This window comes from Microbacterium sp. Beta, assembly GCF_005502545.1.
In the GTDB taxonomy this organism is placed as follows: domain Bacteria; phylum Actinomycetota; class Actinomycetes; order Actinomycetales; family Microbacteriaceae; genus Microbacterium; species Microbacterium oxydans.
This window is the reverse complement of record NZ_SCOG01000003.1, coordinates 53,883-282,967: the sequence shown is the minus strand read 5'-3', so window position 1 is coordinate 282,967 and position 229,085 is coordinate 53,883. Positions and strand designations below refer to the sequence as shown.

209 protein-coding genes, 6 tRNA genes, 1 other RNA gene and 1 pseudogene (1 of these 217 only partly in view) are annotated in these 229,085 nt (G+C 67.5%); 97 read left to right on the top strand and 120 right to left on the bottom strand.

What is annotated here, in order from left to right; translation table 11 throughout:
• Together FFS56_RS05540 and FFS56_RS05535 are read left to right on the top strand one after the other, a co-directional pair.
• A partial coding sequence (locus tag FFS56_RS05540) for a DUF349 domain-containing protein (protein ID WP_249352954.1) occupies positions 1–1,315 on the top strand: 1,315 nt, incomplete at its 5' end.
• A 64-nt stretch (positions 1,316–1,379) separates the two neighbouring features.
• Positions 1,380–1,931 carry a type IV toxin-antitoxin system AbiEi family antitoxin gene (locus FFS56_RS05535; RefSeq protein WP_052748647.1) on the top strand — a complete coding sequence of 184 codons (552 nt, stop codon included), beginning with the start codon at positions 1,380–1,382 and terminating at the stop codon, positions 1,929–1,931.
• Here the strand turns inward: FFS56_RS05535 and FFS56_RS05530 are convergent.
• The 8 genes from FFS56_RS05530 to FFS56_RS05495 form a co-directional block, all read right to left on the bottom strand.
• A complete protein-coding gene (locus FFS56_RS05530) occupies positions 1,918–4,170 on the bottom strand; it encodes a bifunctional (p)ppGpp synthetase/guanosine-3',5'-bis(diphosphate) 3'-pyrophosphohydrolase (protein WP_046747156.1) in 2,253 nt (750 codons plus the stop codon). The two genes, FFS56_RS05535 and FFS56_RS05530, sit on opposite strands and share 14 nt — an antisense overlap.
• A gap of 65 nt (positions 4,171–4,235) precedes the next feature.
• On the bottom strand, positions 4,236–5,225 hold the full coding sequence (secF, locus tag FFS56_RS05525) for a protein translocase subunit SecF (protein ID WP_046747157.1): 990 nt from the start codon (positions 5,223–5,225) through the stop codon (positions 4,236–4,238).
• Positions 5,225–6,973: a protein translocase subunit SecD gene (gene secD / locus FFS56_RS05520; RefSeq protein WP_127012173.1), complete on the bottom strand. Its 1,749-nt coding sequence runs from the start codon at positions 6,971–6,973 to the stop codon at positions 5,225–5,227. Before secD ends, secF begins: the two co-directional genes overlap by 1 nt.
• 55 nt (positions 6,974–7,028) lie before the next feature.
• Positions 7,029–7,442, bottom strand: coding sequence for a preprotein translocase subunit YajC (locus FFS56_RS05515; protein WP_046747159.1), 414 nt, complete (start codon positions 7,440–7,442; stop codon positions 7,029–7,031).
• A 78-nt stretch (positions 7,443–7,520) separates the two neighbouring features.
• Entirely contained in the window at positions 7,521–8,546 is a 1,026-nt protein-coding gene (gene ruvB, locus FFS56_RS05510) for a Holliday junction branch migration DNA helicase RuvB (RefSeq protein ID WP_046747160.1), read from the bottom strand.
• Positions 8,539–9,159 (bottom strand): Holliday junction branch migration protein RuvA, encoded by a 621-nt coding sequence (gene ruvA / locus FFS56_RS05505; RefSeq protein ID WP_046747161.1) that lies wholly within the window; start codon positions 9,157–9,159, stop codon positions 8,539–8,541. The genes ruvB and ruvA overlap by 8 nt, the downstream gene beginning before the upstream one ends.
• Before the next feature lie 9 nt (positions 9,160–9,168).
• Entirely contained in the window at positions 9,169–9,753 is a 585-nt protein-coding gene (ruvC, locus tag FFS56_RS05500) for a crossover junction endodeoxyribonuclease RuvC (RefSeq protein WP_046747162.1), read from the bottom strand.
• 45 nt (positions 9,754–9,798) lie between these two features.
• Positions 9,799–10,560 (bottom strand): YebC/PmpR family DNA-binding transcriptional regulator, encoded by a 762-nt coding sequence (locus FFS56_RS05495; protein WP_046747163.1) that lies wholly within the window; start codon positions 10,558–10,560, stop codon positions 9,799–9,801.
• A gap of 86 nt (positions 10,561–10,646) precedes the next feature.
• On the opposite strand from FFS56_RS05495, the gene FFS56_RS05490 reads away from it, so the two are divergent.
• On the top strand, positions 10,647–11,369 hold the full coding sequence (locus tag FFS56_RS05490; protein WP_082108569.1) for a PHB depolymerase family esterase: 723 nt from the start codon (positions 10,647–10,649) through the stop codon (positions 11,367–11,369).
• A gap of 44 nt (positions 11,370–11,413) precedes the next feature.
• Positions 11,414–12,289 (top strand): aminoglycoside phosphotransferase family protein, encoded by an 876-nt coding sequence (locus tag FFS56_RS05485; protein ID WP_233437416.1) that lies wholly within the window; start codon positions 11,414–11,416, stop codon positions 12,287–12,289.
• Between the two features lie 9 nt (positions 12,290–12,298).
• On the opposite strand, the gene pdxT is transcribed toward FFS56_RS05485, so the two are convergent.
• Entirely contained in the window at positions 12,299–12,910 is a 612-nt protein-coding gene (gene pdxT / locus FFS56_RS05480; protein ID WP_233437415.1) for a pyridoxal 5'-phosphate synthase glutaminase subunit PdxT, read from the bottom strand.
• The gene (pdxS, locus tag FFS56_RS05475; protein WP_046747166.1) at positions 12,900–13,793 is read right to left on the bottom strand and encodes a pyridoxal 5'-phosphate synthase lyase subunit PdxS; all 894 of its coding nucleotides are present in this window, start codon (positions 13,791–13,793) and stop codon (positions 12,900–12,902) included. The genes pdxT and pdxS overlap by 11 nt, the downstream gene beginning before the upstream one ends.
• A gap of 89 nt (positions 13,794–13,882) precedes the next feature.
• On the opposite strand from pdxS, the gene FFS56_RS05470 reads away from it, so the two are divergent.
• The gene (locus FFS56_RS05470) at positions 13,883–15,190 is read left to right on the top strand and encodes an aminotransferase class I/II-fold pyridoxal phosphate-dependent enzyme (protein ID WP_046747167.1); all 1,308 of its coding nucleotides are present in this window, start codon (positions 13,883–13,885) and stop codon (positions 15,188–15,190) included.
• A gap of 46 nt (positions 15,191–15,236) precedes the next feature.
• On the top strand, positions 15,237–16,088 hold the full coding sequence (pdxY, locus tag FFS56_RS05465; RefSeq protein ID WP_058633080.1) for a pyridoxal kinase PdxY: 852 nt from the start codon (positions 15,237–15,239) through the stop codon (positions 16,086–16,088).
• A gap of 12 nt (positions 16,089–16,100) precedes the next feature.
• Here pdxY and FFS56_RS05460 read toward each other — a convergent pair whose 3' ends face one another.
• The 5 genes from FFS56_RS05460 to FFS56_RS05440 all read right to left on the bottom strand — a co-directional run bounded on the left by FFS56_RS05460 (position 16,101) and on the right by FFS56_RS05440 (position 21,115).
• Positions 16,101–16,631 (bottom strand): hypothetical protein, encoded by a 531-nt coding sequence (locus FFS56_RS05460; protein WP_127012170.1) that lies wholly within the window; start codon positions 16,629–16,631, stop codon positions 16,101–16,103.
• A gap of 20 nt (positions 16,632–16,651) precedes the next feature.
• Entirely contained in the window at positions 16,652–17,206 is a 555-nt protein-coding gene (locus tag FFS56_RS05455; protein WP_046747170.1) for an HIT domain-containing protein, read from the bottom strand.
• The gene (gene thrS / locus FFS56_RS05450; protein ID WP_046747171.1) at positions 17,203–19,209 is read right to left on the bottom strand and encodes a threonine--tRNA ligase; all 2,007 of its coding nucleotides are present in this window, start codon (positions 19,207–19,209) and stop codon (positions 17,203–17,205) included. Before thrS ends, FFS56_RS05455 begins: the two co-directional genes overlap by 4 nt.
• An 86-nt stretch (positions 19,210–19,295) precedes the next feature.
• Positions 19,296–19,961 carry a response regulator transcription factor gene (locus tag FFS56_RS05445; protein WP_046747172.1) on the bottom strand — a complete coding sequence of 222 codons (666 nt, stop codon included), beginning with the start codon at positions 19,959–19,961 and terminating at the stop codon, positions 19,296–19,298.
• Positions 19,958–21,115 carry a histidine kinase gene (locus FFS56_RS05440; RefSeq protein ID WP_137771837.1) on the bottom strand — a complete coding sequence of 386 codons (1,158 nt, stop codon included), beginning with the start codon at positions 21,113–21,115 and terminating at the stop codon, positions 19,958–19,960. Before FFS56_RS05440 ends, FFS56_RS05445 begins: the two co-directional genes overlap by 4 nt.
• Before the next feature lie 165 nt (positions 21,116–21,280).
• On the opposite strand from FFS56_RS05440, the gene FFS56_RS05435 reads away from it, so the two are divergent.
• From FFS56_RS05435 to FFS56_RS05405, 7 genes are all read left to right on the top strand, one after another.
• Entirely contained in the window at positions 21,281–22,231 is a 951-nt protein-coding gene (locus FFS56_RS05435) for an alpha/beta hydrolase (RefSeq protein WP_127012168.1), read from the top strand.
• Positions 22,232–22,289: 58 nt separating this feature from the next.
• Positions 22,290–22,709, top strand: a complete 420-nt coding sequence (locus FFS56_RS05430; RefSeq protein WP_127012167.1) for a hypothetical protein — start codon at positions 22,290–22,292, stop codon at positions 22,707–22,709.
• 32 nt (positions 22,710–22,741) lie between these two features.
• Positions 22,742–24,094 carry a deoxyribodipyrimidine photo-lyase gene (locus tag FFS56_RS05425; RefSeq protein ID WP_127012166.1) on the top strand — a complete coding sequence of 451 codons (1,353 nt, stop codon included), beginning with the start codon at positions 22,742–22,744 and terminating at the stop codon, positions 24,092–24,094.
• A gap of 67 nt (positions 24,095–24,161) precedes the next feature.
• Positions 24,162–24,767 (top strand): hypothetical protein, encoded by a 606-nt coding sequence (locus tag FFS56_RS05420; RefSeq protein ID WP_127012165.1) that lies wholly within the window; start codon positions 24,162–24,164, stop codon positions 24,765–24,767.
• Between the two features lie 116 nt (positions 24,768–24,883).
• Entirely contained in the window at positions 24,884–25,501 is a 618-nt protein-coding gene (locus FFS56_RS05415) for a copper resistance CopC family protein (protein WP_127012164.1), read from the top strand.
• An 11-nt stretch (positions 25,502–25,512) separates the two neighbouring features.
• Positions 25,513–26,046: a copper chaperone PCu(A)C gene (locus FFS56_RS05410; protein WP_046747239.1), complete on the top strand. Its 534-nt coding sequence runs from the start codon at positions 25,513–25,515 to the stop codon at positions 26,044–26,046.
• Positions 26,046–27,272, top strand: coding sequence for a Dyp-type peroxidase (locus tag FFS56_RS05405; protein ID WP_046747178.1), 1,227 nt, complete (start codon positions 26,046–26,048; stop codon positions 27,270–27,272). The genes FFS56_RS05410 and FFS56_RS05405 overlap by 1 nt, the downstream gene beginning before the upstream one ends.
• A 154-nt stretch (positions 27,273–27,426) precedes the next feature.
• On the opposite strand, the gene FFS56_RS05400 is transcribed toward FFS56_RS05405, so the two are convergent.
• The 3 genes from FFS56_RS05400 to FFS56_RS05390 form a co-directional block, all read right to left on the bottom strand.
• Positions 27,427–27,498 (bottom strand) — tRNA-Val (locus tag FFS56_RS05400).
• A 27-nt stretch (positions 27,499–27,525) separates the two neighbouring features.
• Positions 27,526–27,596 (bottom strand) — tRNA-Cys (locus FFS56_RS05395).
• Between the two features lie 54 nt (positions 27,597–27,650).
• Positions 27,651–27,723: transfer RNA gene (locus FFS56_RS05390), tRNA-Gly, on the bottom strand.
• A 151-nt stretch (positions 27,724–27,874) separates the two neighbouring features.
• Here FFS56_RS05390 and FFS56_RS05385 point away from each other — a divergent pair.
• From FFS56_RS05385 to FFS56_RS20760, 4 genes and pseudogenes are all read left to right on the top strand, one after another.
• A tRNA-Val gene (locus FFS56_RS05385) sits at positions 27,875–27,950 on the top strand.
• Between the two features lie 462 nt (positions 27,951–28,412).
• Positions 28,413–30,059 carry a sodium:solute symporter family protein gene (locus FFS56_RS05380; RefSeq protein WP_137771842.1) on the top strand — a complete coding sequence of 549 codons (1,647 nt, stop codon included), beginning with the start codon at positions 28,413–28,415 and terminating at the stop codon, positions 30,057–30,059.
• On the top strand, positions 30,059–30,190 hold the full coding sequence (locus FFS56_RS20660) for a putative transporter small subunit (protein ID WP_046747191.1): 132 nt from the start codon (positions 30,059–30,061) through the stop codon (positions 30,188–30,190). The genes FFS56_RS05380 and FFS56_RS20660 overlap by 1 nt, the downstream gene beginning before the upstream one ends.
• 102 nt (positions 30,191–30,292) lie before the next feature.
• A pseudogene (locus FFS56_RS20760) lies at positions 30,293–30,450 on the top strand (aldo/keto reductase); the annotation flags it as partial.
• Here the strand turns inward: FFS56_RS20760 and FFS56_RS20465 are convergent.
• Entirely contained in the window at positions 30,416–30,778 is a 363-nt protein-coding gene (locus tag FFS56_RS20465) for a hypothetical protein (RefSeq protein WP_164734053.1), read from the bottom strand. The pseudogene FFS56_RS20760 and the gene FFS56_RS20465 sit on opposite strands and share 35 nt — an antisense overlap.
• Positions 30,779–30,870: 92 nt before the next feature.
• On the opposite strand from FFS56_RS20465, the gene FFS56_RS05370 reads away from it, so the two are divergent.
• Positions 30,871–31,314: a GIY-YIG nuclease family protein gene (locus FFS56_RS05370; protein WP_127012163.1), complete on the top strand. Its 444-nt coding sequence runs from the start codon at positions 30,871–30,873 to the stop codon at positions 31,312–31,314.
• A 74-nt stretch (positions 31,315–31,388) separates the two neighbouring features.
• Here FFS56_RS05370 and FFS56_RS05365 read toward each other — a convergent pair whose 3' ends face one another.
• Positions 31,389–31,775, bottom strand: coding sequence for an SPW repeat protein (locus FFS56_RS05365; RefSeq protein WP_046747193.1), 387 nt, complete (start codon positions 31,773–31,775; stop codon positions 31,389–31,391).
• Positions 31,776–32,055: 280 nt separating this feature from the next.
• Between FFS56_RS05365 and FFS56_RS05360 the strand changes: the two genes are divergently transcribed.
• Positions 32,056–33,213 carry a DUF1611 domain-containing protein gene (locus FFS56_RS05360; protein WP_171010947.1) on the top strand — a complete coding sequence of 386 codons (1,158 nt, stop codon included), beginning with the start codon at positions 32,056–32,058 and terminating at the stop codon, positions 33,211–33,213.
• On the opposite strand, the gene FFS56_RS05355 is transcribed toward FFS56_RS05360, so the two are convergent.
• The 3 genes from FFS56_RS05355 to zapE all read right to left on the bottom strand — a co-directional run bounded on the left by FFS56_RS05355 (position 33,179) and on the right by zapE (position 36,194).
• Positions 33,179–33,763 carry a type II toxin-antitoxin system PemK/MazF family toxin gene (locus FFS56_RS05355; protein WP_046747194.1) on the bottom strand — a complete coding sequence of 195 codons (585 nt, stop codon included), beginning with the start codon at positions 33,761–33,763 and terminating at the stop codon, positions 33,179–33,181. The genes FFS56_RS05360 and FFS56_RS05355 overlap by 35 nt on opposite strands.
• A gap of 20 nt (positions 33,764–33,783) precedes the next feature.
• Complete coding sequence (locus FFS56_RS05350) at positions 33,784–35,022, bottom strand: ammonium transporter (protein ID WP_046747195.1); 1,239 nt, start codon at positions 35,020–35,022, stop codon at positions 33,784–33,786.
• Positions 35,023–35,156: 134 nt separating this feature from the next.
• Positions 35,157–36,194: a cell division protein ZapE gene (zapE, locus tag FFS56_RS05345; RefSeq protein WP_046747196.1), complete on the bottom strand. Its 1,038-nt coding sequence runs from the start codon at positions 36,192–36,194 to the stop codon at positions 35,157–35,159.
• Between the two features lie 145 nt (positions 36,195–36,339).
• Between zapE and FFS56_RS05340 the strand changes: the two genes are divergently transcribed.
• The gene (locus FFS56_RS05340; protein ID WP_046747197.1) at positions 36,340–37,233 is read left to right on the top strand and encodes a sulfurtransferase; all 894 of its coding nucleotides are present in this window, start codon (positions 36,340–36,342) and stop codon (positions 37,231–37,233) included.
• A 19-nt stretch (positions 37,234–37,252) separates the two neighbouring features.
• Entirely contained in the window at positions 37,253–37,684 is a 432-nt protein-coding gene (locus tag FFS56_RS05335) for a SufE family protein (protein ID WP_127012162.1), read from the top strand.
• On the opposite strand, the gene FFS56_RS05330 is transcribed toward FFS56_RS05335, so the two are convergent.
• Complete coding sequence (locus FFS56_RS05330; RefSeq protein ID WP_127012161.1) at positions 37,668–38,822, bottom strand: alpha/beta fold hydrolase; 1,155 nt, start codon at positions 38,820–38,822, stop codon at positions 37,668–37,670. The genes FFS56_RS05335 and FFS56_RS05330 overlap by 17 nt on opposite strands.
• Positions 38,823–38,847: 25 nt before the next feature.
• On the opposite strand from FFS56_RS05330, the gene FFS56_RS05325 reads away from it, so the two are divergent.
• The 5 genes from FFS56_RS05325 (at position 38,848) to FFS56_RS05305 (ending at position 44,694) form a co-directional block, all read left to right on the top strand.
• Entirely contained in the window at positions 38,848–39,429 is a 582-nt protein-coding gene (locus FFS56_RS05325) for a DUF3000 domain-containing protein (RefSeq protein ID WP_046747200.1), read from the top strand.
• Positions 39,422–40,615 (top strand): HRDC domain-containing protein, encoded by a 1,194-nt coding sequence (locus tag FFS56_RS05320; protein WP_061018750.1) that lies wholly within the window; start codon positions 39,422–39,424, stop codon positions 40,613–40,615. The genes FFS56_RS05325 and FFS56_RS05320 overlap by 8 nt, the downstream gene beginning before the upstream one ends.
• A gap of 72 nt (positions 40,616–40,687) precedes the next feature.
• Positions 40,688–41,893, top strand: a complete 1,206-nt coding sequence (locus FFS56_RS05315) for a thiolase family protein (RefSeq protein ID WP_046747202.1) — start codon at positions 40,688–40,690, stop codon at positions 41,891–41,893.
• Between the two features lie 8 nt (positions 41,894–41,901).
• Positions 41,902–44,046 carry a 3-hydroxyacyl-CoA dehydrogenase NAD-binding domain-containing protein gene (locus FFS56_RS05310; RefSeq protein WP_058631785.1) on the top strand — a complete coding sequence of 715 codons (2,145 nt, stop codon included), beginning with the start codon at positions 41,902–41,904 and terminating at the stop codon, positions 44,044–44,046.
• 96 nt (positions 44,047–44,142) lie between these two features.
• Entirely contained in the window at positions 44,143–44,694 is a 552-nt protein-coding gene (locus tag FFS56_RS05305) for a hypothetical protein (protein WP_127012160.1), read from the top strand.
• Here the strand turns inward: FFS56_RS05305 and FFS56_RS05300 are convergent.
• From FFS56_RS05300 to FFS56_RS05290, 3 genes are read right to left on the bottom strand one after another with little or no spacing between them, the layout of a single operon-like run.
• Entirely contained in the window at positions 44,679–46,310 is a 1,632-nt protein-coding gene (locus FFS56_RS05300) for a GMC family oxidoreductase (protein ID WP_046747204.1), read from the bottom strand. The genes FFS56_RS05305 and FFS56_RS05300 overlap by 16 nt on opposite strands.
• Positions 46,303–47,208: a YegS/Rv2252/BmrU family lipid kinase gene (locus FFS56_RS05295; RefSeq protein WP_127012159.1), complete on the bottom strand. Its 906-nt coding sequence runs from the start codon at positions 47,206–47,208 to the stop codon at positions 46,303–46,305. Before FFS56_RS05295 ends, FFS56_RS05300 begins: the two co-directional genes overlap by 8 nt.
• Position 47,209: 1 nt before the next feature.
• On the bottom strand, positions 47,210–48,832 hold the full coding sequence (locus tag FFS56_RS05290) for an FAD-binding oxidoreductase (protein WP_231589654.1): 1,623 nt from the start codon (positions 48,830–48,832) through the stop codon (positions 47,210–47,212).
• Positions 48,833–48,852: 20 nt separating this feature from the next.
• On the opposite strand from FFS56_RS05290, the gene FFS56_RS05285 reads away from it, so the two are divergent.
• The 3 genes from FFS56_RS05285 (at position 48,853) to FFS56_RS05275 (ending at position 51,719) form a co-directional block, all read left to right on the top strand.
• Complete coding sequence (locus FFS56_RS05285) at positions 48,853–49,431, top strand: TetR/AcrR family transcriptional regulator (protein WP_052748652.1); 579 nt, start codon at positions 48,853–48,855, stop codon at positions 49,429–49,431.
• Entirely contained in the window at positions 49,428–50,882 is a 1,455-nt protein-coding gene (locus FFS56_RS05280; protein ID WP_046747207.1) for a glycerol-3-phosphate dehydrogenase/oxidase, read from the top strand. Before FFS56_RS05285 ends, FFS56_RS05280 begins: the two co-directional genes overlap by 4 nt.
• A 141-nt stretch (positions 50,883–51,023) precedes the next feature.
• Positions 51,024–51,719, top strand: a complete 696-nt coding sequence (locus tag FFS56_RS05275) for an SPFH domain-containing protein (RefSeq protein ID WP_046747208.1) — start codon at positions 51,024–51,026, stop codon at positions 51,717–51,719.
• A 64-nt stretch (positions 51,720–51,783) separates the two neighbouring features.
• Here FFS56_RS05275 and dxs read toward each other — a convergent pair whose 3' ends face one another.
• From dxs to dut, 5 genes are all read right to left on the bottom strand, one after another.
• Entirely contained in the window at positions 51,784–53,724 is a 1,941-nt protein-coding gene (dxs, locus tag FFS56_RS05270; RefSeq protein WP_137771838.1) for a 1-deoxy-D-xylulose-5-phosphate synthase, read from the bottom strand.
• A 171-nt stretch (positions 53,725–53,895) separates the two neighbouring features.
• On the bottom strand, positions 53,896–56,733 hold the full coding sequence (locus FFS56_RS05265; RefSeq protein WP_046747210.1) for an aconitate hydratase: 2,838 nt from the start codon (positions 56,731–56,733) through the stop codon (positions 53,896–53,898).
• A 153-nt stretch (positions 56,734–56,886) separates the two neighbouring features.
• A complete protein-coding gene (locus FFS56_RS05260; RefSeq protein ID WP_046747211.1) occupies positions 56,887–57,621 on the bottom strand; it encodes a DUF3159 domain-containing protein in 735 nt (244 codons plus the stop codon).
• A complete protein-coding gene (locus FFS56_RS05255) occupies positions 57,618–58,205 on the bottom strand; it encodes a DUF3710 domain-containing protein (protein ID WP_045264797.1) in 588 nt (195 codons plus the stop codon). Before FFS56_RS05255 ends, FFS56_RS05260 begins: the two co-directional genes overlap by 4 nt.
• Positions 58,198–58,671, bottom strand: a complete 474-nt coding sequence (dut, locus tag FFS56_RS05250; RefSeq protein WP_046747212.1) for a dUTP diphosphatase — start codon at positions 58,669–58,671, stop codon at positions 58,198–58,200. Before dut ends, FFS56_RS05255 begins: the two co-directional genes overlap by 8 nt.
• 12 nt (positions 58,672–58,683) lie before the next feature.
• Between dut and FFS56_RS05245 the strand changes: the two genes are divergently transcribed.
• On the top strand, positions 58,684–59,148 hold the full coding sequence (locus FFS56_RS05245; protein WP_046747213.1) for a DUF3093 domain-containing protein: 465 nt from the start codon (positions 58,684–58,686) through the stop codon (positions 59,146–59,148).
• 73 nt (positions 59,149–59,221) lie between these two features.
• Here the strand turns inward: FFS56_RS05245 and FFS56_RS05240 are convergent, their stop codons facing one another.
• Entirely contained in the window at positions 59,222–59,515 is a 294-nt protein-coding gene (locus FFS56_RS05240; protein ID WP_046747247.1) for a DUF4193 domain-containing protein, read from the bottom strand.
• Between the two features lie 198 nt (positions 59,516–59,713).
• On the opposite strand from FFS56_RS05240, the gene sepH reads away from it, so the two are divergent.
• Positions 59,714–60,760, top strand: a complete 1,047-nt coding sequence (gene sepH / locus FFS56_RS05235) for a septation protein SepH (protein ID WP_046747214.1) — start codon at positions 59,714–59,716, stop codon at positions 60,758–60,760.
• Between the two features lie 47 nt (positions 60,761–60,807).
• Here the strand turns inward: sepH and FFS56_RS05230 are convergent, their stop codons facing one another.
• On the bottom strand, positions 60,808–61,929 hold the full coding sequence (locus FFS56_RS05230) for a nucleotide pyrophosphatase/phosphodiesterase family protein (protein WP_046747215.1): 1,122 nt from the start codon (positions 61,927–61,929) through the stop codon (positions 60,808–60,810).
• 44 nt (positions 61,930–61,973) lie between these two features.
• Here FFS56_RS05230 and FFS56_RS05225 point away from each other — a divergent pair, with 44 nt between their 5' ends.
• Positions 61,974–64,415, top strand: coding sequence for a DNA topoisomerase IV subunit A (locus tag FFS56_RS05225; protein WP_127012158.1), 2,442 nt, complete (start codon positions 61,974–61,976; stop codon positions 64,413–64,415).
• Positions 64,416–64,498: 83 nt separating this feature from the next.
• On the opposite strand, the gene FFS56_RS05220 is transcribed toward FFS56_RS05225, so the two are convergent.
• A complete protein-coding gene (locus tag FFS56_RS05220) occupies positions 64,499–66,628 on the bottom strand; it encodes a DNA topoisomerase IV subunit B (RefSeq protein ID WP_058631787.1) in 2,130 nt (709 codons plus the stop codon).
• Positions 66,629–66,806: 178 nt separating this feature from the next.
• Here FFS56_RS05220 and FFS56_RS05215 point away from each other — a divergent pair, with 178 nt between their 5' ends.
• A complete protein-coding gene (locus FFS56_RS05215) occupies positions 66,807–67,025 on the top strand; it encodes a hypothetical protein (protein WP_045264803.1) in 219 nt (72 codons plus the stop codon).
• Between the two features lie 74 nt (positions 67,026–67,099).
• Here the strand turns inward: FFS56_RS05215 and FFS56_RS05210 are convergent, their stop codons facing one another.
• A complete protein-coding gene (locus FFS56_RS05210; protein WP_267901570.1) occupies positions 67,100–68,125 on the bottom strand; it encodes an alanine racemase in 1,026 nt (341 codons plus the stop codon).
• 11 nt (positions 68,126–68,136) lie between these two features.
• Entirely contained in the window at positions 68,137–68,841 is a 705-nt protein-coding gene (locus FFS56_RS05205; RefSeq protein ID WP_231728735.1) for an alanine racemase C-terminal domain-containing protein, read from the bottom strand.
• 80 nt (positions 68,842–68,921) lie between these two features.
• Between FFS56_RS05205 and FFS56_RS05200 the strand changes: the two genes are divergently transcribed.
• Complete coding sequence (locus tag FFS56_RS05200; protein WP_046747220.1) at positions 68,922–69,938, top strand: sugar-transfer associated ATP-grasp domain-containing protein; 1,017 nt, start codon at positions 68,922–68,924, stop codon at positions 69,936–69,938.
• Positions 69,939–69,995: 57 nt separating this feature from the next.
• Here the strand turns inward: FFS56_RS05200 and FFS56_RS05195 are convergent, their stop codons facing one another.
• From FFS56_RS05195 to FFS56_RS05185, 3 genes are all read right to left on the bottom strand, one after another.
• On the bottom strand, positions 69,996–70,691 hold the full coding sequence (locus tag FFS56_RS05195; RefSeq protein ID WP_058631768.1) for a coenzyme F420-0:L-glutamate ligase: 696 nt from the start codon (positions 70,689–70,691) through the stop codon (positions 69,996–69,998).
• Positions 70,688–71,926, bottom strand: a complete 1,239-nt coding sequence (locus FFS56_RS05190) for an RNA polymerase sigma factor (RefSeq protein WP_046747222.1) — start codon at positions 71,924–71,926, stop codon at positions 70,688–70,690. Before FFS56_RS05190 ends, FFS56_RS05195 begins: the two co-directional genes overlap by 4 nt.
• Positions 71,927–72,105: 179 nt before the next feature.
• Positions 72,106–73,047 carry a PAC2 family protein gene (locus tag FFS56_RS05185; protein ID WP_137772324.1) on the bottom strand — a complete coding sequence of 314 codons (942 nt, stop codon included), beginning with the start codon at positions 73,045–73,047 and terminating at the stop codon, positions 72,106–72,108.
• A gap of 113 nt (positions 73,048–73,160) precedes the next feature.
• Here FFS56_RS05185 and FFS56_RS05180 point away from each other — a divergent pair, with 113 nt between their 5' ends.
• The 3 genes from FFS56_RS05180 to sucB all read left to right on the top strand — a co-directional run bounded on the left by FFS56_RS05180 (position 73,161) and on the right by sucB (position 77,847).
• Positions 73,161–74,633, top strand: a complete 1,473-nt coding sequence (locus FFS56_RS05180; protein ID WP_127012157.1) for a leucyl aminopeptidase — start codon at positions 73,161–73,163, stop codon at positions 74,631–74,633.
• A gap of 3 nt (positions 74,634–74,636) precedes the next feature.
• Entirely contained in the window at positions 74,637–76,010 is a 1,374-nt protein-coding gene (gene lpdA, locus FFS56_RS05175) for a dihydrolipoyl dehydrogenase (RefSeq protein ID WP_127012156.1), read from the top strand.
• Positions 76,011–76,077: 67 nt separating this feature from the next.
• Complete coding sequence (gene sucB / locus FFS56_RS05170; RefSeq protein ID WP_127012155.1) at positions 76,078–77,847, top strand: 2-oxoglutarate dehydrogenase, E2 component, dihydrolipoamide succinyltransferase; 1,770 nt, start codon at positions 76,078–76,080, stop codon at positions 77,845–77,847.
• Between the two features lie 10 nt (positions 77,848–77,857).
• Here sucB and FFS56_RS05165 read toward each other — a convergent pair whose 3' ends face one another.
• Positions 77,858–79,318 carry a hypothetical protein gene (locus FFS56_RS05165; protein WP_127012154.1) on the bottom strand — a complete coding sequence of 487 codons (1,461 nt, stop codon included), beginning with the start codon at positions 79,316–79,318 and terminating at the stop codon, positions 77,858–77,860.
• 162 nt (positions 79,319–79,480) lie between these two features.
• Between FFS56_RS05165 and FFS56_RS05160 the strand changes: the two genes are divergently transcribed.
• Positions 79,481–80,191 carry a DUF4191 domain-containing protein gene (locus FFS56_RS05160; protein ID WP_046749091.1) on the top strand — a complete coding sequence of 237 codons (711 nt, stop codon included), beginning with the start codon at positions 79,481–79,483 and terminating at the stop codon, positions 80,189–80,191.
• Between the two features lie 64 nt (positions 80,192–80,255).
• Here the strand turns inward: FFS56_RS05160 and FFS56_RS05155 are convergent, their stop codons facing one another.
• The gene (locus FFS56_RS05155; RefSeq protein ID WP_045264814.1) at positions 80,256–81,443 is read right to left on the bottom strand and encodes a RimK family alpha-L-glutamate ligase; all 1,188 of its coding nucleotides are present in this window, start codon (positions 81,441–81,443) and stop codon (positions 80,256–80,258) included.
• A gap of 20 nt (positions 81,444–81,463) precedes the next feature.
• Between FFS56_RS05155 and FFS56_RS05150 the strand changes: the two genes are divergently transcribed.
• A complete protein-coding gene (locus FFS56_RS05150) occupies positions 81,464–81,955 on the top strand; it encodes an ATP-dependent zinc protease (RefSeq protein WP_171010949.1) in 492 nt (163 codons plus the stop codon).
• An 18-nt stretch (positions 81,956–81,973) separates the two neighbouring features.
• Here the strand turns inward: FFS56_RS05150 and FFS56_RS05145 are convergent, their stop codons facing one another.
• Complete coding sequence (locus tag FFS56_RS05145) at positions 81,974–82,402, bottom strand: RDD family protein (RefSeq protein WP_046749103.1); 429 nt, start codon at positions 82,400–82,402, stop codon at positions 81,974–81,976.
• Between the two features lie 147 nt (positions 82,403–82,549).
• On the opposite strand from FFS56_RS05145, the gene glnA (FFS56_RS05140) reads away from it, so the two are divergent.
• Positions 82,550–83,974, top strand: a complete 1,425-nt coding sequence (gene glnA, locus FFS56_RS05140; protein ID WP_046749104.1) for a type I glutamate--ammonia ligase — start codon at positions 82,550–82,552, stop codon at positions 83,972–83,974.
• A 73-nt stretch (positions 83,975–84,047) separates the two neighbouring features.
• Here the strand turns inward: glnA (FFS56_RS05140) and FFS56_RS05135 are convergent, their stop codons facing one another.
• Positions 84,048–85,379, bottom strand: coding sequence for a DUF1254 domain-containing protein (locus FFS56_RS05135; RefSeq protein WP_058631774.1), 1,332 nt, complete (start codon positions 85,377–85,379; stop codon positions 84,048–84,050).
• A 129-nt stretch (positions 85,380–85,508) separates the two neighbouring features.
• Here FFS56_RS05135 and FFS56_RS05130 point away from each other — a divergent pair, with 129 nt between their 5' ends.
• Entirely contained in the window at positions 85,509–86,633 is a 1,125-nt protein-coding gene (locus tag FFS56_RS05130; RefSeq protein WP_230977899.1) for an AI-2E family transporter, read from the top strand.
• Between the two features lie 24 nt (positions 86,634–86,657).
• On the opposite strand, the gene FFS56_RS05125 is transcribed toward FFS56_RS05130, so the two are convergent.
• Genes FFS56_RS05125 through FFS56_RS05110 form a run of 4 tightly spaced genes read right to left on the bottom strand, consistent with a single transcriptional unit; the run spans position 86,658 to position 92,192 of the window.
• Positions 86,658–87,578, bottom strand: coding sequence for a diacylglycerol kinase family protein (locus tag FFS56_RS05125; protein WP_046749107.1), 921 nt, complete (start codon positions 87,576–87,578; stop codon positions 86,658–86,660).
• Between the two features lie 50 nt (positions 87,579–87,628).
• Entirely contained in the window at positions 87,629–90,604 is a 2,976-nt protein-coding gene (locus FFS56_RS05120; RefSeq protein ID WP_137771839.1) for a bifunctional [glutamine synthetase] adenylyltransferase/[glutamine synthetase]-adenylyl-L-tyrosine phosphorylase, read from the bottom strand.
• 8 nt (positions 90,605–90,612) lie between these two features.
• Entirely contained in the window at positions 90,613–91,950 is a 1,338-nt protein-coding gene (glnA, locus tag FFS56_RS05115; protein WP_046749109.1) for a type I glutamate--ammonia ligase, read from the bottom strand.
• A gap of 2 nt (positions 91,951–91,952) precedes the next feature.
• Positions 91,953–92,192: a hypothetical protein gene (locus tag FFS56_RS05110; RefSeq protein WP_046749110.1), complete on the bottom strand. Its 240-nt coding sequence runs from the start codon at positions 92,190–92,192 to the stop codon at positions 91,953–91,955.
• A 68-nt stretch (positions 92,193–92,260) separates the two neighbouring features.
• Here FFS56_RS05110 and ppgK point away from each other — a divergent pair, with 68 nt between their 5' ends.
• Positions 92,261–93,007, top strand: coding sequence for a polyphosphate--glucose phosphotransferase (gene ppgK, locus FFS56_RS05105; RefSeq protein ID WP_046749111.1), 747 nt, complete (start codon positions 92,261–92,263; stop codon positions 93,005–93,007).
• 80 nt (positions 93,008–93,087) lie between these two features.
• Here the strand turns inward: ppgK and rnpB are convergent.
• The 4 genes from rnpB to FFS56_RS05085 form a co-directional block, all read right to left on the bottom strand.
• An RNA gene (gene rnpB / locus FFS56_RS05100) (RNase P RNA component class A) lies at positions 93,088–93,444 on the bottom strand.
• A gap of 43 nt (positions 93,445–93,487) precedes the next feature.
• Complete coding sequence (locus tag FFS56_RS05095) at positions 93,488–95,188, bottom strand: bifunctional 3'-5' exonuclease/DNA polymerase (protein WP_046749112.1); 1,701 nt, start codon at positions 95,186–95,188, stop codon at positions 93,488–93,490.
• A 22-nt stretch (positions 95,189–95,210) separates the two neighbouring features.
• A complete protein-coding gene (locus tag FFS56_RS05090; protein WP_046749113.1) occupies positions 95,211–95,945 on the bottom strand; it encodes a C4-type zinc ribbon domain-containing protein in 735 nt (244 codons plus the stop codon).
• A gap of 36 nt (positions 95,946–95,981) precedes the next feature.
• The gene (locus tag FFS56_RS05085; protein ID WP_082108714.1) at positions 95,982–96,404 is read right to left on the bottom strand and encodes a YchJ family metal-binding protein; all 423 of its coding nucleotides are present in this window, start codon (positions 96,402–96,404) and stop codon (positions 95,982–95,984) included.
• Between the two features lie 41 nt (positions 96,405–96,445).
• Here FFS56_RS05085 and FFS56_RS05080 point away from each other — a divergent pair, with 41 nt between their 5' ends.
• Positions 96,446–97,294, top strand: a complete 849-nt coding sequence (locus FFS56_RS05080; RefSeq protein ID WP_233437412.1) for an aldo/keto reductase — start codon at positions 96,446–96,448, stop codon at positions 97,292–97,294.
• 10 nt (positions 97,295–97,304) lie between these two features.
• On the opposite strand, the gene FFS56_RS05075 is transcribed toward FFS56_RS05080, so the two are convergent.
• Positions 97,305–98,141 (bottom strand): helix-turn-helix transcriptional regulator, encoded by an 837-nt coding sequence (locus FFS56_RS05075; protein ID WP_046749115.1) that lies wholly within the window; start codon positions 98,139–98,141, stop codon positions 97,305–97,307.
• A 100-nt stretch (positions 98,142–98,241) separates the two neighbouring features.
• On the opposite strand from FFS56_RS05075, the gene FFS56_RS05070 reads away from it, so the two are divergent.
• Complete coding sequence (locus FFS56_RS05070; protein WP_046749116.1) at positions 98,242–99,006, top strand: SDR family NAD(P)-dependent oxidoreductase; 765 nt, start codon at positions 98,242–98,244, stop codon at positions 99,004–99,006.
• Between the two features lie 37 nt (positions 99,007–99,043).
• Here FFS56_RS05070 and FFS56_RS05065 read toward each other — a convergent pair whose 3' ends face one another.
• From FFS56_RS05065 to FFS56_RS05055, 3 genes are all read right to left on the bottom strand, one after another.
• On the bottom strand, positions 99,044–99,997 hold the full coding sequence (locus tag FFS56_RS05065) for an L-lactate dehydrogenase (RefSeq protein ID WP_046749117.1): 954 nt from the start codon (positions 99,995–99,997) through the stop codon (positions 99,044–99,046).
• 67 nt (positions 99,998–100,064) lie between these two features.
• Complete coding sequence (locus FFS56_RS05060) at positions 100,065–100,952, bottom strand: TIGR01777 family oxidoreductase (RefSeq protein WP_046749118.1); 888 nt, start codon at positions 100,950–100,952, stop codon at positions 100,065–100,067.
• A gap of 121 nt (positions 100,953–101,073) precedes the next feature.
• Positions 101,074–101,631: a dihydrofolate reductase family protein gene (locus FFS56_RS05055; protein WP_127012150.1), complete on the bottom strand. Its 558-nt coding sequence runs from the start codon at positions 101,629–101,631 to the stop codon at positions 101,074–101,076.
• Between the two features lie 95 nt (positions 101,632–101,726).
• Between FFS56_RS05055 and FFS56_RS05050 the strand changes: the two genes are divergently transcribed.
• The gene (locus tag FFS56_RS05050; RefSeq protein ID WP_127012149.1) at positions 101,727–102,170 is read left to right on the top strand and encodes a hypothetical protein; all 444 of its coding nucleotides are present in this window, start codon (positions 101,727–101,729) and stop codon (positions 102,168–102,170) included.
• A gap of 129 nt (positions 102,171–102,299) precedes the next feature.
• Here the strand turns inward: FFS56_RS05050 and FFS56_RS05045 are convergent, their stop codons facing one another.
• Both FFS56_RS05045 and FFS56_RS05040 read right to left on the bottom strand, forming a co-directional pair.
• Entirely contained in the window at positions 102,300–103,406 is a 1,107-nt protein-coding gene (locus FFS56_RS05045) for a site-specific integrase (protein WP_164734093.1), read from the bottom strand.
• A complete protein-coding gene (locus FFS56_RS05040) occupies positions 103,403–103,561 on the bottom strand; it encodes a helix-turn-helix domain-containing protein (protein WP_127012147.1) in 159 nt (52 codons plus the stop codon). The genes FFS56_RS05045 and FFS56_RS05040 overlap by 4 nt, the downstream gene beginning before the upstream one ends.
• Positions 103,562–104,763: 1,202 nt before the next feature.
• Between FFS56_RS05040 and FFS56_RS05035 the strand changes: the two genes are divergently transcribed.
• Positions 104,764–106,620, top strand: coding sequence for an AAA family ATPase (locus tag FFS56_RS05035; protein WP_171010950.1), 1,857 nt, complete (start codon positions 104,764–104,766; stop codon positions 106,618–106,620).
• 434 nt (positions 106,621–107,054) lie between these two features.
• Here FFS56_RS05035 and FFS56_RS05030 read toward each other — a convergent pair whose 3' ends face one another.
• On the bottom strand, positions 107,055–108,221 hold the full coding sequence (locus FFS56_RS05030) for a hypothetical protein (protein ID WP_127012145.1): 1,167 nt from the start codon (positions 108,219–108,221) through the stop codon (positions 107,055–107,057).
• Between the two features lie 67 nt (positions 108,222–108,288).
• Positions 108,289–108,849: a recombinase family protein gene (locus FFS56_RS05025; RefSeq protein WP_127012144.1), complete on the bottom strand. Its 561-nt coding sequence runs from the start codon at positions 108,847–108,849 to the stop codon at positions 108,289–108,291.
• A gap of 222 nt (positions 108,850–109,071) precedes the next feature.
• Between FFS56_RS05025 and FFS56_RS05020 the strand changes: the two genes are divergently transcribed.
• The gene (locus FFS56_RS05020) at positions 109,072–109,293 is read left to right on the top strand and encodes a hypothetical protein (RefSeq protein ID WP_127012143.1); all 222 of its coding nucleotides are present in this window, start codon (positions 109,072–109,074) and stop codon (positions 109,291–109,293) included.
• A gap of 38 nt (positions 109,294–109,331) precedes the next feature.
• Here the strand turns inward: FFS56_RS05020 and FFS56_RS05015 are convergent, their stop codons facing one another.
• From FFS56_RS05015 to FFS56_RS05000, 4 genes are all read right to left on the bottom strand, one after another.
• Positions 109,332–110,462 (bottom strand): FAD-dependent oxidoreductase, encoded by a 1,131-nt coding sequence (locus tag FFS56_RS05015; protein ID WP_171010951.1) that lies wholly within the window; start codon positions 110,460–110,462, stop codon positions 109,332–109,334.
• A 141-nt stretch (positions 110,463–110,603) separates the two neighbouring features.
• On the bottom strand, positions 110,604–110,906 hold the full coding sequence (locus FFS56_RS05010; RefSeq protein ID WP_127012142.1) for an antibiotic biosynthesis monooxygenase: 303 nt from the start codon (positions 110,904–110,906) through the stop codon (positions 110,604–110,606).
• Complete coding sequence (locus FFS56_RS05005; protein ID WP_137771841.1) at positions 110,903–111,472, bottom strand: type 1 glutamine amidotransferase domain-containing protein; 570 nt, start codon at positions 111,470–111,472, stop codon at positions 110,903–110,905. Before FFS56_RS05005 ends, FFS56_RS05010 begins: the two co-directional genes overlap by 4 nt.
• Position 111,473: 1 nt before the next feature.
• Positions 111,474–112,862 (bottom strand): glutathione-independent formaldehyde dehydrogenase, encoded by a 1,389-nt coding sequence (locus tag FFS56_RS05000; protein ID WP_233437410.1) that lies wholly within the window; start codon positions 112,860–112,862, stop codon positions 111,474–111,476.
• Between the two features lie 14 nt (positions 112,863–112,876).
• On the opposite strand from FFS56_RS05000, the gene FFS56_RS04995 reads away from it, so the two are divergent.
• The gene (locus tag FFS56_RS04995) at positions 112,877–113,788 is read left to right on the top strand and encodes a hypothetical protein (RefSeq protein WP_127012140.1); all 912 of its coding nucleotides are present in this window, start codon (positions 112,877–112,879) and stop codon (positions 113,786–113,788) included.
• A gap of 227 nt (positions 113,789–114,015) precedes the next feature.
• Here the strand turns inward: FFS56_RS04995 and FFS56_RS04990 are convergent.
• A tRNA-Val gene (locus tag FFS56_RS04990) sits at positions 114,016–114,088 on the bottom strand.
• Between the two features lie 153 nt (positions 114,089–114,241).
• On the opposite strand from FFS56_RS04990, the gene aceE reads away from it, so the two are divergent.
• The 6 genes from aceE (at position 114,242) to FFS56_RS04960 (ending at position 121,859) form a co-directional block, all read left to right on the top strand.
• On the top strand, positions 114,242–116,968 hold the full coding sequence (gene aceE, locus FFS56_RS04985) for a pyruvate dehydrogenase (acetyl-transferring), homodimeric type (protein WP_046749121.1): 2,727 nt from the start codon (positions 114,242–114,244) through the stop codon (positions 116,966–116,968).
• 31 nt (positions 116,969–116,999) lie between these two features.
• Positions 117,000–118,196, top strand: a complete 1,197-nt coding sequence (locus FFS56_RS04980) for a PucR family transcriptional regulator (RefSeq protein ID WP_045264837.1) — start codon at positions 117,000–117,002, stop codon at positions 118,194–118,196.
• A gap of 91 nt (positions 118,197–118,287) precedes the next feature.
• Entirely contained in the window at positions 118,288–119,208 is a 921-nt protein-coding gene (locus FFS56_RS04975) for an ACP S-malonyltransferase (protein WP_058631872.1), read from the top strand.
• On the top strand, positions 119,205–120,206 hold the full coding sequence (locus FFS56_RS04970; protein ID WP_046749122.1) for a beta-ketoacyl-ACP synthase III: 1,002 nt from the start codon (positions 119,205–119,207) through the stop codon (positions 120,204–120,206). Before FFS56_RS04975 ends, FFS56_RS04970 begins: the two co-directional genes overlap by 4 nt.
• Before the next feature lie 68 nt (positions 120,207–120,274).
• Complete coding sequence (locus tag FFS56_RS04965) at positions 120,275–120,523, top strand: acyl carrier protein (RefSeq protein WP_017202249.1); 249 nt, start codon at positions 120,275–120,277, stop codon at positions 120,521–120,523.
• Positions 120,524–120,620: 97 nt separating this feature from the next.
• Entirely contained in the window at positions 120,621–121,859 is a 1,239-nt protein-coding gene (locus tag FFS56_RS04960) for a beta-ketoacyl-[acyl-carrier-protein] synthase family protein (protein ID WP_046749123.1), read from the top strand.
• 141 nt (positions 121,860–122,000) lie between these two features.
• Here FFS56_RS04960 and FFS56_RS04955 read toward each other — a convergent pair whose 3' ends face one another.
• Positions 122,001–122,666, bottom strand: a complete 666-nt coding sequence (locus FFS56_RS04955) for a membrane protein (RefSeq protein WP_046749124.1) — start codon at positions 122,664–122,666, stop codon at positions 122,001–122,003.
• Positions 122,667–122,761: 95 nt separating this feature from the next.
• Between FFS56_RS04955 and FFS56_RS04950 the strand changes: the two genes are divergently transcribed.
• On the top strand, positions 122,762–124,165 hold the full coding sequence (locus FFS56_RS04950; protein WP_046749125.1) for a PLP-dependent aminotransferase family protein: 1,404 nt from the start codon (positions 122,762–122,764) through the stop codon (positions 124,163–124,165).
• A gap of 138 nt (positions 124,166–124,303) precedes the next feature.
• On the opposite strand, the gene FFS56_RS04945 is transcribed toward FFS56_RS04950, so the two are convergent.
• On the bottom strand, positions 124,304–124,807 hold the full coding sequence (locus FFS56_RS04945) for a DUF3145 domain-containing protein (protein WP_046749126.1): 504 nt from the start codon (positions 124,805–124,807) through the stop codon (positions 124,304–124,306).
• A gap of 192 nt (positions 124,808–124,999) precedes the next feature.
• Positions 125,000–125,773 (bottom strand): hypothetical protein, encoded by a 774-nt coding sequence (locus FFS56_RS04940; RefSeq protein WP_021200730.1) that lies wholly within the window; start codon positions 125,771–125,773, stop codon positions 125,000–125,002.
• 176 nt (positions 125,774–125,949) lie between these two features.
• On the opposite strand from FFS56_RS04940, the gene FFS56_RS04935 reads away from it, so the two are divergent.
• From FFS56_RS04935 to FFS56_RS04925, 3 genes are read left to right on the top strand one after another with little or no spacing between them, the layout of a single operon-like run.
• Positions 125,950–127,953 (top strand): DUF262 domain-containing protein, encoded by a 2,004-nt coding sequence (locus FFS56_RS04935; RefSeq protein WP_127012139.1) that lies wholly within the window; start codon positions 125,950–125,952, stop codon positions 127,951–127,953.
• A 2-nt stretch (positions 127,954–127,955) separates the two neighbouring features.
• Positions 127,956–129,203: an alpha/beta fold hydrolase gene (locus FFS56_RS04930; protein ID WP_046749129.1), complete on the top strand. Its 1,248-nt coding sequence runs from the start codon at positions 127,956–127,958 to the stop codon at positions 129,201–129,203.
• A gap of 55 nt (positions 129,204–129,258) precedes the next feature.
• On the top strand, positions 129,259–129,543 hold the full coding sequence (locus tag FFS56_RS04925) for a hypothetical protein (protein WP_233437409.1): 285 nt from the start codon (positions 129,259–129,261) through the stop codon (positions 129,541–129,543).
• Positions 129,544–129,611: 68 nt separating this feature from the next.
• On the opposite strand, the gene FFS56_RS04920 is transcribed toward FFS56_RS04925, so the two are convergent.
• The 3 genes from FFS56_RS04920 to glgA all read right to left on the bottom strand — a co-directional run bounded on the left by FFS56_RS04920 (position 129,612) and on the right by glgA (position 131,949).
• Complete coding sequence (locus FFS56_RS04920) at positions 129,612–129,869, bottom strand: type B 50S ribosomal protein L31 (protein ID WP_021200734.1); 258 nt, start codon at positions 129,867–129,869, stop codon at positions 129,612–129,614.
• Positions 129,870–129,960: 91 nt separating this feature from the next.
• On the bottom strand, positions 129,961–130,746 hold the full coding sequence (locus FFS56_RS04915; RefSeq protein WP_127012137.1) for an ABC transporter ATP-binding protein: 786 nt from the start codon (positions 130,744–130,746) through the stop codon (positions 129,961–129,963).
• A gap of 18 nt (positions 130,747–130,764) precedes the next feature.
• The gene (glgA, locus tag FFS56_RS04910) at positions 130,765–131,949 is read right to left on the bottom strand and encodes a glycogen synthase (protein WP_127012136.1); all 1,185 of its coding nucleotides are present in this window, start codon (positions 131,947–131,949) and stop codon (positions 130,765–130,767) included.
• A gap of 46 nt (positions 131,950–131,995) precedes the next feature.
• On the opposite strand from glgA, the gene FFS56_RS04905 reads away from it, so the two are divergent.
• The 3 genes from FFS56_RS04905 to FFS56_RS04895 are packed head-to-tail and all read left to right on the top strand — an operon-like array spanning position 131,996 to position 134,663.
• Positions 131,996–133,237: a glucose-1-phosphate adenylyltransferase gene (locus FFS56_RS04905; RefSeq protein WP_046749132.1), complete on the top strand. Its 1,242-nt coding sequence runs from the start codon at positions 131,996–131,998 to the stop codon at positions 133,235–133,237.
• Between the two features lie 48 nt (positions 133,238–133,285).
• Entirely contained in the window at positions 133,286–133,921 is a 636-nt protein-coding gene (serB, locus tag FFS56_RS04900) for a phosphoserine phosphatase SerB (RefSeq protein WP_046749133.1), read from the top strand.
• Between the two features lie 46 nt (positions 133,922–133,967).
• Positions 133,968–134,663 carry an alpha/beta fold hydrolase gene (locus FFS56_RS04895; RefSeq protein ID WP_127012135.1) on the top strand — a complete coding sequence of 232 codons (696 nt, stop codon included), beginning with the start codon at positions 133,968–133,970 and terminating at the stop codon, positions 134,661–134,663.
• A gap of 15 nt (positions 134,664–134,678) precedes the next feature.
• Here the strand turns inward: FFS56_RS04895 and FFS56_RS04890 are convergent, their stop codons facing one another.
• Complete coding sequence (locus tag FFS56_RS04890; protein ID WP_046749399.1) at positions 134,679–135,389, bottom strand: beta-ketoacyl-ACP reductase; 711 nt, start codon at positions 135,387–135,389, stop codon at positions 134,679–134,681.
• A 155-nt stretch (positions 135,390–135,544) separates the two neighbouring features.
• Between FFS56_RS04890 and FFS56_RS04885 the strand changes: the two genes are divergently transcribed.
• From FFS56_RS04885 to FFS56_RS04870, 4 genes are read left to right on the top strand one after another with little or no spacing between them, the layout of a single operon-like run.
• Positions 135,545–136,120, top strand: coding sequence for a DUF4190 domain-containing protein (locus FFS56_RS04885; protein WP_233437408.1), 576 nt, complete (start codon positions 135,545–135,547; stop codon positions 136,118–136,120).
• Positions 136,121–136,175: 55 nt separating this feature from the next.
• Entirely contained in the window at positions 136,176–136,523 is a 348-nt protein-coding gene (locus FFS56_RS04880; RefSeq protein ID WP_058633205.1) for a DUF3099 domain-containing protein, read from the top strand.
• The gene (locus tag FFS56_RS04875) at positions 136,520–136,714 is read left to right on the top strand and encodes a hypothetical protein (RefSeq protein WP_046749137.1); all 195 of its coding nucleotides are present in this window, start codon (positions 136,520–136,522) and stop codon (positions 136,712–136,714) included. Before FFS56_RS04880 ends, FFS56_RS04875 begins: the two co-directional genes overlap by 4 nt.
• Positions 136,711–137,523 (top strand): SURF1 family protein, encoded by an 813-nt coding sequence (locus tag FFS56_RS04870; protein WP_046749138.1) that lies wholly within the window; start codon positions 136,711–136,713, stop codon positions 137,521–137,523. Before FFS56_RS04875 ends, FFS56_RS04870 begins: the two co-directional genes overlap by 4 nt.
• Before the next feature lie 16 nt (positions 137,524–137,539).
• On the opposite strand, the gene FFS56_RS04865 is transcribed toward FFS56_RS04870, so the two are convergent.
• The 3 genes from FFS56_RS04865 to abc-f form a co-directional block, all read right to left on the bottom strand.
• Complete coding sequence (locus tag FFS56_RS04865) at positions 137,540–137,977, bottom strand: cupin domain-containing protein (protein WP_127012134.1); 438 nt, start codon at positions 137,975–137,977, stop codon at positions 137,540–137,542.
• Positions 137,974–138,591, bottom strand: coding sequence for a pyridoxamine 5'-phosphate oxidase family protein (locus FFS56_RS04860; RefSeq protein ID WP_127012133.1), 618 nt, complete (start codon positions 138,589–138,591; stop codon positions 137,974–137,976). Before FFS56_RS04860 ends, FFS56_RS04865 begins: the two co-directional genes overlap by 4 nt.
• Positions 138,592–138,680: 89 nt before the next feature.
• A complete protein-coding gene (gene abc-f / locus FFS56_RS04855; protein WP_017202270.1) occupies positions 138,681–140,279 on the bottom strand; it encodes a ribosomal protection-like ABC-F family protein in 1,599 nt (532 codons plus the stop codon).
• Positions 140,280–140,442: 163 nt separating this feature from the next.
• Between abc-f and FFS56_RS04850 the strand changes: the two genes are divergently transcribed.
• From FFS56_RS04850 to FFS56_RS04835, 4 genes are all read left to right on the top strand, one after another.
• Entirely contained in the window at positions 140,443–141,060 is a 618-nt protein-coding gene (locus FFS56_RS04850) for a VTT domain-containing protein (RefSeq protein ID WP_046749400.1), read from the top strand.
• A 5-nt stretch (positions 141,061–141,065) separates the two neighbouring features.
• The gene (locus FFS56_RS04845; RefSeq protein ID WP_127012132.1) at positions 141,066–142,403 is read left to right on the top strand and encodes a sensor histidine kinase; all 1,338 of its coding nucleotides are present in this window, start codon (positions 141,066–141,068) and stop codon (positions 142,401–142,403) included.
• A complete protein-coding gene (locus FFS56_RS04840) occupies positions 142,400–143,071 on the top strand; it encodes a response regulator transcription factor (protein WP_046749141.1) in 672 nt (223 codons plus the stop codon). The genes FFS56_RS04845 and FFS56_RS04840 overlap by 4 nt, the downstream gene beginning before the upstream one ends.
• Positions 143,072–143,184: 113 nt before the next feature.
• Positions 143,185–144,501 (top strand): acyltransferase, encoded by a 1,317-nt coding sequence (locus tag FFS56_RS04835; protein ID WP_127012131.1) that lies wholly within the window; start codon positions 143,185–143,187, stop codon positions 144,499–144,501.
• Position 144,502: 1 nt separating this feature from the next.
• Here the strand turns inward: FFS56_RS04835 and FFS56_RS04830 are convergent, their stop codons facing one another.
• Together FFS56_RS04830 and FFS56_RS04825 are read right to left on the bottom strand one after the other, a co-directional pair.
• Positions 144,503–145,096 (bottom strand): energy-coupling factor transporter transmembrane component T, encoded by a 594-nt coding sequence (locus FFS56_RS04830; RefSeq protein WP_127012130.1) that lies wholly within the window; start codon positions 145,094–145,096, stop codon positions 144,503–144,505.
• Positions 145,093–145,791, bottom strand: coding sequence for an ABC transporter ATP-binding protein (locus tag FFS56_RS04825; protein ID WP_233437407.1), 699 nt, complete (start codon positions 145,789–145,791; stop codon positions 145,093–145,095). Before FFS56_RS04825 ends, FFS56_RS04830 begins: the two co-directional genes overlap by 4 nt.
• 64 nt (positions 145,792–145,855) lie before the next feature.
• Between FFS56_RS04825 and FFS56_RS04820 the strand changes: the two genes are divergently transcribed.
• Complete coding sequence (locus FFS56_RS04820; protein ID WP_046749404.1) at positions 145,856–146,440, top strand: TetR family transcriptional regulator; 585 nt, start codon at positions 145,856–145,858, stop codon at positions 146,438–146,440.
• On the opposite strand, the gene FFS56_RS04815 is transcribed toward FFS56_RS04820, so the two are convergent.
• The 7 genes from FFS56_RS04815 to sufB form a co-directional block, all read right to left on the bottom strand.
• On the bottom strand, positions 146,403–147,773 hold the full coding sequence (locus tag FFS56_RS04815) for an MFS transporter (protein WP_127012129.1): 1,371 nt from the start codon (positions 147,771–147,773) through the stop codon (positions 146,403–146,405). The genes FFS56_RS04820 and FFS56_RS04815 overlap by 38 nt on opposite strands.
• A complete protein-coding gene (locus FFS56_RS04810; RefSeq protein WP_046749144.1) occupies positions 147,770–148,924 on the bottom strand; it encodes an aminotransferase class I/II-fold pyridoxal phosphate-dependent enzyme in 1,155 nt (384 codons plus the stop codon). The genes FFS56_RS04815 and FFS56_RS04810 overlap by 4 nt, the downstream gene beginning before the upstream one ends.
• Before the next feature lie 92 nt (positions 148,925–149,016).
• The gene (locus FFS56_RS04805) at positions 149,017–149,346 is read right to left on the bottom strand and encodes a metal-sulfur cluster assembly factor (protein ID WP_021200756.1); all 330 of its coding nucleotides are present in this window, start codon (positions 149,344–149,346) and stop codon (positions 149,017–149,019) included.
• Between the two features lie 9 nt (positions 149,347–149,355).
• Entirely contained in the window at positions 149,356–150,126 is a 771-nt protein-coding gene (gene sufC, locus FFS56_RS04800) for a Fe-S cluster assembly ATPase SufC (protein ID WP_046749145.1), read from the bottom strand.
• 3 nt (positions 150,127–150,129) lie between these two features.
• Complete coding sequence (locus tag FFS56_RS04795; protein WP_046749146.1) at positions 150,130–150,456, bottom strand: non-heme iron oxygenase ferredoxin subunit; 327 nt, start codon at positions 150,454–150,456, stop codon at positions 150,130–150,132.
• Positions 150,453–151,658 (bottom strand): Fe-S cluster assembly protein SufD, encoded by a 1,206-nt coding sequence (gene sufD / locus FFS56_RS04790; RefSeq protein ID WP_127012128.1) that lies wholly within the window; start codon positions 151,656–151,658, stop codon positions 150,453–150,455. The genes FFS56_RS04795 and sufD overlap by 4 nt, the downstream gene beginning before the upstream one ends.
• Positions 151,659–153,077 carry a Fe-S cluster assembly protein SufB gene (gene sufB / locus FFS56_RS04785; protein ID WP_021200759.1) on the bottom strand — a complete coding sequence of 473 codons (1,419 nt, stop codon included), beginning with the start codon at positions 153,075–153,077 and terminating at the stop codon, positions 151,659–151,661. It lies immediately after the preceding gene.
• Positions 153,078–153,310: 233 nt separating this feature from the next.
• Here sufB and FFS56_RS04780 point away from each other — a divergent pair, with 233 nt between their 5' ends.
• Both FFS56_RS04780 and FFS56_RS04775 read left to right on the top strand, forming a co-directional pair.
• Positions 153,311–154,417, top strand: a complete 1,107-nt coding sequence (locus FFS56_RS04780) for a COX15/CtaA family protein (protein ID WP_052748805.1) — start codon at positions 153,311–153,313, stop codon at positions 154,415–154,417.
• 67 nt (positions 154,418–154,484) lie between these two features.
• Positions 154,485–154,949 carry a hypothetical protein gene (locus FFS56_RS04775; protein ID WP_046749148.1) on the top strand — a complete coding sequence of 155 codons (465 nt, stop codon included), beginning with the start codon at positions 154,485–154,487 and terminating at the stop codon, positions 154,947–154,949.
• Positions 154,950–155,053: 104 nt separating this feature from the next.
• Here FFS56_RS04775 and FFS56_RS04770 read toward each other — a convergent pair whose 3' ends face one another.
• The gene (locus FFS56_RS04770) at positions 155,054–155,959 is read right to left on the bottom strand and encodes a heme o synthase (protein ID WP_046749149.1); all 906 of its coding nucleotides are present in this window, start codon (positions 155,957–155,959) and stop codon (positions 155,054–155,056) included.
• 218 nt (positions 155,960–156,177) lie between these two features.
• Here FFS56_RS04770 and tkt point away from each other — a divergent pair, with 218 nt between their 5' ends.
• Genes tkt through pgl form a run of 6 tightly spaced genes read left to right on the top strand, consistent with a single transcriptional unit; the run spans position 156,178 to position 164,291 of the window.
• The gene (gene tkt / locus FFS56_RS04765) at positions 156,178–158,289 is read left to right on the top strand and encodes a transketolase (protein ID WP_046749406.1); all 2,112 of its coding nucleotides are present in this window, start codon (positions 156,178–156,180) and stop codon (positions 158,287–158,289) included.
• On the top strand, positions 158,286–159,398 hold the full coding sequence (gene tal, locus FFS56_RS04760) for a transaldolase (RefSeq protein WP_127012126.1): 1,113 nt from the start codon (positions 158,286–158,288) through the stop codon (positions 159,396–159,398). Before tkt ends, tal begins: the two co-directional genes overlap by 4 nt.
• Positions 159,395–161,002, top strand: coding sequence for a glucose-6-phosphate isomerase (locus tag FFS56_RS04755; protein WP_046749151.1), 1,608 nt, complete (start codon positions 159,395–159,397; stop codon positions 161,000–161,002). The genes tal and FFS56_RS04755 overlap by 4 nt, the downstream gene beginning before the upstream one ends.
• Before the next feature lie 21 nt (positions 161,003–161,023).
• Positions 161,024–162,574, top strand: a complete 1,551-nt coding sequence (zwf, locus tag FFS56_RS04750) for a glucose-6-phosphate dehydrogenase (protein WP_046749152.1) — start codon at positions 161,024–161,026, stop codon at positions 162,572–162,574.
• Entirely contained in the window at positions 162,571–163,506 is a 936-nt protein-coding gene (locus tag FFS56_RS04745) for a glucose-6-phosphate dehydrogenase assembly protein OpcA (RefSeq protein WP_046749153.1), read from the top strand. Before zwf ends, FFS56_RS04745 begins: the two co-directional genes overlap by 4 nt.
• Positions 163,507–163,511: 5 nt before the next feature.
• Complete coding sequence (pgl, locus tag FFS56_RS04740; protein WP_046749407.1) at positions 163,512–164,291, top strand: 6-phosphogluconolactonase; 780 nt, start codon at positions 163,512–163,514, stop codon at positions 164,289–164,291.
• A gap of 33 nt (positions 164,292–164,324) precedes the next feature.
• On the opposite strand, the gene FFS56_RS04735 is transcribed toward pgl, so the two are convergent.
• On the bottom strand, positions 164,325–165,416 hold the full coding sequence (locus FFS56_RS04735; RefSeq protein ID WP_137772106.1) for a DMT family transporter: 1,092 nt from the start codon (positions 165,414–165,416) through the stop codon (positions 164,325–164,327).
• 61 nt (positions 165,417–165,477) lie between these two features.
• Between FFS56_RS04735 and def the strand changes: the two genes are divergently transcribed.
• Positions 165,478–166,044: a peptide deformylase gene (gene def, locus FFS56_RS04730; protein WP_127012125.1), complete on the top strand. Its 567-nt coding sequence runs from the start codon at positions 165,478–165,480 to the stop codon at positions 166,042–166,044.
• Positions 166,045–166,164: 120 nt separating this feature from the next.
• Positions 166,165–166,680 carry a hypothetical protein gene (locus FFS56_RS04725; RefSeq protein WP_046749156.1) on the top strand — a complete coding sequence of 172 codons (516 nt, stop codon included), beginning with the start codon at positions 166,165–166,167 and terminating at the stop codon, positions 166,678–166,680.
• Positions 166,681–166,741: 61 nt separating this feature from the next.
• Here the strand turns inward: FFS56_RS04725 and FFS56_RS04720 are convergent, their stop codons facing one another.
• A complete protein-coding gene (locus FFS56_RS04720) occupies positions 166,742–168,160 on the bottom strand; it encodes a PucR family transcriptional regulator (RefSeq protein WP_127012124.1) in 1,419 nt (472 codons plus the stop codon).
• A gap of 113 nt (positions 168,161–168,273) precedes the next feature.
• On the opposite strand from FFS56_RS04720, the gene FFS56_RS04715 reads away from it, so the two are divergent.
• Together FFS56_RS04715 and FFS56_RS04710 are read left to right on the top strand one after the other, a co-directional pair.
• Entirely contained in the window at positions 168,274–169,371 is a 1,098-nt protein-coding gene (locus FFS56_RS04715; RefSeq protein WP_046749158.1) for a Zn-dependent alcohol dehydrogenase, read from the top strand.
• A 63-nt stretch (positions 169,372–169,434) separates the two neighbouring features.
• Complete coding sequence (locus FFS56_RS04710; RefSeq protein WP_127012123.1) at positions 169,435–170,871, top strand: APC family permease; 1,437 nt, start codon at positions 169,435–169,437, stop codon at positions 170,869–170,871.
• Positions 170,872–170,999: 128 nt separating this feature from the next.
• Here the strand turns inward: FFS56_RS04710 and FFS56_RS04705 are convergent.
• The 5 genes from FFS56_RS04705 to dusB all read right to left on the bottom strand — a co-directional run bounded on the left by FFS56_RS04705 (position 171,000) and on the right by dusB (position 176,371).
• Positions 171,000–171,075: transfer RNA gene (locus tag FFS56_RS04705), tRNA-Asn, on the bottom strand.
• Between the two features lie 97 nt (positions 171,076–171,172).
• Positions 171,173–171,946, bottom strand: a complete 774-nt coding sequence (locus FFS56_RS04700; protein ID WP_046749179.1) for an ATP-binding cassette domain-containing protein — start codon at positions 171,944–171,946, stop codon at positions 171,173–171,175.
• Between the two features lie 36 nt (positions 171,947–171,982).
• Positions 171,983–173,842, bottom strand: coding sequence for a DNA primase (gene dnaG, locus FFS56_RS04695; protein ID WP_127012122.1), 1,860 nt, complete (start codon positions 173,840–173,842; stop codon positions 171,983–171,985).
• Entirely contained in the window at positions 173,842–175,227 is a 1,386-nt protein-coding gene (locus tag FFS56_RS04690; RefSeq protein WP_046749181.1) for a deoxyguanosinetriphosphate triphosphohydrolase, read from the bottom strand. The genes dnaG and FFS56_RS04690 overlap by 1 nt, the downstream gene beginning before the upstream one ends.
• The gene (dusB, locus tag FFS56_RS04685; protein WP_061015339.1) at positions 175,217–176,371 is read right to left on the bottom strand and encodes a tRNA dihydrouridine synthase DusB; all 1,155 of its coding nucleotides are present in this window, start codon (positions 176,369–176,371) and stop codon (positions 175,217–175,219) included. The genes FFS56_RS04690 and dusB overlap by 11 nt, the downstream gene beginning before the upstream one ends.
• Before the next feature lie 59 nt (positions 176,372–176,430).
• On the opposite strand from dusB, the gene FFS56_RS04680 reads away from it, so the two are divergent.
• Positions 176,431–176,925 carry a glutathione peroxidase gene (locus FFS56_RS04680; protein ID WP_046749183.1) on the top strand — a complete coding sequence of 165 codons (495 nt, stop codon included), beginning with the start codon at positions 176,431–176,433 and terminating at the stop codon, positions 176,923–176,925.
• 14 nt (positions 176,926–176,939) lie between these two features.
• Here the strand turns inward: FFS56_RS04680 and FFS56_RS04675 are convergent, their stop codons facing one another.
• On the bottom strand, positions 176,940–177,626 hold the full coding sequence (locus FFS56_RS04675; RefSeq protein WP_127012121.1) for a DsbA family oxidoreductase: 687 nt from the start codon (positions 177,624–177,626) through the stop codon (positions 176,940–176,942).
• A 69-nt stretch (positions 177,627–177,695) separates the two neighbouring features.
• Between FFS56_RS04675 and FFS56_RS04670 the strand changes: the two genes are divergently transcribed.
• Complete coding sequence (locus tag FFS56_RS04670; RefSeq protein ID WP_127012120.1) at positions 177,696–178,307, top strand: AAA family ATPase; 612 nt, start codon at positions 177,696–177,698, stop codon at positions 178,305–178,307.
• Here the strand turns inward: FFS56_RS04670 and FFS56_RS04665 are convergent.
• A complete protein-coding gene (locus tag FFS56_RS04665) occupies positions 178,247–179,050 on the bottom strand; it encodes an isoprenyl transferase (RefSeq protein ID WP_127012119.1) in 804 nt (267 codons plus the stop codon). The genes FFS56_RS04670 and FFS56_RS04665 overlap by 61 nt on opposite strands.
• Entirely contained in the window at positions 179,047–179,790 is a 744-nt protein-coding gene (gene recO, locus FFS56_RS04660; protein WP_046749187.1) for a DNA repair protein RecO, read from the bottom strand. Before recO ends, FFS56_RS04665 begins: the two co-directional genes overlap by 4 nt.
• 34 nt (positions 179,791–179,824) lie before the next feature.
• On the opposite strand from recO, the gene FFS56_RS04655 reads away from it, so the two are divergent.
• Positions 179,825–180,517 (top strand): TRIC cation channel family protein, encoded by a 693-nt coding sequence (locus FFS56_RS04655; RefSeq protein ID WP_127012117.1) that lies wholly within the window; start codon positions 179,825–179,827, stop codon positions 180,515–180,517.
• A gap of 5 nt (positions 180,518–180,522) precedes the next feature.
• Here the strand turns inward: FFS56_RS04655 and FFS56_RS04650 are convergent, their stop codons facing one another.
• Positions 180,523–181,266, bottom strand: coding sequence for a TetR/AcrR family transcriptional regulator C-terminal domain-containing protein (locus tag FFS56_RS04650; RefSeq protein WP_127012116.1), 744 nt, complete (start codon positions 181,264–181,266; stop codon positions 180,523–180,525).
• A 66-nt stretch (positions 181,267–181,332) separates the two neighbouring features.
• Between FFS56_RS04650 and FFS56_RS04645 the strand changes: the two genes are divergently transcribed.
• Positions 181,333–181,713: a VOC family protein gene (locus FFS56_RS04645; protein ID WP_046749190.1), complete on the top strand. Its 381-nt coding sequence runs from the start codon at positions 181,333–181,335 to the stop codon at positions 181,711–181,713.
• A gap of 72 nt (positions 181,714–181,785) precedes the next feature.
• Here the strand turns inward: FFS56_RS04645 and leuA are convergent, their stop codons facing one another.
• Positions 181,786–183,540, bottom strand: coding sequence for a 2-isopropylmalate synthase (leuA, locus tag FFS56_RS04640; protein WP_046749191.1), 1,755 nt, complete (start codon positions 183,538–183,540; stop codon positions 181,786–181,788).
• Between the two features lie 193 nt (positions 183,541–183,733).
• Between leuA and FFS56_RS04635 the strand changes: the two genes are divergently transcribed.
• Positions 183,734–184,381 carry a hypothetical protein gene (locus FFS56_RS04635; protein ID WP_052748808.1) on the top strand — a complete coding sequence of 216 codons (648 nt, stop codon included), beginning with the start codon at positions 183,734–183,736 and terminating at the stop codon, positions 184,379–184,381.
• Position 184,382: 1 nt separating this feature from the next.
• On the opposite strand, the gene FFS56_RS04630 is transcribed toward FFS56_RS04635, so the two are convergent.
• The 12 genes from FFS56_RS04630 to hrcA form a co-directional block, all read right to left on the bottom strand.
• Positions 184,383–185,336, bottom strand: a complete 954-nt coding sequence (locus FFS56_RS04630; protein ID WP_046749192.1) for an NADP-dependent oxidoreductase — start codon at positions 185,334–185,336, stop codon at positions 184,383–184,385.
• Positions 185,337–185,349: 13 nt separating this feature from the next.
• Positions 185,350–185,823, bottom strand: coding sequence for a hypothetical protein (locus tag FFS56_RS04625; RefSeq protein ID WP_046749193.1), 474 nt, complete (start codon positions 185,821–185,823; stop codon positions 185,350–185,352).
• Positions 185,820–186,800, bottom strand: coding sequence for a hypothetical protein (locus FFS56_RS04620; RefSeq protein WP_046749194.1), 981 nt, complete (start codon positions 186,798–186,800; stop codon positions 185,820–185,822). Before FFS56_RS04620 ends, FFS56_RS04625 begins: the two co-directional genes overlap by 4 nt.
• Positions 186,793–187,320: a sigma-70 family RNA polymerase sigma factor gene (locus FFS56_RS04615; protein WP_046749195.1), complete on the bottom strand. Its 528-nt coding sequence runs from the start codon at positions 187,318–187,320 to the stop codon at positions 186,793–186,795. Before FFS56_RS04615 ends, FFS56_RS04620 begins: the two co-directional genes overlap by 8 nt.
• A gap of 54 nt (positions 187,321–187,374) precedes the next feature.
• Positions 187,375–188,271, bottom strand: coding sequence for a GTPase Era (era, locus tag FFS56_RS04610; RefSeq protein ID WP_046749411.1), 897 nt, complete (start codon positions 188,269–188,271; stop codon positions 187,375–187,377).
• On the bottom strand, positions 188,264–189,559 hold the full coding sequence (locus tag FFS56_RS04605; protein ID WP_046749196.1) for a hemolysin family protein: 1,296 nt from the start codon (positions 189,557–189,559) through the stop codon (positions 188,264–188,266). The genes era and FFS56_RS04605 overlap by 8 nt, the downstream gene beginning before the upstream one ends.
• Positions 189,556–190,014, bottom strand: coding sequence for an rRNA maturation RNase YbeY (ybeY, locus tag FFS56_RS04600; protein WP_017202321.1), 459 nt, complete (start codon positions 190,012–190,014; stop codon positions 189,556–189,558). Before ybeY ends, FFS56_RS04605 begins: the two co-directional genes overlap by 4 nt.
• On the bottom strand, positions 190,011–191,036 hold the full coding sequence (locus FFS56_RS04595) for a PhoH family protein (RefSeq protein ID WP_231589740.1): 1,026 nt from the start codon (positions 191,034–191,036) through the stop codon (positions 190,011–190,013). The genes ybeY and FFS56_RS04595 overlap by 4 nt, the downstream gene beginning before the upstream one ends.
• Positions 191,037–191,115: 79 nt before the next feature.
• Positions 191,116–191,466: an HIT domain-containing protein gene (locus FFS56_RS04590; RefSeq protein ID WP_046749197.1), complete on the bottom strand. Its 351-nt coding sequence runs from the start codon at positions 191,464–191,466 to the stop codon at positions 191,116–191,118.
• Positions 191,467–191,532: 66 nt separating this feature from the next.
• Complete coding sequence (locus FFS56_RS04585; protein ID WP_046749198.1) at positions 191,533–192,261, bottom strand: 16S rRNA (uracil(1498)-N(3))-methyltransferase; 729 nt, start codon at positions 192,259–192,261, stop codon at positions 191,533–191,535.
• A gap of 2 nt (positions 192,262–192,263) precedes the next feature.
• Entirely contained in the window at positions 192,264–193,379 is a 1,116-nt protein-coding gene (gene dnaJ / locus FFS56_RS04580) for a molecular chaperone DnaJ (protein ID WP_061018470.1), read from the bottom strand.
• A 36-nt stretch (positions 193,380–193,415) separates the two neighbouring features.
• A complete protein-coding gene (gene hrcA / locus FFS56_RS04575) occupies positions 193,416–194,447 on the bottom strand; it encodes a heat-inducible transcriptional repressor HrcA (RefSeq protein ID WP_046749200.1) in 1,032 nt (343 codons plus the stop codon).
• A gap of 103 nt (positions 194,448–194,550) precedes the next feature.
• On the opposite strand from hrcA, the gene FFS56_RS04570 reads away from it, so the two are divergent.
• On the top strand, positions 194,551–195,969 hold the full coding sequence (locus FFS56_RS04570; protein WP_233437406.1) for a carboxylesterase family protein: 1,419 nt from the start codon (positions 194,551–194,553) through the stop codon (positions 195,967–195,969).
• A gap of 15 nt (positions 195,970–195,984) precedes the next feature.
• Here the strand turns inward: FFS56_RS04570 and hemW are convergent, their stop codons facing one another.
• The 4 genes from hemW to lepA all read right to left on the bottom strand — a co-directional run bounded on the left by hemW (position 195,985) and on the right by lepA (position 200,268).
• A complete protein-coding gene (hemW, locus tag FFS56_RS04565) occupies positions 195,985–197,202 on the bottom strand; it encodes a radical SAM family heme chaperone HemW (protein WP_046749202.1) in 1,218 nt (405 codons plus the stop codon).
• Positions 197,202–197,855: a DUF1990 family protein gene (locus tag FFS56_RS04560; RefSeq protein WP_046749203.1), complete on the bottom strand. Its 654-nt coding sequence runs from the start codon at positions 197,853–197,855 to the stop codon at positions 197,202–197,204. The genes hemW and FFS56_RS04560 overlap by 1 nt, the downstream gene beginning before the upstream one ends.
• A 67-nt stretch (positions 197,856–197,922) precedes the next feature.
• Positions 197,923–198,384 (bottom strand): DUF1990 family protein, encoded by a 462-nt coding sequence (locus FFS56_RS04555; protein WP_127012114.1) that lies wholly within the window; start codon positions 198,382–198,384, stop codon positions 197,923–197,925.
• Between the two features lie 30 nt (positions 198,385–198,414).
• Positions 198,415–200,268 carry a translation elongation factor 4 gene (gene lepA, locus FFS56_RS04550; protein WP_058631387.1) on the bottom strand — a complete coding sequence of 618 codons (1,854 nt, stop codon included), beginning with the start codon at positions 200,266–200,268 and terminating at the stop codon, positions 198,415–198,417.
• Between the two features lie 241 nt (positions 200,269–200,509).
• Here lepA and FFS56_RS04545 point away from each other — a divergent pair, with 241 nt between their 5' ends.
• The 5 genes from FFS56_RS04545 to FFS56_RS04525 all read left to right on the top strand — a co-directional run bounded on the left by FFS56_RS04545 (position 200,510) and on the right by FFS56_RS04525 (position 207,079).
• Positions 200,510–201,493: an ABC transporter permease gene (locus FFS56_RS04545; protein WP_046749205.1), complete on the top strand. Its 984-nt coding sequence runs from the start codon at positions 200,510–200,512 to the stop codon at positions 201,491–201,493.
• Positions 201,494–201,495: 2 nt separating this feature from the next.
• Positions 201,496–202,425 carry an ABC transporter permease gene (locus FFS56_RS04540; protein ID WP_046749206.1) on the top strand — a complete coding sequence of 310 codons (930 nt, stop codon included), beginning with the start codon at positions 201,496–201,498 and terminating at the stop codon, positions 202,423–202,425.
• Positions 202,422–204,350, top strand: a complete 1,929-nt coding sequence (locus tag FFS56_RS04535) for an ABC transporter ATP-binding protein (protein ID WP_127012113.1) — start codon at positions 202,422–202,424, stop codon at positions 204,348–204,350. The genes FFS56_RS04540 and FFS56_RS04535 overlap by 4 nt, the downstream gene beginning before the upstream one ends.
• Before the next feature lie 116 nt (positions 204,351–204,466).
• On the top strand, positions 204,467–206,176 hold the full coding sequence (locus FFS56_RS04530) for an ABC transporter family substrate-binding protein (protein WP_046749208.1): 1,710 nt from the start codon (positions 204,467–204,469) through the stop codon (positions 206,174–206,176).
• A gap of 75 nt (positions 206,177–206,251) precedes the next feature.
• Positions 206,252–207,079, top strand: a complete 828-nt coding sequence (locus tag FFS56_RS04525) for an alpha/beta fold hydrolase (protein WP_082108723.1) — start codon at positions 206,252–206,254, stop codon at positions 207,077–207,079.
• Here the strand turns inward: FFS56_RS04525 and FFS56_RS04520 are convergent.
• On the bottom strand, positions 207,023–208,261 hold the full coding sequence (locus FFS56_RS04520; protein WP_127012112.1) for an MFS transporter: 1,239 nt from the start codon (positions 208,259–208,261) through the stop codon (positions 207,023–207,025). The two genes, FFS56_RS04525 and FFS56_RS04520, sit on opposite strands and share 57 nt — an antisense overlap.
• On the bottom strand, positions 208,258–209,619 hold the full coding sequence (locus FFS56_RS04515) for a family 1 glycosylhydrolase (RefSeq protein ID WP_127012111.1): 1,362 nt from the start codon (positions 209,617–209,619) through the stop codon (positions 208,258–208,260). Before FFS56_RS04515 ends, FFS56_RS04520 begins: the two co-directional genes overlap by 4 nt.
• 222 nt (positions 209,620–209,841) lie before the next feature.
• Between FFS56_RS04515 and rpsT the strand changes: the two genes are divergently transcribed.
• The gene (gene rpsT / locus FFS56_RS04510; RefSeq protein ID WP_017830351.1) at positions 209,842–210,102 is read left to right on the top strand and encodes a 30S ribosomal protein S20; all 261 of its coding nucleotides are present in this window, start codon (positions 209,842–209,844) and stop codon (positions 210,100–210,102) included.
• Positions 210,103–210,182: 80 nt separating this feature from the next.
• Here rpsT and holA read toward each other — a convergent pair whose 3' ends face one another.
• Both holA and FFS56_RS04500 read right to left on the bottom strand, forming a co-directional pair.
• Positions 210,183–211,220, bottom strand: coding sequence for a DNA polymerase III subunit delta (holA, locus tag FFS56_RS04505; RefSeq protein WP_046749211.1), 1,038 nt, complete (start codon positions 211,218–211,220; stop codon positions 210,183–210,185).
• Positions 211,221–211,259: 39 nt separating this feature from the next.
• A complete protein-coding gene (locus tag FFS56_RS04500) occupies positions 211,260–212,867 on the bottom strand; it encodes a ComEC/Rec2 family competence protein (protein ID WP_137772104.1) in 1,608 nt (535 codons plus the stop codon).
• A gap of 82 nt (positions 212,868–212,949) precedes the next feature.
• On the opposite strand from FFS56_RS04500, the gene FFS56_RS04495 reads away from it, so the two are divergent.
• Positions 212,950–214,458: a recombinase family protein gene (locus FFS56_RS04495; RefSeq protein ID WP_137772103.1), complete on the top strand. Its 1,509-nt coding sequence runs from the start codon at positions 212,950–212,952 to the stop codon at positions 214,456–214,458.
• Between the two features lie 50 nt (positions 214,459–214,508).
• Positions 214,509–215,093, top strand: a complete 585-nt coding sequence (locus FFS56_RS04490) for a hypothetical protein (RefSeq protein WP_137772102.1) — start codon at positions 214,509–214,511, stop codon at positions 215,091–215,093.
• Positions 215,094–215,101: 8 nt separating this feature from the next.
• On the opposite strand, the gene FFS56_RS04485 is transcribed toward FFS56_RS04490, so the two are convergent.
• On the bottom strand, positions 215,102–216,835 hold the full coding sequence (locus FFS56_RS04485; RefSeq protein WP_137772101.1) for a hypothetical protein: 1,734 nt from the start codon (positions 216,833–216,835) through the stop codon (positions 215,102–215,104).
• 370 nt (positions 216,836–217,205) lie between these two features.
• On the opposite strand from FFS56_RS04485, the gene FFS56_RS04480 reads away from it, so the two are divergent.
• Positions 217,206–217,592, top strand: coding sequence for a S24 family peptidase (locus tag FFS56_RS04480; protein WP_137772105.1), 387 nt, complete (start codon positions 217,206–217,208; stop codon positions 217,590–217,592).
• Positions 217,593–218,404: 812 nt separating this feature from the next.
• Here FFS56_RS04480 and FFS56_RS04475 read toward each other — a convergent pair.
• A protein-coding gene (locus tag FFS56_RS04475; RefSeq protein WP_137772100.1) for an IS3 family transposase occupies positions 218,405–219,483 on the bottom strand; the annotation gives its coding sequence in 2 pieces (ribosomal slippage) (positions 218,405–219,214 and positions 219,217–219,483; 1,077 coding nt in all).
• A gap of 426 nt (positions 219,484–219,909) precedes the next feature.
• Positions 219,910–229,085, bottom strand: the 3' portion of a protein-coding gene (locus FFS56_RS04470) for a DUF11 domain-containing protein (RefSeq protein WP_212742663.1). The gene runs 160 nt beyond the window's last position; only the last 9,176 of its 9,336 coding nucleotides appear in the window; its start codon lies beyond the right edge, outside the window; the stop codon is at positions 219,910–219,912.

Sequence of the window (229,085 nt, the reverse complement as noted above, 5' to 3'; positions counted from 1 at the left end):
CCCCGGACCCCCCTCCGTGCCGATGCCCCGCAAGGCACCGACGCCGGCCGCCGTCGCGCCTGCCGCACCGGTGCCCGCCGCATCATCGACGTCGGCGGAATGGGGGCGCGTCACCGAGGACGGAACCGTCGAGGTCAAGGAGGGCGACGCCTGGCGCGTCGTCGGCCAGTACCCGGACGGTACGCCCGATGAGGCCCTCGCCTACTTCGTCCGCAAGTTCGACGACATCGCCTTCAAGGTGCATGCACTCGAACAGCGCCATCAGGCCGGCGGCGCATCCGCGAGCGACCTCGCCAAGCAGGCGAAGCACCTGATCGACGAAGCCACCGATGCCGCCGCGGTCGGTGACCTTGCCGGTCTTCGCGATCGACTCAACGCTCTGACCTCGTCTCTCTCGGAGGCGACGGAACAGGAGGCGAAGCAGGCGAAGGAACTCGTCGACAAGGCGATCGCCGAGCGAACCGAACTCGTCGAGCGCGCCGAGGCGATCGCCGCACGTGACCTCAGCAAGGTGCAGTGGAAGCAGGTCACGGCTGAGCTCGGAGAGCTGTTCGACGCCTGGCAGGCGCAGCAGCAGAACGGGCCGCGCCTGTCGAAGGGGATCTCCCAGCAGCTCTGGAAGCGTTTCCGGGACGCGCGGGCCGTCGTGGACAAGCAGCGCCGCGCCTTCTACTCCGAGCTCGACGACGCTCACAAGGTCGCCCGCGACGCGAAGACCCGTCTCGTGGAGCGTGCGGAAGCCCTCGCCCCCCGCGGTACCGACGGCATCCCCGCCTACCGCAACCTCCTCGACGAGTGGAAGGCGTCCGGCCGCGCCGGACGAAAGGCCGATGACGCGCTGTGGGCGCGCTTCAAGGCCGCGGGCGACGCCCTCTATGCCGCCCGTGCCGAGCAGGCTGCCGCTGAAGAAGCGGATTCCGCTCCGAAGATAGAGGCACGCGAAGCACTCCTCGAAGAGGCGAAGGGTGTCGCAGACGAGCCCAACATCAAGCGAGCTCGCGCGCTCCTGACCCGCATCCAGCGGCAGTGGGACGAGATCGGACGCATCTTCCCCCGGGACAAGGAGCGGGCGCTCGACGACAAGCTCCGCGCCATCGAACAGGGTCTCAAGGCCCGGGAAGATGTGGACTGGAAGAAGAACAACCCCGAGACCAAGGCGCGCGCGAACGACATGAGCTCCCAACTGCTGGAAGCCATCGAGAAGCTCGAGGCCGAGGTCGCCGCGGCGGAGAAGGCCGGCGACAAGAAGGCTGCCAAGGCCGCAGCGGATGCTCTGGAAGCACGCCGAGCCTGGCTGAGCGCACTCGGAAGCTGACCCGTTCTCCACAGGTCCCGCACGACGACGGACGAGGCGGGGTGCACTGCGTCAGACTGACGTGATGCACCCCGCCCTTCTGTACCTGCCCGGCGTTCGGCTGAGTGAGGCGGAGCTCAGCGCGGCACGGATCGACGGGCATGTGGTCGAGGTCGGGGACGCCTACGTCCCGGCGGACCTGATCGAGGGATCGGATGTCAGGGCGAGCGCTGTCGCATCGCTGGTGCGCGCAGGAACCGCGGCGTCAGGGCCGACGGCTGCGTGGATCCATGGCGCCGGCGATGGTCCACCGGGCGTGCATCATGTGCGACGGTGCGTCGAACGACGGATCCGTGCGACGACGAACTCACGACTCGTCTTCCACGACACCGTCGTCGCCACTTCCGATCTGGAGTCGATCGGCGGAATCCTCGTCACAACGCCGGTGCGGACCATGCTCGATCTCGCCACGACGGTGCACCGCGATCCACGCGTGCTGACCTGGATGGACAGACTCGCGCTCGTGTCGCCCGACGTGCCGGAGGAGGCGTCCGCCATGCTGCGCCGAATGTCGCGCGTTCCTGGAAGCCGCGCGGGACGGGCCGTGCTGGACAGGCTCGCGGTCAAGAAGAGGTGACGCGATAGACGTCGTACACGGCGTCGATCCTGCGCACCGCGTTGAGCACGCGATCAAGGTGCACGGCATCACCCATCTCGAAGACGAATCGGCTCAGAGCGAGTCGCTCGTCCGTCGTGGTGACCGTCGCCGAGAGGATGTTGACATGGTGCTCGCTCAACACGCGGGTGACATCGGAGAGAAGCCCCGAACGGTCGAGAGCCTCGACCTGGATCTGCACCCTGAAGACGCTCTTGGTGGTGGGAGCCCAGGAGACCTCGACGAATCGGTCCTGTTCGGCACCCAGCGCCTTCACGTTGACGCAGTCCGCACGGTGGACCGAGACGCCGCTGCCACGGGTCACGAACCCGACGATCTGGTCGCCCGGAACCGGGGTGCAGCATTTCGCGAGCTTGACGAGGATGTCATTGGCGCCGCGCACCAGCACGCCGGAGTCACCCGACCGCGGCTCACGCGTCTGCACGCTGCCGGGAAGGTCGATGGCCCCCGTCGCTGGATCGTTCGCCGCGACGAGTGCGGTGACCTTCTCCAGCACGGATTGGGTCGAGACGTGCCCCTCGCCGACGGCCGCATAGAGCGCGGAGACGTCCTCGTAGTGCATGCCCCGTGCCACTTCCGTGAAGGAGTCATGGCTCATGAGTCGCTGCAGCGGCAGGTTCTGTCGACGCATCGCCCTCGCGATGGCCTCCTTGCCCTGCTCGATCGCCTCCTCGCGGCGCTCCTTCGTGAACCACCCGCGGATCTTGTTGCGGGCGCGCGTGCTCGCAACGAACCCGAGCCAGTCCTGGCTGGGTCCCGCGTCGGGGTTCTTCGAGGTAAACACCTCGACGACGTCACCGCTCTTGAGCTCGGACTCCAGAGGCACCAGGCGACCGTTGACCTTGGCGCCCATCGTGCGGTGGCCGATCTCGGTGTGCACGGCGTAGGCGAAGTCCACCGGGGTCGCGCCGGAGGGCAGCCCGATCACCCGGCCCTTCGGCGTGAAGACGTAGACCTCCTTCGCGCCGATCTCGAACCGGAGGGATTCCAGGAACTCTCCAGGATCGGCGGTCTCGGCCTGCCAGTCGGAGATGTGCGCGAGCCAGGCCATGTCGGTGTCGGACGCGCGGACCTCGGTCTTGCCGCCGCCGTTCATCCGCTCCTTGTACATCCAGTGCGCAGCGACGCCGTACTCGGCCTGCTGGTGCATCTCATGGGTGCGGATCTGGATCTCGACCGTGCGGCCGGCGGGGCCGATCACCGTGGTGTGCAGTGACTGGTAGAGGTTGAACTTGGGTGTGGCGATGTAGTCCTTGAAACGACCCGGCAGCGGAGTCCAGCGTGCGTGGATGGCGCCGAGCACCGCGTAGCAGTCGCGCACGGAGGACACCAGCACCCGGATGCCGATCAGGTCGTAGATGTCGTCGAACTCACGGCCGCGGATGACCATCTTCTGGTACACCGAGTAGAGCTGCTTGGGACGCCCGACGACCTTGCCACGGATGCGGAGATCTCGCAGGTCTTCGTCGATCTCCTCGACGACCTGGTTCAGGTACTTCTCGCGCTGCGGGGTGCGCTGCGCGATGAGGCTGTGGATCTCGTTGTAGATCTTCGGGTGCAGCACCGCGAAGGAGAGGTCCTCGAGCTCCGACTTGATCGCCTGGATTCCGAGGCGATTCGCCAACGGAGCGTAGATCTCCAGGGTCTCCTTGGCCTTCTTCGCCGCCTTCTCCGGCGGAACGAAACCCCAGGTGCGCGCGTTGTGGAGGCGGTCGGCGAGCTTGATCAGCAGCACTCGGATGTCCTTGGACATCGCGACGATCATCTTGCGGACGGTCTCGGCCTGCGCGCTCTCGCCGTACTTCACCTTGTCGAGCTTGGTGACGCCGTCGACGAGCATCGCGACCTCGTCGCCGAACTCGGCGGTGAGATCGGTCAGCGCGTACCCGGTGTCCTCGACGGTGTCGTGCAGCAGCGCTGCGGCGATCGCCCGCGGCCCGAGACCGAGTTCGGCGAGGATCTGGGCGACCGCGAGCGGGTGGGTGATGTACGGCTCACCGCTCTGGCGCTTCTGCCCCTCGTGCTTCTCCTTGGCGACCGCGTAGGCCCTCTCGATCACCGAGAAGTCGCCCTTGGGGTGGTTCGCCCGGACTGTGCGGATCAGATTGTCGAGGTCATTGATCCTCGACGCGCGGGAGAAGATGCGGGGAACCAGCCGTCGCAGACTCGATCCCTGCGATGACGTCTGCGGTTCCGCCATCTACTCACCTCCTGATCGATCAATCCTACGCGTGCTGTGCGGCACCGGCCCCGCTGAGGAACCGATCAGACCTCGACGGCCGCCCTGCTGCGAGCCTCTCGGATGCGGGCATCCCGTGCCTTCAGCTGCGGCTCGTTCTCGCGGAACAGCGAGTAGAGCGGAGCAGCCACGAAGAGCGTCGAGTAGGTGGCCACGAGAATGCCGACGAAGATCGAGAGCGAGATGTCGGTGAGCGACTCCGCGCCCAGCCAGAACGCGCCGATGAAGAGCACCGCGCCGACCGGCAGAGCAGCGACGACGGACGTGTTGATGGAGCGCACGAGTGTCTGGTTCACCGCGAGGTTGACCGACTCGCCGAACAAGCGGGCGGACTTCTCCCCGTCTTCGGTCGTGTTCTCGCGGATCTTGTCGAACACGACCGTGGTGTCGTACAGCGAGTACGCGAGGATCGTGAGGAAGCCGATCACGGCCGCCGGCGAGATCTCGAAGCCGGCCAGCGCGTAGATGCCCACCGTGATCACGAGCACGTCGAGGAGACCGATGATGGCCGCAGCCGACATCTTCCAGGTGCGGAAGTAGATCGCCAGGATCAGGAAGGTCAGGGCCAGGAAGATCGCGAGACCCCACAGCGACTGCTTGGTGACGTTCTCACCCCACGCGGGTCCGATGAAGGAGGAAGTGACGTCGGACGGATCGACGCCGTATGCCTTCGCCAGTGCCTCGCCGACCTGCTGGGTCTCGGCAGCGCTCATCTGGTCGGTCTGGACGCGGACGTCCTTGCCGCTGACGACGACGACCTTGGTCGCAGCGCCGGGGACGACCGATTGCACGGCTGTGGTCGCCGTCTCCTGATCGAGGCTGTCCGGCGCCTGCACGGTGAACTGCGATCCACCCGTGAACTCGATCGAGAACTGGATAGGACGGATGAGCGGCACCAACGCCGAGCCGACGACCAGGATGATCGCGATGATGAACCACAGACGGCGCTTGCCGACGAACGGGAAGGAGGTCTTCCCGGAGTAGAGGTTGTTGCCGAACTCATTCATGGAAGGCATCAGGCGTCTCCCTCACTTCCGGCTTTGGTGGATCTCTCGCCCGTGAGGGCCTCGGCGCGCTTGCGTTCGGCGATCGTCTGTCTGCGGTCGGCCTCGCCGCGGGACCGCGCGTTCTTCGCGCCCCGCCCGACCGACGCCGTGGGGACCTCTCGGTACTGCGAGCGGCTGCGGTACACGGCCCCGAGAGCTTCGGGATCGAGTCCGGACAGCTTGTGGCCGCCGCCGAAGAAGCGGGTGCGCGCGAGAAGTTGCATCACCGGGTGCGTGAAGATCACGAAGATGAACACGTCGATGAGCGTCGTGAGTCCGAGCGTGAAGGCGAAGCCCTTCACCGTGGCATCGGCCAGGATGTAGAGGACGACCGCCGCGAGGATGTTGATCGACTTGGAGATGTAGATCGTGCGCTTCGCACGACCCCAGCCGTCCTCGACCGCCGCGGTGATCGACTTCCCGTCACGGAGCTCGTCTCGTATTCGTTCGAAGTACACGATGAACGAGTCGGCGGTGAAGCCGATGGACACGATGAGACCGGCGACACCGGCGAGCGAGAGGCGGAACCCGATTCGCCACGCCAGGATGCAGATGATGATGTAGGTGAGCACCGCCATCACCGCGATCGACGCGATGATCACCGACCCGAGCGCTCGATAGACGATCAGCGAGTAGATCGCCACCAGCGCGAGCCCGATGAGGCCCGCGATGAGACCGATCTGCAGCTGCTGCGTACCCAGCGTCGCCGAGATCGTGTCGGAGCTCTGCACCGTGAAGCTCAGCGGAAGGGCGCCGAACTTGAGCTGATCGGCGAGAGTGGTCGCGGACTCCTGCGTGAAGCTTCCGGAGATGCTGGGGCGACCATCGAGGATCTGCCCGTTCATCCGCGGAGCGCTGATCACGTTGCCGTCCAGCACGAAGGCGAACTGATCCCGCGGCGTGAGCCCGTCGATGCGGTTCTGGTTCAGGCGGGTGCTGACCTTGCCGAACGCATCGGCCCCGTCGCCGTTCATCGTGAGCTGCACCAGCCAGGCACCCGACTTCGGGTCGCGACCGGCCGAGGCGTCGGTGATGGCGGTGCCGTCGAGCTCTGCCGGTCCGAGGATGTACTTGGCGCTCCCGTCCGCCGAGCAGGCGATGAGCGGCTGGTCCTTCGGCGCCTTGGAGGCGTCGTTCTCCGGGTTCGCGCAGTCGTATGCCTGGAACTCCGCGGCCAGCTTGTCGGTGACCCAGGAGAGGTCGCTCGCGTCGGTCGGCTCGGCCGTCGGCGTCGAGTTCAGACCCGGATCCGGGCTGGGATACGGCGTCGAGTTGCCGTCCTCGCCCACGAACTCGTTGGTCGCCGCCGTCGTGTAGAGCACGGGACGGAACTCCAGCTGAGCACTGGACTGGATCCGCTCCCGCGTCTGCGCGTCGGCCTCACCGGGGATCTGGACGACGATGTTCTGTCCGCCCTCGGTCGTGATGTCGGCCTCGGCGACGCCGGACGCATCGACACGCTGCCGGATGATCGCCGCGGCCTGGTCGAGCTGCTCGGACGACGGAGCCGCTCCGTCCTCGGTCTCCGCACTCAGCACGATCTGTGTGCCGCCCTGCAGATCGAGGGCGAGCTCAGGTGTCCACGAGCTCGCGGCCTCCCCGTTGCTGTCCTTGAAGACGTACACACCCAGTGCGTTGATGCCGAAGAGCACGCCCGTCACGAGGAGCAGGCCGAGAAGGACCCGCCAGGCGTGACGGACGGGAGAGGATGAAGCCACGTGTGTTCAGCTTTCTGGAAGGACGGAGATCCGAGGGGCCGCGTCGGCCTCGGCGTTACTTGTCGTCGGCGTCGCGCTCGAGGCGAGCGCGGGTCTCCTCGGGGGTCTCGACAGCCGGAGCGACCGGCTCATCGGCGACCGGCTCCTCGACGACACGCTCCTCGACGATGTCGTCCGACGGTGCGTCGACGGCGGCATCCTTGGGCTCGACCACGCGCAGGATCGCCTGGCTGTGCACGTCGATGATGGTGCCGGGAGCGATCTCGACGAGCGCGGGGGTGTCGAGGTCGTCGGGGTCGTACGCGACGATCGTCCCGTAGATGCCGCCCTGGAGGAGCACCTTGGCGCCCGGAACGGTCTTGGTGGCCTTCTCCTCCTGCTCGGCCTTCATCTGCTTCGTGCGCTTACGCGTGTTGAAGATCATGAAGACGAGGAGAACGGCGAGGAGGCCGAAGAGCAGGAATTCCATGGGCATGGGGGAAGCGCCTTTCTCAGGTGCACGCTCCAGCCTTTGGGCGCGCGAAGGTATCCGGGAAGTCTTCAGTGATTATAGGTCATCCAACTTAAGCATCCCGTCCGGATGCGCGACACCCAGGTGCGCGTACGCCTCCGGCATCGCCACACGGCCGCGGGGCGTGCGCCCGAGGAACCCGATGCGCACGAGGTACGGCTCGACCACGCTCTCCACGGTCTCGGCTTCCTCACCGACGGCGACAGCGAGCGTGCTGAGGCCGACCGGGCCACCGCGGAACCGCCGGACGAGCGCTTCGAGCACGGCACGGTCCAGGCGGTCGAGACCGATCGGATCGACGTCGTACAGATCCAGGGCCGCACGGACCTCGCGGATGGTCGCAACTCCTCCCGTGTGCACCAGCGCATAATCGCGCACCCGGCGAAGGAGGCGGTTCGCGATGCGCGGGGTGCCACGGGAGCGTCGGGCGATCTCGGCGAGCGAGTCGGTCGGGAGGTCGACGCCGAGCACGGCCGCGGATCGTGCGATCACCTGCTCCAGCTCGCCCACCTCGTAGAACTCGAGGTGACCGGTGAACCCGAAGCGGTCGCGGAGCGGGTTGGGCAGCAGCCCGGAGCGAGTCGTCGCGCCGACCAGGGTGAACGGCGAGAGTTCGAGCGGGATGCTCGTCGCTCCCGCGCCCTTTCCCACCATGATGTCGATGCGGTAGTCCTCCATCGCGAGATAGAGCATCTCCTCGGCGGAGCGCGCCATGCGGTGGATCTCGTCGATGAAGAGCACTTCACCGGGGACCAGGCTCGAGAGCAGGGCCGCGAGATCACCGGCGTGCTGGATCGCCGGGCCGCTGGACAGCCGGAGCGGACGTTCGCTCTCGTGTGCGACGATCATCGCGAGCGTCGTCTTCCCCAGGCCGGGAGGTCCCGCCAAGAGGATGTGATCGGCGGGACGACTCTGGATGCGGGCGGCCTCGAGGAGCAGCTGCAGCTGACCGCGCACCTTCTGCTGGCCCACGAACTCTCCGAGGCTCGTCGGCCGCAGGGCGCCTTCGATGGCGAGTTCGGTCTCGTCGGAGGGCTCGCCGGCGTCGAGGGGATCAGACACGCGCCTGGCCTCCCTGCGCCGGGCCGAGCAGGGCGAGCGTACGACGAAGCAGCGAGGCCACGGATGCGCTCTCCGCCTCCGTGGCATCCGCTGCCGTCTGGGCGGCGGCGTCTGCGGCGACCTTCTCCGACCAGCCGAGCCCCACGAGTGCCGCGGCCACCTGCGTGACGACATCGGCGCCGCCGCCCGCGGCGGGCTTCGCCGGAGCCGCGAACGCCTGCACCTTGCCGGCGAGCTGCAGCACGATGAGCTTCGCCGTCTTGGGGCCGATGCCGGAAACGCGTCGGAAGGGGGCGTCATCCTCCGCGGTGACGGCCTCGGCGATCTGATCGCTCGTGAGGTGCGAGAGCACGCCGAGTGCCGACTTCGGACCGACGCCGGTCACGCTGATCAGCAGTCCGAAGATCTCGAGCTCACCACGGTCGGCGAAGCCGAACAGCGACAGCGAGTCCTCACGGACGATGAGGCTGGTGTGCAGCAGCAGCTTCTCTCCCACCGTCGCGGTGTGCGCGACATCGGCGGGCACCGCGACCGCGAATCCGACCCCGCCCACATCGATGACGACCTGATCGGATGCCGCATGCAGGACGACGCCGTGCAGAGAGGAGATCATCCCCTCAGCCTACGGCGTCGCTCGTAGGTATGTTCGACCGACACGCTTCTCGGCCTCGGCCCAGGCACGCTGAGCGGGAGTCAGGGCCCCGGGGGCGGTCGCCGCTGCTCCCCCGCGGCGCCAGGCGTGGCAGAGGGCGATGGCCAGTGCGTCGGCGGCATCGGCCGGTTGCGGCAGTGCGTCGAGGCGCAGGATGCGGGCGATCATCGTCTGCACCTGCCGCTTGTCGGCAGCACCGTATCCGGTGACGGCGGCCTTGACCTCACTCGGCGTATGCGTGGCTGCGGGGAGCCCCGACTCGGAGGCGATCAGCAACGCGACGCCACTGGCCTGTGCGGTGCCCATCACCGAGTGCGTGTTCTGCTGCGCGAAGACCCGCTCGACGGCGACGGCATCAGGTCGATGCTCGGCGATCACGGCGCGGATACCGGCGGCCACGATCGAGAGACGCTCCCCGATCTCCGCTTCCGGCGAGGAACGGATCACCCCGACGTGCACGAGCGTTCCGCGGCGCGATCCGTCGACATCCACGACCCCCACACCGCAGCGGGTGAGACCGGGGTCGATGCCGAGCACACGCAGAGAGGAGGTCACTCCCCCAGGCTAGGCCGCCGATCCGACACCGGTCGCCCGGCGCGCCTAGGCGTCGTCGTTCTCCAGCTCCGCCTGGACCTCGGGACTCAGATCGAAGTTGGTGAACACGTTCTGCACGTCTTCACTGTCTTCCAGGGCATCGATCAGGCGGAAGATCTTGCGCGCGGTGTCGGCGTCGATCTCGACCTTGAGGTTCGGGACGAACTCGACGTCGGCGGACTCGTAGTCGATGCCGGCCTCCTGGAGCGCGCTGCGCACAGCCACCAGGTCGGTCGCCTCCGTGATCACCTCGAAGCCCTCGGCGTGCGGTTCGATCTCCTCCGCACCGGCCTCGAGCGCAGCCATCATCACGTCATCCTCGGTGGTGCCCTCGGAGCCGACGACGATGACGCCCTTGCGGCTGAAGTTGTAGGCCACGCTGCCGGGGTCTGCGAGCGTGCCGCCGTTGCGGCTGAGAGCCGTGCGAACCTCAGCGGCCGCCCGGTTCTTGTTGTCGGTCAGACACTCGATCATGAGCGCGACGCCGTTGGGGCCGTATCCCTCGTACATGATCGAGAGGTACTCGACGGCCTCGCCGCCGATACCGGCACCGCGCTTCACCGCGCGGTCGATGTTGTCCTTGGGGACCGAGGTCTTCTTGGCCTTCTGCACCGCGTCGAAGAGGGTGGGGTTGCCCGCCAGGTCCGGTCCGCCGAGCTTGGCGGCGACCTCGATGTTCTTGATGAGCTTGGCCCAGGACTTCGCGCGCCTGGAGTCGATGATGGCCTTCTTGTGCTTCGTGGTCGCCCACTTGGAATGCCCGGACATAAGTCTCCGCTCGTCGTATCCGCATGAGCTCGCGCTCAGCGCATCGTCCATTCTAACGAACGCCTCGGGTGGCGCAGGATGGGAGCATGCGCAGATCACGACACATCTCTCCCGCCCTCCGCTCGGCAGAGGTTCCTGACGGCGCACCGGCGCCCGCCGACACCCTGCGGTACCTGCTCCACCTCCCTGATGGCTACGACGATGATCCGCACCGGCTCTGGCCGCTCGTGCTCTTCCTGCACGGTGCAGGCGAACGGGGTTCCGACCTCGATCTCGCCGCCGTCCACGGTCCGCCCAGGCTGGCGGACGACGGGCAGGAGTTCCCCTTCATCCTCGTCACACCCCAGTGCGCCTCGGCGAGTCAATGGGTCGCCGAGCTCTCGACGCTGGCCGCACTGATCGATGAGGTGAGCTCCACACACAGGGTCGACGAGGAGCGCGTTTCGGTGACAGGACTCAGCATGGGCGGTTTCGGCACCTGGTCGCTCGCGGTGCGCTACCCCGATCGATTCGCGGCCATCGCACCGATCTGCGGTGGCCTGTGGATGCAGAGCGCCGCTCCGATCCGCGCGATCCCCTCCTGGGCGTTCCACGGCGACGCGGACGACGTCGTGCCGATCGCCGCGACAGAGCAGATCGTCGACGAGCTGCGGGCCCTCGACGCTGACGTGCGTTTCACCCGGTACGCGGGCGTCGGTCACGACTCATGGACCGAGACGTACGAGAACCCCGAACTCTATGAGTGGATGCTCTCCCATCGGCGCGGAGTCGAACGCGACGGACCCGGCGTCGAGAAGACAGCACGATGACGACGGGAGCAGATCGGCTCCGGCCCGACTGGCATACGCTCCCGATGCCACTTCGATCTCGGATCATCTCCGCGATCGGGGGTGATCTCGTGCAGGAGGCCCCAGCCCATGGCGGCTTCAGCGCCTCCTACGCCGGCGTCGTCACGACCACGACGGGGCGCGCATTCGTCAAGGCCTGCGGTGCGGATTGGCACGCGGACTCGCTGCACTTCCTCCGCGAGGAGATGCGCACGCTCTCGCATCTGCCGACCGCCATCGCCCCACGACTCCTCGGAGCCATCGACGACCCGACGGGTACGGCGCTCGTGATCGAGGCGATCGACGGCCGCCACCCCGGCCAGCCGTGGACGACGGCGGACCTGCACGCCGTAGCCAAGGCCCTGCGCGTGCTGTCGACCACCCCTGCGCCTTCGCATATGCCTCGAGCAGAGGCTGTCATGATCCCCGGTTTCACCAGGTGGACGGAGATCGCTGCGGATCGGGGAATGCGCGAGGCGCTCCCCCATGGCCTCCCCGCGCGTATGCCGGCGTTGCTGCGCCTCGAGGAGAGCTTCCGCAGCGCGGTACACGGCGACGTCATCGTGCACGACGATGTGCGCGCAGACAACATCCTGATCAGCGCTGGACGGGCACACCTGCTGGACTGGCCGCACGCGCGCAGGGGCGCCGCGTGGATCGACCTCCCCTGTCTGCTCCCCAGCATCGAGGCATCCGGAGGCCCCGCCTGCGAGGAGGCGTGGGCTGTGTTCGAAGAGCACGGCGCACCACCTCAAGCTGAGCTGCTCGCCGTGATCTCCGCCTTCGCATCGTTCCTCTGGTTCCAGCAGGCGCAACCCGATATCCCGCAGCTCCCCGGCCTGCGGGAGTTCCAGCGCGCGCAGGCGATGCCGGCTCTGCGGTGGCTCTCGGGCCTGATCTGAGCCGACGATCTACCGCGCCGCAGCGCGGCGACGTGCGTCTGCGCGAGCGAGAAAGCGCTCGTGGAACCTCGTCTCTCCCGTGATCTCCGGGTGGAAGCTCAGACCGAGCAGGTCGCCCTGCTCCACGGCGACCACGCGTCCATCGGGCAGGGATGCCAGCACGTCGGCCCTCGGACCGACCGACTCGACAACCGGTCCGCGGATGAACGCGGCGGACACCGGATCCGCGGCGAGTGCGGGAACGTCGAGTCGCGCTTCGAAGGATTCGACCTGACGGCCGAAGGCGTTCCGGCGCACGACGACATCCAGCCCTCCGAACGACTCCTGTCCCTCGATGGCGTCGACGATCTCGTCGGCGAGCATGATCAGTCCCGCGCACGTGCCGAGGACCGGCATGCCTGCCGCGATGGCCTCGCGGATGGGCTGCTGCATCCCGAAGACGCGCGACAGCTTGTCGATCACGCTCGACTCGCCGCCCGGGATGACGAGCCCGTCGACCGATGCGAGGTCGTCGGGGCGTCGCACCAACGCCACGTCGGCACCGAGACTCGAGAGCAGGGCGGCGTGCTCGCGCACGTCGCCCTGCAGCGCGAGCACACCGACCCTGGTGTTACCAGCCACGCTCGGCGAGACGGTGCGGCGCGGGAAGGTCGCTGACGTTGATGCCCACCATGGCCTCACCCAATCCACGCGAGACCTCGGCGATGACCTTCGGGTCATCGAAGAAGGTCGTCGCCTTGACGATCGCCTTCGCCCGCTCCGCAGGGTTGCCCGACTTGAAGATCCCCGATCCGACGAACACGCCGTCGGCGCCGAGCTGCATCATCATGGCTGCGTCCGCAGGCGTCGCGACACCACCGGCCACGAACAGCACGACGGGAAGCTTGCCGGTCTCGGCGATCTCGGCGACCAGCTCGTACGGTGCCTGCAGTTCCTTGGCCGCCACGAACAGCTCGTCCTTGGGCAGGGACGTGAGAGCCGCGATCTCGCCGCGGATCTTGCGGATGTGCTTCATCGCCTCGGAAACGTCGCCGGTTCCCGCCTCACCCTTGGACCGGATCATGGCTGCGCCCTCGTTGATACGGCGGAGCGCCTCACCGAGATTGGTCGCGCCGCAGACGAACGGAACCGTGAAGCCGTACTTGTCGATGTGGTTCACGTAATCGGCAGGCGAGAGGACCTCCGACTCGTCGATGTAGTCCACGCCGAGTTCCTGCAGCACCTGCGCCTCGACGAAGTGACCGATGCGCGCCTTGGCCATCACGGGGATGGACACCGCATCGATGATGCTGTCGATCATGTCGGGGTCGCTCATGCGGGAGACACCACCCTGCGCGCGGATGTCGGCCGGGACGCGCTCGAGCGCCATGACGGCGACGGCTCCGGCGTCTTCGGCGATCTTCGCCTGATCCGCCGTGACGACGTCCATGATGACGCCGCCCTTCAGCATCTCGGCGAGACCGCGCTTGACGCGCGGCGATCCGGTGGTTGTCTGGTCTGCCATGGGAACTCCTGTCGGATGCACCGAAGTCGGGTTTGATCTAGATCAAACATAGCACTGTCCGATTCGACCTAGAATCGCTGAGGAGGACCATGAGCGACCAGATCACAGGCACCACCGCAGCGGACATCGCCGACAGCGTGCGCTCCCTGCGCGACCGCGGAATCCTCCGCCCCGGCAGCGTCCTCCCCCCGGTGCGGGAGCTCGCCGCCACGCTCGGCGTCAACCGGAACACCGCCGTCGCCGCGTATCGTCAGCTCGCCCAGGCGGGGCTCGTGCTGTCTCGCGGACGAGCAGGGACCATCGTCGCCGGCTTGGAGGCAGTGGCGCAGGAAGGCTATGCCCCCGACACCGTCCTCCGCGACATCGGCACAGGGAACCCTGACCCCCGCCTGATCCCCGATCCTGCACCGGCCCTGATGACCATCGCCTCCCGCCCTGTGCTCTACGGCGAGCCCGTGATCGATCGCGGACTCGAGGAGTGGTCGACGCGCTGGATCTCGCGCGACCTCGACGGCGTCGACTTCCGTATCACCGTGACCAGTGGAGCGGTCGACGCCGTCGAGCGGCTGCTCGCCCAGGCGCTGATGCGCGATGACGCCGTCGCCCTGGAGGATCCCTGTTTCCTCGCGAGCATCCACACGGTGCGGCTGGGCGGCTATCGCGCGGTTCCCGTCCCCGTCGACGCCGAGGGCATGACCGTCGACGGTCTGCGAACCGCGCTGGAGGCGGGCGTCCGTGCCATCATCTGCACGCCGCGGGCGCAGAATCCGACCGGCGCGAGCCTCACCGCTTCCCGGGCCGCCGAACTCCGTGCCGTGCTCGCCGACCACCCGTATGTGCTGATCATCGAGGACGACCACTTCTCGATGCTCTCGCAGCGACCGTACGAGTCGCTCATCGGACCCGAGCATCGCCGGTTCGCCCTCGTACGCTCTGTCTCGAAGTTCCTTGGTCCGGACATGTGCCTCGCGATCGCAGCGACGGACGCGGAGACCGCCGAGCGCCTCGCGATGCGGCTGAGCCCCGGAACGACATGGGTGAGCCACCTGCTGCAGCGTCTCGCCCTTACACAGCTGACCGACGAGACGGCGATGTCGGAGGTGGCAGCGGCTGCGGAGCACTACGCGCAGCGCAACGCCGCCTTCGCCGAACGACTCCGAGCGAGCGGTATCGAGGCCACGGTGTCCGACGGCATGAGCCTGTGGGTCGAGTTCTCCCAGCCGGCTCGGACCATCGCCGACCGCCTCATGCGCCGCGGATGGCTCGCCCGCACCGGCGACGACTTCGCGCTCGATGAGAAGGCGGAGCCCTCTCATCATCTGCGTCTCACCGTGCATGACCTGTCCGGCGATGAAGCAGAGTCGCTGGTCGCAGACCTCGTCGCCGCCGGGCGATGACCACACCTCGCGGGCACCGGCCCGCCCTGAACGAAAGAGTCGGAGAATGAAGATCCTCTCCATCCAGTCAGCCGTGGCCTACGGGCATGTGGGGAACTCGGCCGCCGTGTTCCCGCTGCAGCGCATCGGCGTCGAGGTGCTGCCCGTCTACACCGTGAACTTCTCCAACCACACCGGCTACGGCGCCTGGCGCGGTCCCCTGATCGCCCCGGGTGACGTCCGCGAGGTCATCACCGGCATCGAGGAACGCGGTGTCTTCGGCCAGATCGACGCCGTTCTCAGCGGCTACCAGGGTGGAGAGGGCATCGGGGACGTGATCATCGACGCCGTCGCACGAGTGAAGGCGTCGAACCCGAACGCGGTATACGCCTGCGACCCGGTCATGGGCAACGCGAAGTCGGGATGTTTCGTCGCCCCCGCGATCCCGGTGCTGCTGCGTGAGCGCGTGGTTCCCGTCGCCGACATCATCACCCCGAACCAGTTCGAGCTCGGCTTCCTCACCGACACCGAGCCTGACACGCTGGAGTCCACTCTCGCGTCGGTCGATCTCGCGCACGCGATGGGTCCGCGCACCGTGCTCGTCACCAGTGTCGAGCGCCCCGATCGCGAAGAGGGGACGATCGAGATGCTCGCCGCCGATGAGAAGGGTGCCTGGCTCGTGCAGACCCCGCACCTGCCCATGAAGGCGAATGGTTCCGGGGACGTGACCGCCGCGCTCTTCACTGCGCACTACGTCGAGACCGGCAGCGCCAAGGTCGCGCTCGAGCGCACGGCGTCCAGCGTGTACGACCTGCTCAAGGCGACGCTCGAGTCCGGAGAGCGCGAGCTGCAGCTCGTCGAGGCCCAGGAGTTCTACGCGAACCCGCGGCTGCAGTTCACGGCGCGACAGGTGCGCTGAGCCGGGCGTCCGTCATCCGGTGGGGATGGGCAGCTCGCGATACGCGGCGAGCCAACCGGGGTGGTCATCGGGGCAGAGATACTTCATGCCTGAGATCGCCAGGCCTCCGAGCATGAAAGGCAGACCGGGGTCGCTCTCTTCGAACGCATTCGACCAGGAGCCGATGATCTCGGAGGAATCGATGTGGTCACCGACCTTGCCCGCATCGACCCGGTGCTCGGACTCGATCGCGACGAGGCAGACGTCGATCGTAAGCTCGAGGCTCATCCAGGCGACGTCCTCATCGGGTATGCCTGCCCAGACTCCGCTCTCGATCACGTCGTCGACCAGCGCCTGCTGTGCCGGGGTCTTCGGAGAGAGGCGTCTCTCGTTCTCCGCGAACCCCTGGGCGAGGTAGAAGGCGCGCCCCTCGTCCTCTACGCTCGTCGGTGCCGCCGTCGGTGTCGCCGTCCGCTGGGGATCGGGCTGCGGTGCACAGGCGGCCATGGATGAGGCGACGCCGAGGACGATCGCTGCTGCGGCGATGCGATGCCGGAGAGCCATCGGGTTCAGCACACCGCGAGTCACGCGTTCGGGCGAGGCCAGGCGTCAGCCACGGCTTCGCGCACCTCGCCCAGCAGCTGCGGGAGCGCCTTGGTCTTCGCGATGATCGGGAAGAAGTTCGCGTCCGACGTCCACCGCGGCACCACGTGCTGGTGCAGGTGGGCGTCGACGCCGGCCCCCGCCACGGCGCCTTGATTCATGCCCAGGTTGAAGCCGTCGCAGCGCGAGACCTCGCGCAGCACGCGCATCGCCGTCTGGGTGAGCGCGCCGATCTCGGCGACCTCCTCCGGCGTCGCCTGGTCGTAGGTGGCGATGTGACGGTAGGGGCAGACCAGGAGATGGCCGGAGTTGTACGGGAAGAGGTTCAGCAACACGTACGCCGTCTCGCCGCGTGCGACGACCAGCCGCTCGGCATCCGGGAACTTCGGCGCCTCGCAGAACGGGCACTCTTCGCGCAGGGGCTCCGGTCCCGCCTGGATGTACGCCATCCGGTGCGGGGTCCACAGCCGCTGGAACTCGTCCGGCACCCCGGCGAGGCGTCCGGCATCCTCCAGCGGCTGCTCCCCGTCGGTCACGCCAGGTCCCCGGCTGTCTGCACGAGGGCGTGGGAGTCGATGGCCGCGCGGATGCGCGCTACGGCGTCCGCGATCGGTACACCGTTCTCCTGCGCCCCGTCGCGGTAGCGGAAAGAGACGGTGCCAGCGTCGCGGTCCTTCTCCCCCGCGATCAGCAGCAGCGGCACCTTGCCGGTCGTGTGCGTCCGGATCTTCTTCTGCATGCGATCGTCGGACGTGTCGAGCTCGGCACGCACGCCCTGAGAGCGCAGTGTGTCGATCACGTCGCCCAAGTAGTCGGCGAAGTCGTCCGCCACCGGGATGCCCACGACCTGCACGGGAGACAGCCACACCGGGAAGTCACCCGCGTAGTGCTCGAGCAGGATCGCGAAGAACCGCTCGATCGAGCCGAACAGCGCGCGGTGGATCATGATCGGGCGCTTCTTCTGCCCGTCCTTGTCCATGAACTCGAGGTCGAAGCGCTCCGGCAGGTTCGGGTCGACCTGCACAGTCGAGAGCTGCCAGGTGCGACCGATCGCATCACGCGTCTTGAGGTCGATCTTCGGGCCGTAGAACGCGGCCTCACCGGGGACCTCTGTGAGCTTGAGCCCTGAGGCCACCGCGACACGGCGCAGCGCGTCGGTCGACGACTCCCAGAACTCGTCCGAGCCGATCCACTTGGACTTCTCGTCGTCCTTCATCGACAGCTCGAGTTCGAAGTCGGTCAGACCGAAATCGCGGAGCATCGAGAGGATGAAGTCGAGGACCTTGGCGACCTCGGCCTCGAGCTGGTCGGGCGTGACGAACAGGTGCGAGTCGTCCTGGGTGAAGCCTCGCACGCGCGTGAGACCGTGCAGTGCGCCGGAGAGCTCGTTGCGGTAGACCGTGCCGTTCTCCGCGAAGCGCAGCGGGAGGTCGCGGTAGCTCCGGGCGCGCTCCTTGTAGATGAGGATGTGCATCGGGCAGTTCATGGGCTTCAGGTAGTAGTCCTGGCCCTGCTTGGTGATGTTGCCCTCGTCGTCGCGCTCCTCGTCCATCACGATCGGCGGGAACATGCCCTCCTTGTACGTGACGAGGTGGTTCGAGGTGAGGAAGAGGTCTTCCTTCGAGATGTGCGGGGTGTACACGTAGGTGTATCCGCCCTCGATGTGGCGCTTGCGCGCGTGCTGCTCCATCTCACCGCGGATCACGCCGCCGCGCGGGTGCCACACGGACAGGCCCGACCCGATCTCCTCGGGGAACGAGAACAGATCGAGTTCCTTGCCGAGGCGGCGGTGATCGCGCTTGGCTGCTTCCTCGAGTCGGTGCTGATACGCGCGGAGCTCGTCCTTGGTCGGCCACGCGGTGCCGTAGATGCGCTGCAGCTGCGGGTTCTTCTCACTGCCGCGCCAATACGCGGCAGCGATGCGGGTGAGGTCCCATCCGTTGCCGATCATGCGCGTATTGGGCAGGTGCGGTCCGCGGCAGAGGTCCTTCCAGACGACCTCGCCGTCACGGGTGGTGTTGTCGTAGATCGTCAGCTCGCCCTCGCCGACCTCGACAGAGGCGCCTTCGGCGACCTCCTTGCCCGGGCCCTTGAGCCCGATGAGCTCGAGCTTGAACGGCTCGTTCGCGAGCTCGGCGCGGGCCTCCTCGTCGGTCACGACACGGCGGACGAACCGCTGGCCCTCGCGGACGATGCGCTGCATCTCCTTGGTGATGGCCTTTATGTCCTCCGGCGTGAACGGGGTCTCCACGCCGAAGTCGTAGTAGAAGCCGTCGGTGATGGGCGGGCCGATCCCGAGGTTCGCCTGCGGGTTGATGCGCTGCACCGCCTGCGCCAGCACGTGGGCAGCCGAGTGACGGAGGATGTTCAATCCGTCCGTGCTGTCGATCGTGACCGCCTCGACCTCGTCGGTCTCGGTCACGGTCGTGGCGAGGTCCTTGAGCTCGCCGTTGACGCGCATCGCGACGACGTTTCGGTCAGTGAACAGGGCGAAGCCGTCATTCGGCCGGGCGTTTTCAGGCACAGAAACTCTCTCCATCTGGGTCGATACCCAGGTTACTCGCATGATCCCGTCGTCCTGACCGCCACGTGCATGTCCGGCCCCGTCGTCTCACGGGAGGCCGTTCACGCCCCGGGGATCACGACTCCCGACTCGTAGGCACGGATCACCAGTTGGGCCCGATCGCGCGCCTGCAGCTTGGACATGATGCGATTCACATGGGTCTTCGCGGTGTGGGGTGAGATCACGAGTGCTTCGGCGATGTCCTGGTTCGAATCGCCCCGCGCCACGAGGAGCAGCACCTCACGCTCGCGGTCGGTGAGCTGTCGCAACGGCTCATCGTGCCATGCTTCAGCACGCGGGAGCTGCGGCAGCACCGAACGCTCGATCAGCGAACGAGTCGCCGCCGAGGAGAGGAGCGCATCCCCCCGGTGCACGACCCGCACGGCGTCGACGATCTCCTCCGGCTCCGCTCCCTTGCCCACGAAGCCGCTGGCGCCGGCTCGAAGGGCTGCCACGACATAGTCGTCCTCCTCGAAAGTCGTCAGGATGAGCACGCGGGTCGCCGAGGACGGGGACGAACCCGTGATCTGGGCGGTGGCCGCGATCCCATCGAGCTCAGGCATCCTGATGTCCATCACGACGACATCGGGGCTCGACCGGCGCACCTGCGCGACGGCGTCTCGCCCGTTCGCCGCTTCGCCGATCACCTCGACGCCGCCGTCGATCAGGATGTCGCGAACGGCCTGGCGAACCAGCGGCTGGTCATCGACCACGAGCACACGGATCATCGCTGACCTCCTTCCAGCGGAATCCGCACATCCAGTCGGAACTCCTCGCCGACCCTGCCGGTATGCACGTCGCCGCGAACGGCGACGACGCGCTCGCGAAGCCCTCGTAGCCCGTGACCCCCTGACGCGGCAGGAGCCCCCGCCTCATCTACCGCGGGATTGACGATGGTGAGTCGGAGCGAGTCCTGCTCAGTGCGGATCCGGACGAGCGCCGCGTCACCTGCCCCGTGCTTGTGGGCGTTCGTCAGACCTTCGAGGATCACGAGGAACGCGACGTGGTCGCTTGCCGGCGACAGCTGCGGTCGATCCGGGTCGTCCTGCAGCTTGATACGGAGCCCCGCCTCGCGGAACTGCGCGACCAGAGCGTCGAGGTCGGCGAGTCCCCGCTGCGGGCGCAGATCACGGACGTCCTCAGAATCGTCGGACCGAAGAAGTGCCATCAGTCCCCCGATGTCGGCGAGAACCGTGCGCGAGGAACGACGGATCGTGCTCAGCGCCTCCCGCGCCCGCTCCGGCCGGAGGTCCAACGCGGATGAGGCGACACCGGCGTTCAGACTGATGACCGAGGTCTGGTGCGCCACCACGTCATGCAGGTCGCGAGCGATGCGCACCCGCTCCTCGGCGACCCGACGTCGCGCTTCCTCCTCGCGTCCCTGCTCCGCACGTTCCGTGCGTTCGGTCATCGCGATGACGAATTCCCTGCGAGACCGGGTGGCGTCGCCCAGCGCGCCGGCGAGAGCGACGATGAACACGAACTGCAGCGCGCGGGCGTCCCAGAGATCGCCGCCGAGCGGGATCGCACTGACGAAGAACACGATCGCCGTCGCCGCGCCGACGGCAGTGACCCCCACGAGACGCCCGCGCCGATCCACGGTGGCGAATGCACTGATCGCCACAGCGATGAGCGCACTCGGTGACACCACTCCGGCGAACGCCAGGAACACGGCGCATGCCAGGCTGACGCCGAGCGTGAAGAGCGGGAAACGGCGACGGAGCAGCATCGCGGCCGCCGGCAGGAGCGCGACCACCATCAGCCATCCGTCCGCGCGGAAGCCGTCGTCGGGGAACGGCGACACGGCGAACAGCGTCACGACGAGCACGGCGAGCACGTTGCCGAACAGCGACGCGATTCGTGGAGGACGAGCTGCCGACATCACACCAGTATTCCGCGCACCGTCGCGCCGGGGATCCCCCGGCGGGATGAGACGGGATACCGCGATCGCGGTACACGAATGCCCACGGCACGACGATGCGGTAGCGCACGCGCATCGGAAAGCTGGAAGGGAGGCTGCACACGGAGTGCACTCGGAGAGGTCTGCATGAACAAGCACGTCAAGAGAACGCTCATCGCGGTCGCCTCCGTCATCGGGGTGGTCGCGCTGGGCCTTGCGACGACCACCGTGGGAAACGTGGTCGCGACCGCGGTCGAACAGGATCGCATCGAACCCTACGGGCAGAAGGTCGCTGTGGACGGTCGGGAGATGAACGTGCTGATCGTCGGCGAGGGCGCGGAGGACGTGGTGCTTCTTCCCGGCTTCGGCACCGCATCGCCCGTCCTCGACTTCGAGCCGCTCGTCGCCGAGCTCGCGCAGGACCATCGCGTGATCGTGGTGGAGCCCTTCGGCTATGGGCTGAGCGACGGTACGGATCAGCCGCGCACCACCGAGAACATCGTGAGCGAGACCCACTCCGCCCTGCAGCAGCTCGGGGTCGACGAGTACGTGCTGATGGGGCATTCCATCGCGGGCCTCTACGGCATCCAGTTCGCGAATCGCTATCCCGACGAGGTGCGGGCGTTCGTGGGGATCGATAGCAGCGTCCCCGGCCAGCCGGGCTCCGACACGGAGCTGCCGGTCGGGCTGTTCGGCGCTGCGAAGAACCTCGGACTCGCTCGTCTCGTCGCCTCGATTCGCGGCACGGGGTACGACGAGGCCGTCTACTCCGAAGAAGCACGCGCGCAGATCGCCCTGCTCACCGATCGGAACACGCTGAGTCCGACCTACCTGAACGCGATGTCACTGCTCCCCGTGAACTTCCGAGACGCACTCGGAACGACGTTCCCCGAAGACCTTCCCCTGCTGCTGTTCGTCGTCTCCGACAATCCGACCGTGCCCACGTGGCTGCAGGTGCACGAGGAGCAGGCCGCAACCGTCGCGGATGGCACCGTCGTGCCGCTCGACGGCGAGCACTACCTCCATCACACCCACACTCCGCAGATCGTCGATGCGTTCCGCTCCTGGGAGCGCGAGAGGCCGTCCCTCGTGGAGTGAGGCGGAACTCACAGCGGACGTCATCCGCGCACCGGGGAGCATCACGTAACGTGAACGGATGGACAGAGCAGTCGCACGATGGATCCTGGCGGTCGCGCTCGGCGCGATCGGGGTCGGCCACTTCCTCAGCACCCGCGGATTCCGTGTGGTCGTGCCCGATTGGGCCACCCGCCTGACTCGACTCGACAAGGACACGATCGTGATCGCCTCGGGCGCCGCCGAGATCGCGCTCGCCGCAGGACTGCTCGTGCTCCCGAAGGAACGCCGCCGCATCGGCTGGGCGACCGCCGCGTTCTTCGTCGCAGTGATGCCGGGCAACGTCCACCAGTGGCGGACCAAGCGGTCGACGCCGGGACTCGACACGGATGCACGACGTCTCGGCAGGCTCTTCCTGCAGCCGCTCCTGGTCCTGTGGGCGCTGTGGTCCACAAGCGACTCGACCCCACGCGGCCGACGCAGCCGCCGGCGTCGCGCGTGACCCGAGATCGCGCACTCCAGGAGAATGACATCATGACGTCCCCCTCGCTCGTATGGTTCCGAGATGATCTCCGGCTCGCAGACAACCCGGCGCTTCGGGCTGCCATCGACCGAGGGGAACCGGTGCTCGCGCTCTACGTGCTCGACGAGGAATCCCCCGGTGTCCGACCTCTCGGCGGTGCGGCCCGCTGGTGGCTCCACCATTCGCTCGCGTCGCTCGGGGAGCGCCTGCGCGAGCGTGGCGGTGATCTCGTGCTGCGCCGCGGCGCCGCCGAGCGTGTCGTGCGCGAGCTGGTTTCGGAGATCGACGCGAAAGCCGTGTTCTGGAACCGACGGTACGGCGGCGCCGAGCGCGAGATCGATTCGTCTCTGAAGACCGCCCTGCGGGCGGATGGGATCGAGACCGTCTCGTTCGCGGGCTCCCTGCTGCACGAGCCGTGGACTGTGACGACGGGCAGCGGAACGCACTACTCCGTCTACACGCCGTTCTGGCGCGCGTGCCTCTCTCTTCCCGCCCCCCGCGCTCCCTTTCCGGAGCCCCGCTCGATTCCGGGCGTGGGCGATGCACCCGCATCCGATGACCTCGACGACTGGGGTCTGCTGCCCACCCGGCCCGACTGGGCAGGCGGACTTCGCGAGGCCTGGGAACCCGGCGAGCCTGCGGCGCGACGACGTCTGCGTCGGTTCCTCGACGAGGACCTCCGGGACTACGACCGGGCGCGGGACGAACCTGCCGCCGGAGCCACGTCGCTGCTGTCTCCGCACCTCCGCTGGGGGGAGATCAGTCCCTTCACGGTATGGCAAGAGGCTGTCGGCGTCGAGGGGGCGGGCGGGTTCCTCTCCGAGCTGGGGTGGCGCGAGTTCGCCTGGCACACGCTGTACCACTCCCCCGATCTCGCCACCGAGAACCTCCGTCCGGAGTTCGACGCCTTCCTCTGGCCGCCGCTGGACCCCGCGCACCTGGACGCCTGGCAGCACGGCGAGACAGGTGTACCGCTCGTGGATGCCGGGATGCGCGAACTCTGGCACACCGGCTACATGCACAACCGGGTGCGGATGGTCGTCGCCTCTTTCCTGGTGAAGAACCTGCTCATCGACTGGCGCCGCGGAGAGGAGTGGTTCTGGGACACGCTGGTCGACGCCGACGAGGCGAACAACCCGTTCAACTGGCAGTGGGTCGCGGGCTCGGGCGCCGATGCGGCGCCGTACTTCCGCGTGTTCAACCCCGAGCTCCAGGCGAAGAAGTTCGACCCCCAGAACCTCTACATCTCCCGTTGGGCAGCCGACGCTCCCACAGAGCCGATCGTCGACCTCGGCGAGACGCGGAAGGCTGCGCTCTCCGCATACGACGTCGTGAAGAGAGCGCCGAAGTCACCGCGCGAATGAGCTGAGAGCGGACGCGGCGCTGCGGCATGCGATGAGGTGTCCGCGCCGTCCATGCCAGACTGGTGCCGTGACCGAGTCCAGGAAGCCAGCCGTCATCCGCGGCTTCGCTGCTTCCTCCCTGGCGATCTTCGTCGCCCTCGCCGGTCACGTCACCGGCGGAGGGCAGATGCCGGGGCCGCTCGGCATCCTCGTGCCGTGGGTGTTCTCATTCATGATCTGCGTGCTCCTCGCCGGGCGGTCGCTCTCGCTGATCCGCCTCGGGCTGTCCGTGGCGATGAGCCAGTTCCTCTTCCACACGCTCTTCATACTCGGCACGGTCACGCCGTCCGGCGTCTCGACACCACACGTGCACGGCGGCCCTCTGGTGATTCCCCCGACGACGGGCATTCCGACGGAGGTGAGCGCTGACGCGTCCATGTGGCTCGGACACGCTCTCGCCGCCGTGCTGACGATCGCGGCGCTGTACCGCGGTGAGCGCCTGCTCATCGCCGTGCGGGATCTCGCCGCTCAGCTCATCCGGTGGGTGCGTCGGCGTGTCGATCACGTCCTCGTGCTCCCCGATATCGACGTCGTCGATGCGCTTCCCGGGCGGTTCGACGTCGATGAGGCCACCAGCCTCATACTTCTCGCGACTCTCAGAGGTCGTGCACCCCCTCTCGTCGCTGCGATCTGATCCGCGCCCTGGGCCCACCGGCCCCGTGGTGCGTCACCGCCGCGCGCTCGATGCGCGCGGGTTCTGAACGCATGCATGAACGTCGCGCACGCGACGTCTGATGAGAGGCCATTCCCATGTCCCCTGTCCGCAGGATTGCGGCCGGGCTGGCGTTGGCGACGGTCGCGACCCTCGCGATCGCCACACCCGCGTCTGCCCACGACCAGCTGGTATCCAGCACTCCGGCCGCCGATGAGCGGTTGGCATCCGCCCCCGGAAGCATCACGATGACGTTCTCCGGCGAGCTCCTGATCCTCGACGAGTCGCTGACCGGGGCTGTCGTCCTGGTCGTCGACGCCTCGGGAAAGGACTGGGTCGCCGGCGACGTCACCGTCGCCGGGCGCACCGTCACGGCCCCGCTCGCTCCCGAGATGCCTGTCGCGGGCTATCAGGTGCGCTGGCAGGTCGTGTCGGAGGACGGCCACCCGATCGCGGGCGTCATCCCCTTCACGGTCGGCGATGCCGAGCCGATGCGGGCCCCGACGGCCGGCGGCTCGACAGAGAACCCTCCGGCATCCGCAGGACAGTCGGATCAGACCGCAGCAGATTCCGGCGGCATCCCCAGGGTGCTGCTCATCGGCGCAGGCGGGGCGACGATCGCCGTCCTCGTCTTCGTCGCCATTCGATTCCTTCGCCGTCCTCGGACGGCAGCCGCACCGCCGGAAGCCGGCGGTTCCGCGGCAGATGACCTGTGAAAGACACCATCATGAACACCACGAAGAACCTTCCCCGTCTGGCAGCTGTGATCGCTGTCTCCCTCCTCGCACTCACGGGGTGCACTCCGGAGAGCACTCCGACCGAATCGGCGCCCCGCCCGGCCGGCGAGACCGTCACCATCGAGGATGCCTGGGTCAAGTCGGCCGACGAGGGCATGTCGGCAGGATTCGGCACACTCGTCAACAGCGGAGACGACGATGTGACCGTCGTCTCCGTCGCGTCCGAGGCGTCGAACATGCTCGAGCTGCACGAGACTGTCGAGAACGAGGCCGGAGAGATGGTGATGCGCGAGAAGGACGGCGGCTTCATCATTCCCGCCGGTGGGAGCCTCCCTCTGGAACCCGGCGCCAACCACATCATGATGATGGATCTGACGGGTCCCCTCACCGCAGGCAGTGACGTCACCTTCACCCTGACCTTCTCCGATGACTCGACATTCGAGTTCACCGCACCTGTCAAGGATTACTCCGGTGCGAACGAGAACTACGAGGGCGGCGACATGCAAGACGGCTCGGGGCAGTGATGTCGGCGCCCGCTGAGGGCGCCCGCTCCCGTCGCACCGGGTCGACCCGGCGACAGTTCCTCCTCGGAGGAGCTGTCGCCGGCGTCGGCGCGGTCGCGGCGGTCGGAGTGGATCTCGCCCTGAACGACCAGAAGGACGACGCGAAGCCGGTCGCCGCTCCGATGAACGGCGACCAGACGGTGCCCTTCTTCGGCACGCACCAGGCCGGTGTCGACACCGCGGCACAAGCTCACGGTGTTTTCGTGGGCCTCGACCTCCATGATGACGTGGACCGCGAAGGGCTCGTCCGCCTGATGCGGATCCTGACGGACGATGCGGCCCGGCTCACACAGGGGGTCCCCGCCCTCGCCGATTCCGAGCCGGAGCTGGCCCTCGCCCCGGCACGGCTGACCATCACCTTCGGCTTCGGCCCCGGCCTGGTCGCCCGCACAGGCAGAACGAGCCCGACGTGGCTCGCGCCTCTGCCGGCGTTCGGTGTGGATCAGCTGCGGCCGGAGTTCTCGGACGGCGACCTTCTGATCCAGATCGCCGGTGACGACCCGCTGACGGTCGCGCACGCGACGAGGATGTTGTTGAAGGATGCCCGTGGGTTCGCGAGCATCCGATGGACCCAGCAGGGCTTCCGTCGCGCCTACGGTACAGAGCGCCCAGGGACGACGATGCGCAACCTCTTCGGGCAGGTCGACGGCACCACCAACCCCGAACCGGGAACGGCGGACTTCGACGGGGTCGTGTGGAGCGCGGACGGGTGGCTGGCGGGCGGCACGGGCATTGTGCTCCGCCGCATCCGGATGGACCTTGACAAGTGGGACCGGCTGGACCGCGGCGGTCGGGATGCCTCCGTGGGGAGGACCCTCGCCAACGGGGCACCACTGACCGGGACGGAGGAGTTCGACGAACCGGACTTCGAGGCCAAGACATCGATCGGGTTCCCCGTGATCCCGCAGTTCGCGCACATCCGGCGCGCGCGCGGCGATGGCAGCGAGAGGATCTTCCGCCGCGCGTACAACTACGACGAACGTCCGGTCGGCTCCGAAGTCTCCGAGTCCGGGCTGATCTTCATCTCATTCCAGGCCGACATCGAGCGGCAGTTCATCCCCATGCAGCGTCGACTGGACGAGCTCGACCTGCTCAACGAATGGACGGTCCCGATCGGGTCCGCGGTGTTCGCCATCCCGCCCGGATGTACGGAGGGCGGGTACATCGGGGAGACGCTTCTCGCGTGAGCCGGCGGCGGATGTCGGGTCGACGAACGGATGCAGAGCCTGAAGCCTGGTTCGGGCCCGACATCCGTTCATCGGTCCGACATCCTCGCACTCCGGCCTGAGGGGCAGCGTGGAACACGAAAAAACCCCCGGGAGAACCGGGGGTTTCTGTCTGTGCGCGATACTGGGATCGAACCAGTGACCTCTTCCGTGTCAGGGAAGCGCGCTACCGCTGCGCCAATCGCGCCCGTTGGGGCTATTCAGTTTTCCCGTGAGGTGGCGACGGGATTCGAACCCGTGTAAACGGCTTTGCAGGCCGGTGCCTAGCCGCTCGGCCACGCCACCGTGTGGATTGACCCCACGTGCTGCACGCCTTCCTGAGAAGACCTGCTGCACTCGAGCGGATGACGAGACTCGAACTCGCGACCCCAACCTTGGCAAGGTTGTGCGCTACCAACTGCGCTACATCCGCATTTCGTTCCCGGTTGTCCCGGGCACTCATGAAACATTAGCCGAAGATCCGCACTCCGCCAAACCGGCAGCGAATCTCGCGCGTGTCTCGCTGAGTGGTCTTCACCGCCCCGAAGCGTCCGGTAGTATCGGTTGACGTACCCCACAGGTATGGGCGATTGGCGCAGTTGGTAGCGCGCTTCCTTCACACGGAAGAGGTCATCGGTTCGAGTCCGGTATCGCCCACCATCCAGCCCCCGGTCTGCCCGGGGGCTTTTTTGTTCTCTCATCACGTGCCCCGCGAGTTTCCTGAGAACTTGCTATGGTCGAGAGACGCTCATCCCCCGAGCGACGATCACCGGTCCACCGTGATCTCACGCGTCAGATGCCCGAACGCTCACCGACGCGATCCACGAATCCCGTTCGAGGATGCACTGCTGTTCGGTGCGCCCGGAAACGGCCGTCCCGAAAGGAGCCGCACCCCGGGCCACTCGTCTGTGTGCTGCGATGCGCCTCAGTGGTCCAGGTTCGCTCTCGCCATGTCGACCGCTCACCGCAGCCCCCGCAACCCCCAACATCAGACGACGCAGTACTCCCCCACCTAGCGGGACTCGTTCTCCATCGACACGCGGCGACGCCGCATCACGACGAGAAAGCGAGTACCCGGTGGAAGAATTCACCACACTGTCAGGCCCGATCGTGGTCCTGCTCATGCTGCTGTTCTTCGGCGGCAGCCTCTACATGTCCATCCGCATCTCCCGGAGAAGGGAAAACGCCGACGGATACATGACCGGCGGCGGGAAGATCGGCTTCGGCATATCAGCCGCGTCGATGACGGCCACCTGGATCTGGGCATCCTCAATGTACGCCTCTGCGACATCCGGATACACCTACGGCATCTCCGGCCCGATCCACTACGGCCTGTGGGGCGCGCTGATGATCCTGCTCATCTACCCCTTCGGTCGACGCATCCGCAAGGTCGCGCCCCACGCGCACACCATCGCCGAAGTGATGTTCGCTCGCCACGGACGCTCGAGTCAGCTCATGCTCGCCGGCTCCAACGTGCTCGGAAGCCTCATCAGCCTCACGTCCAACCTGATCGCCGGCGGAGCACTGGTCGCGATGCTGTCGCCGTTCACGTTCACGCAGGGCATCGTCGCCATCGCGATCGGTGTTCTGGCCTACACGCTGTGGTCAGGGTTCCGGGCTTCCGTGCTGACCGACTTCGCGCAGGTCATCGCCATGCTGGGAGCGGTCGCGATCATCGTCCCGGTGATCTTCTTCGCCGCGGGGGGATCTGAATTGTTCGTCACGGGCGCGTCGAACCTCACTCCGCAGCAGCGAGACTTCTTCTCCTCGGATGCGTTCTTCAACCAGGGAGCGCCCTACATCGCGGCCGTGCTGGCCTATGCCATCGGGAACCAGACCATTGCGCAGCGACTCTTCGCGGTCCGCGAGGACCTGATCAAGAAGACCTTCGTCACTGCGACCTTCGGCTACGGCGCATCGATCATCGGTATCGGCATGCTGGGCGTGCTCGCCCTGTACGCGGGAGTCCAGCCCATGGACGGCGACGTGAACAACCTGATCCCGCAGATGGCGTCGACCTATCTGCCGCCGATCCTGATCTGCGTGTTCTTCGTCATGATCATCGGATCGCTGTCCTCCACCGCGGATGCCGACATGACAGCGCTTTCGTCGATCATGATGGCCGACGTCTACGGCCAGAACATCGCGGGGAAGAAGAACGCGAACCCGAAGACGATGCTGCTCGTCGGCAGACTCACGATGATCGGCGCGACGGCCGCAGCGCTCGGCTTCGCGTCGATGCAGTTCAACATCCTCGACCTGCTGGTCTTCGTCGGCGCGATGTGGGGAGCACTCGTCTTCCCCGTCATCGCGAGCTTCTACTGGGATCGCGTCACGAACTCCGCATTCAGCATCTCCGTGATCGCCGCCCTCGCCGCATTCCTGCCGGTGCGTTTCGAGTGGATCTCCCTGTCCGGCGGCTGGGGGCTCGTGAGTGACATCCTGTCGGTCATCGGGATCGGGGTGGTCCTCGCTCTGATGTCGTTCGGCTTCTTCGGCCTGCGGGTGGCACTGATCGTCGGAGGGCTCGCCACCGTCATATCGGCTCCGTTCGCGATCGGCTTCCTCCACGAGTATCCGGTGCTGTCGGGCTCGCTGGTGGCCTACGCGGTGAGCACGCTCGTCTGCGTCGGCCTCACGCTGATGAACAGGACGAGGAGATTCGACTTCGATCTGATCAAGGAACGCACCGGCCGCTTCGACACCGCGGAGGTCGCTCGAACAGCCGATGTGAAGGGCGACAACGCGCTCGCCGGGAAGGACGCCTGATGGAGACCCTGCTGTTGACCGCTTACGTGCTGGTGTGGCCGATCATCGTCGTCGGAGTGCTCGCCGTCGTGATCCGCGCTTTCGTGAAGGACGCCAGGGAGGCCAAGCGCGAAGGACGCGACATCATCTGACGACCGAAGACCCCGCGCAGGCATAGACGAACCGTCTGTGCGGGGTCTACCGGGTACTGACCGTACCTCCTACCCTCGGACGAGCAGGCATGGCGTCGAGTCATGACCACCCACCTCACCCTGAACAACGGGGTCGCGATGCCCGCACTGGGTTTCGGCGTCTTCCAGACTCCCCCGCCGAGACGGCGGACGCCGTCGCTTCCGCTCTGGAGGTCGGATACCGACTCATCCACACCGCGGCGGCCTACGGGAACGATCGAGGAGCCCGCCCTCGCCGCGCGGCTCGACTCCGGGAACCACTCCGAGCTCATGCAGCGCCCCCTCGTCCGAGACCTCGACGATGCGGGCGGTGTCGCGTTCACTGATCAACGCAACGTCTCCGGAGAAGGCGATGGACCAGGGAGCCGCCAGGCCCTCCGCGACCGTCGTGACCTCTCCCGGTGAGATGTCTCCGGACTCCGCAGGGCGCGTCGGAACCGGTGGCGCGGGGGTCGTCGTCGTGGTGGCCTGCGGCGCGCACGCGACGAGTGCGATCGCGCCAAGCCATAGCGCGAGCGACGCCTTCATCATCCGCAGCGCCGCCACCATCGTCGTTCCCTCCTCCGACGGACTCGACCCTACGCACGACGCGCCCCAGGGAGACGAGCGCGTGTGTCCGAGGGGGCGCGTAGCCTGCCACGGTGTCGTCCGAACTCACGCTGCCGGGTCCGTGCGCCCTCTGCGGGAACGCGCGAGGTGTCCGCCGAGACGGCGCCCTGTGCTGCATCTCCTGCGGCTGGCGATACGGTGACGCTCCCGATACCGACCTGCCTCTCCCCCGGGTCGATGTCGTCTACTACATCCGGTTCGACCGCCGCGTGAAGATCGGCACGAGCCGCCGTCCGCGGCAGAGATTGGCGAGCATCCGGCATGAAGAGCTTCTCGCCTTCGAGCGCGGAGGCCGAGCTGTCGAGCAGCAGCGCCACAGGGACTTCGCCGGCATCCGTGAAGGTGGCGAATGGTTCACCTTCACCGATGAGCTCCGCACCCACGTCGCCGCGCTCCAGCGGGAGGGCGAGCCCTGGGGGCTCTACGGCCGCTGGTTGAGCGAGGCGCTCCGCGGGGTGGAGAGTGCGCAGTACTAGCCCAGACATGACGGTGCCGGGCGACTGCTTCGGGAAGTCCAGTCGCCCGGCACCGCGTCCGGGGGGGGGTGGGGTCAGGCCGTTGCGGCGCGTCCCCGGGCGGTCGCGGGCTGCGGCTGGGAGAACAGCACCACGACGATCACGGCGACTCCGACGACGACGTGCGGGAGCCAGACGTTGAGCGCCTCACCGGCGAATCCGAAGATCCACGGCGAGAGCGCCAGGAAGAGGCTGGCGACGATGTCGAACACGAGGTGGACGGGCATCGGGATGAAGCCGAAGGGGCCCCACTCGTACTTCGTGAAGAGGCTGTAGACGATCAGACCGACGCCGAGCACGATCGGGATGATGACCGCTGCTCCGCCGACGCTCGCGAAGCCGAACAGCCAGGGGGCGGCGATGAGCGCGAGGCCGACGATGTAGTCGAGGACCCCGTGGACCTTGGTCGGGATGAAACGCATGATTCCTCCTTGGGTGGCGCCGCTTTTCGCGACTCACCGATGGTTCGAAGCCCACGTCGGATCGGATTGCCCTCCTTCATGCGTCGACCGGACATCGGGTGTTCCGGCCGGTCCGGCACCAGACCGGCCCTGCACTTCCTCGCGGCCCGGTCCCAGACAGCACTGCTACGGTGGAGATGTCGGCATCTTGTCGGCATCAGGGAAGACTTCTCGTCGACCAACGGGCCTCATCGGTCATTTCGTTCTCCGTCGCCTCCTCTGTGTGAGCCCGAGGAGCGTCATGCCCACCCCGTCAATCCCGTCCTTCATCGACCCCGCGCACGCGTGGGCCGCGCCCATCGCCCTCCCCGCGGGGACGACGGCGATCGTCTACTGCGAAGGCCAGTTCGGCGAGCAGGACGGCAAGACCGCGAACGGCCTGGTCCGCCACTCCGAGAAGTACGAGGTCCTCAGCGTCATCGACAGCACTCACGCCGGCGCGGATTCCGGAATGCTCCTGGACGGGCGCGCGAACGACATCCCGATCCTCGAGGGTCTTCCCACGGCTATCGCGCACGCCGGCCATGTCCCGGACTACCTGATCTGCGGCGTCGCCCCCGCCGACGGACTGCTCTCCGCCGACCAGCGGACAGTGCTCCTGGACGGCATCGCCCGCGGGATGCACATCATCAACGGCCTGCACGAGTTCCTCACAGACGATGCCGAGTTCGTCGCGGCCGCGCTGCTCGCCCAGGTCACGATCACCGACATCCGCCGCCCGAAGGACAAGAAGGATCTCCACCTGTTCTCCGGACGCATCTTCGACGTGACCTGCCCGCGTATCGCGATCCTCGGTACGGATGGAGCGATCGGCAAGCGCACGACAGCGACGATCCTCGTCCGCGCGCTCAACGAGCAGGGCATCCATGCCGTATTGGTCGGCACCGGTCAGACCACGATCATCCAGGGCGGGAGATACGGAGTCGCGCTCGACGCCCTCGTGCCGCAGTTCTGCTCGGGGGAGGTCGAGAACCAGGTGGTCGCGGCGTTCGAGGGCGAAGACCCCGACGTGATCATCGTGGAGGGTCAGGGTGCGCTCAGCCACCCCGCGTACATCACCTCCGCTCACATCCTCCGCGGAAGCCAACCCGCAGGCGTCATCGTGCAGCATGCCCCGGGTCGTGCGGTCCTGGGTGACTTCCCGATGGTCGCGATGCCGACGGTCACGAGTGAGATCACGCTGATCGAGGCTTTCGCAGACACGAAGGTCATCGGCGTCACCGTGAACCACGAGAACCTCACGGCACAGCAGCTCGCCACAGCCATCGACGAGATCGAACTCGACACCGGACTCCCCGCCACGGATCCGCTGACCCGGCCGCTGAGCGAGCTCGTCGAGATCGTGCTGCAGTCGTTCCCGACGCTCAGCCCGCGACGGACCAGCCGTAACGCCGCGTGAGAGCAGCCACGACCCGGTCGTAACGGCCTCGATCGAGGACGGCGGCCTCCCGCCGCAGTCCTCTCTCGTGCACGCTGTACAGCTGCTCGACGTCGACCCAGGACTCTCGACCCTGAGAGTCCCACGTACCCGTGCCGATCGAGAGGTAGTCCCGCTCGCCGTCGTGGGGTTTGCTGGTCATCCGGACCGCGTACACGCGATCGACGGATTCCCGGCCGATCACCAGAACGGGACGATCCTTCCCGCGTCCGTCGTTCTCCTCGTAGGGCACCCAGGTCCAGACGATCTCTCCGGCGTCCGGGGCGCCGTCCCGCTGCGGCGTGTACGCGACCTGCAGGTTCGTGATCCGCTCCGGGTCAACGCGGAAGGTCTGGGTACCGCGCGTGGCTCCGCGATCTGGTCCGGTGGTCGCGGTCCCAGGACGCTCGTGGGGTGTCCGTAGACGCGCGTCCGGGCGCCTCGGACCTGATGTCCGAGACGCCCGGCCGGAGCCCACTGCCTTGAGCAGGATCTCCGCGAGTGTTGCCAGGATGCCGTTGGTCTTGCTCACACGGTCACCCTAACCGCAGATCACGCGTCGGCGAGTGCGTAGCCCTCCTCGCCGTGCACGACCTGGTCGACACCGGCGATCTCGTCTTCGTTCGTGACGCGGAAGCCGATCGTCTTCTGGATGGCGAAGCCGATGATGAAGGCCACGACGAACGAGTAGATCAGCACGCCGAGGGCGGCGATCAGCTGCACCGCGAGCTGGCGCGCGTCCCCACCGACGAACAGTCCGGTCTCGGTGGCGAAGAACCCGAGGTAGAGCGTTCCGATGAGGCCGCCGACGAGGTGGATACCCACGACGTCGAGCGAGTCGTCGAAGCCCAGACGGAACTTCAGCTCGATGGCGAGTGCGCAGACGACACCGGCGAGTGCGCCGAGCAGCAGCGCCCATCCCGGAGTCAGGTTGGCGCATGCCGGGGTGATGGCGACGAGACCGGCGACGGCGCCCGAGGCGGCACCGACCGAGGTGGGCTTGCCGTCCTTGATCTTCTCGACCAGGATCCAGCCGAGGATGGCTGCGGCGGTCGCACCCAGAGTGTTCAGACCGATGAGTCCCACACCGCCCATGTCCTCCGCGAGCCACTCGGCGCCGGCGTTGAAGCCGAACCATCCGAACCACAGCAGAGCGGCGCCGAGAAGCGTCAGCGGCACGTTGTGGGGCTTCAGGATGCCCTTCTGGAAGCCGATGCGCTTGCCGAGGACCAGAGCCAGGGCCAGGGCCGCAGCACCCGCATTGATGTGCACCGCGGTTCCACCGGCGTAGTCGATCACGCCGATGCCGCTGTCCTCACCGAAGAGCGTGGTGCCGAGGTTCATGATCCAGCCGCCGCCCCAGACCCACGCGGCCACGGGGAAGTACCCGACCGTCGCGAAGATACCGGCGAAGATCAGCCAGCTGCCGAACTTCGCGCGGTCCGCGATCGCCCCGGAGATCAGGGCGACGGTGATGATCGCGAACGTGGCGCCGTAGGCGACGCCGAGGAGAGCGACGTTCGAGCCCTCGCCTGCGGCCAGGCTCGAGAGGCCGAAGTCGGCGAACGGGTTGCCTGCGAAGGCGGTCGGGCTGTCGACGGCGCTCATCGAGAAGCCGAAGAGAATCCACAGCACGGCGACGAGTCCGATGGAGCCGAAGCTCATCATCATCATGCTGACGACGCTCTTCGCCTTGACGAGACCGCCGTAGAAGAAGGCGACGCCGGGCGTCATGAGCAGCACCAGCGCTGTCGCGGTGATCGCCCACGAGATGTTGCCGGGAGCATCCATAGGAAAACCTCACATCCGAAGTAATTGAGAGCTTCAGTGTGACGACCTGCGGTTTCGTCAATGCGTGAGGTTTGTTTCCCCGCTGTTACAGCGCGGCTCCGCCCGTGAACATCGCGTTACGCGCGCCTACGGGCTTACGCAGAATGCGTGAGGGCGTTGAGTCGGGAGATGGCGCGCAGGTACTTCTTGCGGTATCCACCGGCGAGCATCTCGTCGGAGAACACCGCATCGAGGCTGAGGCCAGTGGCGAGGATCGGGATCTGCGCGTCGTACACACGGTCGACGAAGGCGACGAAACGCAGTGCCTCCGACTGATCGGTCAGCTGACGGACATCGCGCACACCCACGCCGCCGAGGCCGTCGATGAGTCGGATGTAGCGCGACGGATGCACCTGTGCCAGATGGCGGATCAGATCGTCGAACCGGTCATCAGACGCGGTGCCCGTTGCGGCGGCCGCAGCGACGGCCGCAGCGTAGGCGTCGTCGTCGAGCACGACGGCATGACCGTCGAGGGCGCGCTGGCGGAAGTCGACACCGTCGATGCGCAGTGTCTGGAAGCTGTCGGACATGGCATGGATCTCGCGCAGGAAGTCCTGTGCGGCGAAGCGTCCCTCACCGAGCGCGTTGGGAGGGGTGTTCGAGGTGGCTGCGAGTCTGGTGCCGGTCGGCACGAGCTCGCCAAGCAGGCGCGTCATGACCATCGTGTCGCCCGGGTCGTCGAGCTCGAACTCATCGATGCAGAGCAGATCGGCGCCCTTGAGCAGATCGACGGTGTTCTTGTAGCCGAGCGCGCCGACGAGGGCCGTGTACTCGATGAACGAGCCGAAGTACTTCCGGCGGGCCGGCATGGCGTGGTAGATCGAGGCGAGCAGGTGTGTCTTGCCCACTCCGAATCCGCCGTCGAGGTAGACGCCCGGCTTGAGCTCCGGCTCCTTCTTCGCCCGGCTGAACAGACCTCCGCGCTTCACGGGAGCACCTCGTCCGGCGAAGCGCATCAGCGTCTCCTTCGCCTCTTCCTGCGAAGGGTAGGCGGGGTCGGCGCGGTAGCTGTCGAACGTCGCACTGTCGAACTGCGGCGGCGGCACCAGGCTCGCCAGCATCTCGGGTCCGCTGACGGTCGGCTGGCGCTCGGTGAGGTGCACGATTCCCGTGCGGCTGGTCGGGTCGGTCATCACGGTCCTGGATCAGGTGCTCACCTGTGTCGAAGTCTTACGAATCGGGCGCAGGGTGCTCGGCGGGGATCTATCGTCGAAGGGACGGAACAACACTACGCCGTCTGCAGCAGCACCCTCGTCCGCTCAACGCTTCGGAGATCCCATGGCCATCGAGTTCGATTCCTCCTCCCCCAAGTTCGCCGAGTACGCCGAGCCCGGCCGCCTGGTGACCACGCAGTGGCTCGCGGAACGGCTGGGGACCCCCGGCCTCGTGGTGGTCGAATCCGATGAAGACGTCCTGCTCTACGAGACCGGCCACATCCCCGGAGCGGTGAAGGTCGACTGGCACACCGAGCTCAACGATCCGGTGGTGCGTGACTACGTCGACGGCGAGGGCTTCGCCGAACTGCTCAGCCGCAAGGGCATCGCCCGCGACGACACGGTCGTCATCTACGGCGACAAGAACAACTGGTGGGCCGCCTACGCCCTCTGGGTGTTCTCGCTGTTCGGCCACGAAGACGTGCGCCTGCTCGACGGCGGACGTGACCGCTGGATCGCCGAAGGACGGGAACTCACCCGGGAGGCGACCTCCCGGCCGGCTACGGAGTACCCCGTGGTCGAGCGCGACGACTCCGTGATCCGCGCGTACAAGGAAGACGTCCTGGCCCACATCGGCAGCCCTCTGATCGATGTGCGCTCCCCCGAGGAGTACTCCGGTGAGCGCACCACGGCACCCGCATACCCCGAGGAGGGGACGCTGCGGGCGGGACACATCCCCACCGCGCAGAGCGTTCCGTGGGCGAAGGCGGTCGCGGAAGACGGCGGATTCCGCCCCCGGGCCGAGCTCGACGTGATCTACCGTGACGGCGCCGGCCTGAATGACGGCGACGACGTCGTCGCCTACTGCCGTATCGGTGAGCGGTCGAGCCACACCTGGTTCGTGCTCAAGCACCTCCTCGGGTTCGAGAACGTCCGCAACTACGACGGTTCCTGGACGGAGTGGGGAAGCGCAGTGCGCGTGCCGATCGTCACGGGCTCAGAGCCGGGTACCGTCTGAGCGTGTGACAATGACAGGGATGAGCACGAGCGACGTTCCTGACACCCTTGCCGAGATCCGCGAGGGATTCCTGGAGACCCCGGAGTCGGATCGGCTCCTCCTGCTGCTCGAGTTCTCGGACGAGCTCCCGGACGTCTCGGACGCGGCCGCGGCGCATCCCGAGATGTACGAGCGGGTCGCGGAGTGCCAGTCCCCTGTGTACATCCACGTCGAGGTGCAAGACGACATCGTCACCATGCATGCGACGGCACCTCCGGAGGCGCCGACCACCCGCGGGTTCGCCAGCATCCTGGTGCAGGGGCTCACCGGTCTCACCGCCGACGAGGTTCTCGCCATCCCGAACGACTACCCGCAGTCGATCGGCCTCACGAAAGCGGTGTCGCCGCTGCGGATCGGAGGCATGACCGGGATGCTGATGCGGGCGAAGAACCAGGTCATGCAGAAGCGCTGAAACCCGTGGCTTCGAGCCAGTCCGTGATGGCGGTGGTCCATCCGGTCTGGTCGTAGTTCCACAGCTTCGTGTGACGGGCGACCGTGAACTTCGGCATCGTCACGAGGTCGGGGCGCGCATTCTGAAGGGCATGGGACGAATCCGCGGGCACGAAGCCGTCGTCGTCGCTGTGCAGGATCAGGATCGGCGCGGTCAGTTCGTCCGCTCGGGCGACCATGTCCAGGCGATCGAAGTGGATCGGCTCGTCTGCGCCGCTGAGGCGCGCGGTGAGAGGCATCTGCAGCGCCCCCATGGCCAGCTCGGGCAAGGGCGGCCGCACCCCGGCAAGCTTCGCCTGGAACCGCAGCACCGTGCGCCAGTCGACGACAGGGGACTCGAGGATGATTCCCGCGATGCGGTCTCTGTGACCCGAACTCACCGCGGCCTGCAGCGAGACCGCTCCCCCCATCGACCAGCCCATCAGGATGACCCGCTCTGCTCCGTGTCGGAGTGCGTACGCGATGGCGGCATCGATGTCACGCCACTCCGATGCCCCGAGCGCATACGCACCGGCCCTGGTGCGGGGAGCCTCACCATCGTTGCGGTAGGACACCACCAGGGTCGGAAGGCCCGCCGCGTGCATGACCGGCACGGCGCGCAGGCACTCCGCCCGTGTCGCTCCTCGGCCGTGCACCTGGATCACCCAGGTCGACGACGACCCGGGGAAGTACCAGGCCGGACACGGGCCGGCGGGAGAGCCGATCAGAAGGTTCTCCCACTGCAGGTGCAGCTCGCTCGGAGTGGAGTAGTAGTAGCCGCTGAATGCCGCAGCACGATCCACGCGCGCACCGGGTTCGATCTGCGTGAGCAGCTTGCGTCGAACGGTCGGCGCGTCTGCGCTGAGCACCGCACCGAGCTTGACGTAGCCGTACGTCCCTGTCGTGAACAGGCCGTAGCGCCCGGGGAGCTCGGTGTCGGGAGTGCGCTGCAGTTCGATGGTCTGCGCACCGGTGTCGACCGCGAGGATCTGTGTATCGGTGGGTCGGCGCATCGGGGTGACGACCCGTCGGGCGACCGCGAACACGACGAGAGCGAACGCTGCCCCGAAGGCGAACAACGCGGGGACAAGGAGCGTAACGGCGTGCCTGAGACTCTTCATCGCTTCCTGACTCTAGCCTGTTGCCGTGACCGCACACCCCGAGGCCGGGACGCCTTTCGAGAGCGCCGTGGCCGAACTGCGCGAGACCGAGTTCCGCGATGACATCACGGTACGCGAGATCGCCACGCCACAGGGTCTCGCACCCTTCGCCATCGCCCTCGCCGCCGACGTGCGCCCGGAGAGCGACGGCGAGTCGGTGTACGGCACGGGCCGCTTCGTCCTGCTGCACGATCCGGAGGAGCCGGGCGCTTGGGGCGGCTCGTGGCGCATCGTGATCTTCGCGCAGGCTCCACTGGAGACCGAGATCGGCACCGATCCCCTGCTCGCCGACGTGACCTGGTCGTGGCTGGTCGACGCGCTCGATTCGCGGGATGCGGTCTACCACTCGGAATCGGGGACGTCGACGAAGACGCTGTCGAAGGGATTCGGCGGGCTCGCCATCGAAGGCGACGGCGCGCAGATAGAATTGCGTGCGTCCTGGACTCCGGAGGGCCCGTTCCGACCGCACGTCGAAGCATGGGCCGAGCTGGTCGGAATGCTGGCGGGACTTCCGCCCGGCTCCGAGGGCATCGCCGTGATCGGCGCGCGAAAGGCTGTACGTGACTGAATACTCCGTGATCTCGGATGCTGAGGAGTTCCGCGCGGCTTGCGCCGTACTCGCTGCGGGCACCGGCCCCGTGGCCGTCGACGTGGAACGTGCGTCCGGCTTCCGTTACTCGCAACGCGCCTATCTGGTGCAGGTGTTCCGGCGCGAAGCCGGGGTCTTCCTCTTCGACCCGCCGGCCATCGGCGATTTCGCTCCTCTCCAGGAGGCGATCGGCGACGTCGAGTGGGTTCTGCATGCCGCGAGCCAGGACCTGCCCTCGCTGCGGGAGCTGCGCCTCGAGCCTCCGGTGATCTTCGACACCGAACTCGCGTCCCGTCTGCTCGGGCACGAGCGGGTCGGACTCGGCGCCGTCGTCGAGGACACGCTGGGCATCACGCTGAAGAAGGAGCACTCGGCGGCCGACTGGTCGACGCGTCCGCTCCCCGACTCCTGGCTCGAGTACGCCGCGCTCGACGTGCTGCATCTGATCGATGTCCGCGACGTTCTCGTGCTCGAACTGGAGGAGCAGAACAAGACGGAGTACGCCGCCCAGGAGTTCGCCGCCACTCTGGCCCGCGCGCCCAAGCCGCCGAGGGAAGACCCCTGGCGCCGGCTCAGTGGCCTGCACCAGGTGCGCGGGGCTCGTAACCTCGCGGTCGCACGTTCGCTCTGGCAGGCCCGCGAAGCGTATGCACAGGACCAGGATGTCTCCCCCGGCCGGCTCGTTCCCGACCGGTCACTCGTCGCCGCAGTGATGGCCAACCCGCCGTCGAAGCAGGCCCTCGCCGGTATCAAGGAGTTCCAGGGCCGCGCGAGCCGCACGCAGCTCGACAGGTGGTGGCAGGCGATCGTCGATGGGCGGGCATCGGAAGAGCTCCCGCGCGAACGGGTCCCGAGCGATACGCTTCCTCCCCCGCGCGCATGGGCCGATCGCAACCCCGAAGCGGATGCGCGGCTCAAGGCCGCGCGCCCTGTCGTGGAAGCCATCGCCGAGGAGTTGGGGATGCCGACCGAGAACCTCCTGACCCCGGAATACCTCCGCCGCGTGGCGTGGGATCTCCCCGGTGAGACGGCGGAGGAGATCGGGGATGCGCTGGCAGCACTCGGAGCCCGCCCCTGGCAGATTGAACAGACCGCACAGAAGATCGCGGCCGCCTTTGTAGAGGCGGCGCAAACGCCCGACAGCACCTCCGCACCCGCTTCGTAGGTTCGAACCAACCGATTCCTCCCTGTTTCCCGGGCTTCATAGACTGAGGCCACGCACTAACTTGGAGGCAGAGTGGCCGAGATCTCGGACGTCTTCTTCGTCGATGGAGTACGCACCCCTTTCGGGCGCGCCGGCGAAAAGGGCATGTACTGGAACACCCGCGCGGATGACCTCGCCGTCAAGGCGACCATCGGCTTGATGGAGCGCAACGCCTCCGTCCCGGCCGACCGCATCGATGACGTCGCCATCGCGGCGACGAGCCAGACCGGCGACCAGGGGCTGACGCTCGGGCGCTCCGTGGCGATCCTCGCGGGCCTTCCGCAGACGGTGCCCGGCCTCGCGGTCGAGCGCATGTGCGCCGGCGCGATGACCAGCGTCACCACGATGGGCGCATCGATCGGTGTCGGCATGTACGACTTCGCCCTCGCCGGCGGTGTCGAGCACATGGGGCACCACCCGATCGGCGGGAACGCCGACCCGAACCCGCGGTTCGTGGCGGAGAAGATGGTCGACCCCGGCGCGCTCAACATGGGCGTCACGGCCGAGCGCATCTTCGACCGCTTCCCGCACCTCACCAAGGAGCGCTCCGACCGCTTCGGCATGTTGAGCCAGCACAAGGTGCAGGCGGCATACGACGCAGGCAAGATCCAGCCCGACCTCGTGTCCGTCGCGATCAAGGGTGCCGACGGCGCCTGGGGCCTCGCCACCGAGGACGAAGGTCGACGCCCGCAGACCACCATGGAAGACCTCGCCGCGCTGAAGACGCCGTTCCGCCCGCACGGACGCGTCACCGCAGGCACCTCCTCCCCTCTCACCGACGGCGCGACGATGTCGCTGCTCGCCGGTGGTGGTGCGGTCAAGGAGTTCGGACTGGCGCCGAAGATGCGGATGGTCTCGTTCGCGTTCGCCGGGGTCCAGCCCGAGATCATGGGCATCGGCCCGATCCCGTCGACCGAGAAGGCCCTCAAGAAAGCCGGTCTCACGATCGACGACATCGGTCTCTTCGAGCTCAACGAGGCCTTCGCCATCCAGGTGATCTCCCTGCTCGACCACTTCGGGATCGCCGACGACGATCCGCGTGTCAACCAGTGGGGCGGCGCCATCGCCCTCGGGCACCCGCTCGCCGCGTCCGGTGTGCGCCTCATGATCCAGCTCGCGGCGCAGTTCGCCGAGCGTCCCGATGTCCGCTACGGCCTCACCGCCATGTGCGTGGGTCTCGGCCAGGGCGGTTCGGTCATCTGGGAGAACCCGCACTACGACGGCAAGAAGAAGAAGTGAGCGCGAACGTGACCGACTACGACGACATCGACTTCTCCCCCATCCAGGCGCTCACCGAGGGCGAGGTCATCACACAGTCACCGGTGCGCGACATCCGTCTCGCCTCCGGCAAGGTGCTGGCACTGATCACGCTCGACAACGGTCGCGATCACACCCGCCCGAACACGCTCGGACCCGCGACGCTCACCCAGCTGGGCGAGACCCTCGACGGCCTCAAGGCCAGGGCAGCGGCCGGCGAGATCCAGGCGGTCGGCATCACCGGCAAGCAGTACATCATGGCGGCCGGCGCCGATCTCTCGGACATCAGCAAGGTCGGGTCCCGGGACAACGCACGCCTCATCGCGCAGCTGGGCCACAAGGTGCTCGGCAAGCTCGGCGACCTCGGCGTGCCGTCTTTCGCGTTCGTGAACGGACTCGCGCTCGGCGGCGGACTGGAGATCGCACTGAACTCCACATACCGCACGGTCGACGCCTCGGCGGCGGCAGTGGCGCTTCCCGAGGTCTTCCTCGGCATCATCCCCGGCTGGGGTGGCGCCTACCTGCTGCCGAACCTCATCGGCATCGAGAACGCGCTCGAGGTGGTCATCTCGAACCCACTCAAGCAGAACCGCATGCTGAAGCCGCAGCAGGCGTTCGACCTCGGGATCTTCGACGCGATCTTCCCCGCGGCGAACTACCTCGAGAACTCGCTCTCCTGGGCGGATGCGGTACTCGGCGGCACGAAGGTCGAGCGCAAGAACGAGCCCGGCAAGCTCGAGCGCCTCACCAAGTGGCCGATCGCGATCAAGATGGCGCGCGGCATGCTGGAGTCGAAGATCGGCACCGTGCCGAAGTCGCCGTACGCCGCCCTTGAGCTGCTCGACAAGGCGAAGAGCGGCACCAAGGCGGAGGGCTTCGCCCGCGAGGACGAGGCGCTGGCGGAACTCGTGACCGGGGACCAGTTCGCCGCGTCGATGTACGCGTTCGACCTGGTGCAGAAGCGTGCGAAGCGTCCGGTCGGTGCGCCCGACAAGCAACTCGCGAAGAAGGTCACCAAGGTCGGCATCATCGGTGCCGGTCTCATGGCCAGCCAGTTCGCACTGCTGTTCGTGCGCAAGCTCCAGGTGCCTGTGCTCATCACCGACCTGGATCAGGCACGTGTCGACAAGGGCGTCGCCTACATCCACGAGGAGATCGGCAAGCTCGAGGCCAAGGGACGTCTCGACTCCGACAGCGCGAACAAGCTGCGCGCGCTGGTCACCGGCACGACCGACAAGAGCCTCTACGCGGACTGCGACTTCGTCATCGAGGCGGTGTTCGAGGAGGTCGGCGTCAAGCAGCAGGTGTTCGGCGAGATCGAGAAGATCATCGCCGAGGACGCGATCCTCGCGACCAACACCTCCTCGCTGTCGGTCGAGGAGATCGGGTCGAAGCTCGCGCACCCGGAGCGTCTGGTCGGCTTCCACTTCTTCAACCCGGTCGCGGTCATGCCGCTGATCGAGATCGTGAAGACCCCGGTGACCGCCGACGCCGCGCTGTCGACGGCCTTCGTGGTCGCGAAGAACCTGGGGAAGAACGCGGTGCTCACCGCCGACGCCCCGGGCTTCGTCGTGAACCGGCTGCTCGCGAAGGTCATGGGCGAAGCCGCACGTGCCGTCTACGAGGGCACGCCGATCGCCGAGGTCGAGAAGGCCTTCGGACCCCTCGGCCTCCCGATGGGCCCGTTCCAGCTGATCGACCTGGTCGGCTGGAAGGTCGCCGCCCACGTGCAGGACACGATGGTGCATGCGTTCCCCGACCGGTTCTACGCCAACGAGAACTTCCACGCGCTCGCCGAGCTCGACACGGTCGTGGAGAAGGACAAGGGCGGACGCGTCGTCGGCTGGAGCAAGCAGGCGGAGAAGGTCCTGAAGCCGGCGGTGGGCAAGACACCGGCCACGGCCGCGACCATCCTCCAGCGCGTGCAGGACGGTCTGGCGCAGGAGATCAAGCTCATGCTCGACGAGGGCGTCGTCCCCGAGGTCGAGGACATCGATCTGTGCCTGATCCTCGGCGCCGGTTGGCCTTTCATCGACGGCGGCGCCTCACCGTACCTCGACCGCGAAGGTGCATCCGAGCGGGCCTTCGGCGGCTCCTTCCACACCCCGCAGATTCGCGGCGTCGAAAGCCGCTGATCGCCGGACGCCATCACCGAAGCGCCTCACCGGATTCCCAGCGAATCCGGTGAGGCGCTTCGTCGTCCGGCGCTCGGCAAGCCCTACCCTGGATCGATGAGTTCTCGCCCGTCTCCGCGCACCACCGAGCAGCCGATGGCCTTCAGCCGGCGCGAGTTCTGGCGCGGCGCCGTTGCGACCTGGATCACCTTCAACGCTCTGTTCCTCCTGGTGACGACCGTCGTCCTCGCCATCATGTCGCGCTCCCTGCAGACCGTCTTCTCGATCCTCATCCTGGTGGCATGGTTCCAGCTCCTCTTCGTCGTGGCCACCTCCGCTCTGGCGACCGTCATCGGCAGCGGGGCCGCCTTCGTGCTGGGCCGGCTTCTGCGGACCACGGCGGGCATGCGGCAACACCTCATCGCCTTTGCAGGACTCGGTCTCGTGGTCGGAGGCGTCGTCATCGCGGTCGTCGGGACCTGGCCCGCGAACCTGACCGGAGAATTCGGGTCTTTGTTGACGAACATCACCGAGCCGTACATCGCACTTCCCCTGCTGGGGATGAGCGCCGTCAGCGTCGCCCACGGCTGGTACTGGACAGTCTCACGGGCGCTGTCCGAAGACCCTGCACCACAGAGCCCCGTCGCCGAGGCTCAGCTCGCCGGCTGAACCGGGCGCGCGTCGTCATCGCCGCGACGAGGCCAGTACGACAGCGCCCGCTCCGCCAGTGCGGTGATCGTCAGCGAGGGATTCACCCCGGGATTCGCGGGCACGGCGGCGCCGTCGACGACGTGCAGGCCGGGGTGCCCCCAGACCCGGTGATACCCGTCGATGACACCGTCCGTGCGTGACGCCGAGATGACGGCACCGCCGAGGAAGTGCGCGGTGAGGGGGATGCCGAACACCTCAGGCCAGGATCCACGTGCAGCGGCTGGGACCCCACCGTCCACCTCGACCCGCGCGGCGATCGCCGCCGCCGCCGCATGGGCCTGGGGCAGATAGCTCGGGTTCGGCTCCCCGTGTCCCTGTGCGCTCGTCATGATGAGGCGGCCGAAGCGGCGGCGCAGGGAGAGCGTGAGCGAGTTGTCCGCTGTCTGCATGACCAGCGCGATGATACCCCGCTCGCTCCAGCGGCGGAGGCTCCCGAGACGGAACTGCCGCACCGGGGAACGGAGCATCTGGGCGACCAGACTGCGCAGTCGCACCCCTATCGGACGTCCGCCGGGGACGATCACGGTAGCGAGTGCACCCATCAGGTTCGACCCCGGCCCGTAGCGGACGTTCTCGACGTGGGTGCGGTCGTCGACGTGGAACGACGTGGTGATCGCGACGCCGCGGGCGAGCTGCAGCGAGTCCGGGACGCTCACGGCGACCGCGCCGTCGAGGGCCTCCGAGTTGGTGCGGGTGAGCCGACCTACGGCGTCCGAGACCCGCGGCAGAGCCCCGGACTCCTTCATCCGGTGCAGCAGCTGCTGGGTGCCCCAGGTGCCGGCGGCGAGCACGACCTCCCGGGCGGTCACGGTCTTCCGCGCGCGGCGGACCCAGGCCCCGCTGCGCTGCGTTGTCACCGCGAATCCTCCTTCGGGGAGCTCACGCACCTCGCTCACCGTGCGGAGGGCCTCGATCGCGACTCCGCGGCGCTCCGCCAGAGCCAGGTAGTTCTTCATGAGCGTGTTCTTCGCGCCGACGCGGCAGCCCACCATGCAGTTGCCGCACAGTGTGCACCCGGTTCGATCGGGCCCCTCGCCGCCGAAGAAGGGGTCCGGCGTGCGCTCCCCCGGCTTCCCGAACCAGACCCCGACCGGTGCGTGCCGGAACGTCGAGCCGACGCCGAGATCGTCCGCGGCGCCGGCCATGATCCGCTCCACAGGGCCGGTGTGCGGGTACTGGTCGACGACGCCGAGCATCCTCTTGGCCGTCGCATAGTGCGGCGCGAGTTCATGCTCCCACTCCGCGATGCCCTGCCACTGCGGGTCCGTGAAGAAGGCCGCGCCCGGCTGATACAGCGTGTTCGCGTAGTTGAGCGATCCGCCGCCTACCCCCGCACCGGCCAGGATCATCACATGCGGCAATCGGTGGATACGCTGCACACCGTAGCAGCCGAGCGCCGGCGCCCAGAGATAGCGACGGACGTCCCAGCTGGTCTTCGCGAAGTCGTCGTCCTCGAAGCGGCGACCCGCCTCGTAGACGCGAACACGGTAGCCCTTCTCCGCCAGTCGCAGAGCAGCGACCGAACCTCCGAAACCGGAACCCACGACCACGACATCCTCGTCGAATTCAGTCATCGCTCTCCTTCGACACCATCATCGTGAGCGCGCCGGGAAGCACCGAGATGGTGCACTCATCCTCACCGATGCGCTCGCCGTCCGCGTAGACCACGAGGCCGGGGGCCGAGACCGTCACGGACCGTGCACGCCGATGCGCGACCTCAGCGCGCGCGAGATGCGTCCCACGCAGCAGCAGCGGGAAGAGACCCAGCAGGCGCATGCGGCCCAATGGCGCGACATGGACGATGTCGAGGAGTCCGTCGTCGGGGACGGCTCCGGCGCAGATCGGCATACCCCCTCCGTAGCTGGACGTGCTGCCGGCTGCGATCAGCGTGCCCGGCGAGCTCCTCGCCGCTTCCTCGTCTACGGCGATGCGGAATTCCATCGGCCGCAATCGCACGAGCTCGATGAGCAGCGCGAGGTAGTAGCGAGGTGCGCCGTGCGGCCAGCGGAGCCTGTTGGTGCGGTCGCTGACCTTCGCGTCGAAGCCCAGCGCCGCGATGGTCAGGAATCTCCGACTGCTCTTCGCGGTGCGGACGACGCCGACGTCGATCGCTCGTGGCACGCCGATGAGGGCGAGCTCGGCGGCGGCCCGTGCGTCACCACGTGGGAGGCCCAGGGCTCGGGCGAGATCGTTCCCCGTGCCCGCCGGCACCAGGACGACCGGGACGGAGGCGGCGCACACCGTGTCGAGCACGCCGGCCAGCGTGCCATCACCGCCCACGACCACGAGGAGACGAGGGCCGTCGGCCAGCGCGGCGACGGCGAGTCGGGCGGTGTCGGCGGCGGAGGCACCCGCGTACGTTCGCACCTCGGCACCACGCTCCCGGAGAAGTCGAACGGCTGCCTCCGCCGCTCGCCCGCCCCGCCCCTTGCCGGCGAACGGATTCGCGAGCACGGCTATGTGCTCGGACACGTCAGTGCGTCCGTTCCGCGGGGATCACGGCGCCGGGGTTGAGTATGCCCGACGGATCGAGCTCCCTCTTGATGGCGGCGAGGATGCGGACCCCGGTCTCCCCGATCTCCTGACCGAGCCACGGCGCATGGTCCCGCCCGACCGCGTGGTGATGGCTGATCGTTCCCCCTGCGGTGATGATCGCATCGTTCACACGCGCTTTCACGGGCTCCCACGAACGGAGCATGTCGGTGCGCACTCCTGCGAGGACCGTGAAGTACAGCGACGCCCCGGTCGGGTAGATGTGCGAGACGTGGCACATGACGTACGACTTGGCGCCGATGTCCGCGAAGCCCTCCTTGAGCGCCGCCTCGACCGTCGAGCGCAGCGCCTGCAGGTTCGACCACGTCGTCGCGGTCTCCAATGTCTCGCAGAAGACGCCGGCGTCGAGAAGTGAATCGCGCAGATAAGGTCCGTCGAACCGGGTCCTGAGCCAGTCCTCTGCCGGGCCTTCCCCCGAGGAGGTCCCGCCCGCCGCGGCGAGGTGAGCACCGGCATGAGCCCGTCGTTCCGCGATGTCCTCGCCTTCGTACACCGTGACCACGCTGGCGCCCTTGGCCAGTGCTTTGCCGATCCGCCCGACCTGGGCGAGGCTGACAGCCGTCTCCGCTTCGTCTGACAGCCGGATGACGGTCGGACCGCCGCTCAGCTGAGCGACACGACGAAGCCCCTCGGCTCCACTGGCGAAGTCCGGAAACGACCAGGCCTCGAACACCCTCGCGCGCGGGATCGGGTGGACGCGCACCCGCACCTCGGTGATCACGCCGAAGATGCCCTCGGAGCCGAGGAACACTCGGATCAGGTCGGGCCCTGCGGCAGAGCCCGGCGACCGCCCGAGCTCGATGTCGCCGGTCGGGGTGGCCACTCTGATCCCGGTCACCATCGTGTCGAAGCGCCCGTTCCCCGCAGAGTTCTGCCCCGAAGACCGAGCCGCCGCGAATCCGCCGATCGTGGCATAGCGGAAGCTCTGCGGAAAATGACCGAGCTCGAACCCGCGCGCGGAAAGCAGCGCCTCCGCCTCCGGCCCCGTCGTGCCGGCCGCGAGCACGGCCTCACCACTGGTCTCATCGAGCCGCACCATGCCGCTCAGCCGCCGCAGATCGAGACTGACCACGGCGTGATGCGCGCCCCGTTCAGGATCGAGTGCGCCGACGACGCTCGTCCCGCCACCGAAGGGGATGACGGCGACACCTCGCGCCGCCGCGGCATCGAGACACGCACGGACCTCGTCGTGGTCGGCGGGGCGGACGACGACGTCCGGTGCGTCCTGTCGTGCCTCGCGTCGGCGAAGCAGGTCGGGCGTCGAGCGCCCGCCCGCGTGACGGACACGGGCCTCCGGTGTGTCGTCGACGTTCTCGAGGCCGACGGCGAGGACGAACGCCGCGCGGTCTTCCGCTGTCAGACGCGACGGGCGCAGCTGCACCTCCGAGAGTTCGACGGCCGGAGCGGGCGTGCGGACGCGACCCAACAGCATCGGCAGCAGAGCACGCACCGGAAGAGGCAGCCCCTTCGCCTTGGCCGGGTCGCCCCAGCCGTTCCATCTCATCAGCGAGTCCGCATCGACCCTGCCGTTCTCTTGGCCCATGCGTTACAGTGTGACACATCATGGAAGAACGTCAACCTCTCTGGGACGCCACACAGACGAAGATCCTCGATGCGGCCGATGCGCTGATCGAGAGGCGCGGCGTGCACGGCGTCACCGTCGCGGAGCTCGCCCGGCGCGCAGAGCTGAGTCGGCCGACGATCTACCGCAACTGGAACGACGCCGATGACGTCGTCCGTGCAGCCTTGCTGCGCCGTGTGACCACCATCCTGAGCGCCTTCCCCGCGACTGCGGCCACCAGGCCCGCCCTCGTCGACGACGTGCTGCGCTTCATCGGCCTGTTCCGGAGCGACGCCCTGTATGCGCGACTGCTGGCCGACGAGCCGGAAGCGTTCACGCGATACACGCTGCAGCGCGTGGGTTCGAGCCAGCGCATGATCCTCGGGTGGCTGTCCGCAGCGATCGGAACCGCACAGCTCGACGGATCGGTGCGCGACGGTGCACCGCAGGAGATGGCCGTCATGCTGCTGCTCATCGCGCAGTCCGCGGTGCTCTCCCACGGGACCGTCTCCGATCTGATCTCGGAGGCGGCATGGGAGCGCGAACTGCGGGCCGCGCTGGACGGACTGCTGCGCCCATGATCAGGGAGCCATCCGCGCTCAATGTCGCGCGACGGAGGACGGAGCTCACGCTCGCAGCCGAGGAGCGGGTCGACGTGCTCGTGATCGGCGGCGGCATCACGGGCGTGGGAGTCGCACTCGATGCTGCCTCTCGCGGACTCACCGTGACGCTGATCGAAGCCGAGGATCTGGCTTTCGGTACCAGCAGATTCAGCTCGAAGCTCGTGCACGGCGGCCTGCGCTACCTCGCCACCGGAGACTTCGCGACCGCGCGGGAGAGCGCGCACGAACGCCATCTCCTGATGACCTCGATCGCCCCTCACCTCATACACCCCCTCGGACAGCTCCTGCCGTTCTCGCAGACTGTCACACTCCGGCAGCGTGTCGCAGGCACCGTGGGCATGGGGCTGGGCGATGTGCTGCGGATGCGCGCACACACCCCCCGCCGGGTCCTCCCCGCCCCTGCCGTGGTCTCCGCGCGCACGGCCATGCGGTTGATGCCAGCCCTCGACCAGCGGGGCCTCCGCGGAGGGATGCTGGCCTATGACGGTCAGCTCGTCGATGATGCGCGCCTCGTCACGACGGTGGCCCGCACCGCAGCGGCCCTCGGCGCCCGCATCCTCACCAGGGTCCGTGCCCTCTCCCTGCGCGCAGATGGGGCCTCGGTCGAGGAGGCGACGACGGGCGAGCGTTTCGAGATCCGTGCACGTGCGGTCGTCAACGCGACGGGAGTGTGGGCGGGAGCACTCGATCCGTCGATCACGGTGCGACCGAGTCGAGGGACCCACATCGTGCTCGACGCCGCCGACCTCGGCGCTCCGTCGACGGCACTGACGATCCCTCACGAAGGGTCGATCAGCCGATACGTCTTCGCTCTGCCACAGGCACACGGACGACTGATCGTCGGACTCACCGACGAAGACTCACCCGGCGCGGTCCCGCGGGTCGCTCAGCCGACGGAGACCGAGATCGAGTTCCTCCTCCACAGCCTCAACCGCGTTCTCGCCACCGCGGTCCGACGCGATCAGGTTCGTGGCGCCTTCGCCGGCCTGCGGCCGCTTGTCGACAGCGGAACCGACTCGACAGCCGACATCTCCCGTCGGCACCTGGTGGCGGCATCGGAGTCGGGCTTCATCTCGGTGCTCGGCGGGAAGCTGACGACCTATCGACGCATGGCCGAGGATGCCGTCGATCTCGCCGTCACGACGCGGAGTCTGCCGTCGTCGCGACAGAGTCGCACCGCGTCGTTGAGGCTCGCGGATCGTGATGTCCCCTCATCGGACGAGCTGTTGGACGAGGCGACGGCCCTGACCGCGGCAGAGGTCGAGTACGCCGTCCGCGTGGAGGGGGCGATGACGGTCGACGATGTCCTCGACCGGCGCACGCGCATCGGACTCGTCGACGCGGATAGAGCCCGCTGTCGTCCGGTGGTCGAGTCCGTCGTGGCCCGCGCGGTCTCCGCGCTTCTCTGAGACCGGATCACGGCGCGGCCGGAGCCATCGCGTATCCGCCGCACAGCCGGGCAGGGAACGTGCGGGGAACACCGCATGAAATCACGGCGAGCAGGCCGCCCGACGACACATCGGCACTCGGCGAACCTGCACAGTGGTGACATGGACATGCTCTTCACGATGCTGGGCGGCAAGGGGATGTCGGGCCTGCTGAAGACCGGAACGGCCATCCTCACCACGCTCCTGGTGCTCCCCGCTCTCCTCAAGCTCTTCATCGTCACCGTCGACGAGGGCTGGGCGGCCATCCGAACCCGCAACGGCAAACCCATCATCCGCAACCGCCCTCAACGGCGTCCGTCCCAGCACGGTGGCGCGGTGGGCGAAGTCGTCGTGCTGGACCCGGGCTCACACGGAGCGTTCCCCCTGTTCTACTGGTACAAACTCGTCGACGTGCGGTGCCGCGCGACGGATCTGCCTGCGCGGGAGCTGAGCGGTGCGAGCGGTCATCAGCATCGCGTGCACGCCTCGTTCGAGTGGCGTCCCCTACCGACGGGGCACGATCTGCGCGTCTTCGAGTTGGATGTGGTGAACGTGAAGGAACGCGCCTCGAACATCGTCGGCGCGGCGCTGCGAGATGTGGTCCGCAGCCTCGAAGGAGCAGAGCTGCCGCACAACGACGAGATCAACACCCGGGTCATCGCGGCCAGTGCCGACGAGGTTCGCCGCGCCTGCGGCGTCGAGCTGGTGCGCGTGATGGTCACCGGCGACGCGCTCACCGACGGCTACCTGCTGTCGACCGCACTCCGAGAGGTGGAACGCGGAGCCCAGGCCGTCGCGGCACTGCACGCCCTGAACTGATCTCCCCCGGCACCACCGCCGGTGCGGGGCACTCTGCTGGAGCGGGAAAACCCTGGGACGGGTCTCAGTGCCTCTCGCGCAGGGGAAGGTCGATCGTCCCGGTCTCGCCCGCGTGACGCGCCTTGGGGATGCGGGTCCCGAGCACCTGCGAAACGATGTCCTGCGCGATCTTGGGCGCGGTGAGCCCCGCATCGGCGAGGATCTGATCGCGGGAGGCGTGATCGATGAACTCGTCGGGAAGACCCAGCTCGTCCACCGCCGTGTCGATCCCCGCCTCTCGAAGAACCTGCCGGACACGGGTGCCGATTCCTCCCACGCGGATCCCGTCTTCGATGGTGATCACGAGGCGATGGTGAGCCGAGAGCTCCACGATCGACGGCTGCACAGGGATGGCCCATCGCGGATCGATGACGGTGGCGCCGATGCCCTGCGCGCGAAGCCGGTCGGCGACATCGAGCGCCAGTTCCGCGAAGGGGCCGATGGCGACGATGAGCACGTCCTCCGTCTCGCCGCGGGCGAGTACGTCGACACCGTCGCTGAGCCGCTCGATGGCCGGGAGGTCGGCGGCGACCTCGCCCTTGGGGAAGCGGATGACCGTCGGTGCGTCCTCGACGTCGACCGCCTCTCGGAGGGCTTCGGTCAGTCGGGCGCCGTCGCGGGGCGCGGCGATGCGGATGTGCGGGACGATCTGCAGCATGGCGAGGTCCCACATGCCGTGATGGCTCGGCCCGTCGGGGCCGGTCACACCGGCGCGATCGAGGACGAAGGTGACTCCGGCGCGGTGCAGCGCCACGTCCATCAGCACCTGGTCGAAGGCACGCCCCATGAAGGTGGCGTACAGGGCGACGACGGGGTGCAGTCCCCCGTAGGCCAGTCCCGCGGCGGAAGCCACGGCATGCTGCTCGGCGATTCCCACGTCGTAGACGCGGTCGGGGAAGCGCTCGGCGAACGGCGCGAGGCCCGTCGGTCGCAGCATCGCAGCAGTCATGGCGATCACATCGTTGCGCTGCTCACCCACGGAGACCAGAGCGTCGGAGAAGACGTCGGTCCACCCACGACCGCCCGACGACAGGGTCTCCCCGGTCGTCGGATCGATCTTGCCGACGGCGTGGAACTGGTCGGCCTCGTCGTCGCGGGCCGGCTGATAGCCGCGGCCCTTCTCGGTGATCGTGTGCACGATGACGGGGGCACCGTACGACTTCGCCAGCTCCAGCGTCTCGAGCAGCGCGGGGAGGTCATGCCCGTCGACGGGGCCGAGGTACTTGATGTCGAGGTTCGAGTACAGCGCCTCGTTGTTCGTGAACCGCGAGAGGAACCCGTGGGTACCGCCGCGGACACCGCGGAACACGGCACGGCCGACGGGACCGAAAGCACGGAAGAGGCGGTCGGAGCGCTGATGCAGGTCTTTGTAGGCCGCTGCCGTACGCACCCGGTTGAGGTAGCGCGACATGCCGCCGATCGTCGGCGCGTAGGAACGTCCGTTGTCGTTGACGACGATGACCAGGTTGCGGTCATTGTCATCGGAGATGTTGTTCAACGCCTCCCAGGTCATTCCACCGGTCAGCGCGCCGTCGCCGACCACCGCGACCACATGCCTGTCGGCGCGGCCGGTCGCCGTGAGCGCCCGGGAGATACCGTCGGCCCAGCTGAGCGAGCTGGAGGCGTGCGACGACTCCACCACGTCATGGGCGCTCTCCCCGCGCTGCGGGTACCCCGCGAGTCCGCCGCGCACGCGCAGGCCGGAGAAGTCCTGGCGGCCCGTGAGCAGCTTGTGCACGTAGGACTGATGCCCGGTGTCGAAGATGAAGGGGTCGTCCGGAGACGAGAACACGCGATGCAGGGCGATCGTCAGCTCGACGACGCCGAGGTTGGGGCCCAGATGGCCACCGGTACGGGACACGTTCTCGACCAGGAACTCGCGGATCTCCGCGGCGAGTTCCGCCAGCTGCTCGGTCGAGAGGGCATCCAGATCGCGGGGTCCAGAGATGCTCGGAAGAATGGGCATCTGCGCCTCCTCACAGGCTTCGTCAAAGACGCCCGACACGGGTGCGGGCGTCGTCCTGATCCTACCGCCCCGGGCCGGGAAAGCTCCGAGGATGGAGGCCCCCTTGACACGACGGAGGGGCCCGTGTCCGAAGACACGAGCCCCTCCGTTACGCGATCAACCCGCGTGCGATCAGACGAGCGAACGCAGCACGTACTGCAGGATGCCGCCGTTGCGGTAGTAGTCAGCCTCACCGGGGGTGTCGATGCGCACGACCGCGTCGAACTCGACCGGCTGCTTGCCCTCGGGCGAGTGCTCGCTCGGGGTGGCCGTGACCTTCACCGTCTTCGGCGTGACGCCGTTGTTGAGCTCTTCCAGGCCGGAGATCGAGACGATCTCGGTCCCGTCGAGGCCCAGCGACTCCCAGCTCTCGCCGGCGGGGAACTGCAGCGGCACGACTCCCATGCCGATCAGGTTCGACCGGTGGATGCGCTCGAAGCTCTCCGTGATGACGGCCTTGACGCCGAGCAGGCTCGTGCCCTTGGCCGCCCAGTCACGCGACGAACCGGAACCGTACTCCTTGCCGCCGAAGATGACGAGCGGCGTACCCTGCGCCTGGTAGTTCATGCTCGCGTCGTAGATGTACGACTGCGGGCCGCCCGGCTGCGTGAAGTCGCGGGTGTAGCCACCCTCGACGACCTGCCCGTCGTTCACGGCGGAGACCATGAGGTTCTTGAGACGGATGTTCGCGAACGTTCCGCGGATCATCACCTCGTGGTTTCCGCGGCGCGAGCCGAAGGAGTTGAAATCCTTGCGGTCGACGCCGTGCTCCGTCAGGTACTGGGCCGCGGGCGTCCCCGGCTTGATGTTTCCGGCCGGCGAGATGTGGTCGGTGGTCACCGAGTCGCCGAGCGTCGCCATCACGCGAGCACCTTCGATGTCCTTCACCGGGGTGAGCTCCATCGTCATGCCGTCGAAGTACGGTGCCTTGCGGACGTAGGTCGAGTTCTCGTCCCACTGGAACGTGTCGTCATCCGGCGTCGGCAGGTTGCGCCAGCGCTCGTCACCGTCGAACACCGTGGCGTACTGCTTGATGAACTGGTCGCGCGAGATCGACGAGTCGACGATCTCCTGCACCTCGTCTGGCGTCGGCCAGATGTCCTTCAGGAAGACGTCCTCGCCGTCGCTGCCCTTGCCGAGGGCGTCGTTGTCGAAGTCGAAGTGCATCGACCCCGCCAGCGCGTAGGCGATGACCAGCGGCGGGCTGGCGAGGTAGTTCATCTTCACGTCGGGGCTGATGCGACCCTCGAAGTTGCGGTTGCCCGAGAGGACGGCCGTGACGGCGAGGTCGTGCGAGTTGATGGCCTCGGAGACCTCTTCGATCAGCGGTCCGGAGTTTCCGATGCAGATGGTGCAGCCGTAGCCGACCGTGTAGAAGCCGAGACCCTCGAGGTCCTTGTCGAGACCGGACTTCTCGTAGTAGTCGGTGACGACCTTGGAGCCGGGGCCGAGCGTGGTCTTGACCCACGGCTTCTGCTTGAGCCCCTTCTCGAGCGCCTTGCGTGCGACGAGACCGGCGGCGATCATGACCGACGGGTTCGACGTGTTGGTGCACGACGTGATGGCGGCCAGGGTGACGGCGCCGTTGTCGAGGATGTACTTCTCCCCGTCGGGTGTGGTCACGGGGACGGGCTTCGAGGCATTGGCCGGCGCGCCGCTGTTGATGTGCACCGGACGCGTGGTGGTGGGCTCCTCCTCGCCGGGAACCGAACCGGGGTCAGATGCCGGGAAGGAGTGCTTCGACTCGAGGTCGACGACCGAGTCCGAGGTCGATGCGGTCGCGTACGCCAGGATGTCCTGCTCGAACTGCGACTTCGCCTCCGAGAGGAGGATGCGGTCCTGCGGGCGCTTCGGGCCGGCGATCGACGGCACGACGGTGCCGAGGTCGAGCTCGAGGTACTCGCTGAAGGTCGGCTCGTGCGATGCGTCGTGCCAGAGCTTCTGCTCCTTGGCGTAGGCCTCGACGAGTGCGACGGCCTCGTCGCTGCGGCCGGTCAGGCGCAGGTAGTCGAGGGTGACGTCGTCGATCGGGAAGATCGCCGCCGTGGAACCGAACTCCGGTGACATGTTGCCGATGGTGGCGCGGTTGGCCAGCGGCACGGATGCCACGCCCTCGCCGTAGAACTCGACGAACTTGCCGACGACGCCGTGCTTGCGCAGCAGGTCGGTGATCGTGAGCACGACGTCGGTCGCCGTGACACCGGCGGGGATCTCACCGGAGAGCTTGAAGCCGACCACGCGAGGGATGAGCATCGACACGGGCTGACCGAGCATGGCAGCCTCGGCCTCGATGCCACCGACGCCCCAGCCGAGCACGCCCAGACCGTTGACCATCGTGGTGTGCGAGTCGGTGCCGACGCAGGTGTCGGGGTAGGCGCGGAGCACGCCGTCGACGTCGCGGTCGTAGATGACCTTCGCGAGGTGCTCGATGTTCACCTGGTGCACGATGCCGGTCCCGGGCGGGACGACCTTGAAGTCGCTGAAGGCGGTCTGACCCCAGCGCAGGAACTGGTAGCGCTCACCGTTGCGCTCGTACTCGATCTCGACGTTGCGCTCGAGTGCGTTCTCGGAGCCGAACAGGTCGGCGATGACCGAGTGGTCGATGACCATCTCGGCCGGCGAGAGCGGATTGATCTTGTTGGCGTCGCCGCCCAGAGCCGTCACGGCCTCGCGCATGGTGGCGAGGTCGACGATGCACGGGACACCGGTGAAGTCCTGCATGACCACGCGCGCCGGCGTGAACTGGATCTCGGTGTTGGGCTCAGCCGCTGCGTCCCAGGACCCCAGCGCCTCGATCTGCGCCTTCGTCACATTCGCGCCGTCCTCGGTGCGGAGCAGGTTCTCCAGGAGGACCTTGAGACTGAAGGGGAGCTTCTCGAAACCGGGCACCGTGTCGATGCGGAAGATCTCATAGTCGGTGCTGCCGACTGTCAGGGTGCTCTTGGCACCGAAGCTGTTCACCGTGGACACGAATCCGTCTCCTTCTATTCGGATGGGAGCGACAGGCGCCTCCATCTTGCTCGCCAGTGAGCCCCTGCGGCTAGCAAGGGGGACCTAACCAGTCTGCTCCGGGAAGCGCACCGGCGAAAGCCTGCGATTTATCTTGATGTCAAGATAAATCTATCACGCCTCGGGGGCATCCTCGCGCGCAGGCTCGCGGGGGTGGAGCGCCCGTACGACCAACCAGGTCACGGCGATGAGCGGTGCGAACAACGGCAACCCCATGATGAGCTTTAGCGTCCCGAGTGCCGTGACGTCGCCGGCGAGATACAAGGGCAGCTGGACGGCGAGGCGCGCGAAGAACAGCGAGGCCCAGGCGATCCCGAGCCAGAAGTACGCACGTCGCTTGCGGCGGTCGGTGCGCCAGGTGGTGCCCTCCCCCATCAGGAATCCGACCGCGAGGCCGATCAGCGACCATCCGATCAGTGCGGAGACCAGGATGACCGATCCGTAGACCGCGTTCGTGATGAGTCCTGGCACGAAGTTGTCCGCGCCGCGTCCGGTCCACAGCGCGAGCGCCGCGGCGGCCACAGCCGCGATGAGACCGCCCAGCGCGGCGGAGGGCGGCGACTTCTGCACCAGTCGGACGAGGGTGAACACCGCTGCCAGGCCGACCGACACCCCCAACGACAGGATCAGCGGCTCCGGGCGGATGGTGAAGAGGATGACGAAAGCGAGGCTCGGCAGCACTGACTCGAGGATGCCGCGCCATCCCCCCATCGCCGTCCAGACCACCTTGTGGGTGCTGGAGCCCTCAGCGGGATCGAGACCGGCACGACGCGCGGCACCGCCGAGCGCCGCCCCGAGGATCTCGGAGGTGCTCTTCTCGCGTTCGGCGTCGGGCTCGGGAGCGCTCACGCGGAACCCGGAGTCGCCGGCATCTTGAGCGGGATCAGGTCGCGCGGGGGCATCGGCGAACCACCGCGGACGACGACGATCGAGCGGAAGAGGTCCTCGACCTTCTCGGCGGCTTCGGGGTCAGACGCTCCTGCGCCACCGATCACACCGCGCAGGAACCAGCGCGGGCCGTCGATGCCGATGAAGCGCGCGAGACGCAGCCCTGATCCCTCCGCCGCCGTGGCAGGAACCTCGGCGAGGAGCTCCTTGCCCAGTGGGCCTTCGCGCTCCTCGACGCGACCGCCCTGAGCTTTGACCTGGTCGCGGAGCTGCACTCGGGTCTCGTCCCACAGTCCGCCGGAGCGCGGCGCCGCGAACGGCTGCACCTGCAGCGAGGAGTCGGCGTAGTCCAGGCCGACCGCGACGATCCGCTTCGACTGCTCCTCGACTTCGAGGCGCAGATTCAGACCTTCGCGCGGCAGGATCTTGATGCCGCCGAGATCGATGTACGGACGGACCGGGTTCGCCTCGGAGTCATCGAAGGGCCCGTCGGTGGCACGGTTCAACGGTGCCGACTTCGAAGGGGTCTCGTTGTTGTCAGTCATTGGCTCGTCCTGCTTCGCTCTGGTGGGTCGCTGCCTGGTATCCGGTGGAGCCGAATCCACCGGCACCACGGACGCTGTCCGGCAGCACGTCGACCGGGATGAACGTGGCGCGCGTGACCGGCATGATGATCAGCTGCGCGATACGATCGCCGACCGCCACATCGTACGCGCTCTTGGTATCCGTGTTGATCAGACTCACCTTGATCTCGCCGCGATAGCCGGCGTCCACCGTTCCGGGAGAGTTCACGATCGAGATGCCGTGCTTCGCCGCCAGGCCGCTGCGCGGTACGACGAATGCCGCATACCCGTCGGGTAGGGCGATGCTCACCCCCGTCGGCACGAGAGCGCGCTCCCCCGGCTCCAGGTGCACCGCCTCGGCGGCGACGAGATCGGCTCCGGCGTCTCCCGGATGCGCATACCCGGGCAGCACTGCAGCGATAATGGGGACATCAACGGAATCGGTCACCCCATGAGGCTAATGCAGAACCCCGTCACAGACTCACGTCCCCGCTACCGCGAGAGGCTCTCGCCGAGCCTCTGGCTGCTCGTGACCGTCGCGGTCGCCGGCCCCATGGTCTCGCTCGTCTTCGTGCCGATCGGCTCGACCGTCGCGCTCGTCGTCGGTGCAGCAGTATCGGCCCTGCTCGTGTTCGGTGTCATCGCCGCCACACCGGTCGTCTCGGTCGTCGGCTCCACCCTGCATGCAGGTCGCGCGCACATCGACACGAAGCACCTCGGAGCACCCACTGCACTGACGGGCGAGGAAGCCCGCCATGCCCGCGGCCCCGGTCTCCCGGCGCGCGGGTGGCACCTGATCCGCGGCGGCATCGACGGCATCGTCGTCGTGCCGAACCTCGACCAGGACGACCCCGTGGACGCATGGACGATCTCGACGCGGACGCCCGACCGGCTCGTCGCCGCGATCCGCGCTTCCCAGACCTGACACGCTCACCCAACGACAGCGCGCCCCTGACCGAGACGGTCGGGGGCGCGTGATACGTCGCTCGAAGGACTGCTTACGCAGCGCACTCCTTGCAGATGGGCCCGGATGCGCCCTCGTGGTCGAGCTGCGAGCGGTGCTTCACGAGGAAGCAGCTCATGCATGTGAACTCGTCCTGCTGCGCGGGCAGCACGACGACATCGAGCTCGAGATCGGAGAGGTCGGCACCCGGGAGGTCGAAGCTCGACGGGTTGTCGGAGTCTTCGTCCCCGCTTGAGCCGGAGTTCTTGTCCGGCACACGCTCCTTGAGGGCTTCGATCGACTCGGAGTCGTCTTCGCTCTTTCGGGGGGCGTCGTAATCGGTTGCCATGCGGTAGATCTCCACTTTCATGGTGCGAGTGGGTGGTGCGCCGTCGGGTATTCGGCGGCCATAGTTTGCACGACCGGACGACATAACGCAAATGCTCGTCCGCGCGACAGAGGAAACTCACGGCACGCCCACGCTATTCCCGTCCGCGACCCCTCACGCGTGACACCATGAACGGACACCCATCAGAGGGGCATTCGCATGGAAAACGTCACCATCGTCGGCACAGAAGCAGGAGTCCTCGTACTCGCGACCGAGTCGGGCGAGCGGTTCGCGCTGCCCATCGACGACATGCTGCAGCGCGAGATCCGCCGCGCCACCCGTCAGAGCGAGCCGACGGCCCAGAAGCTCGCTGCGAGCCCGCGCGACATCCAGGCCCAGATCCGCGCCGGGCTCACCGCACCCGAGGTCGCGGAGCTGCTCGGCATCAGCGTCGACGACGTGGCCCGATTCGAAGGACCCGTCCTCGCCGAGCGCGAGCACGTGATCGGACAGGCCCTCGCCGTGCCCGTCCTGATCGGCAGCGAGGTCGAGCCCGACGCGCAGCCGACGTTCGGTGTGGCCGTCCGCGCCAAGCTCGCCGAGATCGAAGCCACCTCCGAGCGCTGGGCGAGCTGGAAGGAGGACTCCGGTTGGACCATCAAGCTCGAGTTCACCGCCAACGACGTCGATCACGACGCCCGCTGGAGCTTCGATCCTCGCCGCAGCGCGCTCTCACCGCTGAACGCCGACGCGACACAGCTCTCTCGGCAGGGCTCGCTCCCCGAGGGTCTCATCCCGCGCCTCCGAGCGGTCGATGCCGAGCGGACCTCGCCGTACAAGGACGAGAGTCGCTTCGACTCCGGCGCGTTCGGACCGCGGCTGGTACCCGCACCCGAAGCGGACGTGGAAGACCCCTCGCTCCCGGCCCGCTCCGACGCGGCAGCGCAGGACGCGGCGATCAAGCGCGCTCCCGCCGCGCAGACCACGAGTCCGGAGACAGCGGACCTCCTCGAGGCTCTACGCCGACGCCGCGGACAGCGGGAGACCGCGCCGCTGCTCGACGACGTGGAGGACACGGATCGATCGGACCAGAGTCCGATCGCACTGTTCGAGGCCCTGGAGCAGCCGGATGAAGAACCGGAGCCCCCGCAGCCCGCGCCGCAGAACAGCAACTCGGACACCGGCGACTCCACGGGACGCCGCCGTCGCCGGAACGCGATGCCGTCGTGGGACGAGATCGTCTTCGGCGCACGCACCGATGAGTGAGACGCGACTCGTCTGAGCCCCACCCGCGGCGGGGATGAGGGGCTGCGTCAGCGTTCGAACGCGCCGAGCCGGATCACCGGCACCTGTCTCTCCTCCGGTGTGAGCGCACCGTGCTGGCCCACCATCCCGCGACTGCGCTGGTCGGCCGCCGTACCGTCGTAGAGAGCCCAGGCACCGCGAGCGATCGCGAGCAGGTCGCCGACGCGCGATGCGGCGGCATCTGTGACCTTCGGTCCGAAGAGGCCGTGACGTATCGCCTCCTCGCGGGTGAGCACGTCGGCCACCCCCTCCAGGTCGGCGCGCCATCTCGACGTCACCGCCGCGCGGTCCGCGTCGGGCTCCAGGTACGCGTGCAGCATGCGCGGTTCGCCGCCGATGTGGCGAATCCCCGCGACGTGCTCCTCGGCCAGGACGACCTGACGGTTCGGCGCCACATCGACCATCCCGTGATCCGAGGTGACCACGACGCCCACGCCCGCCGGGACACGTGCAGACAGCGCCGCGTCGACATCCTCCAGCGCGGCGACCCACTCCGGGGAGGCGATGCCGTGCTTGTGACCTGCCTTGTCGACCTCCGGCAGGTAACAGTAGACGAGCGACCCCGGGTGCTCGCGAGCGAGCTCATATGCGGCTTCGACCCGCGAGGCCGCGGTCGTCGCGGGAACGAACTCGGCACCGCGCAGAGTGGCTCTGGTGAAGCCGCTGTGCGCGTACCCGGCGAACCCGACGGCGAAACTCTCGTGTCCGTCGCGGGCCGCTCGCTCGAAGATCGTCGGGGCCGACTGCCAGGTGAGCGGATCGATCCCGTCGGTCTCCCAGCCGCTGAGCTGGTTGACGAGCACATCGCGGTCGGGATCGAGCACGCGGTAACCGACGAGCCCGTGCTCCCCCGGCCATACACCCGTGACGATGCTCGTGAGCGCCGCCGCCGTGGTGGAGGGGAACACCGAGTGGGCGACGTCCTTCTTCGCCATCCCCGCGGTCAGGGAGCGCGCGTGTCCGGCATGGCCACGCAGGCTGATCGCCCCGAGCCCATCGATCACCACGAGCACGACCGAGTCCGCGCGCGGCAGAACCTCGGATTCGCCTCGGAGGGCGGCGAACAGGTCGCCCGCCACCCCGACGACACTCCGGGCGCTGGGCGCCGCGGACGGTAGCATGAAGGACATCCGAGCCAGTCTGACACAGGCTCCCGTATGCCCCCAGGAAGTCCATGCCGAAAACTCCGCCGCCCGAGCCCGTCGAGGAGCGCATCCAGGACATCGACCTCTCCAGCGAGATGCAGGGTTCGTTCCTCGAATACGCGTACTCGGTGATCTACTCGCGTGCCCTGCCCGATGCGCGCGACGGGCTGAAGCCCGTGCAGCGCCGCATCCTGTATCAGATGGCCGAGATGGGCCTGCGTCCGGACCGCGGCCACGTCAAGAGTGCGCGCGTCGTCGGCGAGGTCATGGGAAAGCTGCACCCCCACGGCGACTCGGCGATCTATGACGCGCTCGTGCGGCTCGCGCAGGAGTGGGCGCTGCGTGTGCCCCTGGTCGACGGGCACGGCAACTTCGGCTCCCTCGACGATGGGCCCGCTGCAGCCCGATACACCGAGGCACGACTCGCCGCCGCCGCGCTGGCCCTCACCGAGAACCTCGACGAGGACGTCGTCGACTTCATCCCGAACTACGACGGTCAGTTCCAGCAGCCTGCCGTGCTGCCGGCCGCCTTCCCCAACCTGCTGGTCAACGGCGCGAGTGGGATCGCCGTCGGCATGGCGACCAACATGGCGCCGCACAACCTCATCGAAGTGGTCGCGGCGGCCACTCACCTCCTCGAGAATCCGGATGCGACCACCGAGGAGCTGATGGAGTTCGTCCCCGGACCCGACTTCCCCTCCGGCGGGATCCTGATGGGACTCGACGGTGTCAAGGACGCGTACACGAACGGACGCGGCGCCCTCAAGGTGCGGGGCAAGACCTCCATCGAGCTGCTCGGCCCGCGGCGTACCGGCATCATCGTGTCCGAGCTGCCGTACATGGTGGGACCCGAGCGCCTGCTGGAGAAGATCCGGGATGCGGTGCAGTCGAAGAAGCTGCAGGGCATCAGCGACGTCACCGACCTCACCGACCGCAACCACGGACTGCGCGTCGCGATCGGCATCAAGACCGGCTTCGACCCGAACGCCGTGCTCGAGCAGCTCTACCGGTTGACTCCGCTGGAGGACTCGTTCAGCATCAACAACGTCGCCCTGGTCGATGGCCAGCCGCGCACGCTGGGCCTCAAGGAGATGCTGAGCGTCTACGTCGGTCACCGTCTCGAGGTCATCACCCGCCGCAGCCGATACCGTCTGAAGCGGCGCGAGGAGCGTCTGCACCTGGTGGAGGGTCTGCTCATCGCGATCCTCGACATCGACGAGGTCATCCAGGTCATCCGCTCCTCCGATGACTCGGAGCAGGCCCGCACGCGACTGCGCTCCGTCTTCGATCTGAGCGAGCTCCAGGCGGAGTACATCCTCGAGTTGCGCCTGCGCCGTCTGACCAAGTTCTCGCGTATCGAGCTGGAGTCCGAACGCGATGCGTTGCTGGCGGAGATCGCCGCACTGCGGGAACTGCTCGACAGCCCGACTCTGCTCCGCGCCGCGGTCGCCAAGGAGCTCGACGCCGCAGCCGATGCATACGGAACACCGCGGCGCACACTCCTGATGAACGCGGCTCCGCCCAAGCCCCGAGCGACCAAGGGTGCGGTCGATCTGCAGATCGCCGATGCGCCCACCGTGCTCGTGCTCTCGACCACGGGACGTACCGTCCGCGTCGACCTCGGCGAGGGCCAGGAACTCACCGTCCCTGCACGTCGCAGCAAGCACGATGCGATCCTGACCACCGTCGAGACCACCGTCCGCGCCGAGATCGGGGCTCTGACCAACCTCGGTCGCGTCGTCCGCTTCTCCCCCGTCGACCTCCCGTCCGTGCCGGCGACGTCGGTGCAGCTCGCCGCCGGTACTCCCCTGCGCGACTACCTCGGCATCACGACCAAGGGCGAGCGCGTTCTGGGTTTCGTGCGTTTCGACAGCGAGACTCCGATCGCGCTCGGCACCGCTCAGGGCACGGTCAAGCGCATCGTCCCTTCCAGCCTCCCCGTGCGTCCTGACCTCGAGGTCATCGGCCTGAAACCGGGCGATTCGGTGGTCGGGGCGGCAGAGGCACCGGACGACGCGGAGCTGGTGTTCGTCACGACCGACGCGCAACTGCTGCACTTCCCGGCTTCCGCTGTGCGCCCGCAAGGCGCCCCGGCGGGCGGAATGGCCGGGGTCAAGCTCGGCTCCGGCGCATCAGTGCTCTTCTTCGGCGTCGTCGATCCGGCCGCGGAATCCGTCGTCGCCACGGTATCCGGAGGCGACAGCGCTCTTCCCGGCACAGAGCCCGGGCGCGCCAAGGTGTCGTCCTTCGCGGAGTATCCAGCCAAGGGGCGTGCCACCGGAGGCGTCCGCGCCCATGCGTTCTTGAAGGGTGAGGACCGACTGACGGTCGCATGGGTCGGACCCAACCCGCCGCTCGCCGTCGATCCGACAGGCGCGGTCCGCAAGCTTCCGGAGAACGGAGCACGCCGCGACGCGTCCGGCCAGCCCGTCGAAGGTGTCATCGGCAGTATCGGCCGCACACTGGTCTGAGCACAGGCGAGCGGTCCGACCGCGTGAGAGCGAAAGGAAGCCGGCCCGGTCTGCACCGGGCCGGCTTTCTCTCGTCTGACGTCTCAGGCGTCGATCGACTCGCGCGACAATCGGTCGGAGGAGTCGATGATGAACTCGCGGCGCGGAGCCACCTCGTTCCCCATGAGGAGCTCGAACACGCGCCCGGCGGCTTCCGCGTCCTCCATCCGCACGCGACGCAGCAGACGACCCGACCTGTCCATGGTGGTGTTCGCCAGCTGCTCGGCGTCCATCTCTCCGAGGCCCTTGTAGCGCTGGATCGGCTCGTGCCAGCGCTTGCCCGCCTTGCGGAGCTTCGCCAACAACGCGTGCATCTCCTGCTCGCTGTACGTGTAGATCGTCTCGTTGGGTTTCGACCCCGGATTGATCACGATGATCCGGTGCAGAGGCGGCACGGCGGCGAACACGCGACCATGCTCGATCAACGGCCGCATGTAGCGGAAGAACAGGGTCAGCAGCAGGGTGCGGATGTGCGCGCCGTCGACATCGGCGTCGCTCATGAGGATGATCTTGCCGTAGCGGGCTGCGTCGATGTCGAACGTCCGACCGGAGCCTGCACCGATCACCTGGATGATCGACGCGCACTCGGTGTTCGAGAGCATGTCGCCCACGGATGCCTTCTGCACGTTGAGGATCTTGCCCCGGATGGGCAGCAGCGCCTGGAACTCGCTGTTGCGCGCGTTCTTCGCGGTGCCGAGGGCCGAGTCGCCCTCCACGATGAAGAGCTCGCTGCGTTCGACGTCGTTCGTGCGGCAGTCGACGAGCTTCGTCGGAAGAGTCGAGGACTCGAGCGCGTTCTTACGGCGCTGGGTCTCCTTGTGTGCGCGCGCCGAGACGCGGGCCTTCATCTCCGAGACGACCTTGTCGAGCAGCTGCGACGCCTGGATCTTGTCGTCGCGCTTGGTCGAGCCGAAGCGCTCAGCCAGGTCCTTGCGGAGCACCTGAGCCACGATCTGCCGCACGGCGGGGGTTCCGAGGATCTCCTTCGTCTGACCCTCGAACTGCGGTTCGGGCACGTTCACCGTGAGGACGGCCGTCAGCCCGGCGAGCACATCGTCCTTCTCGAGCTTGTCGTTGCCGACCTTCAGACGTCGGGCGTTCTGCTCCACCTGCGCGCGGAGCACCTTGAGCAGCTCCTGCTCGAAGCCCTGCTGGTGCGTGCCGCCCTTCGGCGTGGAGATGATGTTGACGAACGAGCGGATCTTGGTGTCGTAACCGGTCCCCCACCGCAGCGCGATGTCGACGGCGCACACCCGCTCCACCTCGGTCGCGACCATGTGCCCGTCCGGCTGCAGGACGGGCACGGTCTCCTTGAACGTGCCCTCTCCCTGAATGCGCCAGTTGTCCGTGATCGGCGGGTCGATCGCGAGGTAGTCGACGAATTCGGAGATTCCGCCCTCGTACAGGTAGGAGGTCTCGGTGGGTCCGAGAGTGGTCGTCTCGCCATCGGAGTCGGGCACGGGGACGACCTGACCCGCCGCACGCTCGTCCTTGACGAGGATCTCCAGGCCAGGCACCAGGAAGGCTGTCTGTCGGGCCCGGGTCTCGAGCTCGGAGAGCTGGAACGCCGCGTCCTTGGTGAAGATCTGACGGTCGGCCCAGTAGCGGACACGGGTACCGGTCACGCCCCGGGGAGCTTTGCCGATCACGCGCAACTCGCTGTTCTCCTGGAAAGGAGTGAACGGCGCATCCGGCCGCTTCTCACCGGAATCGGCGAAGATGCCGGGCTCCCCGCGGTGGAAGGACATCGCATAAGTCTTGCCGCCACGGTCGACCTCGACGTCGAGGCGCTCGGAGAGAGCATTCACCACGGAGGCGCCGACGCCGTGCAGGCCGCCGGAGGCGGCGTACGACCCACCTCCGAACTTCCCGCCTGCGTGCAGCTTGGTATAAACGACCTCGACGCCGGTCAGGCCGGTGCGCGGTTCCACGTCGACCGGGATACCACGTCCGCGGTCGTGGACCTCGACGCTGCCATCGGCGTGCAGGATGATATCGATCTTGGTCCCGTTGCCCGCGACCGCCTCGTCGACCGAGTTGTCGATGATCTCCCACATGCAGTGCATGAGGCCGGGCGACCCGTTCGACCCGATGTACATCCCGGGCCGCTTGCGGACGGCTTCGAGGCCTTCAAGCACCTGGAGATGATGGGCGGAGTACTCGGCATTCACAATCTCCGAGTCTAATCTCGCGAGCTGCCTCTACTCCGCAGACACTCCCCGCGCGAAGCCAGTCGGGAAACGACGCGTACGCGCTGAGCGAAACACGCCGCAAACCGGGCATGCGTACAGGTGGCGCGTGGTTGTATTGACCACATCGCTCAGCGAAGCCGACACCCGAGGAGGCACCGAGATGAATGCAACGACCGAACGTGACACCTCCATTGTCGAGTTCCGTCTGACCGCCATGGATCGCTGTGATTCGTGCGGCGCTCAGGCGTACATCGCCGCTGAGGTCAACGGATCCGAGCTCCTGTTCTGCGCCCACCACGGCCGCAAGTACGAAGAGAAGCTCCGCAGCATCGCCACCAGCTGGCATGACGAGACCGCGCGTCTCATCGAGACGGTCTGAGGGCTCCGCTGATCCCGGTCTGTCGACCGCGGTCCGCTGAACCGGTCGGCGGGCACGAGATCAGCCGATGACGGTCAGTCGGCGACGACTCTTCGCACACGCGGTGTGAGCCGGGTGAGGATCTCTTCTCCCACGGTGTCTATCCGCTCGGCGAGGGTCGTCGCCGACGCTTCTCCCTGCACGCCTGCGCCGAAGACGACGACCTCCGCACCCACCTCAGCGCCGCGCCATCCGTCGACTGTCGATGAGGTGTGGCCGATGGAGACGAGAGTCCTGGCTCCTTCCGGTGTCCCGACCAGGCTCCCCGAGAGCGTGGAGGGAAGCCCGTCGAAGCTGCCGAGGCTGATCGTCACACGATCCCCGTCGACCGCGGACACCTTTGCGACGAGGCTCGCCGCTGGGCGGACTCCCTCGAGCTCCGGCCCCTCTGCCGACCGGATGCCGTAGCAGAACGCCCCGATGCGCGAGACCGTTCCGCGCAGTTCGGGACGCCACCACGATGCCGCGGATGCGGTCAGGTGCAGTGCCGCGGGGACCGATCCAGTCTCGCCAACGATACGCACCGCATCGAGGAAAGCGGCTTGCGCGATGTCATCATCCTCGTCGCTCGCTTCCGCGATGTGGCTCCACACGCCTTCGAGTTCGAGCGCACCGGCCCGCTCGGCCCGTCTCGCTTCGTCGACGGCCGATGCCCAGTCCTCCGGCAGGATGCCGTTGCGGTGCAGACCCGTGTCGATCTTCAGGTGCACGCGCGCCGTCGTTCCGAGCGCCTCGGCCCGCGCGATGATCCGTCTGAGGTAGTCGGTGGTCCCGACACCGAGATCGAGGCGCTGCATCAGCGCATCGTCTATCTCCGAGTCCGTCGACGTCGCCCAGGCGAAGATCCTGGCGTCGCCGCCTGCGAGTCTGCGGACGGAGAGTCCGGTGCGGATATCATAGCTGCCGAACCAGTCGATCCCGGCCTCCACCGCAGCCCTCACCGCCCAGGAGAGGCCGTGCGCGTACGCGTCGTCCTTGACCACGAGCATCAGCGCGGACGGGGCCACACGGTCACGCACTGCCTCGATGTTCGCGCGAAAGATACTGCTGCTCAGGCGCACCTCGGGGCGGCTCACGCTTCCCACCCCCTCACGGCGTGGGCGCCGGCGACGGCGACCAGCTCAGCTGCAGTCATCCCGGTGATGTCCGCCCAACGTGTGACTCCGGATGCTGCCGGACCGGTGCCTCCGAAGTAGGTGACCTCGCTGTCGACATCGATGTCTGCGCCCTGGAGGTCTACGACGCACACGTCCATGGCGACGCGCCCCACGATGGGCATCGACGTCTCCCGGATCTCCACGGTCGCGTGATTGCCGAGTGCGCGCACGATGCCCTGAGCGTAGCCGCCCGTCACGAGTGCGACAGTGGTCTCCTTCTCCGCTCGATACGTGTAGCCGTAAGAGACGGCATCCCCTGGCCGGAGCCGCTTGGTGGACAGCACCCGCCCTGCCAGCCGCATAACCGGCCGAGCCGCGAGCTGACCCTTCTCGTCGGGGAGACCGTAGAGGAGGTTGGGGTCGATGTCGGGGTCACCGGTGGTGACGCCACGGATGCCCTCGAGCTGCAGTGCCTCGACCTCGCCCTGCGCGTCGACGAGGACGCGTTCCGCACCGGCGGCGGTCACGACCTGGGCGACGGCGAGGACGCCGTGTCCCCAGGCATCGCGTCTGAGGTCGGCGACCGTTCCACCGGCAGACACCGCTGCCGAGGCTCCCGCGGCCAGTGCCGCGCGGGAGATCATGGCTCGTGGCAGGGAGCTGGAAGTCGTCTCACACACGCCCTCCAGCCTAGCTTCCGGCTCCCAGGTCGACCTCGCCCGCCCCCGTAGACTGGAGGGGACCCCGACCCTGGAGCCTCATGTCTCGACTTTCCCTCGCGCCCCGCATCCGCTATCTGATGGGACGTGCCCGCCGCATCGACGTCGGATCGGTGGTGGAACGCGCCAAGGAGGCCTCCGCTCAGCACCACAGAGCCGTGCCGGCGATCGTCGTCGACATGCTCTGGTCGGCTGCCCGTCACAACGTCGGTTTCCAGGACTACATCGACTACGACTTCGCCATGCTCACGAGGGCCGAGCGCGACACGTACATGACCCATCCGGTCTCGAACCAGCTCTCGCAGCGCTACGATCACCCCGACTACCGCTGGATCTTCCAGGACAAGGTCGAGTTCGACAAGCAGTTCTCTCCGTTCCTGAAGCGCGAGTGGATGGTGGTCGAGGAGGGGAACGCCGAGGCCGTGCGCGAACTCACCCAGCGTCTCGGCACGATCGTCACGAAGGAGCCGGTGGGACAGGCCGGCACCGGAGTGCATCGCTATCACGCCGCCGAGATCGAGGACTGGGACGAGTTCCACCGCGGGTTGCTGGCTCGAGGCGAGCTCCTCATCGAGGAGGTCATCCGTCAGCACGATGCACTGGCGGCCGTCTGCCCCGGCACGGTGAACACCACCCGCATCACCGCGTTCTTCGACGGCGAGAAGGCTCACATCCTCGCCATGGCTCAGAAGTTCGGCCGCGGCGCCGTGAGCGACCAGATGACGTTCGGCGGGTTCTACACCATGCTCGACGAGAACGGCCACGCGGTCGGCGCCGGTTACGACTCCCACGGCCACGTCCATGAGACGCACCCGGACTCGGGCTTCCGCATCGCCGACTTCCAGCTGCCCTACATGGACGAGGTACGCGCCTTCATCGATCAGGTCGCCCGGGTCGTGCCTCAGGTGCAGTACGTCGGCTGGGACATCGTCGTCTCCCCCGACGGGCCGGTCCTCGTCGAGGGCAACTGGGGCGCGGGAGTCTACGAGAACAAGCCCAGCGTGACCGGTATCCGCACCGGCCACAAGCCCCGCTACCGCGAGGTCATCGGCTTCTGAGACGCGCAGAGACGAGAATGCCCCCGGAGAGATCCGGGGGCATTCTTCGTGGCGGGCTCAGACTTCGCGAACGATGCCGAGCGGCGTCGACTCCAGCCCCTGACCGAGCGGGTTGTCGCCGAGGATCCTGACGAGACGCTGCTCGCCCGCCTTGTCGAGAGTCGAGCCGAGGATGTTCCCGCCGAGGTCGTTGATGTCCACGACGGCGACCTCTGCCTGGCCTCCTATGAGCGCCTTCAGCCGAGCCGCCACGCCATCGGGATCCTTGGGGCCGAGCACCACGGCCTCGTTGTACGGAGGAATGGTGTGCTTGGTCGGACCGTCGATCGCCCGTGCCTTGTCGCCGGCGATGCGGTAGAAGTCGCCGCGACGGCCGAAAGCCTTGGTCACGGCTGCGACCGCGGAGGCGAACAGGATGCGCGGAGTACCGCACTCCCGCAAGGCCATCTCCATCGTCTCCGGCATGCCGAGACCGATGCCGTAGGGCGTGCGAGTGACGTACTTCGAGAGGAAGAGCGCGAGCTTCCGGGGCTTGATCTCGTCGAGGCGGTAGGACCGCCCCTGCGTGATGGCCACGATCTTCTCGGTCACGAAGAGGAGGTCGCCCGGCTGGACGGCATCCTTCGCGTACTCGCTGATGATCGCGTCCAGGTCGTCCTGGGGCATGACCACGCGGGTGCGCAGCGGGATGCGCGCATAGCTCTTGCCGTCGACACTCGCCTCGAGGGCCTTGCCGTCGTTCGCCTGGCTCATTCGAGGTAGTCCCGCAGGGACTGCGAGCGGCTCGGGTGACGCAGCTTGGCCATCGTCTTCGACTCGATCTGGCGGATGCGCTCACGCGTCACGCCGAATGTGTCACCGATCTGGTCGAGCGTCTTCGGCTGACCGTCGCCCAGTCCGAAGCGCATCCGGATCACTCCGGCTTCGCGCTCGGAGAGCGAGTCGAGGAGCTGCTCGAGCTGACGCTGCAGCATCGTGAAGCCCACGGCGTCGGCGGGGACCACGGCCTCGGTGTCTTCGATGAGGTCACCGAACTCGCTGTCGCCGTCTTCGCCGAGCGGGGTGTGCAGTGAGATCGGCTCGCGGCCGTACTTCTGCACCTCCACGACCTTCTCCGGGGTCATGTCGAGCTCGCGGCTCAGCTCTTCCGGAGTGGGCTCGCGACCGAGATCCTGCAGCATCTGCCGCTGCACGCGGGCGAGCTTGTTGATGACCTCGACCATGTGCACCGGGATGCGGATCGTGCGGGCCTGGTCGGCCATGGCACGGGTGATCGCCTGACGGATCCACCAGGTGGCGTAGGTCGAGAACTTGAAGCCCTTGGTGTAGTCGAACTTCTCGACGGCGCGGATGAGACCGAGGTTGCCCTCCTGGATCAGATCCAGGAACTGCATACCGCGACCGGTGTAGCGCTTGGCGAGGGAGACGACGAGACGGAGGTTCGCGCCGAGCAGGTGGCTCTTCGCGCGCTGGCCGTCACGGGCGACCCACTGCAGGTCAAGACCGAGCTGGCTCGTCTTCTCGGCCGGGGTCATCGCCGACAGCTTCTCCTCGGCGAAGAGACCTGCCTCGATGCGCATCGCGAGCTCGACCTCTTCGGCCGCGTTCAGCAGTGCGACCTTTCCGATCTGCTTCAGGTAGTCCTTGACCGGGTCGGCCGTCGCTCCCGTGATCTGCGTCGAGTAGACCGGGACCTCTTCGTCGTCCTTGGACGAGATGACGATCGCGCCGGTCGGCAGCGGCTCGGTGAAGGCCGGCTTCGCATCCTCGTCTTCGTCCTCCTCGACAGCAGCAGCTGCGGGAGACTCGTCTTCTTCGACGACGTCCTCGGACTTCTTCTTCTTGACGGGGGCGCGCTTCGCGGCAGCACGCTTCGCCGCGCTCAGGGGCGCGGGCTTCTCGGGCGCATCGGTCTCGACCGGAGCGTCGGCGGTCGTCTCTTCGGCAGCCTTCTTCGTCCGGGTGTTCTTCGTCGTGGCAGGAGTCACGTTTCGCCTTTCACGGAGCTGCTGTGTAGCCCCGGGACATTTCGGACACTAGTAAGACCCTTGTCAAGTCCAGTGCTCGAAAACACTGATTGACAACGGGTCAGAGTCCTAGTATCGCACACGTGTGGCGATGCGGACGCATTCCGGCGAACTTCGCGCGAATCCCGCTGCGCGCCACCTCAGCCGCGGCCCGGCTTGTCTTCGTCGCCGGACGGCCGAGAGGCCAGGTAACGCTCCAACTCGGCCGCGAGCTCATCGGCGCTCGGGAGGTCCCTTTCGCTGAAACCTCCCTCGTCGTAGGAGTCGTCGTCGGGGTTGCGCCCCGCCATGCAGGCGTCGTACCGGCGCTCGAGGTTGTGGACCATCTGCTGCAGCTCGTCGTTCCCGGAGACCTGCTCATCGACGCGTGCCAGATAGTCCTCGCGGCGCTCCAGGACGGAATCCAGGATGAGGACGAGTCCCGTCGACGCCATCAGACGCTCCGCTGCCGCGATGACGGCATCGGGGTTCTCCGTCTCCGCGAGGTAATGCGGCACGAGCAGGACGAAGCCCACCGAGGCATCCCCACGCTCGACGAATCGGAACTCGAGGAGGTGACCGGCGGTCGCAGGCACCTGCGTGCGCGGACGCCATACGGAGTGCGCCACGGTCAGGTCACGCCGATTCCCGCTGACCGTCGTGCCGATCGGACGCGTGTGCGGAACGGGCATCGCGATCGAGTGCACCCAGTGCAGTCCCGAGACCTCGAACTCCGCCGCGAGGGCGAGCACCGTGCTCGCGAAACGATTCCATGCGAAATCCGGCTCGTATCCGGCGAGCAGCAGGAACGGACGACCGAGTGCGTCCGTCGCGAGCGACAGTTCGAGCCTCGGCGGCTTGAACTCGGTCAGGTGGTCCTGGTCGAAGGAGATCACAGGGCGGCGCGCCCGATAGTCGAGCAGTGCGTCGTTGTCGAACACGACGACGGGCTCAGGGGATGCGGTCTCCCGAAGGTGATCGATCAAGCCGGAGACGGCGCTTCCCGCGTCCGTGAAACCGGTCAGAAGCAGCACCAACGGCAGGCCGTGCGGCACTGTCGGCGCATTCGCGACGCGTTCATGGATCTCACCGGAGAAGGGCATGTGTCCATGCTACGAGCAGCCGCCTACCCCGGGGCGCGGCGCATCATGCTGAGAGCGAACACGCGCAGAGTGGGCGGACGACCATGGTGTGGCGGAGATCCTAAGATGGAGGCATGACGCTTCCCGTGCTCTCGCACACCACCGATCAGTTCCCCGGAAGCGCTGCAGATGCCGCAGTGCTCATCGTCGCCGCTCTCCCCGATTCGGCGGAGTCACTGGCCGGCTACCCCGGACTCGCCGATGCGCTGGCCGGCGTCGGATTCACCGGTTCGGTCGGATCGTTCACCCGCGTGTTCGTCCCCGAGGTGACGTCTTCGCCGTTCGCGGTGGTCGGCGTCGGCAGCTCGCCGGACGCTGCTGCCGTGCGCAACGCGGCAGGTACGGCGCTGCGTACGCTCACCGGCTTCGAGCACGTCGCGGTGGCTCTCGCCGACGGCCTCGAGTCGTTCGCCGCTGCGGCGGCCGAGGGTGCGGTGCTCGGCGGGCACAAGTTCGACGGCTACCGCACGGAGAAGGGCAAGGGGCGCGCCACGTCGATCACGCTCCATGCCGCGGTCGACGACGACGACGTCGAATACGCACAGGTCCTGGGAGACGCGGTAGCGCTCATCAAGGATCTCGTGAACGTGCCCGCAGAGTGGCAGAGTCCGGCACAGCTCGCGCAGAGCGCCGCCGACAGCGTGGCCGACCTCGACGTCACGGTCGAGATCCTCGACGAGAAGGCTCTTGCCGAGCAGGGCTTCGGCGGCATCCTCGGCGTCGGTCAGGGGTCGGATCGCCCTCCGCGTCTCGTCCGTCTCGACTACTCCCCCGCCGACGCCTCACGGCACATCGCCCTGGTCGGCAAGGGGATCACGTTCGACACCGGTGGCCTTTCCCTGAAGCCGGCTGCCTCGATGGTCGGCATGAAGTTCGACATGGCCGGCGCGGCGACCTCTCTCGCCGCGATCCGCGCCATCGCCACACTGGGCCTCCCGGTCCGCGTGACCGCGTGGCTGTGCATCACCGACAACATGCCGTCGGGGCGCGCGCTGCGCCCTGGCGATGTCATCCGCATCCTCGACGGGAGCACCGTCGAGGTCCAGAACACCGACGCCGAGGGGCGACTCGTGCTCGCCGACGGTCTCGTCGCCGCGAGCCGTGAGAACCCGGACGTCATCATCGACGTGGCGACTCTCACCGGCGCCATCGTCGCCGCGCTGGGCCACCGGCACACCGGCGTCTTCGGCGACGTCGACACTGTGTCCTCGTTCATGTCGGCGACCGCTCAGGTCGACGAGCCGGCGTGGCACATGCCGCTGCCGGACTACATGGAGGAATCGCTCGAGTCCCCCATCGCCGACCTGCAGAACGCGAACATGGGCGACAGGATGGGCGGTGCGTCCTACGCAGGCCTGTTCCTGCGCCGCTTCGTCGGTCGCACCTCTGACGCCGAGGACGCCCCGCGCATCCCGTGGGTGCACCTCGACATCGCGGGATCCGGCGAACACGCCGGCGCCCCGTACGGCTTCACCGAGAAGGGCCCAACGGGGGCGATGGTCCGATCGATCGTCGCCTTCGCCGCAGCATCCCACACGGAGGCATGACCTATGACAACCCACACCTTCGACATCGTCGTCCTGGGCGGCGGCAGCGGCGGTTATGCCGCGGCGTTGCGCGCGAGCGAACTCGGCAAGTCCGTGGCGCTGATCGAGAAGGACAAGGTCGGCGGAACCTGCCTGCACCGGGGATGCATACCGACCAAAGCGCTGCTGCATGCCGCAGAGGTGGCCGAGCACGTGCGCGATGCCGCGTCCGTCGGCGTCACCGCGAGCCTGGAGGGCATCGATCCGGCGGGGGTGCGCACGTACCGCGAAGGCATCGTCGCCAAGAAGTTCAAGGGACTGGAGGGGCTGGTCAAGGCGCGTGGGATCACCACCGTCAGCGGACTCGGCCGTCTGAACCCCGACCACAGCGTCAGCGTCGGAGACGACGTGTACGTGGGCACGGACGTCGTGCTCGCGACCGGCTCGTACAGCCGCTCGCTTCCCGGCCTGGAGATCGGCGGGCGGATCCTCACGAGCGAGCAGGCACTCGCCCTCGACGTGATCCCCGAGCGCGTACTGATCCTCGGCGGCGGCGTGATCGGGGTCGAGTTCGCGAGCGTGTGGCGGTCGTTCGGGTCCGAGGTCACGATCATCGAGGCTCTGCCGCACCTCGTCCCGAATGAGGACGTCGCTCTCAGCAAGGGTCTGGAGCGTGCGTTCCGGCGCCGCGGCATCCAGTACTCCCTCGGAACCCGATTCCAGGGTGCGGTCCAGGATGAGACATCCGTCACCGTGACCCTCGAAGACGGCAAGGAGTTCACGGCCGACTACCTCCTCGTGGCCGTCGGGCGCGGTCCGGTCACCTCCGACCTCGGATTCGAGGAGGCTGGCGTGACGCTCGACCGCGGTTTCGTGACCGTCGATGACAACCTGCGCACCGGAGTCCCTGGCGTGTGGGCGGTCGGAGACATCGTGCCCGGTCTGCAGCTCGCACATCGCGGATTCCAACAGGGCATCGCCGTCGCCGAGCGCATCGCGGGGCTGTCCCCCGTGAACATCCCCGACTCACAGATCCCCAAGGTCACGTACTCGAGCCCGGAGGTCGCTTCGGTCGGGGTGACCGAAGAGGCAGCGGTCGCCGCACACGGTGCCGACGCGGTCATCGCCTACGAGTACAACCTCGCCGGCAACGGCAAGAGCGAGATCATCGGGACGGGCGGGCTCGTGAAGGTCGTCCGCCTCAAGGACGGCCCCGTCGTCGGCGTCCACCTGCTCGGCGACCGCGTCGGCGAGCTCATCACGGAAGGACAGCTCGCCGTCGCCTGGGAGGCGCACCCGGAGGACATCGCGCCCCTGATCCACGCCCACCCGACCCAGAGCGAGGCCCTCGGGGAAGCCTTCCTCGCCCTGGCCGGCAAGCCCCTGCACGCCCTCTGAGCACCAACCGGTGCCCGAGTCACTAAGCTAGACAAGCGTCATACAACTTCTTGAAGGAGACTCAGTCATGAGCACATCCGTCGTCCTCCCCGCTCTCGGCGAGAGCGTCACAGAGGGTACGGTCACCCGCTGGCTCAAGCAGGTGGGAGACACCGTGCAGGCGGACGAGGGCCTGCTCGAGATCTCGACCGACAAGGTCGACACCGAGATCCCCTCCCCCGTCAGCGGTGTGATCGAGGAGATCCTCGTGGCCGAAGACGAGACCGTCGAGGTCGGCGCGCTCCTCGCGCGCATCGGCGACGGCAGCGGAGCGGCTCCCGCCGCGGACGCGCCCGCAGCCGCGGCACCTGAAGCCGAGACCGCACCCGCGGAGGCTGCCCCCGCGCAGGCCGCACCTGCGGAGAACACCGCTCCGGCTGCTCCCGCACCGTCGGCAGAAGCACCGGCGCCCGCCGCAGAGGCCGCTCCTGCCGCACCCGCTGGCGACGCCACCGACATCGTGCTCCCCGAGCTGGGCGAGAGCGTCACCGAGGGCACCGTCACCCGGTGGCTCAAGCAGGTCGGCGACAGCGTCGCCGTAGACGAGGCTCTTCTGGAGATCTCCACCGACAAGGTCGACACCGAGATCCCGTCGCCGGTTGCCGGTGTGGTTCAGGAGATCGTGGCCGGCGAGGACGAGACGGTCGCAGTCGGCGCCGTGCTCGCACGCGTCGGCTCCGGCGCTGCCCCCGCCGCTGAGACCCCGGCTCCCGCGCCCGCAGCCGAGGCACCCGCTGCGCCTGCGGCTCCCGCGCCCGCCCCCGCAGCCGAAGCGCCCGCTGCTCCGGCTCCTTCCGCCGCTGCGGCTGCTGCGGCTGCTCCGGCTCCTGCGGCTGCTCCGGCTCCCGCCGCTGCGACGCCAGCCGAGGCGAAGCTCGCGCTCCCGACCGAGAGCGACAACCTCTACGTCACACCGCTCGTGCGTCGTCTGGCCTCCCAGCAGGGAGTGGACCTGGCTTCCGTCACCGGAACCGGTGTCGGCGGTCGCATCCGCAAGGAAGATGTCCTGAAGGCTGCGGAGACGGCGACGGCAGCGCCCGCCGCCGCGGCTCCTGCTGCTCCCGCGCCGCTCGAGGTCTCGCCGTTGCGCGGCACGACACAGCCGATGTCGCGGCTTCGCAAGGTCCTCGCGAAGCGTGCCGTCGAGTCGATGCAGCAGACGGCCCAGCTGACCACGGTCGTCGAGGTCGATGTCACCGCACTCGCCGACTACCGCGACAGCGTGAAGGCTTCTTTCCTCGAGAAGACGGGTGACAAGCTCTCCTTCCTGCCGTTCTTCGCGCTCGCAACCGCAGAAGCGCTGCAGGCGTTCCCGATCGTGAACGCGACGGTCGACGGCGAGAACATCGTCTACCCGGCCAGCGAGAACGTCTCGATCGCCGTCGACACCGAGCGTGGACTGCTCACGCCGGTGCTGCGCGACGCCGCCTCGAAGAACATCGCGCAGATCGCGCACGAGATCGCCGATCTGGCTGCTCGCACCCGCGACAACAAGCTGAAGCCCGACGAGCTGGCCGGCGGAACTTTCACGCTGACCAACACGGGCTCCCGCGGCGCGCTGTTCGACACGCCTGTGGTCTTCCTCCCGCAGTCGGCGATCCTGGGCACCGGTACCGTCGTCAAGCGCCCCGGACTCGTCAAGGTGGGCGGCGCGGATGCGATCGCCGTCCGGTCCTACGTGTACCTCGCGCTGTCCTACGACCACCGGATCATCGACGGCGCAGACGCGGCACGCTTCCTCGGTGCCGTGAAGGCCCGCCTCGAGGCTGCGCAGTTCGCCGCTCAGCTCGGAGCCTGACCGACACGAGTCACCCTGGCTGATCCGCGACGTCATAGACGTCGCGGATCAGCCATTTCTCGTCTGTGCGGAAAAGGACGACGATGGTCTCGTCCGAGGACGCTGCGTCGGCCATCCCCGCATCGCTCTCGGGGATCGCACGCAATCGCATGACCGCCACGTCGCCATAGGCATCGACCAGCTCGGGTGCCGTCGGAACGCGGGTCTTCGCGCTGAGCGCATCGACGATCCCCTCCGCATTCCCGGCCACGGCGCTCTGACACGCGCCGTCTCCATCGGCGCTGCACTGCGCGATGATCCGCAGGAGCGCTGACAGCGCCGCGACGGGATCGTCGGCCGCAGCAGACCTCGGCTGCGTGGTCTCGCTCTCCGCGACATCCGTCGCACGGGGCGTCGGAACGTCGGACGCCTCCCCGGAGGATGCCGGCGCCGGTGTGTCCGTGTTGCCGGGCGCGCCACGGGCGCTTGTCTCCGACTCACCACCGGGAAGGAGCAGTCCTCCCACCAGCACAGCCGCCGCGGCGCCCCCCGCGATGGCAAGGGAACGCAGACGGACCTTCGAACGAGCCGTCGATCGCTCGCATCCCCTCCTCGGCCGTGTGGATCGTCCGTGAGGATGTTGCGCCCCTTTCTCCGAGCGCGCGCGCAGCTCGATGATCGCCTTCTGCACCACGTCGACGATCGCGCTGATGGCGCGGGTGCGACCCGCGTCCCGATGGCGGACCCGGTCCGCGCGCAGGAGCGGCGCTCTCTCCCGAGCCACGGCGACGCGGGGACCGACCGCCCGAGCGACATCCCGAGCCCGCTCCGGGGTGTGGAACTCGCGCCGGAGAGGCTGCGGCGCAGCGACGTCGAGCACCATGGTCTCCCATGCCTCCGTGAGCTTGCGAGGCAGACGCGGCTGAGCGAGAGTCTTGTGCAGCCCCTCTCCGATGCCCGACAGGGCGCGACGGACCACCTTGTCCGCGGTCTGATCGCCGAGAAGCTCGACGAGCTCCACCACACCGGCCCTGGCATCGGGGCCCTCCCCGATGACGAAGACAGGCCGCCCGCCGTCGGTGAGCCACCACGTGCCCGTGTGCACCCCATCGATCCCTTCTCCCAACTCGTCGAGTCCACGAAGGAGGCTGACGACGAGAGTGCTGATCTCCCCCGCAGCGATGCCCGATCCCGCTGACTCTCGACGGCCCAGGTAGCCGCGCACCCGATCCGTGCACCACGGGAGCAACGCGTCGTGACCATCCCGGCGCCGGCTGACGTCGATGGGAGCGGCGATGTGTTCCGTCCCCGAGTAGCGCCATCCCGCCCATCCGCCGAGGCGCGCGACATCCACTCTGACGACCACCTCATCGCCGTGGGTCACGAGCGTGCCCGAGAATGGCCCCTCCGCGGGATCGAGGGTGCGCACCACACGGTGCGCCCGCGGAACGAGCGGCGTTCCTCGACCGTCGTCGATCGCGATGTCTTCCATTCCTCCATCTCACCGCGGAGATCCTCCCGGAAGCCGCCAGGGCGGAGCGTCGGGACGGATCCCCTCTGATGCCTCTGCAGTGCAGGAGGAGTGGAATCCGGCCGCTCCGCTCCACGCGAACGCCGACATCACGAGGTCGTCAGACTCGGTAGGCTGGTGCTCATGGCAAAGCGTGCTCCTGAACCCGAAAAGCGTCCTGGGTTCTTCTCCCAGATCAAGTCCCTCTTCCGGTTCACACGTGAGGCCTACTCCTGGCTGCCGTGGGCACAGGCTGCGATCCTCATCGGCGGCGTCCTGCTCGGGCTCGTCGCGGGTTATCTGATCCCTCCCTTCCAGGTATGGACGCTCGTCCTGTGGGGCATCACGGGTCTGATGCTCGGCATCCTCGGCGCCCTGTTCCTGATGACGCGGCTCTCGACCTCTGCCATGTACAGCAAGATCGACGGCATGCCCGGTGCGACCGGCCACGTGCTGAGCACCAGCCTTGGTCGCAGTTGGCAGGCCTCGGAGACTCCCGTCGGCATCAACCCGAAGACGCAGGAAGCGGTCTACCGCACCATCGGCCGCGGCGGCATCGTCATCGTCGGCGAAGGCGCACGCGGGCGACTGACCCGTCTCGTGAACGAGGAGCGCAGCAAGGCCCAGCGCGTCGCGCACGGCGTCCCGGTCACCGTTCTGTACGTCGGACACGGTGACGACGAAGTCGCGATCGCCGACCTCTCGAAGACGATCAAGAAGCTCCCCAAGGCGATCGACAAGGCGACGATGGCCGCGGTCATCCGTCGCGTCGACTCGGTGTCGCAGTCGCTTTCCTCGCTGCCGATCCCGAAGGGCATCGACCCGACGAAGGTGCGCTCTCAGCGTCCGCGCTGATCGCACGCACCGCACGGCTCAAGAGCGCGGCCGTCCTCCTTCGAGGACGGCCGCGCTCTCTCGTTCACTCGGAGAGCGGCTGCCGAGGCAGACGACGGACTTTCGCCCGACGACGCCGACGTTCCGGGACCATCGATCGCATCTCGTCGAGCTTGCCGAAGCAGAACAGCCGGTCGTCGGCTTCGAGCACGACGTGCTTGCGGGGATTCGGGATCACGCTGACGCCGCGGTGCAGCGTGAGGACCGTGATGTCCCGCTCCCACAGTCCCGCCTCGCCCAGCGTCTTCCCGACCAGGTCGACCGCACCGTGCACCATGAGCTCGGCGACACCGTAGCCCGTCGAGACCGTGAGACGCTGGCGCACGTCGATCTCCGGAAAAGCGACCTGCCCCGCGATGTAGTCGATGATGGCACCAGCGACATCGAGCTTCGTCGCGGTCTCGATGCCCTGGAGTCCGGGCGAGGAGTTGACCTCCATGACCAGCGGACCGTCTTCGCCCTCGAGCATGTCGACACCCGCGACCCGCAGGCCCATGATCTGCGCAGAGCGCACCGCCGCGCGCTCGTAGACGGGATCGAGTTCGACCGCCTCGACGGACCCTCCTCGGTGCACGTTCGATCGGAACTCGTCACCGGCAGCGGAACGTCGCATCGCGGCGACGACGCGGTCGCCGACGACCAGCGCTCTGATGTCGCGTCCGCGGCTCTCCGCGATGAACTTCTGGATCAGCACGTTCTGCTTGGTCGAGTGCAGGGTCTCGATGATCGCCTCGGCGACCTTCACCTGCGGAGCGAGGATCACCCCGATTCCCTGGGTGCCCTCGAGCAGCTTGATGACGACCGGGGCTCCGCCGACCCGTTCGATCGCCGGTCGCACATCCGCGCGGTTGCGCACGAAGGCCGTCGGTGGCATCGCGATGTTGTGGCGCGAGAGGATCTGATTCGCGCGGAGCTTGTCACGGGCGCTCGAGATGCCGTTGGCGGTGTTCGGCGTGTAGACGTCCATCTGCTCGAACTGACGCACGACGGCCGTGCCGAAGTAGGTGATCGAGTTCCCGATGCGAGGGAGGATCGCGTCGTAGTCGCTGAGCTGTCGTCCTCGGTAGTGCAGGTCCGGTTCATCGGCCGTGAGGTCGATGGCGAAGCGCAGCGTGTTGAGCACCTTGACGTTGTGCCCTCGCTGGAGCGCGGCTGCACGCAGACGCTGGGTGGAGTACGCCTGCGGCGCGCGGGAGAGCACTGCGATCTTCACGGGGGATTTTTCCTGCCAGGATGTATCAGGTGAGTAGGACTACCCCCCATTCAAACACCCTTACGGGGTGGCGAGAATGGGTGAGCCTGCCCGATCTCGGGGTGGATTGGCTGAAGGCCAAGATCGACACGGGTGCGCGCACCTCATCGCTGCACGCTTTCGACATCGTGGAGTTCGAGCAGGACGACGAGCCCTGGGTCCGTTTCAAGGTCAAACCCTGGCAGGACAGCCAGGAAGACGCGGTCGTGGTCGAGTGCCCGATCCACGACCGTCGTGCCGTGCGGAGCTCGTCAGGGCATGCCCAGGAGCGGCTCGTGGTCGAGCTTCTGATCCGGCTCGTGGATCGCGAAGTGCTCGCGGAGGTCACGCTGAGCAACCGTGACGAGATGGGCTTCCGGATGCTCATCGGGCGTGAAGCCCTGCGCCGCGGCTACATCGTCGACCCCGCCCGTTCCTTCCTCGGCGGACGAGCACCGCGCGAGGCGCGTCGGCGCAACCGCGGCCGCGACTGACTCCGTCGGGCGGAGCCGTCAGGTGCGGATGAGAACCGTGCCGACCGCCTTGTCGTGCAGACCGCGCTGGTCGGCGTCCCAGATCACGGCGGGTACGACGACCACGAGCAGGAGCGTGCGGACGATCGGGCGCCACAGCCCGACCCAGCTCCCGTCGAGACGGGCGAGACGCATGCCGAGGATGCGGTGCCCCGGGCTGCCGCCTGCGGTCGGGATGAAGACGATCTGCAGCACGGCGAACACCAGCATCGGGGCGAACTGGGTCAGACCCGCTTCCGTCGGCAGGGCGAACTGATTGAACCCGAGGAATCCGGTGGCGATGATCGTCGCCGCCGTGTAATCGATCAGAAGGGCGCCGATCCGGCGGCCGGGACGGGCGATGCTCCCCGAACCGGATTCGGGGAGTCCGAGTCGTTCACCGGGGTACGCGTTCACTGCATCCGTCACTCCCCCAGCCTACCGAGCGTGAAATGAGGTGCTGACGCCCTCACGCTCGTAACACGCCCGAAACAAAGCGGATACCGTAGAGAAATCCCCCGTCCGTACTCTGCAGAGTGGCCGTGAAGCCATCGATCCGCATTACAGGAGTCGTACATGTTCAAAGATTCGTCCGAGGTACTGACCTACATCAAGGAGAACGACGTCAAGTTCCTTGACATCCGTTTCACCGACCTCCCGGGTGTACAGCAGCACTTCAACATTCCTGCATCGACGGTCGACGAGGCTTTCTTCACCGACGGTCAGCTGTTCGACGGCTCCTCGATCCGCGGCTTCGCGAGCATCCATGAGTCCGACATGCAGCTCATCCCCGACGTCACGACGGCGTACGTCGACCCGTTCCGCGAGGCGAGCACGCTCGTCATGCTCTTCGACATCTACAACCCGCGCACCGGCGAGATCTACTCCAAGGACCCGCGTCAGGTCGCCAAGAAGGCCGAGAAGTACCTGGCCTCGACCGGCATCGCCGACACCGCGTTCTTCGCCCCCGAGGCCGAGTTCTACATCTTCGACGACGTCCGCTACAACGTCACCTCGAACTCCAGCTTCTACAGCGTCGACTCCGAAGAGGGCGCCTGGAACACCGGTCGCGAGGAGGAGGGCGGCAACCTCGGGAACAAGACCCCCTACAAGGGCGGGTACTTCCCGGTCAGCCCGGTCGACAAGACGGCCGACCTCCGTGACGACATCACCCTGAAGCTGATCGACGCCGGTTTCATCCTCGAGCGCTCGCACCACGAGGTCGGCACGGGCGGCCAGCAGGAGATCAACTACCGCTTCGACACCATGGTGCACGCGGCTGACGACATCCTGAAGTTCAAGTACATCGTCAAGAACACGGCCGAGGAGTGGGGCAAGGTCGCGACCTTCATGCCCAAGCCCCTCTACGGTGACAACGGCTCGGGAATGCACACGCACCAGTCGCTGTGGAACGACGGCAAGCCGCTGTTCTACGACGAGGCCGGCTACGGCCAGCTCAGCGACATCGCGCGCTGGTACATCGGCGGCATCCTGGCGCACGCGCCCGCCCTGCTCGCCTTCACCAACCCGACGCTGAACAGCTACCACCGTCTGGTCAAGGGCTTCGAGGCTCCCGTCAACCTGGTCTACTCGGCCGGCAACCGCTCCGCCGCGATCCGTATCCCGATCACGGGCTCGAACCCGAAGGCGAAGCGCATCGAGTTCCGCGCACCGGATGCTTCGGGCAACCCCTACCTCGCCTTCGCCGCGCAGCTCATGGCAGGCCTCGACGGAATCAAGAACCGCATCGAGCCGCACGAGCCGGTCGACAAGGACCTCTACGAGCTTCCCCCCGAGGAGGCCAAGGACATCCCGCAGGTCCCGAACTCGCTGCTCGACTCGCTGGACGCCCTGGCTGCCGACCACCAGTTCCTCCTCGAGGGCGGCGTGTTCACCAAGGAGCTCATCGAGACCTGGATCTCCTACAAGTACGAGAACGAGATCCTGCCGATGGCGCAGCGTCCGCACCCGTTCGAGTACGAGCTGTACTTCGGGGTCTGATCGCCCTTTCGAAGCGACGACGAACGCCCGCCAGGGTCCTCCTGGCGGGCGTTCGTCGTGATCCCGGACGACATCACGCGGTGCGGACGATCGCCGGGGGCTCGTAGGTCCCGTTCAGCACCGCCTCCCCCGGGATGTACATGCGGATGATCGGCCGGAACTCTCCGGACGGCGTCGGCAGCCAGTTGGCCCGCGCCAGGGAGTCCTCGGGTGCGGAATGGCTCATGGTGATGGTCAGCGAGCCGTCGTCTCCATAGACGATTCCCGGCGTCCGGTCCCCGAGGGAATATCGGTCGATCGGGTTGTCCACCAGGAAGAACTCCGGCAACGAGTACATCGTCACGGACCAGAACGCGCCGACCGGGGGCGGCGGCGCGAGGTGGAGGGTGTAGTTCCTCTCCCCGGTGAGCTGCTCCCCGCGATCGTCGACGTACGTCATGATGTACGCCGCCTCGTAGCCGTGATTGCCCCAGAGCCCCGCCTTGGCCGATCCTGCTCGCAGAGCCAGGCGCTGAAGCCCCTCGGGTGCTTTCCACTGAGGGTCGTCCAGTGCACCGATCTGGAAGAAGTCGAGGTTGTAGTCGAACACATGCAGAGTCATCTGCCAGCCGTTGATCACGGGAGCGGATCCGGACTGAAGGATCGCATCGAGCGCAGCGCTTCCCTCCGCGAACGCATCCTCGAGACGGGCCACGGCGGTCTCGCCGAGTCCGCCGACCGGAGCCTCGCCGGTGATCCCGAGTTCGACGAACGTGGCCTCGAGCGCACGGTCTCGCGCCGCGCCGGGGAAGGCCCGCGACCACACGCGGAACTGCTCCCAGAAGTCCAGAGCCTCGGATCCCTGCGGCGCGGCGTCGGGAAGCCCCTGTCCGGCAACTCCGGTCAGCGACATCGCGTCCTGCAGCGCATGAACGGCCGGAAGATCAGCATCGCCGTCGACGGCCCAGCGACCGACGAGCGAGACGACATCTGTCGGCGCATCGATCTCGATGACGTCGGGGACGGCCTGCGTCTCGGACCGAGTCGACGGTCCCCGCAGGACCACGTCCTTCGCCCCTCCGCCTGTCGCACGGGTGCCCACGTACGCGAAGTTGTTCGTCCACGCATCGACGAACTGCATCACGTGATACCGATCCCCCGCGTCCGGCAGATGCAGCCGTACGGGACCAGCGCTCAGATCGATCTGCGCGAAGGAGTACACCGTGTCGTTGTTGATCGAGACGAAGTCGTCGTCTGCGCTCGCGAGCGTGCGGGCGTGGGCGATGGCGTTGAGAGGGGTCGCCGCCATGGTGCCGATGCCGTTCTGCACCGAACGTCGAACCTGTCCGAGATTGAACACCAGCGGGAAGGCATACAGGTAGGCGGTGACGGCGAGGGCGTCGCGGTGGGGAGCGTGTTCGGTCATGGCTCATCTTCTCGTCGAACGAGGGGGCGCGCCAGTGCCCGTTCCCGGCTTGACCCGGTGGACTCGCGAGTGATCAACTGGTGAGTCTGAGCATCGACCGGGGGAACCATGCGCCGTAGAAGAGTCATCGTGAACACCGACGCACACACGCCGGTCGCCGCCGCACCGTCTCAGCCCTCGAACGCGGTCGTCGCATATGCGAGGACCAACCCGTTCATGTTCGGCCTGCTGGGCGCCCTCGGGGTGCTGGTCGCCCTGGCCATCGGCGGAGTGATCGGCCAGCTCGCGACCGTCTTCGTCTACATCGGAGTGGCGGTCTTCCTGGCCCTCGGCCTCGACCCGATCGTCTCGTTCATCGAGAAGAAGCTCCCGCGCGCCGCCGCCGTAGCCATCGTCGTCGCTGCTGTGCTCCTCGCGTTCGCCGGCATCATCCTCGCCATCGTCCCGCTCCTCGTGGAACAGGTCGGCAACCTGATCAAGGACGGGCCGAAGATGGTCGAGGACTTCATGGCCAGCGCCTGGTACAAGGACGTCAGCAGCCAGTTCGGCACCATCGACGACGCCGTTCAGGGCGTCCTCGGGTTCTTCAAGGATCCCAACAACTTCTTCGACATCGGCGGCGGCGTCTTCGCGGTCGGCGCCGGTATCGCCGGCGGCTTCACCGGTGTCACCATCGTCCTGATCCTGACGCTGTACTTCATGGCATCGCTGCGCAGCATGAAGCACCTCGCGGCACGCTTCGTCCCGGCCTACCAGCGGGACACCTTCAGCGGCCTCCTCGAGGACGTCTCCGGGGCCGTGGGCCGCTATGTGATGGGCCAGGCCAGCCTTGCGCTGATCAACGGCATCCTGAGCCTGATCTTCCTCACCATCATCGGCGCGCCCGTTCCAGCGCTGCTCGCACTCATCGCCTTCATCGGGTCGATGATCCCGTTGGTGGGAACGCTGACGGCGTCGATCATCAACTCTCTGATCTGCCTCTTCGTCTCCCCCGTGACGGCGCTCATCGCGATCATCTACTACCTGATCTACATGCAGATCGAGGCCTACATCCTCTCGCCGCGGATCATGAGCAAGGCCGTCGCGGTGCCGGGAGCGCTCGTCGTCATCGCCGCCGTTGCCGGCGGTGCACTCGGCGGTATCCTGGGAGCCCTCGTGGCGATCCCCGTCGCCGCGAGCATCATCATCATCGTGCAGAAGGTGACGTTCCCGGCCCAGGACAGGAAGATCGTTCCGCCGGCATCGGCGCGCTGATCACGGCTCCTGCCGGGGGCACCCTCAGCGGACGAGGAGAGCGCCGGCCTCGACGCGAACGTCGAACGCCGAGACCTCGCCCATCTCCTCGCCGTCGATCTCGAACACGAGAGGTGTCTTGAGCTCGACGGAGATGGTCTCCACCGGGAGGTGGCGTGCCGAGTCGGTGCTGACGGCCTCATCCGTCGCGCCGAACAGGCGACGGATGCCGTTGTCCCACACGAATGATCGCAGCGTATCGAGCCACTGCAGCGCGCCGTCGGCGCTGATCATCAGCACGTCGAGCTTGCCGTCGTCCAGCACGGCGTCCGGCAGCAGTCTGATGCCGCCCTGCACCATCCCGCAGTTGCCGATCAACATGGTGTGGCCCCGCACCGCGACGGCCTTCTCCCCGTCGATCGTGAGGGTGATGTCGGTCATCTCGGTACCGGCGAGAGCGCGTCCCATGGCCTCGACATAGGCGAGCCAGCCCGCCTTGGACTTGAGGTCGTCGTCGGTCTCCACCAGCATCTGGGCGTCGACCCCGAATCCGACCATCACGGCGAACGCGTGCTCGGTTCCGTCGTACGACACCCAGCCGAGGTCGATGCGACGGGGCTCGGCGTCGCGCACCCGCTCCAGTGCGGCCTTCACGTTGTTCAGCGGTACCTCGAGGTTCCGCGCGAGGAGGTTGCCGGTCCCCTGCGGGACGATCCCGAGCGCCGTCTCGGAACCCGCCAACGACTCGGCGACCGCGCGTACCGTGCCGTCTCCCCCGACGGCGACCACGATGTCGCGGCCGTCTTCACGCGCCTCGCGAGCCATGCCGCGACCCGGGTCCTCGGGGGTCGTCTCCCACCAGCGGATGTCGTACCCGTCGTCGAACACTTCGCTCACCGCGGCTTGCAGGACCTCCTGCTCGACCTTCGAAGGGTTCCAGACGATGCCGATTCGCGCGTTGGTCATATCGTCAGCTTGGGACACGATACGCGATACCGCAAACCGACGCTCTCGACTCACCCGTAGAAGAGCTGCTCGAAGGTCTTCCTGGCGCGCCGGGTCACCCCGAGGTAGTCTTCCTCGAGTTCTGTGGCGGAGCGATCGGGATAGCCGAGCAGACGACCGATCGCATCGAGCTGACGGCGATCGGCGGGAAGCACGTCGCTGGTCTGCCCGGTCAGCAGAGTGATCGCTGACCTGAGACGACTGGACAGCAGCCACGCCGCGCGAAGACGCGCGGCGTCCTCCTCTGCGACCAGATCGGCCGCGACGGCGGCTTCGAGCGCACCGAGCGTCGAGGTCGTGCGCAGCCCGGGAACACCGTGCGCATGCTGCAGCTGGAGGAGTTGGACCAGCCACTCCACATCGCTCAGCGAGCCGGGGCCGAGCTTCAGGTGGCGACGGGGATCAGCACCCTGCGGCAGCCGTTCCCCCTCGACCCGCGCTTTGATGCGCTTGATCTCGCGGGTGCCCTGGAGGTCGATGGACTCCGGGTAGCGGATCGTGTCGGCAAGCGCCGTGAACCGGGCGATCAGCTTCGCGCTGCCCGCCACACCGCGCGCCCGGAGCAGCGCCTGGGCCTCCCACGACAGCGACCAGCGGCGGTAGTACTCCGCGTACGCCTCGATGGAGCGGACGATCGGACCGTTCCGCCCCTCCGGCCTCAGATCGGCATCGAGGTCGAGCGGCAGCCGGTGATCGGTCAGGTGCTCGCGGAGGCCGGCCACGATCTGCGTCGCGAGCTTCTGAGCGCGCTGGGGATCGACACCGTTCGCGTCGTAGACGTACAGGATGTCGGCGTCGGATCCGAACCCCAGCTCGGCACCGCCGAAGCGCCCCATCGCGATGACGGCGAAGTCGAGCGCCTCGTCATCGACCGGGACGACTTCGCGCATCACCGCGCGGAGAGCGGCCTGGATCGTCGCCTCGGTGATCTCCGTGAGTGCGGTGGCGACCTCTTCGATCGTGAGGACATCGAGCACCGCGCCCATGGCCGTGCGCAGGAGCTCTCTCCTCCGCAGCGCCCTGACGGCCCGCAGCGCATCGCCGATCGTCTCATGGCGCGTCTGGATCGCCCTGGCCTCCTCATCGAGGGCCGCGGCCCCGCGCGGGCGCAGCCGCCCAGCATTGTCCAACCAGGCCACGGACTCCGGGATCCACTCCAGGAGCTCGCCGATGTACCGGGAGGATGACAGCAGGCGGGTGAGGCTCTCCGCCGCCCCCGACGAATCGCGCAGCATCCTGAGGAACCACGGGGTGTCCCCGAGACGCTCGCTGATGCGGCGGAAGGCGAGGAGCGCGTAGTCAGGATCGCTGCCGTCGGCGAACCACCGCACCATGATGGGCATCAGGTGTCGCTGGATGGTCGCCTTGCGGCTGAGCCCGCTCGTGAGGGCGCCGATATGGCGGAGTGCGCCCGCCGGATCCCGGAAGCCGATGGCTGCCAGGCGGTCGTGCGCCTGAGCGGCGGAGAGGGTCCGCTCCTCTTCCGGCAGACCGGCGACAGCGCTCAGCAGTGGACGGTAGAACAGGCGCGTATGGATCTCGCGCACCTCACGCCGAACGCTCTGCCAGCGGGCCCACACACCGTCACCGCTCTCCGCGAGGCGTGTGCCCCTCGCCAGGATCCGCAGGCCTGCCGGAGTCCGAGGCATCAGATGCGTGCGGCTGAGCTCTCTCAGCTGGAGGCGATGCTCCATGAGCCGGAGCAGGCGGTAGTCCTCGGCGAACGCCGCCGCATCGACCCGCCCGATGTAACCGCCCTCGACGAGCGCATCGAGGCTCTCGAGAGTCCCGCGCGTGCGCAGCGACTCGTCGGTGAGTCCGTGGACGAGCTGCAGCAGCTGCACGGTGAACTCGATGTCGCGAAGCCCACCCGCCCCGAGCTTCAGCTGATACGGAGCGTCGTCCGGGTCGATGTGCTCCATCACGCGCTCCCGCATGCGCTGCACGCTCTCGACGAAGTCCTGCCGCGCGGCACTGGACCAGATCTTCGGCTGCACCGCGGCGATGTACTCCGCCCCGAGTTCCGCATCTCCGGCGAGGGGACGCGCCTTGAGCAGAGCCTGGAACTCCCAGCTCTTGGCCCAGCGGTCGTAGTACGCGAGATGGGATGCGAGCGAGCGGACCAGAGCACCTTGCTTGCCCTCTGGACGCAGCGCGGCATCGACCTCCCAGAGCGGCGGTTCCACCTCGATCGCGTCGAGGTTCCGCATGGTCTCGCGCGCGAGCCTGGTCGCGATATCGATGGCACGCGCCTCCGTGACGACCTCTTCGTCGCTGCTGCCGCCCACGAAGATCACGTCGACGTCGCTGACGTAGTTCAACTCCCGAGCACCGGCTTTTCCCATTCCGATGATGGCGAGACGGGTCGCCGCCACCTCATCCCGCCCCATCGACTCCTGCACCCGGGTCCGCGCCACCGCGAGCGACGCCTCCAGGGCAGCACCCGCGAGGTCGGCCAGCGCTGCCGACACGGGGCCTACTGCCGTCTCCGGTGCCGTGCGCGAGAGGTCGAACGCGGCGATGGCAGCGAGATTTCGTCGGTAGGCGACTCTGAGCGCGACGACCGCGTCGTCCCCACCCGACTGCGCGAACCCGTCGCACGCACCGACTGAGGCCAGCAGCCGCTCCTGGAGCTCCTCGGCCGATGGCAGAGCATCGCGGGGTGCTTCCAGGACGCTCAGCTGGTCCGGGTGACGGAGGAAGAACTCGGCGAGTCCCTCCGAGGCGCCGAAGACCCGCCAGACACCGCGGCGGGTCTCCTCGTCGACGAGGAGCCCGCGCAATGACGACTCATCCCGACGCGCCACGCGGAGCAGCCCGCGGACGGCGGCATCGGGATCCGCGGCATCGGCAGCCTCGAGCAGCACCGTCCGCGGCTGATCGAGAATCTCCGCCAGCTCAGCGAGGCCTGCCGCGGCCTCGCTCAGCTCGGAGAAGCCGAGCCTGGCGAGGGCGGAGAGGGAGACCGAATCGTCAGGACGCGCCATCGGGCGAGTCAGAGCAGCTCGAGGTTGCTCTTCAGCTCGAACGGGGTGACCTGACCGCGGTAGGCCTCCCATTCCTTGCGCTTGTTGAGCAGCACGTAGTTGAAGACCTGTTCGCCCAGAGTCTCCGCGACGAGCTCGGACGCCTCCATGTACTCCAGGGCGTGGTCGAGACTCGCCGGCAGCGCCTCGTAACCGAGAGCTCGCCGCTCGGCGTCGCTCAGCGACCACACGTTGTTCTCGGCCTCCGGCGGCAGATCGTATCCCTCCTCGATGCCCTTGAGCCCGGCTGCGAGCAGGAGCGCGTAGGCGAGGTAGGGGTTCGACGCGGAATCGATGCCGCGGTACTCCACGCGGGACGACTGGCTCTTGTTCGGCTTGTACATCGGCACGCGGACGAGTGCGGAACGGTTCGCGTGACCCCAGGTGACGAAGCTCGGTGCCTCGTCGCCGCCCCAGAGCCGCTTGTACGAGTTGACGAACTGGTTGGTGACCGCGGAGATCTCGTTCGCGTGACGCAGGAGGCCCGCGATGAAGTGCCGGCCCGTCTTCGACAGCTGATACTTCGCGCCCTCTTCGTAGAAGGCGTTCTGGTCGCCCTCGAACAGTGACATGTGCGTGTGCATCCCGCTTCCGGGCTGGTCGCTGAGCGGCTTCGGCATGAACGTCGCATAGACGCCCTGCTCGATCGCCACCTCCTTGATCACCGTCCGGAAGGTCATGATGTTGTCGGCCGTGGTGAGGGCGTCCGCGTAGCGGAGGTCGATCTCGTTCTGACCGGGCCCGCCCTCGTGGTGACTGAACTCGACCGAGATGCCGAGGTCTTCCAGCATCCGGACCGAACGGCGACGGAAATCGTGCGCGGTGCCGCCGGGCACGTTGTCGAAGTAGCCCGCCGAGTCGACGGGCACGGGCCCCTCCGGCCCGAACGACGAGGACTTGAGCAGGTAGAACTCGATCTCGGGGTGCGTGTAGAACGTGAACCCGGCGTCAGCGGCCTTCGCGAGCGTGCGCTTGAGCACGTGACGGGGATCGGCGACGGCGGGCTGGCCGTCGGGAGTCGTCAGGTCGCAGAACATGCGCGCGGTCGGGTCGATCTCGCCGCGCCAGGGCAGCGTCTGGAACGTCGTCGGATCGGGCTGGGCGAGCAGGTCGGACTCGTAGGTGCGTGTCAGCCCCTCGATCGCCGAACCGTCGAACCCGATTCCCTCCGCGAAAGCACCCTCGACCTCGGCCGGCGCGATGGCCACCGATTTGAGAGTGCCGATCACGTCGGTGAACCACAGTCGCACGAACTTGACGCCGCGCTCCTCGATGGTCCGGAGGACGAAGTCCCTCTGCTTGTCCATGGCTACTCTGCGCCCTGGCCCTTTGCGTCGCCCGTGTTCTGGGAGCCCTTGACGTCCCAGCCCTGCTCGACGGCCTCTTCCTCGGCCCAGGCGCGCGAACGCTCCTTGACGACCTCGGGAGCACGACGGGCCTCGGCCTCGGTGTCGAACGGACCGATGCGGTCGATGGAGGGCGAGATCATCCCGAACTCGATCTCGCCGGTCGTGGAGTTGTACCAGTACTTGTGGTCGCCGTCAGACATGTCTGCCCCTTCTTCACGTGATGTCATCGATCCTACTGGCGTGCACCGCGGTCGCTAAGCTATCGCCCATGGCAAAAGCGATCGGCGTCGACATCGGCGGCACGGGTATCAAAGCAGGAATCGTCGACCTCGAGCACGGAATCATGGCGTCCGACCGGGTACGGGTACCGACCCCCGAGGGCGCATCGCCCCAGGACGTGCTCAATGCCGTGCAGACCGTGCTGAAGACCCTCGACGTGCACGACTCGACCCTGCCGCTCGGCGTCGCATTCCCGGCGATCGTCAAGCGCGGCAAGACCCTCTCCGCCGCCAATGTCTCCAAGGAGTGGATCGACTTCGACGCCGAGCGGTTCTTCCGGGACGGTCTCGGTCGCAACATCGTGTTCGTGAACGACGCCGACGCCGCCGGTGTCGCCGAAGCCCGCCACGGAGCGGCCAGGGACGTGCGCGGTTTCACGCTCCTCACGACGCTCGGCACCGGCATCGGATCGGCCTTCCTCTACGACGGCGTGCTCCTTCCGAACACCGAGCTCGGTCACCTCAACTTCGGCGAATACGAGTCGGTCGAGACCTACGCTGCGACGTCGGCACGGGAGCGCGAGAACCTCTCGTGGGCCGAGTGGGCCGAGCGTCTGCAGGCGTTCTACTCGCACATCGAGTTCCTGTTCAGCCCCGACCTGTTTGTCGTCGGCGGCGGCGTGTCGAAGAACGCCGGAGACTTCCTCCCGCTGCTCGACCTGAAGACCCCGATCGTCCCGGCGATCCACCGCAACAACTCCGGCATCATCGGCGCGGCGTCGCTCGCCGGGGACTGACCTTCGACAGGCTCAGCCACCCGGATCCGCACGAAGGCCCCGACGACTCTCCAGTCATCGGGGCCTTCGTGCGTGTGAGGCGAATGGGCCGACCTGTACGCCGGGTTCTGTTCCGGGGTTCTTCGCCCCTTCGACGGCCATCTCTCTCGGCGACACGTTGCCGTGGCACTCTAGCGGTCTACCCGAGGACTCGGCGAGCCGCGTCAACATCCTCTGTCTGACCTTGCTCCGGACGAGGTTTACCTGGCGGGCCATGTCACCATGACCCCCGGTGGTCTCTTACACCACCCTTTCACCCTTACCCCTTGCGGGGCGGTCTGCTCTCTGTGGCACTTTCTCGCGGATTGCTCCGGGTGGGCGTTACCCACCGTCCTGCCCTGAGGAGCCCGGACGTTCCTCGGTACGGTTGCCCGTAACGCGGCCGTCCAGTCGACCCATTCGCCTTTCCAGTCTACGTTCTCCTGGGCACACGACCGGCGGCTACTTCTCCGCGGACTCCGCGATGCGCAGGTCGAGGGGCACGTCGATGGGAAACGAGCCGAAGAGCCTCGTCGTGGCCGTGGCCGCGGCCTCGCGCACCGCCTCGGCAGCCTCCTCCGCGTGTTCCAGGGGAACGTGGAGGATCACCTCGTCGTGCAGGAAGAACGCCAGGTGCGCAGAGCGCGCGAACGGACCGGACGCCGCCGCCTCGGCGAACACCTCAGGGATCTGCTGCAGGCGATGCCGGATCTCCGCGAGCCAGATCAACGACCACTCGGCAGCAGTGCCCTGCACCACGAAGTTCCTGGTGAACCGGCCCCAATCGCGTCCACGCCGCCGTGCGAGCGCGACGACCGCGGGGTCGGCATCCGCACCGGTCGCGTCCGCCTGCAGCCGCATCCACTCCGTCGACGGACGAGGCGATGACCGCCCGAGCCAGGTCGAGACGATTCCCCCGTCCTCCCCCGTGCGCGCCGCGGCATCCACGAGCGCCATCGCCTTCGGGTACACCTTGCGCAGCCGCGGGACCAGCCGGCCGCTGTCTCCGGTCGTGGCGCCGTACATCGCTCCGAGAACCGCGTACTTCGCCTCCTCGCGGGTGGAGACGGCTCCGGACGCCACGACGCCTGCATAGAGGTCGCTCCCCCGCGCCGCGCGGGCCATCGCTTCGTCGGAGGCCATCGCGGCGAGCATCCGCGGCTCGAGCTGCGCGACGTCTGCCACGACCAGGGTCCACCCCGGGTCGGCGCGGACAGCGGGGCGCAGGCTCCGCGGAAGCTGAAGAGCCCCTCCACCGGCCGACGCCCAGCGACCGGTTACGACACCGCCCGGGATGTAGACCGGACGGAACCGACCCTCATGCACCCACTCCGCCAACCATGCCCATCCGTTGGCGCTGAGCAAGCGGGAGAGCTTCTTGTAGGCGAGGAGGGGCTCCACGACCGGATGCTCGTGCTGGGCGAGCTCCCATCGACTCGTCGACTCCACCTGGACCCCGACGCGATGCAGCGCCCTGAGCAGCTTCTGCTGGCTGTCGAGGTGGAGCGAGGGATCGCCGAGGAGCGCGCGCACCCGATCGCCCAGCTCGACCATGCGACTCGGTGCTCCCCCGGCGGCAGGACGGGTGCCGAGGGTGTCGGTCAGGATGGCATCGTGCACGCCTTCATCCCAGGGCAACCCCGCGACCCGCATCTCCTCTGCGATGAGTCCGCCTGCCGACTCCGCAGCGCACAGGAGGGTGAGGCGTCCGTCCTGTGCAGCGGCCATCACCCTCCGCTGTGCGCGGTACTGATCGAGTGCGGTCGTGATCGCATCGTCACCGCTCACGTCGTCGAACACGTCGAACAGCGAGGGCACCGCTGCCGTCGGCTCTCGCCGCTCCCACTCCGGCGAGGCCGGGAGCGGGCTCCGCACCGACGACGTGTCGCGCAGGATGGCGTGGCACAGCACCAGATCGTGACTGCGGGTGATCCGAACGCCGTGCTCGAGCAGGAACGCGTAGGTCTCGGCGGCGCTGCGCATGACCCACCGCGGGGCATCGGAGTCCTCGACGGAGCGCACCCATTCCGGGAGCTCAGCAACACGCAAGGACGTGCGATCCAGCTCCTCGTCGTTCCGATCGAGCTCGATCGCGACGTACTCCTGCGCTCCGACGGAGACGAGTGCGATGCGGCGTTCGACCCCCGCCGCCGGCGCCGTCATCGCCGACGCGCGCAGGCGCGACTCATGCGAGCCCGGACTCCTCGGTGCGCACCAGGATGCACCCACATTCGGGGCAGGACACCACGAGGTCATCCGCCGCTCGCCTGATGTCGTTCAGATCCGTGCTGGGGAGCAGGATGCGGCACCCCTCGCAGGTACCGCGGGTCAACAGGGCGGCACCTGCGCTGTTCTTCGCGCGGCGGTCGTACTCCGCCAGCAAGGCAGGCGACACGGTCTCCGCGACGGCCGCACGATCGCGGGCGAGCTGTGCGCCGAGGTCGGTGGCTGCTGCGACGTCCGCCTTCGCCTGCGCGGTGAGCGCCGACCCCTCGGCGGTCGTCGTGTCGAGGAGCGCCTGCTGCGCGGCGACGGCGGCCTCTGCCTCTTCGAGACGGCCCATCACGTCGAGCTCGGCATCTTCGAGGTCACTCTGTCGGCGGGCGAGGCTGCCGAGCTCGTGCTCGAGTGCCTGCGCGTCCTTCGGATTCGTCGATGCGGCCAGGCGTTCGGCGTCGCGGTTCCGGCGTGCCTCGACGACGGCGACATCCGACTCCAGCCGCTTCAGCTCGGTGCGCACGTCGTCTCTGGTACCCGCGAGTGCTGTCAGCTCGCGGAGCTGGTCCTGACGGATCGCCACGAGCTCGGTGATCCGCTCCGCCTGGCTCGGCTTGGTCTTGGCACGCTCGGCCTGCGCGATGCGCCGGTCGAGGTCGGCGATGTCGAGCAGGGTGCGCTGGTTCTCGGGGCTGGCGTTCACGCTCTCAAATCTAGCCGCTGTCGCGACATCCGCCCATCAGTGCACGTCGCCGTCGACGTAGTACCAGTGCCGGTCCTCGCGCACGAAGCGGCTGCGCTCATGGAGCGAGCCTCTCGTGGCGCGCTGCTGCCAGAACGCCTCGAACTCCACGATGCCCTCGCGGTCGAACGGGCCCCCGGCCTCGCGATCGATCACGAGCAGCCGCCGCCACCGCAGATCCGGTTCGAACTCGATCGTCCCCGGTCTCGTCGTCGGATGCCACGTGCGCAGGAGATGCGCCTCGTCTCGCAGAGAGAACGCGGTGTAGCGCGAACGCATCAGGCGTTCGGCCGTCGGCGCCGTGGCTCCGTCGAGGAGCGGACGGCAGCAACGGCCGTACACGTCGCCGGATGAGCAGGGGCACCGCTCGAGCTCGTCGATCATGACGTCATCCGACGCCATCTCCGCCTCCGATGTCATCCCCTCAGCGTACGCTCGGGGAAAAGGCCAGAAGGAGCACCGTGACCACTCAGCCCGTCGTCCCCTCGTTCACCGCTCACAACGGGTTCGCCCTCCCCGCGATCGGCCTGGGCACGTACGCCCTGAACGGCGATGCCGGGGCCGAATCGGTCAGCGCCGGCATCGGTGCCGGCTACCAGCTCGTCGACACCGCGTTCAACTACGAGAACGAGGGCTCGGTGGGCCGTGGGGTCGCAGCTTCCGGGGTGGCACGTTCGGACGTGATCGTCACCACGAAGCTCCCCGGACGGCACCACCCCTCGGCGAAGGCGCGCACCAGCATCGAGGAGAGCCGCTCCCGCCTCGGACTCGACGTGACCGACCTGCACCTCATCCACTGGCCCAACCCCGACCAGGACGAGTACGTCCAGGCGTGGGCCGCGCTCGTCGACGCGCAGGCCAGAGGCGTCGTCCGCCAGATCGGCGTCTCCAACTTCCTCCCGGAGCACCTGGAGCGCATCGAGCGGGAGACCGGGGTCAGGCCCGTGGTCAACCAGATCGAAGTGCATCCGTACTTCCCGCAGGACGAGCAGCTGGCCTACCACCGCGAACGCGGCATCCTCACCGAAGCGTGGAGCCCGTTGGGGCGTGCGAAGGAGCTCTTCGACGAACCCGTGGTCAACGAGATCGCATCGTCCCGGGGTATCACCACCGCGCAGACGGTGCTCGCATGGCACGTGGCCCGTGGCACGGTCTCCATCCCGAAGGCCTCGTCACTCGAGCACCAGGTGACGAACCTCGCCGCCGCGGAGATCGTGTTGGACGACGCGGAGGTGGCCGCGATCACCGCGCTCGGTCGCCCGGACGGGCGCCTGTTCGACGCCGATCCCCGGACCCACGAAGAGTCCTGACGACCGCTGGTCAGACGTTCTGCGTGCCGAGGACCCGCAGGAACTCAAGCTTGCTCGCGGATTCGCTCCCCGGCGCTGCCGTGAGCACGATGAGCGCCTGCGACTCGTCCTCGGTGAACAGCGCCTGACAGTCGACCTCGATCTCACCCAGCTCGGGATGCACCATCACCTTGTGCTGCTCGAATCGTCGACTCACCTCGTGCGCGTCCCACAACTCCACGAACTCCGAGCTGCGCACCGTCAGCTCCGCGACGATGTCACCCGCCCGAGATCGAGCACCCATCACCCCGTATGCGGCACGCAGCGAGCCCACGAGCGCACGGGCCTGTCGCGGATGGTCGGTTTCCCGGTAGCGCAGCCGTTCGGTATCGGGGTAGGCGAACCAGCGGTAGATGCCGCTCCGGTCGAGTCCGGTGAGAGTGGTCGCGTCGCCGATCAGCGGACGGGATGCGTCGTTCTGCACGAGCACTTCGTCGAGCACCGAGACGACGAACGCGGGGGTGTCGTGCAGCCGGTCGAGCACGCGGAGGATGCCCGGGCGCACGTACTCCGCGAGCCGGGCACGATCGGGGGCGCTGTGTCCGCAGAGCCGGAAGAGATAATCCCGCTCGTCTTCGGTCAGCCGCAGGGCCCGGGCCAGGGCGGTGAGGATCTGGACACTCGGCTGAGGCCCTCGTCGTTGTTCCAGTCGCGTGTAGTAGTCCGTCGACATCGTCGCCAGCTGCGCGACCTCTTCTCGGCGCAGACCCGCGGTGCGACGCCGCGGTCCTGCCGCGAGTCCGACGTCGGCCGGGCTCAGCGCCCCGCGTCGACGGAGGAGGAATTCGGCCAGTGCATCGCGGTCCACCCCAGAAGTATCCCCCGCTGCCGGCTCGCGTTCCAGGGATCGCCCGTCCCTGGATGACCGCTCTCTGGAGCGGCTGCCATAGGAGGACGACGGTGGGGATATGAACATCAGCGGAAACACCATCTTCATCCCCGGCGCCACGAGCGGCATCGGTCTCGCTCTCGCGTTGCGGCTGCGGGAACGGGGGAACACCGTGATCGTCGGAGGGCGCCGCGAGGACCGTCTCGCGACGATCGCCGGCGAGCACCCCGACATCCACACCGTGCGGGTCGACACGACGGATGCGAGCAGCATCGAAGCAGCGGCGGCCGAGGTGCTCGCCGCGCACCCCGGTCTCAATGTGCTCATCACGATGGCGGGCGTCATGCGGGCCGAGGACTGGAGCACGCCCTCGGGATTCCTCTCCGCCGCGGAGGAGACGGTCGTCACCAACATCCTCGGCCCCATCCGACTCATCGCCGCTTTCGTCGAGCACCTCCGCGCCCAGGCCGACGCGACGATCATGACCGTCTCGTCCGGACTCGCGTTCGCCCCGCTCCGGGTGACACCCACCTACAACGCCAGCAAGGCCGCGATCCATATGCTCAGCGAGTCCCTGCGCCTGCAGTTCGAGGGGAGCAGCGTGTCGGTGCTCGAGCTCGAGCCTCCCGCTGTGCGCACGGCGCTCATGCCGGGCCACGAGGACAACGCGTCGGCGATGCCGCTCGACGAGTTCATCGACGAGGTCATGGCCTTGATCGAGGCCCAGCCCGACGCCGCCGAGATCCAGGTCGAGCGGGTGAAGTTCCTCCGCTACGGCGAGGCCCGAGGTGATTACGATCAGGTCGTCGCCACGCTGAACCGCACGGACCCGCACGGCCGGTGATGCGCAGCGGGGTGTCGGCTTCGCACCGACCCCCCGTTCACGGACGCAGGGATGCCGCCGCAGCCGTGAGGGCGTCGGCGGACTGGCGCAACAGGGCCAGCTCCCCGTCGGAGAACGATGTGTTCCGGATCGGCACCGCCCCCGTCGCGCTCACGATCGACGGCACCGAGAGTGCGACACCGTCGATACCGTGGAAATCACGCAGCACGGTACTCACCGGCATCACGGCGTGCTCGTCACTCAGGATCGCCTCGACGATGCGCGCACTCGACAGGCCGATCGCGTAGTTGGTCGCGCCCTTGCCCAGGATCACCTTGTACGCGGCGTCACGCACGTCCACGGCGATCTCCTGCAGCTCATCGAGGGTGAATCGCGGGTGCCCCGGAGTCTCCCACTCCAGGATCGGCACCGTGCCGATCGTCGCACGGGACCAGAGCGGGAACTCGGTGTCGCCGTGCTCGCCGATGATGTGCGCATGGACGCTCGCCGTCGAGACACCGGCGCGCTGTCCGAGCTTCCAGCGCAGCCTCGAGGTGTCGAGCACGGTTCCCGAGGCGAAGATGCGCTCGGGCGGAAGCCCGGTCTCCTCCTGCGCGATGACCGTCAGCACGTCGCAGGGATTCGTGACGATCACGTAGATCGCGTTCGGGGCGACCTCCAGCAGATCCGGCATCATGCCACGGATGATGCCTGCGTTGACCTCGGCGAGCTCGATGCGGGTCTGGCCTGGCTTCTGCTTCGCGCCGGCCGTGATCACGACGACGTGCGAACCCGCGGCGACGGAGATGTCACTGCCGCCGATGATGTCGCTCGAGCCGGTGAACTGCGTGCCGTGAGCGAGGTCGAGCACCTCGGCCTCGACCTTCTCGGTCGCGATGTCGTAGAGCGCGACATGCCGCGCGGAACCCCTGATCAGTGCCGCATAGGCGACACTCGACCCCACACTTCCCGCGCCGACGACCGTGAGCTTCGAGTTCTCGATGATCTCCATGCGCTCAGTCTCGCAGTGGAACGTGTCGATGCGGGAGGGCTGTCGCCGGAAGAATGCCCCAGAACGGTCAGAGCGCGGCGGCCACAGCGTCGGCGGCGGTCGGATGTGTGAATCGGAAGCCGGACAGCTCCAGCACCTGCGGACGCACATCCGCATCCGGAAGCAGGAGAGAGTCGGCGGCATCGCCGAGTGCGATCCGGAGCGCCCAGGCGGGGGCGGGGAGCCAGAACGGCCGGTGCATCCGCTCGGCGAGAGCGCGCCCGATGTCGTTCGCAGACGCGGGAGTGGGCCCCGTGAGGTTGACCGGCCCCGAGATCTTCGCGTCGAGGATGTGACGGATCGCACGCACCTCGTCGTCGAGTGAGATCCAGGGCCAGATCTGCGTGCCCTGACCGAGCGGGCCCGAGACACCGAACCGGGTCAGCTGGATGAGCGGTTTGAGCACTCCTCGCCGATGGATGACGGGAGCGGTACGCAGTAGCGCGACCCTGGTGTGGTCCTCCGCGCGTCGGGCTTCGGCCTCCCACCGCACCGTCAGATCCGCCAGGAACGTCTGCCCTGCAGCGGAGTCCTCCGTGAGGATCTCGCCGGGGGCAGAACCGTAGTAGCCGACCGCGGACGCCGAGACGAGAACCGGAGCATCGGACCGCAGCGCACGGAGGGCGGTCGTCAGGGTGCGCGTGGCCTGCAGACGCGAGTCGACCAGCTGACGACGATAGCCGCGCGTCCACGGAAGTCGTCCGACGCTGGCACCCCCGAGCGCGACCACGGCGTCGGCGCCTGCCACGACATCAGGGTCGAGCGCGCTCTCGCCCGGCGCCCACTGCGCCTCATCCTCGGATCGCGGCGCACGACGCACCAGGGTGGTGACCTCGATACCGTCGGTGCGCAGCGAAGCGGCCAACGCGGAACCGATCAGGCCTGAGGCCCCGCTGATGACGATGCGTCCCGCCATGTGTGAAAGCTCCCCGCTGTCGATCCTGGAGTCCTGCCGTGCGGTACAGCGTACGCGCCGCGCTGCGCCCGCCCCTCGGGCCTTGCCTCGGCGACCGCGACGCGGTATGCACCGGGCCGGATCACTCGGCGCGCCTGTAGTGCGTCACGATCGCTCCGTTGCGCAGCGGCTCCGCCGAGACCAGTTCGAGCTTCCGCGTGTCGGACGATCGATCCCGGAACAGGGTCGGACCGTGCCCCGCGATCCGGGGGTGGATGAGGAACCGGTACTCGTCGATCAGATCGAGCCTGTCGAGTTCGGCGGCGAGGGCGCCGCTTCCGAGGAGAACACCCTCCGGCGTGTCGTCTTTGAGACGCTGCACGCCCTCTCGCAGGTCCCCGGCTATCCGATGGGTGTTCGTCCAGGGGAACTCATCCCGCGTGGAGGACACCACGTACTTGGGTATGACCTCGAGAGCGAGCGCCCACTCGCGCAGCGCCGGCGGGGCCTCCACCTCGCCGCGAGCGACCGCGGGCCAGGCGTCCTCCATCATCTCGTAGGTCGTGCGACCCCAGAGCACGGCGCCGGAATGCTCCAGCAATCGCGTGAAGTAGGCGTGGGTATCGTCATCGGCGATCCCCTCCTCATGGTCGACGCAGCCGTCCAGGGTGATGTTGAGGCTGAAGGTCAGAAGTCCCATGTCGGGAGCCTAGATCCGCAGCGAGGCGACCGCCAGGGAGTCGACGGGAAGCCGAAGGGCAACGGACCCGGCATCCGCCCGATAAGGTCGCGATCATGGGTTTCTCGGTGCTCGGGCTCGCGTTGAGTCTCGCCGTGTTCGCCCCCAACCTGCTGCTGGTGTGGTTCCCTCCTCGACCGGCGATGGAGCGCGTCGCCGTGCCGAAGGTCGCCGAGGTCCTCGAACGTTCAGGGCAGGCACTCTGCGTGACGGTGCCGGTGATCACGGTGGGCCATCGCCCGCTCTGGTGGTGGGCGATCCCCGCGGCGGTCCTCGTCGTGGCGTACTGGGCACTCTGGGTGCGTTACCTCGTGTCGGGCAGACGGCTGTCGTCGCTGTTCGCCCCGGTCGTCGGAGTTCCCGTTCCGATGGCGCTGCTACCGGTCGGCGTGTTCCTCGCCGGTGCCGCGTGGCTCCAGAACCCTTGGATCGCGATTGCGGCGGCGGTGCTCGCCGCCGGGCACATCCCGAACTCGGTGATCGCTGCGAAGCCTCGTTAGTGCTCGCGGCGGGGTGAGCCGTCTCGGTGGAGGTGGGCCCTGCCGGGATCGAACCGACGACATCCACGGTGTAAAGGTCATCGAACGCCTGGAGCCCTAGATTTCATGCGTTACATACGTTGCAGGAACCTACCGAGATTGCCGCTTTATCGTCCTGGGGGGCCGCAGGGGGGCCGCGCTCAGTACCGCATTCATCCGCGCGATTGCTGCCGTGTCGGCGTCACTGCCCATGTAGTGGCTGTATGTGTCAGCGGTGAGCTTCGCAGTGCTGTGCCCCAGCCACGCCTGGACCGTCTTCAGGTCTACGCCACTCTGGAGCCAGAGGGTTGCCGCGGTGTGCCGGAGATCCTGGACGCGCCGCCCCATGCCGTGCTGAGTCCAGTGCGCATCTCGCTTCCAGTTGTTCCCCGAACGGAACGAACCTGTAGCCGAGGCAAATACCAGATCATCTGGCTTACGTGCTGTCAGCAGCGGAAGGATGATCGCGGCGGCATCGTCCGTGAGCGGCACGGTGCGCGGCTTGCCGCCTTTGGTGATGTTCCGCACCGGCTCACCATCAGGCTTCGACCGAGAAACACGTAGCGCCGGATACGGGAGCTGCTGAACGTCCCGCACCCGGAGAGACACCAGCTCACCCCACCGCAGACCCGTGAGGCCCAGCACCAGCGCGATGTCAGCGTTAGCCTTCGTGGTGGTGCCCACGAGGCGGGCGTGGACAGCTCGCAACTCTTCCAGCGTGAAGGGGAAGATTTCCCGGCGCTGACTCTGAGCCGTGCCGGTGGGGACTTTGGAGGCCGTAACCGGATTCTTGGCGATCACTTTGTGGTCCACTGCCCAAGAGAAGAATGCGGAGAGCGTCTGCCGGAACCGCACTACCGTGTCCCGTCCCAGCGTGCGCAGCATCGTCGTGTACAGCGAGTTGAGGTCGTTGGTGGTCACGGCGCTCATCGGGCGACTACGTATCGTCTGGGCATGTTTCAGGGCGTAACCCTCGTTGGTGAACGTGCTGGAGGCGATAGCACCCTCACGCCCCGCGTGCCAACGGTCGAGAGCAGCCCCCAGCAGTTCTTTTCCCGCGCGCGGGTCCACATGCTCCCCTAGATCGAGCGCTCGCTTCTGGGACGCCTGCCACGCCTCGGCATCCCGCTTCAGATCAAATGTACGATCGGCGACCTTCGCACGACCCGACTTCACCCTTACGCGCCACCGCCCAGAGGGCGTCTTCGAGATAGTCATGACCGATTCCTCTCGACCCATTCCGCGAGTTCGTCGATCTGGTAGCGGAACACTCCCAGGAGGTTGACGAACGGTGGGCCACCTTCGGACGACCTCCACCTGCTCAAAGTTGCTTCAGACACACTCAGCATTCGGGCTACTTCCGCGCTTGTCATCAATCGTTCCAATCAGTTCACCGATCACCTGTCTCTCTCTGTCCGTCGGCAAGAATGACACACCTCGACACCCTTGTCCAGCGATTGCAAACATGAATGTAGAATGCAACTAAATGCCTGTTCAGATGCGATTTAATTTACCCCTGACTGTACCCATCTCCATGGCACCTAGATGGCTTTTCGAGGGGCATCGATCTCCGATCCTTAAGTTCTGAGGCGCGAGAACCCCCACTCCACCTCGTCACGAGCCCCTACCTTCGAACGGGTAGTTCAGATGGATCAGAAAAAACTTGACTTATCATTATAGAACCCATATCATACGCATCGTGTATTTCTGATATCCTGGGCACGAGAACAAAACGCAGGCGAATATCTCCCCACAGCACAGACTTTAGATTCCACCCCCGTCAGGATCGCTTGCGCGTTCTCAAGCCTGACGGGGGTTCTGCATCTGAGGTCGGAACTTGAGAACGCTATGTCGTCACCACGACTACCCAGCCCAGCACCGGGGGCACATCCGGTAGCAACCCATCTTCGATCCGAGTGGGCTTCGATCTGCGAAGCCCTCGAACGGGTCGAGGCGAACCTTGACGCATGTCTTGGACTGCTAGACCTCATTGAGCACCATTCCGTACACTCAGAGCCTGTCGGCGGGGGTGCGGACTGTGGTTGAGGTGAACCTGCGCGACATCCTCCCCGAGGAACTGAACTATCCCCGCCCCCGTCTCCCCTACGGAGAAGTGTGGCGGCACTACGCCGACGCGGGACTCTGTCCCGTTCCCGTGCAAGACACGCCCCCGACCGGGTTCCAGAAGTGGAGCCGTATGAAGGCCGAGCAGTGGGCGACGAACCATCACTGGGCATACGCGCAGACGGCGATCACCCTTCCGGGCGGGCTCGTGATCCTCGACGACGATGACGCGGAGCAGGTTTCGAACCTAGAAGCCGAACTTGGCCAACGCCCCACCACTCTCTACGGCACGTCGCGGGGCGCCGGAGCGCCACGTCGAAAGAGTCTGTACCGCGTTCCGGACGGCTCTCGATTCGTCGGGGAGTACACGGGAGGCGAGGTCATCGACTCGCGGCACCGCTTCGCATTCGTGTGCCCTACCGTCAACCGGAAGACCGGCACGATGGAGGAGTGGTACGCCCCTGACGACTCTCCCCTCGAGCGATTCCCAACCGCCGAGGACCTGTCTGACATGGTCGCCGAGCTCCCCACTGCATGGGTGGCGCATCTGACATCGTCGGCGCCACTCCGAGACGCTACGCGGCCCTACGAAGGCCCCGCAACGTTCGAGGGCGGCGAGCTATCCGCGCGGGTTATCGAAGTGTCAGAGCGACATCCAGACACGTCCCACTACCCCGATGCGAACAGTGCACTCATGTCTCTCGCATGGGTCGCGGTGCGCTTCCCCGAGGCTGCGGGCATCGAGACGCTGCGAGCGCAGATTGTCAACGCCTACGTCATGCGACCAGATGCGCCCACCTCTCCGGATGAGCGTCAAGCGAGCATGGATCGCGCGTGGGCGAGTGCACTCACGACACAAGCGGCGCAGCACGAGGCCGATTGGGCGGAGATCGAGGCTGAGGTCGGAGCTGCGAGCGCCGCCTGGTACCGCAGCCAGGTTCCCAGAGCGCTCGCTGAGCCTACGGCCTTCTCTGAGATCCTCCCGGACGATGCCCACAAGCGCACCGGCAAAGGCGACTTCACTGCATTCGAACGCGCCGTGATGGGTGATGCATCCGGATACGCCGAAGAGCGCGCCCAGAAGGCGCTGGAAGGCGCGCACACGGAGCGCTCTAGCTGGTCTCCGACAGACCTGACCGACGTTCTCGACCCGGACTACACGCCACCGATGCCGACCATCTTCCGGCGCACGGATAGACGCGCCCTGTTCTACGCCGGGAAGGTCAACGAGATTCACGGCACGGACGGCGATGGTAAGACGATGGTGGCGCTCGCAGCAGTCGCCGAAACGCTGATCGATGGGAGCCGTGTCCTCTACATCGACCACGAAGAGAGCCCGAGCGTCATCGTTTCCCGACTCCGGCTCTACGGCGTTCCCATCGAGACCATTCGTCTCGGCCTCGACTATGTGCAGCCCGAAGGCACCCCGACGCCGTCGGACCTCTCAGCGCTCGAAGCGGAAGGCTATGCGCTTGTCGTCATCGATACCGTGAACGAGTCGATCTCTACCCTAACCGGTGGCGACTCGAACAACTCAGACGATCTGACACGCTGGCACTCACTCATACGCCCGTTCGCCCGCTGCGGCCCATGCGTGCTCGTCATCGACCACATCACCAAGGATGCGGCAAATCCGCTCTACCCCATCGGTTCGCAGGCGAAGCGCGCCGGGTATAAGGGTCTCGTGTACCTGCTCGAAGCGCCGAAGTCCGGTGGTCTCGTAGAGGGAGGTCAGGGACATCTCCGCCTGAAGCTCGCGAAGGGAAACAGCGGAGGGCTCGGCCTGAAGCGTGGCGCGCTTGCCGCCGAGTTCCACCTCGACAGCAGCGGCAGCGTTGCCACATGGGAACTCCGAGCACCCGACGATTCGGAGCAGCTTGCCGAGAGCGCCGCCGAGGTCGAGTCCCATCGGCGCGCCATCTGGGAAGCCCTCATCGACAACGGGGGTTCCGTTGAATCGAAGGCCGAACTTTGGCGACTGCTGACGCTTGGAACGAACGGAGCCCCATGGGCGAAGGCGGCACTGTTCGCAATGATCACCGACGGATTCGTGATCGAGACGAAGGGCAAGAACGGTGGCAAGGGCCTCCGGCTCGCCTCGAACAAGGCACCGACCCCGGAGGCCGATGCCGAGCATGCGATGTGGGATAGCTACCCCGCCAACACGCCCGACCCGACTACCACACCATCACCCCTTTCAGTACGGGGTGATGGTGATGGTGGTCAATCGGAGGCGACAGACCATCACGCCCCTCACTCAGTGACGGTCAGTGATAGTCGTGAAGGTCTTCCTCGCAGCCCGTTCGAGGGCATCTCGGACGACGAAATAGACGACCTCTTCGGGGATGCGCTGCCGAATAGCATGTAGGCGGAACTGCCCGCCATCTGATGGATGTGCGAACGCTGGGCGGGAGCGGCTCTCACCGTACTGGGAGCCGTTCTCGTATCCCCGCGCCCCGAGGCCGCTCTCGATGACATCGTCTGACCCTCCAACGCAAGAATCGCGATACTAAAGTGCCGGAAGACCATGAGCCTCAACAGAGTGTTATACGTTCCGAGGTGGGACGCTCGATCAGGACTCCCACGAACGCCGTTCGCCCTGAATCTGGAGTCGGAACTTTGGCCTCCGACGACCGCGAGCCCGCGGAGAGGATAGTCCTTAAACGCGATGACTCCACGCCAGAGTTTCCGCATCAAGAGGATGCGGACGGCACCCCGCGCGACTCGACTGGACCGCACCCCGCGCGACTGGATGGAGGCCACCTCGCAGCGATCAATCCACCGACCAGGATGCTCAGGGCGCTACTTCCAAGGATCGCCCTCGGGCCACGATTCGGGGAGCCCTAGAAGCGTCCGGAGATCCTGCCCCACGCGCTTGGCCACCGTCTCACCGTCCCACTCTCTGATCGTTCCAGGGAAGAGCGATTCCGGGGGAAGAGGATGCAGGGGGTCAGGGTGGAGCCAGAGTGTCACACGCGCCCTGGTGGGGTCATGGAACGACAACTGGTCAACGACCAACACTCCCGATACGCGCCGGTTTCGCCACGCTGCTGGAGAGCCGAAGTAGCCGTCGTGGTTCCGGATTCCTCGTGTCTCTGACCTTCCGTCAGGTCCTGATTCATCCACTACCCAGGCGGTGGACCCATACAAGGCATCGTGCACATCTTCATCGTCCTCATCGAACGTGTACATCCCAACCGCGATCACGAACGGCGCGTCGAGATTGCCATATCTGCTTGCCTTCGAGTTGAGGGCGGCGCGAAGTTTCTGTCCGTCATCGATGAACTGGGCTTCGCCATGGGCATAGATGCCGATGGAGCGCGTCTTCTGGCCGCGACTGCTCGCCCGCCGGGGCATAGCATCGATGGTCACGCTCCAATCGCCGCGAGCTAGCGTGAGAGACGGCAGGTCGGCCACGTCCACTTGATCCGGGTCGAGCGTGGCAAGCCAGTCCCGAATCTGCTGCCGAAAGTTCGCGCCCGGAGCACTGTGCAGGCCCTGCTTGATGTCCACGGTGACGAGGAGGAAGTTGGGGTCGCCAACTTGGTCGAGCGCGGCGAGAAGGTCAGCCTCGCGCGACGCCCGGGCCTGTTGGGCTTTGGGAGTGCCGGGCACGATCGCCTCGACGTAGAAAGCGCTTGAGTCGCGCCGCGCCATGAAGTCTGGCCGATGTGATGAGCGAGGCACTTCTGGATGGATGAGCACTTGACACCCCGCGCCAAGCAGCGACTGGTGAAGAAAGAGTTCTAGAAAAGCGCTGCGGGCTTGCGCATTGTCCGAACGAAGGGCGGCGCGCACATCTGCGTAGTTCGGATCGCCGACGTTGTCTGCCCATGCCTGATGTAGTGCGCGGCTCTGCTCCCAGTACGCTCCAGCGACGCGGTTGAAGAACTCGAAGGTGCTCTCTCCGTTTCGCTGCGGGTCGTATTCCGTTCGGTTGCGGGCGTCATAAATCGCTGGGCGAGTCACGCACTTAGCTTGTCGGCGCCCCGTTCTGGTGCTGCCCAGGCTCGCCGCAGCAAGCCGCTCCTGGGTTCTAGAGCGTCGAGATCACCCGATAGAGCGTTGCCTGAGAGATGCCGGTCATGCTCGCGATCTCGGCGCGGCTGTGCTCGCCGGAGGCTAGGAGCTTCTTGATCGTGGCAAGCTTCTTCGCGTCCACCTTCGAGGGGCGACCGCCCACGCGACCCTGCGACTTGGCTGCGTCGAGTCCGGCGCGGGTGCGCTCGATCATCGTGGCGCGCTCCAGCTCCGCGAAAGCCGCGAGGATCGTCAGCATGGCCTTCCCCATCGGACCAGCGCTGAGGTCGATCTGCTCGGTGAGGCTCCTGAAGGTCACGCCGCGGTCGATGAGATCCTCGATGACCTCAAGCACGTTCTTGGTGTTTCGCCCCAGTCTGTCGAGCTTCCACACGACAAAGGTGTCGCCGCGATCGAGGCGGTCGAGGGCCTTGTCGAGTTCCGGACGCGATGCCAGCGTGCCGCTCACGCCGTGGTCGGTGTAGAGCCGATCCACCTTCGCTTCAGCCATCGCCGCATCCTGCAAGGCGGTGTCTTGATCTTTGGTGCTGACTCGCGTGTACCCGATAATTGCCATGGGTCTATTCTCTCAATACTCAACTCTCAAAGCAAGAGGTTTTGCGAGACAGTTTTGAGAGGTTTATCTGCTCCTGATTGAGGCTCGGAGAGCACTCTCACCCAGCCATCGTTTTCGGCATGCGCGATGAGTCGACACAGCCGCCCGCGCCAAGCCCTGCGGCGGACAATGCCGCCACTCGGTACCCTTCCGCAACAGGCCCTTGCTCGTCGCGATATCGTGATGGCGTACATCGCCGTGATGGATCGTCCTGAAGAACTCGTGACGGTCTGCGCCAATGCCTCGGACGACGCGGATCAGGTTCGACGTGCGATTCAGGATGCCTTTGGCATCATGGCGCTTGCAGCCGATGCAGTCCTGTCGATGCAGATGCGACGCTTCACGCCCGTAGAGCGGAAGCGGATGCAAGGCGAGCTCACGGCTCTGAAGGCAAACTTGACGTAGCCGACCTCGCGCACCCCCACGCGATTGGGAGAAACGCCCTAGCTCTGGGCCTCGCCGAGGCGCGCTTCGGGCGTGAGCTCGGCGCGGAGACCGCCGCCGGTCGCAGCCCGGGCAAGAGCGCGACCCAGCGCAGGTGCCTGCTTAAACAAATTGTGACCGGCCACAAAAAGGACAGAGCCTGCCTCCCACACGGCCACGCCGTCCTCACTCCACGGGAGGTCGGTCACCCAGCAGTGAAGGAAATCACGCGGCTCTGGGTGGAGACCGGGCAGCGCCCGTGTCACGTATTCGCGTGCGCGTTCGTCCAGCGATCGAATCGCCGCCGGGTCGATGAAAGTTCCGTCGTCGCGGACGCCGACGGTGTCGCTGAGTCCGACCGAATAGTTTCTGTTGCCCGGTAGCGGCGTCGCGTAGACGCCGACTTCGCCGAAGACGCCGCTGCTGTCCTGCAGGCACGCGACTCGTGCCGGGGCGGCGGCTTTCACGTCGAAGGTCAGCCTGACGTGTGCGGCAAGGCGAACCGGCAGCGACAGGCCGACGCTGCGCGCCAGGCGGGCGGTTTCGCGGCCGGCGCACACGACCACCTTGGAGTAGACAGCCCGGTCGGTGACGCTGCGCACCTCGACCGTCCCGTCGGCGCGGGGATCGATGGAGATGACCTCACCGGTGGTGACCGCATCTGCGAGGGCACCCGTGAGTGCTGTGATCGCGGCTCGGGTACGGATCGCGCCGCCCGATTCGTCGAGCACCGCTGGCCCCGAGTACCCAGCGAGCAGCGGCATCCGCTGGGCGACCTCGGCCGCGTCGATCTCGTGCGCTTCCACGCCGCCGACCTGGTCGAGCACCTGCAGCCGCGCCAGGGCGCTGTCTCCGATCGCCAGGACACCGTCTGATGAGACCAGCTCGACGTCGAAGTGTTCGGCCCACTCATCCCATACGCCGCGGCTTTCGCGCGCGAAAGCGACAAGTCGCGGGTCGTCGTGGGCATGCCGGAAGATCCGAGCCTCGCCTGCGGACTGACCCGTTCCGGGCACACCGGCCTCGTACAAGCGCACCGGAAGGCCCTGCTCCCGCAGCGCGTACGCCGTCGACAGACCGACGATCCCGCCCCCGATCACTGCTACCTCTGGTGAACGCGTCGGCGCAACGTCGTCGTCAATTCTTGTCATCGCGGTTCCTCGATCTGTCAGGGATGTGCGATAGGTCGCAAGAGAAGGGGCCGCTGCCTCGACGTCAACGGACTGTGTCAGCCCGAAGTCACCGCACGCAGCGGCCCCTCATGTCGGGATCAGTACTCCCGGTCTGTGGTGTCAGGCGGGAAGTTTGGAGCCCAACACGTCGAGCTTCTCGATCGTCGGTTCGGAGAACAACGTGCCGGTGTTTTCACCGAGAGCGACCGCAACAGGGCCGGACAGGTGGGCGTCGCGGCCGGCGTCATCGGGGAACACGTCGAAGATGCCGAACGAGGTCGGCCCGAGGCGGATCGCGAACCACGCGGTGGTCGCCTGCTCGTCCTCGACAAGAGCACGGCCGCTGTCAAGGAACTCCTTGACGTCGTCCTCCTTGCCTGGCAGCGCGTCGAACCTGACCAGCAGTCCCTTGGTCACACTCATGACTTCTCCTCTTCCTTTGTTGTGGTGCCCGCGAGTTGGGAAACGATCGCCGCGGAGAACGCCGTCAGGTCCTCCGGCGAGCGGCTGGTGACGAGATTCTTGTCGACCACGACCTCCTGATCAACGACGTTCGCGCCGGCATTGCGCAGATCCGTGCGGATGCTCGGGAAGGACGTCAGAGTGCGACCGCTGGCCACGCCGGCCTCGATCAACGTCCACGGTCCGTGACAGATGGCCGCCACGGGCTTGCCGCTCTCGACGAAGTCGCGGACGAAGGCGACAGCGTCCTTGTCGACCCGGAGCTGGTCGGGGTTCACCGTGCCGCCGGGAAGCAGCAGGGCGTCGTAGTCGCCCACCGCGGCGTCGGCGACCAACCCGTCGACGGTGAACGTGCCCGCTTCATCCAGGTCGTTCTTACGGGCCTTGATCTCGCCGTCGCGGATCGAGAGAACCTCGGTCTGAGCGCCGGCCCGTTCCAATGCTTCGCGGGGTTGCTCGAGCTCAACGCGCTCGACCCCGTCGGCGGCGAGGATCGCGACCCTCCTGCCCTGAAGATCCGCTGCCATCTCAGTTCTCCTTCTTTCCGTTCGACATGCCGGGCTTGATGAGGACCTTGGTCCAACCCTTGGACCTGGCATCGAAGTTCTTGTAGGCATCGGCAGCCTGGTCCAGCGAGATCTCGTGGGAGACGATCCAGGAAGGGGTCACCTTGCCGGCCGCGATCAAGTCTCGCAACCGGCGGTTGTACCGCTTGACCGGAGCCTGTCCGCTTCCCATGGTCTGCCCCTTGAACCAATGTGTGCCGAAGTCGATGGCCGCCTTGCCCTGCTTGGCCAATTCGCCCTCGGCCCCCGGGTCCTGGGGGACGAACACGCCAACGGTGCCGATCCCTCCGGTGAAGCGGACCGCGTTGATGAGCATGTTCAAGGTGGCGGCGGTGTCCTCGTTGCCCTGCGGATCGTGGGCCTGGTAGCCCACGCATTCGCAACCACGGTCAGCTCCGAGCCCCATCGTCTCGTCCAGCACAGCCTGCACGGGGTCGACCTTGGAGTCGTCGATGGCGATCGCACCGATCTGCTCGGCCAGCGCGAGCCGGTCAGGGTGGCGATCGACCACCATCACCTTTGCTGCGCCCTTGATCATCGCGGACAGGGCGGCCATCAATCCGACCGGACCCGCCCCAGCGATCACAACGCTGTCGCCGGGGATCACGCCGGCCATCTCGGTGGCGTGGTAGCCGGTGGGGAAAATGTCAGAGAGCATGACGTAATCGTTCTCCCTCTCCTCCGCATCCTCGCCCAGGCGCAGCGCGTTGTGGTCACCGAAAGGCACGCGGAGCAGCTCCGCTTGGCCACCGCCATAGGGACCCATGTCGGCGAACCCATAGGCCGCTCCGGCGAATGATGGTTCGGGCTGGGTGGTGAGACAGTAGTTGGTCAGGCCGCGTTCGCAGTTCTTACAGAATCCGCACGAGATGTTGAACGGGAGCACAACCCGGTCTCCGACCCTGACCTTCTCCACGCCACTACCGACTTCGATGACCTCCCCCATGTTCTCGTGACCGAACGTCCGGCCTACTTCGAAGGAAGTCCGCCCCTCGTACATGTGGAGGTCCGAGCCGCAGATGTTCGTCGTCGTTACCCTAACCAGGACATCGGTGGGTCGCTCGATCTTCGCGTCCGGGACCTCCTTCGTGCTGACCTGACGGGGTCCCTCGTACACTACTGCTTTCATGTCCACTCCGATCAAATGGTGTTGCTCGATAGCCTGCTGGCCTCGATAGCCTGTTGATAGGGCCTTGACAACGCCAGCCTTCGCGAGACAGTGAACGCCCACCGAAACCACGTTCTGATGTGCGTTTTCGGCGCGAACCGTGGCCTCTATCGCGAGTGCACCGTAAACGATCGATTGTGAGAGGCATCTCGGGCCGAAGAGCTTGGAAGCTGGCTGAGTCACGGTACGCTCGCGCCGTGAGTGATGACGATGTACTTCGCAGCCGCATTGCGATCGATCGAGCGCAGTCGCGATCATGGGTCGAGGTGGCGCAGTCTGCCCGGCTCCTGCGGGATCTCCTGACCGAGACGCCGCCAGCCATCGAGGGGTCGCCATTCAGCGTCATCGATGAGGAGCTGCCGCAGTCATGCGAAAAATGGTGCCGTTCATACCTGTCCTCAGCGCTCGAGCATCTTGGCATGTGGGCGGATTACGTAGCGCCGCTGTCATTCCACCCTGAAGCGGTCGTGCACCACGAAGCGCGTCCCGCGCAAACGCTTGCACGCGCGGCGCTCGAGTCTGCATCTCAAGCCGTATGGGTCATGTCCTCGCGCGATCCACGCGAGGTGCTACGGCGGCATCTATCCCTCGTTCTCGCAGACTGGGCGGAGCAGCGCAAGGCTGAGGTGGACGTGGAGCGCAAGGAAGTCCTCAAACAGCAACGGCTCGATCTGCTCGCCATTCTTGCGAGCCACGGCGTCAAGGTCGATGATCCGTCCTACCTGACACTCGTCACTGCGGCGGCGCATGAGGTACGGACGAACCTTTCCGATGGCGATCTCGCTGACCCGGCGCAAGTCGAGCGCCTGTGGCGCGCATCTGCTGGCTCGGCCCATGGAAAAATGTGGCCATCGCTTGAACTACGAGTGTCTGTCGAACGCGACGGGCGATCGTTCTCGTTCCCGGATGCCGACGCGATGTCAGCGATCCTCGTGCTCGCGAACAGGGTTACGCAGTATGGCGTGTTTCGGTTCATCGACTACGCGGGGCACGAGCCGCAACTCGCTGAGCGCCTCCGGGCAACCTCTCTAAGCTGGTACGCGCGCATCCCGAAGGTCCCAGGAGCACCGACGCGGCTCGAGGATGTTTCTGGCTACCCGCCCTTATGACTCAGCCCTCGCACTCTGGAACGCAAGGGTTCGCTAACTAAACGGGATGAGTGCGGTGAATTCCGACTCGCCGCCGCGAGGCTTGCCCGAAGTGCCTCATCCACTGCGGTCGATCAGCGATGGCGCTCTAGAACCAACGGAAGCCAAATGCAACCCGGGGGCCGCCGGGGGGCCGCGCACTGATTCTCGGCGCCGATTGCGTTCGGTCAATCCCAGTAGTTTCTAGGTGGGCCCTGCCGGGATCGAACCGACGACATCCACGGTGTAAACGTGGCGCTCTACCAGCTGAGCTAAAGGCCCTGGTGTGCCCAGTCTATCGGGCGGACGATGCGCACCCGTGTCGTGGAAGAGGGATAGGCTGAACCCGGCGCGCGTTGTGCACAGCTGACAAGGCTGCCCGTGTCGCTTCCCGTTTCCTTGGCATGACCTGCCAGCTTGACGAAAGGTTCCCCCGTGACCGTGCACGACCAGGATCCGTACTCCCAGGGTCCCCAGGACAGCGACCCGGAAGAGACGGGCGAATGGCAGCAGTCGCTCGATGAGCTGGTTGACGCCAAGGGCCACGGACGTGGCCGCGAGATCATGCTCAGCCTCCTCAAGCGCTCCAAGGAGCTGCACCTGGGCGTGCCGATGGTCCCGACCACCGACTACATCAACACCATCGCGCCGGAGAACGAGCCCGAGTTCCCTGGCGACGAGGAGGTCGAGCGCCGGTACCGCGCCTGGATCCGCTGGAACGCGGCCATCACGGTGCACCGCGCCCAGCGCCCCGGCATCGGGGTCGGTGGTCACATCTCGACGTACGCGTCCTCCGCGGCGCTGTATGAAGTGGGCTTCAACCACTTCTTCAAGGGCGCCGACCACCCCGGTGGCGCCGACCAGATCTTCATCCAGGGCCACGCCTCACCCGGCACCTACGCCCGCTCCTTCCTCGAGGGGCGCCTCACCGAGGACCAGCTCGACGGCTTCCGCCAGGAGAAGTCGCACGCGCCGAACGGCATCCCGTCCTACCCGCACCCGCGCCTGATGCCGGAGTACTGGCAGTTCCCGACGGTGTCGATGGGCCTCGGTCCGATCAACGCCATCTACCAGGCGATGTCGAACAAGTACCTCGAGAACCGCGGCATCAAGGACACGTCCCAGTCGCACGTCTGGGCGTTCCTGGGCGACGGCGAGATGGACGAGGTCGAGAGCCGCGGACAGCTGCAGGTCGCAGCCAACGAGGGACTGGACAACCTCACCTTCATCGTCAACTGCAACCTGCAGCGCCTCGACGGCCCCGTGCGCGGCAACGGCAAGATCGTGCAGGAGCTCGAGTCGTTCTTCCGCGGCGCGGGCTGGAACGTCATCAAGGTGGTCTGGGGCCGCGAGTGGGACGACCTGCTCGCCCGCGACACCGAGGGTGCGCTGCTCAACCTCATGAACGTCACCCCCGACGGCGACTACCAGACGTACAAGGCCGAGTCCGGCGCATACATCCGTGAGCACTTCTTCGGCCGCGACGAGCGGGCCGCGGCCCTCGTCAAGGACTACTCCGACGACGACATCTGGAACCTCAAGCGCGGTGGCCACGACTACCGCAAGGTCTACGCCGCGTTCAAGGCCGCGACCGAGCACAAGGGCAAGCCCACCGTCATCCTCGCGAAGACCGTCAAGGGCTACGGCCTCGGACCGCACTTCGAGGGCCGCAACGCGACCCACCAGATGAAGAAGATGACGCTGGACAACCTCAAGACGTTCCGCGACGCCATGCACATCCCGATCACGGATGCGCAGCTGGAAGAGAACCCGTACCTGCCCCCGTACTACAACCCGGGGCCTCAGGACGAGACGATCCAGTACATGCTCGAGCGCCGCAACGCGCTCGGCGGGTTCCTCCCGGAGCGCCGCTCGACCCACGTCGGGCTCTCCCTCCCGGACGACTCGGCATATGCCTTGCCCAAGAAGGGCTCCGGCACGCAGGAGATCGCCACGACCATGGCGTTCGTCCGCCTGCTGAAGGACCTGCTGCGCTCCAAGGAGTTCGGTCACCGCATCGTGCCGATCATCCCCGACGAAGCGCGCACGTTCGGCATGGACGCCTACTTCCCGTCGGCGAAGATCTACAACCCGAACGGCCAGCACTACACCTCGGTCGACCGTGAGCTCCTCCTCGCCTACAAGGAGAGCCCGCAGGGCCAGATCGTGCACGTCGGCATCAACGAGGCCGGCGCCCTCGCCGCCTTCACCGCGGCGGGCACGTCCTATGCCACGCACGGCGAGCCGCTGATCCCGGTCTACATCTTCTACTCGATGTTCGGATTCCAGCGCACGGGCGACGCCCAGTGGGCAGCCGGCGACCAGATGGCCCGCGGGTTCATCATGGGCGCCACGGCCGGTCGCACCACCCTCACGGGTGAGGGACTTCAGCACGCCGACGGCCACTCGCACCTGCTCGCCGCCACCAACCCGGCGACGATCTCGTACGACCCGGCCTACGGCTACGAGATCGCGCACATCGTGCGCTCCGGTCTCGAGCGGATGTACGGCGGCCAGCACGAGGACCCGAACGTGATGTACTACATCACGCTCTACAACGAGCCTCTCGTGATGCCGGCCGAGCCGGAGGATGTCGACGTCGACGGCATCGTCCGCGGTATCCACCGCGTCTCCGTCGGCGAGGGCGAGGGACACCGCGCACAGCTGTTCGCATCCGGTGTCGGACTCCCCTGGGCCCTCGAAGCGCAGGAGCTGCTGAAGAAGGATTGGGGCGTGATCGCCGATGTCTGGTCGGTCACCTCGTGGACCGAGCTGCGCCGCGACGGCCTCGCCGCCGACGAGCACAACTTCCTGCACCCCGAGGCCGAGCCGCGCACCGCGTACCTCACTCAGAAGCTCCAGGGTGCCGAGGGACCGGTCGTCGCGGTCAGCGACTTCATGCACGCCGTGCAGGACCAGATCCGTCCGTGGGTCCCGAACCGCTTCGCCACTCTCGGTGCCGACGGCTTCGGCTTCTCCGACACCCGTGCCGCCGCACGGCGCTTCTTCAAGATCGACGGCCCGTCCATCGTGGTCCGCACGCTGCAGTCGCTCGCCGAGGACGGCAAGGTCGACCGTTCGCTCGCGGCCCAGGCGATCGAGAAGTACCGCCTGCACGATGTGAACGCCGGGACCAGCGGCAACGCGGGCGGCGAAAGCTGAGCCCTCGGTGACAGGTTCTTCTCCCTCCGGCATGGACAAGGCCGCGACACTCACCTGGCTGCGCCGGATCTCCGGTGACATCGCTTCGGTGACGATCAAACGCCTGGAGGACACCCTCCCGTGGTACGCCGACATGCCACCAGCCCGCCGCTCCGCGGTCGGGCTGGTGGCCCAGGCGGGCATCACCTCGTTCATCCAGTGGTATGAAGACCCCACCTCCACGCCGTGGATCGCCGCCGACATCTTCGCGGCAGCCCCGCGCGAGCTGTTGCGCAGCGTGAGCCTCCAGCAGACTCTGCAGCTCATCCGCGTGACGGTCGAGGTCACGGAGGAACGCGTCGCCGGACGAGGCGACGATCTGCGGGAGGCGATCCTCCTCTACTCCCGCGATGTGGCCTTCGCCGCCGCTGATGTGTATGCCAGAGCCGCCGAAGCCCGCGGACTCTGGGATGCCCGGCTGGAGGCCCTCGTCGTCGATTCGATCCTCACCGGCGAAGCCGACGAAGAGCTGCCGAGCCGGATCGCCGCACTCGGATGGCATGGTCATGGCGAGGTGGCCGTGCTCGTGGGCACCACGCCCGCGCAGTTCGACGTCGACCTGGTTCGTCGCACCGCACGCAAGCTCGCGGTCGACGTGCTCATCGGTGTGCAGGGTTCCCGGCTCGTGCTGGTCCTGGGGCGCGCCCGCGTCGAGGGGCAGGACGGCGAAGAGGAAGAGCTCGGGTTCCGGGAGATCGCCTCCCGCCTCGAGCCCTCGTTCGGTCCTGGCTATGTCGTGCTCGGACCGGAGGTCGCCGCACTCGTCGATGCGAGCCAGAGCGCCCGTGCCGCTCTCGCCGGTTTCGCGGTCGCCCGTGCATGGCGCGGTGCTCCCCGCCCGGTCGAAGCCGACGACCTGCTGCCCGAGCGCGCCCTCGCCGGCGACCCGCTCGCCAAGCAGACCCTCATCGAACGCATCTTCCGCCCGTTGCAGGCCCACTCGACCGACCTGGTCACCACGCTGTGGAGCTACCTCGACAACGGGCGCTCCCTCGAGGCCACGGCACGCGAGCTCTTCGTGCATCCCAACACCGTGCGATACCGCCTGAAGCGCGTCAGCGAGGTGATCGGCTGGGATGCCACCGGTCCCCGCGAGGCCCTCATCCTGCAGACCGCGCTGATCCTCGGCTCGATCGGCGCCGCAGACCAGGTCCGTCGACGCGCACCGCTTCGCCGCCCTCCGCGCTGAGTCGGCTTTCTGTACGCCACACACAAGGGTTTTTCGGAATCTTGTGATGGATCATCCACCGCTTCGCCCCGATCGTTGGCAGACTGGGTGGGTGATTGTCGTCGTATGCCCTGGACAGGGCTCGCAGACCCCCGGTTTCCTCGCCCCCTGGCTCGAGCTCGACGGAGTGGCAGACCGCCTCGCCGTGTACTCGGACGCCGCGGGGGTCGACCTGATCGAGCACGGAACGGTGTCGGACGCCGACACGATCCGGGACACGCGCGTCGCGCAGCCCCTGATCGTCGCCGCGTCGCTGATCGCCGGTGACGCACTGACGCAGCGAGCCGGACGCCGCGCCGACGGGATCGCCGGTCACTCGGTCGGTGAGATCGCCGCGCTCGTCGGCAGCAACGTGATCGATGCCGACACCGGTATGCGCCTCGTGGGCATCCGCGGGCGGGCGATGGCTGATGCCGCGGCGCAGGAGCAGACGGGTATGAGCGCCGTGCTCGGAGGCGACGAAGACGCTCTCCTCGCGCGCCTCACCGAACTCGACCTCTCGCCCGCCAACTACAACGGCGGCGGCCAGATCGTCGTCGCCGGCGCCCTCCCCGCACTCGCCGCACTCGCGGAGGAGCCGCTCAAGGGCACCCGCGTGGTCCCGCTGCAGGTCGCCGGAGCGTTCCACACGCAGTACATGGCTTCCGCAGTCACAGCCCTCCGTGACGCCGTCGCCGACGTCACGCCGGCAGATCCCGACATCACCCTGTGGACCAACCGCGACGGCTCTGCCGTCACGGACGGCCCGCAGGCGCTGAGCTTCCTCGTCGACCAGGTGTCGTCGCCGGTGCGATGGGACCTCTGCATGCAGTCGTTCGCCGAAGCCGGCGTCACCGGTGTGATCGAACTGGCACCGGCCGGCGCTCTGGTGGGTCTCGCCAAGCGCGGCCTCCGTGGTGTCCCCACCGTCGCCGTGAAGACCCCTGAAGACCTCGATGCAGCAGTCGCGCTGCTGAACGGAGAAGCCGCATGAGCGTCACCCTCGCCCAGCTCACGGGTCCCGCGTACACGCGCATCTACTCGTACGGCGCCGCCCGCGGTGAGAACGCCGTGCCCAACGAGGACCTGATCGGCCCGATCGACTCCAGCGACGAGTGGATCCGTCAGCGCACCGGCATCGTAACGCGCGCTCGCGCCGACAAGGGCACGGACGCGATCGACCTGGCCACCGCCGCGGCTGCCGAGGCGATCGAGAGGTCGGGTGTTCCGGCAGACCAGGTCGACCTGGTGATCGTGGCGACGATCAGCAACCCGAAGCAGACCCCCTCGGTCTCGGCGATCGTCGCCGACCGCGTCGGAGCGAATCCCGCTGCCGCGTACGACATCAACGCCGCCTGCGCTGGATACGCCTACGCGATCGCCCAGGCCGATGCGCTGATCAAGGCCGGGGCCGCCCGCTACGCGCTGGTCATCGGTACAGAGAAGCTCTCCGACGTCGTCGACCCGACCGACCGCAGCATCTCGTTCCTCCTCGGCGACGGGGCGGGCGCCGCACTGATCGGTCCGAGCGACACGCCCGGCATCGCCCCCGCCGTCTGGGGATCCGACGGTTCCAAGGCCGACGCCGTGGGAATGAACGGCACCCTCACCGACTTCCGCGACGGCGTGGTTCCATGGCCGACCCTGCGCCAGGAAGGTCCCACCGTCTTCCGCTGGGCGGTCTGGGAGATGGCGAAGGTCGCGCGCGAGGCACTGGACAAGGCGGGTGTGGAGCCGGCCGACATCGCCGCCTTCATCCCCCACCAGGCCAACATGCGGATCATCGACGAGTTCGCCAAGCAGCTGAAGCTGCCGGAGACCACGGTCATCGCGCGCGACATCGAGACCACGGGCAACACCTCGGCCGCGTCCATCCCCCTGGCCAGCCACCGTCTGATGGCCGAGCACCCCGAGCTTTCCGGTGGACTCGCGCTGCAGATCGGATTCGGTGCGGGACTCGTGTTCGCCGCACAGGTCGTCGTCCTTCCCTGAGAATGCGCTGACTTTCCCTAGACTGTTCCACGGTTCCGAAAACAACCCGCAAGAAAGAGGAAGACCACATGGCTTTCACCAACGACGAGGTCCTCGCTGGCCTCGCAGAGCTCATCACCGACGAGACCGGCATCAACGCTTCCGAGGTCGCCCTCGAGAAGTCGTTCACGGACGACCTCGACATCGACTCCATCTCGATGATGACGATCGTCGTCAACGCCGAGGAGAAGTTCGGCGTCACCATCCCCGACGACGAGGTCAAGAACCTCAAGACCGTCGGCGACGCCGTCAACTTCATCGTCGCGGGCCAGGAGTAATCCCGGCAGGATGCCACCCCCGCACCTCGCGGGGAGTGGCATCCTCCGACCTGCCCTCTCACCCGTTCGACTTCGTTTCGACAAGGAACCACACCCCATGACCAAGCGCATCGTCGTCACCGGCATCGGCGCCACCTCCGCCATCGGCGGCACGGCCCCGGAGAACTGGACAAACCTGCTTGCCGGCATGTCCGGCACCCGCACGCTCGAACACGACTGGGTGCAGCAGTACGAGCTGCCCGTCACGTTCGCCGCCGAGGCGATCGTCCGCCCGGAAGAGGTCCTCCCCCGGCATGAGGCCAAGCGCCTCGACCCCTCGTCGCAGTTCGCGTTGATCGCGGCGCGCGAAGCCTGGGAGGACGCAGGTTCCCCCGAGGTGGCTCCCGAACGGCTCGGCGTCGACTTCGCCACCGGGATCGGCGGCCTCTGGACGCTTCTCGACGCATGGGACACCCTGCGCGAGAAGGGTCCCCGTCGGGTGATGCCGCTCACGGTCCCGATGCTCATGCCGAACGCCGCTGCGGGCAACCTGTCGCTGCAGTTCCATGCACGTGCCTACGCGCAGACCGTGGTCAGCGCCTGCGCCTCCAGCACCGAGTCGATCATCCACGCTCTCCACCACCTGCAGGATGGCCTCGCGGACGTCGTGATCGCCGGTGGCACCGAGTCGGCGATCCACCCCATCACGATGGCCTCCTTCGCCTCCGCGCAGGCGCTGTCCCGCCGGAACGACGACCCGGCCCATGCCTCCCGCCCCGGCGCGATCGACCGCGACGGGTTCGTCATGGGTGAGGGCGCCGCCGCACTCATCCTCGAGACCGAGGAACACGCGAAGGCACGCGGGGCCAAGATCTACGGGTATGTGCTCGGCGGCGGAGTCACAGCCGACGCCTACCACATCACCGGGAACGACCCCGAGGGGAACGGTGCGGCACGAGCCGTGACCCAGGCCCTCGACGAGGCCGGCGTCACCGCCGACCAGGTCACGCACATCAACGCGCACGCGACGTCGACGCCGGTGGGCGACCCGAACGAGTACGTCGCGCTCAAGAAGGTCTTCGGCGAGCGGATCGACGAGATCCCGGTCTCCGCGACGAAGGCTTCGACCGGACATCTGCTGGGCGGCACCGGCGCGCTCGAGGCGATCTTCTCGCTCCTCGCCCTGCGCGACCGCGTCGCACCTCCGACGATCAACATGACGGAGCCGGACCCCGCGGTCCCGTTCCGTCTCTCGGGCGAAGCCACGCCTCTCGGCGACGGCCCGCAGATCGCGATCAGCAACTCCTTCGGCTTCGGCGGACACAACGCGGTCCTCGTTCTCGCCAGCGCCGACTGATACGCCACGCACACGAAGAGCGGCCCTCGGGATTCCGAGGGCCGCACTTCGCGTATGCATGAGGATCACACGGATGCATGAGTATCCACCGGTACTCGGTCATTCCCGTGTGCACAGGTCATGCAGATGCGCACGGAGCCGTCAGGCGGAGCGGAGGCTCCCGAGCTTTCGCGAACGGGTCTCGCGCATCCGGGTGATGCGCGGGAGGAACCAACCGATCAACGGACCGACGCCGAAGGCGAAGAGGACGGTTCCTACTCCGACGGGGCCTCCGAGGAGGAAGCCGACGAGCAGCACGCTCCCCTCGATCAACGTGCGCACCAGCCATACCGCCCAGCCTGTTCGCCGAACGAGTCCCGTCATCAGGCCGTCACGAGGGCCCGGGCCGAAGTCGGCAGCGATGTAGAGGCCGGTCGCGAAGGCCAGCAGCAGCAGCCCGAAGACGAACATCGGAGCGCCGATCCATACCGAGGACGGCTGCGGGATCAGGGCGAGCGCGAGGTCCGCACTCGGACCGACGAGCAGGGCATTCAACACGGTGCCCAGCCCCACGCGTTGGCGCAACGGGATCCAGAGCAGGAGGACGACGATCGAGACCAGCACGGTCATGACGCCGTATCCGAGCCCGGTCTGCTCCGCGAGACCGAGTGCCAGCACGTCCCACGGTGCCACTCCGATGCCACCGCGCACCATGAACCCGAGCGCGACGCCGTAGAGGAACAGACCGACGAGCAGCTGCACGAACCGCTCGATGAGGTCACGCCGACTGGTGGCGGTCACGGGGAGGAGCACGGAACGGAGGATCATCCCTCCACTCTGGCCCCTGTCCCCCCATCCGAAGCGATACCACTCACCGCAAAGTGGCCTGCGTAGATCAGTCCACTTTGCGTCATGCTGGACATATGGGATCACGTCTCGTCGAACAGCTCGGGGTGCACAACGTCGCCGGCGCCACGGCATCGGCGCTCGCAGACCAGATCAGGGCGCTGATCCTCGACGGCCGCCTCACCGTCGGCGAGCGTCTCCCGAGTGAGCGCGCCCTTGCGCTCGAGCTGCGCCGTTCTCGCTCCACGATCACTCGCGCGTACGGCATCTTGGAATCGGACGGCTACGTCTCGCGCCTGCACGGGGGAAGCACGCGCGTCACCCTCCCGAATGGACATACTGCTCCTGGAGCCGAGGCCGACGACGAGTCGATCGACCTCTCCATCGCGTCGATGGACTCGACGCCGGGGTTGTACGACGCGACCGTGCGGTCGCTGCCGCGTCTCGCGGCGCTGCGCGGCACCAGCGGGTACTCGCTCCGCGGACTCCCCGAGCTGCGCGAGGCGGTCGCTCAGCGCTTCCGCGATCGGGGCGCGCCGACGTCGGCCGACGAGATCATCATCACCTCCGGAGCGCTCAATGCGATCAATCTGATCCTCGCGGCGATCGGGCGTCGCGGAGAGAAGGCGCTGGTGGAGCAGCCGACTTTCCCTCACGCACTGGAGGCCCTGCACCGCCACGGGTACCGGCTTGTTCCGACGCCCGTGGATGCCGACGGGTGGGATGCCAGGCACCTGAACGAGACGCTGCTCAGCGCCCGGCCGCATGTCGCATACCTCATCCCCGACTTCCACAACCCGACCGGAGCGACGCTTCCCGATGACGAGCGGTCGCGGATCACGACCACAGCCCGCAACGTGGGTACCCACCTCATCGTCGACGAGACGACCACCGAACTCGACATCGACCGGGGATGGTCACCGACTCCGATGGCCGCGGGCGGGCCCAATGTGATCACCGTCGGATCGATGTCGAAGATCGCCTGGGGCGGGATGCGCATCGGCTGGATCCGTGCGGAGTGCTCCGTCATCGCGCGGCTGCTCGCCGTGCGCCCCTCCTTCGAACTCGGCACGGCCCTGCTCGAACAGTGCATCGCCGTCGAACTCCTCGCCGACATGTCGGCGCTCACAGCGCATGTCCGTCGACGTCTGCACGCCGGACGCAGCGCCGTCGAGGAAGGGGTGGCCGCCATCCCCGGGTTCCGGATGCCACATACGCCCGGCGGACTCTCCGCCTGGGTCGACATCGGCGCACCGCTGTCGACCGCGCTCTCTCTCGCCGCCCGCGAAAGGCAGCTCGTCCTTCCTCCCGGCCCCCGCTTCACGACGGGCGGAGTGCTCGAACGCCGACTGCGCATCCCCATCACGCTGCCCCCCGAGCGCATGTCGGAGGCGATGCGGCGGTTGTCCCTGGCCTGGGACGACGTGCGCGGCGGGAGCCCGTCCGCGTCCGGTGCGTTGCAGCACGCGGCCGTCATCTGACACGGACGACGAGGACCCCGCCTCGTTTCCGGGGCGGGGTCCTCGTCGTGCGGAGCGGGGATACGTCTTCTCAGCGTCCGGGATCACTCACCGGCATCCGATACTCACGCCTCCCCCGTTCCGGTCTGTGGCGCCGGGCTAGCCGACCTTATGGAGCCAGACGACTCTGGCGTCGTCGCTGGCATGACGGAAGGGCTCCAGTTCCTCATCCCACGCCGACCCCAGGGCGATGTCGAGTTCGCGCTGCAACTCGACGGCACTCCCTGCCGCGATCTCCATCGCGTAGCGGATGCGGTCCTCGCCGACCACGATGTTGCCGGCTGCGTCGGTCTGGGCATAGTGGATACCGAGGTCGGGCGTATGCAGCCACCGGCCGCCGTCGCTGCGCGGCGTGGGGTCCTCGGTCACCTCGAAGCGAAGGTGCTCCCACCCACGGATGGAGGTCGCGAGAGCCGCGCCGGTACCGACGGGGCCGTCCCAGTAGAACTCCGCCCGTCGGGCACCCTCGAGCACGGGCTGCTCGGTCCAGTCGAAGTTCACCGCACGCCCGATAGCGCGACCCACCGCCCATTCGAGGTGCGGGCAGAGCGCGCGAGGCGCAGAGTGGATGAACACCACTCCGCGTGCGTAAGCCGTCGCCATGATCTCTCCGTTTCATCAGGTGCGTCTTCCCCAACGACCTGAACCACGAAGTGGCGAGAATATGCGGTTGTGCGCCCATTCTCGCCGAGATCCCCGCAAATCACAAGCATGTGGTTCCACGACGAGGGCCCCGGTCCGTAGACCGGGGCCCTCGGGCGCTTCGACGGGCTCAGCGACCCACCGTGGAGATGCTCACGCCTCGCTCATGGCCTGCTTGACCTGCTGGCCCTTCGCGGCGTAGTAGGCCGCGCGAGCAGCATCCTTGCGGGCCTGCTCGGCATACCCGAACTCGAGCGTCTCCTGGTCGACCTCGTAGTTGGGCACGTCGTCGGTGCCGTGGTACTTCTCGATGTAGGCGTCGAGCTCGGGGCCCGAGGTCCACGACGTGATGAGGCAGTAGCGGGGCTCGGTGCCGTTGTGGGTGGCCGCGTGCCACAGGCGCTGCGTGTCCACGATGAGCTGAGCGCCGGCCGGGAGGGCGATACGGTACTCGATGCTCGGGTCGGTGCGGTTCTCACGCAGGACGAAGTAGCTGTCCTTGTCGTCCGTGAGGTTGAAGAAGCCACGGACGACCCAGCCGGTGCCATCGGGGTTGAGGCGGTTGTTGTCGTCCTGGTGGAGGTTGTAGAGGCAGTCACCGTAGGGCGTCGGCTGCAGCTCGATGACGCGGCACCGACCAACGTTCGCACCCGGCTCCTGAGCGCGACGCGTCAGGTTCGGAGCCTTCTCGGTCTGGGAGTCGATCCAGACGCCGTCCTTGTCGGTGCGCGGCGGCTTGTGGTTCCAGAACCCGTTGCACTCGATGTCGCCGAAGGCGCTGGCGAGAGGTGCGAAGCGGGTGTCGCCCGACGACTTCCAGTCGTTGTACTCGATGTCGAGCCACTCCTTGGGGTCGAGCTCCTGGTTGTAGCTGTCGAGGACGACGAATCCCTTTTCCTCGAGCGCAGCGGACTTGATGTATCCCATGATCGAGTCATGTTCCTTTCATCGGGGGCCAGCACGTTTTAACAGGCCCTGATAAGGCAAGCCTAACAGCGTCCCCCGCGAGCCCCTCGGAGGTCGACCGTGCATAACCGAATAGACTGATCGGGGCGCCCGGCCAGGCCTCGGCACCCGTCGCAACGGGAGGACGAGACACCAGCATGAGCACCGCGACCAACGTCGAGGCGACAGCAGTCAACACGATCGAGTGGCTCGCGGCGGGCGGCACCACCATCGTGGTCCCCGTGTATCAGCGGCAGTACCGATGGGACATCGGCGGCTGCGAGCGGCTGCTCTCCGACATCCGCGCTGTGGCAGGCGAAGACGACGCCCACCGTCACTTCATCGGTTCGATCCTCTCCGCGCAGGACAACGTCTCCTCCGATGCCGACCTCATCCTCATCGACGGCCAGCAGCGCATCACCACGCTGATGCTGCTCGTCGCTGCGCTGCATCACTCCATCCGCGACACCGACCCCTCACTGGCGGCCGATCTCGAACGCGTGCTCGTCCGCTCCGACTCCCCCGGTCGCACGAAGCTGCGCCCGCACGACGCCTGGGCTGACCTGTACGAATCGGTCGTGTTGGATCGACGCGGCGATGCCGATCGCGAGTCCCGCTTCGACGACAACTACGCCTTCTTCCGCAGTCAGATCCATGTCGACGAGGTACCCACCATCTGGCGAGGGCTGCAGAAGCTCGAGCATGTGTCGATCACCCTCGGCGCTCGCGCCAACGCCCAGCAGATCTTCGAGAGCCTGAACTCGACAGGCGAACCGCTGCGTGACCACGAGCTCATCCACAACTACATCCTCATGGGACTCAGTCACGCCGAGCAGATCGACGTCGAGACACGTTTCTGGCTGCCGATCGAACGGCACACCGGTGAGGCGATCGGCGCCTTCTGGCGGCACTACCTCGTGTTCATCACCGGCCGCGAGGTCGCCGCGAACGGGGAACACGGGGTCTACAGCGCCTTCCGGCACTCGTTCCCCCGCGTCGACGTCGCCCACCTGCAGGCCCACGCGGCGCAGTGGCGACACTACGCGGAGATCTACGGCATCCTGCTCGACCCGTCGCAGGAGCAGGACCCCGAGATCGCGCAGCAGCTGCGTCACGTCAACACCTTCGGTCGTTCCTCGTACCCTCTCGTGATGAGCGCGTACAGCGACCACATCCGCGGGGTCATCGACCGCGACGAGTTCATCGAGACCCTGGAGTGGCTGCAAGCCCTGTACCTGCGCCGTGCGCTGGTGAACCTGCCGGCCGAACGACTCGTCGCGAGACTGTGCCGGGCCCGCCGTGACGGTAGGGACGCGCTCGCGCGGGCGTTCGCTCGCATCACCCCGTCGGACGAGCGGGTGAGTGCGGTGCTGAAGTACAGCGAACTCCCCCACCCTGCCTACGTGCTCGGACGGTTGGAAGGCGTGGAAGACCTCGACGCCTACGACATCGAGCACATCGTCCCGACCGTGCCGGGCGACGCGTGGTCCGGCGACGGTACGCGCCAGTGGAGCGAGTACTCCGAGGACGAGCAGAACAGCCATCGCGCGCTCGCCCCGACCCTCGGCAACCTCACCCTGCTCGAGGAGCACCTCGCTGAGCGCGTGTTCGGCGCCTCGTTCCCTGTCAAGCGCTCGGACGCGTACGCACGCAGCGCGGTGCCGGCGACGCGAGAGCTGGCCGACGTCGACTCGTGGAACACCGCAGCGATCACACGCCGCACCGTCGCGCTCACCTCCGACCTGATCCGCATCTGGGCGCGACCCGCCCTCCCCGAGATCGACGACGACGGACTGACCCCGATCCTGGATGCCGTGCGCCGCCGCGGGTGGCCGACCGGATGGGAGCGGGAATTCGACTACGTCGAGTATCGAGGCGAGCGCTGGGAGGTGCCGGACGTGAAGTACCTCTTCAACCGCGTCTTCCGCCGCGCCTGGACCGACACGACAGACGCAGCCCTCGCCTACTGTGCCGCACACGGAGGGCCCATCTATCAGGACATGGCCTGGAAGGGTCAGTGGGATGAGCTCGGCGAGGGGCACTTCCTCTACATGGGCTGGGATTCCAACTACATGATGACCGCTGTGCAGGGTGTGCTCGAGGAGTCGGGCATCGCCTCGGAGGTCTTCGTCAAGTACTCCTACATCGGGAATGTGATGTGAACATGAGCACCATCGTGCGCAAGCTGCAGGACCTCACCGTCGAAGAGCACACTCTCACGGTCCCGCTGGTGTGGGGCGACCCCACGGACCATCGAACCATCGACGTCTTTGCGCGCGTGGTCGCTCGCGAGGGCGGTGAGGCCCTTCCCTACCTGGTGTTCCTGCAGGGCGGACCCGGCCACGAAGCGCCGCGCCCCTTCCACTCCTCGACGTCGCCTGCCTGGCTCGACGAAGCGCTCGCCCACTACCGTCTGGTGCTTCTCGACCAGAGAGGCACCGGACGTTCGACCCCGGTCGGCGATCTCGACCTCGAACGCGGTTCGGCAGCGGTCGCCGAGCATCTGACCCATCTGCGAGCCGACGCGATCGTGCGCGACTGCGAGGCTCTGCGCGAGCACCTGGGAGCCACCACCTGGAGCGTGCTCGGACAGTCCTTCGGTGGCTTCACGACCCTCGCGTATCTCTCCACCGATGCCGGATCCCTCGACGACGTCTTCATCACCGGCGGGCTCAGCGCGGTGGGGCGTCACCCCGACGATGTCTACGCTCTCTGCTACGACAAGATGCGGGATGCCTCCGAACGCTACTACCGCCGTTTCCCCGAGCACCGCGACGCGATGCGAAGGCTCGTCGATCTCGCGGACGCGGGCGACATCGTCCTCCCCGACGGAGAGGTCGTCTCACGCTCGCGCCTGCGGTCGATGGGATCCGCACTCGGCACCGACGACGGATGGCAGACCGTCTGGTCGCTCCTGGAGCGCGATCCCGCCTCCAACGCCTTCCGATACGACCTGATGCACGCGATGCCCTATGACGGCCGCAACCCGCTGTACTTCACCTTCCACGAGTCGAGCTACGCCGACGGTCACGCCACTCGGTGGTCGGCCGAGCGCACCGAGCCCACGGACTTCCGCGACGACCCGACGCTGTTCACGGGCGAGCACATCCGCCGCGAGTGGACCGAGTCGGTGCCGGCCTTCCAGCCGTGGCGTGATGTCGCCCTCGAGCTCGCAGAATTCGAGTGGCCGCAGATCTATGACGCCTCAGCGATCGTCGCATCGGGGGCCACCGGCGCGGCCGCGGTCTACGTCAACGATGTCTACGTGCCGTACGAGTTCTCGATCGAGACGGCGAAGCTCCTGCCCGGGGTACAGCTCTGGCAGACGAGCGAGCATGAGCACAACGGCCTGCGTTCCGGCCCCGTGCTCTCCCGCCTGATCGACCTCGCCCACGGCCGACGCATCCGCTGACGGCATCCGCCGAGAGGAGGATGTCCTTTCTCGCCGACCTGCCTATCCTGTCCTCGTGAAGGATGCGATGGCGTGGACGACGGTGGTCTTCATCCTCGCCGTGGGTCCTGCCCTGCTGATCTTCGGAATGATGCACACGTTCTCGCGCAAGCCGGTGGAGAAGAAGTACGAGCGTGTCGCGAACGGCGGCCTCGTCGGCGTGTTCGACAGCGTTTGGTCTCCCACCGCGCACGAGGCGGCACAGGAGCGCGATCGCCAGACGCAGCGCACAGCCCCCGCGCCCTCTCCGGGCGATCCTCCGAGCTCTATCGACGACGGCCTTATCGTCATCGACTTCTGAGCACGAGCATCTGAGTACGAAGAAGGCCCCACGCTCCGAGGAGCATGGGGCCTTCCGTGCGGCAGTCGTTACTTGGACGAGCCGCCGAAGCCCTTGAAGCGCTGGTTGAACTTCTCGACGCGGCCGGCCGAGTCCATGATGCGCTGCTTTCCCGTGTAGAACGGGTGCGAAGCCGAGGAGATCTCGACGTCGATGACGGGGTACTCCACGCCGTCGAGCTCGATGGTCTTGTCGCTCGAGACGGTCGAACGGGTGAGGAACGTCTCGCCCGAACCCAGGTCGCGGAACACGACAGCCTTGTACTCGGGGTGAATGTCAGTCTTCATGGGATTCCTTAGTTGCTGCCCTGGATTGTGCCAGGGACGAGGGAAGTCTGCGGTGCAGAGAGCACCAAGGATCGATTCTATCAGACCCTGATCAGGACGCCGCGCGCGCGGCGTAGCGTCCGTCGTCGCTGCTGAGCACGATCGGCATCCCGAACGTGTCGGTGAGCGTCTCCGCTGTGAGCGTGTCGACGATCGGGCCCGCCGCGACGACGGAGCCGTCACGGATCAGCATCACGTGGGTGAACCCTACCGGGATCTCCTCGACGTGGTGCGTCACCATAAGCATGGCCGGCGTGGTCGGAGACGACGCGTATCCGCTGAGGAGCGCGAGGAGCTCCTCACGGGAGCCGAGGTCGAGGGAAGCCGTCGGCTCGTCGAGCAGCAGGAGCTCGGGGTCGGTCATCACGGCACGCGCGATCTGGACCCGCTTCTGCTCGCCGTCGCTGAGCGTACCGAACGTCCGGTCGGCGAGGTGGTCGAGACGCCAGTCACCGAGGACGCGGAGCGCGCGACGCTCGTCGATGTCCTCGTAGTTCTCGTTCCAGCGACCGAGCACGGAGTATGCGGCGGTGAGCACGGTGTTGAGCACGGTCTCGTCTCGCGGCACGCGCTTGGCCATCGCCGACGACGCGAAGCCGATGCGCGGTCGCACCTCGAACACGTCGGTCCTGCCGAGGGTCTCCCCCAGCACTGTCACCGTTCCGGCCGTCGGATGCATGAGCGTGTCGGCCAGCTGGAGCAGGGTCGTCTTGCCCGCACCGTTCGGGCCCAGGATCACCCATCGCTGGTCGTCGTCGACCCGCCAGTCCACGTGATCGATGATGTTGCGCCCCTCACGGCGCACGACGACGTCGGTGAATTCCAGAGCGCTCGGCATGCCCCCCAGCCTATCGGCTCAGGCGGTCAGCTCCGCGTAGAGCGCGCGCGTCGTCTCGGCGATCGCCGCCCAGCTGAACTCGTTGCGCGCCCTCTCGCGCCCGGCCTCGCCGTACGTACGTGCGCGGTCCGGGTCCATCGCGACCTCGGTGAGCACGGCTGCGAGGTCGGCCACATAGCGCTCCGGGTCGACCGGCGTGCCCGTTCCGTCCTGCGCCTGCTCGATCGGCACGAGGCGACCGGTCACGCCGTCGGCAACGACCTCGGGGATACCGCCGGTCGCCGTCCCGACGACCGCCGCACCACAGGCCATCGCCTCGAGGTTCACGATCCCCAGCGGCTCGTAGATGGAAGGGCAGACGAACGTCGTCGCGGCCGTGAGGATCGCCGAGAGCTCGTCGCGGGGAAGCATGCGCTCCACCCAGATGACGCCGTCCCGCTCCTGCTGGAGCAGGCGCACACCCTCCTGGACCTCGGCCATGATCTCCGGAGTGTCCGGAGCACCCGCGCAGAGGACGAGCTGCACCTCGGGAGGGAGGAGCCGCGCCGCCTGCAGCAGATACGGCAGCCCCTTCTGCCTCGTGATGCGGCCGACGAAGACGACGGACGGACGAGCGGCGTCCATCCCGATCGATCGCAGGAGGGCTTCGTCGTGCACCGGACGCCACCGGTCGACGTCGATCCCGTTGTGGATCACCCGCACCCTCGCCGGGTCCACCTGCGGGTAGCTGCGCAGGATGTCGTCGCGCATCCCGGCGCTCACCGCGATCACGGCGGCCGCGTTCTCGTACGCCAGTCGCTCGATCCCGCTCGACACCGCATAGCCACCGCCCAGCTGCTCGGCCTTCCACGGCCGAAGGGGCTCGAGGCTGTGCGCCGTCAGGACGTGAGGGATGCCGTGCAGCTGTGAGGCGAGGTGACCGGCGAAGTTCGCGTACCAGGTGTGACTGTGCACGATGTCGGCGTCGGCGATGGCCGACACGATCTCCAGATCCGTGCCGAGCGTCTGCAACGCGGCGTTGGCTCCGGCGAGTTCCGTCGGCGTGCGATAGGCGAAGGTACCCGCCTCATCGCGCGGTGACCCGAACGCGCGGACCTGGACGTCGAGATGCCGTCGGAGCGCTGTCACGAGCTCGGCGACGTGCACGCCGGCACCACCGTAGACCTCCGGCGGGTACTCCTTCGTGATCATTTCAACTCGCATGTCTGAACGCTAGTACAGCGAGGAGGATGGCATCTATGGTGGAGCCATGTCCGCTCCAAAGAAGGTCTTCGGGATCATCCTCGCCGGCGGCGAGGGCAAGCGCCTCATGCCCCTCACGGGCGATAGAGCGAAACCCGCAGTGCCGTTCGGCGGACAGTACCGGCTCATCGACTTCGCCATCTCCAACCTCATCAACTCGGGCCTCCGACAGATCGTCGTGCTGACGCAGTACAAGTCGCACAGCCTCGACCGGCACATCTCCCAGACCTGGCGCATGTCGGCTCTCCTCGACTCGTACGTCGCCTCGGTGCCCGCTCAGCAGCGCCTCGGCAAGCGATGGTTCTCCGGCTCCGCCGACGCGATCCTGCAGAGCATGAACCTCATCAACGACGAGAAGCCCGACATCGTCGTCGTGATCGGTGCGGATCACGTCTACCGGATGGACTTCCGGCAGATGCTCGAGGCGCACATCGAGTCGGGCGCCAAGGCCACGGTCGCGGGGATCCGCCAGCCGCTCGCGCTCGCGTCGCAGTTCGGCGTGATCGATGCCGACGCGGAGTCGGGCCGGATCAAGCAGTTCCTGGAGAAGCCGACCGACATCGCAGGGCTCGAGGATTCGCCGAACGAGGTGCTCGCCTCGATGGGCAACTACATCTTCGACGCTGATGCACTGATCGCCGCCGTCGAAGCCGACGGGGAGTCGCCCGTGTCAGGTCACGACATGGGCGGCGACATCGTCCCGTACTTCGTCGAGCGCGGCGAAGCGGGTTACTACGACATGAAGCAGAACGAGGTTCCGGGGTCCTCGCCGCGCGACCGCTCGTACTGGCGAGACGTGGGAACCATCGACTCCTTCTTCGATGCGCACAGGGACCTCATCTCGACGCTACCGATCTTCAACCTGTACAACATGGAATGGCCGATCCACTCGCAGGCGGTGAACTCTCCGCCGGCGAAGTTCGTCAGGGACTCCGTCGGTCGCATCGGCAACGCGATCGACTCGATCGTCTCCCTCGGATCGGTGCTGTCGGGCACGCACCTGGAACGCAGCGTGGTCGGTCCATGGACTCTGGCGGGGGGCGGATCGACCATCACGGACTCGGTCGTGTTCGATCACGTGCAGGTCGGGCAGGGTGCGCGCATCCACCGCGCCATCCTCGACAAGAACGTCGTCCTGGCCGATGGCGCGACGGTCGGGGTCGACCGTGAGCGCGACCTGGCCCGTGGCTTCACCGTCACCGAGTCCGGCATCACCGTCGTGGGCAAGGGCGTCTTCATCGAACGCTGACGCGTCATGCGGCGCTCAGGCGGTCCGGGCGGTCGCTAGGCTCGACGGGTGACCGCTGCGCGATTCCTCGTCGTCCTCGATGCTGATTCCACCCTCATCCGCAACGAGGTGATCGAACTCCTCGCCGACGAAGCAGGCCGTCGCGCCGAGGTTCAGGCGGCGACCGAGGCGGCGATGCGCGGCGAAGTGGACTTCGCGACGAGCCTGCGCTCCCGGGTCGCGGCACTGCAGGGAGTGCCCGTATCGGCGTTCGAGCGCGTCCGCGCGCGGATAGAGCCCACCCCCGGAGTCCGCGAGCTCACGGCAGCAGTCCACGATCGCGGCGGTGTCGTCGGGGTCGTCTCCGGCGGCTTCCACGAAATCCTCGACGCAGTGGCGCCGGAACTCGGCGTCGATCGCTGGCGAGCGAACCGCCTGGATGTCGTGGACGGCGTCCTCTCCGGCCTTGTCGAGGGCGACATCGTCGACGGAGCCGCGAAGGCGGCGTCCCTTCAGGAGTGGGCTGCAGAACTCGGCGTAGGTCCGCGCGCCACGATCGCCATCGGGGACGGCGCCAACGACCTGCCCATGATGGCGGTGGCGGGGCTCGGCATCGCCTTCAATGCGAAGCCCACCGTACGGCAGACCGCCGCGCTCGTGATCGGCCCGCAGGACCTCTCCGAAGTCATCGCTCTGCTTCCGTAGACGGATCCCTCTGGAGGTTGTCCGACGCCGCCGCTAGCGTCGACGCATGGACATCATCCTCATCCCCGGGCTCTGGCTCGATGCGTCCAGTTGGGAAGACGTCATCCCCTCTCTGGAAGCGGCGGGGCACCGCGCTCATCCCCTCACCATGCCCGGCCTCGGCGAACCGGCGTCGGCGTCGTCCGAGGTCGGCATCTCGGACTGGATCGATGCCGCGGTCGCGGCGGTCGATGCGCTTCCCGGTGACGTCGTCGTCGTCGGTCACAGCGGCGGAGGAAACGTCGCATGGGGTGTCGTCGATGCGCGCCCCGAGCGCGTCGGCCGCGTCATCTTCGTCGACACGGCACCCCCGCCGACGGGAAGCGGCATCAGCGAGTTCGAGCTCGTCGACGGCGTGGTCCCCTTCCCGGGGTGGGACTTCTTCCCCGAGGAGGACGTGCACGATCTCGACGAGGCGACCCGTGTGCGCACGACACCGCTCACCCGGAGCGTGCCCGCGAGGGTGCCGACCGACGGCATCATCCTGCGTGACCCGGCGCGGTATCGCGTGCCGGCGACCCTGCTCATGGGTGGCGTGGATCAGTCCGCGTTCGAGAAGATGATCGCCCAGTGGGCCGAGTATGCCGACGAGTTCCGTGCGATCGACGATGCCGAGGTCGTTCGCATCGGCTCCGGGCACTGGCCGCAGTTCTCCATGCCGGAACGGCTCGGAGAACTGCTCACCGCCTCGGTCGCGAGGTGAACACCCCGGTCCGGATCAGTGGCCCATCCCGAGTCCACCGTCGACCGGGATGACCGCGCCCGAGATGTAACCGGCATCGTCACCGGCGAGCCATGTCACCACGCCCGCCACCTCGTCGGGGGTCGCGAACCGCGCGGCGGGGATGCTCGCCTTGTACTGCTTCTGCGTCTCCTCGGGGAGCTCCGCGGTCATGTCGGTCTCGATGAACCCCGGAGCGACGACGTTGGCGGTGATACCGCGCGCACCGAGTTCACGCGTGATCGAGCGGGCGAAGCCGACGAGCGCGCTCTTCGACGCCGAGTAGTTCGCCTGGCCGGCGGAACCGTACAGACCGACGACGCTCGAGATCAGGATGATACGACCGAATCGTGCGCGCAGCATGCCCTTCGAGGCGCGCTTCACCACGCGGAACGTGCCGCCGAGGTTCGTCGCCACCACGCTGTCGAAGTCGTCTTCGCTCATGCGCATGAGGAGGGTGTCCTTGGTGATCCCGGCGTTCGCGACGACGATCTCCACCGGGCCGAGCTGCTGCTCCACCTCCGTGAACGCGGCGTCGAGCGCGGTGGCATCCGTGACATCCGCCCGCACGGTGAGGGTTCCCTCTGGTCCTTCGCCGCTGCGCGCGGTGACCGCGACACGGTATCCGTCCCGCACGAAGCGCTCCGCGATGGCACGGCCGATACCGCGGTTTCCGCCGGTGACGAGGACGACGCGCTCAGCGCTCATGAGGACACTCCTGCTCTGGACCCGCGGTCCGAGGTCTCGGACCGTCATCGATCCTACCGACGATGCTCCGAGCGACGACGCCGCGCGCACCCTCATCGCGGCGTTGACACAGGCGGGCGCTGCTGGAACCCTGATCGAGACGAAAGGGCAACATCGTGAGCGACAATCCTCCTCCCCCGGCAGGCGACGCGCCGTTCGCGCCGGTACCACCGGCCCCGCCGAGCGCCCCGCAGGCCGCCCCCGCTCTGCCTGCGTATCCGACCGCGCCGTACCCACCCCAGCTCCCGCAGACCGTCCAGCCCCCTCAGCCCGGCCAGGCGTACCCCGGTTCCGCTGCTGCGTATGCTGCCCCGGCCCCGCAGGCATGGCCGGTGCAGCCGAATCACGGGACCGCGACCCCTTACGGAGCCTATGGGGCACCGACCTACCCGGTTGCTCCACCGCGTCCCACGAGCGGACTCGCCGTCACCTCCCTGGTGTGCGGCATCGCCGGTGTCATCCTCATCTGGGCGATCCTCCCGATCCTCGCCTCCATCGCCGCGGTCATCACCGGGCACATGGCGCTCAAGCAGACCAAGAACGATCCGAGCGTCGGAGGACGAGGAATGGCCATCGCGGGCCTGATCCTCGGCTATGCGATGATCGCCATCGGCGCCTTCACGCTCATCAGCATCATCATCAGCTTCCTGTTCGTCGGAGCCTTCAGCCTGCCGTTCATCTTCTCGCGCTGATCCGCGGCAGAAGCGGCACGCCGGGAGGCCCGCACCGGCGTAGGCTTGAGGCATCGTGAAGAACGCGCGTCAAATCCCGGCCGTCACCTCCCTGCCGCAGTCTCCGCAGGATGAGGGTGACCACCGTGTGCGTCGTTACGTGCTCACGATGTCCATCCGCATAGCCTGCTTCGCCCTGATGGTGCTGGTGCAGCCGTACGGATGGTACACCTGGGTCTTCGGGATCAGCGCGGCCGTGCTCCCGTACATCGCCGTGGTGTTCGCCAACGCGGGCAGCGACAGCACCGAGATGACAGCCGAGTCGCCGCGACAGGAGCTGGAGGCTCCCGGGCCCGCTCCGATCGCGAATGAGACGACCGGCCCGCAGGTGTTCACGATCCACGAAGGCCCGAAGGACCGATGACAGAGCTCGAATGCTCGCGCGCCGGCTGCCGGAGCGCGGCGACCAGACAGGTCGTATGGCGCAACCCCCGCATCCACGCCGCCGACCGGGAGAAGATCTGGCTCGCCTGCGACGAGCACGTGGACTACCTCCGCGACTACCTCGCGGCGCGGGACTTCCCGGTGACCGTTCGTGACGGGGCTCCCGCATGAGTCAGCGACTGCTCCGGTGGGGCGTCTACGTGCTGATCGCCATCGGATTCGCGATCGCATGCGTCTTCCTGTCGAACTGGCAGTTCGAGCGGAACGAGACGAGAGCCGCCCAGATCGAGCTCGTCGAGCAGAACTACGACGCCGAGCCTGTCCCCCTGGCAGACCTCGTCGGGGAGGACGGCGCGCTCGACCCCTCCGATGAGTGGCGCCCGGTGACCCTGCAGGGCGAGTATCTGGCCGACGAACAGCTGCTGGTGAGAAACCGCCCGCACGGAGGAACCAGCGCCTTCGAGGTGCTGGTGCCGTTCCGCGACGCCGACGGCCGCGTTTTCATCGTCGATCGGGGCTGGGTACCTCCGGGCGACGGCGACGCTCCGGATTCCGTGCCGGCACCGCCCGAGGGCGAAGCCGAAGTCACCGTGCGTCTGCGCCCGGGCGAGCAGCTTCCTGCTTCAGGCCGTGGCGCCCCCGAAGGTCAGGTGCCGACCATCAATCTTCCGGCCATCGCGAAGCTCGTCGACGGCGATGTGATCACCGGCGCCTACGGCCGCGTCATCAGCGAAAGCCCCGCGGGCGAAGGCACCCTCGGGGGATTCGACTCCCCCACCGACGACCCCGGCCCGCACCTGTCTTACGCGATCCAGTGGATCCTGTTCGCGCTGATGGGCTTCATCTTCATCGGCTACATCATCCGGACGGAGATCGTGAAACACCGCGAAGAGGTCGAAGGCGTGCCGTCTCCGGTCAAGGTCAGCCGCCGCAAGGACCATGACGCCGACGTGGAGGACGAGCTGCTCGACGTGCGTTGAGCGCGGTCCGCCGCAGTCACTCCACGGACCACGGCATGGGACGCTCCGGCAGCCGCGAGCTGTCGTCGGGAAGGTGTGGAAGCGCCTCCCCACCCGCGCGAAGACAGAGCCACCGCAGTTCACCGGGACTGTCCGGACGAGCCCGCCACGTGCGGGCGACCCCTTGCCCCACACGGACCACGGTCCCCGGCCCGACTTCCACCACATCGTCGTCGAGACCCATCTGCCCTCGCCCGTGAAGGAACACGTACACCTCTTCGATCTTCCGGTGTACGTGCCAGTAGCCGGCTTCCTCCGCCGGCTGCAGGGCATTCGCGGTCATCCCGATGTACTGCATCGTCAGTTCGTGATCCACGACACGACGCCCGTCCCGCGAACGCGCGGCGTCGAAGCCGCCGTGATGCGCTCGCCATTCCTCGAGCGCTCCGATCTCCACCACCTGATAGCCGCTCATGCGTGCTCTTCCTGTCCGGCCGTTGTCCCTGTCATGGCCGCGGCCCCTGTCACCGTGAGATCCCACGCCGCATCCGTTCGCCGATACACGATCCGCGTGTGATCACGGTCGGCCGCCCCTTGCCAGAACTCGACGCGGGTCGGCACGAGCCTCCACAGGGCCCAGTCCCCCGGCGCGATGCCCGCCCCGGCCGCTGCAGACCGCGCCGCGAGATCGGCTGCGCTCTCGGCCTCGCCGGCCTCCTGAACCCGTCCACGTACACGGACGGCTCGCACCAGCGGCTGCCACCAGAAGTTCAGCGCTCCGGCAGGGGTGCTCGCGAGCTGCGACCCTTTGCGAGACGAACGCGCACCGGCGAAGGCCCACCCTCGCTCATCGACGTTCTTGAGGATCAGCGTCCGAGCATCCGGTATGCCGTCTCCGTCGACCGTCGCCAGGGTCGCCGCATGGGGTTCGGCGACTCCGACGGAAGCCGCATGTCGGATCCAGTCCAGGAAGAGCGGAACCGGGTCGACGGGAAGTTCTGTGACATCGAGTGCTGGCGCGACGCCGGTGAGCGCCGCTTGTGCACGCAGCCAGCTCCCGGTGTCGGGCGATCGGGAGTCCGTCGGCATGTTCTCGACTATGCCACGTACCTCAGCCGCCTGAGAATCGGAGCGCGCGCTTGGGCAGCACCCGCTTCGGTCGGGAGGCGACTCCGACGTCAGGCGAGCTCGATGAGGTCCTGGTACTCCTGGCTCCAGATGTCCTCGACGCCGTCGGGCAGGATCAGCACACGCTCGGGGTTGAGCGACTGCACCGCCCCCGGATCGTGGGACACGAGCACGACCGCACCTTCGTAGTGTGCGAGCGCACCGAGGATCTCTTCACGAGAGGCCGGATCGAGGTTGTTGGTCGGCTCATCGAGCAGCAGCAGGTTCGCCGACGACACGACGAGCGTCGCGAGCGACAGACGCGTCTTCTCCCCACCCGACAGGACTCCTGCAGGCTTGAGCACGTCATCGCCTGTGAACAGGAACGACCCGAGCACCTTGCGCGCCTCGGTCTCGGTGATGTGCGGAGCGGCCGAGACCATGTTCTCGAGCACCGAGCGGTTCACGTCGAGGTTCTCGTGCTCCTGGGCGTAGTAGCCGACTTTGAGGCCGTGTCCCGGCTCGAGCTGCCCGGTGTCGGGCTGATCGACGCCGGCGAGCATCCTCAGCAACGTGGTCTTGCCCGCACCGTTGAGCCCGAGGACGACGACCTTGGAGCCGCGATCGATCGCCAGGTCGACATCGGTGAAGATCTCGAGCGACCCGTACGACTTCGAGAGGCCGGACGCCATCATCGGGGTCTTGCCGCAGGGCGCCGGCTTCGGGAAGCGCAGCTTCGCGACCCGGTCTTCCTGACGCACCTCGTCGAGCCCCGCCAGCAGCTTCTCCGCACGCGCGATCATCTGATGCGCCGCAGCGGCCTTCGAGGCCTTCGCACCGAAGCGGGCCGCCTGCAGCTGCAGGGTCGTGGCCTTCTTCTCGGCGTTCGCGCGCTCCTTCTTGCGGCGCTCCTCATCGGCCACCCGCTGACGCAGGTAGTTCTTCCAGTTCATGTTGTACGTGTCGATGACCTGACGGTTCGCGTCGAGGTAGAACACGCGGTTGACCGTCTCACCGACGAGCTCGACATCGTGGCTGATCACGATCAGCCCGCCCTTGTAGCCCTTGAGGAACTCGCGCAGCCACACCACGCTGTCGGCATCGAGGTGGTTGGTCGGCTCGTCGAGGATCATCGTCTGCGCGTCGGAGAAGAGGATGCGCGCGAGCTCGATGCGGCGACGCTGTCCACCGGAGAGGGTCGACAGCGGCTGGTCGAGGATGCGGTCGGGGAGCGAGAGGTTGTTGGCGATCGACGCCGCCTCCGCCTCCGCCGCATAGCCGCCCTGGGCCTCGAATTGCTCGGTGAGGCGGGCGTAGCGCTTCATGGCCTTGTCGGCCACTGCGGGGTCGTCCGACCCCATCGCGAGGGCCGCCTCCGTCATCCCGAGGTTGAGCTGACCGAGCCCACGGGCGTCGAGGATGCGCGTGCGCGCGAGGTCTTCGGGGTTGCCCGAACGCGGGTCCTGCGGAAGGTAGCCCAGTTCGCCGGAGCGGGTCACGCTTCCGCCGGACGGCAGCACATCGCCGGCGAGCACCTTGGTGAGCGTGGTCTTCCCGGCCCCGTTGCGGCCGACGAGTCCGATCTTGTCTCCGTCGGCGACGCGGAACGAGACGTTCTCCATCAGCAGGCGCGCGCCAACGCGGATCTCGAGGTCGTGCACGGCAAGCACAGCGGACGTCCGTTCTTTCGGGGAGGGGGTTCGGCCGATCGGCCAGCCTCCCAGTATAAGCCGCGTCGCCGAGAGTCGCGGTCAGCAAGATCAACCTGGAGAGTGAGCACGCCGATACTCCGGTGGGATGCCGCCCTTCCCACTCCCCGAATACCGTGCCGGAGTGGACATCCTCAACGACCTGATCATGCAGGCGATCGCCTCACCCTGGCTGTACCTGGTGCTGTTCGCCGTCACCATCGTCGACGGCTTCTTCCCCCCGGTGCCCAGCGAGACCGTGCTCGTGGCCGCAGCCGCCGTGGCCGCCTCGACGGGAGAGGGAAATCTCCTTCTTCTCGGGGCAGTGGCTGCCATCGGGGCGGCGATCGGTGACAACGTCGCGTTCCTGATCGGACGAGGGCTGGGCACCACCCGCTTCGCGTGGATGCGCCGACCGCGCGTCGCCGCAGCGTTCGCGCATGCCCAACACGCAATCGATCGCCGCAGCGCCACGCTGATCCTCGGTGCCAGATACATCCCCGTCGGAAGGGTGGCGGTCAACATGTCGGCCGGGGCTCTCGATTTCCCGTGGCGACGGTTCCTCCCGTTGAGCCTGATCGCTGGAGTCAGTTGGAGCGTGTTCAGCCTCGTCATCGGTCTGCTCGCGGGCGCCTGGATCAAGGACCAGCCTCTGCTCAGCGCGGGGCTCGGCATCGTCATCGCGCTGCTCATCGGTCTGGTGATCGATCGGATCGCCGCCGCTCGCCGCCGCCGTGCCGCGGCGCCGCAACTGGCAGGATGAGAGCCATGGCACGCCGCCGCGAGCGTTCACCTCGCCGAACACGCATCAGCCGTCGCACCGCCGCCTTCGTGGCGCTGTGCGCGGCAGTGGTGGCGCTGTTCACGGTGCTCGTCTCGCTGCAGAGCGTCCTGTACGGCACGCCCGTCCCGTTGTCGTTCATCCTCGGAGCGGCTCTGTGCATCTCCCCGCTGCTGGCGATCTCTCATCCTCGCTGGGCCGTCGGCCTCTTCACGGCCGGGGCGCTCGCTCTCCCACTCACCGTCGTTCCCGAGCTCGCGATCGCGTCCCCATGGCCCTGGTCGGTCCCTGCGCTGCTGGCATTCATCCTGTTCGTCGGAGTCGTCACATTCCTCCACGGTGCACGGCTCGGCGCGTTCGCTCTCATCCTCGGGGCCATCGCCTCGCTCGTCTCGCCGATGCTCCGCCCCGACATGGTGGCCGTGCCGGAATCGTCCGCCAGCGCCACGGCCGACCTCATAGTGACGACCTCCCTCGCCTCGGCCATGTTCCTGATCGCTTCGCTGATCGCCGGACGCGTCAGGGTGGCGGCCGAGCTTTCACGGGAGAGGGAGCACAGCGCGCTCGAGGAGGCCAGACGCGCACTCGTGGAAGAGCGCACGAGGATCGCTCGCGAGCTGCACGACGTCGTGGCACACAGCATGTCGGTGATCCAGGTGCAGGCCTCGACCGCGAAGTACCGCATCCCCGACCTGGATGACGTGGCCGTCGCGGAGTTCGAGGACATCGCAGCGACCGCACGGAGTTCGCTCGCCGAGATGCGGCGCATGCTCGGCGTGCTGCGCACCGAGGATCAGAGTGCCGAGCTCGCTCCGCAGCAGGGCATCGACGACATCCCCTCCCTGGTCGACAGCATCCGCCGCGCCGGCGTCGAGGTCGGACTCGTCCTGGAGGGTGGGGACGCTGCTACGGCGGCGACGCCCGCCGTCCAGATCGCCGCCTTCCGCATCGTCCAAGAGGCTCTGAGCAACGCCGTCCGTCACGCCCCTGGGGCACAGATAGCCGTGCGCGTGCGCGCCGAGTCCCGATCGATCCGGATCGTGGTGCACAACACCGCCCCGCCCCGCCTTCCGGACGGTCACGTGGGCGGATACGGTCTGCGCGGCATGCGGGAACGCGCGGAACTCCTCGGTGGGAGCCTCTCCGCCGGCCCCTCGACCGACGGGGGCTGGGAGGTCGAGGCCGTCCTCCCGGTCAGTCCGAATGATCCCTCACCGGCCGACCTCCCTTCATCTGCCGCTCCTCTCGGTGCCACCCCTCGCGACACCGCCCTTCGCGACACCGCCCCTCACAACACCGCCCCTCACAACAAGGAACGCTCGTGACGATCAACGTGCTCATCGCCGATGACCAGGCCATGGTCCGTGCCGGCTTCGGGGCGCTCCTCGACGCCCACGATGGCATCAGGGTGGCCGGCCAAGCGGCCGACGGTGCGGAGGCGGTCACGCTCGCGGCGCGCCTCGACCCCGACGTGATCCTCATGGACGTGCGGATGCCGGAACTGGACGGCATCGAAGCCACTCGTCGCATCCTCGGGCCTTCGTACCCCGCGGCGCATGTCCCCCGGATCATCATGCTCACGACGTTCGACATCGATGACTACGTGTACGACGCGCTCGAGGCCGGTGCCAGCGGTTTCCTCCTGAAGGATGCGCTGCCGGAGGAGCTCGTGCACGCCGTGCGCGTCGTCGCCGGCGGTGATGCTCTCCTCGCTCCCAGCGTGACACGACGCATGATCGAGCAGTTCGCCGGACGCCGACCCCGGACTCCACGCGCAGCGACGGCGCTCGCCGACCTCACCGACCGCGAACGGGAAGTCCTCGTGCTCATCGGTCGAGGCCGCTCCAACACCGAGATCGCCGCCGAGCTGTTCATCGCCGAGCAGACCGTCAAGACACATGTGGGCAAGGTGCTCGCCAAGCTGAACCTCCGTGACCGCGTGCACGCCGTGATCCTGGCGTACGACACCGGGCTCGTCGAGCCTTCGTCCTGACGACGCATCGCCGCGACTCATCCCGTCGTAGGGGGTACGACGGGACCCGAGGGTGATGTCTCCGCCCGCACCACGTCCATAGTCTCCTGGAACATCGCTTCCGAGGAGGACTCATGGCCATCGTCCAGACACCGCCCGTCGCCGCCGGGCCGCGCACATCCCGCGATACGGGCATCGACTTCCTGCGGGCTCTCTGCGTGCTCGGGGTCGTGTTGCTGCACGCGATCATGGTGGGCGTCACGGTCGGCGATTCCGGTCCGATCTTCGAGAACGCCAGCGACGGCACCGCGTGGATCGCTCCGCTGAGCTGGCTCCTGCAGGTGATGCCGCTGTTCTTCGTGATCGGTGGATTCTCCGGATTCCTCGCGCATGAGCGCATGCGGCAGCGCGGCGGAACGGCGGTCGGATTCGTCGCCGGCCGCGTTCACCGACTGTTGCGCCCCGCGATCGTGACGATCGCGGTCGTCGGGCTCGCGCTCGCTCTGCTCACGATCTTCGGCGTTCCCGCCGACCTCGTCGCGACGGCCGGGTTCCGTTATGGCCAGCCGCTCTGGTTCCTCGGGGTCTTCCTCCTCTGCCAGGCGCTTCTCCCCCTCTTCGCCGCCGCTCACCGGCGTGCGCCGCTGTGGACGATCGGCGCCCTTGCCGCTGCTGCGATCGCGATCGACGTCCTCCGCGGAGTCTCCGGCGTCGAGGGCCTGGGCTTCCTGAACCTCGCCTTCGTGTGGATGGCCCTCCAACAGCTCGGCTTCTTCCTCGCCGATGGACGCATCGAGCGCCTCAGCCGACGGATCCGCATCGTTGCGGGCCTCGCGGCCGTCCTCGCGCTCATCATGACCTTCGCCGTCGGCGTCTACTCCGCCGACCTCATCGCGAACATCAATCCGCCGACGGCTGCCCTCCTCCTCGTGGGGGTCGCGCACACGAGCCTGCTCTCCCTGCACCGCGAGCGTCTCGAGCGATTCAGCCGAGAGCCGCACGTGGCCGCGTTCACCGCCTTCGTGACGGTGCGGACCATGACGATCTACCTCTGGCACATGCCCGTGCTGCTGCTCATGGCGGGCTCGACGGCCGCGTTCGCACTCTTGACCGGCGCCGCGCTTCCGGCCCTGGACAGCGCGGCGTGGTGGTCGGGACGCCCGCTGTGGCTCGCGACCGCGCTCGCTCTCACGGCCGTCGTCGCCATCGCGTTCACGCGGTTCGAATCGCAGGCCGCACCCGCCGCCGCGTCTTCGCCCGGTCGCATCGTCGCCAGCGCTCTCAGCGCCCTGGTCGGGATCATCCTGCTGCTGGTCCTCGGTACGTCCGTCGCAACCGCCCTGATCGCACTCGCGCTGATCGCTGGTTCTCTGCGGCTGGCTTCGCTCCCGGCTCCGCGGTCGGCAGGGCCGCGACCATCGCCGGTCCCCGTCGCGCCGGCCCTCGTGTGAGTCAGCCGAGACCCCTGGCCGCCAGTGCATCTCCGACATCATCCGCATGCTTCAGAGCGAGCACGAGCAACGGCACCACCGTGCGGACACCCAGCCGTGCACCACGAGCCTGCTCCGCCTCCCGCACGCGCACGGCGAACCCCGCGATCACCGGGACGGTCGTGAGGGTCAGGGAGATCGTCAGGGCCACCGCGTCGGGATCGACTCCGAGCCGACGCAACGGTCGCAGCAGCTGCTGCAGGACATCGAGCAGCGCCGACATCCTCGTGGTCAGAGTGAGCAGACCGGCGAGGAGCAGCACCGCGACCACACGTCCTGTGCTGATCCATGCCGCCTCGGGCGACACGAAGATCAGGAGCGCAGCTGCGAGCACGAGCACGATCCAGCGCAGGCGCCACGCCTCGGCGGCGAGCACGCGGAACGGGAGTCCACTCACGCGGTAGAGCCCCACCACCACGAAGAGCACGACCGCGATGCTCACCGGATCGTGCGGAAACAGCGACAGGACGAGGGCTCCGATCGCCAGCATCCCCAGCTTGAGCGCGGCCGGCGCCCGATGCACGATCCCCGTCCCCGGGTGATACAGCGCGATCACGCGCACGCCTCCCGATACGCAGCGATCACACGCGAGGGCACGCCGGAGGTCACGATGCGTCCCTCGTCGAAGAGCAACGCGCTGTCGCAGCGAGAGGCCAGTTCGAGGTCGTGTGTCACGATGACGATCTGAGCCTGGACCCCGAGCAGCAGATCGGCGATGCGACGGGAATTGCGCAGATCGAGCAGGGTCGTCGGCTCGTCTGTGACGATCACATGTGGATCGGCGATCAGCACGGAAGCCAGGGCGAGCAGCTGCTTCTGCCCGCCGGACAGGACGGCCGCCGGAACGTCCGCGTGCTCCGCCAGACCGTGCGTCTCGAGCGTCTCCCTCACGAGTTCGGACACCTCGGACTTCGGACGCCCTCGGAGCGAGAGCGCGAGGTCTTCGGCCGGAGTCGGCATCAGGATCTGCGCATCGGGGTTGGTGAAGACGAAACCGACGAGCTTGCGCAGGGCGGCGCGGTCTCGGACGGTGTCGAGTCCGTGCACCGAGACGGTTCCGTCTCGCGGCGCGACGAGGCCGTTGAGGAGGCGCGCGAAGGTCGACTTTCCTGAGCCGTTGGCTCCGATCACCGCCGTCGTCCGTGCGGTCAACCCGACGCTGACGTCGTGCAGCACCATGCGCCCGTCGATCTCGACCGACACCCGGTCGAGGGTGATCGGAGCGGGTCCGATCGATGAGGAACTCTCCACCGCTGCTTCCTCCGCGTCGCACCTGAACACTGTTCACCTGAACGTCGTTCACTATAATCGGAGCATGAGCCCAGAGCCCAATCCGGCCCGACACGACCGCGACAGCGTGGCACGGAGCGCACTCGCCCTGCTCGATGAGGTCGGACTCGCCGACCTCTCCATGCGACGTATCGCCGCGGGCCTCGACCTGCAGCCGAGCGCCCTCTACTGGCACTTCGCGAACAAGCAGGAGCTGCTCGCCGAGCTCGCCGACCGGATCACCGCGTCGATACCGCACGGTGGAACGGACATCATCGTCACAGCGCGCGGCATCCGCGATGCCCTCTTCGCCTATCGTGACGGTGCCGAGCTGGTCCTCAGCACCTACGCACTCCAGCTCGGTTCCTCCACTGCGCAGAAGGCTCTGGTCGACACCCTGCGTGCACAGGGAGCCTCGGATGCCGAGGATCGAGGAATCGCCATCCTCCACTTCGTGCTGGGCCACGCCACACTCGTGCAGCAGCGCATGCACGCCGACAGCCACGGCGCGCTCCCGGCCGCGGAGGATGCGGATGTCACCGCCGGACTCGACCGCGTCTTCGACCTCGGGGTCGCTGCCCTCGCGGGAGCGCTCAGGTCGCCGGAGACTCGGCCGCGTGCCCGAGCCTGAGACCGGGCACCACAGCCAGCGCCACGAGGGCGATGCAGAACGCGAAGACGGCGCTGAACGCCCCGGCCCCGCCGCCGAGCGTCGCCACACCGAGACCCGCCAGCGCGATCGCGACAGCCGATCCTGAGGCGTCCGAGATCGACAACGCGGACGAGTTGAACCCCTGATTGGTCTCGTTCGAGTACGCGAGCGTCAACACGGTCAGGCGCGGGTAGAGCAGGCCCATCCCGCCGCCGGCGAATGCCCAGCCGACGACCACCAGAGCGGGCGAGACATCGAACACCGCAGCGAAGAGGACGCACAGCATCGCGATCAGCAGCGAGCCCAGGCTGATCGCCGTGATGCGGCGGTTGCCCAGACGCTCACCGAACCGCCCCTGCAGGGCTGAGGCGCCTGCCCACGCCAGTGCCGCCAGCATCAGGGCGATGCCCGCCCAGGTCGCACTGAAGTCGAACTTCCTCATGAGCAGATACGGGATGTAGGCCTCCGTGGCGAAGAACGCACCGGCGACGATGCCGCGCATCAGCACGACGCTGGGCAACCCGGCTCCGGCTCGAAGCGTGCCTCGTGGCAACAGCGGCAGCACCGCGAACCCGATCGCCAGCACGGCTCCGATCGCGACGGGCCACCCGATCGACGGCTCCATCTCGGCCGAGAAGCCGATGACGACCGCGAGTACCGCCACCACCACTGCGAGCAGCAGCCGGACGACGAGCGCCCTCCGATCCTGCGGCTCCCCCTGCCCCAGGTCGACCCCACGGAGCCGCACCGCGATCATGAGGAAAGCCGAAGCGGTGAGCACGGCCACGCCGAGGAAGGCCCAGCGCCAGTCGAGATACTCGGCGACGGCTCCCGCGAGGAACGGACCGACCATCGACGGAACGACCCAAGCCGCGGCGAAGGCGGCGAAGATGCGCCCGTGCAGGTGAGGCGGGTACAGCCGCGCCACCACGACATAGAGCGCGACCGTCTGTCCACCCGTGCCCAGCCCCTGCACCAGTCGCCCGATCAGGAACTGGTGCATCGTGACGGCGAAGCCGGAGATCAGCAGACCGACGATGAAGAGCGACACGGCGACGTACAGCGCGCCGCGGGGACCCCGGGCGTCCGACCACGCTCCGGTCGCGACCATGCCGATCACGCTCGTGGCCAGCGTCCCCGCGAAGGCGACGGCGTAGAGCGCCTCTCCATTCAGGGCCGCGCTCACGATGGGCATGACGGTCGTGACGGCGAGAGCCTCGATCGCGGCGAGGAAGATCAGTGCGACCGCGCCGACGGTCACCCAGATGCGGTGACGATCCCAGATCGTCGCGGCCTCGGACGGGGCGGTCATCGGCCGACGAGCGACGCGATGCGCTCGATGGCCTCGGTGAGGATCTCCGGACTGGTGCCGAAGTTCAACCGCACGTGGCCTGCGCCCTCCGCGCCGAAGGCGGGCCCGAAGTGCAGGGCGACCTTCGCGTCCTTCAGGATCCTTCTGGCCGGGTTGTCGCCCCACTCCAACGCGGTGAGGTCGATCCACGCCAGGTAGCCGGCATCGGGAATGCGGTACCGCGCTCCGGGGAGGTGCGCGGCGAGCAGATCCTCGAGCAGCAGGCGGTTCTCGTCCAGAGTGCGCAGCAACCCGTCGAGCCACTCGTCGCTCTCCTCCGAGAACGCAGCGACGGCAGCGAGCAGACCGAACTGCCCGGTGCGCCATTCGACCTCGACCGGGAGTCCGCGCACCACGGCGCTCGTCTCGTCGTCGGCCGTGACCATGAGGGCGCATTTGAGCCCGGCGAGGTTGAAGGCCTTGCTCGCGCTCACGAGCGCGTACCCCACCCGCTGTGCGACATCACTCACCGCGAGGAAAGGTGTGAACCCCGAACCCGGCTGGGCGAGCGGCGCGTGGATCTCGTCCGACACCACGGCGACACCGAACTCGTCGGCGAGCTCCGCGAGAGCAGTGAGGCTGTCGCGTCCGTGCACCGTACCGGTGGGGTTGTGGGGGTTGCAGAGCAGGATGGCCGTCGCTCCGTCTTCGAAGGCGGCGCGGATCCCGTCCAGATCCAGCTCCCACCGGGTCCCGGTGTCGCGGAGGGGAACCCGCTCCACCTCCGCACCGGCTTCGGCGACCAGGTCGTAGAAGGGCGGATAGACCGGCGGCGTCACGACCACGCGCTCCCCCGGCTGCGTGACACGGCGCAGGATCTCGACGATCCCCATGCTCACATCCGCCGTGCTGCGGATTCGCGCGGGGTCGGGCTCCCACCCGTAACGGCGGGATGCGAAGTCCGAGAAGGCCTGCGCAAGAGGAGTCCTCGACGCCATATAGCCGGTGTCGCCGATCTCGACCGCACGCTGCAGGGCCGCCGTGATGGCAGGCGCGAGAGGGAAGTCGGTCTCGGCGACGAACAGGGGAAGCACGTCGGCCGGATACTCCCGCCACTTCTCGCTCGTCCGCTCGCGAAGCTCGGCCAAGGGCAGGGCTTTCACCTGAAGCATTCGTTCTCCCGAGTCTCGCCCCGCACCGGTGCGGAGTCAGCGAAGCGGGCGCGTAGTCGCGCCCGCTTCGTCCTGCTTGACGTTCTGTGCGGTCAGATCGCGAATCCGAGAGCGCGCATCATGTCGCGCCCGTCGTCCGTGATCCGCTCCGGACCCCACGGGGGCATCCAGACCCAGTTGATCCGGAAGCGATCGACGACGCTGTCCAGAGCCTGAGCGGTCTGATCCTCGAGGACGTCGGTGAGCGGGCAGCCGGCGCTGGTCAGCGTCATGTGGATGACGAGAGCGTCGTTCTCGTCATCCCAGGCGAGGTCGTAGATGAGGCCGAGATCGACGACGTTGATCCCGAGCTCGGGGTCCATGACGTCTTTGAGAGCCTCGGTGACCGCGTCGTACTTCTCGTCCGTGAGGGTCGCTGTCATGCGATCAGCCTACGCCTCGATGGGGGCTGCGGGGTCGAGGAAACGGTCGTATCCCTCGTTCTCCAGCCGGTCTGCGAGCTCGGGGCCGCCCTCTTCGACGATCTTTCCCGCGACCACCACGTGGACGAAGTCGGGGCGGATGTAGCGGAGGATGCGGGTGTAGTGCGTGATCAGCAGCACGCCGAGTCCGGTGGACTCCTTCGCGCGGTTGACGCCCTCGGAGACGATCTTGAGCGCGTCGACGTCGAGGCCGGAGTCGGTCTCGTCGAGCACGGCGAACTTCGGCTTCAGCACCTCGAGCTGGAGGATCTCGTGGCGCTTCTTCTCGCCACCGGAGAAACCCTCGTTGACGTTGCGCTGCGCGAACTTCGGGTCCATGCGTAGGTTCGACATGGCCTCCTTGACGTCCTTGGTCCAGCCCCGGATCGCCGGCGCTTCGCCGTCGAGGGCGGTCTTGGCCGTGCGGAGGAAGTTCGTCACCGTCACGCCGGGGATCTCCACCGGGTACTGCATCGCGAGGAACAGGCCGGCACGGGCCCGCTCGTCGACGCTCATCTCCAGCACGTCCTGACCGTCGAACGTGATCGAACCGGACGTCACCGTGTACTTCGGGTGACCGGCGATCGTGTACGCCAGCGTGGACTTGCCGGAGCCGTTGGGGCCCATGATCGCGTGGGTCTCCCCCGTGTTCATGGTGAGGTTGATTCCGTTGAGGATCGGGGTGGTCCCCGCCTCGGTCTCGACCGTCACATGCAGGTCGCGGATCTCGAGAACAGACATTCTTCAGACTTCCTTAATCACAGTCGGATCGATGAGCACGTCGTCGCCGTCGATCTGGACGACGTAGACCGGGACCGGCTCATACGCGGGGAGATTCTGGGGCTTGCCGGTGAGGAGGGAGAACGCGGAGCCGTGTGCCCAGCACTCCACCGTGTCGCCCTCCACGAAGCCCTCGGACAGCGAGATGTCGCCGTGCGTGCAGGTGTCGCCGATGGCGTGGATCACTCCTTCGCCGTCCTTGATCACCGTGATGGGCACGCCGCTCGGGTCCACGCGCAGCGGTGTGTCCTGTTCGAGGTCGGAGACTCCGCAGACGCGTTCGGCGGTCATGCGCTCACCTCGGCGAGCTCCGCCTCGATGGCCGCCAGCAACTCGGTCTCGAGGGCGGGGATGCCGAGGCGCTGCACGATATCGGTGAGGAATCCGAGCACGACCAGACGACGGGCCTCCTCCTCGGTGATGCCGCGGGCCTGCAGGTAGAAGAGCTGCTCGTCGTCGAAACGACCGGTCGCACTCGCGTGCCCGGCTCCCAGGATGTCGCCGGTCTCGATCTCAAGGTTCGGGATCGAGTCGGCACGAGCACCCTCGGTCAGCACCAGGTTGCGGTTCGCCTCGTAGGAGTCGGTGCCCGTGGCGTCGGCACCGATCAGCACGTCGCCGATCCAGACGCTGTGTGCGCCCTCGCCCTGCAGCGCGCCCTTGTAGAGCACGTCGCCCTTGGTGTGCGCACCCTTGTGGTGCAGGTAGACCTGGCTCTCGAGGTGCTGACCGCCGTCGGCATAGGACAGCCCGTAGAGGTATCCCTCGGATCCGGCGCCCGTGAGCTCGACGCTCGGGTTCACGCGCACGACACCGCCGCCGAAGCTGATGACGAAGTGCTTCAGCGTGGCATCGGCACCGACGGTGGCCTGGTGCGCCGCGGCGTGCACCGCGTCATCGTCCCAGCGCTGCAGGCTGATGACTGTCAGGCTCGCGCCGTCGCGCACGACGATCTCGACGTTCTGCGCGTACTGCGCGGAACCGGAGTGGTCGAGCACGACGGTGCCGCGCGAGTGCGGCTTCGCCTCGATGAGGATCTGACCGAACGCACGCTTATCGGCGCCCGCGCCCGTGATCGGGACCACGACCGGCTCGTCGAGCTCTGCCTCAGCCGGGAGCTGGATGTGCAGTCCACGCGGGCCATGCTTCCAGGCGAGGGCGCTGGAGAGATCTTCAGGACGGAAGAACTCCCCGTAGGGCCCTTCCTCATCCGAGGAGGGCTCCAGGAACGCCTCGACAGCGTCGAGACCGTAGGTCACGGCGTTCTCCTCGCCCGGCTCATCGGAGAAGAGTCCGGCGAGCTTCGCCACCGGCGTGTGCTTCCAGTTGACCTCGCGTCCGGTCGGTGCTCCGAAGTCGGACGGTTCGAACGAGTGCGGCCGCTCGGAGCGGGTCTGCACCGGGACGAAGCCCGCCGCCGCGACCTGAGCCGCAGGGTCGATGTGCGCGTTCGTGTGCTGCGCCTCACTGGGCGCTGTCGTCGAGGCCGCCATTTAGCCGACCGATCCTTCCATGCCCATCTCGATGAGCTTGTTCAGTTCCATGGCGTACTCCATCGGCAGTTCTCGGGCGATCGGCTCGATGAAACCGCGCACGATCATCGCCATGGCCTCGTCCTCGGGCATACCGCGGGACTGCAGGTAGAAGAGCTGCTCCTCGCTGACCTTGGAGACCGTGGCCTCGTGGCCCAGCTGCACGTCATCGACGCGGATGTCGATGGCCGGGTAGGTGTCGGAGCGCGACTTCGTGTCCACGAGGAGGGCGTCGCAGCGCACGGTGTTCGCGGAGTGGTGCGCAGCGGCATCGACACGGACCTCGCCGCGGTAACCGGCACGGCCGCCTCCGCGTGCGATCGACTTCGAGACGATCGACGACTGCGTGTACGGCGCCATGTGGATCATCTTCGCGCCAGCGTCCTGGTGCTGACCGGGTCCGGCGAAGGCGACGGACAGGGTCTCGCCCTTCGCGTGCTCGCCCATCAGGTAGATCGACGGGTACTTCATCGTCACCTTGGAGCCGATGTTGCCGTCGACCCACTCCATGGTCGCGCCTTCGTAGGCCACGGCACGCTTGGTGACGAGGTTGTACACGTTGTTCGACCAGTTCTGGATCGTCGTGTAGCGCACACGGGCGTTCTTCTTCACGATGATCTCGACGACGGCCGAGTGCAGGGAGTCCGACTTGTAGATCGGGGCCGTGCAGCCCTCGATGTAGTGGACGTAGCTGTCCTCGTCGGCGATGATCAGGGTCCGCTCGAACTGGCCCATGTTCTCGGTGTTGATGCGGAAGTAGGCCTGCAGCGGGATCTCGACGTGCACGCCCTTGGGGACGTAGACGAACGATCCGCCCGACCAGACAGCGGTGTTCAGCGCGGCGAACTTGTTGTCACCGGCGGGGATGACCGTGCCGAAGTACTCCTCGAAGAACTCGGGGTGCTCGCGCAGCGCCGTGTCGGTGTCCATGAAGATGACGCCCTGGGCCTCGAGGTCCTCGCGGATCTGGTGGTACACGACCTCGGACTCGTACTGCGCGGCGACTCCGGCGACCAGGCGCTGACGCTCGGCCTCGGGGATCCCGAGACGCTCGTAGGTCTCGCGGATCTCGGCGGGGAGGTCTTCCCACGTCTGCGCCTGCTTCTCGGTGGAGCGGACGAAGTACTTGATGTTGTCGAAGTCGATCTCGCTGAGGTCTGCGCCCCACGTCGGCATCGGCTTGCGCCCGAAGAGTTGGTATCCCTTGAGTCGGGTCTTCAGCATCCATTCGGGTTCGTTCTTGAGGCTCGAGATCCCCCGGACGACGTCTTCGGAGATGCCGCGTTTCGCGATGGCACCCGCAGCATCCTCATCGTGCCAGCCGAATTCGTACACCCCCAGACCGTCAAGCTCCGGGCGGTCGATCAGCACATCCGACATCCAACACTCTCCTCACAGGTCCCAAACGGTGTCATCCGCCCCGACACACCTGATCCCCGTCGAGTCTGCGGGAGCGGGTGCCGTTGGTGGGCCCTCATCACCGGCGCTTCCATCGCGCCTAAACTATTGACGATGCTTCAGCGCTGTCAGCGCCCATCGCAACAATCCGATTCTACAGGTTCCGCCTGGCGGACGGGCCATGCCCGCCACGTCTCGCGCGGTCCGGAGGACTTATGCCCGAGACGTTGATCCCCACCACCTCGACGACGCGAGGGGTCGCTCCTCGTTCCGCGTCCTGGGGGCGTGCGTTGACGGTCTTCGCGTGGTTGTCGTTCCTCAGCGAGACCATCATCATCGGCACCGGCGGAGCCGTCCGCCTCACCGGTTCGGGCCTCGGATGCTCGGACTGGCCGCTGTGCACCCCGGACTCCCTCGTTCCCATCCTCGAGGTGCAGGGCATCCACGGGATCATCGAGTTCGGCAACCGCCTGATGACCGGTGTCGTCGGGATCATCGCCCTCGTCGTCGTGCTGCTGGTGCTGCACCTGTTCACCGGAAAGCGCGGCCTCGTCAACGCGCTCTGGTTCGCCTTGGGCGGGATCGTCGCGGCTGCCGCCGCGTTCGCCATCGCCGCTCCTCTGCACTTCCCCGCCTCGCCGATCGCCCTGGGGGTGCTGCTGGTCGCCGTGATCGCTGCGGCAGTCCGCTCCGTGCGCTCGACTCCCACCAGGCGCGACCTCGTCCTGCTCGCCTGGCTCGTGCTGATCGGCGTCGTCGCGCAGGCCCTCGTCGGCGGCATCACCGTCCTGACCGGGCTGAACCCGTTCATCGTCGGTTTCCACTACACGTCGTCGCTGCTGCTCGTCTGCATCACCGCGGCGTTCCTGGTGCGGCTCCGGACGCCCGCCGGCCCGCGAGAGCGCGCAGTGCCCGCCTGGTTCGCAGCCGTGACCCACGTGACGGGCCTCGCACTCGCCGTCACGATCGTGTTCGGCGTCCTCACGACGGGGTCGGGACCGCATTCCGGTGACGCCGACGTCCTGCGCCACGGCTTCGACGCGACGGTGCTTGCGCACGTGCACTCCTGGCCCGGCTACATCCTCGCCGCGCTGGTCGTCTTCCTGACGGTGACCGCCTGGGTACAGCGTCTGGAGCCCCGCCGCTGGCTCCTCGTCCTCGTGCTCGCGATCCTCGTCCAGGTCGGTGTGGGCGTGTGGCAGGCACGAGAGGGCCTCCCCCCGCTCCTCGTCGGGATCCACATGGTGCTGGCCTCGCTCTCGGCAGCCACCTACACGGTCGTCGTGCTGCATCTGAAGCGCACGGCCGCCGTCGAGGACTGATCTCCGCACAGTCGACTCATAGCTCTCGCATCGCGGGCTCATCAGCGCATCCGCAAGGGTGGGTGTCATGAACAAGTCACTCACTCGAAGCATCGGATTCTGGCTGCTCCTGGTCGTCTCCCTCGCCACGACGGCCGTCGGCGCCTGGCTGATCTCCGGTCAGATCGCCACGATGACGACCACGCTGCTGGATGGCACCGCCACCGGCGTCGAGGTCTACGTCGGACAGTCGCTCGTCGTCGTGGGTGCCGGAGTGCTCGCCGCAGGGATCGTCGGCATCCTGCTCACGCTCGGACTCGTCGCCGCCCGCGCACTCGTCGCGTCCCCCGCTCCTGCAGTCGTCGAGGCGATCGACTGGACCGCCGCCCCCGACGAGACGCACGCTCCTGTCACGGACACCGCTTCGCCCGTCACGGACACTGCGGCGGACGCCGACGCGGGATCCGACGCCGCTGCGGCGCCGGCGGCCGCGCTCGATGACGCGCCGGCGAAGGACGCGAACTCAGACGACTCCCCGTCGATCACCCGCTGAGCGCCTGTGCGCAGGTGATCCCTGAGCACGGAACGACGGAGCGGCGCCGAGGACATCCTCGGCGCCGCTCCGTCGTTCTGGGAGACCAGCCTCCCTGCGTCAGGTCAGAAAGGGAGCAGCGGGTCGACCGCGACCGCGACGAAGATCAGCGTCAGGTATGTGATGGACGCGTGGAACACGCGCATCGGACGCGGCTCGGTCCCGTGGACGGCGCGGTTGTAGAGACGGTGCGATTCGTAGATGAACCATCCACCGAACACCGCGGCGGACACCGTGTACACGAGCCCCATGCCCGCGATCGGCACCAGGAGGAGCGAGCAGGCGACGGTGGCCCACGCATAGAGGATCACCTGGAGGCCGACCTGGGAGGCGTTGCGCGTGACACCCAGCATGGGGACGTCGACGTCTTCGTAGTCGTCCTTGTACTTCATCGACAGCGGCCAGTAGTGCGGCGGCGTCCACAGGAAGACCAGGAGGAACAGGATGAAGGCGGGCCAGTCGAGCGAGCCGGTGACCGCTGACCACCCGATCAGGACGGGGAAGCAGCCGGCGATACCGCCCCAGATGATGTTCTGCTCGGTACGGCGCTTGAGGATCATCGTGTAGATCACGACGTAGAAGAAGATGGCCGTCGCCGACAGCGCAGCGGTGAGCCAGTTGGTCGTCAGCAGGAGCCAGCCCGTGGAGGCGACCGCCAGCGTCCAGGAGAAGATCAGCGCGCCGCGCGGGCTGACCTCGCCCGTGACGAGCGGACGGTTCTCGGTGCGATGCATGTGCGCGTCGATGTCGCGATCGAGGTACATGTTGAAGGACGCCGCGGAACCGGCGCTCATCGAGCCGCCGATGACGGTGGCCAGCACGAGCCACAGGTTCGGCATTCCTCCCTGCGCAAGGAACATCACCGGCACGGTGGACACGAGCAGGAGCTCGAGGACACGCGGCTTGGTGAGGGTGATATAGGCCTTCACCGTGCGACCGACGGACGACTTCCTCACGGTCTGATCAGACATCGTCGAGATCTCGATCGCCTCCTCCGCACGTGTGACCGGACAACCTCTCCAGTGTATGACACGGGATGACGTGTTCCGGCTCCCGGTCCCGCGTAGTGCGACTCACGTCACCGCTATGCTGAAACCACTCGCGCGCCCGGCGATGTGCACCTCACCGTGAAGTCGCGGACCTGCCAGGGAATACGGGCGCCCTCGAAACTGTCGGAAAGGGCATGAACGTGTCGGAATTGCAGTGGGATGAGATCGATCGACGCGCGGTGGACACCGCACGGATCCTGGCGGCCGATGCCGTCGAGAAGGTCGGCAACGGTCACCCCGGCACCGCGATGAGCCTCGCTCCCGCCGCGTATCTCCTGTACCAGCGCGTTCTGCGCCACGACCCGACCGATGTCGACTGGCTGGGGCGCGACCGCTTCATCCTGTCGGCCGGCCACTCGTCGCTCACCCAGTACGTCGAGCTCTACCTCGGCGGCTTCGGGCTCGAGCTCGACGACCTCAAGGCCCTCCGTACGTGGGGTTCCCTCACGCCGGGCCACCCGGAGTACGGCCACACCAAGGGCGTCGAGATCACGACCGGTCCTCTCGGGCAGGGCCTGGCCTCCGCCGTGGGCTTCGCCTACGCCGCACGCTACGAGCGCGGCCTGTTCGATCCCGAGGCCGCGGCGGGCACGAGCCCGTTCGACCACTTCGTGTACGTGATCGCAGGCGACGGCGACCTGCAGGAGGGCGTGACCAGCGAGGCCTCGTCGCTCGCGGGCCACCAGCAGCTCGGCAACCTGATCGCGATCTACGACTCCAACCAGATCTCCATCGAGGACGACACAAACGTCGCCTTCACCGAGGACGTCGCCGCTCGCTACGAGGCCTACGGCTGGCAGGTGCAGGTCGTCGACTGGAAGAAGTCCGGCGAGTACGTCGAGGATGTCGCCGAGCTGTACGCGGCGATCGAGGCTGCGAAGGGTGAGACGTCGAAGCCGTCGCTGATCATCCTCAAGACGATCATCGGCTGGCCGTCGCCCGGCAAGCAGAACTCCGGGAAGATCCACGGTTCCGCCCTCGGTGCGGATGAGCTCGCCGCGACCAAGAAGGTCCTCGGCTTCGACCCCGAGGAGCACTTCGCGGTCGCCGACGACGTGATCGAGCGCACTCGCGGGCTCGCCGCCCGTGCGGCCGAGGTGCGTGCGTCCTGGCAGGAGTCGTTCGACGCGTGGGCCGTCGCCAACCCGGAGAAGAAGGCCCTTCTCGACCGCCTCGAAGCACGCGAACTGCCCACCGACATCGCTGCCGCGCTCCCCGCGTTCGAAGCCGGCAAGGAGGTCTCGACCCGCGCCGCGTCCGGTCAGGTCATCAACGCCCTCGCTGCGGAGCTTCCGGAGCTGTGGGGCGGTTCCGCCGACCTCGCCGAGTCGAACCTCACCACGATCAAGGGCGCCCCGTCGTTCATCCCCGCTGAGTGGTCGACGCATGAGTGGTCCGGAAACCCCTACGGTCGTGTGCTGCACTTCGGCATCCGCGAGCACGCCATGGGCGCGATCGTCAACGGCATCGTCCTGCACGGTCCGACCCGGGCGTTCGGCGGTACGTTCCTGATCTTCAGCGACTACATGCGTCCGCCGGTCCGTCTGGCAGCGCTCATGAACGTGCCCAGCATCTTCGTCTGGACCCACGACTCGGTCGCCCTCGGCGAGGATGGCCCGACGCATCAGCCGATCGAGCAGCTCGCCACGCTTCGTGCGATCCCGAACTTCACGGTCGTGCGCCCGGCTGACGCGAACGAGACCGCTGCGACCTGGTTGGAGATCCTCCGTCGTCACGAAGGCCCGGCCGGCATCGCACTGACGCGTCAGAACATCCCGGTGTTCGAGCGCGGCGACGGCGCGGCCTCCGGCGACACGTTCGCCTCCGCGGACAACGCCGCCAAGGGTGCCTACGTCCTGGCAGAGGCTCCGAACGGCACCCCGGACGTCATCATCGTCGCCACGGGCTCCGAGGTGCAGCTGGCGGTCAACGCCCGCGAGGCTCTCGCCGCCGAGGGCGTGAACGTGCGCGTGGTCTCCGCTCCGTCGCTGGAGTGGTTCGACGAGCAGGACGCCGAGTACCGCGAGAGCGTGCTCCCGGCAGCAGTCACCGCCCGCGTGTCGGTCGAAGCGGGCTCCGTGCTCAGCTGGCGCGGCATCGTGGGCGACCGCGGCCGCTCGGTCGGCATCGACCACTTCGGCGCCTCCGCCGACTACAAGACCCTCTTCGAGAAGTTCGGCATCACCACCGAGGCCGTCATCGCGGCCGCCCGCGAGACCATCGCGGCCAACAGCACCAAGGAGAACGCATGAGCACCCCCACCGCGCAGCTCGCCGCCGCAGGCGTCAGCATCTGGCTCGACGACCTCTCCCGCACCCGCATCTCCTCCGGCAACCTGCAGAACCTCATCGACACGAAGAATGTCGTCGGCGTCACCACGAACCCGACGATCTTCGCCAACGCGATCACCGACAAGAACGACACGTCGTACGACGCGCAGGTCACCGAGCTCGCAGGCTCCGGTGCCACCGCGGAGGAAGCGGTCTTCGCTGCCACCACGCAGGACGTCGCCGCAGCCCTCGACGTGTTCCGCCCCGTGTGGGAGGCCTCCGACCACGTCGACGGCCGCGTCTCGATCGAGGTCTCCCCCGACCTCGCGCATGACACCGCGGGTACCGTCGCGCAGGCCAAGGAGCTGTGGGCCAAGATCGACCGCCCCAACCTGCTCGTCAAGATCCCCGCGACCAAGGCGGGGCTTCCGGCCATCGCCGAGGCCATCGGCGCCGGCATCAGCGTCAACGTGACGCTGATCTTCAGCCTGGAGCGCTACGCCGAGGTCATCGACGCATACCTGACCGGGCTCGAGACCGCGAAGGCGGCGGGCATCGACCTGTCGACCATCCACTCGGTCGCCTCGTTCTTCGTGTCGCGCGTCGACACCGAGACCGACAAGCGCCTCACCGCGATCGGCACTCCCGAGGCGGAAGCACTCAAGAGCAAGGCAGGCCTCGCCAACGCCCGCCTCGCGTACGAGCTGTTCGAGAAGACGTTCGCCGGAGATCGCGCCACGGCGCTGCTCGGCGCGGGGGCGAATCTGCAGCGCCCGCTGTGGGCGTCGACCGGCGTCAAGGACCCGGCTCTTCCCGACACCCTCTACGTCACCGAACTCGTCGCCCAGGGCGTCGTCAACACCATGCCGGAGAAGACGCTCGACGCCACCTTCGACCACGGCGTCGTCACCGGTGACACCATCACCGACGGCTACGACGACGCCCGCGCCGTGTTCGCGGGGATCGCCGAGCTCGGCATCGACTTCACCGACATCACACAGGTGCTCGAGGACGAGGGGGTCGCGAAGTTCATCGACTCCTGGCACGATCTGCTCGCGCAGGTCACCGAGGCTCTGGAGTCGCAGCGATGACCTTCTCGATCCACACGTCCGGCGCCGCGCGCGCCGCGATCGACGAGACGGTTCCCGCTCTCGTCCACGACCTCGTCGCTTCCCGCATCACCAGTGGCGACGCGACGCTCTGGGGTCCTGCGGCGGAGGCGGAAGCGTCTGTGCGACTCGGATGGGTGGAAGCCGTCTCCGTCTCGCGTCCCCTCGTCGCCGAGATCGTCGCGCTCCGCGCCGACCTCAACGCCAAGGGCGTCACCCGGGTCGTGCTGGCCGGCATGGGAGGCTCCTCGCTCGCGCCCGAGGTCATCGCGCAGACGGCCGGTGTGCCGCTGACGATCCTCGACTCGACCGCTCCCGGCCAGGTGCTCGCCGCCCTCGATGAAGGGCTCGCCGACACGGTGCTGGTCGTGTCGTCGAAGTCGGGCTCCACCGTCGAGACCGACTCCCAGCGCCGCACGTTCGAAGCCGCGTTCCGCGATCTCGGGATCGACCCCGTCGAGCGCATCGTGGTCGTCACCGATCCCGGCTCACCGCTCGACGCCTCCGCCCGCGAGGCCGGATACCGCGTCTTCAACGCGGACCCGAACGTCGGCGGCCGCTACTCGGCGCTCACCGCCTTCGGGCTGGTGCCGTCGGGACTCGCCGGCGTCGACATCGACGAGCTTCTGAACGAGGCCGAGGCTTCGCTGCTCGAGGTCGCCGTCGACTCGGCCGAGAACCCCGCTCTGCGACTGGGGGCGGCGATCGCGGCCACGAACCCGCGACGCGACAAGCTCGGTCTGATCACCGATGGCACGCACATCAAGGGCCTTCCGGACTGGATCGAGCAGCTCATCGCCGAGTCCACCGGCAAGGAGGGCACGGGGATCCTCCCGGTCGTGCTGCTCCCCGTCTCCCCCGAGCTCGATCCGGTGCCGGCCGACCTCCAGATCGTGCGACTGGTAGACGACGCCAACGAGTTCCACCTCCACGAGCGTCATGAGGGCGAGATCCTCGTCAGCGGGACGCTGGGCGCCCAGCTCATCGTGTGGGAGTACGCCACCGCGATCGCCGGACACCTGCTGCACATCAACCCGTTCGATCAGCCCGACGTCGAGTCGGCGAAGGTCGCCGCCCGCGGACTGCTCGACGCTCGCCCCGAGCCCACGGCGCCGGCGTTCGTCGAGAACGGTGTGGAGGTCCGGGTGTCCGACCCCGCCCTCGCCGCCTCCGGCACGGTCGAAGGCGTGCTGGACGCCCTCTGGGCCCAGCTCCCCGCCGACGGCTACGTGTCCATCCAGGCTTACGTCAACCGTCTCGAGGTTCCGCAGCTCCAGGGCCTGCGTGAGCTCGTCGCAGCAGACTCCGGGCGGCCGACCACGTTCGGGTGGGGACCCCGATTCCTGCACTCGACCGGCCAGTACCACAAGGGCGGCCCCGCGCAGGGAGTGTTCCTGCAGATCCTGGAGCGCACCGAGGTCGACCTCGAGATCCCCGACCGGCCCTTCACCTTCGGGCAGCTCATCCAGGCGCAGGCCGCCGGTGATGCCGCCGTGCTCGCCGAGCACGGGCGTCCCGTCGTCACCCTGACGATCACCGAGTCCTCGGACGACGTGCTCGCCCTCTTCGAAGCCGCACAGAAGTAACAGCAGGAGAATCCCCCACCGATGTCTGTTCCCATCTCGCGCGGGCACAACCCGCTGCGTGACCCCGATGACCGCCGTCTCAACAGGATCGCGGGCCCCAGCGCCCTCGTGATCTTCGGCGTCACCGGAGATCTCTCACGCAAGAAGCTGATGCCAGCGGTCTACGACCTCGCGAACCGCGGTCTGCTCCCTCCCGGGTTCGCCCTGGTGGGATTCGCCCGACGCGACTGGGAGGACCAGGACTTCGCCCAGGTCGTCTACGACGCCGTGAAGGAGCACGCCCGCACGCCGTTCCGCGAAGAGACGTGGACCCAGCTGCTGCAGGGCATCCGCTTCGTCTCGGGTGAGTTCGACAACCCGGACTCCTTCCGCAAGCTGCGCGACACCATCGAGAAGCTCGACGTCGAACGGGGGACGATGGGCAACCACGCGTTCTACCTGTCGATCCCGCCGAAGGACTTCCCGCTGGTCGCGAAGCAGCTCAAGGAATCCGGTCTCGTCGGCGAGAACAGCGACGACGACGAGCGCTGGCGTCGTGTCGTGATCGAGAAGCCCTTCGGACACGATCTCGAGTCCGCGCGGGCTCTGAACGCCGCTCTCGAGGTGGCCTTCCCCGCGGACTCGATCTTCCGCATCGACCACTACCTCGGCAAGGAGACGGTTCAGAACATCCTGGCCCTGCGTTTCGCCAACGAACTGTACGAGCCGATCTGGAATCGCAACTACGTTGACCACGTGCAGATCACGATGGCCGAGGACATCGGCGTCGGCGGGCGTGCCGGGTACTACGACGGTATCGGCGCCGCACGAGACGTGATCCAGAACCACCTGCTGCAGCTGCTGGCGCTGACAGCGATGGAGGAGCCGATCAGTCTCTCGGCCGAGCACCTGCGCGCCGAGAAGGAGAAGGTCCTGGCGGCCGTGCATGTGCCCGACGACCTGTCGCTCGCGACCGCCCGCGGGCAGTACGCGGGCGGATGGCAGGGTGGCGAGAAGGTCACCGGCTTCCTGGAAGAGGAGGGGATGAACCCCGAGTCGACCACGGAGACGTACGCCGCGATCAAGCTCGAGATCGACACCCGTCGCTGGGCGGATGTGCCCTTCTACCTGCGGACGGGGAAGCGTCTGGGCCGTCGTGTGACCGAGATCGCCGTGGTCTTCAAGCGCGCGCCTCAGCACCTGTTCGGCCGCGGCAACGCGTCCGAGCTCGGACAGAACGCGCTCGTCATCCGCGTGCAGCCGGACGAGGGCGTCACGATCCGCTTCGGCTCGAAGGTGCCTGGCAGTGGCTCCAACGTCCGCGATGTGACGATGGACTTCGGCTACGGCCACGCCTTCACGGAGGCGAGCCCTGAAGCGTACGAGCGTCTGATCCTCGACGTCCTGCTGGGCGATCCGCCGCTGTTCCCGCGGCACGAGGAGGTCGAGCTCTCCTGGAAGATCCTCGACCCGGTCGAGAAGTACTGGGCCGCCCAGGGCGGTCCGGTGGAGCAGTATGCGCCCGGCTCGTGGGGACCGGCATCCGCCGACGACCTGCTGGCCCGCGATGGACGAGTCTGGAGACGCCCGTGATCATCGACCTTCCCGACACGACCGTCAGCCAGGTCGCGAAGCAGCTGGTCAAGGTGCGCGAGGAGGGCGGAGCTGTCGCCCTCGGCCGCGTGCTGACCCTCGTCATCGCTGCCCGCAACGGAGTGGCGGAGGCGGCGATCGATGCCGCCAACGACGCTTCGCGGGAGCACCCGATGCGTGTGATCGTGATCACCACAGGTGAAGGCGAGTCCCGTCTCGACGCGCAGATCCGCGTCGGCGGCGACGCCGGCGCCAGCGAGGTCGTCGTCCTGCGCGCCTTCGGGGATGCCGCGAGCAACGAGGAGAGCCTCATCACCGGCCTCCTGCTGCCCGACGCCCCCGTGGTCGCCTGGTGGCCGGAGTCCGCGCCCGTCGCACCGGCGCAGTCCCCTCTCGGCAAGATCGCTCAGCGCCGCATCACCGACGCCGCGACGGCGCACGATGTCCGCGACCGGCTCGCGCTCCTCGGTGAGACTCATGCCCCCGGCGACACCGACCTGGCCTGGACGCGCCTGACCCACTGGCGCGAGCAGCTCGCGGCCGTGCTCGACCAGCCGCCGTACGAGCCGATCACCGGGGTCGAGGTGCGCGGAGCCTCGGCATCTCCGTCCACCGCGCTGCTGGCCGCGTGGCTGCAGATGGCTCTCGATGTGCCGGTGCAGTGGTCGTACGAAGACCCCGACCAGTGGGCTGAGGGCATCAAGTCGGTGCGCCTGACGCGTGATTCGGGAGACATCCTCCTCGAGCGCCCGACGCCGGGCGTCGCCGTGCTCACGCAGCCGGGCCAGCCGAACCACGACCTGCACCTTCCCCGACGCACACTTCGCGAATGCCTCGCAGAGGAGCTGCGTCGACTGGACCCCGACGTCCTGTACGGTCGGGTGATCACCGAGGGCTGGGAGAAGCTGGGTCCGCCCGAGACTGGAGAGTGACGTCGATGACGACATCGTCCGCAGAGAAGCGCGTGGTGGTGGAAGCCACCCCCGCTGCCCTCGCCACCCGTGTGGCCGACCGATTCCTGACGCGGGTGCGTGCGCGCACCCGCAACGGTCGGCTCGCACACATCGCCCTCACGGGAGGATCGATGGGTGGAGCGGTGCTGCGTGCCGCGTCCGAACACCCTCGTGCCGCCGAGATCGACTGGTCTCTGGTGCACTTCTGGTGGGGCGACGAACGCTTCGTCCCGCGCGACGATATCGACCGCAACTCTCTGCAGTCGCGACAGGCGCTGCTCGACCACATCGCCGTACCCGCGGAGAACGTGCATGAGGTCGCCGGCCCCGACAGCGGCCTGACACTGGACGAATCCGCCGCGGCTTACGCCGAAGAGCTCGCACGGTTCGGCACCGACGAGCACCCGTGGCCCTCGTTCGCCGTGTGCTTCCTCGGTGTCGGCCCCGATGGCCACGTCGCCTCGCTCTTCCCTGATCGCGAGGAGGTCACGGTGACGGATGCCGCCGTTCTCGCCGTGCGGGACTCCCCCAAGCCTCCGCCGGAGCGCGTCACTCTGACCCGCCCCGTGCTCAACTCGTCCAAGCGCGTATGGCTCGTGCTGACGGGCGCGGACAAGGCCTCCGCGCTGGGCCTCGCTCTTGCGGGCGCCAGCTACACGAGTGTCCCTGCCGCCGGGGCGAAGGGCCGCAAGCGGACGGTCTTCTTCGTGGACGAAGCTGCCGCCTCCGAGGTCTCCGCCGACCTCATCGACCAGGCCTACTGATTCCTGCGAGCACAGCCCCTCCCGGGGACTGCGTCACGGGTGTTCCGAGGATCCATCGCCCCGCTGCGGCGCATCCGGCCCGACGGTGCCGTCGGCGCGCTCGGGAGTGCCCATCGCCGAGGGCGATGCCGTGGGGTCCTCCTGCCCGCTCCGCCCGGGAGCGCCCGGCGCACTGCCGCGCGAGATTCCCAGTTCCTGGCTGTCGCTGAGCACCTGGGGATGGTACCGGGCGAGCCCGACGACACCCCATACGGCGATCCCGCCGGCCACCGCGAAGATCACGAGCACCCACCACGGCGCGGCGGCTGCTTCGCCCAGCACGACCATTCCGATGAGCACCGCCACGAGCGGGTCGACGACGGTGAGTCCGGCGATCACGAGGTCGGGCGGACCCGAGCTGTACGCCGTCTGCACGAAGTAGGCACCGACAGCCGCAGCCGAGATGAGGGCGAGCACGCAGATGGCGGTGATCCACTCGAACTGGCCCGCCTCGATGCGCTTGATGACGACCTTGGCGAGCGTGGCCACGAATCCGTAGAGGATGCCGGCACCGATCACGTAGAACAGCGCACGCATGCGGCGACGCAGGATCAGCCAGCATGCGCCGAGGACGATGACGACGGCGAGCAGGAGCGCCAGGATGGTGAAGAGCTCGCGGTCGGTCACCTCTTGCTCTGTCGCGTAGATCGCGGCGAAGAACACGAAGAGGAAGATCCCGCCGACGCAGCAGATGATGGCGGTCAACGATTGTCGTGTCGGCGAGTGGCCGGAGATCCGCGCATTGAGCAGCGTCGTGATCACGAGCGCGATCGCTCCGAGCGGCTGAACCACGATCAGCGGCGCCTGCACGAGCGCGGCGAGCTGACAGATTACGGCGAGCCCGAGCATGAGCGTGCCGATGAGCCACGACGGGCGGGTCAGGAGGCGCTTGAGCTGATCGAAGCTCAGCCCCGACGCACCGGTGGCACCGCTGAGACGCTCGACCTTCTCGACGCCGCGGTGCTGGTATTGCGCGCCGAGAGACATGAAGACGGCGCCGGCGAGGGCGAGCGGGATGCCGAGCAGCAGACCGGGGTTCTGGAACGCGCCGACGAGCTGATCGCCGACGTCCTCGACCGCATTCATCCACACCCCAGCACTCACAGTACGACCCTACCTGGCGCGCACCGCCGACTAGGGTTGTGACGTGGCTGTACTTCCGATTCGCATCATGGGCGATCCCGTCCTGCACTCCCCCGCCTCCCCCGTCGACGAGATCACCGACGACATCCGAAGCCTCGTCGCGGACATGTTCGAGACGATGGATGCCGCACCGGGAGTCGGCTTGGCCGCCCCGCAGGTCGGCGTGCCCCTGCGGATCTACACCTACGCATATGTCGACGACGACGACCAGCCGTGGCGTGGTGTCCTCATCAACCCCGAGCTCTGGATGGTTCCGCTCGAACCGGGCGAGCCCGACCCGGATCTCGAGTCGGAGGGGTGCCTGTCGTTCCCGGGCGAGCGGTTCCCCCTCCGTCGCTCCGATCGCGTGCACGTGACGGCGACGGACCTCGACGGACACCCGGTCTCGATCGACGTCGACGGGTGGCGTGCCCGCATCATGCAGCACGAGTTCGACCACCTCGACGGCATCCTGTACGTCGACCGTCTCTCCGACGGGGACTGGAAGACCGTGCAGAAGATCGCCCGCAAGCGCGGCTGGGCGCGGCCAGGCGCCAGCTGGATGCCCGGCGTCGACGACCTCGAGGGGTGAGCCTCTCCCAGCCGAACCACAGCCTCCTCCGAGTTGCATCACAGACTCGGTGACGGCTAACGTGTTCGCGGCGGGGGCTTTCATCGTGCCTCCACATCACGCTTCGGAGGGGAAACTATCATGATGAAGATGCGCGATCGACGGGCTCTGATGCTCGCAGGATCGGCAGTGGCGCTCTCGGTCGCCCTGACCGGTTGCAGCGCCCTCAACGGTATTCTCGGCAGCGGTTCGGGCGACGCCAACCGCGATGAGGAGACCGGCCAGGTCACCGAGAGCTCGAACGTCGGCGTCTTCTCGGTGAAGCTGGGCGACTGCATGCTCGACACCGGAACCGGCATGCTCACGGATGCCAACATCCTCCCCTGCACCGACCCGCACGACCAGGAGGTGTACTACGAGATCACGATGCCGGACGGCGAGTTCTCCGACACCGACATCGACGCGGCGACGCAGGAGTGCGTCGGAGACGCGTACACCTCGTTCGTCGGCGTCGCCTACGACGACTCCGCCCTCAACGTCACGACGCTCGTTCCCACCAAGGACTCCTGGGAGCAGAACAACGACCGCGTGATCCAGTGCATCATCTTCGACCCGGCCGGGCAGACCACCGGCTCGCTGGCCGGCGCCGCACGCTGACCCGCAGTCGCAGAGAAGGGCTCCGCCTCGTGGCGGGGCCCTTCTTCGTACCCGCAATGGTTCAGTCGTCCGAGGCGCGCAGAGCCAACCAGGCAGCCACGCGGTCGTCGGGGTCGGCCATGGACAGTCCCAGCAGATCCTCGATGCGTCGGATCCGCGCCGCCAGCGTCTGCCGATGGATTCGCAGTCGCGTCGCGCTCTCGCCCCAGGCGCTGTTCGTGGCGAGGAAGACACGCAGGGTCTCGATCAGCTCCGGGTGCTGTTCAGCACCCCTCAGCGGGTCGAGGAGCCTCCCGATGCGCTGCGTCTGATCCGCCCCCAGGTGCCCGAGCACCAGGGACACCGTGGGGATGGACTCGTACCTGACGACGCGCTCACCACCCGCCCGCGCGGCCTCGCTCGCCTGGCGGGCTTCGTCGACGCTGCGCGCGAGCGCGTCCGTCGCACTCGGACGACCGAGACCGAGGTAGAGCGTCGAGGCGAAGGTCCGCACGCGGTGCGCGATCTCCTCCGCGTGTTCCTCCCGGACGACACCGCGGATCAGTCCGCGCTGAGCGGCGAACACATGCTCGGCCCCGAGCTCGTCGAGCCACAGCGCGAGCAGATGCTCGGTATCGACGCCGCTCGTGCGCGAGACGAGGGCGAATCCCATGAGAATTCTCTCGTGCACACCCCAGCGGCGGAGGAGCCGGGTGGCCTCCTCCCCACCCTCGAGCACGGTCTCCAGCATCATCGACCGCCCGAGACGCTCGAGGTGACTGCTGTCGCGCGTGCGCATCAGCAGGTCCAGCAGGGCCGCCGCTTGAGAGCTGAGTTCCCTTCCGCGCCCTGAGCTGTCGTTGCGCGGGGCGGTGACGAGCTGCGCGGTGATGTCTTGACCGGGGCCGACCGGATGCACCTGCAGGGCGCGATGGCGCACCCGGACGGGGCGACCGACCGCGACCGCGATCGCGTCGTCGATATGCAGGCTTCCCGCGCCGGCGGTCGTGATGACCTCTCCATGTCGGTCGAGAAGCACCGCCCAGCCGTCGATCCGGTGCGCGAGTTCGGCGATGACACCGGTGATCCCGCTTCGTCGAGCGGCGAGGGTCAGCACGCGCATCGCAGAGGTGATCGCCCTGGCTTCGGCTGCCTGGTCGACGGCGAGCAGCGCGGTCAGCGTCGGCGTCAACAGGTCGTCGGCGATACCCGCTCCGACGATCGACGTGATGCGTCGTTCCTCGAGCACCTGGTGCACCGCCGGCGTGTCCGCGGCGGTGACCACGACCGCGTCCTGGAGCAGTGCGAGCCTCTCCGGGTCGTCGACCAGTTCGCCGAGCTGAGCGGCCTCGACGACGACCAGGGTGGTGAAGAGGTGCTCGGAAGGAGCACTGAAGGAGTCCAGACCGACGACGGAGTTCACGTGACGCGAGCTCGGCACCGCTCCGTCCAGAAGCCGTCCTTGGAGGTATCGCGCCACGGAGGCGACATCACGAGCCACCTGCCGATCATACAAAGTGTGACTCCCCCGCAGTGAATCCACACATTCGTCGAATGCCTCCGGGTCGGCAGTCTCCTAGCATCGTCGGCATCCCCACTTACCCGAAGGATGTCATGAAAGCTGTTGTCTTCCGCGATCCGCAGTCTCCGATCGAGTTCGTCGACGTCGACCTCGCTCCGCCCCGCGCCGGCGAAGTGCGCGTCCGCATCGCCGCTGCGGGCGTCTGCCACTCCGACCTCCATGTGAAGCGCGGCGAGTGGGATGCTGCCGCGCCCCTGGTGATGGGGCACGAGGGCTCCGGTGTCGTGACCGAACTCGGCGAGGGCGTCACGACCCTGGCGGTCGGCGATCACGTGGTCCTGAGCTGGGTTCCGCCGTGCGGGGAATGCCGTTATTGCCGCGCCGGCCATGAGGCGCGCTGCCAGAAGGTGGCGACGGTCGTCGCTCCCCTGGGCGTGCTCTTCGATGGCACATCGCGCCTGAGCCGCGATGGCGAGCAGCTCCACCACTACCTCGGCGTCTCCTCCTTCGCCGAAGAGGTCGTCGTGCCCGCGTCGGGTGCCGTCAAGGTCCGCGACGATGCCCCGCTCGATGTCGTCGCGGTCGTCGGTTGCGCCGTGGCCACCGGGGTGGGTGCGGTCCTCAACACGGCGGCGGTCGAACCGGGATCCACCGTGGTCGTGATCGGCTGTGGTGGCGTCGGCCTCAATGTGGTCCAGGGCGCGCGACTCGCCGGCGCGGAGCGCATCGTCGCGATCGACGTGCGTCCGGAGAAGACACAGATGGCGTTGCAGTTCGGCGCCACCGACCGCATCGACGCCTCCCAGGGCGATGCCGTGGCGCAGTTGCGCGAACTCATCCCGGACGGTGTCGATTACGCGTTCGACGCGATCGGACGCACCTCCACCACCGAGCAGTCGATCCAGATGCTCGGCCTCGGTGGTGCGGCCGTGATCGTCGGGCTTCCCCCGACGGGCGCCCGCGCATCATTCGAGCCCCTCGTCCTCGCCGAGGCGGATCAGCGCATCCTCGGCTCGAACTACGGCTCGGTGCGCCCCTCCATCGATGTCCCGGCCCTCGTCGACCGCTACATGGATGGACAGCTCAAGATCGATCCGCTGATCTCGGGCCGCCGGCCTCTTGCCGAGGCCGCAGGCGCGCTCGACGACCTCGAGACCGGCTCGGCGCTGCGTACCCTGCTCATCCCCTGAGCACCCGTCATCCCCTGACCGCCCTTCACCCCCTCCACCCTGAAACCCGAATCCAGGAGAACCATGTCAGACACCGTCGTCGCCCCGCCTGGCGCACCCCGGGATGCCGGTCTTCGCACCGGCGTCATGAGCGGACCAGAGCTCGCCGCCCAGGCCATCGCCAACATCGCTCCCAGCGCCGTCATCGCCTTCACGGCGGCGGCCATCTTCCTCGGTGCGGGCAACGGCACCATCTACGCCTTCGCCCTCGCCACGATCGTGATCCTGTGCGTCGGGTACTGCGTGGTGGTGTTCGCCCGCAAGCACGCCTCCGCCGGGTCGCTGTACACGTACGTGTCCAAGGGCCTCGGCCCGTTCGGCGCGTTCCTCGCTGGTGTGACACTGCTGATCGGCTGCTTCGGCATCGCGGCGGCCTCCCTCAGCGGGTCCGTGAGCTACATGGCACAGTTCCTCAGCATGCTTGGACTCCCCGCCCAGGGCCTCGGCTGGGACATCGGCCTCGCGATCATGCTCGGCGGCCTGGCGACGCTGTTCACCATCCGCGGCATCCGCCTGTCCGCGCGGGTGTCGCTCGTCCTCGAGCTCGTGTCCGTCGGCATCATCCTCGTGCTCCTGATCACGGCGCTGGTCTGGGCGGGTCCCGCCGCCTGGGACCCCGCGCAGGTGCTCGCGACAGGATCGTCGTTCCAGGGAATCGCGTCCGGCATGGTGCTCGGCATCCTCGGTTTCGTGGGTTTCTCGTCCGCCGATGCCCTCGGGCGAGAGGCCAAGGAGCCGTACAAGGCGATCCCCCGCGCGATCATGTGGAGCGCTCTCGGCGTCGGCGTGCTCTACGTCTTCGCCGCCTACACGCAGATCACCGTGCTCGGTGACGATCTCGCCACCGCCTCAAGCCCGCTGGAGAGCATGTCGGCCCTGATCGGGATGCCCGGCTGGTTCGCCGCCGTGCTCACCTTCGGCGTCTCCGCGTCGTTCTTCGCCGTCGTGGTCGCACCCCTCAACGTGATCGGCCGCATCGTCTACGTGATGGGCAAAGAGGGCGTCGTCGCCGAGCGCTTCGGACGCACGCACGAGCAGCACCTCACACCTCATCGCGTCCTGATCATCGCCGGAGCGGCGGCCGTCGCGGTCGACATCGTGCTGCTGCTCTCGGGAGCGGCGACCGGCGAGATCCTCGTGTGGGTGAACACCTGGGGCACCTACGGCTACATGGTCGCCTACGCCCTCGTGGCGATCGCCTGCGTGGTCTACACGCAGCGGGCGAAGATGCGCAACGGTCTCGTGAAGGTGTGCGCGACCGTCGCGGTCGGCACCATGGGCTACGTCTTCTTCGCGAACGTGTGGCCGGTGCCGGCGTTCCCGTACAACGTGATCCCCTACGTGTTCCTGGTGACGGTCGCCCTGGCGCTCACCCGGTACGCGTACCTCGCCCGACGTCGTCCCGACGTCATCGCCCGCATCGGCAACACCGAGACCAGCGCGATGGAGGGTGTCGGCTGACCCGACACCGCCGATCGAAGGAGCCTCTCCCCACGGAGGGGCTCCTTCTGTCGAGTCTGGACTCGACAGGATCTCTCGGCCCGCCGGAGAACGAGAAAAGCCCCCTCCGTGGAGGGGGCTTTTCCGATTGGCTCCCCGGCTTGGACTCGAACCAAGAACCTGCCGGTTAACAGCCGGCTGCTCTGCCAATTGAGCTACCGAGGAATGTGCGCCGCTGAGCGGGCAACTCGTCAAGCTTAGCAAACTCCCGGAGGTGTTCACGACACGGCGGCGCGGTTCCGGGATGCCGGGCGTGTCGGGGTCAGTGCCGTGAGTCCGACTCCGCGTTCGGCACCCAGAGCAGGTCCTTGCCGACTCCGCGGGCCACGACATGCCCACTGCGGAGCATGAGGGTCTCGGCGTTCAGTTCGCGGATGAAGTCGGCGTCGTTGGTCACGAGGAGGGCCGCCATCGACTGCTCCCTGCGACGGCGGGTGATCGCGTCGAAGACCACCGGACGCACCTCGAGGTCGAGGTTCGCGAGCACCTCGTCGGCGATGAGCACCTTCGGCTCGAGCACGAACGACCGCGCGATGGCCACACGCTGGCGCATGCCGGCGCTGAGTTCGTAGGGGAACTTCGACGCGGTCCCGAGCGGCAGGTGCAGCTCGTCGAGCAGCATGGCCACGCGGATCGAGAGGGCCTTGGTGTTCACCCGGCGCTCCCGGATGAGGATCGGCTCCGCGATCACCTCGTTCACGGTGAGCCGAGGCGGCAGGTCTGCCCCGGCGCCCTGCGGAACGAAGCCGGTGCGATAGGTGAGGATGCGGTGTTTGCGACCGGGACGGCGCACATCGACGCCGCAGACCTGGGCGCTGCCTCCGACGACCTTGACCGAGGGGTCGGTGGATCCGGCAAGGGCGGCGACCAACGTCGACTTTCCTGAGCCCGTGGGTCCGGCGACGCAGATGAGCCCACCGGGCGCCAGCGAGAACGTGACACCGTCGACCGCGCGCGTCGGCATCCCGTGGCCGATGCGGTCGATCACCAGATCGGCGCAGTCGATCGCGTTCGTTGATTCGGGCCTGCGGGACATGACTCCATCCTGCCGCCTGCCGGCCCCCGCTCCCCGTTACGACTCGGCGAAGCACTGACGCTCTGCGTCGATGTCGCGCAGGCGCATCCGCAGCGCGCGACCACCATCGGAATCGGCAGGCACGCGTTGCACCGCACCGAGGAGTTCCTGCTTCTCGTGCTCGAGCTGCCGGAGCACGAGCCTGCGGGCGAGGTCGGCCACAGTGGCGACGGCCCGCTCCTCCGTCCGCTCGGGGAACGGCGTCATCAACAGCTCCCCCGCGAGGGAGCGGTAGGGTTCACGCACGCCGTTCACGGCCTCGGTCACCCAGCCGGCCCTGGTGCGGTCCGGAGCCGCCGCAACCGCCTCACGCACGGCGTCCAGCCCTGGAGTCCGGAAGGGTGCCTCCAACGCCCGGTTGAGCAGCGCCTGATCGACCTGGTGTCCGTACTGGAGCGCACCCATCAGCGCGTCGCGTTCGACCGCGACGTCGGGGCTGCGCGGCAGACTCGCCAGCGTCACCGGGGCGACGAGGGGAGCCCCCGTGACCGAGTCGATCTGCGGGGCCTCCCGACGCGGCTGCTGCGGGGTCGAGGCTCCGCGAGCGGCGCGTTCGACCTCACTGCGCACTTCGGTGGGGTCCATCCCGAGCCGCCGCGCCAGTACGCGTTCGTATCCCGGGCGAAGAAGCTGATCGCGGATCTCCGCCACGATGGGAGCGGCCGCCCGCAATGCACCGACGCGCCCTTCCACCGTGGAGAGGTCGAAGCCGCCGAGTTTGCGGTCGATCGCGAACTCGAACATCGGCTGCTTGGTGTCCATCAGGCCCCGAACCGCGGCATCTCCTCGCCGGAGTCGCAGGTCACACGGATCCATACCGTCGGGCGCGACCGCGACGAAGGTCTGCGCGTTGAATCGGTCATCCTCGGTAAAGGCACGCAGGGCCGCCTTCTGACCGGCTTCATCACCGTCGAAGGTGAAGACCACCTCGCCTGAGGCGTTGTCATCACCCATCACGCGGCGCAGCACCTTGATGTGCTCGGTGCCGAACGCCGTACCGCATGTGGCGATCGCCGTCGTGAGCCCCGCGAGATGGCAGGCCATCACATCGGTGTAGCCCTCGACCACCACGACCCGGCGTGGGTCGCCTCTGGCGATGTCGCGCTTGGCGAGGTCGAGCCCGTACAACACCTGCGCCTTCTTGTAGATCGGCGTCTCCGGGGTATTCAGGTACTTCGGCCCCTGGTCGTCGTCGAACAGCTTGCGGGCGCCGAAGCCGATCGTCTGCCCCGACACGTCCCTGATCGGCCACACGAGACGCCCGCGGAATCTGTCGTAGACACCGCGCTGTCCGGTCGAGACGAGGCCGGCGTTGCTGAGCTCCTCGCGGGTGAACCCCTGCGCGGTGAGCGCCTTCAGCATGCCGTCCCAGCCACGCGGGGCGAAGCCGACTCCGAAATGCGCTGCAGCACCTGCATCGAACCCGCGCTCCCCGAGGAAGCGACGTCCTGCCTCGGCGTCCGGGGTGAGCAACTGCGCGCGGAAGAACTCCGCGGCTGCGGTGTTGGCTGCATACAGCCGACTCCGCCCGCTCGTCTCGGGGGCGGCTCCGCCGTCCTCGTAGTGCAGCGTGTACCCGATGCGGCCGGCGAGACGCTCCACCGCCTCCGTGAAGCTGACGTGGTCCATCTCCCGGAGGAAGGAGTACACGTCTCCGGACTCCCCGCATCCGAAGCAGTGGTAGTACCCGACCTGCTGCCGGACATGGAAACTCGGGCTCTTCTCGTCGTGGAACGGGCACAGGCCCTTGAGGGATCCGACTCCGGCGGGCTTCAGCGCCACGCGCTCGCCGATGATGTCGGCGATGTTCGTGCGCGCCTTCACCTCATCGACATCGGCCTGACGGATCCGCGGCATCAGTGCGCTCTTTCCGCGACGGGAACGCGCTCGGTGTGCGGCCGCGCACCGGGGCGGGCGTGACGGGGAGTCCAGATCCCCACCTCGGCCGGGTCGATCTCCCCGACGAGACGGTTGTGCCAGTCGATGGCGCTCTGATCGGTGAGGCTCGCGATCTGATCCACGACGACTCTGGCGCGCTGGGCGTCGGTCTCCGCCGCGATGAAGTCGGCGGCGAACGCGGGCTCGAGCACATCGGAACCCGCGGACCACAGCGCATCGGTCGACCAGAGGGCATCGGCGAGCCTCTTCAGCACGCGCCGCTGCTCCTTGTAGACGCCCTTGCGGGCTTCGATCGTGACGATGGCCTGGCCCATGATGCCCTTCAACACGGCGATCTCCACCTCGATCACCCGCGGGACGATGACATGGGCGTTGTACCGGACCAGCGCCTTCGTACCGTACGCCTCCCTGGTGGCGGAGACCGAAGCACGGGCGAAACGTCCGATCAGGTCACTCGTGAGGTTCTTGAGCCGCGCGAGAGCCTGACGGGAACGATCGAACGAGGAGAGCCACATCGGCTGCGACGCCAGACGGTAGAGCGCGTCGGCGAGCTCGTCACGCGTGAAGTCGTACCCGACCCACTGCTGGATACGCCCGACGAGTGCGTCGTGCTGAGCGGGGTCGGCGAGCTGGGCGACGTCGACGTAGCCGTTGACGATCGCATCCTCGAAGTCGTGGACGGAGTAGGCGATGTCGTCCGAGAGGTCCATGATCTCGGCCTCGATGCACCGGAGTCGACCAGGAGCGCCTTCGCGCATCCAGCGGAACACGGCCTCATCCTCGGGGTACACGCCGAACTTCAGACGTCCACCGGGATCGGGGACCGGGCTGTCGACCGTCCACGGGTACTTGCACGTCGCGTCGAGGCTGGCGCGGGTCAGGTTCAGGCCGACCGAGCGGTCGCTGTCATCGAGCACCTTCGCCTCGAGTCGGGACAGGATGCGCAGGGACTGGGCGTTCCCCTCGAACCCCCCGATGGGCTCTGCCCACTCGTTCAGTGCCCGCTCGCCGTTGTGACCGAAGGGAGGATGCCCCAGGTCGTGGCTGAGGCACGCGGTGTCGACGACATCGGCCGACACGTCCAGTGCGACAGCGAGCTCGCGCCCGACCTGAGCGACCTCGAGGGAATGCGTCAGACGGTTGCGGGCGAAATCCGCGGTGCTGGCAGGGCTGAGCACCTGTGTCTTGGCGGCGAGTCGGCGCAGCGCGGCAGAATGCAGGACACGGGCACGATCACGAGCGAAGTCGTTGCGCTCGGATCGATGGGTCTCGGCGAAGAAGCGTTCGGCGTCTCGCGCGTCGTAGCCGTCGGCACGCAGGCCTGGCCGGGGGTCAACCGCCACTGTTCTCGATCTCCGCTCCACGCATCATCTCCGAGGTGTCGGATGCGATCTCCCGCGACTCCAACCACTTGTCCGGCAGGGCCGTGCGCTTCGGGTGTCCTGCCCGCCCGCGCTGCCCCTCTGCGTCCGCACCGGGATACGGTGCCGTGTGATCGAGCCGGCCGAGGAGGTCGTCGATCTCGGCGAGGCTGGACGCCGTGGCGAGTCCGGTGCGGATGTCGCCCCCGACCGGGTAGCCCTTGAAGTACCAGGAGACGTGCTTGCGGATGTCACGGCATCCGCGATCCTCATCCTCGAAGAACTCGACGAGGAGCTCGGCGTGGCGGCGGAAGGCGTCAGCGACGAAGCCGAGCGTCGCGTCGACCGTCTTCCCCTCCCCGCCGAACGCGGTCGCCAACTCGCCGAACAGCCAAGGGCGTCCGAGGCAGCCGCGCCCGACCACCACTCCGTCGCAGTCGGTCTGCGCCATCATGCGCACCGCATCGTCGGCCGACCAGATGTCGCCGTTCCCCAGCACCGGGATGCTCGTGACCGCCTGCTTCAGCTCGCCGATCGCGTTCCAGTCCGCGAACCCGGAGTAGTACTCGCCGGCAGTCCTGGCATGCAGCGCCACGGCGGCGGCCCCGGCGTCTTCGGCCGCACGCCCGGCATCGAGGAACGTGAGGTGATCCTTGTCGATGCCTTTGCGCATCTTCACGGTGAGAGGGATGTCGCCGGCGGCTTTCACCGCCTGGTCGACGATGTCGGCGAACAGCTTCGACTTCCACGGCAGCGCCGCTCCCCCGCCGCGACGGGTGACCTTCGGCACCGGGCACCCGAAGTTGAGGTCGATGTGGTCGGCGTGATCCTCGGCGACGATGATGCGCACGGCCTCCGCGATGGTCTTCGGGTCGACGCCGTAGAGCTGGATGGACCGCGGCGTCTCGGACTCGTGGTGCCGGATGAGTCGCATCGTGGTCTCGTTGCGTTCGACGAGCGCCCGCGAGGTGATCATCTCGCTCACGTAGAGCCCGGCGCCGTACTCGCGACACAGACGTCGGAAGGCGGTGTTGGTGATCCCCGCCATGGGTGCGAGGACGACCGGCACGTCGAGATCGATCGGGCCGATGCGAAGAGGGCGGGCGGGGGCGGTGGCGAGAGTCATGTCCTGTCCATTCTCCCAGACGCGGAGCCCGGAGGGATGCGGCGATCTAAGCTGTGCATATGACCGAATCCTCGCTCCGCACCATCCCGTTCACCGACGCGAAGGGCGAGGAGAAGACGCTCGACGATCTGGGCGCCGATGTCGTGCTCGTGGTCAACGTCGCGTCCAAGTGCGGGCTGACGCCGCAGTACGAGCAGCTGGAGGAACTGCAGCGTCTGTACGGCGATCGCGGGTTCACCGTCGTCGGCTTCCCCTGCAACCAGTTCTTCGGTCAGGAGCCCGGCTCTGTCGACGACATCCTCGAGTTCTGCTCGACGACCTACGGCGTCACCTTCCCCGTCAACGACAAGGTCAAAGTGAACGGCAAGAACGCCGCCGAGCTCTACAAGGCGCTCAAGGAGACTCCCGACGCCGGTGGCAAAGCCGGCCGCGTGGAATGGAACTTCGAGAAGTTCCTCGTGCTGCCGGACGGGGACGTCCTGCGCTTCCGGCCGAAGCAGAAGCCGGACGCCCCCGAGATCGTCAGTGCGATCGAAGCGGCGCTGACCCGCTAGAACGCGCCGGCCCGTCAGACGGCCGCGGTCTCCGACTCGGCCTCTCCGCGCTTGGACCAGAGGTCGCGGAGAACGTTCTCGAACGCCGCGGGCGGTTGCGCGCCGCTGATGCCGTACTGGCCGTCGACGACGAAGAACGGCACGCCCTGGATTCCGTAGGCGCGGGCCTGCGCCTGGTCCTGACGCACGGCGAGCAGGTACTGCTCGCTCTCGAGTGCTGCGCGGGCACGGTCTGCGTCGAGCCCGACCTCGACAGCCAGCTCGACGAGATCATCGATGCGACCGACGTGCTTGCCCTCGGTGAAGTAGGCGGACATGAGCCGCTCTTCCATCTCGTGCTGCAGCCCCTCTGCCTTGGCGAAGTGCAGCAGCTCGTGCGCCTTCACCGTGTTCGTGTGCTGCAGCAGATCGAACCGGTACTCGAGGCCGGCGTTCGCCGCCACACCCGTCACGTTCGAGAGCATCTGCTCGACCTGCTCGCGCGGCATGCCCTTGTGGCCTGCGAGGAAGTCGATCTCGTCACCGTCGAAGTCGACGGGGGTGTCGGGCGAGAGCTCGAACGAGTGGAAGGTGATGTTGACCTGCGGTGCGTCCTCGTCGGCCGCGACGGCTTCGAGACCCTTCTCGAGGTTGCGCTTGCCGATGTAGCACCAGGGGCAGGCGATGTCGGACCAGATGTCGATGGAGATGGGTTCAGTCACACTGCTATGCAACCGCATGCACCTACGGGCTATTCCGAACCCGATCCGAGCCGCGGATAGGATTCTCGGATGCTCTCCGCCGAAGACCCGCTGCCCTCCGTCCCCGAGCGCGTGCTCGTCGCCGGCGTCTCAGGGTCCGGCAAGACCACGCTCGCCCGACGGCTGGCCCGCCTGTGGAACCTGCGCCATGTGGAGATCGACGGCCTGTTCCACGGCCCCGAGTGGACGCCGCGCCCCGAGTTCCTCGACGACGTGCGGGCCTTGGCAGCGGAGGAGCACTGGATCACCGAGTGGCAGTACACGAGCAAGGGAACGGACGACATCCTCCCCCCGCGCGCACAGCTCGCGATCTGGCTCGACTACCCGTACCGCGTGGTGCGAGGCCGCCTGATCCGGCGCACGCTGGCTCGAGGCGTGCTGCGGCTCGAGCTCTGGAACGGCAACCGCGAGAAGGGGCCGTGGACCATGTTCCGCCGTGATCCGGAGGAGAACATCCTCGCGTGGCAGGCAGCGACACTTCACAAGTGGACGGAGCGCTTCCCCGCGTTGCAGGAGCGCTTCCCGCACCTCACGATCGTCCGTCTCCGTCATCCGCGGGAGACGAGACGGTGGCTGCGTGCTCAGGCAGAGGCGTCGGGAACGTCGATCGCACCGCCGAAGCGACGGTCGCGCGCCAGATAGATCCCGATCGCCCGCCACAGCTCCTCGCGCGAGAAATCGGGCCAGAGCGTGTCGAGGAAGACCATCTCGGCGTATGCCGACTGCCACAGTAGGAAGTTCGAGGTGCGTTGTTCGCCCGAGCTGCGCAGGAACAGATCGACGTCCGGCATGTCGGGGACGTACAGATGGCGGCGGATCATCTTCTCGGTGATCGCCTTGGGCTTCACGCGCCCTGCCACGACATCGTCGGCGATCGCCCGCATGGCATCCACGAGTTCGACCCTGCCGCCGTAGTTGACGCACATCGTGAGCGTGAGCACGTCATTGTCGCGGGTCAGTCGCTCAGCGTGCTGCAACTCCTTGATGACGCTGCCCCACAGGCGCGGCTTGCGGCCGGCCCAGCGGATGCGCACACCCCATTCGTTGAGCTGATCGCGACGGCGGTGCAGGACGTCGCGGTTGTAACCCATGAGGAAGCGGACCTCTTCCGGCGAACGCGCCCAGTTCTCGGTCGAGAAGGCGTACACCGAGAGGTGCTTGACCCCCGCCTGGATCGCGCCGGCGACCACGTCGAGCAAGACCTCCTCCCCCGCCTTGTGCCCCTCGATGCGGTTGAGTCCCCGGCGGTTCGCCCACCGGCCGTTGCCGTCCATGACGATCGCCACGTGCTCGGGCACGGACCGGAACGCGGGCGGGTACGAACCTGTCCAGTCCAGCGGTCGATAGGGGACGGCGTCCTTGTGCGTATAGGGCTTCGGGCTCACCGTGCTCCTTCTGAAGTGATGTCTGACACATGGGAGAGGGAGCGGATGCCGCGCTCCAGGTGCCATTGGGCGTACGCGGAGACAAGTCCCGAGGCTGCGGCGGTGTCGGCCGGCGCCGCTGCGTCGATCACGTCCCACTCCCCCGCGATGAGCGAACGGAGCAACGCCAGGGTCTTCTCTGCGACACGCGGGCTGCCTGCCGGGGCGCAGTTCTGGCAGACGAGCCCACCGAGCTGAGCGACGAATCGCGAGTGCGGCCCTGGGGTGCCGCAGCGGGCGCACTCGTCGAGCGATGGCGCCCAACCCGACAGCGACATCACCCGCAGCAGGTACGAGTCGAGGATGCTCCGTGCGACGTGCTCTCCCCGCGACAACGCCCGCAGCCCGCCGACGAGCAGCAGGTACTGATCGGGAGTGGCCTCCGCGTCGCTCAGACGGTCCGCCGTCTCCACCATGGCGTTGGCCGCGGTGAAGCGGTCGTAGTGTGCGGCGATGTCGGTGCCGTAAGAGCCGAGGGACTCGGCCTGCTGCACGATGTCGAGCGAGCGGCCCTGGTAGAGCTGCACGTCGGCGACCATGAACGGCTCGAGCCTGGCGCCGAACTTGGACGACGTCCGGCGTACCCCCTTCGCCACCGCGCGGACTTTGCCGTGCCGTCTCGACAGCATCGTGACGATGCGATCCGCCTCACCGAGTTTGTGGGTGCGCAGGATCACCGCTTCGTCTCGATAGGTGGGCACCCTTCGATTATCCTCCGTGCGCGAGAATGAACGGGTGACCGAACCGCTCTTCATCATTCCGCTCTGGGCGGACCTGCTCGGCGTCGGCCTCGGCGGAGTCCAGGGCGCGATGTTCGCATCGGGTTTCCAGGGTCAGAGACGGCTCGACTGGCTCGGGGTGGCCATCATCGGCATCATGATCGGGATGGGCGGTGGTCTGATCCGCGACATCCTGCTCGGGCAGACCCCCGCCACGCTGCAGAATCAGTGGTACCTGGTCACTGCGGCCGGCGCCGCGCTTCTGGGCATGCTGCTCGCCGGGCTCTTCACCCGCCTGAACACCGCCATCGTCGTCCTCGATGCCGTGGTGATCGGCATGTTCGGCGCCTTCGGCGCGAGCAAGGCCCTCGCCTTCGGGATTCCCGAGGTGCCGGCGGTCTTCATCGGCGTCTGTGCCGCGGTCGGAGGAAGCGTGCTCCGCGACATGCTGATGGGCCTGCCGACCGCGATCATGCACGTCGGCTCGCTGTATGCGGTCGCTGCCGGAGCGGGGTGCACGTTCATCGTGATCGCCGTCGCACTCGGGATGCCGATTCCCCTCGCGGCGGTCATCGGCATCGTCGTGACGGCCGTGATCCGGATCCTCGCGGTGACGTTCGATGTCTCGCTCCCGGAGCAGCGCCGTCTCTACCGCCGTAAGGTCGCCGCGGAGACCGGCGCGATCGCGATCGTGAAGCCTCAGGACTGACCGGTTCAGGTGCCGCGGAGGCGGTCCGCGCCGCGTACCATGCCGGCGAGTCCGTCGATCACTCGCTCGAGACCGAAGTCCCACGCCGTTCGAGCGTCGTAGGGAACGCCCATGGCTTCCCCCGCAGACCGACCCACCGACCTGGCGAGCGGCATCTCCTCACCGAGGTAGGCCGCCAGACGCGGTGCGGCCTCTGCCCACGATGCCGCGAACGCCGCTGCGCGCTGCTCCTCGCGCATCCGAGCCGCCGCAGAGAGAGTGAAGTCCAGCACGAAACTCAGCGCCGCGTCACGCTCCACGTCGCTGAGACCGAGGTCGTCGAAAGCATGGAGTTCCCGGTCGTACTTGGCGATGGTGCCAGGGCCGAATGCGACACGGGGATCGTGGATGTCGATGAGCCATGGATGAGCGCGGAAGAGGCGCAGGTTGTCCTCGGCGACCGCCCGGACCGCCCCACGCCAGCCCGAGGCCTCCGCGGGCTCACTGCGAAGACTGGCGTGCATCACATCCGCCATCAGCACGAGCAGGTCGGCGCGACTGTTGACGTGCGTGTAGATCGACATCGGGGTGAGGTCGAGGGACTGCGCCAGCGAGCGGATCGTCACCGCGCCGAGGCCGTCGGCGTCGGCCAGTGCGACGGCACGATCCACGACGTCATCCGCCGAGTGACGTGCCTTCGGCCCGCGCTGGCGGGTCACGGGAGCCGCGGGGCTGTGCCGCCAGAGCAGATCGACGAGATTCTTGGCCATCGGGAATAGCCTAGACCGCTTCCGCCTTAACCTTGTACACTGTACAGACTTTTGGAATGGAGAACCGTGAACATCACTCAGACCGCCCTCTCGTTCAACGTCCCCGACGTGGCGGCCTCCGCCGCCTTCGCCACGACGCACTTCGGCTTCGAGGAGGCGATGTCCGCGGACGGCTTCGTCTCGTTGCAGCACCCGGGGCCCGTCCCGAACATGATCTTCCTCCAGACCGGGCTCTCGACGTTCCGCCCACAAGAGATCGCCGGCTCCGCCGGTCAGGGCACCCTGATCGTCTTCGTCGTCGACGATATCGACCGGGAGTTCACCCGCATCGCCGACGCAGGCGCTCGTGTGGTCACCCCTCCGGAGACTGAACCCTGGGGTGAGCGCTATGGTCAGTTCGCCGACCCCAACGGCCTCATCTGGCAGCTGGTGCAGTGGGTGGACTGACCTCTACCTCGAATCGCGCGATCGGTCCCCTCCTGTCGACGGACACGACCGATCGCGCGATTCGAACCGGGATCAGACGGTTGCCAGCTCCTGCTGACGCGTGCGGATCGAACGGTTCACACCCGAGACGATCGCCTTGAGCGATGCGGTGGAGATGTCTCCGTCGATGCCTACACCCCACAGGCGCTGGTCGCCGACCTGCAGCTCGACGTAGGCCGCGGCCTGCGCGTCTCCGCCGGCGCTGAGAGCGTGCTCGACGTAGTCGTAGACCGTGATGTCGAAGCCCTGTCCACGCAACACCTCGACGAACGCCGCGACCGGACCGTTGCCGTTGCCCGTGACGGACACTTGCTGATCGTCGTCGCGGAGCACCACGTCAAGTGCCACGTCGCCCGACATGTCGCTCCGGGTCTGGGTCGCGAGCAGTTCGAAGCGCCCCCACTTGGCTGCGGTGTCGGCGGCGGGGAGGTACTCGTCGTTGAAGATCGACCAGATCTGCTCGCTGGTGACCTCGCCGCCCTCGGCATCCGTCTTGGCCTGCACGACTCCGGAGAACTCGATCTGCAGCTTGCGGGGCAGATCGATCGCGTGGTCGGCCTTGAGCAGGTAGGCGACGCCACCCTTGCCGGACTGCGAGTTCACGCGGATCACGGCCTCATAGGAGCGACCGAGGTCCTTCGGGTCGATGGGCAGGTACGGCACCGCCCACTCGATCTCATCCACCGTGACGCCCTGCGCCTCGGCCTTGGCCGCCATGGCCTCGAACCCCTTCTTGATCGCGTCCTGGTGGGAGCCGCTGAATGCCGTGAAGACGAGGTCACCCGCCCACGGGCTGCGCTCGGGCACCGGCAGCTGGTTGCAGTACTCGACCGTGCGCTTGACCTGGTCGATGTCGCTGAAGTCGATCTGCGGGTCGATGCCCTGCGTGAACATGTTGATCCCCAGCGCGACGAGGTCGACGTTGCCGGTGCGTTCACCGTTGCCGAACAGGCAGCCTTCGATACGGTCGGCCCCGGCCATGTATCCGAGCTCGGCGGCCGCGATCGCGGTGCCGCGGTCGTTGTGCGGGTGCAGCGACAGAATCACGTTCTCGCGGTGCGCGAGATTGCGGCTCATCCACTCGATCGAGTCGGCATACACGTTCGGCGATGCCATCTCGACGGTCGCCGGGAGGTTGATGATGACCTTGCGGTCGGGCGTGGGCTCGAAGACCTCGATCACCTGGTTGCAGATGTCCACGGCGAACTCGAGCTCGGTCCCCGTGTAGCTCTCGGGCGAGTACTCGTAGTACACCTTCGTGTCGGGGATCGTCTTCTCGAACTCCCGGCACAGCCGGGCGCCCTCGAGTGCGATGTCGATGATGCCCTGCTTGTCGGTGCGGAAGACCACCTCGCGCTGCAGCACGCTCGTGGAGTTGTACAGGTGCACGATGGCCTGCTTCGCTCCCGCGATCGCCTCATAGGTGCGGGCGATCAGGTGCTCGCGCGCCTGCGTCAGGACCTGGATCGTGACATCGTCGGGGATGAGGTTCTCCTCGATGAGCTGACGCACGAAGTCGAAGTCGGTCTGGCTCGCGGAGGGGAAGCCGACCTCGATCTCCTTGTACCCCATGCTGACGAGCAGCTCGAACATGACGCGCTTGCGCTCGGGCGACATCGGGTCGATGAGCGCCTGGTTGCCGTCGCGGAGGTCGACCGCGCACCAGCGGGGCGCCTCGGTGATGCGGGCATCGGGCCAGGTGCGGTCCGGCAGCTGGACGGTGATCTGCTCGTGGAACGGCCGGTACTTGTGGATCGGCATCGCGGACGGGCGCTGAGTGTTCTGCATGATGGGGCTTCTTCTCTTCGTCAGGGTAAACGGGCCAACACAAGCGCCGCGACGAGGAAGGCCCTAGCTTTAGGACTCGTCGCGGCAGCTAAGAAGAAGCAGACCGCCGAAAGGCATGTGGTCATGCTAGCAGGGTTGACTCCGCCGATTCGACGGGTGTGAGACGTTTCCTTCGCTGTCGACACTCCCCGATATGAGCACATCGCCGCGTCGCCTGACCCTCGCCGTCGCCTCCGTCTTCGGCCTGCTGCTCCTGAGCGCCTGCACCTCCGGGCCCGGAGGCTCCGCGGCGCCGACGAGCACGTCTGCACCATCAGGGCAGGGGCTCGAAGACGTCCGGCCTGACCTCCCGGAAGGGCGCGTGATCGGCGTGGGCACGGTGCTCGATGTGGCGGGCGAGGTACAGCTGTGTCTGGGAGCGATCATGGAATCGCATCCGCCCCAGTGCAGCGGAGTGCCTCTCGCCGGCTGGTCCTGGGCCGGACTCGAGGGCAGCGAGTCCAGCGGAGAGACCACCTGGGGCGCATACGCCGTCTACGCGACCTACGACGGTGAACGGCTCACCAACACCGATCCACCGATCATGCTCGCGTTGTTCGACCCGATCCCAACGGAGGATCCGACGGGCGGCGTCGACGGCACCACACCGGCCGACGAGCTCACGAGGATCCAGGACGACATCGCCACCCGTCTCGGTGGAGAGGCGCTCACCGTCAGCACGGACCGCGGCTACGTCCGGCTCAGCGTCACGTGGGATGACGGTGCCATCCAGGAGGCCGCTGACGCGGAGTTCGGTGACGGCGTCGTGATCGTGACCTCAGCGCTTCGGGAGATCGACTGAGCTACGGGATCAACGCGAGCTTGCCTCCGGGGTGACCCGTGGCGAGGAGTCGGTGGGCCGCGCGTGCCTCGAAGAGCGGAAACGTGCGGGCCAGGGGAACGACGAGATCGCCGTTCTGCGCCAGAGCGACCAGCTCGCTGCGGACCTCATCCCGGAAACGTGCGCTCTCGGGCATGGAGCCGGCGATGGCGAGGATGCCGTCGGCCGTCGCGCGGTCAGCCGCGGCGATGGTCACGATCCGCCGACGATCGCCTACCAGTTCGAGCGATGCATCCACCGCTTCGTGCGTCCCCACGGCGTCCAATGCCGCAGCGATCGGCCCGTCCGCCAGAGCGCGCACACGTGCGGCGAGCCCCGAGCCGTAGCGCACCGGGAGCCCTCCGAATCGTCGCACCTCGTCGAACCGGGACTCGCTCGCCGTTCCGATGACGCGTATGCCGCGCAGGCGTGCCTGCTGCAGCACGCTCGCACCGACAGCACCGGAGGCACCGTGGAGCAGGATCGTCTCCCCCGGCGCCGCACCGGTGACGGCGAGCATCTCCGCGGCAGTCGTACCCACGAGGAGCAGGTTCGCCGCCTCCGGATGCGTCAGGGTGGAGGGCTTCGCGAAGACCTTCTCAGCCGGGACGGTGACCGCGGTCGCATAGCCGCCTCGCACGCGGAAGGCGATGACCTCGTCGCCGATGTCGACAGCGCCCGAACCGATGCGGGTACCCTGGCCGATTGCCGAGACCTCTCCCGAGACCTCATACCCGATCGGCACCGGCAGCTCGATGCCCGGTCGGGCAGCAGCGACATGTTTCGCATCAGCGGGGTTCACCCCGGCGGCGAGGACGCGAATGGTGACCATTCCGTGTTCCGGAGCCGGAATGTCGTGCTCGACGAACTCCCAGAGGTCGGGCGAACCCCACCCCGCGGCGACCCAGTGCCGCGCTCGAGAGACCACCGCCGTCATCGCTCGGACCTGCTCAGAGGACGCAGCGGAGGTTGTTGACCGTGCCTGCGAGGTTCGCCCAGCTTCCCGCGTTGACGGTGGTGACCGTGGTGCTGCCGTTTCGCGCCTGCACGTGGCCGGAGCTCCGCGCATTGGCGACCGACTTCGCGATGAACGTGGAGGGAATCGTGTTGACGCTGCACACGCTGAACGTGAGCTTGTTGCCGCCGAGCGACCCGGCGCTGTAGGCGCAGAACCGATCGGTCGCACAGCTCCCGACCGAACGCGCCGACCGGAGCGCGATGGTCCCGATCGCGAGTTCCATGCCGAGCGCGGGCCACGCCGCATGCGTCGAATCGATGATCACACCGCCGGGCACTTCCTCGAGCATCGCGATGATCTCGGGAGCGACAGCGTCGTCGCCCTCCAGAGCAGCCTGCGCCGGTGCCGCACTGAGAAGCAGTATTGCGCTCAGCATCGTCGCAGCGACGATAACCCTCGGCCTCATCTGATCTCCTCCTCATCGAGGTCCCACATCTGATACGAGATGATCGAACCGGCGGCGAAGACGTCGTCTGCGATCAACACGGTGCGTTCGACGCCCACGATCCTGCCGGTGTCACGGGAGACCAGGATCAGATCGCTGGCGGCGCCATCCGGCGATATGACCCTGACGCCGTTCACTTCCCGCCCCAGACGGTCCTTCGTCATCCCGAGCGCTTCCCCGCCCTGCGCCTCCTCGAGGAGCGCGAGCAGCTCGCGGTGCTGCGCGTTCGTCAGCGTCCACTGGTCGAGGACCGACGTGAAAGCCACCTCGACGTCGTACGCCGTCGGGTTCTCCGGCATGCCGAAGGCACGGAGGATGGCGATCATGTCCTGACGCGTCTCGCCCGGCACGTCGGTCCACGGGGTGTAGAAATCGCCCGGCGCCATGACGAGGTCGGTGACGACCTCCCCACTGCTGGTCACCTCGGCGGCGTTGCTCGCCACCGCGTCCTCCGGATCGTAGGGGACGCCGGCGACGATCGTCATCCGGCCCGAGCCGTCCGGTTCCCACGTGAGCGTGGAGAGCTGCGGGACGACCTTGCTGACCTTCGCCTCGACCTCGACCGAGAACCCCCAGAAGGCGGTCCGCACGGCGCGCTCCGGCGCTGCGGGTCCGGTCGGACCGGCGAGAGCCGCGTCCGCGTCATCCACCGTCTGCGCGACCGTGGTCGAGCCTTCGAAGTCGAGAGGCGATGGCATCCCGGCCACCGCGGCGCCCTGGGGCGAGAAGACGGCGAAGGCCAGGGCGGTGGATGCGGCGACCGCCGTCAGCCCGGAGGCCCAGCCGATCGCCCGCTGACGTCTCCTGCGAGGCGCCGCACTCGTGCGGAGGATACGATCCCTGGTCGCGAGAGCCCGGGCATCGGGTGCCGCCTCACGCGGCGTCGGTGCGGGATCGGCATCGATCAGCATCCGTTCGAGTACGGCATCGTCAATCATCACCCGTTATCAGCCCCTCCAGACCCAGCTCCGCACGCAGGCGTTCCCGCGCACGTCCCAGCGACTTCCGCACCCGGAACTCGGAAGTGCGCGACAACTCCGCGATCTCCCCCACCGTGAGTCCGTCCCAGTACGTGAGCATGATGATACGCCTCTGGCGGGGAGTGAGGACAGCCAAAGCACGCATGACCGCCACCCTGCCGACAGGATCGGGTTCACCTTCCTCGCCGGAGACGCCGAGACGCACGGCATCGAACACACCGTGCGGTGCTGACGTACGACCGGAGCGGGCACCCAGTCGCCGATCAGCTGCCCGCAGAAGCCAGACCCGACTCGGCGGACGGACAGGGCGCAGCTTCGTCCAGGCGAGCAGGAAGACCTCCGAGACGATCTCGGTGACCTCGGCCTCGGCGCCGACCACGCCCTCGATGTGGTGCCGAACGGCTGCCCAGTGTTCGTCGAACACCCGGCTGAAGACCTCGTCGCGCAGCGGATTCGGGTCTTCGCTGCGGCCGCTCATGTCGTCGGGGTCGGCGGCCTTCCCGCCGCCATCGACGTAGTGCCGGATGTCATCTCAGAACCCGAGTCTGCCGAGCTGTTTCGGGTCGCGCTGCCACTCCTTCGCGACCTTCACATGCAACCCGAGGAAGACGCGCGTCCCCAGCAGTTCCTCGATGCCCGCACGCGCTCGCGCGCCCACCTCGCTGAGACGCTTGCCCTTATGCCCGATGATGATCGCCTTCTGGCTGTCACGCTCCACGACGATGGATGCGTGCACGTCGGTGAGGTCGGTGCCCTCCCTCGGCGCGATGTCGTCGATGACGACGGCGATCGAATGCGGAAGCTCGTCGCGCACGCCCTCGAGAGCGGCCTCGCGGATCATCTCGGCGATCCGGTCCTCCTGCGACTCGTCGGTCGTGATGCCCTCCGGGTACAGCGCGGGCCCCTTCGGCATCAGCGTCAGGATCTCGTCCGACAGCACGTCGAGCTGCTCGCGGGTGAGGGCGGACAGCGGGACGACCGCGGCCCAGTCCTCGCGCAGCGAATCGACCTCCAGCAAACGCTCCGTGACCTCGTCACGGCCGGCCGCATCCATCTTGGTCACGATCGCGATCTTCTTCGCGCGCGGGTACCCGTCGAGGGATGCCGCGATCCGCCTGTCCCCCGGGCCCACCTTCTCATTCGCAGGAACGCAGAATCCGATGACGTCGACGTCGCCCAGCACCTGCTCCACGAGGTCGTTCAGCCGCTCGCCGAGCAGCGTGCGCGGCTTGTGGATCCCCGGGGTGTCCACGATGACGAGCTGCCCCTCCGGCCGATTGACGATGCCGCGGATAGCGCGACGTGTCGTCTGCGGCTTCTCGCTCGTGATCGCGATCTTCTCGCCGACGAGGGCGTTCGTGAGCGTCGACTTCCCGACGTTGGGGCGGCCGACGAAGGTCACGAAACCGCTTCGGGTGTCGTCAGTCATCGTCTCGATCTCCTTCATCCTGCGAAGCGTCGGGTTCCCCCGCCGCACGTTCCACGAACACCGTCGCGATACCTCGTCCACGCCCCCGCGATGCACCGCCGGTGAGCACCAGACCTTCCACGGTCGCCGTGGCGCCGGGCTGGGGAACCTGTCCCAGCGCCTTCCCGAGCAGACCGCCGATCGAATCCACGTCCTCGTCCTCGAGCTCGAGCCCGAACAGATCGCCGACGTCTTCGAGCGAGAGGCGAGCACTCACGCGATATCGTCCGTGACCGAGATCGACGAACTCCGCCGATACCTGATCGTACTCGTCGGAGATCTCGCCGACGAGTTCCTCGATGAGGTCCTCGAGAGTCACGAGACCCGAGATTCCGCCGTGCTCATCGATCACCAGACAGACGTGCACGGCATCGCGCTTCATCTGCTGCAGGAGGGTCTCCGCTCGCATCGATTCGGGGACGAAGGTCGCCGGCCTCGCGATCGGACGGATCGACGCCGCGCGCCACGCACTGTCGTCGCGGTAGGCGAACTGCACGAGATCCTTGAGGTACAGCACTCCCACCACGTCATCGGCCTCGTCGTCGACGACGGGCATCCGGGACACGCCGCGGTTCAGGAAGAGTGCCATCGCCTCGTCGGTGGTCGCCGTGGCATCGACCGTCACCATCTCGGTGCGCGGCACCATCACGGCGCGGACGAACTGGTCGGTGAAGTCGAAGACGGAGTGGATGAGGTCGCGGTCGTCCTCTTCGATGAGATCGTTCGACGCTGCCTCGTCGACCATGCTCAGCAGCTGATCCTCGCTGGTGAAGGAGCTGCGCCCCGTGCCGGGGGTGACCCGGTTTCCCAGCAGGACCAGGCCTTGCGCGAGGGGGCCGAGGATGATGCGGAGCCCGCGCACGATCGACGCGGTGCCGCGGATCATGCCCTCGGCGTGCTGACGCCCGAACGACCGCGGGCTCGCCCCCACGAGCACGAAGGTGATCGCCGTCATGAGCACCGCGGCGGCGAGCATCGCCCACCAGTTGTTCTCGATCAGGATGGTGAAGGCGACCGTCACGAGCACGGCTGCCGTCACCTCTGCGAGGACGCGGATGAACGCCACCGCGTTCACGTGGGCGTCGAGATCTGAGGCGATACGCTCCAGTGCCCTGGCCCTGCGGCCCTCGGTCGCCATGTCGGCGAGTCCGGCACGCGAGGTCACCCCGTACGCCGCATCGATCGCGGCCATGAGACCGCCGAACGCCACCAGCAGCACGGCGGCGATCAGGAGGAGAACAGCAGTCATCGTCGGCGTTCAGCAGCCGCGAAACCCTGGATCAGCTCCTTCTGCAGTCCGAACATCTCACGCTCCTCGTCGGGCTCGGCGTGATCGAAGCCGAGGAGGTGCAGCAGACCGTGGGTCGTGAGCAGGATGAGCTCATCCATCAGGGTGTGTCCTGCCGCCTGCGCCTGCGTCTCGGCCACCTGGGGGCAGAGCACGATGTCGCCGAGCAGGCCGGGGGCGGTCGGACGGTCCTCGGTACCGGGGCGCAGCTCATCCATCGGGAAGCTCAGCACGTCGGTGGGGCCGGGCTCGTCCATCCACTGCACGTGAAGCGCCTCCATGGCGCCCTCGTCGACGAGGACGATGGCCACCTCGGCGTCAGGGCTGACGTGCAGCTGCGCGAGATTGAAATCGGTCAGTCGCTGCAGCACGGTCTCGTCGACGTCGATGGCCGACTCGTTGTTGATCTCGATCATGAGAGTCCTCGTTTCGGGGCGCGATCACGCGGTCCAGGTCGTTGTGCTCCTCGGCGATCGGCACGGTTGGCGAACTCCGCCGCCTGCTCGCGCTCGAATCGCGCTGCGGTGCGCTTCTCGTCGTACTCGCTGTACGCGTCGACGATGCGTCCGACCAGCGAGTGCCGTACCACATCGTCGCTGGTGAGACGGGCGAAATGGATGTCGTCGATGCCGTCGAGCACTCGGGTCACCAGGCGGAGCCCCGACGATCCCTGCGGGAGGTCGACCTGCGTGATATCGCCCGTGACGACCATCCGCGTGCCGAAACCGAGACGCGTGAGGAACATCTTCATCTGTTCGGGCGTGGTGTTCTGAGCCTCGTCGAGGACGACGAACGAGTCGTTGAGGGTGCGCCCGCGCATGTAGGCGAGGGGTGCCACCTCAATCGTGCCGGTCGCCATCAGGCGAGGGACGATCTCGGGGTCCATCATCTCGTTGAGAGCGTCGTACAGCGGGCGGAGGTATGGATCGATCTTGTCGGTGAGCGTGCCGGGGAGGAAGCCGAGCCGCTCTCCCGCTTCGACCGCGGGGCGCGTGAGGATGATCCTGGTGACCTCCTTGCGCTGGAGCGCCTGGACGGCCTTGGCCATCGCGAGGTAGGTCTTGCCCGTACCGGCCGGACCGATGCCGAACACGATCGTGTTCTCCTCGATCGCGTCCACGTACTCCTTCTGCCCGAGGGTCTTCGGACGGATCACCTTGCCGCGCGTGGTCAGGATCGCCTCGCCGAGAACCTCGCTGGGGCGCGGTCCTCCTTCCTGGCGCAGCATCCGCGCGGAACTGGACACGTCGCTCGGTGCCAGGTCCTGCCCGGCCTTCGTCATGGCGAGCAGCTCCTCGACCAGCGCCCTCGCCTTCGCGACCGCGTCGGTGTCACCGCTGAGTGTGATCTCGTTGCCACGGACGAGCACCTGCACATCGCGGTGCTCACGCTCCAGCATCCGCAGCAGCCGGTCCTGCGGTCCGAGCAGCTGCACCATGGCGACGCCGTCCGCGTAGATCTTCTCGACCGCCTCGGGAGGTCGGCCGCCCAGGCTCCGCTCCTGGGGCTCGTGGTTCTCAGGCACCGACACTCTTCTCAGTCAATCCGCCGGCCAGCACGTGCGCGTGGACGTGGAAAACGGTCTGTCCGGCGTTCGCGCCGGTGTTGAAGACGAGGCGGAAGTCGCCGTCCTCCGTGTGCTCCGCCGCGAGCTCGCCCGCGAAAGCGACCATCTCGGCGAGCAGAGAGGGATCTGCGGCCGCGACCTCGACGACATCTCGATACTCTGCCGACTTCGGCACCACGAGCAGATGCACGGGCGCCTGCGGGGCGATGTCGCGCAGCGCGAACAGCCGGTCGGTCTCGCCGATGATGTCGGCAGGGATCTCCCCGTTCAGAATGCGCGTGAAGATCGAGGGTTCCGTCATACCGTCAAGTCTACTGACCGGAGCGTGACGACGACCTCGGGCCCGTCCCGTGCCGGTCGGGCGGGGTCACCATCGACCGAGTGCCACCGACAGCACGGCGATCGCGGCCGGGCCCGCCGTCGAGGTACGGAGCACCGTCTCGCCGAGGAGCACACGCTCTGCCCCCGCCTCCGTCAGGTGACGCAGCTCCTCGTCGGAGATCCCGCCTTCCGGTCCCACCACCAGCACCAGGTCGCGGCCGTCCGGCTCGATCTCCGACAGTCGCGTGGGCGCCGTCGGGTCGAGCAGCAGGAGGCGCTGCGAGGCCGCGCGCTCCCTGAGCTGAGCCGTCGAGACGGGTGATGCGACGGCGGGCACCCAGGCGCGGTGTGCTTGCTTGGCGGCCTCGCGGACGATCGTCGCCCAGCGCTCCCGTCCCTTCACCGCCTTCGGGCCCTCCCACCGCGAGACGCTCCGACTCGCCTGCCAGGGAACGATCTCGTCGACGCCGAGTTCGCAGGCCGCCTGCACGGCGAGCTCATCGCGATCTCCTTTCGCGAGAGCCTGTACCAGAACGACCCGAGGCGTCGGAGCGGGGTGCTCGACGCGCTCCGCGACACGGACCTCCACGCGGGAGGGAGACACCTCCTCTGCCACACCGGTCAGCCACACGCCCGCGCCGTCGCCGACGGTGACAGCCTCGCCGACGCGCAGACGACGGACGACGGCCGCGTGCTTGGCTTCGGCTCCGGTCAACGACACCAGGTCGTCGACTCGGGCATCCGTCGACGATTCGACGAGGAAGTGCAGTGCCATGATCAGTGGCTGCGGAAGCGGTCGCGGAGCTTGGAGAAGAGTCCCTGCTGGAACTGGGCGAGCTGGGGCTCCGGAGACTTCGCCTTCTTCGCGAAGTCCTCGATCAGCGCACGCTGCGCGGAATCCAGTCGAGTCGGTGTCAGCACCTGGACGCCGACCCGCAGATCGCCGCGCTGCGTGCCGCGGAGCGGGGTGATACCCCGTCCCTTGATCGTGAGCACGTCACCGGACTGCACACCGGGACGGATCTCGAGGTCGACCTCGCCGTCGAGTGCCTGGATCTTGGTCTCGGTACCGAGGATCGCGTCGGTCATCGACACCTCGAGGGTCGCGAGCAGGTCGTCTCCCTCGCGACTGAACGCCGCGTGCGGGTTGACGGTCACCTCGACGTACAGGTCACCGTTCGGTCCGCCCGCCTTGCCGACCTCACCGGAACCGGGAAGCTGCAGGCGGAGTCCCGTCTCGACACCGGCGGGGATGTCGAGCGACACCGTTCTGCGCGAACGCACGCGACCCTGACCACCGCAGGTGCCGCAGGGATACGGGATGGTCGTGCCGTAGCCCTCGCAGGTGCCGCAGGGCTGAGAGGTGACCACGTTGCCGAGCAGGCTGCGCACCTGACGCTGCACGTGGCCGGAGCCGCCGCAGATGTCGCACGTGACCGGCGAGGTGCCCTCCTGACAGCACGACCCCTGACACGTCTCGCACAGCACGGCGGTGTCGACCTCGATGTCCCGATGCGCCCCGAACACGACGTCGCCGAGGTCGAGCGTGACCCGGACGAGGGCGTCCTGGCCCCGCTCCCGACGCGACCGTGGACGCGCACCGCGCCCTCCCCCCTGAGAAGCACCGAAGAACGTCTCGAAGATGTCGCCGAAACCGCCGAAGCCGCCGAAGTTCCCCGCGGCGCCGTCTCCGCCGCCCATGTCGTAGCGGCGGCGTGACTCGTCGTCGCTGAGGACGTCGTACGCATGCGTGACGAGCTTGAACTTCTCCGCAGCGTCGTCCCCGGGGTTCACATCCGGGTGCAGCTGCCGGGCAAGGCGTCGGTACGCCTTCTTGATCTCATCGGTGGAAGCGTCCCGGGACACCCCGAGAACCTCATAGTGGTCCGCCACAATCGCCTTTCTGCGTGTGTTCTCGTGGCGACCGCGTCAGCGGCCGGCCTCGTCTTCGTCGAGCATCCGCGACAGGTAGCGGGCCACGGCCCGCGCTGCGGCGAGATTGCTCGGGTAGTCCATGCGCGTCGGCCCCATCACGCCGACTCGCGCCGTGCCGCTGGGGGCGGCGTAGTTGCTGGCCACGATCGACGCCTCACCGAGGCCGAAGGGGGCATTCTCTGTGCCGATGCTGGCCGCGAGACCGTGCTCGTCGGTCACCATCTCGCTCATCAGTCGCAGCAGCGTCACCTGCTCCTCGATCGCCTCGAGAAGCGGATGGATGCTCCCGCGGAAGTCCTGTTCCCGACGCGCGAGGGTGGCCGCCCCCGCCATCACCAGACGTTCCTGACGGAAGCCGCCGAGCTCGTCGACGACGACGCCGGCGAGCGTGCGGAGCACCGCGTCCTGAGGCTTGTCCTCCGCCCCGAGCAGCAGCTGGAGACGGTCGGATGCCTCACCGATGCCCTGCCCGGTGATCAACGACGACAGGCGTGCACGCAGCACCGCGAGGTCGGACTCGTCGATGATCTCCGGCAGGGGGGCGATCCGCTGTGACACGCCGCCGGCATCGGTGACCAGAACGATCAGCAGCCGGTTCGGTGCCAGAGCCACCAGCTCGACATGCGTCACGTGCGCACGCGCGAACGACGGATACTGTGCGAGCGCGACCTGACCCGTCAGCTGCGTCAGCACCCGCACCGTGCGCACCATCAGGTCGTCGAGATCGGCCGGTTCGCCCAGGAACGACTCGATCGCCGAGCGCTGTGCCGAAGAGAGCGGGCGCAACTGGGCGAGATGATTCACGAAGACGCGGTAGCCCTTGTCTGTGGGAACCCTTCCCGACGAGGTGTGCGGAGCGGTGATCAGCTCTTCATCCTCGAGCAGCGCCATGTCGTTTCGGATCGTGGCGGCCGAGACGCCGAAGGAATGCCTGTCGACGATCGACCGGCTGCCGACGGGTTCGTGGGTCTCGACGTAGTCCTGCACGATCGCGCGGAGAACCTGCAGCCCTCGCTCTGTGACCATCGCCCTTCCCTTCCGCTGGCACTCGGACGTTCAGAGTGCCAATCCTACCCCGTGCAACTGCGGGTTCTCCGTACCGCGGACCGACGACTCTAGGATGACGCTCATGACCTCCTCCCCGCATGCCACCCTGTCGACCGGCATCGTTCGTGGCGTCGAGGAGGCGGGGATCGTCCGCTACCTCGGCATCCCGTATGCCATGGCGCCGTTCGGCGAGCACAGGTTCCGCGAGCCGCAGCCTGTCGCGACCTGGGACGGCGTGCGCGACGCACTGGAGTTCGGCCCCACTCCGCCTCAGGTTCCGTATGCGGGCGCCATCGGCGAGCTGCTCGGCTCGGTGCGGATCGACGGAGACGACATCCTCACGGCGAACGTCTGGGCTCCGACCGACGCCTCCGGCGCCCCCGTGCTGCTCTGGATCCACGGCGGCGCGCTCGAACGCGGCACCGCCGCTCTTCCGCTCTATGACGGCGCTGTCTTCGCGCAGGCGGGAATCGTCTTCGTGTCGATCAACTACCGACTCGGCTCGGAGGGGTTCTCCGTCTTGGAGGGCGCCCCACGGAACCTCGGCCTGCGCGATGCGGTCGCGGCCCTCGAGTGGGTGCACCGTGAGGTCGCCGCTCTCGGCGGCGACCCGACACGGATAACGGCGATGGGCGAGTCCGCCGGTGGAGCCATCGTCGCCGGACTCCTCGCTCGGGCGGACTCCCGCGCACTCATCAGTCGCGCCATCATCGAGTCCGGACCACTCCAGGCGCAGACTCCGAAGAAGGCCGGACGTGTGACGGCTCGACTCGCGAAGCGACTCGGAGTACGAGCCGACCGCGCCTCTTTCGCCGCTCTGACGCCCGAGAAGCTGTTGGACGCACGGAAAGCTCAATCCGCCGGATCGTCTCCCCTCGGCGGGGCTCCGGCGTTCCAGTTGGCGATCGACCCCGAGAGCCTTCCCCGGTCACCGCACGAGGTGCTTCGCGAGATCGACACGCCGCTACTCATCGGGAGCAACACCGACGAGTATCGGCTCTGGTTCCCACCGGAGGTGCTGGCAGGCATCGGAGAGTTCAAGCTGCAAGCCGCGCGACTGCTCTCCCGCATCCCTCGACGTGCGGTGGCGGCCTATCGATCCGCGTTCCCCGACGCCGGCGCTGGAGAGATCCTGGGGCAGCTCGTCACGGACGTGATGCTGCGTGCTCCGTTGAGCCGGGTGGCAGCCGCGCGCCCGGAGAAGACGCACGTCTACGAGTTCGCCTGGCCGAGTCCCGTCCGCGATCTCCGCGCGGCACACGCGCTCGAGCTCGGGTTCGTGTTCGATCGCCTCGATGACGACGAAGCCGCGCGTCTGGCAGGTCCCGACGCTCCGCGTGATCTCGCAGCCGAGATGAACACGTCGTGGGTCGGGTTCGTGACGTCGGGCGATCCTGGCTGGCCGGCCTACGGTGACGATCGCCTCACGCGGGTGTTCGATGCCAGGAGCACGACGGTGCCCCAACGACGTGCGGCGGCGATGGATCTGCTCCCCGGGTGACGAACGCTTCAGCCTTCAGTCGGTCAGTTCGCGGACGACGGCATCGGCGAGCAGGCGACCGCGTAGCGTCAGCTGCACGCGCCCTTGAAGCGCTGCGAGTGGTTCGACGAGACCGTCGGCGATGAGTCCGGCGACCCTGCTCCGGTTCGCCCTCGGGACGTCGTCGATCGCGATCCCCTCGCGGATGCGGCTGAGCAGCAGGATCCGCTCGAGCGTGCGCGAGTCGTCGTCCGGGCGCTCGGTGCCTGCTGCCGGCGACTCGGATGCGGCAAGGCGCTGGGCGTACGCCGCGGGGTGCTTCACGTTCCACCAGCGCAGACCGGCGACGTGACTGTGCGCTCCGGGACCGAAGCCCCACCAGTCGTTCCCCCGCCAGTACGCGAGGTTGTGTCGGGAGCGACGATCGGGCGTGCGCGCCCAGTTGCTCACCTCGTACCAGTCGAAGCCGCCGGCAGCGAGTCGGGCGTCGGCGAGCTCGTACATGTCGGCCTGGAGATCGTCGTCGGGGGTCGGCACCTCCCCGCGGCGGATCTGACGCGCGAGCTTGGTTCCGTCTTCGATGATGAGCGCGTAGGCCGAGATGTGGTCCGGCTCCAGCGCGAGTGCGGCATCGAGCGACGCCTGCCAGTCGGCGAGGGACTCCCCCGGTGCGCCGTAGATCAGGTCCACGCTCACGGCAAGGCCCGCATCCTTCGCGGCGGCGACGGCCGTGCGCACGTTCTCCGGGCGGTGCGTGCGATCGAGGGCGGCGAGCACGTGGGGAACGGCAGACTGCATGCCGACCGACATCCTCGTGACTCCTGCTCGTGCCAAGGTGTGCGCCACTTCGGGCGTCACCGTGTCGGGGTTCGCCTCGACCGTGACCTCCGCGCCCGCTGCCAGGCCGAACGCATCTGTCGCCGCTCCGAGCATGCGTGCGAGGTCGCCGGCGGGGAGAAGCGTGGGAGTACCGCCGCCGAAGAACACGGTGTCCATCGGCCGCAGCGCTCCCGCGTCATCCAGCACTCGACGAGCGAGGGCGATCTCCGCGATCAACGTCGACGCGTAGTCCTCCTGCTTCGCCCCGCGCAGCTCGGTCGAGGTGTACGTGTTGAAGTCGCAGTAGCCGCAGCGCACGGTGCAGAACGGGATGTGCAGGTAGGCGGAGAACGGCACATGCTCATCGATCCGAAGATCTGCGGGCAAGCGCCCGTCCGCCGGGGCGGGGTCTCCGAGAGGAAGTGGTCCCGCCATCAGACGGGAGTCGCGTACAGCGGGGAGATCGCCCGAAGATAGCGCGCGAAGAGCTCGCGGCGGCGACGCTTCACGAGAGCGGGGATCGTGCGGTAGAGCAGGCCGTTCGGCGCGTCGAAGGCGCGCACGGTGAACCACACCTCGTCGTTGTCTTCACGCCAGTCCACGTCGAACGACTCTTCTCCGCTGACCACCGATCCGCCGACGGTTCCGAGGACGAACCCGACACGACGGGTCTCCTCCGTGACGGAGATCACGCGGAGCTCGGAGTCGGCGCGCATGCCCGCGACGCGCCCGCGGAGGTGCAGGGTCATCCCCGCGCCGACGAACGGCATGCCCTCCGCGTCGTAGCGCTGCTCGACGTCGCGCTTGCTCGGAGCGATCGGGTTGCCCTCGGCGTCGAAGCTCACGCCCGCATAGGCAGGTCCCGGTGCGGGGCGCACGTCTTCGACCGTCAGGCCGGCAGCGCGCTGTGCCGTCCACGACAGAAGCGCTTCTCCGGCGGTCTGGAAGCGTTCGATCCCGCTGCCGATCCGCCAGGATTCCTCCGCCGGGATGCTGCGCTCCGGCGGGTACTGCATCAGATCCGGAGCATGGGTCGCACCCACGGCCGCATAGTCCACCGTGTCGTCTCGGAAAGTCCCGCGCCGCATGACTTCCACCCTACTTCGGGTTACCTGAGCGAACACCCCCACGCGCCGCGGAGCGTCACATCGTGGCTCAGCGCGAGACCGACGACGCCCCCGCCTCATCCTGAACGATGCGGACATACCGGTCGTGCGTGGCTCGCTGCAGCAGCAGGAGCGCCGGCGCCAGCAATCGCCAGAACCACGTCGAAGGACGCGAGACCGATCGCGCGACGAAAACGCCGTGCTCGTCGATCAGGAACGACTCCTCGCCGTAGATCGGATGCCCAGGACGGGTTTCGTAGCCGAAGCCGTTCTCATCCGCCCATACGACCCGGACGGGCTCCACGAATCGAATACCGAGCAGACGCTTCGCGAGCACGCCCTCGACGCCTGCGGCAGGCGCACCGGCAGGGACTTCGAATCCCGCACGGCGCTTGAACTCCCACGAGCTCACCAGCGCGGCGACCGCAGTTCGCGCGGCAGGGCCGACGACCGTTGAACGCTCGGAGAGGCGCATCCCCTTCGGCACCGCGCGGATCGGGCCGCGCGTCACCCCCCGCTCATACGCCGGGAACGGCACCGGTTACTTCTTTTCCTTGCCTTCGACATCGCCGGAGAGCGCAGCGATGAACGCCTCCTGCGGCACCTCGACACGGCCCACCATCTTCATGCGCTTCTTGCCCTCCTTCTGCTTCTCGAGGAGCTTGCGCTTGCGGGTGATGTCGCCGCCGTAGCACTTGGCCAGCACGTCCTTGCGGATCGCGCGGATCGTCTCGCGGGCGATGATGCGTGCGCCGATCGCGGCCTGGATCGGCACCTCGAACTGCTGGCGAGGGATGAGCTTGCGCAGCCGCTCCGCCATCATCGTGCCGTAGGCGTAGGCCTTGTCGCGGTGCACGATCGAACTGAAGGCATCGACCTTCTCCCCCTGCAGGAGGATGTCGACCTTCACCAGGTCGGCTTCCTGCTGCCCTGAGGGCTCGTAGTCGAGCGACGCATACCCCTGGGTCTTCGACTTCAGCTGATCGAAGAAGTCGAAGACGATCTCGCCGAGCGGCATGTTGTAGCGCAGCTCGACGCGCTCCTCGGAGAAGTACTCCATGCCGAGCAACGTGCCTCGACGCGACTGGCACAGCTCCATGACGGTGCCGACGTAGTCCTTGGGCAACAGGATGGCCGCCTTGACCATGGGCTCCGACACCGAGCCGATGCGCCCATCGGGGTACTCGCTCGGGTTCGTGACGGTGACGGTCTCGCCGGTGTCGCTCGTGAGCACCTCGTAGATCACGCTGGGCGCCGTGGTGATGAGATCGAGTCCGAACTCCCGCGCAAGACGCTCGGTCACGATCTCCAGGTGCAGGAGTCCGAGGAAGCCGCAGCGGAATCCGAACCCGAGGGCGACCGAGGTCTCCGGTTCGTACTGCAGGGAGGCATCGGAGAGCTTCAGCTTGTCCAGGGCCTCGCGGAGCTCCGCATAGTCGCTGCCGTCGATCGGGTAGATGCCCGAGAACACCATCGGTTTCGGGTCGGTGTATCCGGGGAGCGCTTCGGATGCGGGCTTGCGGGCGTTCGTGATCGTGTCGCCGACCTTGGAGAGACGGACGTCCTTCACGCCGGTGATGAGGTAGCCGACCTCACCGACCCCGAGCCCCTTGGTGGGAGTCGGTTCCGGGCTGGACACGCCGACCTCGAGAGCCTCGTGGTTCGCGCCCGTCGACATCATCTGGATGCGCTCGCGGGGCGACAGGCTGCCGTCGATCATGCGGACGTACGTGACGACGCCGCGGTACGCGTCATAGACCGAGTCGAAGATCATGGCGCGGGCCGGAGCATCCGCGTCACCCCTCGGCGCCGGGATCTCCTGGACGAGCCTGTCGAGCAGGTCCTCCACGCCGGCACCGGTCTTACCGGAGACCCGCAGCACATCCTCCGGCTTCCCGCCGATGAGGGAGGCCAGCTCCTTCGCGTACTTCTCCGGGTCGGCCGCCGGGAGGTCGATCTTGTTCAGCACCGGGATGATGTGGAGATCGTTCTCGAGCGCGAGGTACAGGTTGGCGAGGGTCTGCGCTTCGATGCCCTGTGCGGCGTCGACGAGCAGGATCGCTCCCTCGCAGGCGGCGAGGGACCGGGACACCTCGTACGTGAAGTCGACGTGACCCGGGGTGTCGATCATGTTCAACGCGACGGTCTGCCCATCCAGCTCCCAGGGCATCCTGACCGCCTGGCTCTTGATGGTGATGCCGCGCTCACGCTCGATGTCCATACGGTCGAGGTACTGCGCGCGCATGTCGCGATCCGAGACGACGCCCGTGATCTGGAGCATGCGGTCGGCGAGCGTCGACTTGCCGTGGTCGATGTGGGCGATGATGCAGAAATTACGGATCTGCGCAGCCGGCGTCGCAGCAGGCTGAAGAGGGGTGAGAGCGCGTGGGGACATGTCCACTCGATTGTACGGTCAGGGGAGGCTAATCCCCGATTCGGCCATACCGGTGATAGTCTCCCGAAGTTGCCAGGGAAAATCCGTGACACCGGATCCCGCAAGCGATAAGACTCCGTCATACACCCCGTGATGGTCGTCGCGTCGCAGAGTTCGGTGGATGGCGATTGTGTATCCAACTGACTCAGCGTTGCGTCGGCAGATCCCGAGCGCGTCTGTAGAAGAGAAAGACTTACCCCCCTTGATCAAGTACCTCTTGCGCCGAGCACTCGGCTGGCTGCTCATGATCGTGGTCGCCACGAACCTCACGTTCTTCCTGGCGTGGGGCTTCCTCGATCCGCGCAGCAACTATGTCGGGCGCCGACCTCCGCTCTCTCCTGAGCAGATCGACAACGTCCTGATCCCGCGCAACCTCAGCGACACCGTCCCGCTGATCGAGCGGTGGTGGAACTGGTTCAGCGGCATCCTCTTCCGCTGGGACTGGGGTGTGAGCCCCACCGGGCAGTCGGTCAACGAGCAGGTGTCCTACCGCATGTGGGTCAGTGCCGAGCTGGTGCTCGGCGCGACGATCATCGCGGCGGTGCTCGGCATCTGGCTCGGCGTCTACACCGCCTCCCGCCAGTACAAGCTCGCCGACCGTATCGGTCAGGCGACATCGATCATCACGATGAACGTGAACATCATCGTCGCCGGCCTCGCCGTGGTCCTCCTCGCGATCGCCCTCAACGAGTGGACCGGCGTCCGCATCTTCTACGTCACCGGTTCATCGAGTCCGGGGGTGACCGGGTTCTTCCCCGTCCTCGTCGACACGCTGCAGCACCTCACTCTCCCGACGATCGCACTCGTGATCGTCGGTTACGCCCAGTACCACTTCCTGCAGCGGTCGCTCCTGCTCGACAACATCAATGCCGACTACGTGCGCACCGCCCGCGCCAAGGGCCTGACCAAGTCGCAGGCGATCCGCAAGCACGCCCTGCGAACGTCGCTCATCCCGGTGGCCACGCAGGTCGCCTTCACGATCCCGACGATCTTCACGGGCGCCGTCCTGACGGAGCGGATCTTCGCCTGGCAGGGCATGGGGCGGTACTTCCTCGACACCATCAACAACAACGACATCAACGGCGTGGTCGCCGTCGCCGCCTTCGGCGCCGTGCTGACCGCGATCGGCGCAGTGCTCGCCGACATCGTCGTCGTCGTTCTCGACCCGCGAGTGAGGGTGAGCTGACCATGACCACCGATATGATCGACCCCCTCGTCGAGCCGCCGGCAGCCCCGCCGACCGCCGATCGCGCCTCGGGCAAGTCGCTGTCCAAGTGGACGCTCTACACCCGCCGATTCATGCGCAACAAGCCGGCTGTGGGAGGTGTCATCGTCCTGGTCGTGCTGATCATCTTCTCCACGGTCGGCCCCCTGCTGTCTCCGTATGCCGTCGACAGCATGGACTTCCTGGCGCTGAGCCAGCCGCCGTCCGCCGCGCACTGGTTCGGAACCAACGGCGCCGGTAACGACACCTACACGCAGACGGCGATCGGTCTGCAGCGCTCTCTCATGATCGCTGTCACCGTCTCCGTCGGCACGACGATCCTCTCGGCCCTCGTCGGCACCGCTGCCGCCTACTTCGGCGGCTGGTTCGAGCGGTTCGCCCTGCTGTTCATCCACTTCATGATGGTTGTCCCGACCTTCCTGCTGCTGTCGATCATCTCGAACGACTCCGGCGGCGTGTGGTGGGTCATCGCCTTCGTGATGATCTTCGTCGGCTGGTTCTTCCCGGCCCGCATCATCTGGACCATGACGCTGTCGCTGCGCGAGCGCGAGTACGTCCAGGCAGCGCGCTACATGGGCGTGCGTGGCCTGCGCATCGTGACCCGGCATCTGATCCCGAACATCGGATCGCTGCTGGTGATCAACTTCACCCTCGGCATCGTCGCCGCCGTCACCACCGAGACCGGGCTGTCGTTCATCGGCTTCGGCGTCAAGATCCCCGATGTCTCCCTCGGTTCGCTGATCGGCGAGGGCAGCTCCTCCATCATCAGCTCCCCGTGGCTGTTCTACTTCCCCGCGCTCGTCCTCACGCTGCTCACCGTCTCCATGGCGCTCATCGCCGACGGACTGCGCGATGCCCTCGATCCCACCTCGGCTGCAGGAGGCCGCGCATGAGCCCTGTACTCTCCGTCCGCGACCTCAAGGTCAGCTTCGCTTCCGAGTCCGGTCGAGTCGACGCGGTCCGCGGCGTCTCCTTCGACCTCGAAGCCGGAAAGACGCTCGGCATCGTCGGAGAGTCGGGCTCGGGCAAGTCGGTCACCTCCCTCGCCGTGATGGGGTTGCTCGACGAGAACGCCAAGGTGACCGGCTCGATCGTCTTCGACGGTCAGGAGCTCCTTGGCAAGACCGATACCCAGCTCTCCGCCATCCGCGGCAACGGGATCTCCATGGTCTTCCAGGACCCGCTCACCTCGCTCACTCCCGTCTACACGATCGGTGCGCAGCTGATCGAGGCGCTGACGGTGCACCGCAACCTCAGCGTCAAGGAGGCGACCACCCGGTCGATCGAGCTCCTGAAGCTCGTCGGCATCACGGAACCCGAGAAGCGGATGAAGTCCTTCCCGCACGAGTTCTCCGGTGGAATGCGTCAGCGCGTCGTCATCGCCATCGCGATGGCCAACAACCCGAAGCTGATCATCGCCGACGAACCGACCACGGCGCTGGACGTGACGATCCAGGCGCAGATCCTCGACCTGATCGAGAAGGCCCAGGCCGAGACCGGCGCCGCCGTCATGATGATCACCCATGACATGGGCGTCGTCGCCCGCACGGCCGACGATGTGATGGTCATGTATGCAGGCAAGCCCGTCGAGCAGGCACCGGTGCGCGAGCTGTTCCATCAGACGCGGATGCCGTACTCGATCGGCCTCCTCGGTGCGATCCCCCGCGTGGACAAAGCCGAGAAGGAGCCGCTCACGCCGATCAAGGGCAATCCCCCGCTGCTGATCAACCTCCCGGATGCGTGCCCGTTCGCCGACCGCTGCCCCATCGTCATGGACGCCTGCCGCACCCGCGAGCCTGAGCTGCTGCCCGTGCTCACCGGCGGCGGCGAGGAGCACCTTGCCGCGTGCATCCGTGCGAACGAGATCACCGACGGCGGCCTTCTCGGCGGCCTGCCCGTGTACCCGGTGCGCGAGGAACTGGACAGCGCACTGACCCGCCTGCCCCGCGAGGAGCGACCCATCACGCTGGAGGTGAAGAATCTCACGAAGACCTTCCCGCTGCTCAAGGGCGCGTTCCTGAAGCGCAAGGTCGGCGAGGTGCACGCGATCAAGGGCATCAGCTTCGACGTGCGCGAGGGCGAGACCCTGGCCATCGTCGGCGAGTCCGGTTCCGGCAAGACGACGACGCTGCTGCAGATCATGGACATGGTGAAGCAGACCGACGGAGATATCATCATCGCCGGCACCAGTGTCAACGACATCCGCAGCCACAAGGTGGAGCGGGACCTGCGACGCGACATCCAGATCGTGTTCCAGGACCCGATGGGGGCGCTCGATCCCCGTATGACGGTCGCGGACATCATCTCGGAGCCGCTGTCGGCCATCGGCACTTCGAAAGCCGAGGCTCACCGCCGTGTGCAGGAGCTGATGGATCTCGTCGGACTCAACCCCGCACACAGCGATCGTTTCCCTCAGGCGTTCTCGGGGGGTCAGCGTCAGCGAATCGGCATCGCCAGGGCCCTGTCCACCAACCCGAAGATCCTGGTACTCGACGAGCCGGTCTCCGCGCTCGACGTATCGATCCAGGCCGGCGTGATCAACCTGCTCGACGATCTCAAGGTCAAGCTCGGGCTGTCGTACCTGTTCGTCGCGCACGACCTGTCCGTCGTTCGGCACATCGCCGACCGCGTCGCCGTGATGTACCTCGGAGACTTCGTCGAGCACGGCGATGTGGACGATGTCTTCGACAATCCGCAGCACCCGTACACGAAGGCTCTGCTCTCCGCGATCCCGGTGCCCGACCCCGATATCGAGCGCACGCGCGAGCGGATCGTGTTCGATCCGGCGACGGTGACCGCTCGACCCGTCGCCTCCTGATCGAGCGACGGTCACCGTCCGGTAACGGTTAGTCCAGATTCACTCGCCGCAGGGGCATTCGTGCACGCGGCGAACTATTCTCCCCTTATGACACGCCGCAAGGCGAAAGGAGCACCATGAAGCAGTACAAGCTGATGGGAGCGCTGGCACTCACCGGCGCTTTCGCACTCGCGCTCAGTGGGTGCGCTGCCGGCAACACCGGTAGTGGCGACAATGGCGACGCCGGCGAGAAGACCGACGTCGAGATGGCGAACTACAACCCCCAGCCGCGCGAGAACCTCAAGGAGGGTGGCACGGTCAACTTCGCCATCCGCGAGGTGCCGCCGCAGCTGAACTCGTTCAACAGCGACGGCAGCGCCGACACCGCGCGTATCGCCGCGTGGTACATGCCGCAGATCATCCTCATGAAGCCGGATGGCACGCAGTACAAGAACGACAACTACCTCTCCGAGTGGAAGAACGAGGTGAAGGACGGCAAGACCGTCCTGACCTTCACGTTCACCGATGAGGCGCACTGGAACGATGGCACCGACATGGACTGGACTGCCATCGACGCCACGTGGAAGGCCAACCGCTCGTACGACGAGGGCTTCAACCCCAACGCCACCGACGGCTACAAGGAGATCGAGTCCGTCGAGCAGGGTGACACCGCGAAGACCGCGATCGTCACGTTCAAGGGTGAGTTCGCCTGGCCGCAGATGCCCTTCAACGGCGGCGTGATCCACCCGGCACTCGCCGACCCGACGACGTTCAACGAGGCGATGATCGAGAACCCGCACCCCGAGTGGGGCGCAGGTCCGTACACGGTCAACGAGTTCGACGCCAACAAGGGCTACATCTCGTTCAAGCCGAACCCCGAGTGGTGGGGCGACGCTCCGCTGCTCGACGAGGTCACCATGACCGGCATGGACGCCCAGGCCGGCGTCAACGCCTTCAAGAACGGTGAGGTCGACATGGTCGAGACGGGCTCGCAGGAGCTCATCGACCAGGTCAAGGACGTCGACGGCGCAAAGGTGTACCGCGCGCAGCAGACGGCCAACACCATCCTGCAGGTCGACTCGACCAAGCCGCAGTTCGAGGACGTCAAGGTCCGCGAAGCATTCTTCAAGGCCATCAACATCGACCAGCAGAAGCAGATCGCCTGGAACGGCCTCGGCTACGAAGAGGACCCGGCCGGCTCGCTGACCCTGTTCTCGTTCCAGCCCGGCTACTCCGACTCCATGAAGGAGGCCGGCTGGAAGTTCGACGTCGAGGGCGCCAAGAAGCTCCTCGACGAGGCCGGCTGGGAGGAAGGCTCCGACGGCATCCGCGAGAAGGATGGCGTCAAGCTCTCCGTCGTCTACCCGATCTGGGCCGACTCGGCGACGCAGAAGGCTCTCGCGCAGTCGCTGCAGGCGCAGGAGAAGGCGATCGGCATCGACGTCAAGGTCGAGGTCCGTCCGGCCAGCCAGTTCTCCGAGGACTACACCTCGAAGAACTGGGACGTCTCCGGACTCCGCTTCACCTCGTCCGACCCGTTCGGTGCCGCCTGGTTCTGCCAGCTGTACTGCTCGGACTCGGGTCTCAACCTGTCGGGTGTCGGTGACGCCGAGCTCGACGCCGAGATCAAGGACAAGGTCGAGTCGCAGAGCGACCCCGAGGCGCAGACCGCTGCCGCGATGAAGCTCGAGCCGGAGATCTACAAGCGCTGGGGCCTCATCCCGCTGTACAACGGACCGCAGATCTACACCGTCAAGGAAGGCCTGGCGAACCTCACGCCCGAGCCCTACGTCGGACTGGACCTGTTCGGCATCACCCCGGTCGAGAACGTCGGCTGGGAGAAGTAACACCCTCTGACACGAATCGTGTCGAAGCGGGGCCGGTGGTTCATCCACCGGCCCCGCTTTCCTTATGCTGAACCCGTGAGCGCACAGATCGTCTTCGTGCACGGCATCCGCACCTCGGCCACGATGTGGCGGTCGCAGGCCGTCTATCTCGAGGAGCGGGGACACGCCTTCACCGCCGTCGACCTTCCCGGCCACGGATCACGGATGCAAGAGGACTTCACGCTGCACGAGGCGCTGCACACGATCGACGTCGCAGTGCGCGCGGCCGCTGACAAAGGACCCGTCGTCCTCGTCGGCCATTCCATGGGCGGACTGCTCTCGCTCGCCTACGCCGGCGGTGCCGAGGCTCCGCCGATCGCCGCCCTGGTCGCCGCCGCCTGCACGTCGCTGCCCCGCGGCACCGGTCTCGCCGCGTACCGCCTGTTCGCCCGCGCCGTCGACTCCCTCCCCGATCGTGGGATGTGGCTGACACGCCAGATGCTCGCCGCCACCATCCCTCTCGAGAACCGTTCGGACTTCGCCGCCGGCGGCTACGCGCTCGACACGCAGGACGCCGCACTGCGCAGCCTCGCCGCACTCGACATCGCCGCAGCCGTTCCCCGCATCACCGTTCCGCTGTGGTTCGTGAACGGGCAGTACGACCAGTTGCGGCTGAACGAGCCTCTGTTCCGGCAGCTCGCACCACATGCGGAGCTGATCGTCGTGCCGCGCACCACCCACCTGATCACCGCGATGCGACCGGAGATCTTCAACGCCGTGCTGCAGCTCGCCATCGCGACCGTCGAGCAGGCGGAAGCAGCGCAGGCGGATGCAGAAGACGTGGACGTAGAGGAGCTCGCTGCGCGCTCACGCCGCCGTGGACGGCTGCCGAGCGAACGCCGTGAGGAGTCCGCCGACCAGTGACAGCACGGCGGCTGCGACGAACACGAGCCAGAACCCGCCGACGAGTGCGACCAGGCCGGCTCCCAGCACCGGGCCGATGAGTTGTCCGAGGGCGGCCGTCACGTTGACGATTCCCAGATCCCTCGCGTGGTCCTGCGCATCCGGGAGGAGATCGGCGGCGAAAGCGAGGCCGACCGTGGAGAACGCCCCGTATCCGAGCCCCATGAGGGCCGCGGCCACCATGGTCATCTCGAACGTCGGGACGAGCGCGATCGCCACCCCGGACGCCGCTTGCACGACCGTTGCGGCGACCGTGAGCGTTCTCCTGTTCCCGGTGCGGTCGGACACGATGCCGGTGACCACGGAGGCGAGGACGACGAAGACCGTGTACACGACGATGAGCAGCAGCAGATTGTCCTGGGCTGTCGCGCTGGGCTGCCCGAGGCCGTGCAACAGGAAGAACAGGAACAGCGCGGTGCCGAGGGCATTCCCCACGTTCGTCACCAGTCGACCGGAGAGCATCCACGCGAAGTCGCGGTCGCGGAGCGAGGCGAGCCGGCGCCCTCCGCTGCGCTTAGGCCTCAGCGCCTCCGTACTCGGCGGATCCGGCAGCAGGAGTGCGGTCGCCGTGCCGACGACCGCGATGATCCCGGCGAGCAGCCAGTACCCCTCGCGGGTTCCGAGGCCGAGGAGTACCACGAGCCCCACTCCGACGACGATGCCGACGGCCTGGCTGGAACCGACCGCGGCAGATGCGGCACCTCGCTGCGTCGTCGGCAGCTGATCGGCGATGAGCGCGGTGAAGGCCGCCGATGACACGGCGACGCCGATCGACACGCCCACCCAACCTGCGCCCACGGTCCACGGGCCGTCGGCGTAGCCCGTGAGCACGAGGCACACCGCCGTCAGCAGAACCCCTCCGATCGCCCAGGGGCGACGGCGGTGTCTGCCTGCAGCCGCACGGTCCGAGAGCGCACCGGCGGCGGGACCCGCGAGGATGCCTGCGAGCCCGCCGATGCCCAGAACCAAGCCCGAGGAGACGACCCCGCGAATCCAGTCGTCTTCCGGAGTGTCGAGCTGCAGCGGGAGGAGGAGCTGCACCGGAGTGAGCTGCACGGTCCAGATCGCCAGCCAGGCGAGCGTGAACAGCGACATCCATCGCGCGCCGGCTCGTATGGTGCGGGGGTGCTCGGAGGTGTTCATCGCTTTTCCCCCGCTGCACGCGAACTCCGGATGACCTCTCGGTACCAGTCGTACGAGGCTTTGGGCGTTCGCTCGCCCGTCTCGAAGTCGACGTGGACGAGGCCGAATCGCTGGGTGTAGCCGTCGGCCCATTCCCAGTTGTCCAGCAATGACCACACCGTGTACTCCTCCACCGGCACTCCGGCCGAGATCGCATCGCCGACGGCCTGCAGATGCCCGGCGAGGTACGAGATGCGGTCGGTGTCCTCCACGCGGGTCGCGCGCTCGGGCTCGGGGAAGGAGGCGCCGTTCTCCCCGATGATCACGGGCGGCATGTCGGGATGGCGACCATGCAGGTCGATCAGCAGGTCGCGCAGCGCGCCGGGCATGATCGGCCATTCGGGACCGAATCCGGTGACCGGAACGCCGGGCGTCGGCACGATGTCGAAGGGGATCGGGCTTCCCTCTTCGGCGTTCGTGACCGTCGTCGGATTGTAGAAGTTGACGCCGTAGAAATCGATCGAGTGGCCGATGGCTTCGAGGTCGCCTTCCGGCGCGGGCATCGAAGGCAGGCCGAGTGCTTCCAGGTCGGGGTAGGTGCCGGCGAGGAGCGGCTCGCTGAAGACCCTGTTGTGGATCAGGTCGTAGATCGCCGCGGCCTCATGGTCTTCGGCGGTGTCACCCAGCGGCAGGACCCAGGTGTGGTTGTTGACCAGACCCACCGCGACAGCACCGCGATCTCGGAGCACCGCCGCTGCGCGGGCGTGCGCCAGCAGTTGATGATGGGCGGTAGGCAGGGCACCGAACAGGAGTCGCTTGCCTGGCGCCAATGCGCCGACCGCATACCCCTGGAGGGTCGTCATCGCGGGTTCGTTGAGGGTGTACCAGTTCTGCACCCGATCGCCGAGGCGATCAGCCACAAGCGCCGCATAGTCGGCGAAGCGCTCGGCGGTGTCGCGCTCGAGCCACCCGCCGTCGGCTTCGACGCTGCTCGGCATCTCCCAGTGGTACAGGGTGGGGAACGGCTGGATCCCGGCGTCGAGAAGCATGTCCACGACGCGCGAGTAGTGGTCGAGCGCTGTGGTGTCTCCCGGACCCAGGCCGTCGGGCTGGACGCGAGCCCACGGGATGGAGAACCGGTATCGGTCGAGTCCGAGACCGGACGCGAGAGCGACGTCGCGTTCGGGGCGCCGGTAGCTGTCGCACGCGGGGTCGGCCATGGATCCGTCGATGACGGCACCCGGCCTCTCGAGGAAGTCGTCCCAGATTGATCGCCCGGATGCACCGGTGGGCCGGGAGCCCTCGATCTGGAAGGCGGACGTCGCTGCGGACCAGCGGAGCCCGGAGGGCATGGGCGAACGGGAGGGCTCGAGGGTCATGTGGCTCCTAGACATCAGTGTCGGGATAATGATGATTCTGCACCCGGTACCGTCGAATCCGCGACTGAGTCTCGCGTTCTCGCCGCCGTTTCGCGTCAACGGCCCGTCTGCTGGTAGACTCGACTCTTGGCTTGCGTGTGGGTTCTTCCCTCACGACCGCTGTGCAGCAGCCCTCTTCTGCTGCCGGCATTCCGAACACTCCTGTACAGAAAGCGTCCACACGTGGCAAACATCAAGTCGCAGATCAAGCGCAACAAGACCAACGAGAAGGCTCGCGAGCGCAACAAGGCCGTGAAGAGCGAGCTCAAGACGGTCATCCGTACCACTCGTACGGCCGTCTCCGCCGGCGACAAGGCAGCCGCAGAGGCCGCCCTGAAGAAGGCCGCCGTCAAGCTCGACAAGGCCGTCAGCAAGGGTGTCCTGCACAAGAACCAGGCGTCGAACCGCAAGTCGGCTCTCGCCAAGCAGGTCGCTTCCCTCTGAACCGACGCTTCTGAGAAAGGCCCGTCCCGATATCGGGGCGGGCCTTCTTCGTGTTCGGGGTGAGCGCACCCGGCGATGGACTATTCGCCGAAAGGCTGTCGTGTGGCGATGACCGTCACCATGCGCTCCAAGGCAAAGATCGGATCGCGCGCGGCACCCTTCACCTCGCCGTCGGCTCTGGCCGTGGCCTGGATCGCCATCCCGAGCGAGCGCTCGTTCCAGCCCGCCAGATCGCGACGGGCACGGTCGACCTGCCAATCCTTCATCCCCAGGCGCTGCGCGAGTTGACGGCTCGGCTCGCGGTTGCCGGCCACGCGGGCCATGGTGCGCAGCTTCATCGCGAAGGCTGCGACCATCGGGACCGGGTCGGCCCCCGAGGAAAGTGCGTGGCGGAGGGCCATGAGCGCCTCGCCGTAGCGGCCGGCGATCGCGGTGTCGGCCACGACGAACGCCGAGACCTCGACTCGTCCGCCGTAGTACTTGGTGACGACCTCCTCGGTGATGTCGCCGTCGACATCGCCGATGAGCTGCTGGCAGGCTGCGGCCAGCTCTGTGAGGTCGTCGGCGAACGCCGAAACCAGGGCGCGCAAGGCCGGAGGAGCGATGCGCTTCTTCGCCGCGCGGAACTCACCGGCTGCGAAATCGACCCGATCGCCGTCGCGCTTGATCGCCGGGCAGGCGATCTCGATGCCGCCACCGGAACCACCGCGAAGAGCGTCGAGGAGCTTCTTGCCCCGCACGCTGGCTCCGGTGTGCCGGAGAATGACCGTCGCCCCCTCCTGCGGGTGGTCGAGGTACGACACCGCCTCCTGGATGAACGCATCCGAGCACTTCTCCACGCCGGAGACGCGCACCAGACGCGGTTCTCCGAACAGGGACGGCGACGTGAGCGACAGGAGCGTCCCTGGCGCGTAGTCGTCGGCGCGTACGTCACTGACTTCGAGCGCAGGGTCTTCGGCGCGGAGGTAGTCGCGCACACCGGCGATGGCCCGCTCGGCGCAGACCTCTTCCGGACCGGAGACCAGCACGACCGGGGCCGGGCGCGGCTCGCGCCAGGAGACCTGGGGGATCTTGGTGGGCTTCGCGCCGCCGCGGGAAGGGGTACGCGAAGCTGCCATGGAACCAGCCTACCGGCGGTCGCCGACATGGCTCCGCCGTCACGGTGGCGTCTTCTCGGTCCAGATCTGCAACTCCCCGTCATCGAGTGCGAGCAGGATGCGCCCGTGCACGTCGGTACGGAGCACGCGTGCACCGGCGTCGGTCAGAGCATCGATCGTCTCGGCGCGGGGGTGCCCGTAGTCGTTGCCCGCTCCGACGCTGAACAACGCCACGCGCGGCCGGATCCGCCCATACAGCTCTGGATCCTGATCCGCGCTGCCGTGGTGAGCCACCTTCACGACCGCGTACGGAGCGAGTCCTCCTGTCCTCTGCAGCATGCGCTGTGGTGCGGCGGAGAGATCGCCGAGGTAGAGGGAGCGCGGCACACCTCCCCCGGCGAATTCCAGCACGACGCTCGCGTCGTTGCCGGAGGGGAACGCCGGTGACCGGCGTGGCGGCCAGAGCACGCGCCAGGCGGCATCGCCGAGCATGCCGCGCCGTCCCGCCGATGCCTGCTCGACCTCGGCTCCCTCATCGGCGAGGTCGTCGATGAGGCGTCGATCGGGCCGATCAGTCATCGGACCGTGAAGGACCGTCGACACCCGCGCCTGCACAGCTGCGGTCCCGCCGACGTGATCGAGGTCGAAGTGCGTGAGCACCAGAAGATCGATGTGCTCGATGCCGAGCGACCGCAGACAGGTGGACAGCAGATCCGGATCGGGCCCCGTGTCGATCAGCGCCACCCGGCCTGCCGAGCGCACGAGCACCGCGTCGCCCTGCCCGACGTCGCACACCGCGATCGCCCAGCCATCCGGGGCCGCCGCGGTCGCCAGCGGTCCATCGAGGAGTACACGTGATCCGGCGAGCGAGAGCACCACCACGAGCACCAGCGCCGCAACCCGCCTCAACCAGCGAGAGATCCGCCCGGCTGGAGTCGCCTCCGTCGAGCTCGGAGCGCGTATGAGGACTGCGGCGATGGCCGCGCTCAGCAGAGCCACCAGGAGCGCACTGCCGAGGCCCGCCGGCGCGGCGACCTGCGCGCTCGGAAGCTCCGCCGTGGTGGTGGCGGTCGTCGCGATCCAGGCAGCGGGGAGCCACGCCGAGGCCGCAAGGAGATCGGCGAGCATGGGCAGCGGTGCGGCCAGGCACGCGACGAGTCCGATCACCGTCGCGACCGGCGCCGCGGGCGCGGCTATCAGATTCGCAGCGACTCCGACCAGGGACTGCTGCTCAGCGAACAGCGCGATGATGGGGCCGCACGCGAGCTGCGCGGCGAGCGGGACCGCCAGAGCCAACGCGACGGGTCCTGGCACGGCTCGTCTCAACCCGTGGGCGAGAGACGGGGCGAGCAGGATCAACGCCCCCGAGGCGACGACCGACAGCGCGAATCCTGGCGTCGCCGCCAGCCACGGATCCGCGACGAGTATCCCCGTTGCGCACAGAGAGAGCACTCCCGCCCCGGCGCTCGGCCTCCCGCACAGGATGGTCAGCATCCCCGCCGCTGCCATCACCCCAGCCCGGACGACGCTCGGCTCCGGAGTCACCAGCACGACGAAACCCGCCAGGCCCGCGAGCGACAGCAGGACGCGCAGCCAACGGCCGCCCCCGCAGAGGGCCGTGAGCCAGAAGATCGCGCCGACGACGATCGCGCAGTTCGCACCGTCCAATTTGCAGTCAAGGGGTGAGAAATCTCATGCACCGTGTATGTGCCTACCAGGACGTTTCCGGTGCCCCTGAAAGGACCCTACGATGTTCGACTCCGCGACGCATCACTCGATGACCAACAACGGCGCACTCCGTGTGCTGATCCTTGCTCGTGTGTCACATGACAGCTCAGGTGTCGGGCGTTCCGTCAACGAACAGGTCGACGCCGGCAAGGAGTGGGTGAAGCGCGAGGGTTGGGAACTGAAGAAGGTCATCCGTGAGACCGGATCCGCCAGCCGGTACTCCACGCGGCGGCAGCGAGCTGAATGGAACGAAGCGATCTCCTGGATCGAGTCTGGTGAGATCGATGCGCTTCTCACGTGGGAGAACAGCCGAGCGACCCGCGATCTGGCGGGCTACACGGAGCTCCGACAGGCCTGTGCGAAGAACAAGGTGAAGTGGGGGTACGGCGGGACACTCTACGACCTCACCCAGAGGAGCGATCGTTTCCGTACCGGCCTGGACGCGCTGCTCGCCGAGGATGAAGCGGACCGGACCAGCGAGCGAGTGAAACGTGCCCACTCAGCGAACGCCCGTGCAGGGCGCCCCCATGGCAAAGCCATCTTCGGGTACCGACGCGTCTACGATTCCCAGACCAAGGCACTGCTGCGCGTCGAGGTCGACCCAGGCGAGGCCGCGCTTGTCCGGGAAGCCGCTCAACGGTATCTCGACGGAGAGACCCTGTACTCGATCTCCCAGGACTGGAACGATCGCGGAATCCGCGCCCGGCGCCCGCAGCGCAAGCACCACCGTGGCGGCTGCACCTGGCGTGGGGAGACGATCAAGCAGATGCTGGAGATGCCGGCCTATGCCGGGCTTCGTCAGTATCGCGGCGAGGTGATCGGGGAGGCGATGTGGGATCCCATCATCGAGCCGGAGGCGTGGCACCAGATCCAATCGCTTCTCCATGCGCCGGAACGCAAGCGGGCCGATGTGTGGAAGATCCGATATTTGCTGACGGGGGTCGCTCGATGTGGGTACGACAGGTGCGTCGGGATAGTCCGAGTCTCACGGAATTCCTCGAAGACGGCTGCCGGCCTCACGCACTACCGGAACTACATCTGCGAGTACGGCCCCCACTGCTCGATGAACATGAAGTTCCTCGACGCGATCGTCACGGAGCACGTACTCGAGCGCATGAGTCGACCGGACTTTCTCGAGTCGCTCCATCACGTAGAGGATGACCAGTCCGACCAGCGACGTGACCTCATGCGCACCATTGCCGAGCATCGTGCTTGGCTGGACAGCGTCCGTGAACGCGCGTCGCAGGAGCGCAATCTGGAGCTCCTCTTCGATCAGGAGCGCCGCATCAAGCCCTTAATTGACGAAGCAACGAAGAAGCTCAATCGACTGTCCGCTGTCAGCCCTCAGGTGACGACCCTTGCTCAAGCTCCGGATGTTCGCGAGGCCTGGGAGGGGCTCTCGATCACAAGCAAGCGTGAGATCATCCGCTCCCTACTGGAGGTGCAGATTTTCCCAGCTACGCGACGCGGTGCCAAAGGCATCGGGCAGGCAGTTGAACGGACAAAGATCACTTGGAAGCACACTCTCTGAGGGGAGCCTAGGATTGACGGACGCACTGGACGCGGGCGGAGGGTGGAGTCATGGGGAAGCACGGACTGCTGGCGAAAGAGATCGGTTCGGAGTTCGGGCTGAATCCGCGCCAAGCCAACTTCCTTCTTCAGCGCATGGGGATCCTTAAGGGCGAGCCGGGGGCCTGGCTCTTTACGGAGAAGGGCGCCGACTACGCGACTGAGGTGACCCGCGACAACGGCCATGGCGGACGGGCGGAGAAGACGTGGTCCAACCTTTTCTACGACCCGCGCATCCTCGACGAGGTGACGCCAGACCTCATCGCAGAGGCGAAGAAAGCAGAGGCCACTCGTCGCGCGCAGTTGGCGCTCCAGCGCGCGCAGAGCGAGGAGGCAGACGTGAGGCTTCACGCCTTCCAAGAAAAGCAGGCGAAACAGGATCCCGCGACTGAGTGGGCCAAGGTTCTCATCGGTGTCGGTGTTCTCGGCTACGTCGCGGGGGTGATCGTCGTGAACACGTGCCGCCCAGCATTCAAACGCCTGGTGAACGGGGTGGCGGCGCCGCGGTTCGAGGCGGCGAGGCGCCGCCTCACGCACTCGGCGAGGGGTCGCGAGAAGCAGAGCGAGCAGGAGAACACGATCGACGAGATCGAGTAGCTCACGGCTCAGGGCTGGAAGTCGTCGTGCAGCACGACCCGTGACAGCTCGATCGATCCGTTGGGGTGCTGCCAGTAGTGCAGGCGCCGCGCCGACGCGACGTTGATTTCGATGGATGCTCTCCAACATGTCGCGCCGTCCGCGCGACTCACGTAGGGCGAGTTGCCGGCTTCTCCCGCACGCAAACGATGAAGTTGACGGCCGGTGATGTCGGAGGCACGTCCGGTGACGACGTCAACGATGGCGCGGAGCGCCTTCTCCAGCTGGCCGGCGTCGAGCGCATTCAGACTCGGCACGAAGTCGGTTCCGATCGTGTACTCGCGCAGCGGGTGGCTCGTCTTGTCGGGCGCGGTCGTGCGCCCGGCCCAGGCACTGAGCACCTCGAAGCGGAGCCAGGCGTCGCCGCTGGGCCATGAGGCGCGATCGGTTCGCCGGCATTCTGTCGGTGTCGCGCGCTGCGCACGGGCCTCGCGTAGCTCTACCCGGAGGCCGGAGATGATCGTGTCCCGTTCGCGTCGCAGGTCGCGTTCCTGATGAAGCGCAGATGTGAGCCCGGCGACCTCGTCGCGGAGCCGGTCGATTGTCTCAAGATCGGTACCGGCTCGAAGTTCGCGGCTCAGGCGCGAGAACGCGCCACGGAGCCCGCTCAACTCGTCGCGGATGTCGTTGAGCGCGGCGGTCGACGAGGGATGATCGTGCAACGTCGAGGGGGAACTCGCCGCCGGCGCCGATACGGGCGACGTGGGCACGTCGATGGTGTATCCCGCAGGCGGGGCAGGCATGCTTTCAGCCGGCGTCGCCGGCACCCCCGTGAGAGCCGGGTCGGTGACCCCATCGACCCCCTCTCGCAACCAGGGTGAGCCACCGCTCAGGAGCGACAGAGGCGGCACTAGCGCAGCCTCCGGGTCCACTCCGACGAGGGAGAGGCCCAGCGACCCGCCGGAGCGCGTCACACGAGCACGGACGGTCTGGCCGACTCGCACAATGTCCGAGACCTGTACGTCGGCGTTCTCGCCGTCGTCGATCCCGGGGATGACGTCGCGTCGGCGCAGATCCATCCCCGAGGTGTCAGAGGGGTGCAGCACGAGCTTCGTTCGGGCGGGGGTGACCTTCACGACGCGCGCAAGCGTGACCGCACCATCGGCGAAGCGGGAGTAGTCGACCTCGCTCGCTTCCGGTGCGAGATCCCGGTCGAGAAGCCACCCTTCGACGGGCTCACCGACAGCGAGCGCATCCGACAGAGACACGCTCGGAGGGAGATGATCGGCGACCACGCTCACGAGCTCACCGTTCTCCAACTTGGCGATGTTCCCCGTGCCGCCGGAGACGCGCTCAACGATCGCATGTACCCATTCCCGCCGGCTGACCGGCTGAGGGCTGGGAACGAAAGTCACCTGGGCGAGGGCATCTTCGATGAGGTCGTCGCTTGTGTGCCGGTCGGGGAATCGGAGGATGGATCGCTGCCAGTCGGGGTCCGTGCCGAAGTCCACTGGGTAGGAACGGGCGGCGCCGGAATGCACACTGGCCTTCTCGGGGAGCGCGTCCTCGAGCGCGAATGTCACAGGCCCATGGGCGATCGTCACGACGTCGGCGTCGCTGCCCGCTTCGCGTTCGACATGCGACGGATCGAAAAGGAACTTCCCTTGGGCGTCCGTGCTGATCATCACCAGCGGCTTCGTGCGCGGCCCGAGGATCTCAGCCGCGATCGCTGTCGCCTCATCGTTGGTGTCTACGTGTCGCATGTCTCACATTGTGCCCGGAGGGGCGGACACTACCCGACAGAAAGGCTCACGGTGCTTCGTGACACGCTCGGCGTCGACCAGATGGCCCGTTTCATCGGGAATCACAGGCTGTAGGTTACGGGCCGATGGGCCAGTCGATGGACCTCTCAGCGAGATACAAGGCGGAGCCGAGGTGTGCCTCGGGCCTTTCTCGATCCACGGCCGCATCTGGGATGACGGCTGTGGATCGAAGTAACGGCACGCGCCGGATCAGGTTTATTTTCTAATGTCTTACTTCAGGCGCATACTTAACTATCGTCCAAATGTTCCGGCGAGAGGGGTCGAGATGGCCACGATCGACCTGGTCCGACACGTCGATGCTTCCAAGCCGATGCTGCTGAGGTCGACGCCAATCGCGATCCCCGCGGGATTCCCCTGCCCTGCCCAGGACTACTACGAGGGGCCCATCGATCTGAACGCACAGCTGATCGACGACCCGGACGCCACGTTCATCGCGCGCGTGTCCGGGGACTCGATGATCGGCGTCGGCATCTTTGACGGAGACGAGGTGCTGGTCTCCCGGGCGAGGAAACCCAGAGACGGGGACATCGTGGTCGCGGTGATCGATGGCGAGCTGACGTTGAAGCGCCTCATCGTGACCCCGCATGGCGTTCACCTGCATTCCGAGAATCCCGCCTTCCCCGACATCCTCATCCCGGAACTATCCGATTTCACGATCTGGGGCACGGCGACGGTCGGATTCCGGCACCTCCTGTGACGGCGCCATGCTGGCCCACGTAGATGTGAACTCGGCATACGCAAGCTGGGAGCGGGTGTTCCGCCCTGATCTTGAGGGGGTGCCTCTCGTCGTTGTCGGGAACGGGTTTGCGTGACACAAACCGGCCATGCGTGACACAGACGGGCGGTCGAATGACATCGAGTGTCACGACACGCCGATGACGACGACGGGTTGTTCTTCGCCGAGGAAGAACATCGGAACTGGATAGAGGAGCGGTGGGGCTCCGATCAGCCCATCGTCCTCGCAACGTCAGACACCGACTTCGCTTGCGAGAGGTGGTGCGGGTGCTCCCAGTAGCTGGACCTCAGCAGATCGTCCCCCGACGCCAAACATCGTCGACTGAGCTGCATTGGATTTCGCGCCCGGACGACAGCGCGCATCAGAAGTCCGGCCAGCACGAATGGGCTGTCGTCGGACGGGATCTCGGCGATCGAGCCTGGACGGCGATCGATCCTCAGCCCTTGCGTAAGTCGAAGGGCGTCCGCTTCCGATTCACTCCCAGCCTGTACTTCTGGCAACCGACAGGGACACACGTGTGGTGCGAGTCTCAGGAAGAGCGCTGGGAGGTCCTCTGGTTGGAGTTCAGCGGACAGGTGGAGAAGCTGTGGGCGCAGCCGGTAGCGATTACCTTCGGGCACGGATCGCGGTTATCGGGGTACTCGCACTTTCCTGATCTGATGGCGCTCTTCACAGATGGCTCGTACGGCCTGCTGGACGTGCGTCCCGCCGATCGGGTCGACGACGCGGCGCGCGTTCAGGGGTCTGCCGCACGGATAGGTGACGGGTTGTAGTCACGCCGCGAGGGCGACGCTGGTGTTCATGATTGCTTCGTACTCGATGGGCGTCAAACCGTGTAGCCGCTTCTGCCGGCGGCGTCGGTGATAGGTGCGTTCGATCCAGGTGACGATGGCGATGCGGAGCTGCTCGCGCGTGTCCCAGGATCGCCGGTTGAGGACGTTCTTCTGCAGCAGGCTGAAGAACGATTCCATCGCCGCGTTATCCCCGGCCGCGCCGACGCGGCCCATCGATCCGACCATCCCGTGGAGGTGGAGGGTGCGGACCATCTTCCTCGCGCGAAATTGGGATCCTCTGTCGGTGTGGACCACGCAGCCGGCGACATTCCCGCGCCTGGCGACGGCGTTGGTGACCGCGTCGACGGCGAGACGGGCTTTCATCCGGTCGCTGATCGAGTACCCCACGATCCGGTTCGAGAACACGTCTTTGATCGCGCAGAGGTAGAGCTTGCCTTCACCGGTCTTGTGTTCCGTGATGTCGCTGAGCCAGAGCCGGTTCGGGGCGTCCGCGGTGAACTCCCGGCGCACGAGATCGTCGTGGACGGGCGGGCCGGGACGTCGTCCCTTCCCTCGGCGACGCTTCCCGAACGCGGACCACCAGCCGTTGTCTCGACAGATCCGCCACGCTGTCCGCTCCGCCATGACCTCGCCCGCATCGCGGGCCTCGTCGGTGATGGGGGTCGCCAGCCACCGGTAGTAGGGCTGGCGAGCGAGCTTGAGCACCCGGCACGTCACCGCGACGGGAACACCGTCGACGGCGAGCTCGGTCACGAGCGGGTAGAGCCTTTTCCCGGCAAGTTCGCCTGCGACAAATACGCCGCAGCCCGCCGCAACACCTCGACCTCTTGCTCCAGCAGCCGGATCCGCTTTCGCGCCTCCCGCAGCTCGGCGCCTTCGGATCGCATCACGCCCGGCTTCGCGCCTTCCTCGACCGCGGCGCGCCGCATCCACTTCGTGAGGGTCATCGGGTGGACACCGAAGTCGGTCGCGATCTGCTCGATCGTAACTCCGGGCTCGCGACTCCTGGCGACGCGCACAACATCGTCACGGAACTCACTCGGATAAGGCTTGGGCACAATGACATCCTTCCAGGGCACCCTCCCGGGCAACCCAACTCAGATGTCACCTACCGGTGCGGCAGACCCCTTCGTGCCAACGAACTCGGGACTACCCGGGCGGATCACCATGTCGACCCCCGCGACGAAGCTGATGGCGCCGGTCCGACACCAGTGTCTCGTCTACGCCGACGACCACGCAGCCGTCTATCGTGCGATCTAGGCCCACCGCCCAGATGGAGGGCAAGAGATTGCTTCTCTCGATCCACGACACGGCGACTCGAGGCATCATACGCTCTTCCCTCGACGCCGGTGACAGCGTCGAGGCGATCTTTCGAATGCACGGAATCGAGTGCTGACGGCTGGTCGAACTGGTGGGAAGCCGATCCGGGCGACGTACCGCTCACCACAAGTTCAATACTGACGGTTCAACCGGGAACCTCCTCTTCACCCTCGCCCGGGCGGGGTTTCGAACCGCCGTCGTCTAGAGATCAGCAACAGCGCACCGAGCACGATCGCCCCGAACGCCAAGGGCAACAGTACGAGCGGCGCCCCGCCGGTTATTGCGAGTAGCGATCGATCGACCTCACCCGTCGCCGAAGCCGTGGGCTCGGTGATCGATCCTTGCGAGCTCACACTTGCGACGTTCTCGATCTCCCCGGTCGCCGATGCTCCGACCCGCACGTTCAGCACGAGCGTTGCCCTCTGATCGACCTCGAGCGGGCCCACATCGCAGACGACGACCTGCCCGGTCACCTCGCACTCGATTGCGGTCCCATCCAGCTCCGCGCGCTCGAAGGTCAGCGCGGACGCCAGCACATCGGTCACGAGCACGGGGCCCGGATCCGGCGTCGGACCGAGGTTGGTCACGGTGATGGTGTACTCGCCACCGAAGCCCGCCTCCAGCACGCCGGTGATCTCCTTCGTGATCGCCAGCTCACTGCGCGCGGGGACCGGCGTCGTGACCGTGGAGGTGTTGTCGGCCAGCGTCGAGGGGTCCTCGGGCGTCGCCGACGTAACCGTCGCGGTGTTGGAGATCGCCGGATAGGCGTCCGGGAGCACCGTGACCGTGGCCGTGATCACGGCAGCCGTCGCTCCTGCGGCGATCTCGTCGATCGTGCAGGTGACAGCGGTGGGGGAACCGGCAGCCGGCAGCACCGCGCATGTCCACCCGTCGGCGGTGACCTCGTCGACCTGCAGCTGCGCCGGGATCTCGTCGGTCACGACGACACCACGGGCGAGGGAGGGCCCGTCGTTGGTGACGGTCAGCGTATACGCGAACGGAGAGCCGACGACGGGCGAGCCGACGGCCGCCTTCACGATCGCGAGATCGGCCGTTTCGACGAGGGTCCCCTCGACCGTCGAGCTGTTATTGAGGGGGTCGGGATCCGACGTCGTCGAGCTGACGGTCACGGTGTTCTCGAGGTCGCCCTGGAGCTGCTGCTCGGCGTCGACACGGATGTCGAGCGTGATCGTCGCCCCAGCGGGGAGCGGGCCGTCGAGGTTGCAGGAGACGACATCGGGGTCCGCACCGTCGGCGGTGCACGACCAGTCGTAGCCGTCGGTGCCACCCGCGATCGCCGCGAAGGTCAGACCGGTCGGCAGCGGATCGCTCACGGCGACCTGCTGGGCATCGGAAGGCCCGAGGTTGACGATCTGGAAGCGGTAGACGCCCGAGGAGCCCGCGACGATCTCCTCGGCGATCGTCTTGGTGATCGCGAGGTCGGCGCTCGTGGTGATCGGCACGACCGAGGACGCCTCATCGGGCCCCGGTCCATCGGTCGGCTGCTGCGTGAGTCCGGGGGTGACCCGCACCACGTTCGTGATCTCGCCCTCCACCGACGGCGACACCGTGCCCGTGATCGTCAGGGCGGGAGCCGGACCCACCGGCAGCGTCTCGTCGCGCACACAGCTCAGGCGCTCGGCGCCGCCGACGGGAGCGAGCGCCACGCACGTCCATCCGTCGCCGGAACCCGAGCCGTTCACGATGCCGACGGGCAGCGTGTCGACGACGGTGATGGGAGCCTCCTCCGAGGCGTCCGAGTCCGACGGGCCGAGGTTCTCGACCTCGACGGTCCACGAGACCTCACCGCCCGCGACGACCGGGTCGGTGTCCACCGTCTTAGTGATCGCCAGGTCCGCGACCTCGACGACGGAGATCGTGTCGGAATCCGAGTCGGGCCACACCGGGTCGGCGGGCTGCGGCGTGACACCGGGCGTGACCTGGGCGGTGTTGACCAGATCGCCCTCCACCGCCTGGTCGAGGTCGACCTCGAGCGTGAGGTCGAGGGTGTCACCCGCGGCGAGAGTGCTCGTGCGCACGCACTCCACGACCTGCGCGCCGTCCTCGGTGCCCGTCACCGAGCACGTGGTGTCGAGCCCGCCGGATGCCGGGCTCGCGGCGAGCGTCACCCCAACCGGGAGCACGTCGCGCACGACGATCGGGTCATCGACGGTCGCGAGCGAATCCGACGGGCCGTGGTTCACGACGCTCAGGAGCCAGGTGAACGACTCACCCGCCACGGCATCCGCATCCGCATCCGGCGCGTGACTCTTGATCATCTGGAGGTCGGCGCGCGTGATGACGACGATCTCGGCGTCATCGGTCGGCGAGATCTCGGACGAGGGCGACGACACCTGTGCCGTGTTCGTCTGGATCCCGGCCGCGGCGCCGGCCGACACCGTCGTCGCGATCTGCAGGAGCGGTGCGGCTGCGCCCGCCGCGAGGGTTGTCGCGGTGCCGGCGTTCTCGAGAACGCACGTCACAGTCTGATCCTCCGCCGCGCACACCCACGCGGGAGGCCCGGAGGCGTTCGTCGCCGCGAGGAACGTCTGCCCCACCGGCAACGTGTCGACGATCGTCACGGGCGCGGCGGCATCCGAAGGCCCGTCGTTCGTGACCTCGATGAGGTACGTGGCCACCTCTCCGGCTTCGACCGTGAGCGTGGTCGCCGACTTGTCGATCTGCAGCACGCTGACGGCGTCGACGGTCACCTCGGCATCGTCGGTCGCGGTGGCCGGCGCATCGGTCACCGGGTCGATCGTGCTCGAGTTCGCCACCGCGGCGTTCGGCAGGACCGTTCCCGCGGGGACGGTCGATGCCACAGTCGTGACCAGAGTGACGACGACCGAGGCACCGGGCTCCATCGTGCCGACTGCGCAGAGCACCGCGGTGGTTCCGGTGCATGTGACTCCCTCGGTGATCGACGACGCGCTCACCAACGTCAGACGCGAGTCGAGGGTGTCGGAGATGCTGACCGCCTGCGCGTCGGAGGGTCCGGTGTTCGTGACGGTCACCGTCCACGAGATGTCCTCGCCTGCGACAGCGGATGCGGGGGCGTCCTTGACGAGCGTGAGCGTCGCGCGCTGCACCACGGCGACGGATGCGGAGTCGGAGTTGTTCCCGGGCACAGGGTCGGGGGTCACCGAGGAGACCGTCGCCGTGTTCACGAGGCTCGTCGCGGTCACCGCGGCGTCGACGACGACCGGGAGCGTGATCGTCCACGCCGTCTCTCCGACGTCCAGGCCGTCGGGCTTCTCGCACGTCACGCGCTGTCGGCCGCTCTCGTCTGCGACGACGCATCCGGCGGGCGCCGAGCCGACGAGCGTCATGCCGGCGGGCAGCAGGTCGCTCACGGTGACGGGGCCGGCGGCATCCGAGGGTCCGAGGTTGACGACCTCGAGGGTGTACGTGGCCCCTGTCGCCGCACCGGCGACGATCTCGGCGACGTCGACGGACTTCGTGATGGCGAGGTCGGCGATCGCGTTGGATCCCGTCGTCACCTGCGAGGAGTCCTGGTCGGCGCGCCAGGTCGACCCGACCACGGCGGTGTTGGTCACATCGCCCACCACACCCGAGTCGATGTCGACGAGGATGTCGAAGCTCGAGTCCGCACCGGCGGCGAGCAGCCCGGTCAGGTCGAAGCGCACGTCCTCGCCCTGAGCGACGGCCGTCCACACGTCACCGCCGGCGACGATCGAGTCGAACGTCACTCCCTCGGGCAGGTCGTCGACCACGAACACGCCACGCGCATCCGAGGGCCCACCGTTGGCGACGGTGATCCGGTAGGTCAGTGTTCCACCGGGGAGTGCCTCCGGCGGAACGGGTGCCACGATCGTCTTGTCGACCGTGAGGGATTCCTCAACGACCGTCGGGGTCTCGCTCGTCGACGAATTGTTCTCGGTCTCGGGATCGGTGGTGACCGGGGTCACCGTCGCCGTGTTCGCGATGGTCGAACCCGGCGCGACATCGGCGGCGAGCGTGCCGGCGAGCACGACGGTCACCGTCGCCCCGACGGCGAGATCGACGGGGATGTCGCAGTCGAGCGTGCCGGCGGCGATCGCGCAGTCCGCGCCGCCCGTCGTCGAGACGACAGTGATCCCCTCGACATCAGCCGGCAGCGTGTCGGTGATCGTGATCGGCGCGAGAGCGGATCCGCGCGAGACCGACGGGCCGTTATTCGTCACCGTCACGGTCCAGCCGAGCGGGCCACCCGCCGTGGCCGACGCGGTGTCTGCGGTCTTGGTGATGACCAGGTCGGCGCGCGCGCGCACGACCGCCGTATCGTCGTCGGTGTTGTTCCCCGGGGTGCGGTCCTCAGTGATGGCGCTCACCGACGCGGAGTTGGGGATCTCGACGCCGTCTTCCACGGTCGAGGCCACCGCGGCGCGCACGGTCAGGGTCCAGCTCGATCCCGAGGGCAGCGGCTCGGCGGGCGTGGTCCGTGCACACGAGAACCCGCCGTCGACGGGCGCGCCGCAGGTCCATCCGGCACCGGACGCACCCAGGATCGTGACGCCTACCGGCGGTACGGCCGTATCGGTGACGACGACGCCGATCGCGGGGTCGGGTCCGTTGTTGGTGACGGTCACGGTGTAGGTGCCCGTCTCACCGGCGACGAAGTCGTCGTTCGCGACCTTCGTGATCGCCAGGTCGGCGAGCGCGATGCGCGCCGTCGCCGAGCCTGCCGCGCCGATGTAGGAGCCTGCACCGCCGTTGTACGACGTGCCGCCCGTGGCGTCTGTCACGTCGGCGGCGACGACGGTGTTCGTGTGGGCGACCGAGAGCCCGGCGACGACCGAGTCGTCGGCGACCGCGCGATAGGTCACGACGATCCGCTCGAGCGGCTGGAGCGAGACGCTCGAGCCGCCGATGTCGTTCCAGCGGAGCACCTGGCCGGTGATCGTGGGCTCCACGGCGGCAGCCGCTCCGGTGCGCACCGTCACCCGTGCGGAATCCGCGACGTAGCTCCATCCGCTGGGCAGTGTGTCGACCGCGTCGAGCGACACCGCCGTCGCCCCGCCCGTGTTCGTGAGCTCGAACCGGAAGGTGACCTCCTCGCCGATGTAGACCGGGTTCGCGGGGGTCACCTGCGTCTTGGTCGAGGTGATGAGCGGGAACTGCGGTGTGACGGATGCCGTGGCCGCAGTGCCCGGGCCATACGTGCGGCCGTCCGTCGCGAGCGAGGTCCACGACTCCGGGCGCACGGTGTTCGTGAGGGCCGATCCGGCGAGCGTCGACGACACGTCGAGACGCGCGGAGTACGTGCGCGTCACGGCGTTCGCCGAGCCCGGAGCGAGCGTGTCGACGGTCCAGGTGAGGGTCCGGGCCGCCGCATCCCACACGCCTCCGCTCGGAGTGGACGCGCCGTCGGCGATCGGTTGACCGTCGGCCCCGAGCACGATGACGTCGACGGGCACGGTGTCGCGGATCACGACGTTGAACGCCGGCACGTTGCGCGCGCCCGCGGTCGTCGTCGCCCGCACCGTGTAGACGAACGTCTCGCCCTGCGCGGGCGTCGTGTCGCTCACGGACTTCGCGACGGTGACCTCGGGATGCCGCACCTGGGTAGATGCGGTGGCCTGGGCGTTGGCATCCCAGGTGGCCGCGGTGCTCGTCGGCGCCGTCTCCTCGTCGAAGTTCCACCGCAGCTGCGCGGCGTTGTTCTGGTTCGCTCCCTGCACGGCCGTGGTGGCCACGGGAAGGCGGGTCGTGAGGGTCAGCGTGAGGGTGCGCACCTGCGGCGCCGGGGCGATGGTCCCGAGCAGCACGCCGAACGACGTCGCCGGGCTCCGCGTGAGCTCGGTGGCGGTCACGCAGTCGGCCTGCCAGCTCGCGTCGCCTCCCCCGCACGAGACGCTCCATGATTCGACCGCGCTGAGCGCGACGGGGAGCGCATCGACGAACGCGGCGTTGAACAGCTCGACGTTCGCGGGGATCGTCGCGGTCACCGTCCAGGTGACCGCCTGCCCGGGAACGATCGTCGCCGTCGACGCGGTCTTCGACAGTGTGGGCCGCACGACGTCGACGTCGCGCGATGCGTCCGCCGTGTAGGTGCGCGCCTCGGCCTCGTCGCCGGGCACGGAGGCGCCCGTCAGCTCGGCCTCGTTCGTGTACCGCTGTCCGGCGGGGGCGGATGCGGGGATCGTGACGGGATAGGTGACGCTCTGCGGGGAGCCCGCTTCGAGCGGCGCCGCGAGCGTCCAGGTCAGCACCTGGGTGCCCAGGGCGCATCCGTTCGTGCTGTCACCGGGCACGGGACCGGCGAGCCCTGCGGGCAGATCGCCGATGAGCAGGGCGCCGGGCACGCAGTCCACTACCACAGCGTCGTAGAGAGGCGGCCGTCCCGCGGCGTTGGTCGCGGTGAGCGTGTACTCGACATCCTGCCCGCCGGACACGGTCGACGCCGACGAGGTCTTCGCGAGCGTGGGGCTGGGCTCGACCACCCCGATGCTCGCTACGGCGGTGCCCTGGCTGACGGGAGTGCCGTCGGCCTCGAGCGCGCTGCGGAACGTCGCCGTGTTCGGGATGGATCCGCCGTTGATGTTGGCTGCCCGGTCTGCGACCCGGGTGGGCAGGGTGACGGTGAACACCGCATCCGTGTCAGTGTCGTTCGTCCACGCCGTCGGGAAGAGGAGGGTGCCGTCTGCGCAGAGCCGGAACTCGTCGGCATCCGCCGTGCATCCGGTCGCGACGGTGATTCCTCCCGGCGCGGTCGACAGGGTCGGGTCTCCTGCCTGGACGAGCCGAGCGCCGAGCGGCAGCCCGTCGTCCAGGGTTCCCTGGAAGACGCTGGTGTGGGCGGGGATGGTCACCGAGTACGCGTAGTCGACGGTCTCCCCGATCGTCGCCTGCGTGAGGGAGGAGTTGCCGCCCGCGGTGATGCCCGTCGCGACGACGTCCTTGTCGACGGTCGCGGGCGGGAGGGTGATGGTCGCGATGTCGCTGGCATCGGGGGCGTTCTTGATCTCATCGGGGAAGGCGTCGAACGGGTTCTCGGGCCAGAAGTCGACGGCACCCGCCGACTCCGGTGTGCCGTCGGTGGTGGGAGCCGTGTAGACGGTGACGGCCGCCTGGTTCGTGTGCGCCGTGTTGCTTGAGAGCGGCGAGGGCACCATGATCGAGTACGAGACCTCGATCGTCTCTCCGGGGAGCAGTTGTTCGTCGGCGCCGAGCGCCGCCCCTTCGAGCTCCCAGACGATCAGGGTCTGCCCGGAGGCCGGGCCCGTCGTCGCCACCGAGCAGTCAGAGGGCGCGGGTGACTCTTCCGAGACGTCGGCGCAGCCGAATCCGTCGGGGAGCACATCCCAGACCGTCACGCTGTCGAGCGGATAGTCATTGCCGTCGGCCGCTGTGCCCGCGTGGGTGACGTCGATCGTGAAGGGCACGACCTGCTCCTCCTGCACGACCAGCGTCGTCTGGCCGGCCGCGCGCTTGGCGAGTTCGAGGGGGGCGACCGGCGCGAGAGTGAGGTCGACATCGTCGCGCGCCGCCATGATCTCGCCCGACCCGGAGGTGTAGCGCAGCTTCGCGAGGTTGCCGGTGATATCCACGTCCTGGCCGGCGCCGGGCACATCGACGACTCGCACGAGGAGGTCGAGGACGAGGTCCTGGCCTCTCTCGACGTACCGCGACCCGTTCGGGTTCTCGTCGCCGAGCAGCCACTGGAGGTCGTTGTCGAGTCGCTCGATGCTCGCGCTATTGCCCGGGCCCGCCGCCCACTCGACGAACTCCGTCCCCGGCGGAAGGAAGTCGGCAAGGATCGCATCGCGCGTCGACACGCCCGCGGGGAAGTCTATCGAGATGCGGAAGCACGCCAGATCGCCCAACTGCAGTCGGGGCCCGTCTTCGCCGACGTACTGGTCGGCCGGAGCGGCGAAACAGGTGTCGCCGGCCCCTGCGGCCGAGGTGATGGCCTCCCGGTCCGGGTTCGTCCAGATCGTCTTCGTCATCGAGAGGCCCGGCGTGCCCAGGCTCGCCGCGGAGTCGTTCGTCGACGCGACGTCACCGGTGTCGACGGTGTTCCCCGCGGCGGGGGTCGTCGTGCCCGAGATGTCGACCGTGTTCGTGAGGACATCACCGCTGGTGGTGAGCGAGCCGTCCTGGTACTGCTCCCGCATGAATGCCGTGTAGGTGATGGTCGCGTCGCCGTCTTCGGGGAGAGCGTCGGCGTCGACCGCGAAGGTGAGGGTGAACGTGCCGTCCGCGTTCGCGACGGCCTCGGTCATCGTCCCGCCGGTCACATCCCCCGCGCCGCCCGGTGCAGGGCACTCCACGGGCCACGATCCTCTCGTGGCCACCCCTGCGGGGACGATCGGGCAGAGTCCGTCGGGGAGGGAGTCGGTGACGACGATCCCGGAGGTGGTGATGTACTCGCTCGTGCGGATCGCCAGGCTGAACGTCGTGGTCTCGCCGGCGAAGAACTCGGGAGCGGAGGTGGTCTTCACGATACCGACGTCGAGGATCGTCACCGTGGTGCTGGCCGACACACCGATCGCGGTGGTGGTGCCTTCGGCGACCGAGCCGCCGTAGGTCCCCGATGCGTCGGCGGTATTCTCGACAGGCGTTCCGGTGGGCCCCGGGCGGGTGGCCGCTCCGTCGGCGTCGCCGTCGGGTGCCGTGATCTCCTGCAACCCGACGAACGCCGAGTAGGTGAGCGTCACCGACGTGTCGGCGGGCAGGTCACCGAGGTTCCAGGTGAGCTCGGTGAAGTCCTCACCGTCGACGGTCACGTAGGCGATGTCGCAGGAAACCGCCGGGTCACCGAGTTCGCAGTCCAGCACCTGGAAGTGGCCGGGCACACGGTCGACGACCACGACGCCGTCGGTGCCCGCCTGCTTGGCCGTGGTGACGGTCAGCGAGTACCGTGTCGTGTTCGCCTCGCCGCGGTAGACCTCCTGCTCGGCCTCGAGATTGCTCTTCGAGAGCCGCAGCGCCGTGATCGCCAAATCGACGCTGTCGTCACCGCCCGCGGTCGCACGGGAGATGACGGGAGGGGTTCCGTCGGTGGGGATCGTGACCGCGGGCACCAGCCGTGGATCGCTGTTCGTGTAGACCCCCGCGTCGAGCGTGACGGTCGATCCCACAGGGAAGAGCGCGTTGTCCGCCTCGACGGAGAAGCCCAGATCAAGCTCTGCGCCGAGGGGAAGATCGGAGAAGTTCGACCAGACGAGCACCTGCGAGAGCTCGGTCGGGTTGTCGGGATCGAGCGCCTGAAGCCGAACCTGGGGCTCACCCGGACCATTCGGGGGCCCCGGCTGCGCCGACCCGGGCACGTACGTGACCCCGAGCGGGAGGACCGCGACCACTGTGCCGTTGTAGAGCGGTCCAGTGGTCGTGTTGC

Coding starts and splice junctions, on each gene's coding strand:
- FFS56_RS05430 (WP_127012167.1), top strand. CDS start 22,290: ATGGACAGAGCAGTCGCACGATGGATCCTGGCGGTCGCGCTCGGCGCG.
- FFS56_RS05135 (WP_058631774.1), bottom strand. CDS start 85,379: ATGACCGAACACGCTCCCCACCGCGACGCCCTCGCCGTCACCGCCTAC.
- FFS56_RS05165 (WP_127012154.1), bottom strand. CDS start 79,318: ATGGAAGACATCGCGATCGACGACGGTCGAGGAACGCCGCTCGTTCCG.
- FFS56_RS05470 (WP_046747167.1), top strand. CDS start 13,883: ATGAGCGACCAGATCACAGGCACCACCGCAGCGGACATCGCCGACAGC.
- FFS56_RS04805 (WP_021200756.1), bottom strand. CDS start 149,346: ATGACAGCGACCCTCACGGACGAGAAGTACGACGCGGTCACCGAGGCT.
- FFS56_RS04585 (WP_046749198.1), bottom strand. CDS start 192,261: ATGGCACTGCACTTCCTCGTCGAATCGTCGACGGATGCCCGAGTCGAC.
- leuA (WP_046749191.1), bottom strand. CDS start 183,540: ATGCAGAACACTCAGCGCCCGTCCGCGATGCCGATCCACAAGTACCGG.
- FFS56_RS05280 (WP_046747207.1), top strand. CDS start 49,428: ATGATCAGGGAGCCATCCGCGCTCAATGTCGCGCGACGGAGGACGGAG.
- FFS56_RS05215 (WP_045264803.1), top strand. CDS start 66,807: ATGAATGCAACGACCGAACGTGACACCTCCATTGTCGAGTTCCGTCTG.
- FFS56_RS05150 (WP_171010949.1), top strand. CDS start 81,464: ATGTATCAGGTGAGTAGGACTACCCCCCATTCAAACACCCTTACGGGG.
- FFS56_RS04725 (WP_046749156.1), top strand. CDS start 166,165: ATGATGAAGATGCGCGATCGACGGGCTCTGATGCTCGCAGGATCGGCA.
- FFS56_RS05290 (WP_231589654.1), bottom strand. CDS start 48,832: ATGGGCCAAGAGAACGGCAGGGTCGATGCGGACTCGCTGATGAGATGG.
- FFS56_RS04860 (WP_127012133.1), bottom strand. CDS start 138,591: ATGCCGACGGACTCCCGATCGCCCGACACCGGGAGCTGGCTGCGTGCA.
- FFS56_RS05515 (WP_046747159.1), bottom strand. CDS start 7,442: ATGGAATTCCTGCTCTTCGGCCTCCTCGCCGTTCTCCTCGTCTTCATG.
- FFS56_RS04905 (WP_046749132.1), top strand. CDS start 131,996: ATGTCCGCTCCAAAGAAGGTCTTCGGGATCATCCTCGCCGGCGGCGAG.
- FFS56_RS04735 (WP_137772106.1), bottom strand. CDS start 165,416: ATGAATGCGGTCGAGGACGTCGGCGATCAGCTCGTCGGCGCGTTCCAG.
- FFS56_RS04940 (WP_021200730.1), bottom strand. CDS start 125,773: ATGGGATACATCAAGTCCGCTGCGCTCGAGGAAAAGGGATTCGTCGTC.
- FFS56_RS05040 (WP_127012147.1), bottom strand. CDS start 103,561: ATGACAAGCGCGGAAGTAGCCCGAATGCTGAGTGTGTCTGAAGCAACT.
- FFS56_RS05425 (WP_127012166.1), top strand. CDS start 22,742: ATGACGTCCCCCTCGCTCGTATGGTTCCGAGATGATCTCCGGCTCGCA.
- FFS56_RS05230 (WP_046747215.1), bottom strand. CDS start 61,929: ATGTCCTTCATGCTACCGTCCGCGGCGCCCAGCGCCCGGAGTGTCGTC.
- FFS56_RS05405 (WP_046747178.1), top strand. CDS start 26,046: ATGTCGGCGCCCGCTGAGGGCGCCCGCTCCCGTCGCACCGGGTCGACC.
- FFS56_RS04945 (WP_046749126.1), bottom strand. CDS start 124,807: ATGGCGACGGCTTACGCACGCGGAGTGGTGTTCATCCACTCTGCGCCT.
- FFS56_RS04780 (WP_052748805.1), top strand. CDS start 153,311: ATGCCCGAGACGTTGATCCCCACCACCTCGACGACGCGAGGGGTCGCT.
- FFS56_RS05010 (WP_127012142.1), bottom strand. CDS start 110,906: ATGAGTGTGACCAAGGGACTGCTGGTCAGGTTCGACGCGCTGCCAGGC.
- FFS56_RS04520 (WP_127012112.1), bottom strand. CDS start 208,261: ATGAACACCTCCGAGCACCCCCGCACCATACGAGCCGGCGCGCGATGG.
- FFS56_RS04770 (WP_046749149.1), bottom strand. CDS start 155,959: ATGTCTGATCAGACCGTGAGGAAGTCGTCCGTCGGTCGCACGGTGAAG.
- FFS56_RS04515 (WP_127012111.1), bottom strand. CDS start 209,619: ATGACCCTCGAGCCCTCCCGTTCGCCCATGCCCTCCGGGCTCCGCTGG.
- pgl (WP_046749407.1), top strand. CDS start 163,512: ATGACGACATCGTCCGCAGAGAAGCGCGTGGTGGTGGAAGCCACCCCC.
- FFS56_RS05410 (WP_046747239.1), top strand. CDS start 25,513: ATGAACACCACGAAGAACCTTCCCCGTCTGGCAGCTGTGATCGCTGTC.
- FFS56_RS04560 (WP_046749203.1), bottom strand. CDS start 197,855: ATGCGGCGCGGGACTTTCCGAGACGACACGGTGGACTATGCGGCCGTG.
- FFS56_RS05240 (WP_046747247.1), bottom strand. CDS start 59,515: ATGGCAACCGATTACGACGCCCCCCGAAAGAGCGAAGACGACTCCGAG.
- tal (WP_127012126.1), top strand. CDS start 158,286: ATGAGCACCCCCACCGCGCAGCTCGCCGCCGCAGGCGTCAGCATCTGG.
- FFS56_RS04670 (WP_127012120.1), top strand. CDS start 177,696: ATGCTCTCCGCCGAAGACCCGCTGCCCTCCGTCCCCGAGCGCGTGCTC.
- FFS56_RS05050 (WP_127012149.1), top strand. CDS start 101,727: ATGGGTTTCTCGGTGCTCGGGCTCGCGTTGAGTCTCGCCGTGTTCGCC.
- FFS56_RS04980 (WP_045264837.1), top strand. CDS start 117,000: ATGGACAAGGCCGCGACACTCACCTGGCTGCGCCGGATCTCCGGTGAC.
- FFS56_RS05535 (WP_052748647.1), top strand. CDS start 1,380: ATGCACCCCGCCCTTCTGTACCTGCCCGGCGTTCGGCTGAGTGAGGCG.
- FFS56_RS04485 (WP_137772101.1), bottom strand. CDS start 216,835: ATGCGACACGTAGACACCAACGATGAGGCGACAGCGATCGCGGCTGAG.
- FFS56_RS20660 (WP_046747191.1), top strand. CDS start 30,059: ATGGAGACCCTGCTGTTGACCGCTTACGTGCTGGTGTGGCCGATCATC.
- FFS56_RS05350 (WP_046747195.1), bottom strand. CDS start 35,022: ATGGATGCTCCCGGCAACATCTCGTGGGCGATCACCGCGACAGCGCTG.
- FFS56_RS05460 (WP_127012170.1), bottom strand. CDS start 16,631: ATGGCTCTCCGGCATCGCATCGCCGCAGCAGCGATCGTCCTCGGCGTC.
- FFS56_RS04915 (WP_127012137.1), bottom strand. CDS start 130,746: ATGCCGAGCGCTCTGGAATTCACCGACGTCGTCGTGCGCCGTGAGGGG.
- FFS56_RS05335 (WP_127012162.1), top strand. CDS start 37,253: ATGAGCACGAGCGACGTTCCTGACACCCTTGCCGAGATCCGCGAGGGA.
- FFS56_RS05285 (WP_052748652.1), top strand. CDS start 48,853: ATGGAAGAACGTCAACCTCTCTGGGACGCCACACAGACGAAGATCCTC.
- sufB (WP_021200759.1), bottom strand. CDS start 153,077: ATGTCGGATGTGCTGATCGACCGCCCGGAGCTTGACGGTCTGGGGGTG.
- FFS56_RS04895 (WP_127012135.1), top strand. CDS start 133,968: ATGGACATCATCCTCATCCCCGGGCTCTGGCTCGATGCGTCCAGTTGG.
- zwf (WP_046749152.1), top strand. CDS start 161,024: ATGTCTGTTCCCATCTCGCGCGGGCACAACCCGCTGCGTGACCCCGAT.
- FFS56_RS05340 (WP_046747197.1), top strand. CDS start 36,340: ATGGCCATCGAGTTCGATTCCTCCTCCCCCAAGTTCGCCGAGTACGCC.
- FFS56_RS04920 (WP_021200734.1), bottom strand. CDS start 129,869: ATGAAGACTGACATTCACCCCGAGTACAAGGCTGTCGTGTTCCGCGAC.
- FFS56_RS04955 (WP_046749124.1), bottom strand. CDS start 122,666: ATGATCCTCCGTTCCGTGCTCCTCCCCGTGACCGCCACCAGTCGGCGT.
- lepA (WP_058631387.1), bottom strand. CDS start 200,268: ATGTCCCCACGCGCTCTCACCCCTCTTCAGCCTGCTGCGACGCCGGCT.
- FFS56_RS04870 (WP_046749138.1), top strand. CDS start 136,711: ATGAGTCAGCGACTGCTCCGGTGGGGCGTCTACGTGCTGATCGCCATC.
- FFS56_RS05225 (WP_127012158.1), top strand. CDS start 61,974: ATGCCGAAAACTCCGCCGCCCGAGCCCGTCGAGGAGCGCATCCAGGAC.
- FFS56_RS04535 (WP_127012113.1), top strand. CDS start 202,422: ATGAGCCCTGTACTCTCCGTCCGCGACCTCAAGGTCAGCTTCGCTTCC.
- glnA (WP_046749104.1), top strand. CDS start 82,550: ATGTTCAAAGATTCGTCCGAGGTACTGACCTACATCAAGGAGAACGAC.
- FFS56_RS04795 (WP_046749146.1), bottom strand. CDS start 150,456: ATGACCGCCGAACGCGTCTGCGGAGTCTCCGACCTCGAACAGGACACA.
- FFS56_RS04490 (WP_137772102.1), top strand. CDS start 214,509: ATGGGGAAGCACGGACTGCTGGCGAAAGAGATCGGTTCGGAGTTCGGG.
- FFS56_RS04615 (WP_046749195.1), bottom strand. CDS start 187,320: ATGAGCGGCCGCAGCGAAGACCCGAATCCGCTGCGCGACGAGGTCTTC.
- FFS56_RS05305 (WP_127012160.1), top strand. CDS start 44,143: ATGAGTTCTCGCCCGTCTCCGCGCACCACCGAGCAGCCGATGGCCTTC.
- FFS56_RS05200 (WP_046747220.1), top strand. CDS start 68,922: ATGTCTCGACTTTCCCTCGCGCCCCGCATCCGCTATCTGATGGGACGT.
- FFS56_RS05330 (WP_127012161.1), bottom strand. CDS start 38,822: ATGAAGAGTCTCAGGCACGCCGTTACGCTCCTTGTCCCCGCGTTGTTC.
- FFS56_RS05085 (WP_082108714.1), bottom strand. CDS start 96,404: ATGACATCGGAGGCGGAGATGGCGTCGGATGACGTCATGATCGACGAG.
- era (WP_046749411.1), bottom strand. CDS start 188,271: ATGACTGACGACACCCGAAGCGGTTTCGTGACCTTCGTCGGCCGCCCC.
- FFS56_RS05065 (WP_046749117.1), bottom strand. CDS start 99,997: ATGGAGATCATCGAGAACTCGAAGCTCACGGTCGTCGGCGCGGGAAGT.
- ppgK (WP_046749111.1), top strand. CDS start 92,261: ATGGCAAAAGCGATCGGCGTCGACATCGGCGGCACGGGTATCAAAGCA.
- FFS56_RS04965 (WP_017202249.1), top strand. CDS start 120,275: ATGGCTTTCACCAACGACGAGGTCCTCGCTGGCCTCGCAGAGCTCATC.
- FFS56_RS04530 (WP_046749208.1), top strand. CDS start 204,467: ATGAAGCAGTACAAGCTGATGGGAGCGCTGGCACTCACCGGCGCTTTC.
- FFS56_RS04845 (WP_127012132.1), top strand. CDS start 141,066: ATGGCACGCCGCCGCGAGCGTTCACCTCGCCGAACACGCATCAGCCGT.
- FFS56_RS04865 (WP_127012134.1), bottom strand. CDS start 137,977: ATGAGCGGCTATCAGGTGGTGGAGATCGGAGCGCTCGAGGAATGGCGA.
- FFS56_RS05245 (WP_046747213.1), top strand. CDS start 58,684: ATGCAGAACCCCGTCACAGACTCACGTCCCCGCTACCGCGAGAGGCTC.
- FFS56_RS05360 (WP_171010947.1), top strand. CDS start 32,056: ATGCCCACCCCGTCAATCCCGTCCTTCATCGACCCCGCGCACGCGTGG.
- FFS56_RS05530 (WP_046747156.1), bottom strand. CDS start 4,170: ATGGCGGAACCGCAGACGTCATCGCAGGGATCGAGTCTGCGACGGCTG.
- secF (WP_046747157.1), bottom strand. CDS start 5,225: ATGCCTTCCATGAATGAGTTCGGCAACAACCTCTACTCCGGGAAGACC.
- FFS56_RS05275 (WP_046747208.1), top strand. CDS start 51,024: ATGGACATGCTCTTCACGATGCTGGGCGGCAAGGGGATGTCGGGCCTG.
- sepH (WP_046747214.1), top strand. CDS start 59,714: ATGGAAAACGTCACCATCGTCGGCACAGAAGCAGGAGTCCTCGTACTC.
- FFS56_RS05300 (WP_046747204.1), bottom strand. CDS start 46,310: ATGACTGAATTCGACGAGGATGTCGTGGTCGTGGGTTCCGGTTTCGGA.
- FFS56_RS05435 (WP_127012168.1), top strand. CDS start 21,281: ATGAACAAGCACGTCAAGAGAACGCTCATCGCGGTCGCCTCCGTCATC.
- FFS56_RS04630 (WP_046749192.1), bottom strand. CDS start 185,336: ATGACGGCGGTGGTCTCTCGAGCGCGGCACTGGGTCGCCGCGGGGTGG.
- dusB (WP_061015339.1), bottom strand. CDS start 176,371: ATGACTCTCGCCACCGCCCCCGCCCGCCCTCTTCGCATCGGCCCGATC.
- FFS56_RS05195 (WP_058631768.1), bottom strand. CDS start 70,691: ATGAGCCAGGCGAACGACGGCAAGGCCCTCGAGGCGAGTGTCGACGGC.
- FFS56_RS04755 (WP_046749151.1), top strand. CDS start 159,395: ATGACCTTCTCGATCCACACGTCCGGCGCCGCGCGCGCCGCGATCGAC.
- FFS56_RS04540 (WP_046749206.1), top strand. CDS start 201,496: ATGACCACCGATATGATCGACCCCCTCGTCGAGCCGCCGGCAGCCCCG.
- FFS56_RS05070 (WP_046749116.1), top strand. CDS start 98,242: ATGAACATCAGCGGAAACACCATCTTCATCCCCGGCGCCACGAGCGGC.
- FFS56_RS05110 (WP_046749110.1), bottom strand. CDS start 92,192: ATGTCTGACGGCGACCACAAGTACTGGTACAACTCCACGACCGGCGAG.
- sucB (WP_127012155.1), top strand. CDS start 76,078: ATGAGCACATCCGTCGTCCTCCCCGCTCTCGGCGAGAGCGTCACAGAG.
- FFS56_RS05485 (WP_233437416.1), top strand. CDS start 11,414: ATGCCACTTCGATCTCGGATCATCTCCGCGATCGGGGGTGATCTCGTG.
- FFS56_RS04595 (WP_231589740.1), bottom strand. CDS start 191,036: ATGGTGCAGCTGCTCGGACCGCAGGACCGGCTGCTGCGGATGCTGGAG.
- FFS56_RS05005 (WP_137771841.1), bottom strand. CDS start 111,472: ATGGCAGCGGATCTTCAGGGCAGGAGGGTCGCGATCCTCGCCGCCGAC.
- FFS56_RS04815 (WP_127012129.1), bottom strand. CDS start 147,773: ATGACCGCCCCGTCCGAGGCCGCGACGATCTGGGATCGTCACCGCATC.
- FFS56_RS04480 (WP_137772105.1), top strand. CDS start 217,206: ATGCTGCTGAGGTCGACGCCAATCGCGATCCCCGCGGGATTCCCCTGC.
- FFS56_RS04875 (WP_046749137.1), top strand. CDS start 136,520: ATGACAGAGCTCGAATGCTCGCGCGCCGGCTGCCGGAGCGCGGCGACC.
- FFS56_RS05025 (WP_127012144.1), bottom strand. CDS start 108,849: ATGGCAATTATCGGGTACACGCGAGTCAGCACCAAAGATCAAGACACC.
- FFS56_RS05415 (WP_127012164.1), top strand. CDS start 24,884: ATGTCCCCTGTCCGCAGGATTGCGGCCGGGCTGGCGTTGGCGACGGTC.
- FFS56_RS05055 (WP_127012150.1), bottom strand. CDS start 101,631: ATGGGACTTCTGACCTTCAGCCTCAACATCACCCTGGACGGCTGCGTC.
- ruvA (WP_046747161.1), bottom strand. CDS start 9,159: ATGATCTCCTCTCTGCACGGCGTCGTCCTGCATGCGGCATCCGATCAG.
- FFS56_RS05060 (WP_046749118.1), bottom strand. CDS start 100,952: ATGGCGGGACGCATCGTCATCAGCGGGGCCTCAGGCCTGATCGGTTCC.
- FFS56_RS05185 (WP_137772324.1), bottom strand. CDS start 73,047: ATGCCCTTCTCCGGTGAGATCCATGAACGCGTCGCGAATGCGCCGACA.
- FFS56_RS04650 (WP_127012116.1), bottom strand. CDS start 181,266: ATGGCCAAGAATCTCGTCGATCTGCTCTGGCGGCACAGCCCCGCGGCT.
- FFS56_RS04590 (WP_046749197.1), bottom strand. CDS start 191,466: ATGACGGAACCCTCGATCTTCACGCGCATTCTGAACGGGGAGATCCCT.
- FFS56_RS05255 (WP_045264797.1), bottom strand. CDS start 58,205: ATGACTGACAACAACGAGACCCCTTCGAAGTCGGCACCGTTGAACCGT.
- hrcA (WP_046749200.1), bottom strand. CDS start 194,447: ATGGTCACAGAGCGAGGGCTGCAGGTTCTCCGCGCGATCGTGCAGGAC.
- FFS56_RS05045 (WP_164734093.1), bottom strand. CDS start 103,406: ATGACTATCTCGAAGACGCCCTCTGGGCGGTGGCGCGTAAGGGTGAAG.
- FFS56_RS04775 (WP_046749148.1), top strand. CDS start 154,485: ATGAACAAGTCACTCACTCGAAGCATCGGATTCTGGCTGCTCCTGGTC.
- FFS56_RS05380 (WP_137771842.1), top strand. CDS start 28,413: ATGCTGCTGTTCTTCGGCGGCAGCCTCTACATGTCCATCCGCATCTCC.
- FFS56_RS04820 (WP_046749404.1), top strand. CDS start 145,856: ATGAGCCCAGAGCCCAATCCGGCCCGACACGACCGCGACAGCGTGGCA.
- pdxS (WP_046747166.1), bottom strand. CDS start 13,793: ATGGCAGACCAGACAACCACCGGATCGCCGCGCGTCAAGCGCGGTCTC.
- pdxY (WP_058633080.1), top strand. CDS start 15,237: ATGAAGATCCTCTCCATCCAGTCAGCCGTGGCCTACGGGCATGTGGGG.
- FFS56_RS04960 (WP_046749123.1), top strand. CDS start 120,621: ATGACCAAGCGCATCGTCGTCACCGGCATCGGCGCCACCTCCGCCATC.
- FFS56_RS04710 (WP_127012123.1), top strand. CDS start 169,435: ATGTCAGACACCGTCGTCGCCCCGCCTGGCGCACCCCGGGATGCCGGT.
- FFS56_RS04935 (WP_127012139.1), top strand. CDS start 125,950: ATGAGCACCGCGACCAACGTCGAGGCGACAGCAGTCAACACGATCGAG.
- FFS56_RS05445 (WP_046747172.1), bottom strand. CDS start 19,961: ATGATCCGTGTGCTCGTGGTCGATGACCAGCCGCTGGTTCGCCAGGCC.
- FFS56_RS05365 (WP_046747193.1), bottom strand. CDS start 31,775: ATGCGTTTCATCCCGACCAAGGTCCACGGGGTCCTCGACTACATCGTC.
- dnaG (WP_127012122.1), bottom strand. CDS start 173,842: ATGCCGCGGATCCGTCAGGCCGATGTCGATGAGGTGAAGGCGCGCACG.
- dxs (WP_137771838.1), bottom strand. CDS start 53,724: ATGCCCATTCTTCCGAGCATCTCTGGACCCCGCGATCTGGATGCCCTC.
- FFS56_RS04835 (WP_127012131.1), top strand. CDS start 143,185: ATGGCCATCGTCCAGACACCGCCCGTCGCCGCCGGGCCGCGCACATCC.
- zapE (WP_046747196.1), bottom strand. CDS start 36,194: ATGACCGACCCGACCAGCCGCACGGGAATCGTGCACCTCACCGAGCGC.
- FFS56_RS05495 (WP_046747163.1), bottom strand. CDS start 10,560: ATGTCCGGGCATTCCAAGTGGGCGACCACGAAGCACAAGAAGGCCATC.
- FFS56_RS04890 (WP_046749399.1), bottom strand. CDS start 135,389: ATGAGCGCTGAGCGCGTCGTCCTCGTCACCGGCGGAAACCGCGGTATC.
- thrS (WP_046747171.1), bottom strand. CDS start 19,209: ATGGAGAGAGTTTCTGTGCCTGAAAACGCCCGGCCGAATGACGGCTTC.
- ybeY (WP_017202321.1), bottom strand. CDS start 190,014: ATGATCGAGATCAACAACGAGTCGGCCATCGACGTCGACGAGACCGTG.
- FFS56_RS04970 (WP_046749122.1), top strand. CDS start 119,205: ATGAGCGTCACCCTCGCCCAGCTCACGGGTCCCGCGTACACGCGCATC.
- FFS56_RS05440 (WP_137771837.1), bottom strand. CDS start 21,115: ATGTCGGCAGCTCGTCCTCCACGAATCGCGTCGCTGTTCGGCAACGTG.
- FFS56_RS05180 (WP_127012157.1), top strand. CDS start 73,161: ATGACGCTTCCCGTGCTCTCGCACACCACCGATCAGTTCCCCGGAAGC.
- FFS56_RS05490 (WP_082108569.1), top strand. CDS start 10,647: ATGCGCAGATCACGACACATCTCTCCCGCCCTCCGCTCGGCAGAGGTT.
- FFS56_RS05020 (WP_127012143.1), top strand. CDS start 109,072: ATGGCGTACATCGCCGTGATGGATCGTCCTGAAGAACTCGTGACGGTC.
- sufC (WP_046749145.1), bottom strand. CDS start 150,126: ATGTCTGTTCTCGAGATCCGCGACCTGCATGTGACGGTCGAGACCGAG.
- sufD (WP_127012128.1), bottom strand. CDS start 151,658: ATGGCGGCCTCGACGACAGCGCCCAGTGAGGCGCAGCACACGAACGCG.
- lpdA (WP_127012156.1), top strand. CDS start 74,637: ATGACAACCCACACCTTCGACATCGTCGTCCTGGGCGGCGGCAGCGGC.
- FFS56_RS20465 (WP_164734053.1), bottom strand. CDS start 30,778: ATGGTGGCGGCGCTGCGGATGATGAAGGCGTCGCTCGCGCTATGGCTT.
- FFS56_RS05120 (WP_137771839.1), bottom strand. CDS start 90,604: ATGGCGCGTCCTGACGATTCGGTCTCCCTCTCCGCCCTCGCCAGGCTC.
- FFS56_RS04810 (WP_046749144.1), bottom strand. CDS start 148,924: ATGCTTCAGGTGAAAGCCCTGCCCTTGGCCGAGCTTCGCGAGCGGACG.
- FFS56_RS05125 (WP_046749107.1), bottom strand. CDS start 87,578: ATGACCAACGCGCGAATCGGCATCGTCTGGAACCCTTCGAAGGTCGAG.
- FFS56_RS04930 (WP_046749129.1), top strand. CDS start 127,956: ATGAGCACCATCGTGCGCAAGCTGCAGGACCTCACCGTCGAAGAGCAC.
- FFS56_RS04605 (WP_046749196.1), bottom strand. CDS start 189,559: ATGACTGCTGTTCTCCTCCTGATCGCCGCCGTGCTGCTGGTGGCGTTC.
- FFS56_RS04715 (WP_046749158.1), top strand. CDS start 168,274: ATGAAAGCTGTTGTCTTCCGCGATCCGCAGTCTCCGATCGAGTTCGTC.
- FFS56_RS04950 (WP_046749125.1), top strand. CDS start 122,762: ATGGGATCACGTCTCGTCGAACAGCTCGGGGTGCACAACGTCGCCGGC.
- FFS56_RS05015 (WP_171010951.1), bottom strand. CDS start 110,462: ATGACAAGAATTGACGACGACGTTGCGCCGACGCGTTCACCAGAGGTA.
- FFS56_RS04570 (WP_233437406.1), top strand. CDS start 194,551: ATGACCTCCTCCCCGCATGCCACCCTGTCGACCGGCATCGTTCGTGGC.
- FFS56_RS05160 (WP_046749091.1), top strand. CDS start 79,481: ATGGCAAAGCGTGCTCCTGAACCCGAAAAGCGTCCTGGGTTCTTCTCC.
- FFS56_RS04625 (WP_046749193.1), bottom strand. CDS start 185,823: ATGAGGCCGAGGGTTATCGTCGCTGCGACGATGCTGAGCGCAATACTG.
- holA (WP_046749211.1), bottom strand. CDS start 211,220: ATGGCAGCTTCGCGTACCCCTTCCCGCGGCGGCGCGAAGCCCACCAAG.
- glnA (WP_046749109.1), bottom strand. CDS start 91,950: ATGGACAAGCAGAGGGACTTCGTCCTCCGGACCATCGAGGAGCGCGGC.
- glgA (WP_127012136.1), bottom strand. CDS start 131,949: ATGCGAGTTGAAATGATCACGAAGGAGTACCCGCCGGAGGTCTACGGT.
- FFS56_RS05035 (WP_171010950.1), top strand. CDS start 104,764: ATGGTCGCCGAGCTCCCCACTGCATGGGTGGCGCATCTGACATCGTCG.
- hemW (WP_046749202.1), bottom strand. CDS start 197,202: ATGGCGGGACCACTTCCTCTCGGAGACCCCGCCCCGGCGGACGGGCGC.
- FFS56_RS04620 (WP_046749194.1), bottom strand. CDS start 186,800: ATGATTGACGATGCCGTACTCGAACGGATGCTGATCGATGCCGATCCC.
- FFS56_RS05095 (WP_046749112.1), bottom strand. CDS start 95,188: ATGACGGCGCCGGCGGCGGGGGTCGAACGCCGCATCGCACTCGTCTCC.
- FFS56_RS04700 (WP_046749179.1), bottom strand. CDS start 171,946: ATGTCCCGCAGGCCCGAATCAACGAACGCGATCGACTGCGCCGATCTG.
- FFS56_RS04680 (WP_046749183.1), top strand. CDS start 176,431: ATGACCGAATCCTCGCTCCGCACCATCCCGTTCACCGACGCGAAGGGC.
- FFS56_RS04495 (WP_137772103.1), top strand. CDS start 212,950: ATGTTCGACTCCGCGACGCATCACTCGATGACCAACAACGGCGCACTC.
- FFS56_RS04635 (WP_052748808.1), top strand. CDS start 183,734: ATGAGCACATCGCCGCGTCGCCTGACCCTCGCCGTCGCCTCCGTCTTC.